The organism is Haloarcula amylolytica (assembly GCF_049705545.1).
GTDB classification, from domain to species: Archaea; Halobacteriota; Halobacteria; order Halobacteriales; family Haloarculaceae; genus Haloarcula; species Haloarcula amylolytica_B.
The window spans coordinates 284076-514761 of sequence record NZ_JBNAMU010000002.1 but is presented as its reverse complement, the minus strand read 5'-3'; the positions used below and the strand labels follow the sequence as shown (position 1 = coordinate 514761).

The 230686-nt window shown below is 61.5% G+C and carries 197 protein-coding genes and 3 pseudogenes (2 of these 200 only partly in view); 101 read left to right on the top strand and 99 right to left on the bottom strand.

Translation table 11 applies throughout. The annotated features are described in order from the left end of the window. From ACOZ4H_RS18975 to ACOZ4H_RS18960, 4 genes are all read right to left on the bottom strand, one after another. Nucleotides 1-459, bottom strand: the 5' portion of a protein-coding gene (locus ACOZ4H_RS18975; protein WP_424330828.1) for a hypothetical protein. 357 nt of this gene lie to the left of the window's left edge; 459 of the gene's 816 nt are visible here — the first part of the coding sequence; it begins with the start codon at nucleotides 457-459; the stop codon falls past the left edge of the window. A 667-nt stretch (nucleotides 460-1126) separates the two neighbouring features. Beyond that, nucleotides 1127-2422 (bottom strand): glycosyl hydrolase family 28-related protein, encoded by a 1296-nt coding sequence (locus tag ACOZ4H_RS18970; protein ID WP_424330827.1) that lies wholly within the window; start codon nucleotides 2420-2422, stop codon nucleotides 1127-1129. Between the two features lie 119 nt (nucleotides 2423-2541). Further along, nucleotides 2542-3732 carry a carbohydrate-binding protein gene (locus ACOZ4H_RS18965; protein WP_424330826.1) on the bottom strand — a complete coding sequence of 397 codons (1191 nt, stop codon included), beginning with the start codon at nucleotides 3730-3732 and terminating at the stop codon, nucleotides 2542-2544. Nucleotides 3733-3964: 232 nt separating this feature from the next. Further along, nucleotides 3965-4876 (bottom strand): hypothetical protein, encoded by a 912-nt coding sequence (locus tag ACOZ4H_RS18960; RefSeq protein WP_424330825.1) that lies wholly within the window; start codon nucleotides 4874-4876, stop codon nucleotides 3965-3967. Nucleotides 4877-5212: 336 nt separating this feature from the next. On the opposite strand from ACOZ4H_RS18960, the gene ACOZ4H_RS18955 reads away from it, so the two are divergent. Together ACOZ4H_RS18955 and ACOZ4H_RS18950 are read left to right on the top strand one after the other, a co-directional pair. Beyond that, a complete protein-coding gene (locus ACOZ4H_RS18955) occupies nucleotides 5213-6388 on the top strand; it encodes a glycosyltransferase family 4 protein (RefSeq protein WP_424330824.1) in 1176 nt (391 codons plus the stop codon). A gap of 289 nt (nucleotides 6389-6677) precedes the next feature. Beyond that, nucleotides 6678-8486: a hypothetical protein gene (locus ACOZ4H_RS18950; RefSeq protein ID WP_424330823.1), complete on the top strand. Its 1809-nt coding sequence runs from the start codon at nucleotides 6678-6680 to the stop codon at nucleotides 8484-8486. Nucleotides 8487-8669: 183 nt separating this feature from the next. On the opposite strand, the gene ACOZ4H_RS18945 is transcribed toward ACOZ4H_RS18950, so the two are convergent. Then, nucleotides 8670-10091 (bottom strand): sulfatase, encoded by a 1422-nt coding sequence (locus ACOZ4H_RS18945; RefSeq protein WP_424330822.1) that lies wholly within the window; start codon nucleotides 10089-10091, stop codon nucleotides 8670-8672. Nucleotides 10092-10405: 314 nt separating this feature from the next. Here ACOZ4H_RS18945 and ACOZ4H_RS18940 point away from each other — a divergent pair, with 314 nt between their 5' ends. After that, nucleotides 10406-11890 (top strand): sulfatase family protein, encoded by a 1485-nt coding sequence (locus ACOZ4H_RS18940; protein ID WP_424330821.1) that lies wholly within the window; start codon nucleotides 10406-10408, stop codon nucleotides 11888-11890. Nucleotides 11891-12014: 124 nt separating this feature from the next. Further along, nucleotides 12015-12965: a glycosyltransferase family 2 protein gene (locus tag ACOZ4H_RS18935; protein WP_424330820.1), complete on the top strand. Its 951-nt coding sequence runs from the start codon at nucleotides 12015-12017 to the stop codon at nucleotides 12963-12965. A 22-nt stretch (nucleotides 12966-12987) separates the two neighbouring features. Here ACOZ4H_RS18935 and ACOZ4H_RS18930 read toward each other — a convergent pair whose 3' ends face one another. Together ACOZ4H_RS18930 and ACOZ4H_RS18925 are read right to left on the bottom strand one after the other, a co-directional pair. Next, nucleotides 12988-13554, bottom strand: coding sequence for a hypothetical protein (locus tag ACOZ4H_RS18930; RefSeq protein ID WP_424330819.1), 567 nt, complete (start codon nucleotides 13552-13554; stop codon nucleotides 12988-12990). Beyond that, on the bottom strand, nucleotides 13554-15059 hold the full coding sequence (locus ACOZ4H_RS18925; RefSeq protein ID WP_424330818.1) for a lipopolysaccharide biosynthesis protein: 1506 nt from the start codon (nucleotides 15057-15059) through the stop codon (nucleotides 13554-13556). Before ACOZ4H_RS18925 ends, ACOZ4H_RS18930 begins: the two co-directional genes overlap by 1 nt. Before the next feature lie 796 nt (nucleotides 15060-15855). Between ACOZ4H_RS18925 and ACOZ4H_RS18920 the strand changes: the two genes are divergently transcribed. Both ACOZ4H_RS18920 and ACOZ4H_RS18915 read left to right on the top strand, forming a co-directional pair. Beyond that, nucleotides 15856-17178 carry a glycosyltransferase family 2 protein gene (locus ACOZ4H_RS18920; RefSeq protein ID WP_424330817.1) on the top strand — a complete coding sequence of 441 codons (1323 nt, stop codon included), beginning with the start codon at nucleotides 15856-15858 and terminating at the stop codon, nucleotides 17176-17178. Nucleotides 17179-17373: 195 nt separating this feature from the next. Beyond that, a complete protein-coding gene (locus ACOZ4H_RS18915) occupies nucleotides 17374-18288 on the top strand; it encodes an NAD-dependent epimerase/dehydratase family protein (protein WP_424330816.1) in 915 nt (304 codons plus the stop codon). 75 nt (nucleotides 18289-18363) lie between these two features. On the opposite strand, the gene ACOZ4H_RS18910 is transcribed toward ACOZ4H_RS18915, so the two are convergent. Beyond that, the gene (locus ACOZ4H_RS18910) at nucleotides 18364-19503 is read right to left on the bottom strand and encodes a Gfo/Idh/MocA family protein (RefSeq protein ID WP_424330815.1); all 1140 of its coding nucleotides are present in this window, start codon (nucleotides 19501-19503) and stop codon (nucleotides 18364-18366) included. A 469-nt stretch (nucleotides 19504-19972) separates the two neighbouring features. Here ACOZ4H_RS18910 and ACOZ4H_RS18905 point away from each other — a divergent pair, with 469 nt between their 5' ends. Further along, the gene (locus ACOZ4H_RS18905; protein WP_424330814.1) at nucleotides 19973-20146 is read left to right on the top strand and encodes a hypothetical protein; all 174 of its coding nucleotides are present in this window, start codon (nucleotides 19973-19975) and stop codon (nucleotides 20144-20146) included. Nucleotides 20147-20388: 242 nt separating this feature from the next. Here ACOZ4H_RS18905 and ACOZ4H_RS18900 read toward each other — a convergent pair whose 3' ends face one another. The 6 genes and pseudogenes from ACOZ4H_RS18900 to ACOZ4H_RS18875 form a co-directional block, all read right to left on the bottom strand. Then, nucleotides 20389-21147 carry a glycosyltransferase family 2 protein gene (locus ACOZ4H_RS18900; protein WP_424330813.1) on the bottom strand — a complete coding sequence of 253 codons (759 nt, stop codon included), beginning with the start codon at nucleotides 21145-21147 and terminating at the stop codon, nucleotides 20389-20391. Nucleotides 21148-21663: 516 nt separating this feature from the next. Then, nucleotides 21664-22390 (bottom strand): annotated as a pseudogene (locus ACOZ4H_RS18895) (sugar phosphate nucleotidyltransferase). A gap of 101 nt (nucleotides 22391-22491) precedes the next feature. Further along, entirely contained in the window at nucleotides 22492-22689 is a 198-nt protein-coding gene (locus tag ACOZ4H_RS18890; protein WP_424330812.1) for a hypothetical protein, read from the bottom strand. A gap of 1419 nt (nucleotides 22690-24108) precedes the next feature. Beyond that, nucleotides 24109-24651: a DUF7344 domain-containing protein gene (locus ACOZ4H_RS18885; RefSeq protein WP_424330811.1), complete on the bottom strand. Its 543-nt coding sequence runs from the start codon at nucleotides 24649-24651 to the stop codon at nucleotides 24109-24111. Between the two features lie 876 nt (nucleotides 24652-25527). Then, entirely contained in the window at nucleotides 25528-25791 is a 264-nt protein-coding gene (locus ACOZ4H_RS18880) for a HalOD1 output domain-containing protein (RefSeq protein WP_424330810.1), read from the bottom strand. A gap of 70 nt (nucleotides 25792-25861) precedes the next feature. Then, a complete protein-coding gene (locus ACOZ4H_RS18875) occupies nucleotides 25862-29026 on the bottom strand; it encodes a GAF domain-containing protein (RefSeq protein ID WP_424330809.1) in 3165 nt (1054 codons plus the stop codon). A 562-nt stretch (nucleotides 29027-29588) separates the two neighbouring features. Here ACOZ4H_RS18875 and rdfA (ACOZ4H_RS18870) point away from each other — a divergent pair. The 6 genes from rdfA (ACOZ4H_RS18870) (at nucleotide 29589) to ACOZ4H_RS18845 (ending at nucleotide 35979) form a co-directional block, all read left to right on the top strand. Beyond that, on the top strand, nucleotides 29589-30236 hold the full coding sequence (gene rdfA, locus ACOZ4H_RS18870) for a rod-determining factor RdfA (RefSeq protein WP_424330808.1): 648 nt from the start codon (nucleotides 29589-29591) through the stop codon (nucleotides 30234-30236). After that, complete coding sequence (locus ACOZ4H_RS18865; RefSeq protein WP_424330807.1) at nucleotides 30233-32023, top strand: archaea-specific SMC-related protein; 1791 nt, start codon at nucleotides 30233-30235, stop codon at nucleotides 32021-32023. Before rdfA (ACOZ4H_RS18870) ends, ACOZ4H_RS18865 begins: the two co-directional genes overlap by 4 nt. A 155-nt stretch (nucleotides 32024-32178) precedes the next feature. Continuing rightward, nucleotides 32179-33003, top strand: coding sequence for a hypothetical protein (locus ACOZ4H_RS18860; protein WP_424330806.1), 825 nt, complete (start codon nucleotides 32179-32181; stop codon nucleotides 33001-33003). A gap of 411 nt (nucleotides 33004-33414) precedes the next feature. After that, a complete protein-coding gene (nadE, locus tag ACOZ4H_RS18855; RefSeq protein WP_424330805.1) occupies nucleotides 33415-34263 on the top strand; it encodes an NAD(+) synthase in 849 nt (282 codons plus the stop codon). A 64-nt stretch (nucleotides 34264-34327) separates the two neighbouring features. Then, nucleotides 34328-34525: a 30S ribosomal protein S17 gene (locus tag ACOZ4H_RS18850; RefSeq protein ID WP_424330804.1), complete on the top strand. Its 198-nt coding sequence runs from the start codon at nucleotides 34328-34330 to the stop codon at nucleotides 34523-34525. A gap of 119 nt (nucleotides 34526-34644) precedes the next feature. Then, nucleotides 34645-35979 (top strand): 5'-deoxyadenosine deaminase, encoded by a 1335-nt coding sequence (locus ACOZ4H_RS18845; RefSeq protein ID WP_424330803.1) that lies wholly within the window; start codon nucleotides 34645-34647, stop codon nucleotides 35977-35979. 20 nt (nucleotides 35980-35999) lie between these two features. On the opposite strand, the gene ACOZ4H_RS18840 is transcribed toward ACOZ4H_RS18845, so the two are convergent. From ACOZ4H_RS18840 to yqeC, 3 genes are read right to left on the bottom strand one after another with little or no spacing between them, the layout of a single operon-like run. Then, nucleotides 36000-36380 carry a Rid family detoxifying hydrolase gene (locus tag ACOZ4H_RS18840; protein WP_424330802.1) on the bottom strand — a complete coding sequence of 127 codons (381 nt, stop codon included), beginning with the start codon at nucleotides 36378-36380 and terminating at the stop codon, nucleotides 36000-36002. Between the two features lie 32 nt (nucleotides 36381-36412). Beyond that, entirely contained in the window at nucleotides 36413-37030 is a 618-nt protein-coding gene (locus ACOZ4H_RS18835; RefSeq protein WP_424330801.1) for a nucleotidyltransferase family protein, read from the bottom strand. 46 nt (nucleotides 37031-37076) lie between these two features. Then, nucleotides 37077-37856, bottom strand: a complete 780-nt coding sequence (gene yqeC / locus ACOZ4H_RS18830) for a selenium cofactor biosynthesis protein YqeC (protein WP_424330800.1) — start codon at nucleotides 37854-37856, stop codon at nucleotides 37077-37079. A gap of 94 nt (nucleotides 37857-37950) precedes the next feature. Between yqeC and ACOZ4H_RS18825 the strand changes: the two genes are divergently transcribed. After that, nucleotides 37951-38199 (top strand): sulfurtransferase TusA family protein, encoded by a 249-nt coding sequence (locus ACOZ4H_RS18825; RefSeq protein WP_424330799.1) that lies wholly within the window; start codon nucleotides 37951-37953, stop codon nucleotides 38197-38199. A 2-nt stretch (nucleotides 38200-38201) separates the two neighbouring features. Beyond that, a complete protein-coding gene (gene selD / locus ACOZ4H_RS18820; protein WP_424330798.1) occupies nucleotides 38202-39242 on the top strand; it encodes a selenide, water dikinase SelD in 1041 nt (346 codons plus the stop codon). Between the two features lie 17 nt (nucleotides 39243-39259). Here the strand turns inward: selD and yqeB are convergent, their stop codons facing one another. From yqeB to ACOZ4H_RS18775, 9 genes are all read right to left on the bottom strand, one after another. Further along, complete coding sequence (yqeB, locus tag ACOZ4H_RS18815; protein WP_424330797.1) at nucleotides 39260-40840, bottom strand: selenium-dependent molybdenum cofactor biosynthesis protein YqeB; 1581 nt, start codon at nucleotides 40838-40840, stop codon at nucleotides 39260-39262. Beyond that, complete coding sequence (locus ACOZ4H_RS18810; protein WP_424330796.1) at nucleotides 40837-41082, bottom strand: hypothetical protein; 246 nt, start codon at nucleotides 41080-41082, stop codon at nucleotides 40837-40839. The genes yqeB and ACOZ4H_RS18810 overlap by 4 nt, the downstream gene beginning before the upstream one ends. Before the next feature lie 2 nt (nucleotides 41083-41084). Further along, nucleotides 41085-41438 carry a DsrE family protein gene (locus tag ACOZ4H_RS18805; protein WP_424330795.1) on the bottom strand — a complete coding sequence of 118 codons (354 nt, stop codon included), beginning with the start codon at nucleotides 41436-41438 and terminating at the stop codon, nucleotides 41085-41087. Beyond that, the gene (locus tag ACOZ4H_RS18800; protein ID WP_424330794.1) at nucleotides 41435-41806 is read right to left on the bottom strand and encodes a DsrE/DsrF/TusD sulfur relay family protein; all 372 of its coding nucleotides are present in this window, start codon (nucleotides 41804-41806) and stop codon (nucleotides 41435-41437) included. The genes ACOZ4H_RS18805 and ACOZ4H_RS18800 overlap by 4 nt, the downstream gene beginning before the upstream one ends. A gap of 99 nt (nucleotides 41807-41905) precedes the next feature. Further along, on the bottom strand, nucleotides 41906-44386 hold the full coding sequence (locus ACOZ4H_RS18795) for a xanthine dehydrogenase family protein molybdopterin-binding subunit (protein ID WP_424330793.1): 2481 nt from the start codon (nucleotides 44384-44386) through the stop codon (nucleotides 41906-41908). Beyond that, nucleotides 44383-44952, bottom strand: coding sequence for a (2Fe-2S)-binding protein (locus ACOZ4H_RS18790; RefSeq protein ID WP_424330792.1), 570 nt, complete (start codon nucleotides 44950-44952; stop codon nucleotides 44383-44385). Before ACOZ4H_RS18790 ends, ACOZ4H_RS18795 begins: the two co-directional genes overlap by 4 nt. Before the next feature lie 126 nt (nucleotides 44953-45078). Continuing rightward, on the bottom strand, nucleotides 45079-47529 hold the full coding sequence (locus ACOZ4H_RS18785) for a xanthine dehydrogenase family protein molybdopterin-binding subunit (RefSeq protein ID WP_424330791.1): 2451 nt from the start codon (nucleotides 47527-47529) through the stop codon (nucleotides 45079-45081). After that, on the bottom strand, nucleotides 47522-48100 hold the full coding sequence (locus ACOZ4H_RS18780) for a (2Fe-2S)-binding protein (RefSeq protein WP_424330790.1): 579 nt from the start codon (nucleotides 48098-48100) through the stop codon (nucleotides 47522-47524). The genes ACOZ4H_RS18785 and ACOZ4H_RS18780 overlap by 8 nt, the downstream gene beginning before the upstream one ends. A 210-nt stretch (nucleotides 48101-48310) precedes the next feature. Further along, nucleotides 48311-49543, bottom strand: coding sequence for a Zn-dependent hydrolase (locus ACOZ4H_RS18775; protein ID WP_424330789.1), 1233 nt, complete (start codon nucleotides 49541-49543; stop codon nucleotides 48311-48313). A gap of 147 nt (nucleotides 49544-49690) precedes the next feature. On the opposite strand from ACOZ4H_RS18775, the gene ACOZ4H_RS18770 reads away from it, so the two are divergent. Then, nucleotides 49691-51406 carry an N-acyl-D-amino-acid deacylase family protein gene (locus ACOZ4H_RS18770; RefSeq protein ID WP_424330788.1) on the top strand — a complete coding sequence of 572 codons (1716 nt, stop codon included), beginning with the start codon at nucleotides 49691-49693 and terminating at the stop codon, nucleotides 51404-51406. Between the two features lie 106 nt (nucleotides 51407-51512). Here ACOZ4H_RS18770 and ACOZ4H_RS18765 read toward each other — a convergent pair whose 3' ends face one another. Further along, nucleotides 51513-52640, bottom strand: a complete 1128-nt coding sequence (locus tag ACOZ4H_RS18765) for a BMP family ABC transporter substrate-binding protein (protein WP_424330787.1) — start codon at nucleotides 52638-52640, stop codon at nucleotides 51513-51515. Nucleotides 52641-52834: 194 nt separating this feature from the next. Next, nucleotides 52835-53992: a BMP family ABC transporter substrate-binding protein gene (locus ACOZ4H_RS18760; RefSeq protein ID WP_424330786.1), complete on the bottom strand. Its 1158-nt coding sequence runs from the start codon at nucleotides 53990-53992 to the stop codon at nucleotides 52835-52837. A gap of 307 nt (nucleotides 53993-54299) precedes the next feature. Here ACOZ4H_RS18760 and ACOZ4H_RS18755 point away from each other — a divergent pair, with 307 nt between their 5' ends. From ACOZ4H_RS18755 to ACOZ4H_RS18740, 4 genes are all read left to right on the top strand, one after another. After that, complete coding sequence (locus ACOZ4H_RS18755; protein WP_424330785.1) at nucleotides 54300-55961, top strand: ABC transporter ATP-binding protein; 1662 nt, start codon at nucleotides 54300-54302, stop codon at nucleotides 55959-55961. Further along, complete coding sequence (locus ACOZ4H_RS18750; RefSeq protein WP_424330784.1) at nucleotides 55961-57061, top strand: ABC transporter permease; 1101 nt, start codon at nucleotides 55961-55963, stop codon at nucleotides 57059-57061. The genes ACOZ4H_RS18755 and ACOZ4H_RS18750 overlap by 1 nt, the downstream gene beginning before the upstream one ends. After that, nucleotides 57061-58053 carry an ABC transporter permease gene (locus ACOZ4H_RS18745; RefSeq protein WP_424330783.1) on the top strand — a complete coding sequence of 331 codons (993 nt, stop codon included), beginning with the start codon at nucleotides 57061-57063 and terminating at the stop codon, nucleotides 58051-58053. The genes ACOZ4H_RS18750 and ACOZ4H_RS18745 overlap by 1 nt, the downstream gene beginning before the upstream one ends. Before the next feature lie 100 nt (nucleotides 58054-58153). Next, nucleotides 58154-59188 carry an LLM class flavin-dependent oxidoreductase gene (locus ACOZ4H_RS18740; RefSeq protein WP_424330782.1) on the top strand — a complete coding sequence of 345 codons (1035 nt, stop codon included), beginning with the start codon at nucleotides 58154-58156 and terminating at the stop codon, nucleotides 59186-59188. 38 nt (nucleotides 59189-59226) lie between these two features. Here ACOZ4H_RS18740 and ACOZ4H_RS18735 read toward each other — a convergent pair whose 3' ends face one another. The 3 genes from ACOZ4H_RS18735 to ACOZ4H_RS18725 form a co-directional block, all read right to left on the bottom strand. After that, on the bottom strand, nucleotides 59227-60633 hold the full coding sequence (locus tag ACOZ4H_RS18735) for a uracil-xanthine permease family protein (protein ID WP_424330781.1): 1407 nt from the start codon (nucleotides 60631-60633) through the stop codon (nucleotides 59227-59229). Between the two features lie 223 nt (nucleotides 60634-60856). Further along, nucleotides 60857-62116 carry a threonine synthase gene (gene thrC, locus ACOZ4H_RS18730; RefSeq protein WP_424330780.1) on the bottom strand — a complete coding sequence of 420 codons (1260 nt, stop codon included), beginning with the start codon at nucleotides 62114-62116 and terminating at the stop codon, nucleotides 60857-60859. Nucleotides 62117-62271: 155 nt separating this feature from the next. Next, nucleotides 62272-63615 (bottom strand): dihydroorotase, encoded by a 1344-nt coding sequence (locus ACOZ4H_RS18725; RefSeq protein ID WP_424330779.1) that lies wholly within the window; start codon nucleotides 63613-63615, stop codon nucleotides 62272-62274. 143 nt (nucleotides 63616-63758) lie between these two features. On the opposite strand from ACOZ4H_RS18725, the gene ACOZ4H_RS18720 reads away from it, so the two are divergent. The 3 genes from ACOZ4H_RS18720 to ACOZ4H_RS18710 all read left to right on the top strand — a co-directional run bounded on the left by ACOZ4H_RS18720 (nucleotide 63759) and on the right by ACOZ4H_RS18710 (nucleotide 67219). Next, on the top strand, nucleotides 63759-65057 hold the full coding sequence (locus ACOZ4H_RS18720; protein WP_424330778.1) for an amidohydrolase family protein: 1299 nt from the start codon (nucleotides 63759-63761) through the stop codon (nucleotides 65055-65057). Nucleotides 65058-65359: 302 nt separating this feature from the next. Further along, nucleotides 65360-66280, top strand: a complete 921-nt coding sequence (locus tag ACOZ4H_RS18715) for a hypothetical protein (RefSeq protein ID WP_424330777.1) — start codon at nucleotides 65360-65362, stop codon at nucleotides 66278-66280. A 90-nt stretch (nucleotides 66281-66370) separates the two neighbouring features. Next, entirely contained in the window at nucleotides 66371-67219 is an 849-nt protein-coding gene (locus ACOZ4H_RS18710) for a hypothetical protein (protein ID WP_424330776.1), read from the top strand. A gap of 201 nt (nucleotides 67220-67420) precedes the next feature. Here ACOZ4H_RS18710 and ACOZ4H_RS18705 read toward each other — a convergent pair whose 3' ends face one another. After that, a complete protein-coding gene (locus tag ACOZ4H_RS18705; protein ID WP_424330775.1) occupies nucleotides 67421-68191 on the bottom strand; it encodes a hypothetical protein in 771 nt (256 codons plus the stop codon). Between the two features lie 106 nt (nucleotides 68192-68297). On the opposite strand from ACOZ4H_RS18705, the gene ACOZ4H_RS18700 reads away from it, so the two are divergent. Next, on the top strand, nucleotides 68298-68771 hold the full coding sequence (locus ACOZ4H_RS18700) for a hypothetical protein (protein WP_424330774.1): 474 nt from the start codon (nucleotides 68298-68300) through the stop codon (nucleotides 68769-68771). Nucleotides 68772-68842: 71 nt separating this feature from the next. On the opposite strand, the gene ACOZ4H_RS18695 is transcribed toward ACOZ4H_RS18700, so the two are convergent. Then, nucleotides 68843-70678: a bacteriohemerythrin gene (locus ACOZ4H_RS18695; protein WP_424330773.1), complete on the bottom strand. Its 1836-nt coding sequence runs from the start codon at nucleotides 70676-70678 to the stop codon at nucleotides 68843-68845. Nucleotides 70679-70780: 102 nt separating this feature from the next. Between ACOZ4H_RS18695 and ACOZ4H_RS18690 the strand changes: the two genes are divergently transcribed. The 13 genes from ACOZ4H_RS18690 (at nucleotide 70781) to ACOZ4H_RS18630 (ending at nucleotide 82543) form a co-directional block, all read left to right on the top strand. Then, nucleotides 70781-71215: a pyridoxamine 5'-phosphate oxidase family protein gene (locus ACOZ4H_RS18690; protein ID WP_424330772.1), complete on the top strand. Its 435-nt coding sequence runs from the start codon at nucleotides 70781-70783 to the stop codon at nucleotides 71213-71215. A gap of 154 nt (nucleotides 71216-71369) precedes the next feature. After that, nucleotides 71370-71648, top strand: coding sequence for an SHOCT domain-containing protein (locus ACOZ4H_RS18685; protein WP_424330771.1), 279 nt, complete (start codon nucleotides 71370-71372; stop codon nucleotides 71646-71648). Between the two features lie 145 nt (nucleotides 71649-71793). After that, complete coding sequence (locus ACOZ4H_RS18680; RefSeq protein ID WP_424330770.1) at nucleotides 71794-72411, top strand: class I SAM-dependent methyltransferase; 618 nt, start codon at nucleotides 71794-71796, stop codon at nucleotides 72409-72411. A 125-nt stretch (nucleotides 72412-72536) separates the two neighbouring features. After that, entirely contained in the window at nucleotides 72537-72806 is a 270-nt protein-coding gene (locus ACOZ4H_RS18675; RefSeq protein ID WP_005532887.1) for a DUF7571 family protein, read from the top strand. A gap of 279 nt (nucleotides 72807-73085) precedes the next feature. Next, nucleotides 73086-74075: a DMT family transporter gene (locus ACOZ4H_RS18670; protein WP_424330769.1), complete on the top strand. Its 990-nt coding sequence runs from the start codon at nucleotides 73086-73088 to the stop codon at nucleotides 74073-74075. Between the two features lie 133 nt (nucleotides 74076-74208). Beyond that, nucleotides 74209-75669: a carotenoid oxygenase family protein gene (locus tag ACOZ4H_RS18665; RefSeq protein ID WP_424330768.1), complete on the top strand. Its 1461-nt coding sequence runs from the start codon at nucleotides 74209-74211 to the stop codon at nucleotides 75667-75669. 411 nt (nucleotides 75670-76080) lie between these two features. Then, nucleotides 76081-76275, top strand: coding sequence for a DUF7557 family protein (locus ACOZ4H_RS18660; RefSeq protein ID WP_424330767.1), 195 nt, complete (start codon nucleotides 76081-76083; stop codon nucleotides 76273-76275). Beyond that, entirely contained in the window at nucleotides 76275-76661 is a 387-nt protein-coding gene (locus ACOZ4H_RS18655; protein ID WP_424330766.1) for a PIN domain-containing protein, read from the top strand. The genes ACOZ4H_RS18660 and ACOZ4H_RS18655 overlap by 1 nt, the downstream gene beginning before the upstream one ends. A gap of 278 nt (nucleotides 76662-76939) precedes the next feature. Further along, nucleotides 76940-77920, top strand: a complete 981-nt coding sequence (locus ACOZ4H_RS18650; protein ID WP_424330765.1) for an NAD(P)/FAD-dependent oxidoreductase — start codon at nucleotides 76940-76942, stop codon at nucleotides 77918-77920. After that, nucleotides 77920-79035, top strand: a complete 1116-nt coding sequence (locus tag ACOZ4H_RS18645) for a FecCD family ABC transporter permease (protein WP_424330764.1) — start codon at nucleotides 77920-77922, stop codon at nucleotides 79033-79035. Before ACOZ4H_RS18650 ends, ACOZ4H_RS18645 begins: the two co-directional genes overlap by 1 nt. Beyond that, the gene (locus ACOZ4H_RS18640; RefSeq protein WP_424330763.1) at nucleotides 79035-79967 is read left to right on the top strand and encodes an ABC transporter ATP-binding protein; all 933 of its coding nucleotides are present in this window, start codon (nucleotides 79035-79037) and stop codon (nucleotides 79965-79967) included. The genes ACOZ4H_RS18645 and ACOZ4H_RS18640 overlap by 1 nt, the downstream gene beginning before the upstream one ends. Before the next feature lie 138 nt (nucleotides 79968-80105). Next, the gene (locus tag ACOZ4H_RS18635) at nucleotides 80106-81317 is read left to right on the top strand and encodes an ABC transporter substrate-binding protein (RefSeq protein WP_424330762.1); all 1212 of its coding nucleotides are present in this window, start codon (nucleotides 80106-80108) and stop codon (nucleotides 81315-81317) included. Beyond that, a complete protein-coding gene (locus tag ACOZ4H_RS18630; RefSeq protein WP_424330761.1) occupies nucleotides 81314-82543 on the top strand; it encodes an ABC transporter substrate-binding protein in 1230 nt (409 codons plus the stop codon). Before ACOZ4H_RS18635 ends, ACOZ4H_RS18630 begins: the two co-directional genes overlap by 4 nt. 514 nt (nucleotides 82544-83057) lie before the next feature. On the opposite strand, the gene ACOZ4H_RS18625 is transcribed toward ACOZ4H_RS18630, so the two are convergent. Continuing rightward, nucleotides 83058-84098 carry a zinc-dependent alcohol dehydrogenase family protein gene (locus ACOZ4H_RS18625; RefSeq protein WP_424330760.1) on the bottom strand — a complete coding sequence of 347 codons (1041 nt, stop codon included), beginning with the start codon at nucleotides 84096-84098 and terminating at the stop codon, nucleotides 83058-83060. A gap of 113 nt (nucleotides 84099-84211) precedes the next feature. Between ACOZ4H_RS18625 and ACOZ4H_RS18620 the strand changes: the two genes are divergently transcribed. Further along, a complete protein-coding gene (locus ACOZ4H_RS18620) occupies nucleotides 84212-84790 on the top strand; it encodes an FAD-dependent oxidoreductase (RefSeq protein ID WP_424330759.1) in 579 nt (192 codons plus the stop codon). 219 nt (nucleotides 84791-85009) lie between these two features. Next, nucleotides 85010-85579: a hypothetical protein gene (locus ACOZ4H_RS18615; RefSeq protein ID WP_424330758.1), complete on the top strand. Its 570-nt coding sequence runs from the start codon at nucleotides 85010-85012 to the stop codon at nucleotides 85577-85579. A 148-nt stretch (nucleotides 85580-85727) separates the two neighbouring features. On the opposite strand, the gene ACOZ4H_RS18610 is transcribed toward ACOZ4H_RS18615, so the two are convergent. Together ACOZ4H_RS18610 and ACOZ4H_RS18605 are read right to left on the bottom strand one after the other, a co-directional pair. Next, nucleotides 85728-86537, bottom strand: coding sequence for an aldo/keto reductase (locus ACOZ4H_RS18610; RefSeq protein ID WP_424330757.1), 810 nt, complete (start codon nucleotides 86535-86537; stop codon nucleotides 85728-85730). A gap of 70 nt (nucleotides 86538-86607) precedes the next feature. Then, nucleotides 86608-87348: a ThuA domain-containing protein gene (locus ACOZ4H_RS18605; protein ID WP_424330756.1), complete on the bottom strand. Its 741-nt coding sequence runs from the start codon at nucleotides 87346-87348 to the stop codon at nucleotides 86608-86610. 662 nt (nucleotides 87349-88010) lie between these two features. Between ACOZ4H_RS18605 and ACOZ4H_RS18600 the strand changes: the two genes are divergently transcribed. Then, a complete protein-coding gene (locus ACOZ4H_RS18600) occupies nucleotides 88011-89789 on the top strand; it encodes an L-lactate permease (protein ID WP_424330755.1) in 1779 nt (592 codons plus the stop codon). A gap of 27 nt (nucleotides 89790-89816) precedes the next feature. Then, nucleotides 89817-92861 carry an FAD-binding and (Fe-S)-binding domain-containing protein gene (locus ACOZ4H_RS18595; protein ID WP_424330754.1) on the top strand — a complete coding sequence of 1015 codons (3045 nt, stop codon included), beginning with the start codon at nucleotides 89817-89819 and terminating at the stop codon, nucleotides 92859-92861. A gap of 27 nt (nucleotides 92862-92888) precedes the next feature. Here the strand turns inward: ACOZ4H_RS18595 and ACOZ4H_RS18590 are convergent, their stop codons facing one another. From ACOZ4H_RS18590 to ACOZ4H_RS18555, 8 genes are all read right to left on the bottom strand, one after another. Further along, nucleotides 92889-93335, bottom strand: a complete 447-nt coding sequence (locus ACOZ4H_RS18590) for a hypothetical protein (RefSeq protein ID WP_424330753.1) — start codon at nucleotides 93333-93335, stop codon at nucleotides 92889-92891. Continuing rightward, complete coding sequence (locus tag ACOZ4H_RS18585) at nucleotides 93323-95083, bottom strand: Nramp family divalent metal transporter (protein WP_424330752.1); 1761 nt, start codon at nucleotides 95081-95083, stop codon at nucleotides 93323-93325. The genes ACOZ4H_RS18590 and ACOZ4H_RS18585 overlap by 13 nt, the downstream gene beginning before the upstream one ends. A gap of 8 nt (nucleotides 95084-95091) precedes the next feature. After that, a complete protein-coding gene (locus tag ACOZ4H_RS18580; RefSeq protein ID WP_424330751.1) occupies nucleotides 95092-95661 on the bottom strand; it encodes an ArsR family transcriptional regulator in 570 nt (189 codons plus the stop codon). A 210-nt stretch (nucleotides 95662-95871) separates the two neighbouring features. Beyond that, complete coding sequence (locus ACOZ4H_RS18575; RefSeq protein WP_424330750.1) at nucleotides 95872-97206, bottom strand: metallophosphoesterase; 1335 nt, start codon at nucleotides 97204-97206, stop codon at nucleotides 95872-95874. A 126-nt stretch (nucleotides 97207-97332) separates the two neighbouring features. Beyond that, entirely contained in the window at nucleotides 97333-98337 is a 1005-nt protein-coding gene (locus tag ACOZ4H_RS18570; RefSeq protein WP_424330878.1) for an alcohol dehydrogenase, read from the bottom strand. Nucleotides 98338-98454: 117 nt separating this feature from the next. Next, nucleotides 98455-99318 (bottom strand): SMP-30/gluconolactonase/LRE family protein, encoded by an 864-nt coding sequence (locus tag ACOZ4H_RS18565; protein WP_424330749.1) that lies wholly within the window; start codon nucleotides 99316-99318, stop codon nucleotides 98455-98457. 75 nt (nucleotides 99319-99393) lie between these two features. Then, nucleotides 99394-100218 (bottom strand): M48 family metallopeptidase, encoded by an 825-nt coding sequence (locus tag ACOZ4H_RS18560; RefSeq protein WP_424330748.1) that lies wholly within the window; start codon nucleotides 100216-100218, stop codon nucleotides 99394-99396. A 129-nt stretch (nucleotides 100219-100347) separates the two neighbouring features. Beyond that, nucleotides 100348-101022 (bottom strand): class I SAM-dependent methyltransferase, encoded by a 675-nt coding sequence (locus ACOZ4H_RS18555; RefSeq protein ID WP_424330747.1) that lies wholly within the window; start codon nucleotides 101020-101022, stop codon nucleotides 100348-100350. 100 nt (nucleotides 101023-101122) lie between these two features. Here ACOZ4H_RS18555 and ACOZ4H_RS18550 point away from each other — a divergent pair, with 100 nt between their 5' ends. From ACOZ4H_RS18550 to ACOZ4H_RS18515, 8 genes are all read left to right on the top strand, one after another. Then, the gene (locus ACOZ4H_RS18550) at nucleotides 101123-101743 is read left to right on the top strand and encodes a hypothetical protein (protein ID WP_424330746.1); all 621 of its coding nucleotides are present in this window, start codon (nucleotides 101123-101125) and stop codon (nucleotides 101741-101743) included. Nucleotides 101744-101899: 156 nt separating this feature from the next. Then, on the top strand, nucleotides 101900-102691 hold the full coding sequence (locus tag ACOZ4H_RS18545) for an aldo/keto reductase (protein ID WP_424330877.1): 792 nt from the start codon (nucleotides 101900-101902) through the stop codon (nucleotides 102689-102691). A 145-nt stretch (nucleotides 102692-102836) separates the two neighbouring features. Beyond that, on the top strand, nucleotides 102837-103835 hold the full coding sequence (locus ACOZ4H_RS18540; protein ID WP_424330745.1) for a DMT family transporter: 999 nt from the start codon (nucleotides 102837-102839) through the stop codon (nucleotides 103833-103835). Between the two features lie 85 nt (nucleotides 103836-103920). Next, the gene (locus ACOZ4H_RS18535; RefSeq protein ID WP_424330744.1) at nucleotides 103921-104667 is read left to right on the top strand and encodes an NAD(P)-binding oxidoreductase; all 747 of its coding nucleotides are present in this window, start codon (nucleotides 103921-103923) and stop codon (nucleotides 104665-104667) included. Nucleotides 104668-104716: 49 nt separating this feature from the next. Further along, nucleotides 104717-105640: an LLM class oxidoreductase gene (locus ACOZ4H_RS18530; RefSeq protein ID WP_424330743.1), complete on the top strand. Its 924-nt coding sequence runs from the start codon at nucleotides 104717-104719 to the stop codon at nucleotides 105638-105640. 60 nt (nucleotides 105641-105700) lie between these two features. After that, nucleotides 105701-106006 (top strand): hypothetical protein, encoded by a 306-nt coding sequence (locus ACOZ4H_RS18525; RefSeq protein WP_424330742.1) that lies wholly within the window; start codon nucleotides 105701-105703, stop codon nucleotides 106004-106006. 341 nt (nucleotides 106007-106347) lie between these two features. Further along, nucleotides 106348-107583, top strand: coding sequence for an MFS transporter (locus ACOZ4H_RS18520; RefSeq protein ID WP_424330741.1), 1236 nt, complete (start codon nucleotides 106348-106350; stop codon nucleotides 107581-107583). A gap of 80 nt (nucleotides 107584-107663) precedes the next feature. Next, nucleotides 107664-108062 carry a VOC family protein gene (locus ACOZ4H_RS18515; protein ID WP_424330740.1) on the top strand — a complete coding sequence of 133 codons (399 nt, stop codon included), beginning with the start codon at nucleotides 107664-107666 and terminating at the stop codon, nucleotides 108060-108062. 95 nt (nucleotides 108063-108157) lie between these two features. Here ACOZ4H_RS18515 and ACOZ4H_RS18510 read toward each other — a convergent pair whose 3' ends face one another. Beyond that, on the bottom strand, nucleotides 108158-108529 hold the full coding sequence (locus ACOZ4H_RS18510; protein ID WP_424330739.1) for a cupin domain-containing protein: 372 nt from the start codon (nucleotides 108527-108529) through the stop codon (nucleotides 108158-108160). A 308-nt stretch (nucleotides 108530-108837) separates the two neighbouring features. On the opposite strand from ACOZ4H_RS18510, the gene ACOZ4H_RS18505 reads away from it, so the two are divergent. Then, on the top strand, nucleotides 108838-110544 hold the full coding sequence (locus tag ACOZ4H_RS18505) for a cbb3-type cytochrome c oxidase subunit I (RefSeq protein ID WP_424330738.1): 1707 nt from the start codon (nucleotides 108838-108840) through the stop codon (nucleotides 110542-110544). A gap of 70 nt (nucleotides 110545-110614) precedes the next feature. On the opposite strand, the gene ACOZ4H_RS18500 is transcribed toward ACOZ4H_RS18505, so the two are convergent. Beyond that, the gene (locus tag ACOZ4H_RS18500; protein WP_424330737.1) at nucleotides 110615-111217 is read right to left on the bottom strand and encodes a class I SAM-dependent methyltransferase; all 603 of its coding nucleotides are present in this window, start codon (nucleotides 111215-111217) and stop codon (nucleotides 110615-110617) included. 134 nt (nucleotides 111218-111351) lie between these two features. Between ACOZ4H_RS18500 and ACOZ4H_RS18495 the strand changes: the two genes are divergently transcribed. The 3 genes from ACOZ4H_RS18495 (at nucleotide 111352) to ACOZ4H_RS18485 (ending at nucleotide 114860) form a co-directional block, all read left to right on the top strand. Next, nucleotides 111352-112197 carry a DUF726 domain-containing protein gene (locus tag ACOZ4H_RS18495; protein ID WP_424330736.1) on the top strand — a complete coding sequence of 282 codons (846 nt, stop codon included), beginning with the start codon at nucleotides 111352-111354 and terminating at the stop codon, nucleotides 112195-112197. Nucleotides 112198-112330: 133 nt separating this feature from the next. After that, nucleotides 112331-113464, top strand: a complete 1134-nt coding sequence (locus ACOZ4H_RS18490) for a hypothetical protein (protein WP_424330735.1) — start codon at nucleotides 112331-112333, stop codon at nucleotides 113462-113464. A 724-nt stretch (nucleotides 113465-114188) separates the two neighbouring features. Then, nucleotides 114189-114860, top strand: a complete 672-nt coding sequence (locus ACOZ4H_RS18485; protein ID WP_424330734.1) for an AIM24 family protein — start codon at nucleotides 114189-114191, stop codon at nucleotides 114858-114860. An 11-nt stretch (nucleotides 114861-114871) separates the two neighbouring features. Here the strand turns inward: ACOZ4H_RS18485 and ACOZ4H_RS18480 are convergent, their stop codons facing one another. Further along, complete coding sequence (locus ACOZ4H_RS18480; protein ID WP_424330733.1) at nucleotides 114872-115537, bottom strand: class I SAM-dependent methyltransferase; 666 nt, start codon at nucleotides 115535-115537, stop codon at nucleotides 114872-114874. A 435-nt stretch (nucleotides 115538-115972) separates the two neighbouring features. On the opposite strand from ACOZ4H_RS18480, the gene ACOZ4H_RS18475 reads away from it, so the two are divergent. From ACOZ4H_RS18475 to ACOZ4H_RS18460, 4 genes and pseudogenes are all read left to right on the top strand, one after another. Further along, entirely contained in the window at nucleotides 115973-116206 is a 234-nt protein-coding gene (locus ACOZ4H_RS18475) for a DUF2249 domain-containing protein (RefSeq protein WP_424330732.1), read from the top strand. A 198-nt stretch (nucleotides 116207-116404) separates the two neighbouring features. Further along, nucleotides 116405-117229: a hypothetical protein gene (locus tag ACOZ4H_RS18470; RefSeq protein WP_424330731.1), complete on the top strand. Its 825-nt coding sequence runs from the start codon at nucleotides 116405-116407 to the stop codon at nucleotides 117227-117229. A 73-nt stretch (nucleotides 117230-117302) separates the two neighbouring features. Further along, nucleotides 117303-118028, top strand: a pseudogene (locus tag ACOZ4H_RS18465) (ABC transporter permease); the annotation flags it as partial. Nucleotides 118029-118162: 134 nt separating this feature from the next. Then, nucleotides 118163-118714 (top strand): hypothetical protein, encoded by a 552-nt coding sequence (locus ACOZ4H_RS18460; RefSeq protein ID WP_424330730.1) that lies wholly within the window; start codon nucleotides 118163-118165, stop codon nucleotides 118712-118714. An 8-nt stretch (nucleotides 118715-118722) separates the two neighbouring features. Here ACOZ4H_RS18460 and ACOZ4H_RS18455 read toward each other — a convergent pair whose 3' ends face one another. Further along, nucleotides 118723-119226, bottom strand: a complete 504-nt coding sequence (locus ACOZ4H_RS18455) for a GbsR/MarR family transcriptional regulator (protein ID WP_424330729.1) — start codon at nucleotides 119224-119226, stop codon at nucleotides 118723-118725. 137 nt (nucleotides 119227-119363) lie between these two features. Here ACOZ4H_RS18455 and ACOZ4H_RS18450 point away from each other — a divergent pair, with 137 nt between their 5' ends. Further along, nucleotides 119364-119717, top strand: coding sequence for an ArsR/SmtB family transcription factor (locus ACOZ4H_RS18450; RefSeq protein ID WP_424330728.1), 354 nt, complete (start codon nucleotides 119364-119366; stop codon nucleotides 119715-119717). A 143-nt stretch (nucleotides 119718-119860) separates the two neighbouring features. Here the strand turns inward: ACOZ4H_RS18450 and ACOZ4H_RS18445 are convergent, their stop codons facing one another. From ACOZ4H_RS18445 to ACOZ4H_RS18430, 4 genes are all read right to left on the bottom strand, one after another. Further along, nucleotides 119861-121240, bottom strand: a complete 1380-nt coding sequence (locus ACOZ4H_RS18445; RefSeq protein ID WP_424330727.1) for a sugar porter family MFS transporter — start codon at nucleotides 121238-121240, stop codon at nucleotides 119861-119863. Nucleotides 121241-121409: 169 nt separating this feature from the next. Continuing rightward, complete coding sequence (locus ACOZ4H_RS18440; RefSeq protein ID WP_424330726.1) at nucleotides 121410-122615, bottom strand: ABC transporter substrate-binding protein; 1206 nt, start codon at nucleotides 122613-122615, stop codon at nucleotides 121410-121412. Continuing rightward, nucleotides 122612-123793 carry an ABC transporter substrate-binding protein gene (locus ACOZ4H_RS18435; protein WP_424330725.1) on the bottom strand — a complete coding sequence of 394 codons (1182 nt, stop codon included), beginning with the start codon at nucleotides 123791-123793 and terminating at the stop codon, nucleotides 122612-122614. The genes ACOZ4H_RS18440 and ACOZ4H_RS18435 overlap by 4 nt, the downstream gene beginning before the upstream one ends. Then, entirely contained in the window at nucleotides 123790-125040 is a 1251-nt protein-coding gene (locus tag ACOZ4H_RS18430) for an ABC transporter substrate-binding protein (protein WP_424330724.1), read from the bottom strand. The genes ACOZ4H_RS18435 and ACOZ4H_RS18430 overlap by 4 nt, the downstream gene beginning before the upstream one ends. A 295-nt stretch (nucleotides 125041-125335) precedes the next feature. Here ACOZ4H_RS18430 and ACOZ4H_RS18425 point away from each other — a divergent pair, with 295 nt between their 5' ends. From ACOZ4H_RS18425 to ACOZ4H_RS18415, 3 genes are all read left to right on the top strand, one after another. Next, nucleotides 125336-125809, top strand: coding sequence for an Lrp/AsnC family transcriptional regulator (locus ACOZ4H_RS18425; protein WP_424330723.1), 474 nt, complete (start codon nucleotides 125336-125338; stop codon nucleotides 125807-125809). 425 nt (nucleotides 125810-126234) lie between these two features. Further along, on the top strand, nucleotides 126235-127722 hold the full coding sequence (locus ACOZ4H_RS18420; RefSeq protein ID WP_424330722.1) for a proton-conducting transporter membrane subunit: 1488 nt from the start codon (nucleotides 126235-126237) through the stop codon (nucleotides 127720-127722). Beyond that, nucleotides 127712-130117 carry a DUF2309 domain-containing protein gene (locus ACOZ4H_RS18415; RefSeq protein WP_424330721.1) on the top strand — a complete coding sequence of 802 codons (2406 nt, stop codon included), beginning with the start codon at nucleotides 127712-127714 and terminating at the stop codon, nucleotides 130115-130117. The genes ACOZ4H_RS18420 and ACOZ4H_RS18415 overlap by 11 nt, the downstream gene beginning before the upstream one ends. 282 nt (nucleotides 130118-130399) lie before the next feature. Here ACOZ4H_RS18415 and ACOZ4H_RS18410 read toward each other — a convergent pair whose 3' ends face one another. The 3 genes from ACOZ4H_RS18410 to dgoD all read right to left on the bottom strand — a co-directional run bounded on the left by ACOZ4H_RS18410 (nucleotide 130400) and on the right by dgoD (nucleotide 134098). After that, on the bottom strand, nucleotides 130400-131428 hold the full coding sequence (locus ACOZ4H_RS18410) for an LLM class flavin-dependent oxidoreductase (RefSeq protein WP_424330720.1): 1029 nt from the start codon (nucleotides 131426-131428) through the stop codon (nucleotides 130400-130402). Nucleotides 131429-131845: 417 nt separating this feature from the next. Beyond that, nucleotides 131846-132877 (bottom strand): NAD(P)-dependent alcohol dehydrogenase, encoded by a 1032-nt coding sequence (locus tag ACOZ4H_RS18405; RefSeq protein ID WP_424330719.1) that lies wholly within the window; start codon nucleotides 132875-132877, stop codon nucleotides 131846-131848. Nucleotides 132878-132946: 69 nt separating this feature from the next. Then, nucleotides 132947-134098 carry a galactonate dehydratase gene (gene dgoD, locus ACOZ4H_RS18400; RefSeq protein WP_424330718.1) on the bottom strand — a complete coding sequence of 384 codons (1152 nt, stop codon included), beginning with the start codon at nucleotides 134096-134098 and terminating at the stop codon, nucleotides 132947-132949. Nucleotides 134099-134213: 115 nt separating this feature from the next. Here dgoD and ACOZ4H_RS18395 point away from each other — a divergent pair, with 115 nt between their 5' ends. Beyond that, nucleotides 134214-134987: an SDR family NAD(P)-dependent oxidoreductase gene (locus ACOZ4H_RS18395; RefSeq protein ID WP_424330717.1), complete on the top strand. Its 774-nt coding sequence runs from the start codon at nucleotides 134214-134216 to the stop codon at nucleotides 134985-134987. A gap of 5 nt (nucleotides 134988-134992) precedes the next feature. On the opposite strand, the gene ACOZ4H_RS18390 is transcribed toward ACOZ4H_RS18395, so the two are convergent. From ACOZ4H_RS18390 to ACOZ4H_RS18365, 6 genes are all read right to left on the bottom strand, one after another. Beyond that, nucleotides 134993-136468, bottom strand: a complete 1476-nt coding sequence (locus ACOZ4H_RS18390) for a rhamnulokinase (RefSeq protein WP_424330716.1) — start codon at nucleotides 136466-136468, stop codon at nucleotides 134993-134995. 32 nt (nucleotides 136469-136500) lie between these two features. Continuing rightward, nucleotides 136501-137154: a class II aldolase/adducin family protein gene (locus tag ACOZ4H_RS18385; RefSeq protein WP_129756242.1), complete on the bottom strand. Its 654-nt coding sequence runs from the start codon at nucleotides 137152-137154 to the stop codon at nucleotides 136501-136503. 57 nt (nucleotides 137155-137211) lie between these two features. Next, nucleotides 137212-138372, bottom strand: a complete 1161-nt coding sequence (locus ACOZ4H_RS18380; RefSeq protein ID WP_424330715.1) for an ABC transporter ATP-binding protein — start codon at nucleotides 138370-138372, stop codon at nucleotides 137212-137214. 91 nt (nucleotides 138373-138463) lie between these two features. After that, on the bottom strand, nucleotides 138464-139342 hold the full coding sequence (locus tag ACOZ4H_RS18375; protein WP_424330714.1) for a carbohydrate ABC transporter permease: 879 nt from the start codon (nucleotides 139340-139342) through the stop codon (nucleotides 138464-138466). Beyond that, a complete protein-coding gene (locus ACOZ4H_RS18370; protein WP_424330713.1) occupies nucleotides 139342-140274 on the bottom strand; it encodes a carbohydrate ABC transporter permease in 933 nt (310 codons plus the stop codon). Before ACOZ4H_RS18370 ends, ACOZ4H_RS18375 begins: the two co-directional genes overlap by 1 nt. Before the next feature lie 36 nt (nucleotides 140275-140310). Next, a complete protein-coding gene (locus ACOZ4H_RS18365; protein WP_424330712.1) occupies nucleotides 140311-141753 on the bottom strand; it encodes an ABC transporter substrate-binding protein in 1443 nt (480 codons plus the stop codon). Nucleotides 141754-142096: 343 nt separating this feature from the next. Between ACOZ4H_RS18365 and ACOZ4H_RS18360 the strand changes: the two genes are divergently transcribed. The 3 genes from ACOZ4H_RS18360 to ACOZ4H_RS18350 all read left to right on the top strand — a co-directional run bounded on the left by ACOZ4H_RS18360 (nucleotide 142097) and on the right by ACOZ4H_RS18350 (nucleotide 144433). Next, nucleotides 142097-143131 carry a galactitol-1-phosphate 5-dehydrogenase gene (locus ACOZ4H_RS18360; RefSeq protein WP_424330711.1) on the top strand — a complete coding sequence of 345 codons (1035 nt, stop codon included), beginning with the start codon at nucleotides 142097-142099 and terminating at the stop codon, nucleotides 143129-143131. A gap of 115 nt (nucleotides 143132-143246) precedes the next feature. After that, nucleotides 143247-143453, top strand: a complete 207-nt coding sequence (locus ACOZ4H_RS18355; RefSeq protein ID WP_424330710.1) for a hypothetical protein — start codon at nucleotides 143247-143249, stop codon at nucleotides 143451-143453. Between the two features lie 212 nt (nucleotides 143454-143665). After that, on the top strand, nucleotides 143666-144433 hold the full coding sequence (locus ACOZ4H_RS18350) for an IclR family transcriptional regulator (RefSeq protein ID WP_424330709.1): 768 nt from the start codon (nucleotides 143666-143668) through the stop codon (nucleotides 144431-144433). 692 nt (nucleotides 144434-145125) lie between these two features. On the opposite strand, the gene ACOZ4H_RS18345 is transcribed toward ACOZ4H_RS18350, so the two are convergent. The 10 genes from ACOZ4H_RS18345 to ACOZ4H_RS18300 form a co-directional block, all read right to left on the bottom strand. After that, on the bottom strand, nucleotides 145126-146130 hold the full coding sequence (locus ACOZ4H_RS18345; RefSeq protein ID WP_424330708.1) for a HEAT repeat domain-containing protein: 1005 nt from the start codon (nucleotides 146128-146130) through the stop codon (nucleotides 145126-145128). 216 nt (nucleotides 146131-146346) lie between these two features. Further along, a complete protein-coding gene (gene rhcF / locus ACOZ4H_RS18340) occupies nucleotides 146347-147189 on the bottom strand; it encodes a 2,4-diketo-3-deoxy-L-rhamnonate hydrolase (RefSeq protein ID WP_424330707.1) in 843 nt (280 codons plus the stop codon). Nucleotides 147190-147235: 46 nt separating this feature from the next. Then, the gene (locus ACOZ4H_RS18335; RefSeq protein WP_424330706.1) at nucleotides 147236-147994 is read right to left on the bottom strand and encodes an IclR family transcriptional regulator; all 759 of its coding nucleotides are present in this window, start codon (nucleotides 147992-147994) and stop codon (nucleotides 147236-147238) included. A 145-nt stretch (nucleotides 147995-148139) separates the two neighbouring features. Beyond that, the gene (locus ACOZ4H_RS18330) at nucleotides 148140-149171 is read right to left on the bottom strand and encodes an LLM class flavin-dependent oxidoreductase (RefSeq protein WP_424330705.1); all 1032 of its coding nucleotides are present in this window, start codon (nucleotides 149169-149171) and stop codon (nucleotides 148140-148142) included. Between the two features lie 2 nt (nucleotides 149172-149173). Further along, complete coding sequence (gene rhcD, locus ACOZ4H_RS18325; RefSeq protein ID WP_424330704.1) at nucleotides 149174-150379, bottom strand: L-rhamnonate dehydratase; 1206 nt, start codon at nucleotides 150377-150379, stop codon at nucleotides 149174-149176. Nucleotides 150380-150505: 126 nt separating this feature from the next. Then, nucleotides 150506-151537, bottom strand: a complete 1032-nt coding sequence (rhcE, locus tag ACOZ4H_RS18320) for a 2-keto-3-deoxy-L-rhamnonate dehydrogenase (protein WP_424330703.1) — start codon at nucleotides 151535-151537, stop codon at nucleotides 150506-150508. A gap of 33 nt (nucleotides 151538-151570) precedes the next feature. Beyond that, nucleotides 151571-152737, bottom strand: coding sequence for an ABC transporter ATP-binding protein (locus ACOZ4H_RS18315; RefSeq protein ID WP_424330702.1), 1167 nt, complete (start codon nucleotides 152735-152737; stop codon nucleotides 151571-151573). 60 nt (nucleotides 152738-152797) lie between these two features. After that, nucleotides 152798-153763 (bottom strand): carbohydrate ABC transporter permease, encoded by a 966-nt coding sequence (locus tag ACOZ4H_RS18310; protein ID WP_424330701.1) that lies wholly within the window; start codon nucleotides 153761-153763, stop codon nucleotides 152798-152800. Further along, a complete protein-coding gene (locus tag ACOZ4H_RS18305; RefSeq protein WP_424330700.1) occupies nucleotides 153763-154689 on the bottom strand; it encodes a carbohydrate ABC transporter permease in 927 nt (308 codons plus the stop codon). The genes ACOZ4H_RS18310 and ACOZ4H_RS18305 overlap by 1 nt, the downstream gene beginning before the upstream one ends. A 47-nt stretch (nucleotides 154690-154736) precedes the next feature. Beyond that, the gene (locus ACOZ4H_RS18300) at nucleotides 154737-156188 is read right to left on the bottom strand and encodes an ABC transporter substrate-binding protein (RefSeq protein ID WP_424330699.1); all 1452 of its coding nucleotides are present in this window, start codon (nucleotides 156186-156188) and stop codon (nucleotides 154737-154739) included. A 178-nt stretch (nucleotides 156189-156366) separates the two neighbouring features. On the opposite strand from ACOZ4H_RS18300, the gene ACOZ4H_RS18295 reads away from it, so the two are divergent. Further along, the gene (locus ACOZ4H_RS18295; protein ID WP_424330698.1) at nucleotides 156367-156888 is read left to right on the top strand and encodes an LUD domain-containing protein; all 522 of its coding nucleotides are present in this window, start codon (nucleotides 156367-156369) and stop codon (nucleotides 156886-156888) included. Nucleotides 156889-156890: 2 nt separating this feature from the next. Beyond that, on the top strand, nucleotides 156891-159071 hold the full coding sequence (locus tag ACOZ4H_RS18290) for an LUD domain-containing protein (RefSeq protein WP_424330697.1): 2181 nt from the start codon (nucleotides 156891-156893) through the stop codon (nucleotides 159069-159071). A 10-nt stretch (nucleotides 159072-159081) separates the two neighbouring features. Here ACOZ4H_RS18290 and rhcC read toward each other — a convergent pair whose 3' ends face one another. Continuing rightward, nucleotides 159082-159951: an L-rhamnono-1,4-lactonase gene (rhcC, locus tag ACOZ4H_RS18285; protein ID WP_424330696.1), complete on the bottom strand. Its 870-nt coding sequence runs from the start codon at nucleotides 159949-159951 to the stop codon at nucleotides 159082-159084. Nucleotides 159952-160028: 77 nt separating this feature from the next. On the opposite strand from rhcC, the gene ACOZ4H_RS18280 reads away from it, so the two are divergent. Next, entirely contained in the window at nucleotides 160029-160331 is a 303-nt protein-coding gene (locus tag ACOZ4H_RS18280; protein ID WP_424330695.1) for an L-rhamnose mutarotase, read from the top strand. Between the two features lie 967 nt (nucleotides 160332-161298). Here ACOZ4H_RS18280 and ACOZ4H_RS18275 read toward each other — a convergent pair. Both ACOZ4H_RS18275 and ACOZ4H_RS18270 read right to left on the bottom strand, forming a co-directional pair. Next, nucleotides 161299-162066, bottom strand: a complete 768-nt coding sequence (locus ACOZ4H_RS18275) for an IclR family transcriptional regulator (RefSeq protein ID WP_424330694.1) — start codon at nucleotides 162064-162066, stop codon at nucleotides 161299-161301. Nucleotides 162067-162187: 121 nt separating this feature from the next. Further along, nucleotides 162188-164239: a hypothetical protein gene (locus tag ACOZ4H_RS18270; protein WP_424330693.1), complete on the bottom strand. Its 2052-nt coding sequence runs from the start codon at nucleotides 164237-164239 to the stop codon at nucleotides 162188-162190. A gap of 179 nt (nucleotides 164240-164418) precedes the next feature. Here ACOZ4H_RS18270 and ACOZ4H_RS18265 point away from each other — a divergent pair, with 179 nt between their 5' ends. From ACOZ4H_RS18265 to ACOZ4H_RS18240, 6 genes are all read left to right on the top strand, one after another. After that, nucleotides 164419-165942, top strand: coding sequence for a substrate-binding domain-containing protein (locus tag ACOZ4H_RS18265; protein ID WP_424330692.1), 1524 nt, complete (start codon nucleotides 164419-164421; stop codon nucleotides 165940-165942). Nucleotides 165943-166017: 75 nt separating this feature from the next. Continuing rightward, a complete protein-coding gene (locus tag ACOZ4H_RS18260; RefSeq protein WP_424330691.1) occupies nucleotides 166018-166971 on the top strand; it encodes a carbohydrate ABC transporter permease in 954 nt (317 codons plus the stop codon). Then, on the top strand, nucleotides 166964-167875 hold the full coding sequence (locus ACOZ4H_RS18255; protein ID WP_424330690.1) for a carbohydrate ABC transporter permease: 912 nt from the start codon (nucleotides 166964-166966) through the stop codon (nucleotides 167873-167875). The genes ACOZ4H_RS18260 and ACOZ4H_RS18255 overlap by 8 nt, the downstream gene beginning before the upstream one ends. A gap of 4 nt (nucleotides 167876-167879) precedes the next feature. Continuing rightward, nucleotides 167880-169031, top strand: a complete 1152-nt coding sequence (locus ACOZ4H_RS18250; protein WP_424330689.1) for an ABC transporter ATP-binding protein — start codon at nucleotides 167880-167882, stop codon at nucleotides 169029-169031. A gap of 1 nt (nucleotide 169032) precedes the next feature. Next, nucleotides 169033-169197 (top strand): hypothetical protein, encoded by a 165-nt coding sequence (locus ACOZ4H_RS18245; RefSeq protein ID WP_424330688.1) that lies wholly within the window; start codon nucleotides 169033-169035, stop codon nucleotides 169195-169197. A 149-nt stretch (nucleotides 169198-169346) separates the two neighbouring features. Next, on the top strand, nucleotides 169347-170156 hold the full coding sequence (locus ACOZ4H_RS18240) for an aldo/keto reductase (protein WP_424330687.1): 810 nt from the start codon (nucleotides 169347-169349) through the stop codon (nucleotides 170154-170156). A 165-nt stretch (nucleotides 170157-170321) separates the two neighbouring features. Here the strand turns inward: ACOZ4H_RS18240 and ACOZ4H_RS18235 are convergent, their stop codons facing one another. The 5 genes and pseudogenes from ACOZ4H_RS18235 to ACOZ4H_RS18215 form a co-directional block, all read right to left on the bottom strand. Continuing rightward, nucleotides 170322-171419, bottom strand: coding sequence for a Gfo/Idh/MocA family protein (locus ACOZ4H_RS18235; RefSeq protein ID WP_424330686.1), 1098 nt, complete (start codon nucleotides 171417-171419; stop codon nucleotides 170322-170324). A 190-nt stretch (nucleotides 171420-171609) separates the two neighbouring features. After that, nucleotides 171610-172959 (bottom strand): DUF362 domain-containing protein, encoded by a 1350-nt coding sequence (locus tag ACOZ4H_RS18230; protein WP_424330685.1) that lies wholly within the window; start codon nucleotides 172957-172959, stop codon nucleotides 171610-171612. Nucleotides 172960-173089: 130 nt separating this feature from the next. Then, the gene (locus ACOZ4H_RS18225) at nucleotides 173090-174424 is read right to left on the bottom strand and encodes a glycerate kinase type-2 family protein (RefSeq protein ID WP_424330684.1); all 1335 of its coding nucleotides are present in this window, start codon (nucleotides 174422-174424) and stop codon (nucleotides 173090-173092) included. 49 nt (nucleotides 174425-174473) lie between these two features. Beyond that, entirely contained in the window at nucleotides 174474-175544 is a 1071-nt protein-coding gene (locus ACOZ4H_RS18220) for a glycoside hydrolase family 88 protein (RefSeq protein WP_424330683.1), read from the bottom strand. A 419-nt stretch (nucleotides 175545-175963) separates the two neighbouring features. Continuing rightward, nucleotides 175964-176214, bottom strand: a pseudogene (locus ACOZ4H_RS18215) (IS4 family transposase); the annotation flags it as partial. Between the two features lie 195 nt (nucleotides 176215-176409). Here ACOZ4H_RS18215 and wecB point away from each other — a divergent pair. Next, nucleotides 176410-177558: a non-hydrolyzing UDP-N-acetylglucosamine 2-epimerase gene (wecB, locus tag ACOZ4H_RS18210; RefSeq protein ID WP_424330682.1), complete on the top strand. Its 1149-nt coding sequence runs from the start codon at nucleotides 176410-176412 to the stop codon at nucleotides 177556-177558. Nucleotides 177559-177985: 427 nt separating this feature from the next. Beyond that, the gene (locus ACOZ4H_RS18205; protein ID WP_424330681.1) at nucleotides 177986-178468 is read left to right on the top strand and encodes a glycosyltransferase family 2 protein; all 483 of its coding nucleotides are present in this window, start codon (nucleotides 177986-177988) and stop codon (nucleotides 178466-178468) included. A gap of 73 nt (nucleotides 178469-178541) precedes the next feature. On the opposite strand, the gene ACOZ4H_RS18200 is transcribed toward ACOZ4H_RS18205, so the two are convergent. The 5 genes from ACOZ4H_RS18200 to ACOZ4H_RS18180 are packed head-to-tail and all read right to left on the bottom strand — an operon-like array spanning nucleotide 178542 to nucleotide 182565. Beyond that, the gene (locus tag ACOZ4H_RS18200; protein WP_424330680.1) at nucleotides 178542-178976 is read right to left on the bottom strand and encodes a PTS fructose transporter subunit IIB; all 435 of its coding nucleotides are present in this window, start codon (nucleotides 178974-178976) and stop codon (nucleotides 178542-178544) included. After that, nucleotides 178973-180658: a phosphoenolpyruvate--protein phosphotransferase gene (ptsP, locus tag ACOZ4H_RS18195; protein WP_424330679.1), complete on the bottom strand. Its 1686-nt coding sequence runs from the start codon at nucleotides 180656-180658 to the stop codon at nucleotides 178973-178975. Before ptsP ends, ACOZ4H_RS18200 begins: the two co-directional genes overlap by 4 nt. After that, nucleotides 180651-180938 (bottom strand): HPr family phosphocarrier protein, encoded by a 288-nt coding sequence (locus ACOZ4H_RS18190; RefSeq protein ID WP_424330678.1) that lies wholly within the window; start codon nucleotides 180936-180938, stop codon nucleotides 180651-180653. Before ACOZ4H_RS18190 ends, ptsP begins: the two co-directional genes overlap by 8 nt. After that, the gene (locus tag ACOZ4H_RS18185; RefSeq protein WP_424330677.1) at nucleotides 180935-181411 is read right to left on the bottom strand and encodes a PTS sugar transporter subunit IIA; all 477 of its coding nucleotides are present in this window, start codon (nucleotides 181409-181411) and stop codon (nucleotides 180935-180937) included. The genes ACOZ4H_RS18190 and ACOZ4H_RS18185 overlap by 4 nt, the downstream gene beginning before the upstream one ends. Nucleotides 181412-181425: 14 nt before the next feature. Beyond that, entirely contained in the window at nucleotides 181426-182565 is a 1140-nt protein-coding gene (locus ACOZ4H_RS18180) for a PTS fructose transporter subunit IIC (protein ID WP_424330676.1), read from the bottom strand. A 244-nt stretch (nucleotides 182566-182809) separates the two neighbouring features. On the opposite strand from ACOZ4H_RS18180, the gene ACOZ4H_RS18175 reads away from it, so the two are divergent. Beyond that, on the top strand, nucleotides 182810-184768 hold the full coding sequence (locus tag ACOZ4H_RS18175) for an archaea-specific SMC-related protein (RefSeq protein WP_424330675.1): 1959 nt from the start codon (nucleotides 182810-182812) through the stop codon (nucleotides 184766-184768). A 49-nt stretch (nucleotides 184769-184817) separates the two neighbouring features. Here the strand turns inward: ACOZ4H_RS18175 and rdfA (ACOZ4H_RS18170) are convergent, their stop codons facing one another. After that, nucleotides 184818-185414: a rod-determining factor RdfA gene (gene rdfA / locus ACOZ4H_RS18170; RefSeq protein ID WP_424330674.1), complete on the bottom strand. Its 597-nt coding sequence runs from the start codon at nucleotides 185412-185414 to the stop codon at nucleotides 184818-184820. Between the two features lie 302 nt (nucleotides 185415-185716). On the opposite strand from rdfA (ACOZ4H_RS18170), the gene ACOZ4H_RS18165 reads away from it, so the two are divergent. From ACOZ4H_RS18165 to ACOZ4H_RS18130, 8 genes are all read left to right on the top strand, one after another. After that, nucleotides 185717-186409 carry a hypothetical protein gene (locus ACOZ4H_RS18165; RefSeq protein WP_424330673.1) on the top strand — a complete coding sequence of 231 codons (693 nt, stop codon included), beginning with the start codon at nucleotides 185717-185719 and terminating at the stop codon, nucleotides 186407-186409. Beyond that, nucleotides 186406-187716, top strand: coding sequence for a hypothetical protein (locus ACOZ4H_RS18160; protein ID WP_424330672.1), 1311 nt, complete (start codon nucleotides 186406-186408; stop codon nucleotides 187714-187716). The genes ACOZ4H_RS18165 and ACOZ4H_RS18160 overlap by 4 nt, the downstream gene beginning before the upstream one ends. Nucleotides 187717-187837: 121 nt before the next feature. Beyond that, complete coding sequence (locus tag ACOZ4H_RS18155) at nucleotides 187838-188470, top strand: hypothetical protein (protein WP_424330671.1); 633 nt, start codon at nucleotides 187838-187840, stop codon at nucleotides 188468-188470. Next, entirely contained in the window at nucleotides 188467-189732 is a 1266-nt protein-coding gene (locus ACOZ4H_RS18150) for a hypothetical protein (RefSeq protein ID WP_424330670.1), read from the top strand. The genes ACOZ4H_RS18155 and ACOZ4H_RS18150 overlap by 4 nt, the downstream gene beginning before the upstream one ends. A 444-nt stretch (nucleotides 189733-190176) precedes the next feature. After that, nucleotides 190177-190809: a GTP cyclohydrolase I gene (folE, locus tag ACOZ4H_RS18145; RefSeq protein ID WP_424330669.1), complete on the top strand. Its 633-nt coding sequence runs from the start codon at nucleotides 190177-190179 to the stop codon at nucleotides 190807-190809. Nucleotides 190810-191196: 387 nt separating this feature from the next. Next, nucleotides 191197-193731: a GcvT family protein gene (locus ACOZ4H_RS18140; protein ID WP_424330668.1), complete on the top strand. Its 2535-nt coding sequence runs from the start codon at nucleotides 191197-191199 to the stop codon at nucleotides 193729-193731. A gap of 43 nt (nucleotides 193732-193774) precedes the next feature. Continuing rightward, complete coding sequence (locus ACOZ4H_RS18135) at nucleotides 193775-194548, top strand: electron transfer flavoprotein subunit beta/FixA family protein (protein WP_424330667.1); 774 nt, start codon at nucleotides 193775-193777, stop codon at nucleotides 194546-194548. Nucleotides 194549-194550: 2 nt separating this feature from the next. Further along, nucleotides 194551-195519, top strand: a complete 969-nt coding sequence (locus tag ACOZ4H_RS18130; RefSeq protein WP_424330666.1) for an electron transfer flavoprotein subunit alpha/FixB family protein — start codon at nucleotides 194551-194553, stop codon at nucleotides 195517-195519. A gap of 52 nt (nucleotides 195520-195571) precedes the next feature. Here the strand turns inward: ACOZ4H_RS18130 and ACOZ4H_RS18125 are convergent, their stop codons facing one another. Next, entirely contained in the window at nucleotides 195572-195952 is a 381-nt protein-coding gene (locus ACOZ4H_RS18125; protein WP_424330665.1) for a hypothetical protein, read from the bottom strand. A 152-nt stretch (nucleotides 195953-196104) separates the two neighbouring features. Between ACOZ4H_RS18125 and ACOZ4H_RS18120 the strand changes: the two genes are divergently transcribed. Next, nucleotides 196105-196689, top strand: a complete 585-nt coding sequence (locus ACOZ4H_RS18120; RefSeq protein WP_424330664.1) for a cyclodeaminase/cyclohydrolase family protein — start codon at nucleotides 196105-196107, stop codon at nucleotides 196687-196689. Between the two features lie 85 nt (nucleotides 196690-196774). Here ACOZ4H_RS18120 and ACOZ4H_RS18115 read toward each other — a convergent pair whose 3' ends face one another. Beyond that, nucleotides 196775-198520, bottom strand: a complete 1746-nt coding sequence (locus ACOZ4H_RS18115) for a formate--tetrahydrofolate ligase (RefSeq protein WP_424330663.1) — start codon at nucleotides 198518-198520, stop codon at nucleotides 196775-196777. Between the two features lie 325 nt (nucleotides 198521-198845). Between ACOZ4H_RS18115 and folP the strand changes: the two genes are divergently transcribed. Together folP and ACOZ4H_RS18105 are read left to right on the top strand one after the other, a co-directional pair. Continuing rightward, nucleotides 198846-201245, top strand: coding sequence for a dihydropteroate synthase (gene folP / locus ACOZ4H_RS18110; protein ID WP_424330662.1), 2400 nt, complete (start codon nucleotides 198846-198848; stop codon nucleotides 201243-201245). A 25-nt stretch (nucleotides 201246-201270) separates the two neighbouring features. After that, nucleotides 201271-201504: a hypothetical protein gene (locus tag ACOZ4H_RS18105; RefSeq protein WP_424330661.1), complete on the top strand. Its 234-nt coding sequence runs from the start codon at nucleotides 201271-201273 to the stop codon at nucleotides 201502-201504. Between the two features lie 122 nt (nucleotides 201505-201626). On the opposite strand, the gene ACOZ4H_RS18100 is transcribed toward ACOZ4H_RS18105, so the two are convergent. Further along, nucleotides 201627-201950 carry a hypothetical protein gene (locus ACOZ4H_RS18100; RefSeq protein WP_424330660.1) on the bottom strand — a complete coding sequence of 108 codons (324 nt, stop codon included), beginning with the start codon at nucleotides 201948-201950 and terminating at the stop codon, nucleotides 201627-201629. 213 nt (nucleotides 201951-202163) lie between these two features. Here ACOZ4H_RS18100 and ACOZ4H_RS18095 point away from each other — a divergent pair, with 213 nt between their 5' ends. Further along, entirely contained in the window at nucleotides 202164-202772 is a 609-nt protein-coding gene (locus tag ACOZ4H_RS18095; RefSeq protein WP_424330659.1) for a hypothetical protein, read from the top strand. 77 nt (nucleotides 202773-202849) lie between these two features. Here the strand turns inward: ACOZ4H_RS18095 and ACOZ4H_RS18090 are convergent, their stop codons facing one another. Then, entirely contained in the window at nucleotides 202850-204610 is a 1761-nt protein-coding gene (locus ACOZ4H_RS18090) for a BCCT family transporter (RefSeq protein WP_424330658.1), read from the bottom strand. A 407-nt stretch (nucleotides 204611-205017) separates the two neighbouring features. On the opposite strand from ACOZ4H_RS18090, the gene ACOZ4H_RS18085 reads away from it, so the two are divergent. Next, the gene (locus ACOZ4H_RS18085; protein ID WP_424330657.1) at nucleotides 205018-205179 is read left to right on the top strand and encodes a hypothetical protein; all 162 of its coding nucleotides are present in this window, start codon (nucleotides 205018-205020) and stop codon (nucleotides 205177-205179) included. A 6-nt stretch (nucleotides 205180-205185) separates the two neighbouring features. Here the strand turns inward: ACOZ4H_RS18085 and ACOZ4H_RS18080 are convergent, their stop codons facing one another. The 4 genes from ACOZ4H_RS18080 to ACOZ4H_RS18065 form a co-directional block, all read right to left on the bottom strand. Beyond that, nucleotides 205186-205629 carry a universal stress protein gene (locus ACOZ4H_RS18080; protein WP_424330656.1) on the bottom strand — a complete coding sequence of 148 codons (444 nt, stop codon included), beginning with the start codon at nucleotides 205627-205629 and terminating at the stop codon, nucleotides 205186-205188. Between the two features lie 106 nt (nucleotides 205630-205735). Further along, nucleotides 205736-206983: a threonine ammonia-lyase gene (gene ilvA / locus ACOZ4H_RS18075; protein WP_424330655.1), complete on the bottom strand. Its 1248-nt coding sequence runs from the start codon at nucleotides 206981-206983 to the stop codon at nucleotides 205736-205738. 53 nt (nucleotides 206984-207036) lie between these two features. Further along, complete coding sequence (locus ACOZ4H_RS18070; RefSeq protein ID WP_424330654.1) at nucleotides 207037-209589, bottom strand: GcvT family protein; 2553 nt, start codon at nucleotides 209587-209589, stop codon at nucleotides 207037-207039. 216 nt (nucleotides 209590-209805) lie between these two features. Beyond that, nucleotides 209806-212376, bottom strand: coding sequence for a GcvT family protein (locus ACOZ4H_RS18065; RefSeq protein WP_424330653.1), 2571 nt, complete (start codon nucleotides 212374-212376; stop codon nucleotides 209806-209808). A gap of 485 nt (nucleotides 212377-212861) precedes the next feature. Here ACOZ4H_RS18065 and ACOZ4H_RS18060 point away from each other — a divergent pair, with 485 nt between their 5' ends. From ACOZ4H_RS18060 to ACOZ4H_RS18030, 7 genes are all read left to right on the top strand, one after another. Next, nucleotides 212862-213818, top strand: coding sequence for a succinylglutamate desuccinylase/aspartoacylase family protein (locus ACOZ4H_RS18060; protein WP_424330652.1), 957 nt, complete (start codon nucleotides 212862-212864; stop codon nucleotides 213816-213818). A gap of 137 nt (nucleotides 213819-213955) precedes the next feature. After that, a complete protein-coding gene (locus ACOZ4H_RS18055) occupies nucleotides 213956-215140 on the top strand; it encodes a hypothetical protein (protein WP_424330651.1) in 1185 nt (394 codons plus the stop codon). Nucleotides 215141-215218: 78 nt separating this feature from the next. Then, entirely contained in the window at nucleotides 215219-216079 is an 861-nt protein-coding gene (locus tag ACOZ4H_RS18050) for a methylenetetrahydrofolate reductase (RefSeq protein ID WP_424330650.1), read from the top strand. Between the two features lie 112 nt (nucleotides 216080-216191). Then, a complete protein-coding gene (locus ACOZ4H_RS18045; RefSeq protein ID WP_424330649.1) occupies nucleotides 216192-217610 on the top strand; it encodes a branched-chain amino acid ABC transporter permease in 1419 nt (472 codons plus the stop codon). A gap of 3 nt (nucleotides 217611-217613) precedes the next feature. Continuing rightward, on the top strand, nucleotides 217614-219395 hold the full coding sequence (locus tag ACOZ4H_RS18040; protein ID WP_424330648.1) for an ABC transporter permease subunit: 1782 nt from the start codon (nucleotides 217614-217616) through the stop codon (nucleotides 219393-219395). After that, a complete protein-coding gene (locus tag ACOZ4H_RS18035; protein WP_424330647.1) occupies nucleotides 219392-220360 on the top strand; it encodes an ABC transporter ATP-binding protein in 969 nt (322 codons plus the stop codon). Before ACOZ4H_RS18040 ends, ACOZ4H_RS18035 begins: the two co-directional genes overlap by 4 nt. Nucleotide 220361: 1 nt before the next feature. Further along, on the top strand, nucleotides 220362-221069 hold the full coding sequence (locus ACOZ4H_RS18030; protein ID WP_424330646.1) for an ABC transporter ATP-binding protein: 708 nt from the start codon (nucleotides 220362-220364) through the stop codon (nucleotides 221067-221069). Here the strand turns inward: ACOZ4H_RS18030 and ACOZ4H_RS18025 are convergent. Both ACOZ4H_RS18025 and ACOZ4H_RS18020 read right to left on the bottom strand, forming a co-directional pair. Then, complete coding sequence (locus ACOZ4H_RS18025; protein WP_424330645.1) at nucleotides 221066-222268, bottom strand: hypothetical protein; 1203 nt, start codon at nucleotides 222266-222268, stop codon at nucleotides 221066-221068. The genes ACOZ4H_RS18030 and ACOZ4H_RS18025 overlap by 4 nt on opposite strands. A 108-nt stretch (nucleotides 222269-222376) precedes the next feature. Continuing rightward, nucleotides 222377-223714: an ABC transporter substrate-binding protein gene (locus tag ACOZ4H_RS18020; RefSeq protein ID WP_424330644.1), complete on the bottom strand. Its 1338-nt coding sequence runs from the start codon at nucleotides 223712-223714 to the stop codon at nucleotides 222377-222379. Nucleotides 223715-223923: 209 nt separating this feature from the next. Between ACOZ4H_RS18020 and glyA the strand changes: the two genes are divergently transcribed. Then, nucleotides 223924-225171 carry a serine hydroxymethyltransferase gene (gene glyA, locus ACOZ4H_RS18015; RefSeq protein ID WP_424330643.1) on the top strand — a complete coding sequence of 416 codons (1248 nt, stop codon included), beginning with the start codon at nucleotides 223924-223926 and terminating at the stop codon, nucleotides 225169-225171. 66 nt (nucleotides 225172-225237) lie between these two features. Then, on the top strand, nucleotides 225238-225708 hold the full coding sequence (locus ACOZ4H_RS18010; RefSeq protein WP_424330642.1) for a hypothetical protein: 471 nt from the start codon (nucleotides 225238-225240) through the stop codon (nucleotides 225706-225708). Nucleotides 225709-225791: 83 nt separating this feature from the next. Here the strand turns inward: ACOZ4H_RS18010 and ACOZ4H_RS18005 are convergent, their stop codons facing one another. Both ACOZ4H_RS18005 and ACOZ4H_RS18000 read right to left on the bottom strand, forming a co-directional pair. Continuing rightward, complete coding sequence (locus ACOZ4H_RS18005; protein WP_424330641.1) at nucleotides 225792-227168, bottom strand: aminomethyl transferase family protein; 1377 nt, start codon at nucleotides 227166-227168, stop codon at nucleotides 225792-225794. A 236-nt stretch (nucleotides 227169-227404) separates the two neighbouring features. Then, nucleotides 227405-227902 (bottom strand): dihydrofolate reductase, encoded by a 498-nt coding sequence (locus tag ACOZ4H_RS18000; RefSeq protein WP_424330640.1) that lies wholly within the window; start codon nucleotides 227900-227902, stop codon nucleotides 227405-227407. Nucleotides 227903-228155: 253 nt separating this feature from the next. Here ACOZ4H_RS18000 and ACOZ4H_RS17995 point away from each other — a divergent pair, with 253 nt between their 5' ends. Beyond that, on the top strand, nucleotides 228156-228431 hold the full coding sequence (locus tag ACOZ4H_RS17995) for a hypothetical protein (protein ID WP_424330639.1): 276 nt from the start codon (nucleotides 228156-228158) through the stop codon (nucleotides 228429-228431). Nucleotides 228432-228604: 173 nt separating this feature from the next. Here ACOZ4H_RS17995 and ACOZ4H_RS17990 read toward each other — a convergent pair whose 3' ends face one another. After that, nucleotides 228605-229258 (bottom strand): helix-turn-helix domain-containing protein, encoded by a 654-nt coding sequence (locus tag ACOZ4H_RS17990; protein ID WP_424330638.1) that lies wholly within the window; start codon nucleotides 229256-229258, stop codon nucleotides 228605-228607. A gap of 409 nt (nucleotides 229259-229667) precedes the next feature. Here ACOZ4H_RS17990 and ACOZ4H_RS17985 point away from each other — a divergent pair, with 409 nt between their 5' ends. Next, nucleotides 229668-229835: a hypothetical protein gene (locus tag ACOZ4H_RS17985; protein ID WP_424330637.1), complete on the top strand. Its 168-nt coding sequence runs from the start codon at nucleotides 229668-229670 to the stop codon at nucleotides 229833-229835. A gap of 53 nt (nucleotides 229836-229888) precedes the next feature. On the opposite strand, the gene ACOZ4H_RS17980 is transcribed toward ACOZ4H_RS17985, so the two are convergent. Then, nucleotides 229889-230686, bottom strand: partial view of a carbon-nitrogen hydrolase family protein gene (locus tag ACOZ4H_RS17980; protein ID WP_424330636.1) — the 3' portion only. 303 nt of this gene lie beyond the right edge of the window; the window shows 798 of its 1101 coding nt (coding positions 304-1101); the start codon falls outside the window, past its right edge — the gene reads right to left on this strand; the stop codon is at nucleotides 229889-229891.

The following is a 230686-nucleotide window of genomic DNA, read 5'->3' as shown; positions in this document are numbered from 1 at the left end:
GATGAGCGCGTTACAGGGTTGCAGTCCGCCGATGCGCATTCCATACTGTTTCTTCGTGGTGTCAATGTCGTTGTGCGCGATGACGACCCTTGTCGTCCCCGAGTTGTGTTCCGTTCCGGCGAATATCCCCTCCTCGTCGGTGTTCTTCGTCCTGTTGCCGATGATACGGATGCTGTCAGTCTGGTCGTCATCGAAGGCGTAGACGCTGATCCCCTTACCACCGGAATCAACGATACTGTTGTAGAGGATGTCGACGTCGTCGGACCCTCGTGTCGCGACTGTGTGTGGTTCGTCGGTGTAACCGTCGGAGTTCCCCCACGAGTAGAACTGACAGTTCCGGACCGAAATGTCCGAACAGCCGACGAATCGGACGGCCCCGTAATCGTTAGTGTTCTTCTCGTTCCCGTCGAAGGAAATCCCGTCTATCTCGATGCCGGACGACTTCTCGAACTCGAACATGTACTCCGACCCATCCTGAGGGTATCGGAGCGTTCCGGATCCGAAGATCCGCCTGTCAGAGAGCGAACTGAATTTGAGCGGCTTCGCCAACTTGTAAGACCCCTGTGGGATGTACACATTCCGGACGGACTCGAGTGCGGTTTTGAGTGCCGCAGAGGCGTCATCCCCGTCGTTTCCCACGTCAAAATCAGTGATACTCGCCCAGTCTACCAAGACACCCGGGGGATCCTGTCGGGTCCACTCTGATCCGGTGCCACGATACAGATTTCCCGTATCTGTGGCCCGGAACAGTGCCCCCTGCTTAGGTTCATAGGAGTCTCGGTTTGCCGCCGAGTCCCGAATTTCTACGTCCCGGTCCAACTGCTCGAAGTTTCCGTTGATGGGGACGTGCCAGTTGTTTACCCCCCGCTGTGGAATTGTAAGTTCGTGATTCATGAGTATTAATTGGTACTGAACAGAACCGTGGAACCACCCCGTTCCACGGCGGTTGGTCCTGAGTGTTTGGGGACTAGCTATGCGTATACATAATTAGTTCGCTTGTACTAGTTGGAGTATTGACAGTAGTGAACGCATATCGGACGGCGACGCGGTCTGTTGATCACCCTTTTAACAGCACAGAACTCGACAGCGGCGAACCGTCTGCCGGGGCAAACAAATCGAGACGGCCCTAGATGTTGAGCCCGGTCTTGACACCACTGGCACCGCTGGTGTCGATACCCTTTCCGTAGGTGTAGTTGCCGAAGACCGAGAAGTTATTCCCAGAGTTAATACGGATGAAATTCACGTAGTTCCCGGAAACGATGACGTCCTCACAGCCACTGAGAAGCTTGATCCCCTGCCATCCGGAGCAGTTGACCAGCGTGTTGTTGGAGATGACTCCGCTGAGCGGTTCGTCGATAGAGCGCATGTTGATCCCGTTATCGCCGTAGAGTACGTTGTTCGAGATGTTGTAGACACACGGAGCCTGCGTCTTGACTTCGATCCCGGCGTTGACGGTATTCCGAATCGTGTTGTTCGCGATGAGCGCGTGACAGCGCTGTTTACCGCCCATTCGGATACCGTACTGGGCCCGCGTCGTGTCGATATCGTTGTTCGCCAGGATGATGCCGGCGGTCCCCTCGTCGTTCGTTGTTCCGGCGAACAGCCCCTCTTCTCCGGTATTGTAGGTCCGATTCCCGATAAGGCGAGTGCTCACGCTGGGCTTGGTCGTCGACTTCGCCCAAACGTTCACGCCTTTGCCACCGCTGTTGCGGATGTTGTTGAACAGCACATCCGTCCCCTGGCAGCCGCGTGCAGTGATCGTGTGTGGCTGGTCCGTCACCGATGAGGATCCTGTGGATGCCTGGGCGTTCCCCCAATCGTAGAGGTCACACTTGTCGATGCGGGTGTCGGTACACTCGTCGAAGAACAGGGCCCCGTAGTCTGCGGTATTGTCGTAGTTCCCGTCGAGCGTGAGGTTCTCCACCGTAACGTCGTGCGAATTGTTGAATCGCAACAGGTACTTGTAGTCCTCGTTAAGATCGCCGTACTTCAGCGTCCCCGGGCCGAAGAGGTGGAGCGTATCCACATCGGAGAACGTGAGCGGCCGCTGGATCTTGAACGTCCGGTCGGGAACGTACACGTTCGTCGCGCTGTGGATAGCCTTTTCGAGCGCGTCGGAGTCGTCGGTCGACCCGTCGCCGACAGCACCGAACTCCGTTATCGATGTCCAGATACCACCGCCAGACGACGAGCCATCACTGCTACTCGGGGGGTTGTGGAGATTCCAGTCCGTGCCGTTGGCCAGATAGAGATTTCCGGAGTCCGTGGCCCGGAATAGTCGGCCGGACGTGGGGGTATAGTTGTCAATATTGTTCTCCAGGTCCCGGATCTCCACGTCGGTTTCCAGTCGGCTGAAATTTTCGTTGAGCGGTACGTGCCAGTCGAGTGTGCCCTGCTCGGGCGTGGTGTAACGTTCTGCCATTGTTCTGTAAGTCGTGTTTGGTATCTATTGCTGTTGCATCAGGGACACGCACTGGTGTCGCCTGGAGCCGTTCCCGTCAGTCGTCGGTCCTAAGTCGCTGTGTGCCATAGTGGACGGAGTCATTGGCTATCTCCGCCGTAACCGCCCATGCCGAAGCCCAGCTCTCCGTAATCGTCCTCGGTATCGGTGGTGGTCGCCGTTTCAGTGGGCGTCGCCGTTTCAGTGGGCGTCGCCGTTTCGACCGACGCGAACTCGACCCAGTTGAGGACGAACCCGTTGTTGATCGCTTCCAACCGGAGGACGTGTTCGCCATCGGCATCGATAGAGACATCCGAAAGCGTCGCGGTCTGGTATGTGTACCAGTCACCAGTGGTCGGGACGTCGAGCGTCCCGAGAGACGTGCCGTCCAGCGTGACGTCTATCTGCCTGCCGGACTTTTCCGTCGCGACCCGGAACGTGATGTCGTACGTGCCCGGTGTGACATCGACAGTGTACTCCAGCCACTCGCCGTCCTTGAAGTAGCCGACGCTGTACCCGTCGTCGCCGTCCTGAGACGGTTCGACGTCGACGGAGGTGTCGCGATACGTCCCGCCTCTGTTCTTCTCATCCGTATCGTGGTACGAAACTTCCTCACCGCCGACGTCGAAGTCCTCCGCCTGGATCCGTCCGGGTATCGGTGCTGGTCCGTCTCCGTACGGGGTCTGTGTCGGGCCACTCGATGGTTCGCTCCCCGTCGTGGCCAGGAGCGTGTAGTCACCCGCGGCGTCTTTGATGTCGACAATCTGGACGTAGTGGGACCCGTCTGTACTGGTCGTCACGGGAAGCACGACTGCAGTGTCCGAGCTCACGTACATCTGGTTCAGCAACTGTCCGGTGGGCCCGAACAGCGCCATCACGCTGACGCCCGCGTCGGAGTTCCGATCGTACTGGACGTACAGATCCTTCCCGCTCGCGACGTCGAAGGAGTACCAGTCGACCTCCGCAGTCGAGAGAGTTCCGCTCACCGTCGTTTCGAGCGTAACGGCAGTGGCATTGTCTCGGTGGTCATTTGGCTCTGATTCGGAGACCGACGAGACGCTCTCGACCGAATCGAACTCCGTGACCAGCGGCGCGCCACCGTAGCCATAGCCTGTCGCCGAAGCCTCTCCAGTTAATGACTCACTACCGCTAACTAAACCAACAGATGCAGCGACTGCTCCGAAGGCTTTGAGCCAGGACCGCCGACTCACCCGAGTCGGTGGGAGTGCATCGTCTTCGTCCGCCGATACAAGTTCGGGATCGTTCGATCGATTCGCTTCTGTGTCTTTCACAACGTGGTAATTCCTTATTACTCTTTTAATCTATGTTGCAGAGTGGGTCTGCTTCGGTACAAAGAATAGTTCAGTTGCTATTTGTTGCATACCATTAAATAGATAATATCTTAAAATAATAGTAGAAATGAATAGACAATCCCGGATTTAGGATGTTCTTACCGGCCCAGATGACCACCTTCACCGTCTCAAGACTCGACGACACCTAGCGGGTCTGTCTTCCGAGCGAGGGCTACAGATATCCCAAGTCTCGGAGCCGTTCCTGTGCGAGGTCCTGGCCCACGTCGGTCTCACCGGGGTCCGTCGGGTCCTCGGCGGATATTTCTGGACGCGTCTCCTGATCGTAGACCAGCCACGGGACCTCTACGAGTTCCGGGGTGTAGATCCCGGGCGGATGGCCGTATTCTCTCAGCGGAATCGGAAATGCGCTCGTGCCGAACATCTGGCCGTGGTCGGACGTAACGACGATGCGGCCGGGCAGGTCAGAGAACAACTGTTCGATGTGTGGCAGGACCTCGTCCAGATTCTCGGCGTAAGCCTGCCGCACCACGTCTTCCGGAATATCGATCTCTCCACGGCGTAACTTGTCCCACTCGAAGTTCAGTCGGTCGAGATCGAAGTGCTCTCGACCGATCGGACCGATGAACGGGTAGTGTGGCTGCAGGAAGTGGACGAAAAGTCGCTTGTTGGGATACTCCGCCCTGGCTTTCCGGGTCGCGTCGGCCATCGTCTCAGGCATGACGGTTCGACACGTCTCGTCCCACCCCTCTTCCTGCCAGACGTTGATCACGTCGTGGAACTGGGTGTCGATCCTGTCACGGAGGCGGTGAAGCATCGGACTCCCGGTGACGTAGACGGTGTCGAGGAACTCCCTGCCGTGGAAGTTCGCTCTGAGGAACTCTTTAGTGGAGGAGCTCCGTGAAACGACTTTCTCGAGGTTACCGGGGAGCGTGTTCCGCTCCTCGAACAGGTCGTATTTGCAGGCGTCAAGGATACACAGCGTGTCCCAGTCTCGCTCGAAGACGTCGAGCCCCTCCTCGTTGTACGGGCGGGTCTTCAGCCGCCGGTAGTAGAGCCGATTGAATTCTTGCAGGATACGTCGGGGATCGTCGATCCCCTGTTTCAACGAACTGACGGAGTACATTTTGACCTACTATAGCAACGTACGTAGCATTGTTATAATCCGCAAAACTCCGTCAGGTACGATCGGTGAACCGAGAGGCCGAGCGATCTCCAACCGGCAAAGCGTCACTGGCACTCTACCTCTGACAGATAGAAGACCTTCGGAGCCCGTCCACCGCCCCAATCTCGCGGTCTCCGGCAGGTTACGAGCACGGCACTCCTCTCGACCGCTCTATGTGTGTTGTGGACTCCAACGAAATACTGTGTACACCGCTTGTGCCGCGAATGTATGCACTTGCTACTTAATTAAGCCGATAGTTAACAAAGAGTCTCGGTCGGATACTCATACCGGAAACGAATGCGCATTCTCCGCGTCGCACAGGATATTTTCCCTGATATGATCGGTGGAGCACCGTATCACATACACGCACTGAGTCGCGACCAGGCCGAACGCGGCCACGACATCACTGTGTTGACGATTTCGAAGGACGACTCGAAGCCTGCCAGAGAGGAGCGAGCGGGGTACGAAATCGTCCGTCAGTCCCCGAAACTGGACGTGTTTGGGAACGAACTGTTCTCCGGGACGCTGCGCTACCTCCGGAACAACGACCAGTACGACGTCGTCCACGCTCACTCGCACCTTTTCTATTCGAGCAACGTGGCCGCCGCGTTCGCCAGAATCAGCGACATCCCCTTCGCCGTCACCTGCCATGGGCTCATCTCCCAGCGTGCCCCAGAACTGATCTCCCGGTTCCATCTCGGCACAGCAGGCCGGTTCACGTACAACTCCGCCGACGTCACGTTCTGTTACACGGACGTCGAACGCGAGAAACTGCGTGACCTGGGAGTCGATTCGGACATCGAAGTCATCCACAACGGGATCGACTCCAAGCGGTTCTCGCCGACAGGCGACACCCACTCGCGAATCGCCGAGGCGGCGGGACCGACGGTCATCTTCGTCGGTCGGCTCGTCGAGGGGAAACGACCGCAAGACGTCCTCTCCGCCTTCGAGTCGGTTCACGACGAGCATCCCTCGGCACGGCTATTTTTCTGTGGTAGCGGCCCTATGCGCGAGGAACTCGAACAGGAGACCGAACGGGCGGGAATTGCGAACGCGGTCGAGTTCCTCGGACGCGTCCCGTACGAGGAGATGCCGTCCGTGTTCCGGGCGGCCGACGTCTTCACTATCGCGAGTCGAACTGAGGGGTTCCCGCGGACGGTGATGGAGTCGCTCGCGTGTGAGACCCCAGTCGTCAGCACACGTCTGGAACAGACCGCGCCGGTCGTCAAGAACGCAGGCGAGATAGTGCCTGTAGGCGATACCGCCGCACTGGCCGACGCGCTCAGTGGCCTCCTCACCGATCCGGAGTGCCTCAACCGACTGGGGCGGAACGGCCGCGAGATCGTCACTTCGAACTACGACTGGGCTGAGACGGTTGAGTACACCACACAGGCGCTGGAGCGTTTGGACCAGTCCACAATTAGGAACGGCCGGGACAAGCGAACGGCCGAGGAAGCCCCGCAGATCCAGTGACTGTAATAGCGACGCGCCACCGGACCTGTACTTTCTGGGACGCCGGGTGACCGGACGCGCAGCAGAAACTCACGGACGCAAACGATGGCTGATCACGCGCCGATCCCGCGTTCTCCCTTACGTCGTGTGTAGGACGTAATCGCCCGTTTCGACCACCGATTGGTGAGTCCCATTCGGGCTCGCTGCTAGCCGGGCCGTAATAGGTTCTTACTTAATATACCTGAGTTACACAACAGACTGTGAAGCGGGTCGTGACTTCAATCGAAGAACCTGGGGGTCGACATAGTTGATGAGTTTCGTGACAGGAACAGACGAACGGCTCGACAACCTCTTTCGAGTCGTCGATCACAACGCGCAGGGATACATGGTGGGTGCACTGTCGGTGCTGCTACTGACCGAGTGTGTCCTGTTTCTCACGATCGAGCCCGCGACGGGGTACGAGACGTCCATCGTTACGGCACTCCCGCTTGCATACTGGGTGTTCTTCTACACAGTTCTCTGTGGTGGGATCCTACTGATGCTAGTCGCTGCGGCGACAAACACGACGTACTGGAAACACGGCCTGTCGCTGGTGATCGCGAACTACCTCCTCTATATCTTCCTGCCCGTCGCCCGTGGCTACAGACTTTACGGGCGCGGTGAGGCAGACAAGTTGCGCCACCTAGGACGCGTAAAGGGCCTGGTGAACACCGGCTCACTGCCCGGTATCTGGTACCCCGGGGAGCACGTTCTGATGGCGGAGCTGAACATGCTCGGGATGCCACTTGAGAGCACCTCCTACCTTCTGGCGTTCCTCTTTACCACCGTCCAAATCATCGGAATCGGCGTCCTTCTCCGGCACTTTACCGGCCAACCAGGGAGTATGGCCATCGGCCTCGCCGCCGGGACGCCTCTCCTCTACACGACGTTCCACCTCTCGATTCACCCGGCTATCCTGTCCTTCATGCTGTTCCCGGTGATTATCCTGCTGCTGGAACGGTACCGCCGGACGAATGCGAGCGAGTATCTATTCCTGTTGATCCTTTTTGGCTTCCTCATGATCTATATGCACCCGATGACCACCCTGTTCATGATAGGGTTGATACTGGTCTCGGCGGTGATCACGCGACTGTACAACGCATACACGGGGGAATCTATCCCCACGCTCAGTCTCCGGTTGGCGGCAGCATTCCTCCCGATACAGTTCGCGTGGATTACCGGCTTCCAGCAGACACGATTCGCTGTCGTCAATATGTTTGGGCCAGACAAAGGGCCATCACCAGCAGCGAGAGAGATGATGTCCGCTGCTGCAGTGTCGTTCACGCCGACGCAGTTGTTCTGGAAGTTCATGAGCCTGTACGGCACCGTTTTCCTATACTTTGCACTGGCTGGACTGTTCTTGCTGGTCATTGCCGCCGCCTACTGGCGCGGCGACAGACGGTATCACTGGGGATTCGCGGGCACGCACTACATAGCCGGTATCGCGCTAGCGATGCTGTTCCTCCTCAGAGATATGATCGTTCACGGAAACATCCGCCTCTCGAGGTATGCTATCCTGTTTGCGACAATCATGGTCGGCATGAAAATGCTTTACCTCTTCGAACGTCGGAATTCTTGGGTGACGCCGGTCGTCGCAGCGGTCATTCTACTGGCCGCTGGACTTGGTGCGAACGCCGCCTACGAGCCGAACCGACACCTCACACACACCGAAGCCGACGGAACTGAGTATCTCGCCTCCAACCACGACCTCGGAGAACCGATCCACTCGATGGTCATGTCGCACAAGGCGAAAGACTACGCGCTCGGCTCTGACAGTCCCCGGCTTTATCCACCAGGGTTCGAATCTGAGAACGACATCCCGCCTGGCCTTGGATACGACGATCCAGACGCCACAGCTGCAGGAACCTTTGGAGACAGCTACGTCGTCACGAAGACGTTCGACAGGAAACGCAACACCGCCGAGTATCTCACCGATGACCAACAGGAGTTCCTCTTCCGGTACGGCGACAAGCATATGGCCCAGCTTGGGCGGGACCCGACGGCGAACAGAATATACGCAAACGGCGGGTTCACCGGTTGGGCTGTCGCCCCGCCAGCGGACGAGGATCCCAACCAGTAACTCCGCCATATCGCTTGAGGGTATCGCCTAAAACACTCACGACGGTTCCTCTGTTCACTGTAACTCGTCTCCCCTGATTCTGCTTGCTACGGAATCAACGTGACACCGCCAGCTACTCGACGGGTCCAGACGGAGTGACGATACCGGCCCAACGGGCTTGACGAACGGGCGACAAGAATATTATCAGTCGACGACGTAGCCGAGATCGGCGAGCTGGTCTTTTACGTCGTCGCTGAAGTCGGCCGCTGCGGCCGTGTCGATACTCGGGCTATCGATTTCCGACAGCCGCCGGTCCAGTTCAGCGCTGAGTTCGGCACGCTTGGAGGGGTAATCCTCCGATACATCGGTCTGTTCGTCGGGCAGCGCGAACAGCTCGGCGCTGTCGTTGCTACGCTGGAACCTGAACGTGTCGGTCCGGATCGCACTCAGCCCCTCTTCGTGGAGGTCACTGGCGTCGAAGTCGGGGTTCGTCTCCCATATTTTCTTCAGGGCGCTCTCGATTCCGGGTCCGCGCTGACTCAGCGCGTGCGAACGCTGCTCCGTCTGCAGATCGATCCCGTGGAGCCCGTCGGTGTCTCCACCCGCGCGTTCGACGAGAGTTCTGATGATGTCGAGGTGCTGGATGAGTTCGTCGCTCTGGTCAACCAGTGCGTCGAGTCCGTGGACGACCGCCGGAACCCGCGTCAGTCCGTCGTGGAGGACGAACTTGTGCCCGAGGAGCCCCTGCTCGCCGAGCAGGTCACCGTGGTCGGCGGTGACGACGAAGACTGTGTCGTCAAGCGGGAGCGCTTCGAGATGATCGAACAGGTCTCCGACGAGTGCGTCGCTGTACGCGACCAGCGTGTCGTACATGACCGACAGCGCGTTCCAGTCCTCCTCGGTGAAGGCTTCGGTCTTGCCGATAGCTGTGTGGAGGTCCGCCGTATGCCGAAACGCGCGTTCACTCGCTGCCCGTGGTGACTCGATCAAGTCGCTTTCGAAGGTGTCCTGCCACGTCGGCGGCGGGTAGTACGGAACGTGCGCACCGTGATAGTGAGCGGAGACGAAGAACGGGTCGTCGGACTCGGCACAGGCCGACAGCTGGTTTTTGACGATCTCGTTGACCAAGTAGTCCGGTCTGTGTTTGGTCTTTTCTCTGGTGAAGCCGCCGGAGTGCGTTCGGATTTTGAGAAAGAATTCGAGCAGTGTCCGGGCCGGGACTTCGCTTACGAACTCCGAGGGCATGATCTCCTTGAACTCCTCGAACCCCCTGTCGAGGCCAGTCGCCTCGCTGAAGTAGTGGTTCGCCGAGACGCCGACGGTGTGATAGCCGACGTCACGAAATCGCTCGGCGACAGTGTCAACGTTCTCTGAGAGTACGTCGGTGTCGTACCCGGTCCGATGATACTCCGGGTAGGTTCCGGTGGCGATAGAAGCTGCAGAAGGGAGCGACCAGTTGGCCGCCGCGATACAGGTATCGAACGCGACGCCGCTCGGCCGGTTCGCGATCGACTGGAGGTTCGGTGTTGTCTCTCTGTCGTATCCGTCAATCGATGTGTGGTCCTGACGAACACTGTCTAGCGTGATCCAGACGACATTGGGTCGTTGGGTAGGAGACCAACTCATTGGGAGAAAAGACCATTTCACGAGGCTTTGTTAGTAACAAACTATGTCCGTCGACCCACGCCACCATTCAACCCTGTCAGCCCCAGCACCCCTTCTGATGCTGTGCCGGTGTCGCCCGACCCGGCAGGGTTTCATCCGGCCCCGGTATCGACGACTCTACCGTGGGTCTCTCCACGGTTGGGCGCTGACGTTTTCGAACGGCGTCCCGGGTGTGGATAGTATTACCTCTCTTATTCCCGACTGATACGGGCGCGAGGCCAGCGTGTGGTGTTTTGAGTTGCATAACTATTACTCTCGGTTCAGAACAAACGACAATGGCAGCGAAATCTCGGCCGAACGTATTGTTCGTCGTGCTCGATACCGCCCGGGCACAGACAGTACTTCGGGGGCTCGATACGGGGTTGGCACCGACGATGTCACGTATCGCTGCGGAGGGAACCACGTTCACCGACGCGACGACGACAGCACCGTGGACTCTCCCATCACACGCCGCCATGTTTACGGGCGAGTATACGTCTAATCATGGCGTAAACGCCGGAAATATTTCATTCGCCCCCGACACGTCCCCGCTCGCGATGCAACTCACCGAGGACGGCTACCGGACTGCCGGTATCTCGGGCAATGTCTGGATCAGCCCTGAGTTCGGCTTCGACGCCGGCTTCGAGCGGTTCTCGATGTCGTGGGACCTCTTCTGGGACGCGCCAGATCTCTCCAGCGTGATCAGCGACCGGAACACGACCGCCGACGGGCAGTCACTGCTCGAGATCTTCCGCGGCCAGTCGGCAAGGGGGCTCGTGAAGGGAGCGGCGACCGCTGGGTTCGCGAAGTTCCTTGCTGCCCGGAAAGACGACGGTGCGAAACACGCGACATCCCGGACCATCAAGTGGCTCGACAGACACGGCACGGACGACCAGCCGTTCTTCTACTTCCTGAACTACATCGAGCCACACCTCCCCTACGAGCCACCTGGCGAGTACATCGAGGAGTACCTCCCAGACGGCGTCTCCCGCGAGTCTCTCGACGATCTGAATCAGGATCCCTGGGAGTACATCGCAGGAGACGAATCGATGTCCGATCGAGATTTCGAGACGCTCAACGGGCTCTACAGGGCCGAAATTGCGTATCTCGACTCGCAACTCGAGCGACTGTACGAGTCGCTGGCTGATCTGGGGATTCTTGACGAGACTGCCGTCGTGCTGGTCGGTGACCACGGGGAAAACATCGGCGAACACGGGCTGATGGACCACCAGTACTGTCTCTACGAGACGCTGACCCACGTCCCGCTACTAATCCGGTATCCCGAGGAGTTCGCGGCTGGCGAAACCGTCTCCGGTCCTGTCGAGATCCGCGACCTGTATCCGACAGTCCGCGAACTGGCCGGCCTCCCGACGACTGACGGTGAAAGCGTGTCCACGAACAGTTTGCTCCCGGACGACGGGGCGCCTTCGACGCGCGAACACGCCATCTCCGAGTACCTGGTACCCCAGCCGGCCCTAGACACGCTCCGCGAATCCGTCAGTTCGTTCGATCCGTCTGCGGAGCGCTTCGACCGGGCGCTCCGTGCGATCAAGACCGACCGGTGGAAACTGATCGAATCGCCGAACCACGTCGAACTCTATGACCTGCAGGCGGACCCCGACGAGCGACGCGACCTCTCCGGCGACCGACAAGCGGTCAGTGACCGACTCCAGCGAACGCTCCGAGACGAGGTCGGCGAGCTGTCTCGGGGGAGCGCAGACGACGAGAAGATCAGCGAGCAGAACAGAGAGCGCCTGGAAAATCTCGGGTATCTCCAGTAGCCATGTCGGACACGCAAGCCAGGACTGCCCCCACTCTTGTCAACCCAACACACACTACCGGAAAGTCGCTCCGACACCGCCGCCCGGCGGCCGGTGCGACGAACGCCGGTCGAGACAGGCACCGATGAAGGGACCACTCGTCAGCGTCGTCCTGCCGACGTACAAGCGACCGGGGAAACTTCGGGACGCCGTCGACAGCATCCTTGGGCAGACCTACGACCCGGTCGAACTGGTTGTCGTAGACGACCACTCGCCAACACCCGCCTCGGAGACGCTCTCGGACACGGCGTTCGGCGATACCCGGGGACGGATCATTCGACACGAGGAGAACAGGGGCGCGAACGAGGCCAGGAACACCGGTATCGAAGCCTCGAACGGCGAGTACGTCGCGTTCTTGGACGACGATGATACGTGGCGACCGAAGAAGCTGGCGAAACAGGTATCGACGTTCCGCGAGAGCGGCTCCGCGGTTGGCGTCGTCTACACGGGGACGGAGTACGTGTACGACGACTACTCACGGTCGTACGTCTACACCCTCTCGGGCGACGTCACGACGGATCTCCTCCAGGGGGGCAAGCTCGGAGAGTTTACGACGCTCATGGTTCAGCGTGACGTGATAGCGAAAGCCGGCTTACCCGACACCCGGTTTCCGAGCTGGCAGGACAGAGACTGGATGATCCGCCTGTCTCGTCACTGCGAGTTCGGCGTGGTCACCGAACCGCTCACCGTCCGCAACCTCCAGATGGACAACGAGAGTATCAGCGACAATTTTGAGGCAAAGCGAGACGTGTCGTATCCGCTGTTGCTTGAAAAACACCGCGAGACCGCGGGCGAGTACGGACTTGAGGACGAATTCGTGGCTGCCACGAGCGAAGCGCTCGGACGCACCGCTCTCAAGTACGGCTACTACGACGACGCCCGGAAGTACCTTCTCAAAGCGCTGTACTGCGACCCAACGAAGCAGTCCCGATGGGCCTATTCGCTCGCCTCGCTCGGTGGCGTGTTCACCTACCGGCCCGCGAAGGAACTCGTCCGCATCTTTCACGAGGTCCGCGACCGACCGACGGTCCGATAGCGTCGCACGCGAGACGGCGACCTCAAATCTCGTCGGTCGGATCGTCGATGTCGACCCGGCAGCGCGGTCGTAGTGACTTCTCGCTGTCGCTGAGACAAGACAGTGAGATGATCGTATTCGGGTTCAGGAGTGACGTCTGGAACGACACGTGGTCGCCGACGTCCATCCCGTTGTACAGCGCCCGCGATGTCTCGTACTCGACCGGCGTGTCGTCATCCGGGGCGCTCGCACTGTCCGCGTGGTGTCGCAGCCCCACGAAGAACCGCAGTTCGTCGTACCGCGAGCGGAGTTGCTGTGCAGTCGCATCATCTACAACGCCGGGTGCCCCCTCGAACAGTCCGTCGTGCCGCGACGCGATTTCGGTACCGTCGGCGCCTGTCCGGGCTATCTCGATGACGTCACTCCCTTCGACCCCGACGAATCGCTTCTCGACGACCGCCGCCTGATTACCGCGAAACAGCCGTTCGATCAGCGATCTGACGCCCGTCAGCGGCCCGAGCGCGGCCATACCGAGGACTGTGCGTCGGTTCACTGAGCTGTGCTCCCGCGTCTGGAGACTGTCCGTGTCCGTCGTCGTGTCTCGGGTCATCACGCAATCGCCTCCACCATCGACTCGAGGTTCTGTTTCACTTTCCAGTCGAAGCTGAACATCAGGACCGTCGCGAACGCGGCGTAGGCGACCGCTCCGACGACTACCAGGAGTAGGAACTCCGCGACCGGTGCCCCGAGGTCGAGGTTCCAGTCGACGTACATCACGACTGCGCCCATCCCGACGCTCGCGAGCAGCGGGTAAGACACTTCACGGAGGATCCGAAGCGGGGACGTCTGCACCGAGCGTGCGATGAGGTAGATGTCGATCGGCATCATCGGGAAGATGTACACCCCCAGAATGAGTCCGGCGGTGCCTTCGATCCCATACCGCATCGTAGCGGGATAGATCAGTATCGCGAGCAGGACGACCCGCAAGGCGGACAGTTTCGTGATGTAGTCCGGCCGGCCGATGGCCTTCCAGACCGGCCCCATCGTGGCTCCCATCGATCGCATGAGTCCGTACAGTGCCAGGAGTTGCATCACCTGGACCATCGGCTGCCAGGCCGGTGTAAAGAACGCCCGGATGAACGCGGGAGCGACTGCCACGATACCGATGGCGGCCGGGAACGACAACAGGGTCGTCATCCGGAGCGTCTGCAAGTACCCGGCACGGAGTTTCTCGACGTTGCTCTGGACCTTCGAGTACGCGGAGAACGTGACACTCGAGATCGTGTGCGTTATCTCGGTCGCCGGCGCGTTCGACAGGCGGTACGCGAGCTGGTAGAACCCGAGCGCACTCGCCATGAGCGCCCAGCCGACGAACGCGTCATCGCCCTTGCTGTAGAGGAAGTACAGTATCGAATTGGCGGTGATCCACTTCCCGAAGCCGAGCCGCTGTTTGGCCAGGTTGAGGTCGAACTCCGGCCACGGGCGGAAGTCGTGTGCCAGGTAGGAGACCACGAAGCGGGTGAGGTCACCGGCCAGATAGCCGAAAATAAGCGCGTACACGCTCGGATCGAACAGCGCCCATCCGACTGTGACCAGAAAGTAGGCGCTCGCACCGCTGACCCGGTAGACGAACTCCTTGTGGAAATCCAGGCTTTTGTGGAAGTAGACGACTGCGGGGTTCCGGAGGCCAACGATGACCGGGGAGAACGCGATCACCCTGACCACGTTCTCTGCCGCCGGTTCGGTAAACAGCGAGGCAATGAACGGCGCACCTAGGAACAACACCGACCCGATGACTATCCCGCGAGCCGTCTCCATCGTCCACGCGGTGTTGAGTTCGTGGTCGACGTCGTCTTCCTCGGCCTGGATCAGGGCCGCTTGGATCCCTAGCTCCGAGAAGTTTTTCAGCGACGCGAGAGTGAGCAGTGCGATCCCCATAATACCGAACGCCCGTGGGGAGAGCAGCGATGCGACGATGACGAGCAATGAAAGTTCCAGTCCACGCTCGGTGACATTCATAACACCGACCCAGACGCCGCTCTTGACCGTCTGCTCCATCAAGTCCTCACCGTATGGCAGTAGTCGCTTTAGGACTGTTTTCAGTCGCTCTTTCATATCATCAGTTCCTCTGTCGAGTCTCTATTCGAGTATCGAGTCTTGTCACTAGTTACCCGTATGCTAGATCCGCCCCTGAGATATCGACCGTCGGCGCGGACCCGGTCAGGTAGGATAGTGGTCATACATAGAGATAGTTGCAATATCGATTTCACGTTGGTATAATGTTCGGACATCGTGGGATTGTTATATTCAGTGTAACGTGTCAATCCGTCTTCCCTTGAGCGGAACTGGGGAATTTAGGCTACAAATGGGGTTGTGATCTCGGCTCGGCGACCAGTCTCGGTGAGGGTACACGTACCCAAGCGCTAACCGTCCATCAATCTCGGCCGGATAAACTGTTGTCTCACTGAGGTCTCGTCCACGATCACTCCGGCGGGAGAGGAGAGAAATGTAGTGTATTCTTTCCCTAAATGATGGTGCGACCAGGGGCCTGGCCGACTATTCCGTGCATTCACTCTATATACCTGGGCGATATGTTGAATATTTTTCACTGTTCCGAACCGAAGTGGAATATACACAGTGTAACTGAGGAAAGCGTGGAATAACAATGTGAGTTGTCTGCCAATATAAAGGCGAGTTCGGGGAACGGTTCCACGCGTCCCCCGACGAAGGTAAGTATGATTCACGCACAATTTGTTGGCCGGTGGGCAGGAGTAGACAGTTCCGTCGGGCCGGTGTCGACATCCTCCGTACGACACAAAACCGCGTCCGAGGGGGCGGTGACTTCGGAGTGTCCGCCTCGAGAACTCACTGCGAAGGTATCGTCGGTGCGGGTACGGGGGGAAACGTAGCAATGGACCGCAGGGGTGCGCAGCAGAACGTCCCACTCGACACGGTAGAAGAGACGACCCAACGCCTTCCGGCGGTAGGCCTGGTAGCCACACCTGAGAACGGCGACTGGATCGCCAGCGAGATAATTCGCATCAAGGAGAACGGCTACCGCGCCATCGTAACGGCGAGACGAGACGAGGACTACGAAGCGCTGCGATACGCCCGGATGCTCGGCGCGAAAGTCCTCAGTCCGCCGTCAGACTGGACGACCGCCCCTGATGCACAGGAGCGCCTGACGGCTGCCGCACGGGCGAACGGCTACCCAGGACTCCTATATCATACTGACACTTCACAGCGGATCGACTTCGAAGCGAGCTACGAAGCGTTGCGATCCTCTGAACGGTTTGTCATCGAGGCAGCGGTCGAACCCGTCGTGGAGTCCGCGACACGGATCCTCGTCGGGATACCAGCGTACAACGAGGCGTCATCGATAGCGTCCGTGGTTGAGGTCGTCGATACTTACGCCGACGAGGTTCTCGTCGTCGACGACGGCAGCGACGACGACACCGCAGCCGAGGCCAAAAAGGCAGGCGCGACGGTCGTTGAACACGAGACAAACGGTGGCTACGGGGCGGCGCTGAAGACGATATTCACGCAGGCTAACCGCTGTGACGCCGACCACCTCGTCATCCTCGATGCCGACGGTCAACACGACGCCAGCGACATCTCGAACCTTGTCCGCAAGCAACGCGAAACCGACGCGCACATCGTGATCGGCTGCCGGTTCGGCCAAGAGGCGGAAACAGAGATGCCGCTGTACCGGCGGTTCGGACTCAGTGTCATAAATCTGCTCACGAACCTCAGTCTCGGTATCTTCAGCGCCGAATCGCGAGTCCGGGACTCCCAGAGCGGGTTCCGTGCCTACAACCGGGAGGCTATCGCGTCGCTCGCCGCCGATGACTCGATAGGTGACAACATGGACTGTAGCCTCGACATCCTCTATCACGCCCACTCGAACGGCTACCAGATCGAAGAGGTCCCGACGACCATCGACTACGATGTCGAGAGCGGGAGTAGCCACAGTCCGATAAACCACGGCATAACGCTCGTGATGAACATCGTTCGAACAATCGAGCGAGAACGACCGATCACGATGCTCGGCGTGCCCGGCGTCGTCTCGATCCTAATGGGCTTCGCCTTCGCCTACTGGTCGTTCTTCAACTACCTTCAGTCAGGTGAGTTCCCGATTGGCCTCGCCCTGTTCGCGTCATGTCTCGCTATCGTGGGTATCCTGGCCGCCTTCACCGGAATCATTCTCCACTCCCTCGAAGTATATCGGCAGTGATCTAGTTTTTCGTGCGGCGTGATCACGTGGTGGTCATCCACCTCCCGAACGCCGTACACTACTGTTATCCGTGGTAATCGAGGGGTCCCACCGGCCGCGTCGTGATGGGTCGACCTCGAGTAGAAGCCGGGGTTGTTCGGACATTTATTGGGGTATTACTAAACCACAGTGCCACCGTGGAATATACGAAAACCGATGGACCTTACAGAGTTCGCCGGTACGTCTGTGCTCGTCACCGGTGGCGCGGGATTTATCGGGAGTCACATCGCCGACATGGTCGTCGATCACGCTGACGTACGAATACTCGACGACCTTTCGAGTGGCTCCCGTGACCATGTTCCGGATCAGGCGACGCTGATCGAAGGCGACATCCGTGACGAGGACACCGTCGAGCGGGCCATGGATGGCATCGACTTCCTCTTCCACGAGGCTGGACTGGTGAGCGTCCCCGAATCACTCGAGCGCCCGATGGATTGTCACGAAATTAACGGGACGGCGACGGTCCGCCTGCTCGAGGCGGGGCGGCGGAACGATAGTCGGGTCGTCATTGCATCCAGTGCAGCGATATACGGCCACCCCGGGCACGTCCCGGTGCCGGAGGACGCCTCGAAGGACCCGCAGTCGCCCTACGGTATCGAGAAACTCAGCGCCGACCACTACGTACAGACGTACGCGGCGCAGTACGATCTGGATGCCGTCGCACTGCGGTATTTCAACGTCTACGGGCCGCGACAGAGCGGCGGCCAGTACAGCGGTGTGATCAGCGCGTTCGTCGACCAAGCGCGCAGCGGCGGTCCGATCACTGTCGAGGGCGACGGCGAACAGACGAGAGACTTCATCCACGTCGACGACGTCGTAGACGCGAACCTGCGAGCGGCGACCATCGACTCGGCCGAGACGGCCTTCAACGTCGGAACGGGCACCAGCGTCACAATAAACGAACTCGCAGAAACGGTCCGCGACATCGTCGATGCAGACGTCCCGATAACGCACGTGGACCCGCGTCCGGGCGATATCCGGCATAGCAAAGCCGACATCAGCCGTGCCCGCCGGGAACTCGATTTTGACCCGACAATCCAGCTCGCCGACGGCCTCCCCACCGCCCTGTAACGCTTTCGCCAGGGCTGGAGAGTTCTCATTTCGAATTCGATGGCAATTCCCCCGTCGAACGATGGAACCTGCTTCTCAGTTCGACGACGCCGGCAGCAGGTCGCCGTTCTCGACCATCGCTTCCAGTGGGTTGTCGGCAATCTCCAGCGGGAAGTCGATCCGGCCGCGCTGGCGGGCAGACTCCCAGCACCCGAAGATCAGCTCGGTCGCCTGAAGCGCGTTGTCCGCGCCGAGTTCTGGCTGCCGACCACTGTCGAGCGCGTCGACACTGTCCGCGATTGCGCGGTCGACGAATGTCTCGGGGCGGGTCTTCTCGACGGATACGCCCGGCAATCGGGTGCTCAGCTTCTGCTTGGCGGCGTCGATGATCGTGTTTCGCGGGCCGTGGATCCCTTCGCCACCCGTATCGACAGTCCGCCAGGACCCTCTCGACCGAACGCGGAGCGGGGCCTGATCACCGCCGATCTCGATAACACCATCTTTCCCAAGGAGCCGCATTTGACAGTCGATGATACCGCCGTCACCCGTGGACGCGAGCCCGTTGACCCCGTTCGTGTACTTCCACTGGGCGATGGCCTGGTTCTCGTTGTGGGCGCCGAACTGGACGTTCTCCTCGCTGTATTCGATCCCCGCCATGACCCACTTCGCCATCGCTTGGTCGGTAAAGAAGCCACAGAGGTCGAATAGGTGAGACCCATAGTCAAAGAGGTTCTTCCCGCCCAGTTCGATCCGTTCGAGAGATCCGACTTCGCCGCTCTCGAGAACGGTCTTCGCTTTTCGGAACGGCTTCCCGAACCGCCTCTGGTGATTGAACGTTAGCTGGATCCCGGCACGCTTGCACGCGGAGGCCATCTCCCGACAGTCTTCCCACCGTGTTGCCATCGGCTTCTCGCAGTGAATCGCGTCCATCACCCCGTTCTCTGCGCAGTCTAAGACGATGGGCGCGTGGACGTGCGGCGGAACACAGACGCTGACGATGTCGGGCTCGATGGCGTCCAGCATCTTCTGGCTGTCCGTGTAGACGTTGTCCTCGGGGATGCCCCATCGCTGTGCGAACTGCTTCGCGTTCTCCGGGATGATGTCTGCACAGGCTGTTAGTTCACACGAGTCCAGCCTGCTGTATGCGCCCGCGTGTCTGTACGCCATCGCAAAGCCGTCAGTGTCCGGGTCGTCGGGATCTTCCCCTGTCCCGATGACTGCGACAGTGTAGGTCATCGATTGAAAATGGAGTAGTAGACTCAATAGTAGTAACCCCGTACTCCGTCGTCCCTCAGCACGGTCCCGCGACCGCGCTGCCTGCGCCGCAGAGGCAGGGACAACCGCAGTTCGTCGGCCGTTCGTGACGACTACACAGGCGTCTCCGCCCTCACCGGGACAATTAAAAAAGTACCAACGAATCCGAACTGACCCGAGATGGGTTGTCGACGATCATGTCGGTCCCGGCCAGGAGGGGCGAACTGGTCTGGGCGACGACGCTCGTCACCGGGGGAGGATACCTTGAGGGCGGGTATCGATCGCTTCCCGAACCCTGCCTCGTACTCGCCGTGCGGGTTCTTCCCACAGTATGAGCTGACTACTAAAACCTCTCTCGTGTTGAGTAGGGATCGAGAATGAGGGACCTTCGGCGACGCGGACGTATTACTGAAACGACTAACAGCCCTCCGGTGGATACGTGCCGATATCGATGACATCTGACGAGGAACTGGAGACTGCGGAGATGGACCGTGCGACGCGTCGGACTGTCCTCGCGGTCGTCGCTTCAGTAGTTTCCTTCGTCGTCGCGGTCGCGCTCGAGCGTGAGGTCTTCTACCGTGGATACGGCACGGGTAACTACGGTTCCGACGACTACGGTGGGTGAACCATGAAATTACAGACCGATCTGTCAGACACGAACATGTCGACACTGAGCCACCATCGGTCCATTCTCTGATTCTTTGAGACGACGGACCCGACCAGCAGCGGTCGTCCTGTCATCGTGTGGCGTCGCACGCGCTTGACAGTAACGTCGACATCTGGTGAAACGATGCCTGAGGAGGCCTACTTCGCTACAATGGTTGCAAACTCGGCTCTCGGTATGAAAGAGACAGTACCCTCGGGTCGTTAGTGACTCCCCTCCAATCTCCCACTGTCGCTGAGCAGTCCGTTGATCCGACCGGCAGCTTTCGCGAGGTTGCTCCCGGTCTGTGTGACTGTTGCCATCGGCGTCCGCCGGACGTACTTTTCCGGGTCGAAAATGTCACACACGATCTTCGCCACTTGGTCATGGCGGGGAACGCCCACTTTCGACCAGTAATACGGGCTCTTGCGCTCGAGCTTGTACTGTTTCTTCCAGTAGTCCGTAACCGACGACGCGTACTGGTGTTCGACGACGAGATTGGGGTGGTATCGGATGTCAAACTCGCTCAACACGCGACTCGCGAGCTCCTTCTCCTCATGTCCCCAGCCCATCTGTTCGTCCCACCCGCCGACGGCCTCAAACACGTATCGGTTCACACCCATGTTACATCCCCAGAAGGCATCGACGTAGTGAGCTTCGTCTCCCCAGTCGTAGTGGTTGGTGAAGTGTCGTGCGAAGATGTCGTCGAACGGGTGGACAGTCCGTCCGGCGTAGGCCGCCTCGGTTTCCAGCACCGACTTCGCGGTCTCCAAGTAACCGGGTTGAGGCCTGGAATCGTCGTCCAGAAACACGAGTTTTTCGGCGTTCGCCTGCTTGACACCTTCGTTCCGCGCCTTCGTGACTGGACTGTCGTCACAGACGATCACCTCGTAGTCGTCGAATTCATGCGTATCGAGAATCTGTATTGCTTCGATTTCATCGCGTGGCTTCAACGTCGCGATGATGACGCTGACTGAAACCATGATATGGTTACTGACAGATCGGAGAGGCTATAACGTTATTAGTATAACCTCCCTGGGGCGAGTAGGTGCCGTATTCCCCGGGAAGCGCTATCCAGTCATCGTGGTAAGCACGGACTGGCCCCACGAGAAACTGATGTACACGAACGCGACGAACCCGCCCATGGATATCCAGCGTAATCGTCTGTGATTCGTCGGCCGCGGTCCCTGAGGATTGCTGTACTCAACTGCTAGGAGAAATCCAGTGTATCCGAATAGGAACATCATTAGCGGATTCCAGCGGTCAGTGAACAGCATCCCGGCAACCGTCAGGGAGAGCCACGTAACGAAGAACGCGCCGAATTTTCTAGCCCATGCAGAACTCATATATTACCAAGTCTCTTGCGTCCCGTTTTGTTATGCTATTGCTAGCGACAGCGCACGCCCCTCGAACCGAGCAGAGATCTCGCTCACTTTTACGCTCACTGAAACGGGGTCACACTAATAGAACTCCCTGTCCGATCTCGCCTCAGAGTCCGTTCAACGCCGAATTGGTAGCCGTGACAGCGACATCGTCGTCGGTAGCGAAGATGGATCCTCACCCGAAAGTTGTCGCTCTGCGCCCGCTTTGTCTTCCGGGTAGCCCGCGTCGATCCGCCAACCGTCGAGGAGAACTGCGTCGACCGTCTGGTCGTCAGCCATCAAGCAGGTCGATGGCGTCGCTCAGCTCGCACTCGCCGTGGTCAGAGGATTGAACGGGGTCACACGCCTCGAAGATCGCGGGCGACAGCGTGTAGAAACCGGTCATGACGAGGTTGGACGGGCGGGTCGTCAGGCTTCTCCACGACGGGACGATTTCGCGGTACTTGTCTGTCACGCAGACGCCGTAGCGCGGCGACTCCGACTCGGGGGTCTCCTCGACGAGGAACGCGCAATCAACTCCTTTCCTGCTGCCGTTGCACGACGGTGTCGTGATTACCACGGAACACGTTATCCTTGAGCATCAGCATGAAGTCGTCGCGATCTCCGGTTCGGCCTGTAACAGCGCGTTGGCCTGTCCGTCGGGTTCGGCCTGGTGGACGTAGGTTATGGGAACTCTGTCGAAGCTATCACCGTAATTAACGAATTTCTCGCATCGAGAGAGACGTGCTCTTCGAGACAGTGCATCAGGAGCGGATGCCGGTTGATCTCGACGAGTGCTCTCGGAATCCCACTGTCAGCGGACGGAGGCGTGTTCCTTCCCGGCCGCGAGAACTACTGCTTTCATCACTCACACGCATTCCCAGATGGCACATTGTAATATTACTACTAATCGGAACTGTCTCGAATGGCTCAAGACACTTCGTTTCCGCTAGTAACGTTGCTCGGCTATCGACGTAAATCCCGAAGTGAATCCGAGTGAATCACAATAAACTCTTCTTCACCCAGTTGCGACTCATGCTCGGGCAAAAATATCAACTGTGAATCAGTTGATGACTTGACAACGGTCAGTTCTTCCATCTCGTAGCCGAGGTCTGATTCCCAATCGGGGTCTGTCGGTACGTCTTCCCACTCCTCTGAGGTCATCATTCGGCCGCCACTCCACTCAAACATCTTGGTCCTGACAAACTCAATCGGCCCTGTGTAAACCGTGTGCTCTGGCTCCAATCTTCTAGCTCTAATCTTAGATTAAGGGCATCATTAACCCTCTTCTCTACTGCGCTAATATCAGACATGTCTCGGAAAGGTGTAATTACTATATTAAACATTGCGCCATCATACCCATATTTTACGAACTATTTAATATCCACTTACTTACCAAACAATTCTACCAGGCCCCCTCCAACGACATCGTGAAAACGAGGGATACCTTGTCGGTAGGATCAAATTACCCCCGAAATTCTGTGGAATTGCACTGAGAAACAACTCTGATCTGTGAAATTATATATGAGTCAGAGAACCATTGGACACAGCCACAGAATCCGCTATCACATCAGTGAAACACGGAGTTCCACGAGTGTGCGAGCAACAATGTTCTCCTGCATGCGGGGATCATATTATTTAGCTCACTGTGGGGTGCTCTACTAGCTGAGACTGTTATCGGTGTCACAAACCGCCGATATCCGTTCAAATGCGGCCATAACGTATCTCGGGGCGGACTCAATAATAGAGTGACAGAGTCGGATATGCTGTGCCAGACAACGCTATGGGAGGGTAAGCACTGCAATGTTGGAATAACACGACTATAACAATACACCCTTGCGTATAAGATATCTATGGAGAGGGCAGTTACCCGACACCCACAACACCGGCCCAATCCTTACCACCCCCCCCTCAGGGACGCTCGTGCCCTGTACAGTCGCTGTCGACTCGGATCGCTCTCTCCACTTTAATCGTGAGCCGGAACGGCTTCGGTCACACCGTTTTTCCGGCTCACTCCGGCCTCAACTTCTTAGCTACAGCGGGTAGATCTTAACCTCCTGCAAAGGCTAGGTTAACTCTCCTGACTATTATAGATCCGCTATCAGATACTGGTCAGTACAGGGCTAGAATCCCGGAAAGCCACTGATTTACAGCGGATGCAGCCGCAACTACCATCCGTATTGCTGCTTGAACGACGGACGTTCTGATCGCGCTCAGAGTGCACAAGGGACACTTCCAGTTGTCCATCTCTGGTCGAATACCTATCGTAGTCGAAAAATAAAGGGGGAGCTACCCACTGAACTTCGCGAATCGGATACCGATATCCGTCGGGGTATAAACGATTGGCAATCGCCTAGAAGAATCCGACTACCTCATATATGAACTCAATTACTAAAGTATAACAGTTACACGTAGCGGTGTATGCCGGAACATCTCTCCGACAGCGAAATGGAACGGATTTCGGAATTCGCGAGCACTCCGATGTACAAGCGGTCGCCAGACCAGTTGTTGCCGGACGGTGCGACCGACGACGAAGAATAATACATCCCTTGGGGGGTATTTTCGCTCAGCACATTCTTCAGCTCAAGGCTCACCGATATCGAAGGACTTGTCCCTTTTACCCCGCCGTCTGGAGACTGCGTGTGCAATAGAAAGCGCGAGGAATGAACTAATGACAACTAATCCGATAATTAACGGACTGATGGCACTGAGCGGTGGAACGCCGACAATTGCTCCCAGGAGTAACAGTGCGTTCAGCAGGGCCACGGTCGCATAATACTGGTACCATTTGGACTCATCATCGCCATTGCTGATGAACGGCTCGACTTCCGGTGCGTCCTCTCGAAGAGCTATCTCACCTGTATCAGCGTCGTATGTTATTAGCCCCGCCTCTTGGAGCTTCGGAGCATGGGTCTGATACAATGAGACGTACACTCGCTTTCGGGCCTGCGAGGAGAGCTCTTCGACGGTTGTGTCGTTCTCCCACGCAGCCAACTCCTCAGCTAGATCAGTTAGTTGGACTGGTTCTTTTTGTTGGCGTAGATAATAAAGGGTATACCGACGCCTAGAACTGCTGAGGATATCGAACATTTGGTCGCGTGAGAGCTCTGGTTCTTCCTCTACCATCGGTTCGCTCATGACCTCGATTGCTGCGTTGGTTTGTGTTCAGGCCGCGAGAGCGACATATATACACGAACCCCGGGGTAACGTTTTGTTACACCCCCGTTACCCTCTGATTCTCGAGTAAGAAATAGCTACTTGTAGGGCATACCAGACACTCGTTCTCCGCTGGCTGGCCACAGTCAGTTTATAATCATTGAATCTGCCAGATTCGGAAATGTTTGTCGTATCATATAACTCGATCTCAACGAACTGGAATAAATAAAAACAAATCTGTATATGAAACCGCATTACAGTGCGTGATCGTTATGGTCGGTACGAATTTAATTCCTAGTGATACTAAACTCCAACTCTTCTTGTATTAGCACCATAATATATAGTAGTACAACTCTATCGATCTCCGAGTAGGATAGACGAGAACTACATAGTATCTTATTAATAATATACTGTGGTCTTGGCAGTACTGACTCTGCTATTCCGACCACCAGGTCAGTGACAGGAGGTACAAAGTGAGTGATCCGAAAACACATCGGCAGTGTAATGCTGACAGGTGAATATCCGAACTAATCTGTGCTGGGCCGAAAGCGGTTATTAAAACAGTCCGTACTGATGGCCTATGACCTTACTCTACCGTACCTATGGCAGATAGACAGGAGATCCTCTGTAGTTTTTATCCGTGTTGAGACATTTGTTGTTCTCAATCTATAGCAGGAAAAAACCTGATCGGGTTTTGAGTTTGACCGCTCGACGACTGCTCCGAAATTTTGGCAGTCTGTCTCCGCAGTTTCTTAATCGCTATCACGCACCACCTCTACCAGAGGTTCATTGCAGGGGCGTCTCGTTATCCGATCACTCAAGGACCAGTAGGAGGTTACTAGCCGATTACGTCGGCGTAATTTCGATAGTTTCGCTGTCTCGAATCCGAACAGTGTACCCGCTGTATGTGAAACTAATCTGGATACTATCGTTGGACTGCCCTGCGACGAGTGTGTCGAGGGCATCCGGGTCGATCTGGTTGTACAACGGCGGGAGTTTTGTTTCCGTTACGCGTTCTTTGGCTGCGATGGCGGTCACAATCGCTTCGCTTGGTGATTCGTACTGGTCTGCCCAGAAGACAGTTTCTGTCTCGTTCCACTCCAGACTCATTGTTACCTGAAAGAACGTACTCCCGTATCAGCATATACCCTATCAGACTAGCAAACTCGGACACTGGATGCTATCTATCTAGATGCTGTGTCGTCCCGCCTTCGCTAAACAACTGCTCGAGTAGCTTCCGGACCGCTACCCGAAGGTGGTGGCTGAACGTCGGCTGTGAAATATCGAGTGTATCGGCGATTTCCTGGCCGGTTTTGTCCCGGGGTGATTGATAGAATCCGCTATAGAAGGCTGCGAGCAACACCTCAAACTGGCGGGGGGTCAGTTGTGCTGTCAATTCTGAGTGGAACGACTCTCGGGTCTGGACACCACGCTCTCGCTTGTGACGGCTCACAAGTTCGATGTCCGGACATGAACGCCGTAATTCCACTATGAGTTGGCGAATATCGACAGTCTGTGGGACCTCGAGCTGGATTTCCAGCGTCTCTCCGTCGGACTGGATTAGCTGTGGTGCCCCCCCCTGTTCGGCGACAGTCAGTGCGAGCTGTGTGCCCGATACCGTCGCCTCGAACAGACTCGTGTCCTCAGTGTCGGTTAAACACTCTAATCGCTGAATCCGGGGAAGGACGTCCGGACATGTTTCCAGGTCTTCGGGGGGAGCGTCAGTGCTGAAAAACACGATACAGCTGCTATCTCCCTGTGGTACGATACCTTCGAATGTGATTTCTGCATCGACAACACCCGCGATTCGATGGAGGATATCGTCGGATTCAGTTGCTTCCAGTCGGATCTCGACGGCGCGGTCCGCGACGAGCCCTTGCTTCGTCTCGATGCTGTTGATGGCGTATCCGACTGTTTCACTCACTTCTTCGAGGACTGACTGTGTTGGCAGGTCGAAAACGTCCGGCGTTTTTGCATACACGGTCAAGATCCCGTAGGAGAGTTGTTGGTAGCTGAGCGGAATGCTGACGACTGACTGGAAGCCCCGTTCCAGCAGCCGCCGCTGCCACCCTTTCCCCCTGAGCCCGTCTGCGATGTTGTTGTTCAGCGTCTGCTCGTTCGTTCGGGCCGTCTGGACTGCTGGCGGTGGCGGTGTCTCGTTCGTAGGCGTGCGGGATTCTTCTAGGAAGCCGCGGTCGGTCCCTGCCCACGTTCGTGGCGTGACTCGGTCGGTATCGGATTCGTACTCGCCGATCCAGGCGAACGAACAGATGTCGGACGCGACCAACTGGTCACACACCGCCTGCTCTATTTCCGACCGACTGTCTGCCCGGAGCACCCGCTCGTGGATTTTCTGACTCAGTTCCGTCAATCGATTCATCTGTTCGAGCTGAATCGTCTGTTGTTCCAGGTCTCGCTGTCTGTCTTCGAGCTCCGTCTCGTAGGTCAGCCTATCGAACGCAGTCCGAATCGTTGCTCCGAGGAGTTCGGTAATCCGACGAGTCTGGGTATCGAACACGCCGCCGATTGTGTCGCCCGCCCGGAGAACGCCGTGGTCTCCCAGCGGGACAAACACGGCTTTGCCGTCAGTCAGCGTGTCCCCGCCCGCCTTCGAAGTCGAGTTCTCGTCACTAACGATGGTTTCCTCGGTGAAAAAGGCCGAACTCACGGGGCTATCGCCGTCTGCTGGGATGGCTTCGTGCTCTTCAGTCTCTGTAGCCGCAAGGGGCCGAAAGGCGTTCGTATCGCTGTCGAACGCGTACAGCACAACTTCAGGGAGGCCGATGATATCACGCGTCCGCGAAACGACAATCTGGGCGGCTTCCTCCTCTGAAGTCACGCCTAGGAGATCTGTTGCCGCTTCGTACAACTGTGTAAAGCCCATTTCCGCTCGCTGTGTCTGGAGTTCGTTTCCGATCCACTTGCTCAGCAGGTCCACAAGCGTCATGTCCCAGTCCGAGAATCCAGTATCGCCCGTCCCGGACCCGTAGAAACAGAGCGTCCCGTAGGTACTCCCTCCGACAGTGAGTGGCGTTCCGAGGTATCGATTGATTTCGTCATCCCAAATGAGGTCTCTGTCATTGTCGCCGCAATCGGCGTCAACGTCTGTCATCACGACCGTTTCCTCGTTCGCAACGGCTTTTGCACAAGGGGTATCCGACAATGGAATGGTTCCCCCCGAAAAAATCGTTTCATCAGGTGTCTGGAGCACTTCGAAATCGTACTCCATACCGTTGACACGCGAGAGCGTCGCATACTCGGTTCCCAGTACGCTACGGCCGACCTGCATGAGGTCCGCTATCTGTTCCTGTAGTGACCCTTCCCGCGTCGTGAACACCTCGGTAATCGTTCGCAGGACTTCTTCCCGCATTTCAAGTTCCGCACGCGTCGCGGTCGAATGGAGGCCGTCGGCGACGATTTCCGCGAGTTCTGTCAGCACGGCCTGCTCCGCCTCGTCGAACGCGAAGGGCGTGTCCGCGTATATCGAAATCACACTCTGTACTGAGCCCGTGTACTGAATGGGGAGAACGATCATCGATCGGAACCCGTACTCCGATACGAGTTCGTACCATGGCTGAACCGACGATTCAGTACGGATGTCGGACGCCACTTGCCGTTCGCCGGTTTCGATTGCACGGCCGAACGGCCCCTCATCGAAAGCTGAGCGGCCATAACGCGAGAGCATCGCTTCGACGTATTCGAGTGCGCCACCACCGCCTGCCGCGGGAACAATGTCGCCCGCCTCGTTTTTTTCCCCAATCCAGGCGAACTGGTAGGCATCCGAACTGGCCAGGATCTCACAGACGGCCTCTTTGATCTCCTCGGCTGTTGATGCCCTCAGGACTTGGCGATTGATCTCTCGGAACAGTGAATTGATTCGGGACAGTCGCGCCGTTTCCCGACGGAATCGGTGTGATTCGACTGCGTTCTCGATTCTGTTTGTGAGCACTGCGTACTGTTCCGGTCCGCCACCTTTTACGAAGTAATCGGTGACACCGGCCGAAACCGCTTCGCTGGCGAGTTTTTCGCTCCCCTGGCCGGTCAACAGGATGAACGGGAGGTCACCGTTAGATTGACGCACCGTTTCAACGAACTCAATCCCGTCAGCTTCGGGCATCTCGTAGTCACTGACGATACAGTCGATAGATTCGGAATCGAAGTAACTGAGGGCGTCATCGACGCTTGCGGCCTCAATGACCTCGATACGGTCGTTTTCGTGTTCCAGCAGTTCTGCCGTCGTCCGCCGGAACTCTCCGTAGTCATCGACTAACAGTACCTTGATTTTCGAGGCTGCCGTTTCACTATCCGTTGGTGCCGGTCCAGTCTCACCGGCCAACTTCCGCATACTACACCACTTACGCAACAGTCCGTATAAACGTTTGACTTGACTCGTATCGCTGCCGCGGCTCTACGTTTGTTAATACTCAACGCATCTGACGATGAACTCGTCTGCATATCCGGCTATTAGGCCAGTGTACAACTTTTACAACGTATGCAGCCACTACAAATTCCGAAATAATGACCCTTCTCGAAATATTGTATCGATAAAGTATATATATACTATTGCATTGGATATTTCAGAACACATTTCATTGTAAATACTGATCTGTAGTGGTAGCTTTGGTATAGAAGCGCTACAGAAACCGAAATCGGATCGACTACAACTATATTCCAACAAAACTCAATTTCAAAAATATAGCTACAGTATCAAATAGAAATAACAGCTCCATAATTTTCAAAGTTTTGATAATAAAGCTAATTTACAAATTGAACCCGTTTGGTTCCGACTTAGTTATCCCACTGAGTACACACTAAGGGTGTAAATCTTCGCCGAACTCGTTAATACGTAGGCTGTATGTATACTGTCCGTCAAAAACTATTACTGAGCAGGCCGAAACAATCTGACAATGGCTGCTGACCCCGGCTGTAAAGTAGACGCGGTTATCGACAAGTATGGGTTGGCGTCGACAGACCCAGTCTACGATTCCCTCGACGAGGGCCTGCTAGCACGCTGGACAGGTGCGGACGACCGAACTGAAATGGGATACCGGTCATTGACGGCGTGGTTCAACAAACGGCTCCTCAAACGAGTTTACACCGAACACGGTCGTGAATCCCTCGATACCCGTATAGACAGTGATTACGACACATTGCGGGGGGATGACGCCCTACACCGGGACGAACTCATCGAGCGACTGCAAGCTGCGGGTATTCCCGGTGAAACGCTCCACGATGATATGGTGTCGTGGGGAACGATGCGAACCCATCTTAATGACTGTTTGGACGGTCGAAAGGAGCCTCGGGAGGCGACAACTAACTGGGAACGTGAGAGCGTCGAAACGGCAAAAGCAGTCGTCGAACGGAAGGCCGAGACGGCACTGTCCTCGCTCTCGAAGAAAGGCGACATCGACGGGGGTGACGCCGCGGAGATAGAGACCCAGATTCAACTCGGATGCCCTGACTGTCCGACTCGTGTTCCGTTCGATGTCGCACTTGAGCGTGGGTACGTCTGCAAGCAACACCGGGGGCCGCATCTATCATCACACAATTCATGACCTGGACCATTGAAATCGAACGGATCGCGGGTATTCTGGACGGGTCGGCGACGGTAGAGCCGGGATTGAACGTCGTCCGCGGCTCGAACTGGCAAGGGAAGTCGAGTTTCATTGAATCAATCAAAACGGCCCTTGGTACCTCCACCGAACTGACTGAAGGGGCAGATAGCGGAGCGGTACATCTCGAAACGCCGACCGGTGTCTACGACGTGACGCTCACCCGCGAGAACGGCGCCGTGGCTCGACAGGGGCAGCCGTATCTCACCGACGAGTACGACGTTATCCGCGCTGAGCTGTTCGCGTGCTTGGACGAGCGGAATGCGGTCCGGCAGGCCGTCCGGGCAGGGGACAACCTCGAGGACGTGCTGTTGCGTCCGCTTGACTTCCAGAACATCGATACGCAGATCGAGACGTTACAGCGGGAGCGCGAACAGATCGAAACAGAACTCTCGCAGGCGCGTGAGGCGAAAAAGCGACTCCCGAGCGTTCAGGAGAAAGTGACACGTCTGGAAAACGAGATCGAGGATCTCCAGGCCAAACGTGAGACAATCGACGGTGAGGCAGGAAGCGACGACAGTTCGGAGTCGGTCCGCCGTCAACTCAGCCAAGCCCGGACCGAACAGAACCAGGCCAGAAACCGCATCGAACGACTCGAACAGAGCATCGGGCGGACCGAACAGCGACTCTCGGAGCGAGAGGATGATCTCGACGCCCTCGAAATCCCGGAGTACAATGACGTTGAGGACAAACTCGCGGAGGCACGGGAGAGCCTCTCGCAAGTAGAGCGAGACGCCGAGGTGCTCCAGTCTGTCTACTCGGCAACTGAGATGGTCCTCAGCGAGAACCGGTTAGACCTGCTTACCGACGTGGAGCGCGATATCGACGGTGACACCGTCACCTGCTGGACGTGTGGGAGTGAGACGACACGAGCAGACCTGGCGGACCAACTGGACGCGCTCGGAAGCGAACTCACGACACTCCGCGCACAAAAAGAAACCTACCGCGATACCGTCGAGGAACTGGAAACACAGCGCGAGGAAATCAGCCAGGCTCGCCGTCGCAAAGCGGACCTAGAGGAGGAGATTGCTGACTTGGAGGCGACGCTGGCCGATCGGAAACAGAGCCTCGAAGCAGCCAGAAACAGACTCGAAGGGGCCCAAGCAGACGTGGAGCGGCTTTCCGACCGCGTCGATGAGACCGTGGCGGAGCTTTCGGATGTCGAAAGCGAAATCAAGTACCGCGAGGCTGAACTCGAAGACACTGCCGACGAACTGGCGCAACTCGAAACGAGAGCGGCCCGCGTCGACGCGCTCGAAGCCGACCTCGAATCGGTGCGCGACGATCTTGCGGAACTTCGAAGCCGGAAAGACCGGATCAAGCGCGAGGCACGAGAAGCGTTCGACACGGCGATGCAGGACATCCTCTCCCGATTCGGGACGGGATTCGAAACGGCCCGACTCACCGCGGACTTCGACATTGTAGTCGCTCGGGACGGTCAGGAAGCGAGTTTAAACGCCCTCAGCGAAGGGGAACTCGAACTAATCGGTTTCGTGGCAGCGCTGGCCGGTCGCCAGTCGTTCGACGTCGGCGACGCTGTGCCGCTCCTGCTTGTCGACGGCTTGGGCGGCCTTGACGACGACAACCTCCACACCCTCATCGAGTATCTGCAGCAGGGGACCGAGTACCTGGTGTTCACTGCGTACCCGGAGTACACAGCCTTCGATGGACGTGAGATCGACCCGACCCAGTGGACCGTTGCGAACGAGAAACAAGCCTCGGCCGACTGACAGCCTGTCCGAACCCGAGCCTCTCCCACTGACGCGTATTCTGGTTTGACTCCACTATCTCTCTGTCTGAGAAGGGACACATCCCATAGGTATATTTTCACTTCTAGGGGACTTATACAAAAATACTATTAGTACCTACCTCATTTCCCACTCAGATGGCGACCATACGGGTGAAAGATTGGACGAAAACGGAATTAGAAGAGATACGGAACGCGGAGTCACATTCATCGTACGATTCGGTCATCAAATCGCTGCTGAAAGACCGCAAACTCGCGAAGTTGGCGGACGACGCTTCTGGGACCGTGACGGGCAACTCCGTCCAGTCACAGGACTCCGCCGTCGACAAAGCGTTCGACGATCTGACTGTTCTGGGGGAACTGACTGCTGATCACGACGACGTGTTGTTCCTGTGGTGCCCGAACTGTGGGAACGAACTCGTCCACCTTACGGTCGAGCGACCGCTTGGCCTCTCCGTGTTTGAGATGGAGTGCCAGCGATGTCTCACCCATCTTGACAGTCACGCTATCGTCGCTATTGAACTGCGGTATCCCATCGAACAGAAGATGATCGAGGGACAGCTCCGGACGGACCTCAAATCCTGCGTGATCGACTACTGGGACCGGACGCTGGAGGCGGCCGCCAACGACACTCTCGAAACAGAAACCCCCGTCGACCGTCTCGTGTGGCAGTTCGATCAGTACCACAAACAGTTCACCTGGGACTGGCCGACGGATGTCCCGACTGTCAGCTTTGTCCCCGGCGTCACGTATCACAACACTACCACTGACGAGCGAATCGAAGCCGTCGAAGCTGTCACCGAGAACCGGAACGCGATGGATTCGTACAAGATCAGACGCTGCACCGCGGACAGCGATGATATCCCGGATCAGCTAGACAGCAGTACGATTGTCGACTGGATTGCCAACCGGGAACTGGTCGTCACAGAGCAGTCCGTGGGAACGACCAAACCGGCGACGTAACGAATCTCGACGCCCCGGTTTTGGCTTATCGCCGACGTACGAGGTGTGTCTTCCAGAACATGGTTTGCCGGGAGCCGAACTGATTGGAAGGGTACATTTCTCCACTCTCAGCGGCCCCATTTTCTCAGCCTTTGTTCTTATGAGTGTGCAACATTCTCAGCAGTCTACTATATTTGGCCAATTCTTATGGATAAATTCCTGTGGGTTCGGTAAGGAAGCCGACTATAAATTTATATAACTTTGGGTAATATATAAGGTGTATCGAGGCTACCAAAGACACTCATGAAGTTTGTCGACAACAATTATACGACACCAGCAGCCTACTTTCTACCATGATTAGGCTGGTTGGATGCACGCGTTTCGCTAGTCGCATCTCCGAGCGCGTCCCGGGTGACGAGGGAGGGGGAGCCTGTGAGTAAAGCGACGCACCCTCACACGCTCAAACTCCCTCGTGAGGAACACGGATTGGCCACGTCGAAGGCAGCGACCAGACGGATACAGGGAATTCTTCCAGCGTTCCTGGAGAAGAAGATCATCGAAGCGGAGGCCAACGGGCTGGTCGTTCCACTCGACGGCAGCGTCGAATCGACGGTTGCGGCTGCGCTGGCCGTCGACGGGATCGGGGCTGACTACGTGACTGGACTGGTAATGCCGGTACAGCTAAGCGACGAAGGGCCTGCCCGGACGGCTGAAACCGTCGCGTCGCTGTTGGACATCGACTGCCACCGACTCCACCTGCAGCCAGTGCTGACGGCGTTCCAGCGGGTCGTCGGCGAGACCGGTGAACCGACCGACGACATCGTGGCGATGCGAAACGCCAGCGAACGCTTCCGGATGGCGTGTAAATACTACGTCGCAAACACGAGGAACGAACTCGTCGTGGGAACTGTCCCCCGGACTGATCGGCTGTTGGGCTCCGTTGCGAAATACGGCGAGAACGGCGTTGACCTGTCGCTGTTCGGTGACCTTTACAGAACCGAAATCGAGGCCCTGGCTGATGCACTCGCCGTTCCGTCGGAGATACTCGAACAGACACCTCATCCCATGGAGCACACCGGTGCAACTGATGCGACGGAACTGGGTATCGATCAGCGAGAACTCGACAGTATTCTCCACTTCGCGATTGATAGAGGCTGTTCCGCACCGGAGGTGGCTGACAGAGTCGGCGTCGACGAGCCCGCCGTTGAGCGAACGATTCAGTGGTGTGCCAGCACGCGCCACAAGCGACACACGCCACCGAAACCCTCGATGGATAACTGACACCGCCGGGAACCGTTTCTGTGAGCAAAGCAGTTAACAGCCTCACTCCGCGAGTCTCACACCCATGCAGGCCGACCCCCAGGATATCATCGACACCGGCGACAGGCTGTTGTCGGAGTATCCCGAACTGTTTACTGAGCAGTACGAGACGAACACTCGCCTCGTTCAGCGACTCGCCAGTGTGGACTCGTTTCGCATCCGAACCCGGCTCACCGGATACATCACACGAAAAAAACGGACACGGGACGGCTCGCAAAGATGACGCCACCGCATAGCACACGCGCCACACACAGTGCCACACGTGTGTGGCCGGATTTCATGCCCTCAGCGGCCGTCCCGGTATGTGGACCTTCTTTATGCTGAGACCGTTTTGCAGGACGTATGTTACTCACTGGGACTGTCGTTGCGGACTCTGAGACCGTCCTGCAAGACGGGGCGGTCGTCGTCTCCGGGGACCGGATTGCGGCTGTAGGTTCCCGCGCTGACCTCGAAGCGCAGTACGCCGACCACGAACACCAGTCCTACGACGTGCTGTTGCCGGGACTCGTCGGTGGCCACATCCACTCGGTGCAGAGTCTCGGGCGCGGCATCGCCGACGACACGGAACTGCTCGACTGGCTGTTCGACTACATCCTGCCGATGGAAGCCTCCCTGACCGCCGAGGAGATGGAGGTCGCGGCGAAACTGGGCTACCTGGAGATGATCGAAAGCGGGACCACGACCTGTATCGACCACCTCTCGGTCGCCCACGCGGACCGTGCCTTCGAAGCGGCGGGCGAAATCGGCATCCGCGGCGTGCTCGGCAAAGTACTGATGGACCAGCGATCCCCGGACGGCCTCCTAGAGGACACGCAGGCCGCACTGGATGAATCCGAGCGTCTGATCAAGGAGTACCACGGTGCCTACAACGACCGGATTCGGTACGCTGTCACCCCCCGCTTTGCCGTCTCCTGTAGCGAGGCCTGCCTACGCGGCGCGCGAGAACTCGCGGACAAATACGACGGCGTCCGCATCCACACCCACGCCAGTGAGAACCAAAGCGAAATAGAGACGGTCAAAGCTGACACCGGCATGCGCAATATCCACTGGCTCGACGAAGTGGGCCTCACCGGCGAGGACGTCGTCCTGGCTCACTGTGTCTGGACTGACGAAAGCGAGCGCGAAGTCCTCGCGGAGACGGGGACCCACGTCACGCACTGCCCGTCCTCGAATATGAAACTCGCCAGCGGCATCGCGCCGGTCTGGGACTACCGCGACCGCGGCATCAACGTCGCAATCGGTAACGACGGGCCGCCCTGTAACAACACGCTCGACGCGTTCACCGAGATGCGACAGGCGAGTCTCCTCCAGAAGGTCGATCAGTTAGACCCGACGGTGACGCCGGCAGCCGAAATCTTCGAAATGGCGACGCGCAACGGCGCGAAAGCCGCCGGTTTCGACAAGCTCGGGGCGATTCGGGAAGGGTGGCGTGCTGACATCGTCGGCCTGAATACGGACCTCACGCGGGCGACGCCGCTGCACGACGTGCTCTCGCATCTGGTGTTTGCGGCCCATGGCGACGACGTTCGATTCACGATGGTCGACGGGAACGTCCTCATGGAACAGGGTGAAGTAACCACTATCGACGCCGACGCCGTCCGCTCTCGGGCATCGACGATGGGACTGGAGATGGACCTCGAAGACGAACGCAAGTCCGCACAGGAACAGAAGCCCTGAGTGTCTCTCAGCGGGTGGCCTCACTCGCTCGTCGCGATTGCTTCGATTTCGACTCCCACGCCCTTCGGCAGATTTGCGACCTCGACCGCACTGCGGGCCGGCGGCTCCTGGTCGAAGAAACCGGCGTACGTGTCGTTCATCGCCTCGAAGTCCTCGATGTCGTCGAGATAGACGGTCATCTTCAACACGTCGCTCATCTCCAGTCCCTCCGAAGCCAGTACCGCTTCGATGTTCGACAGCGCCTGTTCTGCCTGCGTCGCTATCGGTTCGTCGTCGAGCAGGTCGCCGTCGGGTGTCATCGGGATTTGACCCGCGGTGAACACGAGCGATCCGTCTGTCGTTGCCTGGCTGTACGCGCCGACCGCTTCGGGGGCGTCGGCCGTGCTGATAATCCGTTTCATCGGTCAGGTGTTCCGCCATCAGCGTCTTAAATTCACAGGCCGTGGCGGCGGTCCGCGTACTCAGCGAGATCAGCATCGGTATCGATATCCCAGTGAATTCCGGGGTCGTCTACCTCGATGAACGCTGTCCGCTCGTTGGTCTCGATGATATCTCGGCCCCCACGGTCGCCGGAGACGGAGGCGAGCCCATCGAAGTGGTGGCTGTCGAAAAGCACGGGGTTGCCCCGCGCCCCTTCGTGTTCGGGGACAACGATGGTCGCCGTTCCGGAATGGTACGCATCGATAAGCTTCTCGACAGTTCCGGTCCGGACGAACGGCATATCACCCAACAGGAACAGCGCGGCGTCCCAGCCGGCCGCACGGGCGAATTCGACGCCGTGTCGAACTGAGGCACTCTGGCCCGTCGCGTAATCGCTGTTGTGGCGGACCGAGAGTGCCAGGCCATCTAGCGCCTCAGCGACAGTCTCGCTCTCGTATCCGAGGACGGCGACAACGTCAGATAGCGGCGATTTAACGGCGGTTTCGGCTACCTGTCCAACGACTGTCTTTCCGCCGATGGTCGCCAGGAGTTTGTTACCCGGCTCGTACCGTGAGCTCTTCCCAGCGGCGAGGATGACGCCGCCGACTTCGGTCCGCTGCTGCCCGCTCATCGTGACCCCCGTTTCACTACGATACTGAGTATCTCACCGACGTTCATCATCGCTGGACCTCCTGCACATCCGTCGCAGAGACGACCTCACAGACATCCGACGCGAACGACGTAATGACCCCCCGAGAACACCGCTCTGTCTGCGACAGTGCGTGGATGAGCACGTCTCTGGCGGTACGCCGCTGTGTTTCGGTATCCGCTTTGTTGACTAGCGGTATCACAGACGCTTCGGCCGGCGCGTTTCGGCGGCCACCGTCAGGATGCGTGAGCACTGTCCCGACAGCTTCCCGCGTAATCGTGTCGCCCACATGGAGGCCGGTGATGTCCGCCACCCGCTCCGGTCGGTGGACCACGTCTGTCGTCAGCGCTTCACCGACGGCGGCGACCGAGGCGACCGGGACGACGTGGCTCGCCGTGCTCGGGACGACCGGCTCCCTCTCGCTAGGGGCTTTGAACTCCCGCTTGCGTGCGCCGTCAGCTTTGACGAGGAGCCAATCGAACAGCCCGGCCTCGGATAGCTGTTCCACCACACTCGCCTCGAACCCGCGAACCTTCCGGTCGACTCGCGCCGGATCGGCGACGCTCTCACGCGCGATAGCAACCGGTGGGTCGTGTGCTTCGAGGTCGGTGTGCCCCTCGTCTGGGCCGGTGAGCGCCAGCGGCAGGTCGGGCGGCGGCGGCATCGCCGTCGTTGTAGTGTACCCAACAGCGCACCCATCGTTGGTGCCCTCGACCGCCAACTGTCCCATCGCGGTTTTCTTCCCACCGGCCCCGACAAAGGCGACAGCAGCGCTGGAGCCCAGGCCCAGCGCAGCAGCCAGATGCATACAGTCGCTCCGCGGGACACACAAAAATAGCTTGCCGGGGCAACGAGGTGTGGCGCCGATAGCGTTTTTGTGTCCCACTGACACACATTGCAGTATGCCTCGCGTAGACGTTCGTGGTGAAATCTGTCCCCGGCCGGCGCTCATCGTCCGCCAGGCGCTTTCGGATCTCGACGCTGGCGAGACGCTCGTCGTTCGAGGTGACTACCCACCGGCCGAGGAGAATCTCAGGCGGATGTGTACGACCCACGGGATCGATGTGATGACTGCGGAAACCGCTGTCGAGACCGACGAGTTCGAACTCGAACTCAAGGTGACCGAGATGGCGTCGCTATCGGAGGCCTGAGTGTGGGACGCGACGCGGCGACTGTCGGTGACGACGAGACAGTTCGCCTGACGGAGTACACCGAACTCCACGGGTGTTCCTGCAAGGTCGGGCAAAGTGACCTCGATTCGCTGCTCGCCGACGCCGGCCTCACGGGTGACAGCGACGCGTTGCTGTTCGGCGTCGGTGAGGACGCCGCCGCCCGGAAACTCACCGACGAGCTTGCGCTGGTCTCGACGGTGGACTTCTTTACGCCTATCGTCGACGATCCGTACGACTTCGGCCGTGTCGCGGCCTGTAACGCCGCCAGCGACGCGTTCGCCACGGGGGCCGTCGAGAACGTCGACTGCCTGGTCGTCCTCGGGCTCCCACGAGAACTAACCGACAGCGCGGCGGCGATCCTCGCCGGCATGGCCGACGCACTGGACGCGATGGACGGCGTCATCGCCGGCGGCCACACAATCATGAGCCCGTGGCCCTTCGCCGGCGGCGCCATCTCGGCGACAGCACGGCCCGACGCCCTGCTCACCTCGCAGGGAGCCAGCCCGGACGACCGGCTCTACCTGACCAAACCGCTCGGGACACAGCCGGCTATGGGGGCGACCCGCGTGACCGACGAGCAGTTCGTCGAGACGGTCACCGACGCTACTGACCGCCCGCTCGACCGGATTGCTTCCGAGGCCGTCGCGTGGATGACGACGCCGAACCGCGACGCGGCACTCGCGTGCCGCGAATACGCGACAGCCGCGACCGACATCACTGGCTTCGGCCTCGCCGGCCAGAGCCGCGTGGTGGCCGACCGCTCGAAGGTCGGTATCGAACTGACGCATCTCCCAGTCATCGCGGGAACGCCCGCCCTCTCGACGCTCTTCGGATACGGGCTAACCGATGGAGAGAGCGCGGAGACCAGCGGTGGGCTGTTCGTCTCCGTCCCGCCGACTGCGACCGGTCCCGTCGAATCGGCGTTGGACGACGCCGGCGTGTTCTATCGGGCTGTCGGACGTGTTACGGACGAAAACGGCGTCACGCTTGACGACCCGACCATCGAAGAAGTACGTCGCTAACGACGATTAGGGTTGTTTTACCGCAACCGAAGCGCCGCCTCCAGCACGCCACCGCCGAGACTCAGCGCCTTGTCGGAGATTTTCGCCGGGTCGACAGCCTCACCGCGGGGGTCGACATCGCCGAGTTTGGTGCCCTCGCTGACGCGAAGGCCACCGTGGACCAGACCGCGAACCAGCCCGTCTATCTCAGTTTCGACCGGCCGGTCGCCAACGGTGCCGACCACGTCGCCGGCTGTGACACTGTCGCCGATGGCGACCGTCGGAGTCCAGTTACCGTCGGCCGGGGAACGAAGCACCCGCTCGTGAGTGTAGCCGAGCCGTTCGCCGGGTTCGCCGTCGTATTCGCTCGCAGTCCCCTCGTAGAACACACGGCCGAGTTCGTGCCCGCGGTCCGTCTCGACGACCGCGTCCACGTCTTCGCCGGCCTCGAACCCCGGCCCCATCCCGACCACGACGTCGGCATCAGACCTTCGTGTGCCGGTGTCGAACTTCCCTTTTGCCATGATGGCATCGACGAGGACTGCGGGGTCAAGTTCGTTGGTGACGGTTGCCTCTGGGTCGACGAGTACCGGGATGACATCGCCGGCGAGCAGTTCGAGCGCCTCGTCGACATCAGAAGCTGCCTGGCCGGTGACCCCCTCAACAGTCACCTCGTCCTCGTACAGCGCCGCACCGAAGGCGACCGCCCGCCGGACGACTGTCGGCTGTTCGACTTCGGTGACGATGACCGGGAAGCCGGCCTGCTGGAGCCGGTAGACCACGCCGCTCCCGAGGTCGCCACCGCCGCGGACAACGACGAGGTCGTCGAGGTTCAGGCGCGTCGCCCGCTCACCGGCGGCGTCGTGGCGGTCCATGGTGACCTCGGCGAGAATCGAGAGCGCGACGGCGGCCGGCCCGCTCCCGCCGAGGTCGAGCCCCACCGGCGTTCGGACCCGGCTGAGGTCCCGTCGGGCGTACCCCGACTCGGCGAGCGAGTTGAGGACGTGGTTGGCCTTCGTCTCGCTGGCGACGAGGCCGACGTAGCCAGCTTCGCCGTCCAGCGCCGCAGCGACGGCGTCCTGGTCGAACGTCCCGCTCCGCGTCGCAACGGCCACGGCTGTCTCGGTCCCCATCGGCAGGTCGCCGAGCGCCTCGCCGTAGTCGCCGTGAATCACGTCGGTAGCGTCGGGAAACTGCCCCGGGTCGGCGTAGGCCTCGCGGTCGTCGACCACGGTGACGGCGTAGCCAAGTCGCTCCGCCAGCGGAGCCAGCTCCATGCTGATGTGGCCCCCGCCGGCGATGTAGAGCCGTGCCTGCCCGCGAACGCGGTCGATGAACACCTCCATCTCGCCGCCACAGACCATTCCCGTGTTGCCGCCGCGTTCGAGTTCGTACGTCCGGACGCCGGGACCGTCGGCTCCCGAAAGCACTGACCGGGCGTCCTGTACGGCGAGGTGCTCGACTGTCCCGCCGCCGATGGTCCCGTACTCCTCATCGTCGGTGACGACCATCTTGTCCCCCACGTCCCGCGGTGCACTGCCGTCCTTGCGGACGATGGTCAGGAGCGCCGCCGGCTCTCCCTGCGTGGCCAGTTCGTCGAGCTGTCCGAACAGGCTCATACGAAGCTCTTTACCTCCTGTTCGACGAGGTTTTGGACCACGTCATCGTAGGATATCCGGTCGATGTCCGGCGGTAGCGAAACGCCACGCACGTCGACGTCCCTCCCGACCGCCGCGACGGGTGCGTCGACATCTGGTGAGAGGTAGACGCCGTCCTGAATCAGGACGACATGCGCCTCAGGGTCCCCAGCGACGGTTCGCAGTGCAATCTCGGCCATCGGTTTGTCGATGAGATACAACATTGTCAGAAGTCCAGCGTCTGATCGGCGTCCCGGATGCGGGCGGTGACGCGGTCGTCCGACCAGACCGCCACGTCGTCGGCGATTTCGCCCTCGCCGACGCCGCGCTCGCCCATCGCCGCGCGGTCCGCGATCATCTGTCCGTCCTGTTCCGCTAAGTCGGCGACGTGCCCGCTCATGTTGAGCGCGTCGCGGTCGACAGCGTCCCGAGCGCCGTAGACGCCATCCTGGGTGAATATCACGGTCACGTCGTGCATGTCGAAGCCGGCCGCGACGCCGCGGGCCGCGCGCAGTCCCTCCGGGATGTGGACTCGGCCGCAGGGCGCACGGGTGAGCAGCACGACGACATCCCGCTTCATAGCGAAACCACCCGGTCGGCCTCGCCGATGATGTCCGCCAGGTCAGGGAGCAGCCCAACTTCGACACCCTCGGGGTAGTCGGCAGGCGCGTCGATTCCCCGTGCGTCGACACAGAGCCCGCAGCAGATGACTTCCGCGCCGTCCGCGATAAGCTCCTGAAACTTCTCTGTCGGCATCTCGTCGTACAGCCCGCTGTCCGAACAGCCGGGAAGGGCCTGGTCCGCGACGGGGACGAGCGCGCCGTCGAGGTAGTGGAAGTACCTCACCTCGTGGCCCTGATCCAGCGCCGCCCGCCCCAGCTCGTAGGCGGTGCGCCACCGCTCGCTGTCGAAGGGCCCCCCTGTCAGCAGAAAACCAATGGACGCCATACTGCCGAGGTTTTCCCGACCAGCTCTTAATAGTTTGCTCGACACACCGAAAAACACTCTGTGTGTGATATTCCGTGGCGGAAAACTGCCCGAAACAAACTATCTACCGTCGGCAGACTGGTCGTCGAGTGCCGTCTTCAGGTCGTCTGCTGTGAACGGTAGCTCGGTCAGCCGAACGCCGACGGCGTCGCGGATCGCGTTCGAAAGCGCTGGCGGGACCCCGTTTGTCGGGAGTTCCGCGATAGACTTCGCGCCGAACGGACCTGTGGGTTCGTGTGTTTCCACGAGAATTGTCTCCATTTCTGGGTGGTCCGTCGTCCGCGGCATTCCGTACTGGCGAAAGCCGAGCACGTCCGGGTTCCCGTCCTCGTCGAAGGTGAGGTCGCCGCTCGTGGCGTATTCGAGGCTCATGTGCTCGCCGCCCTCTATCTGGCCTTCGACCAGCGCGGGATTGATCGCGACGCCGCAGTCGGCCGCGAACACCATCTTGTTGAGTTCGTACTCGCCGGTCTCCGTATCGACCGTCACGTCGACGAACTGCGCACCGTAGGGCGGTGGGCTCTCGTCGGTCGAATGATTCCCGTCGCCGAGGATGTGTTCGCGCTCGTCGTCGCCGTAGGTCGCTTCGTAGCCGATTTCCTCTAGCGAGACGCGGTTTCCAGTCCGCTCGCTGTACACGCCGCCGTCGCCGGTGTCGAGCACGTCCGGCGGCTCGTCGAGCAGTTTCGACCCCCAGTCCAGCAGCCGCTCTTTGGCGTCCTCGGCGGCGTTCTTGACCGCGCGGCCGCTGATGTACGTCGTCGAGGAGGCGTACGCGCCGTAGTCGAACGGCGTCAGGTCGGTGTCGGCGGCGATGACGACGACGTCCTCGGGGGTGCAGCCCAGCACCTCGGCGGCGATCTGGGAGAACATCGTGTCCGCGCCCGTGCCGGTGTCGACGCCGCCGACCTGCAGGTGGAAGCTCCCGTCCTCGTTCATTTGCACCTGTGCCGCGCCGAGTTCCTTGCCCGCGACGCCGCTGCCCTGGGCGATGAGTGCCATTCCGACCCCGCGTTTGAGGTGGTCTTCTTCGGGCTGTTCGAGCTCGTCGTAGCCGATAGCCGCCTTTCCACGGTCGACGCATTCGCGGACGCCACACGACCGAATCCGTCGAGTGAACCGGTCACCGTCCTTCAGGATTGCGACGCTCCGGTCGAGGTCGCCCTCCCGGACCGCGTTCCGCAGGCGGAACTCGATGGGGTCGAAACCGAGCCGGCGGGCCACCTCGTCCATGTGCGCTTCGACGGCGAAATGCCCCTGTGGCGCGCCGTAGCCCCGCATCGCCGCACCCATCGGAAGGTTCGTGTGGACTACATCCCCTGCAAAGCGGACGTTCTGGACCCGGGGATAGAGGGGAAGCGGCTTCGTCCCGACGTTGTTCGCGACAGTCATGCCGTGGGTGCCGTAGGCCCCCGAGTTCGACAGCGTGTAGAGGTCCATCGCCTCGATGTCGCCGTCGTCGGTGACTGCAGTCCGCATCTGCATCTGCATCGGGTGTCGAAAGCGGAGCGCGGTGAACTCCTCCTGACGACTCATCTCCAGTTTGACCGGTCGGCCCGCCGCCAGGTGGAGCGCGAAGGCGATGGGCTCTATCGCCATCTCCTGTTTCGACCCGAACCCCGCGCCGATGCGCGGCTTCTTCACCCGTACGTCACGGATGGGCACGTCGAACAGGTGCGCTATCTGGCGGCGGGTGTGAAAGGGGACCTGCGTTGCCGTGATGAACACGTGCCGGTCGTCCTCGTCCGTGTAGGCGATGGTCGTATGCGGTTCGGGGACGCAGTGGGACTGGTACGGTGTCTCCCACTCCGTCTGGATGACGTGTTGGTCCGCCGCAGCCTCGGCCGCTTCGCACGCCGCATCCACGTCACCGAGTTCTCCCTCGAAACCCGATTCGAGGTTCCGACTGTAGTCCGCGCCCGACTGCTTGTTCTCCACTTCGTCGGCCTCGAACAGTTGCGGGGCGTCCTCGTCGAAGGCTTCCTCGGGGTCGAAGACGGCGTCCAGTTCCCGGTACTCGATCTCGATTTTTCGTGCGGCGCGGTCGGCCGCTTCCGGGTCGTCGGCCGCCACGGCCGCGACCGGGTCGCCGACGAAGCGGACGTGCTCGCGTAACACTTTCAGATCCCACGGGCTCGGCTCGGGATAGGACTGGCCCGAACTGGAGTACAGTTTGTCCGGGACCACGTCGTCGAACGGCGTGATGACGGCGTCGACGCCATCCATCGCCTCGGCGGCGCTCGTGTCGACCGATTCGACGTAGCCGTGGGCGATGTCGCTGCGAACCACTTTCCCGTGGGCGAGGTCCGGGAACCGGTCACGGTAATCCGCCGTGTAACGGGCCTCCCCGGTCACGATTTTCCGCGCGTCGTCTTTCTCCTCGTCCGCCGTGATGGCGTCGCGTTCGGATTTGGGCTTCCGGTCGGGTTCCCGTGCCGCGTCTGTCTCCGACTCGGTATCAGTCTCGGTGGGATCCGTTCTCTCCACTCCTGTCCTGTCGGGCTGCTCGCTCAACTCCTGTGCCCGGTCGGAATCGCTCACTGATCGCCCTCCACGCAGTCACATCCGTTTCCGTTGACCGAACACTCGGTCACAGTGGCGGCCCTGCTGTCGCCTGCCTTCCCACCGTCGGTGGCGACGGCTGTCCCGCCGTCCATCCGCTCGGCGGCGTCCAGCACCGCTTCGACGATTTTCTTGTAGCCGGTGCATCGACAGAGATTGTCCGACAGCGCTTCCCGGACCTCCTGTTCGGTCGGGCTCGGGTTCTCCTTCAGCAGCGCTGTCGAGCGCATGATCATCCCCGGGATGCAGAAGCCACACTGCAGCGCGGTGTTATCGACGAAGGCCTGCTGGATCGGATGCAGGTCGTCCTGATCGCCCAGGCCCTCGATTGTCTCGATGGATGCGTCCCGTACTTTCGTCACCGGCTCGACGCAGGATTTCACTGGCGCACCGTCGACGTGCACGGTACAGAAGCCACACGCGCCGGTGTCACACCCCCGTTTCGCCCCGGTGTACCCGTTCCGTCGGAGGACATCGAGAAGCGAATCGGACTTCGACGCTTCGACCGTCCGTTCCACATCGTTAATCTCCAGTTCGATTTCCATATGGCTCATCAGCTCGCTGGCTATGTCAGGTACGTGACGAACAGAACGGTAAATAGCTATCGCGGATTTGTGATATGGCACGCCGACACACCGGCATTGTAGCCGTGACTGTCTCCGCGCTCCGAGTCAGCCTTCGCGCTCGTCAAGCTTTGTCTTGATTTTTTCGGCGGTAATCGGCATCTCCCGGATACGGACGCCGATGGCGTCTCTGACGGCGTTGGACAGCGCCGGTGGGACCGTGTTGGTCGGGACTTCGGCGACCGACTTCGCGCCGAAGGGACCGGTCGGCTCGTGGGTCTCGACCAGAATCGACTCGATAGGCGGCGTCTCGGTCGCCGACGGTAGTCCGTACTCGTCGAAGTCAGCTACCTCCGCCCGTCCCTCGTCGTCGAGGGTGATCCCCTCGCTGACGGCCATCTCGTAGCTCATGTGGTTTGCGCCTTCGATCTGGCCCTCGGCCATGCCGGGGTTGATGGCGACGCCGCAGTCGACCGCGACGACCAGTTCGTGCACCTCGAACTCGCCGGTGGTCTCATCGACCGTCACGTCGGCGAACTGGGCGGCGAAGGGCGGGGGACTCTCTTCGGTACAGTGCGTCCCCTTCCCCAGGATGTGTTCGCGCTCGTCGTCGCCGTACGCGGCCTCGTAGCCGATATCTTCGAGCGTGACGGAATCGCCGCTAGTCTCGCTGTACACCGTCCCGTCGCCAGTTTCCAGATTCTCGGCTGGCTCGTCGAGCAGTTTCGATCCCCAGTCAAGAATCCGCTCTTTCGCGTCCTCTGCGGCCTTCTTCACGGCCATACCGCTGATGTAGGTCGTCGAGGAGGCGTACGCGCCGTAGTCGAAGGGCGTCACGTCAGTATCGGCGGACTTGACGACTATGTCGGCCTCATCACAGCCCAGCACTTCGGCGGCGATCTGGAGGAACGCCGTGTCAGCGCCGGTCCCGATATCGACGCCGCCGACCTGCAGGTGGAAGCTCCCGTCCTCGTTCATCATTATCTGGGCGGCCCCGAGTTCGTCGCCGGCGACACCGGTTCCCTGGGCAGACAGCGCCATCCCGATGCCGCGGTGCAGATGGTCTGCCGCGGGCTGTTCGAGGTCGTCGTAGCCGATAGCTTCCTTCCCGCGTTCGATACACTCGTCGAGGCCACACGACCGGATACGGCGCTCCGCGCCTTCGCCGCCCATCATCCCCGCGATCTCGTCGAGGTCACCGACTTCCATGTGGTGTCGCCGTCGGAACTCGACGGGGTCGAGACCGAGGTCGCGGGCCACCTCGTCGAGATGGCCTTCAAGCGCGAGCGTGCCCTGTGGCGCGCCGTAGCCCCGCATCGCGCCGGTCTGGGGCGTGTTCGTGTGGACGATATCGGCCTCGAAGCGGGCGTTGGGGACCTTCGAGTACAGCGGCATCGGCTTGCTCCCGACGTTGCCGGCGACGGTCATGCCGTGGCTGCCGTACGCGCCGGTGTTCGACAGCGCGTAGATGTCGATGGCTTCGATATCACCGTCGTCGGTCACGGCCGTCTTTGCCCGGACTTTCATCGGATGGCGCGAGCGCATCGCGTAGAACTCCTCCTCGCGGCTGGCTTCGTACAGGACCGGGCGGTCGGTGGCAAGCGACAGCGCGAGCGGAATCGGCTCGACGACCATCGCCTGCTTGCCGCCGAAACCGCCACCGACCCGCGGCTTCGTCACGCGGATATCACGGATCGGGATGTCGAACAGGTGGGCGAGCTGTCTGCGGGTGTGGTTCGGCACCTGCGTGCTGGTGATGAGGACGTGGCGGTCGTCCTCGTTCGTGTAGGCCAAGGAGGTGTGTTTCTCGACGTTCGCGTGAGACTGGCGGATCGTCTCCCATTCGGTCTCGTGGACGTGGGTCTCGCCGTCGAGCGCCGCGTCCACGTCTCCGAGTTCGCCCTCGATGTGGGCCATCCGGTTGCGGTCGTAGTTGTGGCCGACGATCTCGTTTTCGACCTCGCCGTCCTCGAACAACTGCGGCGCGTCAGCGTCGAAGGCTTCCTCGGGATCGGTGACGTAGTCGTCCTCCTCGTAGGATACCTCGATAGCCTCGACGGCGGTGGTCGCGGTCGCCCGGTCTTCGGCTGCGACAGCGGCAATCGGGTCGCCGATGTAGCGGACGTGCTCGTTCAGAACGTGCATGTCCCACGGGCTCGGTTCGGGATAGGACTGCCCGGCGCTGGTGTATTTCGCGTCCGGCACCGCGTCGGATTCCGGTGTCAGGACCGCTTCGACGCCGTCCATCGCCTCGGCCGCACTCGTGTCGATATCAGTCACGCGGCCGTGCGGAATTTCGCTTCGGACGACTGCTGCGTACGCGAGATCCGGATATCGCTCCTCGTAGTCGGCGGTGTACTTCGCCTGTCCGGTGACGAGCTTGCGGTCGTCGTACTTCTCGGCCCGGTGGGAGACGCTGTCGCGCTCGTCGGGGGCCTTGTCGTTGTTCTCGGGTTCGTCCCACTCCAGCGGGTGCTCTTCGGACCGCTCGTCTTCGACGGTCTCTGACTGCGAGGCCGTGCCGCCGTCTGGTCTGGCTGTCTCGTCGTCGTCACTCATCGCATCCACCTCCACAGCAGCCGGCTGCGTCGCCTTCCTCGCGCGGCGTACCGACAGGCTGGCCGCCGTCCGCGGCGACCGACTGCTCCCCCTGCATCCTGCCCGCCGCGTCCAGGACGGCTTCGACCGGCTTCTGATAGCCGGTGCAGCGACAGACGTTATCGTCCAGCGCTTCCCGGACTTCTCGCTCGGTCGGGTCGGGGTTCGAATCCAGCAGCGCCACCGCCTGCATGACCATTCCCGGGATACAGAACCCGCACTGGACGGCGAAGTTGTCGACGAACGCCTGCTGAACCGGATGCAGGTCGTCCTGTGTTCCGAGCGCCGCGACGGTCAGTATCTCACTCCCGTTGGCGTCTGCTGGGGCCATCCCGCAGGCCATGCGCACCTCGCCGTCGACGAACACCTTCGACGCGCCACAGGTCCCGCCGTCGCAACCGCACTTCACACCGATATACCCGTGCTGTCTCAATACCGTCGCCAGGTCGTCCCCCGACCCGGCTTCGACTATCGTCCGTTCGCCGTTGATTGTGAGTTCGATGTCCACAGAGTACCCTCCAGTTTTCGGCATGCACTACGGACACACGCCTGTTAGTGAACAACTGTGGAACACCGTCTCATATATGTATGGTTCACAGGTGTCTGACGCCGCTATTGCCAGACGAAGTTACGGGCACATACCACCGTGAGACAACAGACGGCCCAAAATGCGACAGATGGCACGGTCGCTGTGTGGCGTGTGCCACATCTGTGGCACTCCTCTATCTGCGAACCCGACTGCTCACTCGGCGGCCTTCGCCTGGACCGCGTTCAGCAGTACCTCAGTTCCAGTGACGATATCCTCCCACTCGGTGAACTCGCTCTCGCGGTGACTGATCCCGTCGACGCTCGGGACGAAAATCATGCTCGTGGGGGTTATCTTGTTGAGGTAGTTCGCGTCGTGGCCCGCGCCGCTAACCAGTCGCGTGTACTCACAGCCGACCGTTTCGGCGGCCTCGACGACCGTGTCGATGCAGTCCTGGTCGAACGGGTCCGCGTCGACTCGCATTATCTCCTCGATCTCGTACGCAAGCCCTTCGCACTCGGCCGCGTGGGCGATTTCCCGCTCGACCTGCTTGATGGCCGCGTCGACGACCGCGTCGTCGTACGAGCGGAAATCGAGCGTGAACTCCACCGTCTCGGGGATGACGTTGATGGCGTTCGGCCACACGTCGACGCTGCCGACCGTGCCGACGAGGTCCGTCCCCTCAGTTGCCGTGATTCGCCGGACTGCGCGGGTCACGTCCGCCGTGGCGACGAAGGCGTCGTGGCGCATGTCCATCGGCGTCGGCCCGGCGTGGTTGGCCTGGCCTTCGAAGGTGACGTTCAGCCAGGCGAAGCCGAACACGCCTTCGACGGCGGCGACGGGAACGCCCTGCTGTTCGAGGAACGGCCCCTGCTCGACGTGCATCTCGAAGTAGCAGTGGATATCGTCGGCCTCGCAAGGAACGTCGCCCTTGTAGCCGATGCGTTCGAGTTCGTCGCCGAACCGCTTGCCGTCCTTGTCCTCGCGCTCGTACGCATAGTCGAGGTCGAAAACGTCACAGTAGACGCCGCTGCCGAGCATGTCCGGCTGGAAGCGGACGCCCTCCTCGTTGCTCCAGGCGACGACCTCCAGCGGGCGCTCGGTCGTCACGCCGGCGTCGTTGAACGCCTCGATGACTTCGAGCGCGCCGAGGACGCCCACGACGCCGTCGTAGCGCCCGCCGTTGTACTGGCTGTCGATGTGCGAGCCGAACAGGACCGGCGCGGCGTCACTGTCAGTTCCCGCCCGCCGGCCGAAGATGTTGCCCATCGTGTCGATACGGACTTCCAGCCCGGCCTCGCGGAACCACTCGACGAGCGTATCGCGGGCCGCCTTGTTCTCGTCGGAAAGGCTCGGTCTGTTCACGCCGCCCCGTTCTGTCGCGCCGATCTCGTTAAACGTATCAAAACGCCGTCTGAACCGTTCGCTGTCGAGACTGACGGATGGCATTGGGTAGCTGTTCCGGGGCGTCGTCTTGAAGGTTGTGTCGGGGTGCCGTCACACAGCTGCCAGACCGCTGTGGCACGCGCTCGCCCGCTGTCACACACGGCTGCGACCACCGAAAAAGCCAAACGACCGTTCCGCGAGTCGGCAGACATGACCGAGCCGAGTGCCGCGTCTATCGCGTTCCGAGACGCGCGGGTGTTGGACGGGAGCGGCCGCCCTCCGTTCACTGCGAGCGTGCGTGTCGCCGACGGTCGAATCGATGCCATCAGCGACGCCCCGCTTGACGCCGACTGCGTTGTCGACCTCGACGGGTCGTATCTCGCGCCGGGGTTCATCGACATGCATGCGCATTCGGAACTCCGACTGTTCGAGCACCCCGGGGCCGAGGAAAAACTGACGCAGGGAATCACGACGGAGGTGCTCGGACAGGACGGAGTCAGCGTCGCCCCGGTGCCGATGTCCCTCACGGACGAGTGGGAGGAGCGGGTCAAATCACTTGACGGTTCGCTCGATGAAACCTGGCCGTGGCACACCGTTGACGGCTATCTCGCGGCGCTCGAATCCGCCGACCCGGCCGTCAACTGCGCGTACTACGCTCCCCATGGCAACATCAGGTCGATGCTGGCCGGGTTCGAGGATCGTCCGCTCAGTGAGGAACACGTCGTCGCCGCCGGGCCAGTCACCAGTCAACGGTTGGGCAGGCCAACGGCTGACCGTGACACCGCTCCCGGGGAACTCGACGCGATCCGACTGGAGCTCGAAGTGGCCCTGGAAGAGGGCGCGTTCGGCATGTCCAAGGGCATGATATATCCGCCGAGCTCGTACGCTCGCGACGACGAGCTAGTGGCGCTCGCGGACACGCTCGCCAAGCGCGACTCGTTCATGATCTCCCACGTCTGGAACGAGACGGATCGCGTGGTCGAATCTATCGACCGGTATCTCGACATCTGTTGGCGCGGCGGCTGTCACGCCCACGTCTCGCATCTCAAGGTCGGCGGCCAGCAGAACTGGGGGGATTCCGAAGGCGTGCTCGAACTGTTCGACGACGCCGTCGACCGGGGCCAACGGGTCACCTTCGACCAGTACCCCTACACGGCCGGATCGACGATGCTCACCGCACTGTTGCCGCCGTGGGCACGGCAAGGTGAGTCAGCAGATATCCGTCACCGTCTCAACTCCGTGGCAGTTCGGGACCGCATCGCCGCCGACATCTCCCAACCGGGCGACTGGGAGAACCTCGCGTACGCTGCCGGGTCGTGGGACAACATCCTCGTGACGCGGACGGGAAGCGGTCGCCACCAGGGTGACACCATCGAGGATATCGCTACTGAGATGGGCCGCGAGCCAGTCGACGCGATGTGTGAGCTCCTCGTTTCGGAGGAACTGGACGTGACGATGGCCGACTTCGTGATGGCCGAGGAAGATATCGAGCGGTTCCTCGCGGACGACCGCGGCACGTTCTGTACGGACGGTATCTTCGGCGGGAAGCCCCATCCCCGGGCCATCGGGGCGTTCAGTCGCATCCTCGAACGGTACGTCCGGGAGCGGGACGTGCTCTCGCCGGAACTGATGGCATACAAGGCCGCAGGACATCCGGCCGATATCCTGGGCCTCAGGGACCGCGGGTACGTCCGCGAGGGGTACGTCGCGGACCTCGTGGCCTTCGACCTCGACTCGGTGTCGGCGAACGCGACCTACGAGGACCCGTTTCAGTTCTCCGACGGGATGGAGTACGTCCTCGTCGGCGGCGAAGTCGCTGTCCTGGACGGCGAACTGACCGGCGCTCGGAACGGCGCAGTGCTTCGCTCCTACGAGGAGTGGGGCGGTGCGACCCGTCCCGAACTCGACCGCACTGGCGACGACTAACCGGCTGGTCTGACCGTTGGCTCGTCGACTAACCGGTGACTGACCGGCTCGACTGCTCGCTATCGGTGCGGCGGTGTCGAGCTGAAAAACGCCGAACCGGGCTTCTTTACTCCGGCACTTCGGCGTCGACGGCGTCGACGAAACTGTTCATCTCCTGGAACAGGAACTCGTCGCTCTCGCCCTCGAACTCGGAGCCGGCCCAGACGTCGAGTTCGCCGTTGACGATCTCTTCTTCCGTTTCCGCGACGGTGTCTTTGACTTCCTGTGGAACCTCCGGCCCCCACTCGTCGAGTGCGGGGAGGTTCGTCTCCATGCCGCCCCAGAAGGCGTCGGATTCCCAGGTCCCGTCCCGGACCGCGGAGATAGTCGGGTCGTAGACCTCTTCCCAGTTCCACACCGGGGAGATGAGGTAGTTGTCGCCGCCGAACTCGCCCATCGGCGCGTTGTAGCCGGAGGCCCACACGCCCGCCTCGTTGGCGGCTCTGACCGGTGCTGGGGAGTCCTGCTCCTGCGAGATGACGTCACAGCCCTCGTCGATGAGCGAGTTGGCCGCCTGCTTGGAGGTCTGTGGGTCGAACCAGGCGTTGACCCACCGGATTTTGAACGTCGCGTCCGGGTTCACCGACCGCGCGCCGAGCGCCATCGCGTTGATCGAGCGGATGACTTCGGGAATCGGGAAGGCGGCGACGTACCCGATGGTGTTGTTCTCGGTCACCATTCCGGCCGCCTGCCCGGCCAGATACCGGGGCTGATAGATCCGGCCCATGTACCGCCCCATGTTCTCCCGGGTGCGATAGCCGGTCGCGTGCTCGAAGTACGTGTCGGGGTACTGCTCCGCGACGGTGTACATCGGGTCCTGGTAACCGAACGTCGTCCCGAAGACGATGTCGGCGTCGCCCTGTGCGTACTGCTCGAAGACGCGCTCGGAGTCTTCGGGGGCGACGGCTTCGGTGTACTCCGTCTCCAGCCAATCGTACTTCTCGTCGACCGTCTTTCGCCCCTCGTCGTGAGCCCAGGACCACCCGAGGTCGCCCACCTCCGAGATGTACACCCAGGCAGCAGTGACCGAGTCCGTCCCGGAGCTCCCATCGCCGCTGGTCGCGGTCCCGTCGGCTGTGTCGGTGTCGCCACTTCCACCGTCGCCGCCACTACAGCCGGCTAACGCGGTTGCCCCTGAGGCCCCGAGGGCAGCCAGCATCTCCCGTCGCGATATCGTTCGGTTCGTATCCACCATTACTGAACTGCTTGGATGTAACGGAAACTGCTACTTAAACGATATCATCTCGAACCTTGCAGCGAACAAATATATTCGACTAAAGCTGACTGAACGTCATTGTTATCGTTTAATAATGCCACGAACATTTTACAGAAGTGCTCAGGAAACAGTATTCTGCAGGCAACTACTGCAGTTGGTTGCCGTCGATGGGATCAGTTCGGGACCTCCCCCTCGACGGCGTCGACGTAGCTACTCATCTCCTGGAAGAGGAACTCGTCGCTCTCGCCTTCGAACGCCGAGTCGGCCCAGACGTCTAGCTCTCCGTCGAGCATCGCCGACCGCGACTCCGAGACGGTGTCCTTCGCTTCCTGGGGCACTTCCGGCCCCCAGTCGTCCAGACTGCAGATGCCTGAGTCGATCCCCTCCCAGTACGCGTCGGACTCCCAGGTACCGTCCCTGACAGACTCGATAGTCGGACCGTAGAACTCCTCCCAGTGCCAGATCGGGGATGTGAGGTAGTTTTCGCCGGCGATGTCGCCCATGGGTGCGTCGTAGCCGGTCGCCCAGATACCCGCATCGGAGGCCGCACGGAGTGCAGCGGGGGAGTCCTGGTGCTGGGCCATCACGTCGACGTCCTCGTCCAGCAGGGCGTTCGCCGCCTCGCTCTCGGTCGGCGGGTCGAACCAGGAGTTCGTCCATCTGACCTTCACCGTCGCGTTATCCTTGACAGACGCGGCCCCGAGCGCGTAGGCGTTGATGCCACGGATGACCTCCGGAATCGGGAACGCCGCCACGTATCCCAGTGTGTCCGTCTCCGTCACGGTACCGGCGGCCTGCCCGGCGAGGTACCGGGGCTGGTAGATTCGGCCCATGTACCGCCCCATGTTCTCCCTCGTCAGGTAGCCGGTGTTGTGTTCGAAGTACGTGTCGGGGTACTGCTCCGCCACGGACGCCATCGGGTCCTGGTACTCGAACGTACAGCCGAAGATGATGTCGGCGTCACCCTGTGCGTACTGTTCGAACACTCGTTCGGAATCAGACGGAGCAACAGCCTCGGTGTACTCCGTTTCCAGCCAGTCGTACTCCGATGCGACCGCCTCCCGGCCCTCGTTGTGTGCCCAGGACCAGCCGAGGTCGCCGACTTCAGAGTTGTACACCCAGGCGGCGGTGACCGAATCCGTTCCGGACCCGCTGTCACTGCCGGTCGTGGTGCCGTCAGCAGCCCCGCCATCGGCGGTGTCGGTGGCTGCTTCGCCATCGCCCCCGTCACCACCACCGCCACCGCTACAGCCGGCTAATCCCGTAATTCCCGCCGCCCCAAGCGCTGTCAGTAGCTGCCGTCTCGACGTACCGTGATTCTTGTCAACCATTAACTAACCGAGTAGCCATTGCGGAAACATTCACTTAAATCGTTCCGTTCACGCAGCTTTCTCTACGCTATTATCCAAATATATGCCACAAAAACAGCTTTATCGTATGCTATCTGGCGACTATCTGCTGCATATGTTCACACTACTGGCAGCCACGACAGACTGAGAGACCGTCCACAACGAACACTAACACACAACAACTGACATTTGCCAAATGTCCGGTATATCCCTTCTGGACGGCGAATATCACTGCCTTTGGAAACAATTATGCCACTACATTGTTGATACCCGGCTAAGATCAGACAGCATGTCCGAACACACCACGCTCAGGATGGAGGGGATACGCAAAGAGTTCCCCGGGGTCGTCGCCAACGACCACGTCGATCTCTCCGTCCAGCGCGGGGAAATCCACGGTCTCCTGGGCGAAAACGGCGCGGGAAAGAGTACGCTGATGAAGATTCTCTACGGGCTCTACTCGCAGGACGACGGTGATATCTACCTTGACGGCGAGCGACTCGATCTAGGGTCGCCACAGGACGCCATCGATGCCGGTATCGGGATGGTCCACCAGCATTTCATGCTGATACCACGCCTCACGGTCGCCGAGAACGTCGTGCTCGGCGAGCGTGAACCGGCCACGGCGTTCCGCAGCGATGCGGAGGACAGTTGGCTCCCGGCGGCGGTCCGGAACAACAGCCTCGTCCAGTCGCTCGCCGGACAGTTCTCGCTAGGCCTCGATGTCCCTGAGCAGCGGATTCAGGACCTGGCGGACCAGTACGGGTTCGACATCGACGTGAGCGCGAAGATCTGGGAGCTCGACGTCGGCCAGCAACAGCGCGTCGAGATACTCAAGGCGCTGTACCGGGATGTCGACCTTCTGATTCTCGACGAGCCGACGGCGGTCCTCACGCCGACCGAGGCCGAGCGGCTCTTCGAGTCGCTCGAACGGCTGACCGACGAGGGGCTCTCGATAATCTTCATCACCCACAAGCTCACTGAGGTCGACGCCATCGTCGACCGCGTAACGGTTCTCCGGGAAGGGCAAAACGTGGGCACTGCCGAGGTGTCGTCAGTCTCCCGGGCGGACCTCGCGGAGATGATGGTCGGTCGCGAAGTGCTGTTCGAAATCGACAGGGAAGCGGTCGACCTCGGCGACCCGGTCCTGCGCGCACGCGGGGTCGAGGCCGACGACGACCGTGGCATCGAGGCTCTCTCCGGCGTCGACCTGACGGTTCGGCAGGGCGAAATCGTCGGTATCGCGGGCGTGAGCGGCAACGGCCAGAAGGAACTGGCCGAGGTCATTGCCGGCATCCGTGACATGACGGCTGGCGAGCTAGTGGTCAACGGCGAGGACATCACCGGCGCTAAACCGAAGACGTTCGTCGACAGCGGCGTCTCGTTCGTCCCCGAGGACCGACTCCAGTACGGCTGTGCCGAGGACCTCTCGGTGATGCACAACGCCACGATGAAGGACTTCAGGAACGACCGGTTCGGCGATCGGCCGTTTCTGGACTACGGGGAACTCCAATCCTACGCCGAAACGCTGGTCGAGGAGTTCGACGTCCGCGGTGTCAGCGACGTGACCGAGACCGAAGCCGGCGACCTCTCCGGGGGGAACCTCCAGAAACTCATTCTGGCACGGGAAATCTACCGCGACCCGGATCTGCTCATCGCGAACCAACCGACCCGTGGCGTCGACGTCGGGGCCATCGAGTTCATCAGGGAGACACTGCTCGAACAGCGCAAGGCGGGCACCGGTATTATTCTGCTCTCGGAGGACTTAGACGAGATTTTCGATCTGAGCGACAGAATTCTCGTCGCGTACGAGGGCGAGTTCGTCTACGAAACGACACCGGCAGAGGCCGACCGGGAACGGATCGGCCTGGAGATGACTGGCGGTGGCGACGGCGAAGACGAAACGGTTGTGTCGCCGCCCCAGTCCGGGGTCACACAGGGGAGTGAGAGCTGATGAACGTCGCAGTAAACGTCGACGCACGCGAGGACATTCCCGTCTGGCTGGCCTACGGGACGCCCGTGTTCACTGTGCTGGCCGCGCTGGCGGTGAGCGCCGTCGCGCTGGTCGTTCTCGATGTAAATCCCGTCGCGGCGTACGCGACGATGTTCGTCGACACGCTCTTTACCGAGTTCGGCCTCACCGAGACGCTGACGAAGGCGGTACCGCTGATTCTCACAGGGTTGGCGGTGTACCTCCCGTTGAAAGCGGGGCTGTTCAACATCGGTGCCGAGGGACAGCTCGTCGCCGGTGCACTCGCCGGGACCTGGATCGGGCTGAACGTCTCGCTTCCGGGGCTCGCACTGGTCCCACTGATGTTCGTCGCCGCAGCCGTGGCCGGCGGTATCTGGGCGGGCATCCCGGCGTACCTGCGGGCGAGGTGGGACGTCAACGAGATCATCACCTCGCTACTGCTGACGTTCGTCGCCCTCGAAATCCAGAGCTACCTGCTCCGCGGGCCGATGCAGGGCGGGACCGGGAACTTCCCGCAGTCCGAGCGGTTCTCCGAGGCCGCGACGATTCCGGAACTGTTCGGCGGCGTCCACGCCGGCTTACTGGTCGCCATCTGTATGGTCGTGGTGACCTACGTCCTGATGACGCGAACGCGACTCGGGTTCGAAATCACGTTCGTCGGCTCGAACGACGCGGCCGCACAGCAGGCGGGGATGAGCAAGTTCTACGTCTACCTCCTGGTGTTCGTCGTTGGCGGTGCGTTCGCGGCCATGGGCGGCATCAGCGAAATCGCCGGCGCACAGGGGCGATACCGCGCCGGGTTCGAACCCGGATACGGCTTCACCGCCATTCCGATCGCGTTGCTCGGTCGCAACAGCGCCATCAAGGTGATGCTCGCGGGGCTGTTCTTCGCCGTGCTGTTCGTCGGCGGGTCGAGCATGGAAGTGGCGTTCGGCGTGCCCGCGGCCCTGGTCGAGATCATCCAGGCGCTTGTCATCCTCTTCCTGATCACCGCGGAGTTCTTCAAGAGCTACCGGGTCGGTATCGACGTAAGACGCGGGCCAACGGAAACGCCAGCCCGGCCACAGCGGGGTGACGACTGATGGTGAGCTTCATCGCCGGGCTGCTTGATGCCACCGTTCAGGCGGCGACGGTGCTCCTCCTCGCCGGGATGGGGGAACTCCTCAGCGAGCGGGCGGGCGTCCTCAACCTCGGCGTCGAGGGCATGATGCTCGTCGGCGCGCTCGGCGGGTTCATCACTACCGTCGTGACGGGGAGCCACTGGCTCGGATTCGGCGTCGGCATCCTCCTCGGGATGGTGCTGGCGCTGGTCCACGCGTTCCTCTGTATCACGCTGAAGTCGAACCAGGTCATCAGCGGCGTCATGCTGACGCTGCTGGGGGCCGGTCTGACGACGTTCTTCGGCTCTGGCTGGGTCGAAGAGTCCATTGACGGCTTCCCGCAGATGACGCTCCCGCTCGTCGGACAGTACCTCGTCGATATCCCGGTCATCGGTGAGGCCTTCTTCCGGAGCACGGCGACGGACTACCTCGCACTCGGCCTGCTGGTCGTGGTCTGGTACTTCCTGCACCATTCGAATCTCGGGCTGGAGATGATAGCTGTCGGTGAGGACCCAGAGATGGCGGACACGATGGGTGTATCCGTGTTCAGACTGCGGTACCTCGCGGTGCTCATCGGCGGCGGGTTCGCCGGCGCGGCCGGGGCGCACCTCTCGCTTGCGTTCTCCCAGCTCTGGGTCCCCGGCATGACCGCGGGCCGGGGCTGGATTGCTGTCGCGCTGGTCATCTTCGCGCAGTGGCGCCCCCGCCGAATGCTATTGGGGGCATACCTGTTCGGGCTGCTCGATGCCCTCCGCATCCGCTCCCAGTCCATCTCGCTGACCGTGGGTCCTGACACACCGCTCGCTGGCGTGATCAACCCCGTCGTCGAGTTCCTCATGACGCCACAGATTATGGGCACCTATCCGTATCTGGCGACGATCATCGTGCTGGCCTACGCCGTCATCCGGACCAAGAGCGACCAGCTCGCGGTCCCCTCGGCGCTGTTGCAGTCCTACAGCCGCGAGACGGACTAACGGGTAGTCGAGTGCGGTCCGATACGAGCGGCCACACCTCCCACAGACCGTGTGTGCGGCCAAATCTATTTATCCATATTCGCTGAATCCCGCATGTCTCATGAGCGCCAATCAGGTCTTCGAGAGAGGTGACCGTGTCGGTATCTACTTGCAGGACAAACACTCGCTAGAAGAGAACGTGGAACTCGTGCAGTACGCGGAGGAGCAGGGGATCGACGAGATCTGGCAGGCCGAATCGCGGCTCGCACGCGACGCCGTCTCCCCGCTCGGCGCGTACGCCGCGGTCACCGACGACATCAAACTCGGGACCGGGGTGATCAACAACTGGACGCGCAACGCGGCGCTGATCGCGCAGTCGATGAGCACGCTTGAAGAACTCGCCGGTCCGGACCGCATCATGTGTGGTATCGGGGCCTGGTGGGATCCGCTGGCCGAGAAAGTCGGCATCGACCGCAGCGGCGCACTGCGGGCGATGCGGGAGTGCGTCGAGGTGACACAGGACCTGCTGGACATGGAGAACGTTACCTACGACGGAGAGTTCGTCCAGATGCGGGACGTGGAACTGGACGTGGTCCACGGCGACGACGGGCCGCGGACCGTCCCGGTCTACGTCGGCGGAACCGGGTTCAAAATGCTGGAACTCACCGGCCACTTCGCCGACGGCGCGCTACTGAACTACCTCGTCAGCCCGGAGTACAACGAGAAGGCCCTCGACGCACTGAAGACCGGGGCGGAGCGCGGTGACCGCTCGCTCGAGGACATCGACCGGCCCCAGTTGGTCGTCTGTTCGATGGACCACGACGAAGAGAAGGCCCTGGACAACGCCCGCGAACTCATCACCCAGTACCTCGGCCAGCAACCGCACATCATGAAGGCCAGCGGCGTCAGCCAGGACCTCATCGACGAGGTGGGCGAGACCATCGGCGGGTGGCCGGCCGACAAGGACGACATCGAGGAGGGGATGCACCTCATTCCGGACGACGTGGTTCACAAACTCACAGCCAGCGGAACGCCCGAACAGTGCCGAGAGAAGGTCCGCGAGTACGCCGAGACCGGCTGTCAGTGTCCGATTCTCTATCCGCTTGGCGAGGACCGGCGGTTGATGATCGACGAGTTCGCGGACGGCTACCTGTAGCCGAAGCGACGTGCAGTCACGCGGTGGGGAACCGCTTTTCAGTCGTCGTCGACCGGCGGCGCGCCTGCGCCTGTCTCAACTAGGTCGGGTTCCAGTCCTGCGGTGTACTCAGTTGGTCCGGTCCCGACGCTTCCACCGGGGAACACGATATTGAGAACGAGGGCGGCCATCCCCCCGGTGACGAGCGCGGACCCGAACAGCGTCTGCACCTCGGACGGGAAGTTCTGGAGAATTTCGGGGCGGAACGCGACGCCGAGGCCGAGCGCCATCGACATCGCCAGGATGGTCGAGTTGCGGTGGTCTAGCTCGACGTTTTGCGTTATGAGGCGCGCTCCGGACGAAAAGATCATCGCGAACAGGATGAGCGCGCCGCCGCCCAGCACGGCGTCGGGCATCGCCGAGACGACTGCGCCGACCTTCGGGATGAACCCGAGTGCAAGCAGGACAACGCCCCCGATACCAGCCACGTACCGGCTAGCGACGCCGGTGAAGTTCACGAGACCGACGTTCTGCGAGAACGACGTGTTCGGGAGCGCGTTGAACACCGCGCCGAAGACGCTCATCACGCCGTCGGCTACGAGGCCGCCGCGGATTTCCTCGCGGGTGGCGTCCCGGCCGGTTGCGGACACTGTCCCAGAGATATCCCCGATAGTCTCCATACCAGTGATGATATAGAGGAAGGCCACGGTGACGATGGCGCTCGGCTCGAACGCGAGGCCGTATTTGAGCGGGACGGGGACCGTCACCCATCCGGCAGCAGCGACAGCCGAGAGGTCAACCACGCCCAGCGCGAGCGCAACAGCGTACCCAACGATGATGCCCACGAACACGCTGATGACGCGAAGGAACCCCTCGAAGAACTGGTTCAACCCGACCGTGACAATCAGAACGAGCCCCGCGAGTCCGAGGTTCACGAAGGAACCGTATCCCTCAGCTGACGGGCCGGCCGACGCGCCCGCGGCGTAGTTCATCACCGTGGGGATGAGCGTCAGCCCGATGAGCATTACGACGATGCCGGTGACCAGCGGCGGGAAGTACTGGCGGAACCGGTCGAACGAGATGCCCATGACGACCTCGACCGGCGCAGCAAGCAGTGACGCGCCGAAAACGGCCGCGATACCGAACTGGTTGCCGATTCCGATAAGCGGGCCGAGAAACGCGAAACTGGTGCCCATCACGACGGGAAGGAGCGCGCCGACGGGGCCGACCGGGTACGCCTGGACGATGGTCGCGACGCCGGCCACGATGAGTGCCATCTGGACGAGAAACGTCGTCTCCCCTGTAACAGAGCCGACGGCCCCCGCGAGGATGAGCGGGGGTGCGACGTTGCCCAGGAACATCGCGAGCACGTGCTGGATGCCGAGTGGGATCGCCTTCCCCAACGGCGGCTTGTCTTCGATGTCGTACAGTACGACGGACTGTTTCTTCGCCTCAGGACCGCTCATATGACACCATCTAACGGCCTGTCTTTTCAATCCACCTACTAGAATCCTAATACCAACATATGTGTTTAATTTTGTCGAGGATACGCAATCGTCTGTCTCAGTAATTTTGGAATGTTGTGGCAAAACCGATCCAGAACTGTTTCGAAATCTGAGTTTCCGACTCGGCAGTGTCTCGAAACCGGATCAAAAAATCGGCACCAGATGGGGCAGTCGTTCGAAGTCGTCAGTCGTCGGCCGCGGCCTCCTCGGCCGTGCCGTACAGGCCTTCGACCTCCGAGATTTCGGGGTCGATCCGGTCGACCCCGCCAGTCGCCTTCTCGGCGCTTTTCGTGTCTTTCAGCCCGAAGCCGGTGGACACTACGACGACGGTTTCGTCCTGTTCGATGATCCCACGGTCGAGCGCCGTCTGGACGCCGGCGACGGGTGTCGCACCCGCCGGCTCGGAATAGATTCCCTCGGTGCTGCCAAGCAGTTTCTCGGCCGCCAGAATCTCGTCGTCGGAGACCAGCAGCGCGGTTCCGCCGCTCTGTTCCAGCGCGCGGCAGGCCTTGATCGTGTTCCGCGGTCGACCGACCGCGATGGAGTCGGCCAACGTTTCGGCGATGTCGTCGATATCCTCGTGGTCGTGGAAGGCGTCGTGGATGGCCGACGCTCCCTCGGCCTGGACGCCCAGCATCTTTGGGTGGTCGTCGACGTACCCGAGGTCGTAGAACTCCTTGAACCCCTTCCAGGCCCCGGCTATCGTACAGCCGTCGCCCATCGAGAACACGACCCAGTCCGGGACGTGTCCGCGAGCGATAGACTGGTCGGCGAGTTCGTGGCCGACCGTCCGCTTGCCCTCGACCTGGAACGGATTGATTGCCGCGTTGCGGTTGTACCAGCCGTACTTCTCGGTCACGTCGACGCTGAGGTCGTAGGCTTCGTCGTAGCTCCCGTTGACGGCCAGTACGTCCGCGCCGTAGACGAGCGGCTGTGCGAGCTTGCCCGTGGGGGCGTCCCCGGGGACGAAGATGCGACAGTCCATCCCGCCGCGGGCGGCATACCCCGACAGCGACGCGGCGGCGTTCCCGGTCGAAGCGCAGGTGATGATGTCGCGGCCGGCGTGTCGGGCCTTCGTGACAGCGATAGCGCTGGCGCGGTCCTTGAAACACCCCGTCGGGTTCCGCCCGTCGTCTTTGACGAGCGTCTCGACGCCCAGCGCGTCGGTAAGGTTCGGTGCGTCGAAGAGGTCCGTCCCGCCTTCGTTGAGCGTCACGACCTCGGCGTCCGCTGCGACCGGCAGGAACGCCTCGTACTTCCACTGGCTCGCAATCGGCCCGCCGAGGTCGCCGTCGAACGCGTCGTCGATAGCGCCGTAGTCGTACGTTACTTCGAGAATCCCCTTCACGCCCTCGTGTTCGGGACAGGTGTAGATGACCTGGTTCGGGTCGTACTCCGCCCCACAGAGTGTACACTCGAGGGTCGTGACTTGCGTCATGCCCATACTTCTTCCTGAGCACAACTGGATATAAAACCGTACTGTGACTCCAGGTCGATTGTGAGGGGAACCGCCTCTGTCGCAGCCGCCACACGCCACACACGGGCCGCACACGACACACATCTATTTGCGTGTGCTCCGGTCAGCAGACAGCAAAACCGCTACAGCGGGCGGTCCAAAAACTGTCCGCGGCCCGCCGTTGACCGGACCGCGTGGTCTTCCGCGACGACCTCACCGCCGGCGATGACTGTGTCCACGCGCGCGTTCCAGTGCTGCCCCTCGTACGGCGTCCAGCCACCGACGAACGTGTGGTCTTCGGCGGTGACCTCGTACTCCTCGGTGCGGACGAGAATCACGTCCGCGTCTGTTCCGACCCGTAGCGACCCTTTTTTCGGATAGATACCGGCCTTTCTGGCGGGGGCCGCACACACGAGTTCGCGGAGCCGCGGCCACGAAATCCGGTCCTGGTGGACGCCCTCGCTGACGAGGAACTCGACCATCGTCTCGACGCCCGGGAGACCGGCGTAGGGCTCCCAGATATCCTCCCAGCCGGCTTCCCGGGTCTCGCGGTAGGTCGGGAAGTGGTCTGTGCCGACGAGGTCAATCGTCCCGTCTCGAACTGCATCCCAGAGCCGCTCCCGTTCGGCGTCGGATTTGAGGCTGGGATTGACCTTCAGGAAGGGCCCTTTCTCCGCGACATCGGCCTTCGAGAAGGCCAGATACTGCGGACAGGTCTCCAGTGTGACCGGGATTTTCGCTCGGGATTTGAAGCGGTCGGCCTCGCGTGCGCCGCTCCCGCTTGAGATGTGGACGACGTGCAGTGGACAATCGGCGTACTCTGCGAAGTAGCCCGCCCGGGAAATCGCGTCCAGCTCGGCTTCGAGCGGTCGTGAGTCCATGTACACCTCGGGCTCGTCGCCGTCGATAGCCGACCGCGCGTCGTCGAGCAGTCCCTGCGTCTCACAGTGGACGCGAACTGTTCCCCCGGCATCGCCGACGCGCCGCATGAGCCGGGCGATGGACGCGTCACTCGCCAGGTACGGGTCGGCGGTGAACGTCTTGAAATCCGCCGTCCCGGCGCTCATGATGTCAGCCACGTTGATGTCTGGCTCCTGAACGTTCCCCGCGACGAGGCCGAAATCGACATGTGCGAGCGCCGAGCACGCCGCTGCTTTCTCCTGCAGTGCTTCGGCAGTTGTGACGGGTGTCTGCGTCGGTAGCTCGATGACTGTCGTCACCCCACCGGCGACCGCGCTTGCGGTCTGGGACGCGAAGTCGATTCCGTCCGGAAACAGCTCGTCGTCGTGCATGTGGGTGTGCACGTCGATAGCGCCCGGGAGCGCGAACATGCCGTCCGCGTCGATGACGGTATCCGGGTCACTGGGAGTCGGGACCGACGACGCCGGACCAGCGGCGTCTATTGTCCCGTCAGACATCGCGATTTCACCGTGCTGGACGCCCGTCATCGTCACCACCTGTGCGTCTTTGATGTGAATACCTGTCATGCCAGTACGGCCAGGGCGAACGACGAAAACAGTTGGTGTGTGTGAGACGCCACATCCGGCCCACACACGGCTTGGGAGAGAATGGCCGCTAAGCCCGTTCTGGGGCGGATAGCTTTTAGTCGGCTGCCGGTATCCCCCCATCTGTGATACTGAACGCAGGGATGCTCATCACGATGGACGATGAGCGTACGGTCCGGTCGGAGGCACACGTCGTTGTCGAGGACGGTGAAATCGCCGCTATCGAGGACGGCTATGCATCCGGTGCTGACGTGATCGATGCCACTGGCGAGGTCGTCATCCCGGGACTGGTGAACTGCCACACCCACATGTACGCGCTCCCGATTCGCGGCGCGCCGCTCGCTGCGTCACCTGAGAGCTTCTACGAGGCGCTCGTGGATATCTGGTGGAACGTCGACGAAGCGTTCACTGAGCGTGACGCTCGCCTGTCCGCACTGGGCTCCTGTGCCGAGATACTTCAGAGCGGCGTCACCACCTTCTGTGACAACTACTCCGGACCGAACACGCTGCCGGGCGGTCTCGACGCCGTCGCCGAAGGCGTCGCCCAGACGCCGATCCGCGGGATGATTACTTTCGAGACGACAGCCAGAAACTCAGAGGCCCAGGCTAGAGACGGTATCGCAGAGAATCAGCGATTCATCGACGAAGCGGAAGACCAGTACGACACCGTGTCCGGCCACTACTGCCTCCACACGCTGTTTACCAACACCGCGGACATTGTCGGGGAGTGTGTCGACCGGGCTACCGACCACGACCGCCCGATCCAGATACACCTCGAAGAGGGACTGGTCGACGTTCACGAATCCATCGCCGAATACGGGAAACGACCGGTGCCAGCGCTCGAGGATATGGGCTTTTTCGACGCCGAGGTCATCGCCGCCCACTGCGTTCACTCCACCGACTCCGAAATCGAAATCCTCGCAGAAAACGACGTCAACGTCGCTCACAACCCCTATTCCAACATCAACAACGCCGTCGGTATCGCCGACGTCGAAACGATGCAAGCCCACGAGATGACAATCGGACTCGGTGACGACGGGTGGGACCCGGATATGTTCGAGACCATGCGTTCGGCCGTCGGTATCCATAAACTCAAGCAACGCAACCCGAGCGGCTTCGACATGGCCACCGCCCTCGAATGGGCGACAATCGGCAGTGCGGCGGTGCTGGGGATGGACGACGCTGTCGGCAGTATCGAGGTCGGCAAGCGCGGTGATTTCGTCACGCTGGATCTGGGACCGAATCCGGTGTTGGACGGGAGTGCGCCCTACTACGTCGTCAGTGCCGGAAGCAGTGCAGATGTCACCCGGACGATTATCGACGGGGAGCCTGTGTACGACCAGAAATACGGCGTCACAGGAGTTGACGATTCGGATATGGCTGCCGTCGGCGATGCGAGTGCCGAACTCTGGGACCGTTTGTAGGGCAGATGCTGGGAGATTTGGTCCCACTGCGCTGGCAAAGAGGGTGCTCAAAATACACACCCTAAGAATGTAAATTACTTCCCCGATCCAATTTTGAGGCTCCTGTTTGACTGATCTCCGGTTAACACTCTAAGGGTGTAAAAATATATTGTGGATTTGATTTCATCGTCAGTGTGTACATTCTGTACACACAGTATTTCGACCGTAGCGTAGCTGAAAGCCCGTATTTGTCTACAACGTGTGATATCGCAAATATTTCCTATTCCAGTATGTAATAGTGGTACTGTGTGCGTGGGTGACATATGGTAGTTAGTGACGCCTTTGAGACGTTCACGCAGGTGCTCGAATGCGTAGAATCGTCTGAAACCGAGGTCAAAGCGGTCTCAGTCCGGGGCCAGACGACTGCCGATAACGACGAAATAAGTGCTGACCTGACGCTCGCAACGCCGATCTTCGGTGGGGTATCGCTACACGATGACGTGTCTGTCGACGCTGAGGAGTTCGATCTGACCGACAAACGGATTGAAATTGACGTGACGGTTACTGTGCCCGTCGGGACTGACATACCGGTTCCGTCGGAAAACCGGGGAGATGCATCCGACGAACTGGCAGAAACCCTCTCGCAGTCGGACTCCGTCCCGGCATACAAGGACCCGGAGGCACTCCAGGCCGCCTACGACGCGTGTGATACGTTCCCGGAAATGACCGAAGCGCTGGATGCTGACGTGACCTCCGAAACTGTGCGCCGGTATATGGTGGAGTATGATATCCACGACCCGACCGACACGACGCCACAGGCGGGCGGTCTCAGCCTTTCAGACGTGCAGGCAGATTCCGGGACCGACACAACTCCTTCGGCTGACTCGGACTCTCCCGACGACCAGACGGACGACGACGGACAGCCGGAAGAACCGGATGGACTGGGGGCCAGATCTGTCGCTGATCTGCTCGCCGAAGCGGACTCCCAAGACAGCGACGACAATCTTGTCGCGGACGGGCTCGGTATCTCGCAGGACCTGACTGTGGCCGAACTCGCACGGACCGTTACACAGTCTACTTCTCTGCACGAGGTGACCCAGCGTCTCGATTTGAGCCAGACGCACGCCCGGCGACTACTGTCGGAACTGGATCTCCTTGATCTCGTCACCCACCGATTGGCCGCCAACCAGATACGCGTCTCGAATGACGAAATCAAGCGTCGTATCACCGCCGCCAGTCATTGATCTACTTCCCCGGGGTGTAGCGTGGGCGGATAGACGAACGTTCATGAAATGAGGGAAACATTTTTGCCGCCCGGTTCGTACGTGTGACAAATGGCAACGATCCGCGTGCGTGATTGGACGAAAGAACAGATAGAGAAGATACGTGACGCGGAGTCTCACTCCTCGCACGATTCCGTCATCAAGTCGCTGCTGAAAGACCGAAAGCTGGCCAAATACGCGGACGATGCCGCCGAGGCTGTTCCGGACTCGACAACCGAGTCCCAGATGGACGGTCCCGACACAGCGTTCGATGATCTGACCGTTCTCGGCGAATTGTCCGATGCTGACAACGGGGTGTTATTTCTCTGGTGTCCCAGCTGTGGGAACGAACTGGCCCACATGACTGCCGACAACCCACTCGGCCTGTCTGTATTCGAGATCGAATGCCAGCGGTGTCTCACCCATCTCGACCGGCATGCCATCGTTGCCATCGAAATCGGCTATCCAATCGAACAGAAACTGGTCGATGACCGTCTTCAGGACGACCTCAAGGAATGCGTCGTCGACTACTGGGACCGGACACTCGACTCGGCTGCCGTGGGAGCGCCTGACGACGATCTGGAGCCCGAGTATCTGGTCTGGCAGTTCGACCAGTACCTTCGGCAGTTCTCGTGGGAGTGGCCCGCTGACGTACCCGTCGTCGGCTTTGCGACGGGGGAAACCTACCGCAACACTGCCACTGACGAGTACCTCGAAGTTATCGAACCAGTCTCGGAGAACCGAAACGCGATGGATTCGTTCAAGATACGGCGGTACCCCGCCGACCCAGAAACTGCCGACGGTGAGACGGAGATTCTCGACAGCACCACCGTCGTCGATCACATTGTTAATCGGCGACTTCTAATCGAAGCACGCACTGATTCGACTTCGCAGCCTGAGTCGACCGAACCGACAGCGTGACCAGCCCAGCTCTCTACTGCTCCTCATTTTTCATGCATACTACTCGAGATAGATGCACATACCGTCGAGACACATCACTCTGATCCGATTTAGATGGGGACAACCCAAAAGAGGGCTAAACATTCGCTATTTAATTCGCGATCTTGTAATACACGGCCATAGAACGACTATACCATTTAGTACGGTGGCAGACAGCGTATATTAGCTTGTCTCTACTGTCGGACGGGAACACCGCAGGCACAACACGCTCTCTGCGACCCAGTTCACGTCCGTCGACTCACAATGTCGGCAGCGGTGGTGATCAGTGTCGTACTCTGTCGTCCCACGAGGGGCAGCAAGGAACTCGTCTTTGATTGCTTGCTGGACAAGGCTGGGAAACCGTTGGCGTTTGACGACGGCCCGCTGTGCGAGGAACCTACCGGGATCGTCCGGGTCCGTTCCATGGAGGTCCTCCCAGGGCAGAGCGATTTCACCGTTGGCGGGGCCACGGGCCACCTGCTGGAGGAGCGTCGCAGCGGCCTCGAATAGCGGCGTCGTCCCCCACGCCTGCGGGTTGTCGACAGCACTGCCAGCGTTTTCGTAGGCCGTCTCCGCCTCTCGGTATGCCGCTTCGGCTCCATCGAGTCCTGCGACGGTTCGGAAGTCTCCGACGAACTCCTTGAGACAGGCGTGTTGTACCGGGTGGTCGAGCCCGTTAGTCAAATCCTTGCCCACGGCGACGCCCTCGACGCCGCGGCGGGTGGCTCGTGTATCCTGGCCGGCGACGCGGTAACAGACTGCGCTCGTCGCGAGGTACTGGAGGCCGTCGCCGACCCATCCCTTCTCGTCGGCATCAAAGGGCGTGATGCCCTCTCGCGGGTCTGAAAGGACACGCCATCCGGCCCGCGTGTATTCGTCTCCAGCGCGGCGGTAATCGCGGTCGGCGATAGCGGCGACTGCTGCGGTTCGGTGGCCAGCGTCTTGTGTGCGCATGTAATCACTATGGGTCACGGCATCACGGGCTTTCGCACCCAACAAATCGGTATCACTGTCACCCTGAACCGTCAGACAGAATACACGCCCGTCCTGTCGGTGACACATGGAGTCGGTACCTCTCGTTACGACGCTCACGGTGTCACTCCGGTTTGTTATCGGTGTGGCAGCGGCTGTCGTCGCGACCGTTGCGATGGATCTTGTGATGGCCAGACTGCCGGAAGGCGAAACACCGCCGTTCGTTGCCGCCGGTGTGTTGACCGATAGCGCTCCACAGCACGCTCCGGGTCGGCTCGCGAACGTGGTCCACTACATCGCCGGCTGGCTGACTGGCCCGCTGTTCGTCTGGATGCTTCTCACCAGTGAAGGGCTCGTGGGCGGGCAGTCGATACTCGCGACAGTGCTCGCCGCTGCTGTTCTGTACGCGCTGATGGTCGGTTTCTTCGTCTTCGTCGTCCTCCCGCGGTCCCGCCTGGCGTCGGTCCGGACGGCGGACATCCGACGCGACTGGGCGATATCGGCGGCTGCGTATCTGCTCGTTCTCGTGCCAGTCGTCGCGCTCGGCTCTCGCCTCGTCTGACCCGGCCCGAACTACGGGACCGGTCTGGTAATTGGCAAAGGCGAGGCTGTCCGCCGCTCGCCCGACAGCGCTCACTCGACGAGCGACAGCTTACCGTCCGGCCCCACCTCACCGGTTTCACCGGTATGGTACCAGTCGTCCTGAAGCGTCTGTGCGCCCGTTCGGCTATCGTCGAGGAACCCGCCCAGGACAGTCGGGCCGCGGACCAGTATCTCTCTGTTTTCGGACACAGCGAGTTCAACTCCCGCCATCGGATCGCCGATTGTCCCTTCGACGAAGGAATCCGCGGGGTTCAGTGCACCGACGCCGGCTGTCCCGACAGAGCCGTACAGCTCGCAGATCGGGACGCCTAAGCCTCGGAAGAAGTACAGTAGATGGTCGTCTAGCTGGCCCGTACCGGAGAGGGCGTAGGTGAGGTTCGACAACCCAGTTTCTTGCCGGAGCGGCTTGTACACGAGCCGCTTAGCGGCTCTGTATTTCAGCGGCGTTCCCCGTCCTTCGACGATACCTTGCCCGTATGATGCGACTCGACCGCCGACCTTCCGTTTCATCCAGCCCATGTCGCCGAGACGGTCCTGTATCGTCCCGTAGAGCTGCTGGTACATCTTCGGGACACCGACGAGCACGTCGGGCTCGACGGCCGCGAGTTGGTCGACGAACTCCTCCGCTCCGAGGTAGGCGACGGCGCTTCCGGCCGCCCAGAGGTAGTACGTCGAGACCCGCTGATAGATATGTGCCAGCGGGAGCGAACACGTCCCGGTCGCCCCGGGACCGGTGGGGAGCTCCTCGCGGAGACTCGCTGCAGCCGCCAGAAGGTTTCGGTGGGTCAGCGCACAGCCGGCCTGCTCTGCGGGGGCGGCCACGTCGAACGCGACCGTCGCCACGTCGTCGCCGTCCGTCTGAAGGCCGGGAAGCACTCTCGCTTCCTCGGTCGGCAGGTCTTCGAAATCGAGCACAGTCCCGACAGCCATCGCGAGGTCCTCGGCCACGTCTCCCGCTGCCACGAGCCCCGTTGCACCGGTTCGTTCGATAACCTCGGCTGCCCGGTCGTCGCTCGCAGACGGGTAGAGTGCGACCGGGACCAGTCCGGCGAAGTGACAGGCCAGGTCGAGCACCGACCACTTGTACCGGGACTGCGCTCTGATGGCCAACCGGTCCCCGGGCCGCAGTTCCGTCGAAAGGAGCCCGCCAGCGACTGCCTTCGCCCGCTCGGCCAGCTCCTCGAAACTCCGCTCGACGAACTCGCCGTCATCCCGGACGAGCGCCGCGGTCCGCTCCCCGTGTTCCGAAACGATATCGTCGAACCAGGCCGCTACTGACCCCTCCGGAACCGCGAGCGAGCCGCCGTCGTAGACGTCGCTGTCGAGGCGTACGCTGTCGTCTTCGCTTCGGCGGTCAACTGGGACGGGGTCCTCGGATGCCGTTCGGTCCTGATACAGTTGCCCGGGTTCGTACTCGTAGTCGTCGCTGACTTCGGTCTGGAAGTAGTCGGCGTAGTTCTGGTCCTCGTCGCCGGCGGCGATGTGCGCATCGAGCCAGTCCCGGGCGACTGTCAGGACTTCCATCGTGACGTACTCCCCGTTCTCGTGTTTCTCGCGGAGTTCCCGCACTTTCCCGGCGAACTCCTCGTGCATCTCACGGTGGTTGTAGAAACAGTCACTGCAGTCCATAGCGTAGCCACAGTTCTGCATGAACTCCTCTTCGTCACCGAAGTGATACTCCGTGTAGTGTTCGAGTTCACGGAGAATATCACCGACCTCCTCCTCGGAATGGCCCTCGTTCATCGCCGTGTGGAGGTCGTTCAGCAGCCCGAACAGGCGCTTGTGCTGTTCATCGAACCGCTCGATATTGGTGCTGTACCGTTCCTCGTCCCACTCGGCAAATTCCCCCGTCGAGTCCGTGCCCATATCTGGTCTGTTCACCCTTATTTGAAAAGCGACTCTCACGTTCTCATCGAGTGAAAATGCGGACTGCTTCCCAAGTGGTTGCCAGTAATCACTGCATTCGGGATGCGAGAATTAAGTGACGAAGCGGTCGTCGAGGTCCTTACCGACAACGGCATCGGCGTGCTGGCACTGTCCAGTCCGTCAGGGGGACACCCGTATCCGGTCCCGGTCGCGTTCGGGTACGACCCGGCGACGGACAGCCTGGCGTTTCACCTGTCAGAGAGCGATGATAGCCAAAAACACCGCTGTCTGACGGCTGACGCCAACGTCGGGTTCTCCGTGTACGAGGAGACCGAACCCCAATCCGTGTGGCGAAGCGTCATGGTTACTGGCGAGTTGGTTGAGGCGACCTACAGCGACGTGGAGCCGGCCCTCGCCTCGCTGGCCAGCAACACGCAGTTCGCTCCCAACCCAGTCAGTTGGGACGATACATCGACGACGACACCGTACGAACTCCGAATCGATGACTGGAGCGGACGGGAATTCCGAGTCGGGTGAGGGCCGTGGAGAGATTCAGAAAAAATACCAGTCACAGAACTCCCCTCTCAGCGCAGTATCAGCCGTCGCTCGGCAGCCGTGTGTTCTCACTCTCTGAGAACCAGCGACCGTAGTTATGGCTTGAGACTCATAGCTACAAGTAGAGGTGTACCAGATGCTACCGCCAACAACTGCGCTACTCCAGCACGGACCGATGGGGCCCCACGGAGGGGCAACGGGCATGGGCATGATCCCGGGCGGCTGGTGGCTGCTGTTCGCAGCGGTCATCATCGCTGTTGTGGCGATAGGGGTCCTGCTGTACGTGCAGCTACAGCACGAGGCGACCGCCGAGCCGGATTCACTGGAGACCCTCAAACAGCAGTACGCATCGGGCGAGATCGACGAGACGGAGCTCGAAACGCGGGCTGACCGCTTGCTCCAACACGAGTCGTAGGTCGGACTGGAATCTTCACCAACCACGGATGTAGCGGGAGAGAGCGACCTTGTGGAGCCGCTGAGTGGCGACTCCGAAATCGCGCCAACCGACTGTCTGGCACGCATTTCGTGGTACATTTATTCCGCAACGGCGTACGGTGGGTATGGACCCGGACGACGTTCGCGACGATTGGGCCTCCCGCTCCGGGAAGTTCTCGCCGGCATACTACGCCGAACTCGGGCCGAACGAGGTGAGTGAGACGCTGGTCAACGTGCTCGACCACTACGTTCACGACGACGCCCGAATCCTCGAACTGGGATGTGGCTCGGGCCGCCATCTGGCACACTTACAGACCAACGGCTACGGGAACCTCAATGGTATCGACATCAACGACGAATCCTTCGACGTGATGGCCGAACACTACCCCCGACTCGCGGATTCGGGGACGTTCCACACTGGTGCGCTGGAGGATATCATCACCGGGTTCGAGGACGACGCCTTCGATGTCGTCTACTCGGTTGAGACGCTCCAGCACATTCACCCCGACGACGCGTGGGTATTCGAGGAGATTGCTCGCATCGCAGGGGACCTCCTCGTGATCGCTGAAAACGAAGGCAACAGTCCCGAACGCGGACGCGAAGACACTGCGGTGAGTTACGTCGACGACGACTTCCCACTGTATCACCGCAACTGGAAGCAAGTATTCTCAGAACTCGGGTTCGCGCAGCTCATCCGCGAACCCACGTCCCGGGACACCATTCGCGTGTTCCGTGCGCCGTAGCCCACGCCGGAGCCTGTCACTTCTAGCCGGCTCTGTCAGCGGATAGCCACCCGTCGGTAACTTCACGTTCGATAACCAGGCAGCAACTATTTGTGTCATGATATCATGGGTCAAGTTGGATCGACATGCAACTGTGCCAAAACTGTCAGGCGGCTATCGACGAGTACCTCTTGGACAAACAACTCGAACCCCTGCGAGACCTCACAGTCGACGACTTCAATCTCTGCGCCGACTGCGTGACCGTCGTTGCGGACGCCTGTGTGGAGTGTGACGGCGCGGTGTACGTTCCGCGGTCCGAAACTGCTGTCCCTGACTGCTGTCCGGCGTGCCGGTCCGAGCACATCGACGAAACCGGGACCGACCCGGGATGGCATTTCGACACGATGTCGACCTGACCCGGGCATTCGCTCGGGTGTGCCGACGTGGGCATCATCCTCGTTTTGACACTACTGACAGCGAACTGAGGGGAAGTCTGCCGGCCGAATACGAACTCTGTGTTACGTACCCAAGTAGAACAGTACGTCTCGGTACAAGTGGCTTCGATAGCACTGCGGACACACACTGTTTGTCCCAATTACTGAACAGCGGATTCGGGGATAGAGCCCGTGTGTGTGCGTCACAGTGGCGATAGAAGCTTCATACTCCTCCAGCACATACAGTTGTTCTCTACTGGAATGACACGCTCGACACGACATATTGGCTTGCTGTTTACTGCGCTCGCACTCATCTGGGGACTCTCCTTTGTGGCGATCAAGACTGGTCTCGAAAGCGTTCCGCCGGTTTTACTGGCAGCTGTCCGACACGACATCGCTGCAGTCGTCCTGCTGGGCTATGCCCTCTGGCGGGGCCGGGCACTGCGCCCACGAACACGCGATGACTGGTCGCTGATTCTCATCGGCGGCAGTGTCCTCATCGGCGCACACTTCGCGCTGCTGTTTCTCGGACAGCAGTACGTCCCGAGTTCATTCGGCGCAATCCTGCTCAGTCTCACGCCGGTTGTGACGCCGGCGTTCGCATCGACGCTGATACCGAGCTACAGGGCCCGTCCCCACGAACTCATCGGCACCGTCTGTGGGTTCATCGGCGTGGTTATCATCGCGAACCCCACACCGGGAGCGGTCGGCGGCCGACTGCTCGGCGTTGCCCTGCTCATCAGTTCGGCTGTGGCCTTCGCCGTCGGCGCGGTCCTGACCGAGCGATACAGTAGTTCGCTCCCGCTCGTGAGTCTCCAGACCTGGATGACGCTGCTCGGTGCGGGCATCCTGCACGCCGTCAGCGCAGGGCTGCCCTCGGAGCAACTCGGAACTGTCACAGTTGGTCTCGAACAGATCGCGGCCATTGCGTACCTCGGCATCGTCGCCAGCGCGATCGGGTTCCTCCTCTACTTCCGACTGATCAGCACGGTCGGGGCCGCTGAAACCAGCCTGGTCTCCTACGTGGTTCCGGCAGTGACGGCCATCAGCGGCTGGCTCCTGCTCGGTGAGACACTCAGTCCGGTGACTGTCGCCGGCTTCGCCGTCATCGTGGTCGGCTTCGCGTGGGTGAAAGCCGACGTGCTTCGGTCGCTACGGCGTCGGCAAACCGGTTCGCCGTCGCACCGGTCACAGACTCCACGGGACGACTGTATTGTCGTCAGCGGGAACGCGTACTCGACACAGGACTGATACGGATTGTTGGAGTGATGTACCGGTATGCACCGACCCCGGGGTCAGAGCTATCCGGACATAATCTACAACAATCCGTATGTACCCCAGTCAGGGGCATCAGGACTTAGCCGCTGCCACCCGTTGCAACGGTATGGCTTCCCATCCCGGGTTCCACTCGCTACACGACGAAACAACGGCATCGATCCCCGTGACCGGTGGCCTCCCGGACTGGCTCCGTGGCAGTCTCATCCGAAACGGCCCCGGCGCGTTTTCCTTCCCAAATGGAAGCAGTGTCGACCACTGGTTCGACGGGTTCGCGATGCTGTACCGGTTCACCTTCGACCCGGCCGGTGACGCCGTTCACTATCGGAACCGCTTCCTCCGAACGGACGCGTACGAGGCAGCGAGGAGTGGCGAGTTCGAGGGCGGCTTCGCGACCGGCGAGACGACGCTTCGCTCGCGGCTGGCGACGTTTCTGACAGACCCCTACGACAACACGAACATCATCGCTGAGCGGTTCGGCCGCGAGTACGTCGCACTGACTGAATCGCCCCGGAAGGTGCGTTTCGACCCGAACACACTCGAAACGGCGGGTCACGTCGAACACGACGACGGCGTCCCGACTGGCCAGCTCTCCTGTGCCCACGTCAAACGTGACCCGACGAGCGGCGTCCTTGTCAACGTCGATACGGCGTTCGGACGGACCAGCCAGTACCACGTCACTGCCATGTCGCCCGACGGGACCCGGCGACACGTCGGGAGCGTCGAGACCGACCAGCCGGCGTATATGCACAGCTTCGCGCTCACGCCCCGGTACGTCGTATTGACGGAATTTCCGCTCCGACTCGACCCGCGACGGTTCCTCAAGCCCGGCCGGCAGGCGCCCTTCATCGAGCAGTTCGAGTGGGACCCCGACCGCGGGACCCGAATCATCGTCATGGACCGGACTACCGGGACGGTCGTGGCCGAGCCGGTTACCGACGCCGTGTTCGGCTTTCACCACGTCAACGCGTTCGAGCGTGCCGGCGGCAGGGAACTCGTGTTCGACCTCGAAACAGTACCCGACGCGACGACTATCGACTCGCTGTATCTGGAAAACCTCCGTGCGGGCGAGATGGGCGCTATCGTCGGCCGCATCGAGCGGTTCACTGTGGACCTCGGTACCGGAAGCGACGTGACCCGATACGGCGACGCCGACGCGATGGTGTCGCGCGAGATGTTGTACCCCGACGGCAGCGCACTGCCGACCGTCTCACCGTCCCGGTGGTGTCGCCCACACCGTTACGTGTACGCGATGGGGATGGATACCCCCGTCACCGAGTGGGCCCGTCGCGTGCTGAAGTTCGACACGGACACGGGTGCCGTTGAGACGTTCGACGATGGCGGGGACTACTTCGGTGAGCCGGTGTTCGTCCCTGCGCCGGACGGCGACACCGAGGATGACGGCGTGGTGTTAGTCGTTGCGCTAGACGCGGATACCGACCGGTCCCGGCTACTCGTCCTCGACGGTCAGACGTTCGAGAAGCGCGCCAGAGCATCGCTCCCTCACGCGGCCCCGTTTGATTTCCACGGTCGATACTTCCCCGAACTCAGGGTGGCGGCCGACGAGTGAGTCCGTGAGCGTTTCGTCCTGACACCGCTGTCGGATCGCCGTTCGAGAAGCAGTCCTATCCGAGCGACCGAACCGGATAGCTTCTCCTCTGAGCTCTCCCCGTACGGGCGGTTCGATGATTCATGTTCCCAGACAGGGGTGCAACAGACAGGACGGAACTGTGTCCGGCAACGTACTTGGCTGTTGCAACATCCTAGCCATACAAGCGATATGGGCTATCTGAGACGTCTGCGACGGGCTGTGTTCCTGTGAGCGGGGTCTACTTTGCAGGCCGGGTAGTACGTGAGGCTGCAAACGAACTGTGACTGATTCGTCGGCAGCGCTTACAGTCGGTGTGAAAAGGGCTACCCTACTCGTGGGCAGAACGGGCAGTGCAAACACTGATATCCGAGAAATTCATTAGAAATTCATATGAGTCGAACGTCTATTCCCATCGACACCGATACGAAAGACAGACTCGACGAGGCGAAACGGGAAGACGAAACGTGGGACGAGTTCTTGCTCCGAATCGTTGCATCGACTGGTGACGGGATGTCTCCGGGGACGCTGTCCGACGAAGAGGCCGAAGAAGCAATGGAGATCGTACGGGAAGGCCGCGAGCGGTAATGTTTCTCGACACCTCAGCAATTATCGCCTATCAGCAAGGAGACGAGCACGTCGTCGAATATCTCGATGCTGGGCGGCCATGGTACACGTCGACAATCTGTGCTTTCGAATATATTAACGGCCGCCTCGGGAGTGGTGAGACCGACGTACTAGCCGTCAGACAGGAGTTCTCGGACGTCCAGACGCTCGACCTGAACGAACCAATCGCAGTCGAGGCCGCCCGTCTCCAAGATGAACTTCTGGCCAGTGGCGAGCGGCTGACAACCGCCGATATGCTCATTGCGGCCACGGCTCGCTCAACGGGTGACGAACTTGTCGTTGCGGATAGCGACTTCGAGACTGATATTCTTCAGACTGTGATGGAAGTCACGAACCTCCGTAACTGAATTGTCGGCAGACTTCCCGAGCCGGCGTTGCAGCCAGCACCATGGCTAAAGAAACCAATTTCTCATTGTCCGGGCAGATTGTGACTTATCCACGTCCTTCTCCGGTGTCGTTCTGACAGACACAACGCCCAACTTACATGATGTTCGGACTGCCTAAAATCCGAAAACGCTTTACCCATTTAGGCTGGCCTAAACAGTATGTTGAATGAATCGATCGACACCTCCGAACCGTCACACCGGTTGTCGGTGTCACGGACACTGGACGGAGCGTCGTGAATATGGTGGCAGTGGGGAACCGGACGGGGACGACGTTCGACCACGATGTCATCATCGTCGGGGGCGGTCCAGCCGGCTGTTCGGCGGGCGTGTTCACGGCCAGAGCGGACCTCGATACGGCCATCTACGACCGCGGCCGCTCGTCGCTCAAGCGCTGTGCCTACCTCGAAAACTACCTCGGTTTCCCGGCCGGTATCGGCGTAGAGACGCTGTACGACCGATTTCAGCACCACGCTGAAACCGCCGGTTGTACCGTCGTCTCCCAGCTAGTCGAATCGCTCGACAGAACTGATGACGGGGAGGGCTTCGTCGTTGAGACCCAAGACGGGGAAACGGCCACGACTCGCCGCGTCATCGCGGCGACTCGCTACGACGGCGAGTATATGCGCGGTCTGGACGACGACGCGGCGATGTTCGAGACGTACGAACACGACGGCGAGGAACACGAAGCCTTCGACAACACGTACGCCGACTCCGACGGCACGACACCGATCCCGGGTCTCTACGTTGCGTCACCGTCCGAGGCGGCGGATATGCAGGCGATCATTGCGGCCGGCCGGGGCGCACGGGTCGCACGTCGGGTGATTGCGGATGCAAGAATCGACGACGGCTGGTGGGAGTCTGTCGCTGATGGGGTGGACTGGGTCCGACGGAGGGCTGAACTCGACGACGAATGGACCGAACGAGCGACTTGGGTCGAACACTTCGACGACCGGTACGCCGAGGACGCCCCCGTCAAACCGGAGTCGGACCGCTTCCAGCGGGTTCGCGAGGCGGTCATCGAACACCGGCGGTCGTCGTATATCACGTCCGACGAGGTAGCTGACCGGGCCGAAACAGGTCAGGAAGTACTGGCGGGCTACTTGAGCCCCGAAGCGGTCGTTTCGGGGCTTGACCAGACCGCTGTTCTCGATGCGATAGATGACGAAACGATCCGCGACTACGTCGGTGCGACCGACGGACTCGCGGAGGTGGGCGAGTAATGGCGAACGAGACACGGGGGGCCACCGACGTGTTGTCACGGGCCAGGACTTGGCTGGGAACCTTCGACGGGTCCCTGATCGGACTGTGTGTCGCGAGCGTAGCCGTCGCCTTTGTGGCCGGACTCTTGCAGGTGAGCTTCGGGGCGTACTCGATGACCATCCTCGAGGCGTGGCAGGCCGTATTCGACCCGAAGGTACTGTTCAGTGTCCGGGCATGGCAGTCGTTTTTCTTCGGGACTGAACTCCCCGAACTGCCGAAGCGGACGCTCATCGTATGGAACATCCGGATGCCGCGGGTAATCGTCGCTGTGCTTGCGGGGATGTGTCTCGCCGTCTCCGGGGCGATATTCCAGGCCGTCACGAGAAACGAACTGGCGAGCCCGTTCGTGCTGGGCGTGAGTTCCGGGGCGGGGCTCACCGTACTGCTGACCCTCGTTCTGTTCAGTAGTCTCGCTCCGTTCCTCCCGCTGTTTGCCGCGGTCGGTGGCTCCATCGCGTTCCTGCTCGTGTACATGATCGCGTGGAAGGGCGGAACGAGCCCGGTCAGACTGGTCCTGGCCGGTGTTATCGTCAACATGGTGTTTACTTCTCTCCAGCGGGGGCTGTTCTTTTTCGCCGACGACCTGGGCGTTGTCCAGTCGGCGCTGGCCTGGATTACGGGGTCGCTAACGGGCGTCGGCTGGGAGGAGTTCCGCATCGCTGTCATCCCGACGCTGGTCGCGACGCTCCTCGCGCTGGCGGGTGCACGACAGCTGAACCTCCTCCTGCTCGGGGAAGAAACCGCGAGTTCGCTCGGGATGAGTGTCGAGCGGGTCCGGTTCATGCTGTCCGCGGTCGCCATTCTGGCGGCCAGTACGGCTATCTCTGTCGCGGGCATCATCGGCTTCTTCGGGCTCGTGGTTCCCCACATCGTCAGACTCATCGTCGGGAGCGACTACCGCCGGCTCCTCATCGGCTGCGTGTTCGTCGGTCCGGCACTGATGGTCGTCGCGGACGTCGGTGCACGGCTGGCTCTGAGCCCCGCACAGGTTCCGGTCGGCGTCGTCACTGGCGTCGTCGGCGGGCCGTACTTCCTCTACCTGATGCGGCGACAGGAACAGATGGGTGAGATCTAATGTCACAAGACAACTCAAACACGGACGGTATCGCTACGGCCAACGACACCGCTGCTGGGTCCCAGTCCAGTCGCCGGGACCGGCCGCTGGTCGGCGACGATGTGGTGCTTTCGTACTCTGGGACGGATGAACCGGTCATCGACGGTGAATCGATCACCGCCGAACCGGGTGCGGTGACCGCCCTCGTCGGCCCGAACGGCTCGGGCAAGAGCACGCTGCTGAAAGGCCTCGCCAACCAGCTCACGCCGGAAGCGGGGTCCGTGCTACTGGACGGGCAAGACATCCAGACGCTCGATACCAAAGCGATAGCCCGGAAGCTCGGCCTGCTCTCCCAGGAGAGCACGTCGCCGAACAGCATCACGGTCGAGGATCTGGTGTATCACGGTCGCTACCCACACCGCGGGTTCTTCGACAGCGTCACCGAGGAAGACGAGGCCGCCGTCGAGCGGGCGATTGATCTGGCCGGCTGCGGACACCTCCGTGATCGCGAAGTCGGCAGTCTCAGCGGCGGCCAGAAACAACTCGCCTGGATCGCGATGGTCCTGGCACAGGACACCGACGTGCTGTTACTGGACGAACCGACGACGTTCCTCGACCTGCACCACCAGCTTGAGGTGATGGAGATAATCGAGACGCTCCGCGATGAGAGCGATATCACCATCGTGGTCGTCCTCCACGACATCGAGCAGGCCGCGCGCCTCGCCGACCGGATGGTCGCACTCAAAGACGGCGAGATACAGGCCCGGGGACAACCTGAAGATGTCGTGACGGAGCGACTACTCGCAGACGTTTTCGAGATCGAGGCGGAGGTCTCGGTCACCCCGCATGGGCCGCGAATAAACCCGATCCGCGCCCGCCACGACGGCGACGAACATGCGGTCGATGACGACAGTACCGGGGCGGAGCGTGCCGAGGAGGTTGTGGCCGAGTAGTAGCTGCATACGACGGCGATGAATAGGCCCTCTGCCCACCGAGCTCTTCCCACGGACATCCGATTCAGCGTCTGAAACCTGACTTCCCACAGTCGTGGAACCGGAACATCTATATAATTTTTAGGCTAGCCTAAAAACATGGCTGACGACGCCACTGAAACCCAGACACCGACGCGAAGAGAGTACGTCAAATACGGCGGTACAGTTCTCAGTGCCGGACTGTTGGCTGGCTGTGCGAGTGATTCGGAACGAGGGGCCGGCTCCACGCCGACGGAGACCGCGACGGCGGCGGACACTGCCACTGCGGATGAGTCGTACTCCGTGTCGATGTCGCCAATGGGGGAGGTTACGTTTGAATCGCCGCCTCAGACCGTCTTCACGCGGCTCACGCACCACGCCGACATGGCGTTCGCCCTGGGCCGCGGGGACACCGTCACGGCAATGCACGCCCCGGACTACTACAGCGGGCTGTGGAACCAATTCGTCGAACGACTGCCGGGCGTGTCGCTGGACTGGACCGGGCTGTACTCCTCGTGGGAACCGAGCAAGGAGAAACTGTACGAACTGGACAGCGATATCCACCTGGCAGACCCGGCCTGGATCGCCAAACAGGACAACTGGGACCGTGAGGACTTCGAGGAAATCGCTACCAACGTCTCGCCGTGGTTCGGCAACTCGCTGAGTGACCGACACGCCGAACCACCGTCCGGATGGGGGGACTACGAGTACTACACTCTCTGGGAGCAGTTCGAACTCGTGGCCGAGGCGTTCCAGGAGCAGGCCCGGTACGAGGCGCTCGCGGCGATCCACGACGAGCTGCGCTCGACCATCGACGCGAACGTGCCGCCCGAGTCGGAGCGCCCGTCGGCGGTAATGCTCGCCGCGGCTGACATCGAAGAAATCTACGCGTACACGCTGGACAACCCCGGATTTCTGACCGCACACACCCGTCCGTTCGGTGCTCGCGATGCCTTCGAGGGCGCGGTTGAGACGAACTCCGTGGTCGATTTCGAGACGCTGCTTGAGGCCGATCCCGACGTAATCCTGCATCTGGGCGGGTTCGAGCCGAACACGAGCCTCCCGAAGCGACGGGAGGCGTTCAGATCCGACCCAGTCGGTTCGGAGATCACGGCCGTACAGAACGACCGCATCTACCCACAGGGGGCGCGGTATCAGGGGCCGATACTGCATCTCTTCCAGCTTGAGATGACCGCAAAGCAACTGTACCCCGAGCAGTTCGGCGAGTGGCCGACCTACACCGAGGGCCCATACCCCGACATTCCAGCCGATGAACAGCTGTTCGACCGCCAGCGGGTCGCTGACATCATCAACGGGGAGTTCGAAGCATGAGCGACAACGACACGACAGCCGACGCACGGACGCGCAGAGCGTATCTGAAATACAGTGGCGCAGTCATTGGGGGCGGGTTGCTTGCCGGCTGTACCGGCGACGCCGACTCACAATCGACACCGGCAGCGACGGACAGTGACACGTCGACAGCCACCGACACACCCGGCGCGACGCCGACACCGGCCACATCTGAACCCTACACTGTCTCTATGGAGCCGATGGGCGAGGTGACTTTCGAGTCGGTCCCGGAGCGGTGGATGGCCTACTTCAGCACCTACGGCGACATGGCTATCGCGCTGGGGCAACTCGACGGCCTAGCGGGGCTGATATTCACCGAGAACTGGCCGATGGCGTTCTTCGATGCCATCCCGGACATGGACGTGACTTTCGACGATATCCCACAGCTGATGGGCGAAGGTGGCATCGACAAGGAAGCGTTCTACGAGATGGGCTCTGACGTCCACCTGTTCGACCCGAACTTCGTTCAGGTGCTCGACGACACTTGGACCGACGAGGACTTCGCCGAGATTACCGACAACGTCGGCCCGATACTCGGGAACAGCATCCGGCGTCGGACCGACGACTGGCACGACTACCGGTACTACTCGCTGTACGAGGCCTTCGAACTGATCGCCGACGTGTTTCAGGAGCGCGAGCGCTACGAGGCCGTTGCCGACCTCCACAACTCGCTGCTGTCGGAAATCGATGCAGGGCTCCCGCCCGAAGACGAACGGCCGACGGTCGGCCTCCTCTCGATCAATTCCGACTTCGAGGGTGGGGCGTTCTACGCCTATCCCGTCCACGACGGGAACGGGCACAAGCAGTACCGTGACCTTGGGATGCGCGGCGCGTTCGACGACGTCATCGACGGGAGCTACGCCGAGTGGGATTACGAGCAACTCCTTGATGTCGACCCCGACATCCTGCTGTTCCAGTACGGCTTCTCGCACGTCTCGACCGGGGAGTTTGAGGACCGGATGGCCACGATGCACGAGGACCCCATCGGCCAGCAGCTCTCGGCGGTCCGGAACGACCGACTCTACCGCGGCGGGACCTCCTACCAGGGGCCGATAATCAACCTCTTCCAGACGGAAATCGCCGCCAAGCAGTTCTACCCGGAGGTCTTCGGCGAGTGGCGCGGCCTCGGTGACATCCCGACCGAGGAACGGCTGTTCGACCGACAGCGACTGGCGGACATCATCAACGGGGAGTTCGACCCCGCGTAGCCCTCGGCGGGCCAGCGGACTGTGGTCCTTCGACCGCTCCGTCACCGACACCGCGAACGGCGGTACCTGACCAATGCCCGTCCCGAAGAGACCTCTTCTGAAGTTTGGTTAGTTCACTCCGAACCCAAATATTTGGATGATTGGCCTACCAACTCGCACATCATTGGTGGTGTATGTGGAATATAAGGGTATACTGAGCTGTTTGTCCAGAAGAATTTTATAGTATCGTGGCATCCGTTCGCATATGTTAGTACACGAAGGAAACGCGCACTCGTACGCCGCCGGTTCCGACCGCTACTGCCGCCATTGCAACGACGTCGCCCTGGCTTACGACCCGACTGCAGAACGGCCGCGGTGTCGTTCCTGTGGCAAGCTAGGGTAACCGGGACAGCCGCCGACGCCACGGGGGGACGCTACCGGCCGGTGTGAGGCCCGGTCCGTGGGCATTAATTCGGGAATCGGAGAACGACCGGCGAGGCACGCCGTGGCCGCTGGGACTGGTCACCGGCGGCGACTACAGTTTGACGAGGACTTTGATTGCTTCCCGTTCGTCCATCGCTCGATACCCGTCGGGCACGCCGCCGAGGTCGACGGTCTTCGTGAATATCGGTGACGGGTCGAGCGTGCCCTGCAGCACGTCGGCTAGCAGTTCGTCGGCGTAGGCACGAACCGGTGCCACGCCGCCGTTGAGCGCGATGTTATCGCCGAACAGCGAGAACACGTCCAATCCGGAGTCGTCGACGCCATGCGGGACACCGACGTAGCCGACGGTCCCGCCCGGCCGACAGACGTCGATGGCGGTTTCCATTGCCGAGGCCGCACCGACACATTCTAGGACGTGGTTTGCACCGCCGTTGGTCAGATCCTCTGCCGCGTCTACGGCGTCCTGACCACGGGCGGCGATGGTTTCGGTCGCACCGAACGACTCTGCGAGTTCGAGACGGTCCTCGTGGTGGCCCATCGCGATAATGCGTTCCGCCCCGAGGCGGCGAGCCGCGAGCACGCCACACAGTCCGACGGCTCCGTCGCCGACGACAATACAGGTGTCTCCTTCGCTGACGCCAGCACTCACCGCCGCGTGATGACCCGTTCCCATCACGTCCGTCAGCGGGAGAATCGCTTCCAGCGTGTCCTCGTCGTCGGCGTGGCGGTCGGGAACCCGAACGAGCGTCCCGTCGGCTTCCGTCGCCCGGACGTACTCGCCCTGGCCGCCGCCGTTGTCGCCGCCCCAGGAATCGCCGTTGACACAGGACGTATGCAGTCCTTTCCGGCAGAACTCACACCGGCCACAGCTGATAACGAACGGGGCAAACACCCGGTCGCCGGGCTCGACTGAGCGCACGTCGTCGCCGACTTCCTCGACGATCCCCATCGGCTCGTGGCCGACACGGGACCCTTCCTCCCGGTCGCTCTGGCCGCGATAGAACCACAGATCGGAGCCACAGACGGCGGTGTGGGTCACGCGAACGATCGCGTCGGTTGGCGACTCGATCTCCGGACGGGGAACCTCTTCGACGGTGATTTCACCGGGGCCACGGTAGATGGCTGCGCGCATGCGCTTGCTTTGGGGCGGCTGTGGAAAACCGTTCTCATGCCATCCGTCACATCCGCTTGCCCGGTCTTATTAGATGAAAACAATTACCAGTGACGGGACACAATCGCAGGGATATGACGGACGTTCTCGTCGTTGGCGGTGGCCCCGCCGGCCTGAGTGCCGCATTGTTCACACAGAAAAACGGCCTGGAAACGTCAGTCTTCGACACTGACGGGACCTGGATGCACAAAGCGCACCTGTTCAATTATCTCGGGGTAGGCTCCCAAGACGGGTCTGCCTTCATGGAGACGGCCCGGACACAAGTCGACAGTTTCGGCGTCGACCGAAAGCAGGACACAGAGGTGACCGACGTGCAGCAAACTGATGCCGGATTCGAGGTCGCAACCGAGGATGACACCTATGAAGCACCCTACCTCGTCCTCGCGACAGGGGCTAACCGCGACCTCGCTGAGTCACTGGGCTGTGACATGACTGATGAGGAAGTCGTCGACGTGGACGTAACGATGGAAACGAGCGTCGCCGACGCCTACGCGACGGGGGGCATGGTCAGAGCCGAGGAGTGGCAGGCCGTCATCTCCGCTGGCGATGGCGCGGCCGCGGGTCTGAACATTCTCACGAAGGAGAAAGGGGAGCACTTCCACGACTTCGATACGCCCGCTGACGCGGATGCGCTGTTCGGTCCCGAAGAGTAAGTCCCGAACCGACTCTGGAAGCGCCTATTCCATTGCTAACCACCGAACACGGTTTTATGGGCCATTGAATGGCGAGTACAGGCAGTGTTCGACGCTGGGCTAGGTCAGGCCGACTGTCGGTAAGCAGGTGCGTAATTCGCGGCGTCGGTGCCATTCTCGCGTCACTGTGACCGTTTCGGCGTTCTAAATCCGGCAGACTGTATTATCGACTGATTCACTATGGCATCACAGCCTAAACTGTTCTCTGTGAAGGAGTTCGAGTTCAGTATCAGGTTCACTGCGGGCGCTGACCCGGTAATGGACCTGTTTCAGGAGTATCCCACGCTACGACTCCGAAACGCGACGTGTACCGTCACTGGAAACTCCATGTGGCGCGTTGACCACGTGGACGGACCTGCTGACGCCATCTCGGCGTTCGACGACGTGTTTCTCGACGATGGACGCTGTAACGAGTGTCTCAACGAACACTGCTGTTCTGGGACGCGGGAGTACCAGGTCCTTGACCGGCGACCGACAGCGAGAACTGTGTACACCTATCACACGGAAATCGACCAGTGTGATTCAGTTGCCGCTATTGTCACCGACCATATTGCCGATGGGGTCGTCTTCGAGTCAGCGCGCACCGGTGGCTCGTATCGTTGGCGCGTTTTATCTCCGGCCGACATCTCGCTGGACAGTGTGTTCGGTCGACTCGAATCGTCACTTCGAGACGGTCTATCGCTTGCTGTCGACCGCCTTGGAGTATCCGAACCGTGGGACACGAAGCCACGTCCGGCGTTCTCCCAGTAACGCATCCGGTGGTCTATTACGGCTGTATGCGCTGTAATACATCGACATACGCTGGATCTGGAATGGCCTAAGCCTGGCGTAGCGTCACACGTAATTGGTGAAGACCACGGCTCTCCCTGTCAAACAGATCCGGATGGCTGGTATGCCCTCAGCCCTCTTGCCACGGCGCACCGTCGCGCTCGACAAACCGCTCGGTCCGCTCGATACCCTGGATTCGGTCTATATCTGCCGCATCGAGGTCCACATCGAGTGCCCCGAGGTTGTCCCTGATGTGGGCCTCGCTCGTGGCCTTCGGGACGACGCTCACGCGGTCCCGCGAGAGTAACCAGGCGAGACTGACCTGTGCCGGGCTGACGTCATGTTTCGTCGCAATCGCCTCGATTTCGGGGATATCGAACACGCGTCCGCGAGCCAGTGGGGAGTATGCCACGTGATAGTACTCGTGTGCCTGTGCGTGGGCGACGAGTTCGTCCTGTTGTAACAGTGGGTGCGTCTCTGCCTGGTGGGCGAACAACGGCGCATCAAGCGTGTCGATGGCCTCGCCCAGCAGATCGATACTGAAATTTGAGACGCCGATGTGCCGTATCTGTCCTCGATCGAACAGTTCGTCGAACGCTGCCAGCGTTTCCTCGGCCTCGTAGTTATCCACTGGCCAGTGGACATAGAGGAGATCTAGCGTTTTGAGCCCGAGTCGGTCCAGCGTCGCATTGAGGCCCTCGATGACCTCGTCGTATCCCAGTCCGAACCGCTTTGGATGTACCTTTGAGGCGACAAACACCTCTTCCCGGGGCACATCGGCCGCGGCGATGCCGTCTCCGACGGCCTGCTCGTTCTCGTAATGTTGTGCGGTATCAATGTGCCGATACCCGGCTTCAAGCGCAGTTTGAACGCTGTTGGCACAGGTGTCCGGGTCCGTGTTCTCCCAGGTTCCGAGTCCTATCGCTGGCAGGGCAGCCATAGGCAACAGCAACAGAGAGGACCTGATATTTCTTGGGTTCGATGCAGCCTACACACTGTCCGCTCCGAAATCAGTGGACTGACCGGTCGTCACTTTCGTCAATGGCTTCAATCGGATCGGCGTTGCCAAACGACGGCTCCGGACCGTTCCCGGCCGCAGCCCACTCGCAGGCATTGGCAAGGACCTGCTGGATCGCCTCGTTGTGGTAAATCGGATAGGTCTCGTGGCCCGGCCGGAAATAGAAGATTCGGCCCGCCCCGCGGCGGTAGCAACACCCTGACCGGAACACCTCTCCGCCCTCAAACCAGGAGTTGAACACGAGCGTGTCCGGCGCGGGAATGTCGAAGCGTTCCCCGTACATCTCGGTCTCTGGGAGCTCGATGTACTCCTCGACGCCGTCGGCGATGGGATGGCCCGGCTCGACGACCCACAACCGCTCGGTTTCGGCGGCTTCGCGCCACTTCAGACTGCAGGTCGTCCCCATCAGTTCGCGGAAAATCTTCGAGTAGTGGCCCGAATGGAGGACGATGAGCCCCATACCCTCGAGGACCCGCTCCTTCACTCGGGAAACCACCTCGTCGTCGACTTGGTCGTGCGCTGCGTGCCCCCACCAGGTCAGGACGTCCGTTTCTGCCAGTACGTCCTCGGTGAGCCCGTGCTCGGGCTCCTGGAGCGTCGCGGTTTCCGTGTCGAACCCGCGCTCCGCCAGTGCCGAGGCGATAGCGCCGTGAATCCCGTCGGGGTACAGGTCCGCGACAGCTTCGTGTTCCTGCTCGTGGACGTTCTCGTTCCAGACCGTGACGCGTGTCATACTCGTGGTTTCCACCTCCGCCGTAACGGCGTTCGCCAAGCGGCAATCCGTACGGCCGTTCGCATTTTGCACCGGGGCACGCTTGTCGGCAAATCCACCTGACGCTTCCATCTCCCTCGGGTACCTCGCTACCCGATTCAGTGTCGAGTGTTCGGTTCGTGTTCCACCGCGCGCCAGCGGCATCGGAGCGATGTCCTGACAGCCGCCACTCTGAACGCCGAACCGACCCGCTTTCGAGCCGTGTCCACAGGACTGTGAACAGCGCCCTGAGACAGGTGAATACAGTCGACTGTATGTACTTCACGCGGGAGTACAGTCGACTGAAATCACGCCGTAAAGCATCGCTATACCGAATACACACGAGTGTAACTCATTCTGCCCGTTCATACAGAATAAACCATGATTTTCGTGTCTTCAGTGCTTCTCGCCCCCGTTCCGGCGTTATTCTGGGTAGATGATAATGTAAACAGTAGATAGGTATAAATACTCCCTGCCAGACGACGTGACTGATGCACCCTATCAGAAACCGCTGTATCGGAAGGTTTCGAGCGATAGAGCCGCGTACCGAGGTGGTTCCGACATGAGAGCGCGATACCGTCTCCCGGGGCATACTGACAGTGCCGGCACGTGTCCGGACGAACGGAAGCCGGGGGTGAAAACCCATGTCTGAGCACACGCTGGTGCTCCTGGCACTGCTGCCGCTGGCGACGATTGCGGTGCTGATGGTCGGGCTGTACCAGCCTGCGACACGGACGATGCCCATCGCGTGGGCGGTGGCGGCTATCGCTGCCTTCGTCGGCTGGCAGATGTCCCCCCGACTGATCGCCGCCGCGTCGATACGCGGTGCGCTGACAGCGACCAGAATCCTGGTCATCGTCTTCGGGGCCATACTCCTGCTGTATACGCTGAAACAGTCCGGCGCGTTCGAGGTCATCAACGCGGGGTTCTCCTCGATCAGCGACGACCGGCGCGTGCAGGTCATCCTGCTCGTCTTCCTCATGGGATCGTTCATCGAGGGCGCAGCTGGCTTCGGGACGCCCGCGGCCATCGTCGGCCCGCTGCTGGTCGGCCTTGGCTTCCCGCCGCTGGCCGCGGTGGTCGTTGCGCTTACGGGGAACATCCTCGCAATCACGTTCGGTGCGGTCGGGACGCCCCTGATTATCGGATTGCGTGACGTGGTCTTCGCGGAGGGAACGGGCGCCTCACAGCAGGTGCTTCAGCAGGGCGGCTTCGAAAGTGTCGGTGCGTACGTCGCCCAGATCGGTGTGTGGGCGGCGCTCATCCACGCTATCGTCGGTATCGCTATCCCGTTCATCGGTGTGGCGATGATGACCCGTTTCTTCGGTGAGGAGCGCTCGATCAAGCCGGCACTCGAAGTCCTGCCGCTGTGCCTCTTCGCGTGGGCTTCGTTCGCTGTCCCCTACGTCGCGACCGCGTACTTCCTCGGGCCGACGTTCCCGGGACTGCTCGGTGCAATGGTTGGGCTGCTCGTGGTCACGACCACGTTGCGGGCCGGCTACTTCCTCCCCGATGAGGAATGGGACTTCGGCCCGCAGGCCCAGTGGCCGGACCACTGGATTGGCAGCATCGAGCCCGGCGAGGGTGTCGGCACCACGACCGGGGAGAGCCGAGAGGGAACTGTCGCGGCCGACGGCGGCACGGCGACGTTTGAAGAATCCCATTCGCAGGATATGTCGCTGGGTATGGCCTGGCTGCCGTACCTCCTCGTCGCCGCGTTGCTCGTCGTGACTCGCGTCGTCAGTCCGATTCAGGAGTTCCTAGCGACCAACGGCGTTCTCATGTGGAACAACATCCTCGGCACGCCGTTCTCGGAAGGCGTCGAGTTGCTCTACCTTCCCGGGAGTCTCTTCGTCCTTGTCGCTGTAATCACGTATGCGCTCCACGGGATGGACACTGACGGTATCAAAGCCTCGTGGAGTGAGGCGCTTCGAAACATTGCGCCAGCCGTCGTCGCGCTGTGGTTCGCGGTCGCCACAGTCATGATCATGCAGCGGACCGGCAGCGCCGTCGTGCTGGAGGCCGCGCCGATCAACTCCGGAATGCTCGGCCTGCTGTCGGAAATCACGGCGAACGGGACCGGCCAGATGTTCCCGTTCTTCTCGGGCTTCATCGGCGCGTTCGGTGCGTTCATCGCCGGTTCGAACACGGTCAGCGACATTCTGTTCGGACTGTTCCAGTTCCAGGCCGCACAGCAGATCGGTGCGCCGACCCAGATCGTGGTCGCCGCACAGGCGGTCGGCGGCGCAATCGGCAACCTCATCGCAATCCACAACGTCGTCGCCGCCCTAACGGTGGTCGGTCTCATCGGTGAGGAGGGACGCGTCATCCGTCTCGAACTGATACCGGTGCTGTACTACGGTGTGTTCACGGGCATATTGACGCTCATCCTGGCATACGTCGTGGCACCGGGCGCGTTCTAACTCGCCTCACTCTCTCACTTCCTACTCATGGCATACGACTCCCGACCCCCCGAGAAGCGTGACCCGGCGACAGACCCGAGTGCGAACTACGATTACCAGGGCGAAAGCGCCCATCGACCGGACCTCGTGGCGGCCCTGGAGCGCCGCGTGGACGGCGACGTACGCTTCGACACATACACCCGTGAGCTGTTCGCGACCGACGCGAGTGCCTACGAACAGCTCCCCATCGGCGTCGTCTCGCCGGTCTCGACCGGCGACGTGGTCGCGGTGATGGAGTACTGCGACAAGCAGGATATTCCGGTGCTCCCACGGGGCGGCGGGACCAGTCTCGCCGGACAGGCCGTCAACGAGGCGGTCGTCCTCGATTTCAAGCGGCACATGGACGAGACGCTGTCGGTCGATCCCGAGGCCAAGCAGGCCCGCGCACAGGCGGGCATCACCATCGCCCGTCTCAACGACCGGCTCGAACCCCACGGCCTGAAGTTCGCGCCGGACCCCGCCTGGGGCGACAAGAGCGTCCTCGGCGGTGCAATCGGGAACAACACGACCGGTGCACACTCGCTGAAATACGGCAAGACAGACGCCTACATCGAGGAGTGCGAGGTCGTTCTCGCTGACGGCACTCAGACAACGTTTGGATGGGTCGATGTCGACGACCTCGAATCGCGAGCGGCCGAGGCCGGCCCGAACGCCGACCTCGAAACCCGGATCTACGCCGAAGTCGCCAAGATACTTGCAGAAGACGCGGCGGAAATTGATGATAAATATCCGGACCTCAAGCGCAACGTCTCCGGGTACAACCTGGACGAACTGGTCGACAGCGCCAGGGAGCGCGGCGAAGTCAACCTCGCCCGACTGCTCGCCGGGAGCGAGGGGACGCTCGCCGTCGTGACCGAAGCGACGGTTTCGCTGGAGCCCGTCCCCCAGGCAACGGCCGTCGCCATGCTGACCTACGACGATATCATCTCGGCGATGCGGGACGTGGCCCCGATTCTGGACCACGACCCCTCTGCCGTCGAGGTGATGGACGACGTGCTCCTCGACCTCGCCGCGGAGACCCCAGAGTTCGCTGATGTCGTCGGCATGCTCCCCGAGGAGACTGACTCGACGCTGCTCGTCGAGTTCTACGCCGACTCCGCGGATGCCGGCGCGCAGAAAGTCGCCGACCTGCTCGCCGACCGGCTTCCGGACTACGAGGCCAGAGAGTCGCCGAGTGACGGGGCGGGTTCGGTCACCGACGCCCCCGTCAACGCCGTCGACGCGCTGGAGGCCTACGACGCGGACCGGCAGGCGAAGTTCTGGAAGATGCGCAAGGCCGGGCTGCCGATCCTCCTGTCGCGGACGGGCGACGACAAGCACTGGCCGTTCGTCGAGGACACGGCGGTCCCGGCCGAGAACCTCCCGGAGTACGTCGCCGACATCCGGGAGCTGTTCGACGAACACGACACGTTCGCCTCCTACTACGCCCACGCCGGCCCCGGGGTCCTGCACATCAGGCCGTTGTTGAACCTGAAATCGGGGGATGGTATCGAGACGATGGAAGCTATCTCCGACGCCATCACGGACCTCGTCGTCCAGTACGACGGGTCCGTGTCGGGTGAACACGGCGACGGTCGCGCCCGCACCCAGTGGAACCGCAAACTGTACGGCGACGACCTCTGGGAGACGTTCCGGGATCTCAAAGCGGCGTTCGACCCGGACTGGCGGCTGAATCCGGGCAACATCTGCGGCGACCACGACCCGGCCGAGAACCTCCGGTACGACCCGAATTACGAGTTCGACGCAGGCTTCGAACCCACGCTCGACTGGGACAACGAGAACGGGTTTCAGGGGATGGTCGAACTCTGTCACGGCTGTGCGGGCTGTACCGGTCACCAGGAAACCACCGGCGGCGTCATGTGTCCGACCTACCGCGCCGCCGAGGAGGAGATCACCAGCACGCGCGGCCGGGCCAACATGCTCCGGTCGGCGATGGACGGTGACCTCCCGGATGACCTCTTCGAGGAGGAGTTCGTCACCGAAGTGCTGGACCTCTGTATCGGCTGTAAGGGCTGCAAGAAGGACTGCCCGAGCGGCGTCGACATGGCGAAGCTCAAAGCCGAGGTGGTCCACGAACACCACCAGCGTGAAGGTATCTCGCTGCGGGACAAACTGTTCGCCAACGTCGAGACGGTGCTCTCGCTCGGGAGCGCGTTCGCCCCGGTGTCGAACTGGCTGATGGACCTACCGGGCTCGGGCCGTCTCATGGAGGCGACGGTCGGTATCACGCAGGAGCGCACGTTGCCCGCCTTCCACCGGACCACGTTCCGGGACTGGTGGGCCGACCGCGGCGGGGCACAGGTCCCGGCGGCAGAGGCCGACCGACAGGCGCTCGTGATCGCAGATCCGTACACGAACTACAGCCACCCCGATGTCGGGAAAGCGGCCGTGCGTGTGCTCGAAGCGGCGGGCGTCCACGTGGCAGTGCCCGGCGACGTGACCGATAGCGGTCGTCCGGCGTATTCCAAGAGCATGCTGGACCACGCCCGTGAGACGGCACAGGCGAACGTGGATGCGCTCGCACCGCGAGTCCGCGACGGCTGGGACGTGGTCACCATCGAACCGTCCGACGCTGTGATGTACCAAGTCGACTACCGGGACCTGCTGTCGGGTGACGACGTCGACACCGTCGCGGAAAACACGTACGGCGTCTGTGAGTATCTCGACACGTACCGGCTGGGGGAGGGTATCTCCTTCGACAAGTCGGGCGACTCGCTGGCGTACCACGGCCACTGCCACCAGAAGGCGACGAAGAAAGACCACCACGCCGTCGGCGTCCTCCGCCGTGCGGGCTACGCTGTCGACCCGCTCGATTCGGGCTGTTGCGGCATGGCCGGGAGTTTCGGCTACGAGGCCGAGCACTACTCGATGAGCGAGGGCATCGCGGATCTGCTCCTGGGACAGATCGACGACTCGCCCGCCGAGCAGGTTGTCGCACCCGGCGCGTCCTGCCGGTCACAGCTCGACGACTTCGGTGACGGCGACACAGAGCCGCCACATCCCATCGAGATGATCGCGGCGGCGCTCGATTAGGCTGGCGTGGCGGGTAACGGGCTGTGGTCAGAACCCGATGCCGTCCCGCTGTCGGACTGTCACGTCGTGCCCGTCCACCGTCGACTGAAGCGCCTGCGTGAAGGGCTCAGCGTCGAACTGACCGTGGACTCTGACCGTCGTCGTGGAGCCTGTCCGGGGCCGCGCTGTGATTTTCGGCCGACCGACCCGCCCCCCCGAGTGGATATCGACGCTGTCGAGCGCGTCGTACGGCTGTCTCTCGACCGCTTCGGCGGTTTCGAGGGCCGCGGGGACGCCCTCCTCGACCACTTGTGACGCGAACGCGGCCGCCCGCTGGTCCGGCGACCCGAACAGCAGATCGACGGGCGTCAGGTAGTCGTACTCGACGAAGTAGGCCTGCTCCGTACAGAACAACACGTCGACCAGCCGAAGCGGGTACGACCCCCGCATCGTGTAATGCAGGTGGACGCGGAGTTCGTCGGTCACGAGAACCACCCCTGAGCGGTGGCGGCGTCGTCGACCGTGCCGCTGGCCGCGACTTTCGCACGTCCCACCCGATACATCGTATACGCCTGGACGAGCAGGTAGACCGCCCAGAGCGCGTATCCTCCCGGTGCGCTCCCGAGTACGGTCATTTGGACCGAAAACGTCCCCAGCCCCACCTGTGTCGCCAGCCCTGTCCCAATCAGGAGGACGCTGAAGTAGCCGAAAAACGCCGCTGCGGCCCACATCGCGGCGACGCGGCCCCAGCCCGGCATCGTGTGCTCCGGCAGCCGGACCGTGTTGACGAGCTGGACGATGACGATGTACGGCCACATCAACAGTCCGGACATCGCCGCCCCGACGACCAGGAGCCCGAAGGGGTCGGCTATCGATATCGGGAGAGTGAGGATGAGCACGCCCCAGCCACAGAAGACGGTCAGCAGTCCCCAGAACAGCCGCGGCAGACTCCAGCCCGCGTCCCGACCGTACAGCTCGTAGATGATGTCGGAGCTGTTCCGGACGAACGACTCGATGATCGCGTATTCGGTCGTGAACAGGGCGAGAAACAGCGTGACGTAGATGACGCTCGTCGCGAACCCGCCGACCGACGGCGCGATCTCGATGAGCCACATGTCGACCGCGTCACTTGTCGCTCCCGGTGCCTGTGACACCGCGATGACCACCAGCATCGTCGTGACGAGGACGAGGCCGAAAAAGAACGTGAACAGGTGTTCGAGCTGTGTCACGCGCCACCAGCCACGCCACCGTTTGAGGTTTTGCGTGTCCGGGGTGAACGTGAACCCGTCCTCGTGGACCGTTTCGGGGTCGTCGCCGGCGAAGGGGTTCTTGATTCGGCCCTGATATCGTCCCATCCCGTAGCCTTTCTCGCGTATCCAGAGGCTCTGTGAGAGGTTGAGGTAGCCGCCCGCACCGGCGTAGGCCAGCGCCCCGACCAGCACAGCGATGGTCCCGACCGGTGAGTAGTCGCCAACCGCTACCGCTGTCAGACTCCCTGGAACGCCGAACAGCACGTCGACTGACCCGATAAGGACGAACAGCAGCAGCGTGAACGCGATAGACATCGCCACCAGGACGAGCTGGAGGCTCTCGACGACGTTGTACATCAGCGGTGTCACCTGGTAGGTCACCCAGATGAACACCATGAGCGCGATGCCGAACAGTCGCCAGCCGACGACCTCGACGCCGGCGAGGTCGTACGTGCCGAGCGCTAGCCCCTGGGCACCGATCTGCGCGGCGCTTGCGGCCCACCCTGGCCAGCCGAGACTGACGAACCCGCCGAATAGCATGGCGAGCGGGAGGACCGGGTGGACCCGTTCGAACGCTCGAAACACGCTCTCTCCGGTCGCGAGCGACCACCGCTGTATCTCCGTGTTGACGACGAAGTGGAGGCAGACGGCCACGAGGAACAGCCAGTACAGGCCCCACCCGTAGCTGGTGACCAGATGCGGCCAGAACAGCGTCTCACCGCTCCCGAGCGACGCCCCCAGCATGATCGCGCTGGGGCCGACAACGTGACGCAGCTTTGGCACTTTCGGCAGCGTGAGCTCTCTAAACCGCCCACCCGTGCCTGTATCCGGATGGTCCTCACTCTCCGGCGCCGCCTCGAGGTTCTCGTACGCGACCGGAGTGTACGAGGAAATCGGATAGCGTTGCTCTGCGAGGGAGGCATACACTTCCGACGTCTCCGACTCCGCGTCTTCCGCTACGTCCGACTGGTCCGTCGGCTTTTCCTCTGGCATCGGTGAACTCACCCACCGACGTAGTGCCAGACGTGTTCGTGGTCCTCGGCCAGGTCGACCTGCGGCAGGTCTTCGAGCGCCGGCCCGATGGCGTCCCACCACTCGTCGGCGGTCTTGTAGCCCGCCGGGTGCTCCTGAAACACTTCGGTGATGAGTTTCCCGGCATCGGTGTCGGGGTTTTCACGGAGGTAATCGTACGCAGCTCTCAGCGCTGCACGCCGGTCGTCGAGTACTTCCCCCGTCCCCGGCAGGTCCGCATCGGCGATACTGTGCTCGACAGGGGGTTCTCGTTGCTGTTGTTGCGTGCCCGTGCCGACGAGCTGGGAGAAGGGGATCCACCAGACCCGACTCCGTGCGCCGACCTTCCGCGTTTCGAGGTCCCCTCGCTCCACGAGTACGTCGAGCTTGTTGTGTGCCGTTTTCCGGGAACAGCCGAGTGCGTCCATCACATCGGTTGCTGTCAACGGCTTCGCCTGGTCCGATCGGTCTTGAAACACCGAGAGCACTCGCTCCGGTGTGAACTCTGCCGTGGACGGTGGCGAACCGTCGGCCCTACCATCGTCCGCGGTATTGCTCATACGTAGCCATTACAGTCGTATGTAATAGACTTTTCTGCAGCGTCCTCCGTTTCGGGAGCAAACGATCTGTCTCCCTCTGACGCGCGATAGGTCTCAATCACACACGAAGGCAGGTTCGCGACTGCCCAATGGACACATCGCTACGGATGCTGCAAATCTCTCTGGTCCGGTTCACCCCGGAGAGCGGCCACGCTCCCGTTACCAGCCCCCTCACTCGGCCGGTTCCGGTGTGGGCACCGACTGCTCGGCTTCCACGACCGCACGGTCGGGGAGTTCGGGGTTGGGTGTCCGACCGACCGTTAACAGGCGCTCAGTGAGTGTCAACTCCTCCGGACTTGGGCTCGGTTTCTGGACTTCCTCGTAGTCGACGACCACCTGTCCGTCTTCGGCCGTGATACGGACCGCACAGAGCTGGTACGAGGGGTAAAACACCGGGGGGAGGAGCCCGATGATGCCGTCCCGACGGTGGAGGCGCTTGAGCCAGGTCCCGCTGTTGACGACCAGCCCGCCGTCGACCGACTGCACGCTCGGCCGGTGCGTGTGACCGTAGCAGAAGACAACTACGTCTTCGTTTTCTTCGAATACTTCCTGGGCGGATTCCTTGTACGGCGTCTGGGTATCGACCGTGAGATCGGTCTCGAAGACCCCGAACCGGTTGATCGTCTTCTTGATGTCCCGCCGCAGGAGGTACAACGGTACACCCACGAGCAACAGGAGCCCGGCCAGCGATGCGTTCACGACAAGCAACACCCAGATGGCGGTGCCGACCGTGCCGAACTGACCCAGAAACGACGTCGTCGTTTCGACCGGCGCGGACCAGACACCGAGTATGTTCAGCGCCGCCAGAATCGCCAGGATGGCGCTAATGTTAAACAGCAACAGGAACGGGACCAGCGCGTACCGCAGCAGCGGGTTCATCTCCCGGTAGAAATACTTCGAGAGCATCCACACCGGAACCCGCTCCGTCGGCGTGACGGCCTGGACGTCCTTGAGCCAGTTGTACCGACCCCGGTCCGAGAGCTGGCCGGCCCGACTCGTCACCAGCGTGTTGTAGTAGTAGCCAAGCGGCGTCACGTTGGTGTCGCCCCAGTCCTCGATGCGGTTGTTGGGGTCCTGCTGATTGCCGTGTTCGAGGTGGATGGCCTGGTCCCCGACCGGACGGGTGATCGACTTCGATTGGACGAGCGTGACGTTGTACGCCGCGAACCGCTCCACGTACTCGTCGTAGGCTGCGAGCTCGTGGTCGTGGTTGCCCGGGATCAGGGTGATCTGGATGTTTTCGCCGGTCTTTCGCAACTGATCGAACAGCGACGGATAGGTCTCCTCGAGGACGTCGAACTTCTCCAGTCCCGACATGCCGGTAAACTCCCACAGCCCGAACGCGTCGCCGTTAATGAGTAGCTCGACGTCCTCGTCGGTGGTCTCTAATCGCGACAGAAAATCGAGCAGTTCGTCGAGAAATTCCACGTCCTCAAGCTGCTCGTCGCCGCCGATGTGGAGGTCGCTGATGACGTAGTAGACGCGCTCGTCGGCGGTGCCGTCCATTGAATACGGGTTCTTGACCCACAGACAAAGGCGTTGCTTTCCAGGAACTCACGGCAGTAAATCGCTGCGTCGGTTGGGAGTCCCGCGGACAGAGGGCTGTTCTAGCCGGTATCTCGACCTGTCAGCCTACAGCTCCAGTACGGCCCGGAACCGCGCTTCGTTGTCGATCATCCGCCCGTAGGCCGTTTCGACCTCCTCGAGCGGGTAGGTCTCTATTTCCGGCGCGATATCACGGAGCGAACTGAACTCCAGCGTGTCCTGGGAGTCGCGTGCGTGGCCGGAGGCCCAGCCTTCGACCCCACCACGGGTCTGGACGAGCTGCATGGCGCTGACTTCCACTGGCTCGCCGGGGACGCCGACGACCACGACGGAGCCGTCGACACCGATTCCGCTGACGATGGAACTGATGGCGTCACTCGACGGTGCTGTCGCCAGCACCACGTCGGCCCCACCGAGTTCCTGCAGCCGCTGGCCGGCATCCACATCCGCCGCGTTGATGAAGTGGTCGGCTCCCAGCTCTTTCGCCAGCGACTCTTTCTCCGGCGTTCGGGAAATGGCGGCCGTCTCGAAGCCGGCCGCGTGAGCGTACTGGATGCCGAGGTGACCGAGTCCGCCGACGCCCTGCACGGCGACGAGGTCCCCGACGTTCGCATCGCTGTTCCGGAGCGCGTTGAACGTCGTCACGCCCGCACAGAGCAGCGGTGCCGCGGCCGCCGCGTCAAGCGACTCCGGAATCCTTGCCAGCGCTTCCGACGGCGCGGTCATGTACTCCGCGTACCCGCCGTCGTAGCTCAGTCCGGTGACTTCGCCGTTCTCACACTGCAGGAAGTTCCCCTGCCGACACTGGTCACACGTCGAACAGTGGCCGCCGTGCCAGCCGACGCCGACCCTGTCGCCCACATCCCAGGCGTCGACAGCGTCGCCGACGGCATCAACGCGGCCCGCCACCTCGTGGCCGGGAATCCGCGGATATGAGATGTCCGGGTTGGTCCCCTCTTTCGTGAACACGTCGCTGTGACAGATACCGCAGGCGTCGACCGAGACCCGTACCTCGCCGGGGTCCGGTTCGGGCACGTCTCGTTCGACGACCTCGAAGTCTGCCCCTGGCTCAGGCACGACCGCCGCTTGCATTGTGTCTGACATAGCGACGCTTTCGGCTCGACGCGGATAAGCGGCCAGTTAGCAGATATCTGTACGGGCGGCGTTGGCTTCTTGACGGAGCCGATACGCCCCTCGATTGGTTGTCAATCACGCAATATCCGACCGGAATTCCGGGACCCCGCCGACGCCAACGTCGGGAATACGGAAGAGCGCGCCGGCCCCGTCGCCCTCCGTCGCTCTGTCGCCGTCGGTGAGCGCTGTCGTCAGATACAGGTCGGTGTACTCCGGGCCACCGAAGGTGACGGACGAGACTTTGCGTGCCGGGAGGTCGAATTCGGTCACAGCCTCTCCGGCGGGACAGTACCGCACGACCTTCCCGCCGTTCCAGCGGGCCGACCAGATATGGTCGTCCTCGTCGACAGTCATCCCGTCGGGGATACCATCCTCGCCAGAGATATCGATGAACGTGCGTTTGTTCGAGAGAGCACCGGTCGCCCGGTCGTAGTCGAACGCGTATATCCGATGGGCTTCGGACTCCGTGAAGTAGAACGTTCCTAGACCGCTCGAAAAGCCCATGCCGTTCGGGATATCGACGTCCTCGACGACGAGCGAGGCGGAGCCGTCGGTGTCGAGCCTGTACAGGTCTCCGAGGTGGTCCTCGCCAGGCATAGTCCCACAGAACACCCGCCCCTTCGGGTCCGCGATGACGTCATTGAACCGTGTTTCGGCGTCGATTTCGGTGACGAGGCGCGTCTCATTCTCTCCGGGCACGAGTCGTTCGACCCGCCGCCGGGTAAACAGGAGGAGTGCCCCGTCAGACTCGATGGTGTACCCGCCGATGGGAGCACCGTCTGTCTCGTAGGCGACCGCGTACTCGTCGGTCGCGGGGTCGTACTGAAACAGCCGGCCGGCAGGGATGTCTACCCAGTAGAGGCGCTCTTCGTCGGGATGCCACAGCGGTCCTTCGCCCGTGTGAGCGCGTGTGTCGGCGACGCGTTCCGTGTGAGCCATGGGCAGTGTTCTCCGCTCAGTCCCTTGAGCGTTATTGCTGTCTGCCCACCAACCTGACCGGCCCGATGCCGGTGTTCAGGACCGGAGCCGCTGGATGCGTTTCTCCGTCGGGGGGTGGGTCGAGAACAGCTTCTCGAACAGCCCCTTGTCCGCGTTGAAAATACAGAGGGCGTTCATGCTGTCCTCGACCTTCGATTCACGCCCCTCGGCCCCGCGAGAGATTTTTTCGAGCGCGCGGGCCAGCGGTTCCCCCGTCCCGATCGCACGCCGAGCGTCCGCATCCGCGACGTACTCCCGATACCGTGAGATAGCCAGCACGAACACCATGACCAGCGCGTTGGCCAGCGAGGAGGCGACCATCGCCATGATCCAGGAGCCCATGTTTCGCTCGCCGCCGAACAGCACCGCGAAGTAGGCGACGTAGCCGACGAGCATCCCGATGGACTGGCCGACGACCATCGTGATGACGTCCCGGTTCTTGATGTGAGCCAGTTCGTGCGCGATGACGCCCTCCAGTTCGTCGTCGTCGAGCAGTTGCATCAGTTCGCTCGACACGACGACGACACCCGCACCTTTGCGGCCGACCGCGAAGGCGTTGGGAACGCCCATATCCATCACCATCAGCCGCGGTTCTTCGAGACCCATATCTCTGCAGAGCCGCCGGACCATCTGATGGACGTAGCCGAACCGCTGGTCGTCCGGCATATCCTCCGCGCCACGGAGTGCCAGCCACTTCCCGAGTTTGTACTGGATGGCCGGAACGACGAGGATTCCGACGAGAAGCACCGGGACGAGCGGCAGGCCTAGCAGTACCGACAGTGCCGTTCCGGCGAAAACGTAGAACGCGAACAGGATCGCACCGACGACAAGCATCCGCACCTGTAATCCGAAGTCTGTCATACAGGGTCAAATCCGTCCGGCCGTATAAACCGTCTGGCCGACGATTCCGCTCGTGTCACTGGGTTTAGCCGCAGGTGTGGTGACCACTCCGAGGAAATTCGCCGAGTTAGTCGGGACAGCGGACGGTCCTTACTCCTTGCAGAGTGCGTAACTCCGACGGCCATGCGTTTCGAGCGTGAGATACGCTAGCCGCCAGTCGGTCTCCGCACAGAACTGGTGGACCGCGGGGATGACGCCGTTCACGATCTTGTAGTCGTCGCCCGCGATGTAGCCGTCCGCCGCCACGGCCCGCTGGCTCTCTCTGAGCTCGGCCAGCGTCGCCTCGTACTCGTGGGAACTGTTGATGTACACCCAGTCGAGCGAGTCAGTCTCGGCATCACGGAGCACTGAGATCGGCTCAGCGCCCCGGAAGTGGATGGTACCCTGGTGCTCGCTGAAGCGCCGCTCGACAGCCTGGCGCTCCTCGTCGCTTTCCCACTGATCGACCAAATAAAGCGTCTCCGACTGCGTGATCCGGACAATTGATTCGGCGAAAGCACCGTTTCCGCTACCGAACTCGGCGGCGGTCCCGCTGGTCGGCATATGTTCCAGGAGATCCGTCCGGTGGGGGAGGAGTTGTACGTTTTCAAGTTCTGCCGCCGGGAGTGACTCCGGGACGGCCTCCTCTCGGTTTAGAACGGTCGCCGCGGCGGTTCCTTCGGACGTGTCGGGTGGGAACGCGGTCCGGTAGAGTCCAGCGACCAGCGGGGAGAGGCGGTCCGGACAGGACTCAGTGATAGCGCGTTTCGCCCACAACAGTGACATTCTGATGTCACGATACCGCAACGGAGAGCAAAAGCATGCCGACTCCGAGTCTCACTGGAGAGCCGAAAACCTATGCGCTTGGGTTCGAAACGACCCTGGCATGTCTCTCTCCCGTTTTGTCGGGTGGTTCCGGCCTTACTCCGTCCCGATCTGTCTGTTTGCCGTGGTGGCGGCTGCTGTGTTGCTCGTGCCTCCCCTGGTTCTCGGGGACGCGACCGGACGCACATACGCCCTGACCATGGCGGTTCTCATCGTCGCGATCTCGTCGGTCCTTCCGTATGCCGTCGCCGTCGGTGTTCTAACCGTCCCGTTCCTCTACACCGGAATCGGTAGTTACGCGGCTCCGGAGGTGTTGCCGACCGATGCAGAGCCGTTCGCGCTGACTGCAGCACTCCGACACGTCACCGCCGGCATCTCGTATGTCGTCGCGGCCACCGCCGTCGGCGCTGTCGGCATCGGTCTCGATTTCGCAGCCTCCAGTGGTTCGGACCCGTTTCCGGCGGTCGGTTTCCCACCGTTTCCGGCACTCGGGTTTCCGCCGTTTTTGATGCTCGGCGGGGTGGTCATCGCCGGTGTCTACGTTGCGCTCCAACTGTGGCGGTACGAGAGGTCGGTGCGGGGGCTGGGGTGGGATACGGTTCTCGGAACGGTCGTCCTTGGCGCGTTCCTCGCCGCATCGCCCATCGTCGCGCTCTGGATTTTCGGGTCCTATGGCTTCTGACAGTCTCTCCGCGACCTGTAACAGCCGGATTATATGCAGATAGTCCGATAGTCGGCGCTACCCGCCGGCTTCCAAACGGCTTAAAGTCACAAGCACTGGTGGTTCGATATGACTCAGCAACAGTCCTCGACAGACGGCGGTCCACGAGCAAGCGGCATGCCGATGCTCGGTCTCGGAACGTGGCAGAACGACGACGCGGAACAGTGCGCCGAGAGCGTCCGGACGGCCCTGGAGGCCGGCTACCGACATATCGACACCGCACAGGCCTACGACAACGAAAGCGCCGTCGGTGACGGTATCGCTGCGGCTGACGTGGACCGCGACGACATCTTCCTGGCGACGAAGGTCTGGATCTCGAACCTCTCGCACGACGACGTGATCGAGACGACCGAGGAGAGCCTCGACAAACTCGGCGTCGATTCGGTCGACCTGCTGTACGTCCACTGGGCGGCGGGCGAGTACGAACCCGAGGAGACGCTCCCGGCGTTCGACGAACTCGTCGACCGCGGCCTGATCGACAACGTCGGCGTCTCGAACTTCGAACCGCACCACGTCGAAACGGCGATGGACGTGCTCGATGCACCGGTGTTCGCGAACCAGGTCGAGACCCATCCGTTCCTCCAGCAGTCGGAACTGCGCGAGCACGCGGCGGAACAGGACTACGAACTGGTCGCGTACTCCCCGCTGGCACGCGGTGAAGTGTTCGGTCACGATGTTATCGAATCCATCGCTGACGACCACGGCGCGAGCGAGGCGCAGGTCAGCCTCGCATGGCTCCGTGAAAAGGGCGTGACGGCCATTCCGAAGGCCACGAGCGAAGCTCACATCACGGACAACCTGGCGAGCCTCGACCTGTCGCTGACGGACGCCGAAATCGACCGTATCGACAGCATTGACACGGTCGACCGACGCGTTGATCCGGACTGGTCGCCGGCCGCCTGGGACTGAGCCGCTTCGGGCTTTCCCAGTCGTTTTTGCCGATACGACTGTCGGTCCGTGACACCACGTCTCCCACAGCCCTCTTCACATTTCGAGCCGTTGAACAGGTAATGAGATATTTTCGCTCTGACGGGTGGTCCAACTGACCTGGCCGATGCTGCGGTCCACGTTTACTGATCGTCCCTCAATCCCGGCCCGCTACCGCGACACTGCGCTGTTCGTCCTGCTTGCCGTATTGTTCGGTGGCTCGTTCGTCGCGATCAAAACCGGGCTTCGAGAGCTTCCGCCGGTGCTGTTTGCCGGCCTCCGGTTCGACCTGGCAGCGGTGACGCTGCTTGGCTACATCGCTCTCACCCGGCCCCGGTCGACGTGGCTGCCGCGGACTCGCGGGGACTTCGTGGGCATCGGGATGGCGGCGCTGTTCCTGATCGCACTCAACAACGGGCTGTTGTTCCTCGGGCAGGGCGCGACGACGCCCGCAGCGGCGTCCGTGATGTACGGCCTGAACCCGATACTCGCCCCAGTGTTCGCCTGGTGGCTGCTGGGCGACCGGCTCTCCTGGCTCGGTGCGCTCGGCATCGGTATCGCGCTGAGCGGCGTGGTCCTCATCGTGCAGCCGTCGCCATCGACGTTCACCGATGCGAGCGCTGTCGGGCAGCTTCTGGTCCTCGGCGCGGCAGCGGCCGTTGCACTCGGCAGCGTGCTCCTCCAGCGTGTCGGCCCGCAGATGGACAGTACCCCCCTGACTGCGTGGGCGATGGCCGTCGGCGCGGTGTTGCTCCACCTTGCGAGCCTGCTGGTCGGGGAGCCACCGACAGCCGTGATCGGCATCGGCCCAGAAACGATTGCGAGCATCCTGGCTGTGGGCATCCCGTCGACAGCGGTCGCGTACGCCATCTACTTCGGCCTCATCAAGCGTATCGGCCCGGTCCGTGCAAACTTAGTCGCGTACGTCGTTCCGATTTTCGCGGCACTCATGGGCTGGATACTGCTCGGTTCGTCGGTGTCACTGTGGACGTTCGTCGGCTTCCTGGTCGTCGTTGCGGGTTTCGCTCTCATCGAGCGTGCGACCATCCGCATGGAACTGCGACGTCTCTACCGTCGCTTTGACAAAACAGTGTCGCCGTCGCAGACGCCGCCGTGTGACGACTGACGTAGCGGCTACAGCAGAGCGCTTGCGATCTGGATTTGACGAAACAGGCCCAGCCAATCATGTACCGGCAGCCCCAAGCTACCATATGAACTCTTCTGACGTGGAGACGGTGTTCGTCGCCGGAGCCAGCGGCGGGACCGGGCGGGCGGCCCTCAGGTTACTCAGTTCCCGCGTGCCGACGGTCCGAGCACTGACCAGCACACCGTCGAAGACAGACGACCTGCAGGCGGCTGGCGCTGACGAGGTTGTCGTCGACGACTTGCTGAACCCGACTGCGCTGACCGATGCGCTCTCTGACGTTGATGTCGTCCTGAGCGCGGTCGGCTCGAACATCACGGACGTCTGGTCTCGGGACGAGTACGTCGACGGCGCGGGGACGATCAATCTGCTCGATGCGGCTGTCGACGCCGGCGTCGAGGCGTTCGTTATGGAATCCGCTATCGGCGTCGGTGACGAGCCGGCCAGTCCGCTCGCGGCGGCCTTTGACGTCGTCATCCAACCGATACAACGCGCCAAAGCAGAAGCCGAGGCCGCGATCCGTGAGGCCCCGGTTCGGCACACGGTCCTCCGACCAGGCGTCCTCACGAACGGGCCGCGAACTGACACCGTCTCCGTCGCTGAGCCCGGAGCGAAGCTCTGGGGCAGCGTTTCGCGGGCCGACGTGGCCCGACTGATGATTGCTGCGCCCGTTACGCCGGCGGCCGCCGACCGCACGCTGGAAGTCGTTGCGAAGCCGTCGTTCCCGAAGCGCTCGGAAAATATCGATTGGCAACTCCCCGGGAGTGGGGCGTCGGAGACCATCACAGTCGAAACCCCGGACGACGGCGCGTAGTGGGCAACCCATCCGTGTGCAAATACGCCTCCAGCGAGAAGGGTGGTTGATGACTGCTGTGGACCACGCGAACGCCGGCTATCGGCGGCTGTTCGAGCAGGATGACCTCTCGTTCGGTCTCGGATTTCCGCTCACGGGAGAAAAAGAGTCGACGCCGGATATCGACCCGGAACTCCGGCTTGCAAGCCACGCCGAAGCAGTCGGCTTCGACGGGCTCTGGGCGCGAGACGTGCCGACGTACTGGCCGCGGTTCGGGGACGCCGGCGGGGCCTTCGATCCGTGGTCGCTGCTGTCCCACGTCGCCGCCCACACCGAGTCGGTGGCGCTCGGCACCGCGAGCATCGTTCTCCCGTTGCGCCATCCCATCCACGTGGCGAAGTCGGCCGCGACTGTCGACCGGCTCTCCGACGGACGCCTCGTTCTGGGCGTCGCGTCGGGCGACCGCGACCCGGAGTATCCGGCGTTCGGCGTCGACCCAGAGAACCGTGGCCAACTCGTCCGCGAAAGCGTCGACGCGCTCCGTGCGCTCTGGCGCGAGGAATATCCGGCTCTCGACGGCTCCTGGGGTCACCTCGACGGGGAGCTCGATGTCCTCCCGAAACCGACGACGGACACGCTCCCGCTGTTTCCGACCGGGAACGCCAGACAGTCGACAGAGTGGATCGCGGAGAACGGCGACGGATGGATATTCTACCACCTCCCCGAGTCGACGCTGGAGTCGTACCTCGACACGTGGCGGAGCCACGCGTCAGAGAAGCCGTTCACGATTGCCGTTCAGGTCGAGTTCGCTGCTGATCCGACGGCAGAGCCCGAACCGCTCCACCTGGGCTATCGGGCCGGTGTCGAGTGGTTCCGAGAGTACTTCCGACGACTCGACGATGACGGCCTTGACCACGTTATCGTCGGGCTTCGAGCGGCAGAGCCAGAAGCGGCGATGACGACCTTCGCTAACGAAATCATCGACGAGCTGTGACGGTCGGTGGGAAGATGTTCGCAGACACGGCTTTCGGCGAGACTGCCGTAGCCGGTACCAATGACCGACCGGCAGGCGGAACTCCGCACGTTGGCTGCGGAGCTCACGGACTATGCGGCGATTACCGACGCGTTTCTGGCCAAGAGCTTCACGGACCAGTTGCTTATCATCGATGTTCGCGACGGCGAACCGCTTCCTACCGATGTCGTCGACCAGCTAGCTGACCGCGAACTGCTCCCGGTTGACAGCGTGTACGGCGAAGACGACGCGAACCAGTCCGCTATCGGCGACGTGGGCAACGCGACGCGCCATCATTTCGTCGACGTGGAAACCCGCGGGTCACATCGCTCCTACGTCGTCGAGTGACTTCGCTTGCGGCCGAGGTGGATGCCGAGGCCGAGCATCACACCGATTGGCGTGAGTAACAGAAGCACCGACATCTTTCAGTCCCGGACACCTGGGACCGGAGCCGCTTCCCGATTGCGACGCTGGCGAACGCTGGGACAGCGGCTGCGGAGACGGCTACGATGAGGAGGAGCGCGACGGATACCCCCGGCGAGAATGCGAATGCCAGATAGCTTCGTCTCAGGAAACATGATGAAACCATCACGCAGGAGTCGCCTTGCGGCCGTTTCGAACCGCCAGTTGTGGCAGGGCAGTCGGGTACCGGTGGCGTTATCAGAGCTGGTAGAATATCCACCCACCCAGTGACTGAGACCCCGGTCTGGCGTCGTGAGTCGACGGCGTACCTGTTCGGCGCGTGGCTGTTGACAGCGGCCGTCCACGTCTATGTCATCGTCCCGGCGAGCGTCCTGCCGACGGTCGCCGATGGGCTCGGGGTCCCACAGACCACGGCTGTCTGGCTCGTCAGCGCCGTCTTCGTCTCGTGGGCGCTCACGAACGTCGGTGTCGGCGTCGTCATCGACAGCATCGGAGACGTCCGCGTCGTCGCCGCCGGCGGCGCGGTGGCGGTCGGGATAGCCCTGGCCGGGTGGCTGGCCGCCGCTGACGGCCTGTTCTGGCTGCTCATCGGGACGCGGGTCGTCGCTGGCGTCGCCATCGGCGCGATATGGATCGCTGGCACGACGCTCGTGGGCCGGCTGTACACTGTCGAACACCGGGCGACGGCACTGGGTGTGTTCACCACGAGCCCCCCGGCCGGCTTCGCCGCCGGCCAGGTCCTCGGCCCGCGCGTCACCGCCACAGCGGGGTGGCCCGCCATCTTCGCCGCTGGCGGTCTCCTCAGCGCCGCTGGACTCGCCACCTTCGGGGCTGCTCACCTCAGTATCGGCGGCACGACGGGAAGCCGGGACGACGGTGACGAGCCCGACACGGACGACGTGACCACGGACCAGACGACACAGCAACGCTTCGCCACCGTCCTCCGGAACCGAACGGTCCTGTTGGGCGCTGTCGTCGCCTTCGCGGCGTATTCGCTCTACCTGTTTCTCAACAGTTGGCTCCCGTCGTACCTGACGTCGGCGTTTGCGCTCTCGGCTGACGCAAGCGGGCTACTGGCAGCGGTGTTCCCCGCAATGGGTGTCATCTCTCGGGCCGGCGGCGGCGTCATCTCGGACCGCCTATTCGGTCACCGCCGGCTCCCCGTCCTCAGGTGGTCCTTCGTCGTCGCGACGCCGGTGATGGTCCTCCTCGCAGTGAGTACGTCTATCCCGGCGCTGGTCGGCCTGCTGGTCGTCGGTGGACTGGTCATACAGCTCACGTTCGGCGTCGTCTACAGCTACGTACAGGAAGCGGTTGCGCCGGGGAACCAGGGGACCGCGCTCTCGATTCTCGGCAGTGCCGGCATCTCTGGCGCGTTCAGCGCCCCGGTCATTGCGGGCCTCCTCATCGACCTGACTGGGGCCTACAGCGCGGCGTTTGCCTACGCCATCGCGATGGCTGTGCTCGGTGCTGGACTCGTCTTCCTCGTCGCCGAGCAGTAAGAGCGCCGACTAGTGCGGCGATTCGTCCCGCCGCTACACAGCCGGTACACGTTTTTGTATGCCCGGGGCGACCGTCCGATATGCATCCGGAGTCGTTTTTCCACGTCGCGATTAAGACCGACGACCTCGACGCCAGCGAGTCGTTCTACCGCACACACTTCGATGCCGCGGTCGTCGAACGCGGAAGCGCTGCCGACGGCGAGGGTGCGACCGCTGTGAACCACGTCACGCTGGACGTCGCCGACAAACTGGTGTATCTGTTCGACCGGGCTCCGTACGAAGCCGCCGGACAGGTCGAATCGGTCCCGACCGGCTTCCTGCACTACGGTTTCGTCGTGCCGGACGTCGATGCTGCCCACGAGGAACTCACAGGCGACAGTGTCGAGTTCGTCATGGCCCCGACGACCTTTGGTGACCTTCGGATCGCGTTCCTCACTGACCCCGACGGCGTCCGTGTCGAACTCATCGAACACCTGTAGTCGTCGCCTCGCGCGAAACAGTGCGAAGCCGACCGACGACTCCGATGCTGGGCCACGGTCGTCGGGACGGCTGATTCCATAGCTCCGGTCGATGACTACGGGTCGAACTCGTTCTGCTTGAGCCCTTTCCGGACCGGGTCGTGTTCAGCGTCGGTGGGCGGCGGCGCCGTCACCAGTAACGCCTCCAGCCGACCATCCTCGTCCGCTTTGACACCGCGGTCGGCGTGGGCCTCGACGACCACCACGTCGCCCGGTTCGACAGCCCGCTCCGTGTCCCCGTCACGGACGACGCCGGTCCCGGACTGGACGTGTATCGCTACGTCGCTCGCGGGCGCATGTACCGGAATAAACTGTCCGGGTTCGAAGTAGCCACAGACGACTTTCATCCGGTCGCTGCGGAACACTTCGACAGCCGAGAACTGGTCGTCGTCGTATTCTCGGACAGCGTCGAAATCAGTCGCTGTCATCGTGCGTCCTCCCCGTCACTGCACTCTCGAAGAACCGCCGGGCGGAAGTCGCGTCGCATCGAGAAATTCTGAGCCGGCTGCTGGCGATTAAGTACACTCGCTCGCTGTCGGTTTCGTGGGTTCATCGCAAGGAGTTCCGACCGCACCACGGAAAGTCTCGGTCCCGAACCGCTTCGACCGCAGTCGCTACCGTCCGCACCCGGGATGTGTATAACCGTCTCCGAACATCTTCCCGATAAGAACCACGGGTAGTGCCTATAAAGACCCTCCAAATGGTGTCTGTAGGCGCATTGGCGACGACAGTACTGATGGCGGTACTGCTCGTCGGTATCGCGGGGATACTCGCACGGATCGAAGACTGGCGATCGTACACGATTGCGATAGGTGGCGGCCACGGGACTCACGAACCCACTCACGCGGAGAAACCGAGCGGGGTTCTCCGGTGGCTGACGACGGTCGACCACAAGGACATCGGGATTCTCTACGGCGTGTTCGCCGTCGTCGCGTTCGCGTGGGGCGGTATCGCCGTGGTTCTGATGCGGTTCGAACTGATGTACCCCGCTGAGGACTTCCTCAGCGCCAGTGCCTACAACGGGCTCCTGACGACCCACGGCATCACGATGCTGTTCCTCTTTGGCACGCCCATCCTGGCGGCGTTCTCGAACTACCTGATTCCGCTGCTCATCGGGGCCGACGACATGGCGTTCCCGCGAATCAACGCCATCGCGTTCTGGCTGCTGCCGCCGGCCGCCCTGCTCATCTGGGGCGGCGTCCTCGGCGGGCCGTTCCTCGAAAACATCGAACCGGCACAGACCGCCTGGACGATGTACACGCCGCTGTCGATCGAACAGCAGAACCCCGGCGTGGACCTGATGCTGCTCGGCCTCCACCTCTCGGGCGTCGCGGCGACGATGGGGGCGATCAACTTCATCGCGACTATCTTCACCGAGCGGAGCGAGGACGTGACCTGGGCAACCCTCGATATCTTCTCCTGGACTGTCCTGGTGCAGTCCGCACAGATCCTGTTCGCCTTCCCCCTGCTGGGCAGTGCGCTTGTCATGCTCCTGCTCGACCGGAACCTCGGGACGACGTTCTTCACGATCGACGGCGGCGGCCCGCTGCTGTGGCAGCACCTGTTCTGGTTCTTCGGCCACCCCGAGGTGTACATCCTCGTCCTGCCGCCGATGGGACTCGTGAGCTACATCCTGCCCAAGTTCTGTGGGCGGAAGCTGTTCGGCTTCAAGTTCGTCGTCTACTCGACGCTGGCGCTCGGAGTCCTCTCCTTTGGCGTCTGGGCGCATCACATGTTCGCGACCGGGATGGACCCCCGACTGCGGGCCTCGTTCATGGCGGTCTCTATCGCTATCGCCATCCCGAGCGCAGTGAAGACGTTCAACTGGATGGCGACGATGTGGAACGGCGCGTTGCGGACGACCGCGCCGTTCCTCTTTTGTGTCGGGTTCGTCGGGAACTTCATCATCGGCGGCGTCACCGGCGTGTTCGAGGCCGCCATCCCCGTCGACCTCATCTTACACGACACATACCACGTCGTCGCTCACTTCCACTACGTCATCATGGGCGGGATCGCCTTCGCTGTCTTTGCGGGCATCTACTACTGGTTCCCGCTCTACACAGGTCGGTGGTACCAGCGCTCGCTGGCGAAGTGGCACTTCTGGCTGACGCTTATCGGGACCAATGTCACCTTCTTCCCGATGGTCCTGCTCGGCTACGCCGGAATGCCCCGCCGGTACGCCACGTACGCTCTGACCGCTGGCCCGGTGGACCTGTTTACGCTCCTGCACCAACTGGCGACGCTGGGCGTCGTCCTGCTGGTCATCGGCCAGCTCATCTTCGTCTGGAACCTCGTGACCTCGTGGTTGGAGGGACCACTGGTCACGGACGGCGACCCCTGGAACCTGGCGGCAACGGACCAGTTCCCGCGGGAGTTCGCGTGGTTCGAGCGCGAGCGGCTCCCGGTACTCGCCGACGGCGGCGACGAACCGACTGGGGACTGATACCCGATTCAGTCCGGCCTCCAGTCCGCGGTCGCCTTCCTTTGTGGTTCTACAGGCTCTGACTGCTCTCCTACTCCGAGATATCTGGATACGACTGTCGGCCGCCATGTGACTTCCTGGCGACCAGTTGGGCGGTGGCGGCGGTCGTCCCGTCCGTCGTCGTGGTGCGCTCGTCGTAGTGTAACACGGTCAGCCCGAGCCCGGCCCTGAGCAGTTCGTTCGAAGCGAACCGATACCGGTCCCCGGAGGGGCCGCTGTCTACGTTGTCGGTTGTCCGGAGATGGTGCTGGACGAACAGACAGCCGCCGTCGGCCAGCGCCTCGATGATGTCGGGGAGGCGGTCGACAGGGCGATAGAAGCTAATCGTAATGACGTCGTACGTCGACGCCGGGTATCCGAACGAGTCGAGGTCCGCCTGTATCCACTCGATGTCGTCGTCGACGCCATCCGCGCGTGCGTTCTCGCGGGCAATGTGAAGCCCCGCCCGCGATTGGTCGACCGCGTCGACGCGGTACCCGGCCGCTGCGACCGGGAGCGCGTTCCGTCCCGTCCCGGTTGCGATGTCAAGCGCCCGACCTTGTGGGAAAGTCGGCAGGTATCGCTCCAACACCGGATGTGGGTCCGGGCGCTGTGGGTACGTACCCGTTCGGTATCGCTCGTCCCAGGTCGTCATGGCTCCGATAACCGCCCGCCGGGACATGAAGCCTGCGGGCAGTAACACAGCTTTTGCGTTGTACTCTGTTTCCGGACGCGCCGATCTCAACTGATTTACCGGTGTACTTGCGAACTACCCACAAGCTACCAGCTATGGATAGCCGAAACGGTGTGACCAGACGGCGGCTGCTCATCGGTCTCGGAAGCGGCCTCGGTCTGCTCGGCGGTGGTGGTGCCTACGTATACTGGTCGCTGCAGGGCGATTCCGGCGGGTACACTGCCCCGGAGTCACACCCCGTCGTGACCACGCGGGGGCTCCTCGACACAGCGGAGGGCCCGGCCTTCGAGACCGAAGGCACGTGGTCGTTCGACGACGCGCCAGCAGTGTTCCTGTTCGTCCACGGATTCAGTACCGACGCCGAGACGGCGCGTGACAACGCCTATACGGCTCAGGTAGCGCTCGACGGGACATGGTCCGCACCGGTTATCGCGTACAGTTGGGATTCTGACGTCGAGTGGGAGCAGGCGAAGGACAACGCTGAAGCGAACAGTACCCACCTCGCAAAGTGGCTGGTCGAGTGGGCCGAAACTGACGGCCGGCCGGTCCATTTGCTCGCTCATTCGCTGGGCGCGCGGGTGACCGGCGAAACACTTCGGGTGCTCGCCGAGCGAGGGGCGACAGACGCGCTCGCCTCGGTGTCACTGCTCGGCGGTGCCATCCCCTACGATAGCGTGGTGCAAGGTGGCCGATACGGCGACGCTATCGGGACTGTTGACGCTCCGGTGTCGAATTTCCACAGCCACAACGACAAGGTCCTCTCGTGGGTTTACCGCGCGGCGGACCGGACCCACGCCGTGGGCCACGCTGGAACCCGTGACGCGGGGCCGCTTCCCGACGGCTACCGGGACGTGAATGTCACTGATCTCGTTGCCGATCACTACTCGTATTTCGAACCAGAGGAGGGCTGTCTGCCGCGGGTCGTTGCCGAACTCTGGTAGGCTGTCGAGGGGGCTCTCAGCGATCAGATTTGTATTGTTTCCCCTGCCTGCCTTAGTCACACAGCGAACGAGTCGCTAAATATCCAGTTTGACCGTCCCGGAGACACTTACCCGTCCACCAAGAGAGAAAGGTATGGACCGACGACAGTATCTCGCTACCGCTGTGGGGCTCGGAGCCGGCAGTCTCGCCGGGTGTAACAGCTACTTCGCGGACGAAACCGACACCGCTGGGACCGAGGATCGCTCTCCAGCCGAATCGTTGACAGGCGGTTCCTCCGGGACACGGTCGCCCGCACCCCCAAACACGCTGTCGGCTGGCTCGTATACAGTCACGCTGTCCAATCCACGGGTCCGTGCATCGATACGTGACGCTGGGGTCCATGTGGATGTCCGTGCTGAGCATGGGAGCCAGTTTCTCCTGCTGGATGCCGAGACAGGTGATGCCAGAGTCGAAGAGATCCCAGTGAGGGTTGTCTCGGACGGGGAGCCGATAACTGACCGGCTGTCACTCGTCGGCCGCCCCGACAGGAAAACTGCGGGTGTCATCGGGTTCCCCCTTCCAGTGTCGGACTACGGAACCGTTGCGGTGGTGCTTGAATCAGCGGAGGAACCCGCCCGCTGGCGGGTCCCGGATGCCACCGTCGAGATGCTTTCCAGAACTCCAGAGTTTACCGTAGACGGTATCGAGGTCCCCGACAGCGTGCAGGTCGGCGAGTCCTTCGACGCCTCGTTCACCGTCGCCAACGACGGCGACCGCGACGCCCGCTTTCTCGCGGAGTTCGGGCATACGCTTCTCTCCGACACTGGGGAAGTAGAAGTCGCCGTGCCGGTCGGCGAGCGTCGTACACACACCAGCACTATCGACCCGTTCTACGACGAGAGCCCCGCCGAAATCCCCGTGATACTCGATTGGGGCCTCCAGGCTCGCCATGCGACTGTCGCCGTGCAGCGAGAGACGGCAACGACCGACCTCCCACCTCTTTCAGACGCGCTCAGCATCGAATCGAGCTATCCAATTGACGGCACGATGGTCAACGTCGGTGTCGGTGGGACGGCTCGCAATACCAGCACGTCGGCGCTCATGAACTGCGTCATCGTTGCCTCGGGTGATGTCGGTGAGCAGCGTTTCAGCGCGACCACACGCCGTGACAGACTCGAACCGGACCAGCCCTGGGACTGGGAGGTCGCGTTCGGTGACGAGGCCGACGCACAGCGCGAACCCGTCAGAAATATTACTATCGAGACCCCGGCAGAACCGCCCGGCTGACAACGATTGGTACGGTGTCTCCGTGTCGATACTGCGTTCGGTAATTGTCGTTATCCGCCGGAAGGAGGATTGAGCTATGCCTTTGCGTGACGCCACCAGCATAGCGACCACAAATGTCTGGTAAACACGACCTGGGCATCGTCGGTGGTGGTATCAGCGGGGGTCGCTTCTGGACATAACTGCGAAGCACCGAACACTACCGCGGCGACCGGCATCAGTACCATCACGAAACCGAGTAACACCACTGGCGAGTATCGAAACGGCTGGGGTGGCTGATAGCCCACCGGCGTTGCCGGACGCAACGTATCGGCTGGGTAATGACCATTCGTTGGCATATCGCTGCTTGAGATGCATCACACAAAAAGTAGGAGCCCCCCTCAACCATCCCCCTGCTCGTGGGAGCTGACGAGCGACCGGCTGCCACCGGTGGATTCGATAGTCGGTGGCGTGCATACGTTCGGTCGCATACTGCTATATAAAACCCTTATAAACGCCTATACCGGATTCGCCGACGTGTCAGTAACGGCTCCCCATAGATGGTCTCACCACCGACGTTTCATCAAATGTATAGCTATTTAAAATAGCTATTCGGCTATACCAGTTTTCGGCTTCTTCTTTGTCCGGTAGCTGCGTGGCCCATCAATATGTGAACGATTCACACAAAATGCGTTTTAATCCTCCCCAGAAGCCTATGAGCATGCCTATCGAATGCCTCGATGTAGCTATGGATGTACAGGAATTTGTCCGCTCCAACGCCCCCGAAGACGGCGGTGATGGGTTCCAGAAAGAGAACAACAGGCTTCTCGACATCCCGCTTGACGGCACAGTGATGGTCAAAGCCGGGTCGATGGTCGCGTACACCGGCGAGGTCACGTTCACAGGCAAGTCCTCCGCGGAAGGCGGCATCACGGGCTTTGTCAAGGAGGCCGTAAGCGGCGAAGGGACGCCGGTCATGGAGGCCGAAGGAAGCGGCCACCTCTATGTGGCCGAGAACGGCAAGAAAGTGCAAGTGCTGGCCCTCGATGACGGGGAGTCGATATCGGTCAACGGCACCGACGTGCTCGCGTTCGAATCGACAATCGACTACGAGATCAACACCGTCGGCAGTCTCTCCGGGGTGGCCGCCGGCGGCCTGACGAACGTCTACCTCACTGGTCCCGGCGAAGTCGCGCTGACAACGCACGGCGACCCGCTGGTGATCACGCCGCCGGTCTTCACCGATCCGGACGCCACCGTTGCGTGGAGTTCGAACCTCTCGCCGTCTATCGAGATGAACAAGACGTTCGAAATCGGCCAGACCTCCGGGGAATCGATACAGATGGAGTTCACCGGCGACGACGGGTTCGTCGTCATCCAACCGAACGAGGAGGGGTCCGTCACCCAGAGCCAGAGCTAGTCACCGCCGAGTTATCGCGTTGCCGACGCGGCTCGCTTGCGGAGCCTTCCCCGGACGAACGGACGGATCGGCGTCACGCCCAGATTGAGCCGCTCGATTTCGACGACGTCGAACGACCGATCAGCGACGAGCTGTGACCCTGTCTGTCGCGTGAGGTGGCAACCGCCGGCGAGACGCTTCCAGAGCGGTTCGAGGGCCGACTGTACTCGTGCGCGCCACCTGTCGTCGACGACGTGCTCGAAGAAACGCAGTTCACCGCCGGGCTTGAGTACCCGGGCGATTTCACTCATCGCGGACTCGATATCCGGAATCGTACAGAACACCATCGAGGCGATGACGACGTCGAACGTGGCGTCTTCGTACGGCAGGGCTTCCGCTGGTGACGACTCGATGCGAATCGGCGTGGCCAGAGTTTTGGCTTTCTCTGCTGCCTGTCGCCGCATGTGTGGGTCTGGCTCGGTAGCGTGAAACTCCGTCGCGGCCGCAACGCCATCGAAATACAGAAACATTGCGCCGGTACCAGCGCCGAGGTCCAAGACTGTTCCATCAAGATCCGCCACCAGGAACTCACGATGTGGTCGTAAGAACGTGCGTTCGAAGAACACCGTCGCTGGATCGTAGATAGCCGCAAAGAGCGGCGACGATGACTCCTGACTCCGGTTCGGTTCCGAGGACATAGCAATTGTAACCATTGCTCCCCCGAAAGCATTAGTTCACCCGAAGGATGTCACACTCTCCCCAGTTCGAAGCCGGGCACGCGTTCTTGACTTCGATCTTTGGAGAACTCGCCACGCACATCGTTCGTCGACTCCTGGGTAGCGCTAAAGGTGTCGCTACGCACCGCTGTTAATCTCATCCCTCTGATATTTCGATGCCAGCCTCGTCAATGTCGACTTTGATTTCGGTGAGGTCGCCGTCGCGCCATGTCTCGACCAGCCCAGGACGCTCGCCACGGTGAGTGCGTCGAAGAGTACCGTCGCCACCAGGCCGGCCGCTTCCAAGGCCAACGTTCAGCCGTCTTGTCTCCGCGACACAGGTGTTTCGGGTTTGCACCCGTTCTGAATATATTCGCACAAACTCTCTCCACGTCAGCCATCGATTGTGAGACTAGAATGGCAGCACAACAACTCGATCTCCGAGAGATCCCACCGCCGAAGCGACATCCGAAGATCTTCGACGCGTTCGAAGAACTGGACAGCGGAGAGGCACTGACGATAGTCAACGACCACGAGCCGACGCCGCTCTATCACCAGATGGCTGCGGAGCGACAATCGTTCGATGCCGAGAGCTATACCGTCGACCGCATCGGTCCGAACGAGTTCGTCGCGACCCTCCCGAAAAAGTAGCCTCCGACTGAAGTAGACGAAAAAGTCGGCTACGCCGATTGAGTTCTTCCTCTTTGACCCCGGCATTGATTTCACCATCCCTTGGAGAGGTCGTCGTCGCCTGGCTGCTTTACATCCGGCTGCGACAGTCTGCTCGAACACTGTCGATTGTATCGTGGTTTCCGAATAGCTTTTCGTGATCAGTATTGGTACTGGGATATGGACCGTCGTACTGTGAGGCTACTGAACGGCGTGCTAGCGCTGTGCTGTCTCGCGCTCGTCTTCGCTGCTGTGTATCCATTCAGCACTGCGAGCCCTCACGGGGAAAATCCGGTCGACAGTCAATTCGCAGTGCCAGAGGCCGACGAATACCGGGCGACGGGAGCGATTGTCGTTGAGGGGAAGACAGCGCTCGAATTCGAGGGTGCTGTGACCGCTGACGGCCGGCGCTACCAGTCCGTGGACGAAGGTGCTGTTCGAACCGAACAGTACCAGGCGGCGCCGGATGGCCCGGTCTACGAGCGGATTATCGTCGACGGTCGGAATAGTATCGACCAACGTCGAGCCCAGATCCGGAGCGATACCGACCGTGAACTCCTCCGAGAAAATCGGACTGAAGGGGCCGTTACGTTCATCATCAAGGGAGAATCCGGAGATATTGCGGACGATATCGACGGCACGGCGTCGGTGGTCGTCAGAAGCCTGGCTGCCATTGGGTACGAACGCAAAGCGGACGAACAACCGGGACCGTCGGTCTACGAACCGAAAAACGGGTGGTACGAGGGGATCGAAACATATCATGTGACTGCGGCTACGGGCGAAGTGCGGACAGCTCCCGACACGACCGCTGTTCGCTCGGCGACAGTCACCTGGGAACAGACGGTTCCTGCGAGGACGTACGCGGAGTCCGCCCTGGTCAGACTGACGAGCGACGCGCCGCGAACGTACGACCTCTCCTTCGAGTTCGAGTCGGGCCAGGCGACGGTGAATCGGCCGGCGTGGGTCAATGCGGTCCGGAACCGAAGCGTAGCCGGACATTCATAGTTCCCGCTGGAACGGAAGGGCTGGTTGCCACAGCCGTGGTGAAACCGACCCCCTGTGATTCGTTCCGTCCCGCGCCGTCGCACTCAGTGTCGCGTACACGGCTCTGTTCGCCGTCCTGCTCATCCGGTACAAAGCCAATCAGATCGTCGCTGGGCTGGCCGTGTGGTTCATCGGACTGGGCTTTGGCCCGTTCACCGCCGTGCTCGTCTGGGGGAACCGCAACAGCCCTGGTCTCGTGAGTATGGCTGACGTGACCGTGCCGGGCCTCGCCGAGTTGCCGGTCGTCGGTCCGGTCCTGTTCGATACGTCGCCGCTTGTACTGCTGACAATCTTCGTTGCGATTGGTGCCTGGGTGTTCCTGTATCGGACCCGCTGCGGCTACTGGCTGCAGGCCGCCGGCGAGAACCCCGAGGCGCTGGACACTGCCGGCGTCAGTGTCAACCGCGTCCGGTACGCGGCAGTGATTTTCTCGGGTGCGATGGCCGGCCTCGCCGGTGCCGTGTTGCTCGCTCACTCGGGGTCGTTCACCGGAACGGGCCAGACGATGGTCAACGGCCGCGGCTGGATCGGTATCGTTGCCTACCTGTTTGGCAACTACAACCCACTTGGAGCGGCCGCCGCCGCGCTGCTCTTCGGCGGTCTCGACATGCTCCAGATTCAGTTCCAGACCGTCGGTATCCAGGTCCCGAACCGGCTCGTCAATCTGTTCCCGTACGCCGCCGTCGTCGTCGTACTCACGGTCTGGAGTTCAACGCGGATGCCGTCGGCACTCGGCGAACCATACGAGAGTGAAGATTAGGCAGTACAGAGACCGAGCGTTGCAGAAGTAGAGCCGAATCTGAGGTTCGGGCACTCCCTCGATGGGCCGAAAGTGTGCCGTGTGTCGTGTGTATGGCCGGTTTTTATTTCCTTCCCCGCGAAGGTTCGGACAGAATGGCATCCTACGACGCGTTTGACCGGGACGTCGAAATCAACGGTCAAACGGTCCTCACGATTGTCGAGGAGGCGATGGGGAAGTTCTCAGACGAGTACCGGGAACGGGCGCTAACGGCGCTCGCTGCGGAGGGAATCACCGAGCCAGCGGCCGACGAGTGGTACCCGCAACAGGCCTGGCTAAACGCGTTCGAAACGATTGCTGAGGATCTGCAACCGCACGTCCTCGACCGGCTCGGCGAACAGATCCCGCGTGTCGCTGACTGGCCGAACGATTTCGATACTGTTCCGGAGGGGCTCCAGTCCATCGACGCGGCCTACCAGCGAAACCACCGTGGCGGGGCAATCGGAAGCTACCGCTTCGAATCCGTTGGCGAGCGGACCGGCGAGGTGGCGTGTGAGAACCCGTATCCGTGCCCGTTCGACCGTGGCCTCATCCGGGGCGTCGCCCAGCAGTACGCACCGGTCGACGCGTTCGTCTTTATCGAGGAAACGGGCGAGGCGTGTCGTCGGAACGGAGATGATACGTGTACGTACACCGTCTACTGGTAACCCGGTGACTACCGCTCGTTAGTCTCAAGCGCCTCTCGGAGTTCCGTAGCGGAATACTCCGACGCGAGTTGCACGATTTCTTCTAAATCTTCGTACGTCTCGCGGAGGTTCTGGATGTGCTCTTGCTCGTGAGCATCTGCTGGCACCTGCTCTTCCGCTCGGCGGATGGTCCTGAGCGTCGTCTGGACTTCCCGCTGGATGTATTGCTGGAACACGTCCTGCAAAATGAACCAGATCTCCCGTTCGGCTTCGAACCGGACTCGCCTGCCGCCCCCTGCAGACGACTTTCGGTGGACGAGCCCGATACGCGATAGCGTCCGTGTGACGTTACTGACCGTCGATTTCGCGTAGCCTGTTTCATCGACCAGTTCCGGGATGGAGAGCGGGTCCGCGGCGAAGTACAGCACGCCGTAGATACGCCCGGCACTTCGGCTGAGGCCGTACACTTCGGCCGATTGCTCCATCGACTCGATCACTCGTTCGCGTGCGACCGCGCTGTCGTCATCACTCATATATCCGAACTGACTGCCCTGTTTGCCGCGTACCCTGCTGCATCATATTCGTGTCTATAGATTCCGTAAGTATTAAATTGTTTGATTGGTTTGTTCGGATTGAGCCGAACAAACGAAAACATCCCTCCACATAACCCATGGCAAGCGTCTTCCCCCATCACCCGCCGGTTGACTATGTACCCCGAGAGCAGACGAACGTCGTAGTCAACGGTACCGAACCGACCGACGTCCTCCAGATTCTCTCGTCCGAGGCCGCCCAGGAGATACTGGGAGCGCTCAGAGACGAACCGAGGACCGCATCGGATATCGCCGACGCCGTCGACCGCTCGCTCCAGAGCGTCTCCTATCACCTCAACCGTCTCTGTACGGCTGACCTCATCGAACCCGTTGAGACGTGGTACTCGGAGAAGGGGACGGAAATGACGGTGTACGCTCTCGCCACGGAGCGGCTCGTCGTGCAGTTCAGTGACACCGCTGACCGCTCCGTGTAGGTGACCGAGTGCCCGTCGAGCGGCCAGAGTTGATCGATACCCCTCTTGTGCGAAGATGGACCGACAGCTCGACGGTGCAGTAGACACTCTATAGGTGTGAAAAGCCGAAGGCGGTGGGTTCGTCCGTCGTTCCGATGGCTGGATCAGTCAGCCAACGAGATGTTCTGCCGGAGATCGTCTTCAATTGCCTCCAGCGTCCGCCCCTTGGTCTCGGGGACGAAGCGGTAGACGAACAACAGTCCGACGAGACTGCAGAGACCGAACAGCCAGAACGTCGCGGACGTCCCGACTCCGTCGGTCAGCACAGGGAACGTCAGCGACACGAGGAGATTCGCTCCCCAGTTGGCAACGGTGACGACGCCCATGGCCGACCCGCGAACGGAAAGCGGGTATATTTCTGAGATCAGCAGCCAGAAGACCGGACCGAGACCGATTGCGAAGAACGATACGAACAGCATCAGACTGATCGTGGCGATGATGCCGAGGCCCCCGCCGAGACCGGGAAGGTAGAACACGGTACCGAGTACGGCGAGCGTCGCAACCATCCCACCGACACCGACAAGAAGCAGTCGGCGCCGGCCGACACGGTCGACGAGCATGATCGCCACGACGGTCATCACCACGTTGATAGTCCCGATACCGACTGTCGCAAGGATCGAAGCCACATTTCCTAGGCCGGTGGATTCGAGAATGGTTGGGGCGTAGTAAATGACCGCGTTGATGCCTGTAATCTGCTGGAAGACGGCGAGTCCGAGCCCGACGACGAGCGCTGGACGGAGCCACGGAGCTAGCAGGTCCCGAACGCCGGTTTCGGACTGTGTCTCGACGGTCTCCTCGATCTCGCCGAGTTCCTCCTCGACGCCTCCGGAACGGGTCCGCTTGAGGACCGCTCTGGCCTCGTCTTTCCGCCCGTGTTCGAAGAGCCAGCGCGGGCTTTCGGGCATTTTCAGGATGCCGATGGCGAGCACGACGGCCGGGACCATCCCGGCACCGAGCATCCAGCGCCACGCGCCCGCGTCGGCGAACGCGTAGTTGACGAAATACGAGAGCAGGATTCCGGTGGTCACCATGAGCTGATTGAGCGAGGTGAGCCCGCCACGAATCGCGGGCGGGGCGATTTCGGAGATGTACAGCGGGCCAACGATCGACGCGAAGCCGATAGCGACGCCGTCGATAAGCCGACCGGCGACGAGGACGGGGACGTTCGGCGCGACGGCCATCGTGAACGACCCGACAAAGAACACGATGGCCGCGATGAGGATGAGGCGACGGCGACCGAGGCGGTCGGCCAACTGGCCGCCGACGGCCGCACCGGCCGCGGCCCCGGCCATCGCGCCGCTGACGATGATCCCCTCGACCAGCGGCGACATGACGAACGAGTCCTGGATGAACAGGAACGCGCCCGAGATGATCCCGGTGTCGAACCCGAACAACAGCCCGTTCAGTGCGGCCAACGCGGAGACGACGTAGACGAACCGGTCGCCGTCACCGCGGAGGACGTTTCGTATGGTAGCTGTGGACATCTGAATAAATGTGAACTCGAATCTGTGTAAAAGTCTTTCCAAGTCTATTCGCATCACTGCGAAGCCGCTGGGAAATACCTGTGGCGGGCAGGGCGACCTGTTTTCATCACGGTACTCCTCTTCGGCTATGTCCGACAGATCAAAGCTCCGCGATGAACGGAACTCCCTATCACTCGACTATTCCTTCTGTGATAATCGTCGCGAGGTGATCCCGGTTGAACAGGTGCGTCTCAGTGAACTCCTCGGGGAAGTAGCGCTTCGCGTACCGTTCGATCATGAAGAGATTGTGCAGCGGTCCGGCGTAGATCGGGCCGCCGCGGAACACCCTGTCATTCTGGACGGCCGTCAACTGGCTGCCCACTTCGTGGTCTTTCATGTACGCGAGCACGGAACTTTCGAACTCCTCACGGGTCTTCCCCTCGCGATGGTATCGCAGAAGGAGTGAGTCCGGATCTATCTCCAGCAACGTCTCGTAATCGAGCGATTCCGACCCGGAATACCCCTCGATTCCGGTGTCCGAGAACGCGTCGGAAATTCCGAGCGTGTGGAAGTGCTCCTTGTTGGCCCCGTTCCCGCTGATCCGATACGGCGTGAACTCTTCCGGTTCCGCACCAGCGAACACCAGAGCGGCGTCCGGTCGCTTCTCCGTTGCCGGCAGTCGAGCCTGAACCGTTTCGACCAGGTCGTCGTGGATCGAGCGGATCGCCTCGAAGCGCGCCCGTTCCTGAACCATTTCAGCCACTTTCTCGAACGCTTCGTACAGGGTGTAGTACCGGTAGTCGTGCCAGTCGTCAGTCTGCCGGAAGATGAGGTTCCCGAGAAACGGTGCGACGTTCTCCCGAATCTCTGTGAGGTCAGACTGATCCCACGCCCCGAGCCAGTCGATAAGCGCGTTGGGATCGATGAGGTGCAGGTCTGCGTCCATCTCGTAGAACGGCTCCTTCGAGACGCCGTCGTTCCAGAGCTGTGTGAGCCCGTCAAGGTCGATAGACACTCCATCGAGTTCCTCGTAGTGCAGCGTCTTGTACCGTCCACGGTACCAGATCGATTGCGCCGCGTCGCCGTGACCAAGCGCGACCAGCATATCGATGTAGTCCGCGGTGAACGGGGCAATCGTCTCGGGCACAGTTTCGAATTCGACGGTACCGACTGGCTCCATCGTCACTGAATACGACCCGTCGGAAGTCGCTGTCCCGGCGTCAGTACCGCTTGTTTCGGTATCCGTACTACTGTCTCTGGTTTCGGCCACCAAAGATTTCTGGCTGCTGTCGCCTGAGCATCCGGCGAGCACTCCTCCGATGGCGAGTGCCCCGCCGCCTTTCACGACTTCTCTCCGTGTCGGTCGTTCGAACGTCGCTTTGTCCGGGTCGGTCATTCGAAATCACCAGTGACGATATCGGCGAGTTGCTGTCGGTCGAAGAGTTCGGTGTCAGAGGTTACATCGCCGAATGTATCGGGGTAGAGCTGTTTTGCCGCCCGTTCGGTCAAAAAGAGATTGTGAATCGGACCCTGCCGGAGGTAGCCACCGCGATACACGCGTCCGTTCTGTACTGCGGTCAGTTGGCTCCCGACGCTATGCTCCCGCATGAACTGTAGAACGGTCTCCCGGAACTCGGTTGCCGATTTTCGCTCGTGGCCGCGGACGAGGATAACGTCTGGATCGACCTCTAGAAGGGTTTCGTAATCGTACTCGCCCCGGTTGGTCGTACTGAGGTTTTCGATGTCGGTTCCAGCAAGCGCGTCGGTAACCCCGAGATCACGCCACTGCTTCTTGCTCGTGCCGTTGTCGTTCAGTCGATAGGGGGAGAACGATTCCGGTTCGTCGGTCCCCTCGAACGTGAGTAGGACGTTGGGCCGTTCCTCAGCCGGCGGGAGCTGACTCTGCAGGTCCGCGATGTAGTCGTCGTGTAGCTGTCTGAACGCCTCATACCGAGCCTGTTCTTGGAAGACCTCGGCGACCTTTTCGAAGGCCTGATACAAGGTGTAATACCGGTAGTCGTGCCACTCATCGGAGCGGCGGAAGATCAGATTCCCGAGGAACGGAGCGACGTTCTCAGCGATTTCATCGACATCCGACTGCGACCAGTCGAACCAGTTGACGAGCATCTGTGGGTCATAGAGGTGCACATCGCTGTCGAGTTCGTAAAACTCCTCTTTCGTTCGGACCTCTGGATTCGCGTCAATCGTTTCCTGATCGATGGACACACCGGGAAGCTCGTCGTAGACGTACGTGTAGTAGCGGTCAGCTCCGCCGATACCTGTGATGCCATCGGCCTGCCCGAGAGCCACGCCCATATCGGCGTAAGTGCCACCGTAGGGGAGCCACCGCTCGGGAACCGTCTGGAACGTAACGTCGCCCACCGGCTCCATGGTGACGGTATACGACTCCGTCTCGGTCGCCGTGGGTGTCTCTCTATTCTCTGTTGGGGTGGATTCTGAGACAGCATCGCCGGCACACCCGGCGAGCAAACTGCTGCCCGCAATCAGCCCGGCTCCCTTGATATAATCTCTGCGTGTCGGCTGTTCAAGCGCCGGTCTACCGGGGTCAGTCACTGTCCCTCACCCGTGATTATGTCAGCGACACGCTGGCGGTCAAACAGCTGTTCCTCAGCGGGGATTTTGGGATATGGCTCGCCGTCAGCATATCCCGGCCACTCGCCGAACTGGTCGGGATACAACTGCTTCGCGGTCATTTCAGTCTGGAACAGGTTCAGGATCGGACCCTGCCGACGAGCACCTTGAGCATATATCCGCCCCTCTTGGACAGCAGTGATTTCTCTCGTCACCTCGTTGTTCTCCAATTGTGACCGAATGTCGTCGAGGGTATGTGATTTCTCCATCGGACCGAGGACGAGCAACACGTCCGGATCGGCTTCGAGAAGCAATTCCGAGTCGAGCGTGATGTTTCGCCCGTCGTCGCCGTACCTGTCACCGACAGCGTCGGCTAACGCATCGGTAGCACCCAGCGGGCGGGTGTGTGCAGCGTAATAGCCCGGATGATTCATTTTGTATCCCCAGATTCTCTCATCCGATGTCGAAAATATGACCAATGCCGCGCTCGGCCGCTCAGTTTCCGGCGGGAGGCCCGCTCTGATAGTCTGCATCACCGATTCGCGGACGGATGTGAGTGCCTCGTACCGGTCAATCTCGCGAAACACCTGCGCGAGCTTTCCGAAGATCTCCCAGAGCGTATAGTATTCGTACACATCGGCCCAGCCTGATGGCGGTTCCTGATGGGTGCCGCTGAGCGTGTTCCCGAACCACGGGCCAACGTTCGAGCCGATCTCCCGGAGGCTACTGTCATCCCATCCCTCGGCTGTGGCCACCTTCGCCGGGTCCGCAATATGGACATCACTATCGAGTTCGTATAGTTTCTCTTTTGTCGGTGGCCACGAGGAGTACAGACCGTCCCAGTCGACCGAGACGCCGTCCAGACGATGGAGGAACTTCTGATACAACGACTGGTGGTATTCGGGCGCGTGCATCGCGTTGATCGCGTCCCCTCGCCCGAGTGCGACCAGCATGTCCACGTGGTGGCCCAGAATCGTGAACACGTCCTGGGGAATCGCTTCGAACTCGACGGTACCCATCGGCGACATCGTAACCGAATGTCTCCCGTCTTCTGGCGTTTGTCCCTCCGTCGAGGAAGGCTCGTCTCCTTTGCTCGTCTCGGCCGGAGTTGACTCGGAGCCGGGCTGACTTGCACAGCCTGCCAGCAAGCCGCCGCCCACCAACGCGCCACCGTACTTCACGTAGTCGCGTCGTGTTGGGTTCTCGTGGTTCATGTCATCTCTCGACATAATAGTTAGGCCCGCCTAAAAATACATAACTGCTTCGGAATTTAGGCGCGCCTGAAAACGAAACCCTATGACAGACCTAACCCAGTCACTTCATTTGATGGTCGCTAGACGAATTTTCGCTCCACACCTGTTCATGCAAAGTGCGATTTCAGTGCTGTCCTATCAAAATCAGACCTGAACATCTAGTGACAAGTGGAACAGGTGAGGTCGAAACCTCTCTGCTGCTGATGCCAGCCACAACAGCGGTTCAAGATAACGTACAACAGTAAAGTGTCCTTACTGTGGACACACTAGTATGGCTGATGAGGAAATCGATGACGTAGACAGGGCAATTCTGTACGCATTACAGGAGGATGCTCGAAACATGTCGTCCGGAGACATCGCGGAGCGAACCAGTACGTCGGACAGCACCGTCCGCAAGCGTATCAACCATCTCGAGTCCAGCGAGGTCATCAAAGGCTACAGCGCTGATGTCGACTATCAGCAGGCGGGCTATCCGCTCCGGATGTTGCTCTACTGCACTGCGTCGATTCCCGAACGAGGTGACTTAATCCCCGAAATCCTGGAGATAGACGGTGTCGTCTCGGTGCAGGAACTGGTCACTGGCGAGGAGAACCTCCTCGTGACGGCTGTCGGTGAGTCCGACAGCGATATCACGCCTGTCGCGCAGGCACTTCTCGACATGGGCCTGACGGTGGCCGACGAAGTACTCGTCCGAAGTCACGAGACGACGCCCTTCGGCAAGTTCGATTCCGAGAACGGTACCTAGCCTAGGACGGTGGTACTGTTGCGGAGTTGTGGGCTGGACGCTTGCGTGTACTGTGGCCCCGATTCAGGAAATTAGTAGAGTAAACGGCTCTAATCAGACACCGAACTGGGTTTCTAATCTAGTGTATCGAACGGTCTGGTATTATCTGGTTCTTATACCGCCCGATCAGCCCCGATAATCTGAGTCAGGTACGTGTGAGCAGGTGGGTCGTTTTTCGGGTATAGGTTCTGAGGTACTTGTCTAGTCCTCTGTCAGTGGTTTCGCCCGACTCCAATCTCAAAAACATAATGTTCTATAATCCACTTCTTTAGGAACAAATTGGTAGTATAGAAGGATTTAATAACCAGTCCGTTCGCACTATGGGTGAAGACAACCAGAATCGGTCGACCACGTTCTGTGGTTGCCGTGCTGGGTCACGAACAACGATGTCAGGACGCAACTCAACGACGACGGTTGGATCACTCCCGGACACGACGGTGGAATCGCCGCTCGTGCCCGTCGCACTCACATGGCTCGTGTGGACGATGTTGGCCGCGAGCATCGCTGTGCTTGCCGTCCGGATCCGAACCGGGTTCGCATGGGAGATACCCGGCGTTGTTGCCGTCGACGGGCTGACGATTCTGATGTGGGTGGTCGTCACCTTCTTTAGCGGTATCGTTCACAGCTACTCGCGCCGCTACATGGCGGGTAGTCAGCTCAAAACGTCCTTTTTCGCCACCGTGTTCGGCTTCACAGCGGTTGTGATGGGTCTTGTCGCGGCCGATCACCTCGCCCTGTTCGGGGCGCTGTGGCTCGCGATGGGGCTGCTAATGGCGAAGCTCATCGGTATCGTCAGCGGTTGGGACCAGGCGCAGGCTGCTGCCACGGTCGCCCGCAAGTACTTCATCGCCAGCAGCGCGCTTCTCGGCGTCGCGCTGACGGCACTGTGGTGGGCGACCGGTGCGACCACAGTCTCCGGGATTACGGCGGCTGCCGACTCACTTGGTGGCCCGGTGTGGCTGGTCGCGGCTGGCGCGATCGTGCTCGCAGCGATGATTCAGTCCGCCCTGCTTCCGTTCCACGGCTGGCTCCTTTCCTCGATGACTGCTCCGACCCCCGCGTCGGCGCTGATGCACGCCGGGTTCGTCAACGCCGGCGGCATTCTGCTGACTCGCTTCGCGCCGGTCATCACCGTCGACGCCACGCTCATGCTCGCAATCGTCGGCGTCGGTGGAGCCAGCGCCATCGGGGGGAAACTCCTGAAGTCGGTCCAGACGGATATCAAGGGCAAACTCGGCTGTTCGACGGTCGGCCAGATGGGATTCATGATCATGCAGGCCGGCCTCGGCTTCTTCGGGGCTGCTATCACCCACCTCATCCTGCACGGCTTCTACAAGGCCTACCAGTTCCTCAGTGCCGGCGGACAGGTCGAACACACTAGCCCGAGCGAGGGGACGCCACACACGATAGGAACGACGACGAGCATCGTCGGCGCAGTCGTCACACTGCTGACCGGCATCGCCGGCGGCGCGGTGTTCGCGGTGCTGACAGGGAAAGGGACGAAGGTCGACAGCGGCCTCCTGCTGACCTTCTTTGTGGTGTTCACGACGCTCCACGCGGCCCGCAGCGCCGTGCAGCACGCCTCGCTTCCGACGACAGCCCGCTACGGGGCCGTTCCACTGGTCTTCTTCCCGGCCATCGTCATCTACGCTGCGGTCTACACAGGCGTCTCGGGACTCATGCCTGTCAGCCCGGAAACGACCGAACTGACCCTGCTCCACGGCATCATCGCCGTCGTCTTCGTCGGCATCTACACCGGCATCGAGACCGGGATCCATGAGCGCAGCCAGCGCCTCTACGTGGCGCTGTTGAACGCCGGCCAACCGGCAGCCGACACTTTGTTGACCGCGACGGAGGACTACAATGAGTACTGAACCCACCATCCACGACAGTATCGACACCGCTGCGACCACCGTCGGCTCCCTCTGGCCGATCCACTCGTTCGTGACGGCAAACCCCCTCACGGGATTCGAGGACCAGCCGTTCAGTGAGGCGGTCACGCAGGCAGCCGACCTGTTGGGTGGCCGTGGCTACCCCAGCGCCGAGACGTTCCGTGCGGCGCTACAACGCGGCCAGATAGACCCGGAGACTCTCGACGCCGAGCTCTCCGAACTCGGCTATGAGGATGAGCCCGAGATACTGCTCGATCACATGGCTAACGCGGCCGACGCGACGGACAGTGATTCCGACACCGCCACGGACCGCGTCGACCAGGTGCTGACGAAATGGCTGTCGGCGTTCCTCGATGAGGGGAGCGCCCACTGGTCGATGCCGAACCGCGAAGCGGGGTTCTACACCGCCTTCCGCGGAGTGGCCGAGCACGACGGCGAAATCCCCGACGAGGGGATCGTTGCCGATCTGCCTGAAACGCCGACTGAGACCATCGAGACCGTGCTTGCGCCGTACCCGGAGAGCCAGTGGGTGTCCATTTTCGAGGAGCAATTGGCCGCCCTTCCGGGCTGGACGGGCCTCATCAAGCAGCGTGCCGACGACGAGGGGGCGTGGCAGTCAGCGTACCCGATTTCGCTAGCTGGGTACCTCGCGGCGCGTCTGGCCCTGCTAGATGCCGTCGGTGCTGATATCGCCCCCTCGAACGACAGCATCGATCCGGACCCGACCGCCGAACTCGCCGGGGCGTTCCTGCGCGCCTGGGAGGCGACATACCGCGGTGACCTCGTCGAGACCGTCGCCGCGGAGAGCCAGTCAATCGCCGACAGCGACACGTCGGGCCGTCCGGACGCGCAGTTGGTCTTCTGTATCGACACCCGCTCGGAAATCGTCCGCCGCCACATCGAGGCCGCGGGCGACTACGAGACCCATGGGTACGCCGGATTCTTCGGCATTCCGATGGAATACCGGGGCTATGACGACGACGTGTCGGTCGATGCTTGCCCGCCGATCCTCGACCCGCAGCACCACGTCACCGACGTGCCGACCGACGACGACACTCAGGCGAGCCACGACCGCTTGTCGGGCATCCGCGAGACCGCCGACGAAATCATCGAAACGGTAGAGGCCAACGCCGCCACAGCTTACGGCTACGTCGAGACTGCCGGGAGCGGGTACGGCCTCGCGCTCGCAGCCCGCACGCTCGTCCCCGGGCGCGTGCATGACCTTGTCGACGCGGTCGACGACTCGGTACCCGATGAACACGAGTTCTGTGACCCGCTCGTCCACCACCAGCACAGCTACGCCGGTGATCTGCCGGTGGGACTGACCACCGAGGAGAAAGTCGAGTACGCCGCCACCGCGTTCGATCTGATGGGCTGGGAGACGTTCAGCCGCCTCGTCGTCTTCACCGGCCACGCCAGTGAGACGGCCAACAACCCCTACGATTCGAGTCTGGACTGTGGTGCCTGTGCCGGCAACCCCGGCGGCCCGAACGCCCGCGTGCTGGCGAAAATCTGCAACGACGACGAGGTCAGGGCCGCGCTCCGCGACCGCGGTTTCGAAATCCCCGAAGACACCGTTTTTCTCGCCGGCGAACACAACACGACGACCGACGAAGTGGAACTGTACGACAGCGACGTTCCGGAAACCCACGCTACCGACCTCGACCAGTTACGCGCCGACCTCGCCACCGCCCGCGAGAACGCGGCCGCCGAGCGCGCCGAGTCGATGGGTGCCGACGGCTCCTCGGGCGTCAGCGAGACGGAACGCCGCGCCGCCGACTGGGCCGAGACCCGCCCCGAATGGGGGCTGGCCGGCAACGCCGGGTTCGTCGTCGGCCCGCGCGAACTGACGAGTGATGTCGACCTCGACGGCCGCGCATTCCTCCACTCGTACGACTGGTCGACCGACCCTGATGGTGAAGCCCTGGAAGCGATACTCACCGGACCAATGGTCGTCACGCAGTGGATCAACACCCAGTACTACTTCTCGACGGTCGACAACGCCGTCTACGGGAGCGGCTCGAAGGTGACCCACAACCCCGTCGGCAACGTCGGCGTCTACCAGGGCAACGGCGGCGACCTGATGACCGGCCTGCCGCTCCAGTCGCTGATGGCGGCCGACGACGACCCGTACCATCAGCCGCTCCGCCTCTCGACGGTCATCCACGCGCCGGTCGACCGCGTCAACGGCGTCCTCGCTGACCACGCGGAACTGGCAGAGCTACTCGACAACAACTGGCTCTCTCTGACAGTCGTCGATCCCACGCAGGACCACCGTGCCTTCGAGTACGAGCATGACTTGGAGTGGTCGGCCGTGTCTGAGCTATCCGAAGCCGACCCGGCGGAAACGACCGCTCCTGCGGCCGCCGACGACTAAGCTGGTCCGCACAGGCGGTATCTGAAACCGCTGTAGATCAGCGATTTTCGGGATGCCGCTATCACTCTGTACAGTTAGATACTGGGATACACAGCAGAGAGCGGCCCATCTAGAACCCATATACCGAGTAGAAATACAAAAACAGAAATATATGCCCATATGTGGCAGATAAAAGACTAAATAGCCATAAATGGATGTGTTGAGTACACGTTTGCTGTCACAAACCCCTTCTTTGAGACTGCATCAAGGCGCTTCGTTTACATTTCACTCCGATAGAAGGGATTAGCGCGGTGCGAGACCGACACCGTCTGCGAGCAACTCGTGTGATCGGAGCGCGTCAGCGTGGTCGCCGACGACGTGCTGGATCATCACCTCATCGACTCCGACACGATCAGACAGTTGTTCGAGAAGGTCATTGAGCGTGTCCGGACTGCCGGAAATCGCCCGCGGCCACGCACCGGCGTCCAGCGTGGCAGGCGTCGGTTCGGGCACGGTCCCGAGTTCGTCGATCGCTTCTTCGACAGATGGAGTCGTGCCAACGACCCCTCGCTCCATCCGCTTGAACGACGCTTCGGCCACGGCACGGAACCGCGCCGCTTCCTCGTCGGTCTCGCCACAGACTGCGTTCACCGCGACCATTCCCTGTGGCTCGTCGACGCCGCCGGCCAACTGTGAGGACTCGAAGTGGCTCCGGTACTCCTCGAACGAACGGGCGGCCAACTCCGGTCGAATGAACGCGGCGAAACAGTAGCGCAGGCCGAGTTCGCCGGCCAGCGCCGCGCTCGACGGACTTGATCCGAGCACCCACGGAACAGGTGTGTCCGCATCTGAACGAGGAATTTCCAGATCACTGTACGCGTGTCCGTCCGGGTAGCTGTCGTAGAGGTGCGAAACGACGGCTTCGATTTTTTCGGCGTGGTCTTCGTCGGGGTTCCGGACACGCCGGTCCGTCCCAAGCGCCCGGTCGACGGCCGGAGAGCCGTTAGCCCGTCCAAGCCCCGCGTCGATACGCCCCGGAGCGAGCGCGTCGAGAGCGCCGAACAGTTCCGCGACTTTGAACGGGCTGTAGTGGTTGAGGAGGACTGCCCCTGACCCGAGCCGGATCGAGTCGGTTTCGGCGGCGAGGTTGCCGAGCAGTACCTCGGGTGTTGTCCCTGCAAGCGTTTCCCCCATCCCGTGATGTTCCGCCACCCAAAAACGGGAATAGCCGAGGCGTTCGGCCTGCTGGGCGGCGTCGATGGTGTTCGCATACGCAGCAGTCGCAGTTCCGTTATCCGGGACCGGAGAGAGATCGACGATAGAGAGATCCATACCCGGTCACAACGGTTGCGGGGTATAACCGTTCGGCTACTAACAGTGCGTGAGTCTCTCAACCGGGCACCCCACTCCGATGAGCTGTCTCACCAAGGCATAGCTAGAATATAAGAAAGTCAATAGGAATATGTAAATATTTACAAAATATAATATATGACTTCGCTATACTGCTATATTTGGGTACTGTGTAGTTCGATGAGTTATCTCAGGTACGAAACCACAGAAACCCGACGAACCGGGGTTAAAGGCCTTTAATGGCTGCTCTCATATGGTAAGCCAACTCAGAAATTACTTCAGAGTTGCATCGGGAGTCGGGCATACATTCGGTCTGCTGAAATTACTACCAAAAACCAACAATATTCATTTAGATATCATATTACGCTTTTCGGGATAATCTTCCCAATGCAGTGCCGGTTACGAATCAAGTGATATCATGCCCTTGACGACAGTCGGCTCCATCGCCCGGCGGAACGCGTCGTCGATGTCTTCGAGTTCGGATTCGAAGTCGATTATGCCCTCGACGTCGACTTCGCCGTCGGCCAACAGGTCGACAGCCGCGTCGTAGGTGTTCTTGTACCGGAACGAGCCGTGGACATCAACTTCGTTGTCGATGAGTTCCAGCACGTCGATTGGGACCTCCGCTTCGCTGGCCAGGCCAACCAAGACGACAGTGCCGCCCCGACGGACCACGTCAATCGTCGACTTGATCGACGGCTCCGCGCCGGAGGCTTCGACGACCACATCAGCACCGACGCCGTCCGTGTACTCGGCGACCGCCGCATCGAGATCCGTTTCGGCAACATTGACTGCCAGGTCCGCGCCACGTTTTTCGGCGAACGCCAGCTTTTCGTCGACGACATCGGTTAGTATTACGTCCGTCGCGCCCGCGGCGCGCGCGGCCTCCAGCACCATCAGCCCGATAGGACCGGCTCCGGTTATCAGCACCGTATCGCCGGTTCCGACGCTGCCGCGGCGGCAGGCGTGAATCCCGACCGAAAGCGGCTCGCACAGCGCCCCTTCGGCGGTGGAGACGGACTCCGGGAGCGTGTAGGCGAAGTCGGCCGGCCACGAGACGTACTCCGTGAACGCGCCGTCGTGTGGCGGCGTCGCCATGAATGTCACTTCCTCACAGAGGTGATAGTCGCCGCGCTTGCAGTGGGCACAGCGCCGGCATGGAACGCCGGGTTCGAGCGCGACGCGGTCGCCCGGTTCGTGGTCGGTTACGTTCTCGCCGACCTCGACGACTTCACCGGCACTCTCGTGTCCGAGGACGAGCGGGTCCTCGACGACGTAGTCGCCGATACGACCGTGTTCGTAGTAGTGGACGTCGGAGCCACAGATACCCACGTCGCGCACGGCAACGAGTACGTCATCCGGTCCGGGCGACGGTCTGGGACGGTCCTCCAGCTCGAACTCAGTCGGTTCTACCAGTACAGCAGTTCGCATACCTGTTGGCACGGAACAGAGCCATAAAAATACACAGGGTGGGCCGCCACGTGCGGTTGCCGTGTCCAGCTACCACTCCGCGACGCTCCCGTCCTCATGGTGCCAGACCGGGTTGTACCAGTTGACCTCTGTCTGTGCCAGCTCGCGGATGTAGGCCTCGTCGATGTCGATACCGAGTCCGGGGCCGGTCGGTCGTTTGACGTACCCATCTTCGAACTGGAACGTCTCCGGGTCCTCCAGAACCTTGAGTCGCTGGCTCGACGTCGGGTCGTGCAAGTCGAGGTCTTGTTCGTGCAACACGACGTTCTGGGCGCAAAACCCGACCTGCAGGCTCGCCGCGAACGCGATGGGGCCGAGCGGGCAGTGTGGAACGACGGACACGTCGAACGCTTCCGCCATCGACGCGACCTTGCGCATTTCGCTGATACCACCGACATGGGTCACGTCGGGCTGGAGTATCGACACCGCGTCATCGACGAGGAGGCGCTTGAAATCGTAGCGCGAATAGAACCGTTCGCCAGTCGCTATCGGGACAGTCGTCCGCTCGGCGATACTGGCAAACGAGTCGTCGTGTTCGGGGAGCAGCGGCTGGTCGATAAACATCAGATCGAACTGTTCGAGTCGCTCGACGAGATCCGCAGCCATCGGTTTCGAGACGCGGCCGTGGAAGTCGACGCCGACGAGGGCATCGTCACCGACGGCGTCACGGATGGCGGCCACGCGCTCGACCGCATGATCGACGGCATTCGGCGTCTCAATCGGCCGAAACTCGCGGGCGAAATTGAACTTGAAAGCCCTATAGCCGCGTTCCCTGTCCTCTCGTGCGGCGACAGCCACGTCTTCGGGGTCGTCGCCACCGAGCCACTGGTAGACGAGTAGCTTATCGCGGACGTGCCCGCCGAGTAGTTCGTGCACCGGTGCGCCGTAGTGCCGCCCCTTGATGTCCCAGAGCGCGTGGTCGATGCCCGCGAGCGCGCTCATGAGTATCGGCCCGCCGCGGAAGTACCCGCTTTGATAGAGCTTCCGCCAGTGGTACTCGGTTCGAAGTGGGTCGGCCCCAAGGAGATACGCCTCGATAAGCTCGGTAACAGCGGCACGGACTGTCTCCAACCGGCCCTGAACGATGGGCTCGCCCCAGCCGACGATCCCCTCGTCAGTCTCCAGTTTAAGAAGCAACCACCGCGGCGGCACGGCGAACAGTTCGAAGTCGGTGATTTGCATAGCTATGTTATCTGCGAGGGAGTACTTGTAATGACTGGCTGCCGAGATCAGCAGGGCGTATGACAGAGATAGGCGTACATTTATGCTGGAGGCTACCGGAGCACCAAGCGTACGCATGAGTGTACTCGACAGTTTCTCCCTCGACGGAGAGACGGCTATCGTCACCGGTGCGGCGCAGGGCCTCGGGAAACAGATGGCGACCGGTCTCACCGAGATGGGGGCCGACGTGGCTATCGCGGACGTGAACATCGAGAAAGCGGAACGGACGGCCTCAGAACTCGACGGTCAAACGGACGTCGTCGCGACGGAGGTCGACGTGACGGACGAAGCCTCGGTCGAGGCGATGGTCGAAGACGTGACCGACCGCCTCGGACCGATTGACGTACTGGTCAACAACGCCGGGATCGTCGAGAACTCCCCTGCGGAGGAGACGAGCATCGAGTCATGGCGGCGGGTCGTGTCGGTCAACCTCGACGGCGTCTTCCTCTGTGCCAAACACGTCGGCCAGCAGATGCTCGAGCGGGGCAAGGGGCGCATCGTCAACGTCTCCTCGATGTCAGGCTTCGACGTGAACGTCCCGCAGAAACAGGCCAGCTACAACACGACGAAAGCCGGCGTCAGGATGCTGACCCAGTCACTGGCGGTCGAGTGGGGCGAGCAGGGCGTCCGCGTCAACGCTATTGCGCCCGGCTACATGCGGACCGAACTCGTCGACGAAGTGCTCGAAGAGAGTCCCGAGATGGAAGAAACGTGGCTCGAGAACACGCCGATGGGCCGACTCGGCCGGCCTGAGGAACTGAAAGAACTCGTCGTCTACCTCGCGTCGGATGCGTCGTCGTACATGACAGGGTCGACCGTCGTGATGGACGGCGGCTACACCTCGCGGTGAAAGCGTCAGACTTCGGACAGCGAGTCGTCGGTCAGTGCAGCCAACCGATCTTTTGCGTCGGCCCACTCGCCAGCGGTACCCGGTTCGTATGTCGTCGTCTCGAACGCCGATTCGACCAACTGCCGCCCGGTTTCGATGTCAGAAACCGTTCCGGCTGCGACGGCCTGTGTGAGGACGTTTCCGACAGCCGTCGCCTCGACTGGCCCAGTCGACACCGGGCGGTCAGTGGCGTCGGCCAGTAACTGACAGAACAGTTCGTTTCGGACGCCGCCGCCACCGAGAACAATGCGCGATGGTGGATCATCGATGACTGCCGCGAGCGCGTCGAGTTCCAGGGCCGTTTTCGCCGCCAGGCTGTCGAGGAGACAGCGGACGATACCGCCCTGCCCTGTCGGAACCGGCTGGTCCGTTCGGCGACAGTAGGCCCGAATCTGGCCGGGCATCGGCTCGTCGATGCCGAACGCGTCGGCGTCCGTGTCGACGAGTGCGGTCCGTGGTGGGGCCTTCTCGGCGGCCGACAGCAGGTCGCCGTAGTCGACCGACTTCCCGGCCTCGCGCCACGCTTCGCGGCACTCTTCGAGCATAAAGAAGCCGTTGATGTTCTTCAGGAGCCGGACGGACCCGTCGACGCCGAGTTCGTTCGAGACGGCCTGTTCGAAGGCAGCGTCCGTCCGCACCGGGGCGTCGCGCTCGACGCCGAGGACGAACCACGACCCGGTGTTGAGGAACGCGGCGTCCTCGACGAGCGGGAGGCCGGCGACGGCCGCCGCCGTGTCGTGGCTCGCCGGGGTCACGATCTCCGGCGGGGAAGACAACCCCGAGACGACGTCGTCATCGACCGCCCCGAGACATTGTCCGGGTTCAGACAGCGGCGGGAGCAGGTCAGTCGGCACCGACAGCTCCTTGAGCAGGTCGGTGGCCCACGTTCGTTCCTCGGGATCGACCATCTGCGTGGTCGAGGCAATCGTCACCTCGCCCGCCGGCACCCCTCCAATCCGTGCGGACAGGAGCTGTGGCATCATGAGCAGGCCGTCGGTTTCTTCGAGGCGTTCGGGCTCCCGCTCGGCGATGGTGTGGAGCTGCCACAGTGTGTTCGGCGTGTTCCAGTTCGTGATGCCGGTCGCGTCGAACAGCCGCCGCTTGCCGACGGCCTCGAACACTTGCTCGCGCGTGGCCGTCGACTCGGGGTCGCGGTAGGAGACCGGGTCCCGGAGCAGTTCGCCGTCGGCCAGGAGTCCGAAGTCGAGCCCCCAGGTGTCGATACCGACCGTGTCGAGGCCGTCGGCGCGGTCGTCGGACGCACGGAGCCCGTCGCCGATGTGGTCGACCAGCGCGTCGACGTCCCAGACGTAGCGGCCGTCCCGTTCGACGGGTCGGTTGTCGAACCGGTGGACCTCCTGTACCGCGAACGAGGACTCGGTCACCTCGCCGAGGAACACCGTCCCGCCGCTCGCGCCGATGTCGATTGCGACGTGGTTCATGGGATGCTCTCAGGTGTGGTTCGCACGAGTGGTCACTGTCCGTAGCTGTCGAGCTTATCGGCCAGCCGGTCGATCTCCTCGTCCGGGAGGATCTCCGGCTCGCCGATGGCCCGGGCCTGATGGTGGATGCGGGCGCAGTACTCGACCATCAGCGCGACCGTGTAGGCGTCGTCCAGCGACTCGTCGGCGGTCAGCACGCCGTGGTTGCGCAACAGCGTGGCGTTGAACGACTCGCCCAGCGCGTCGACGGCCGCTTCGCCGAGTTCTTCGGTCGCGTGTGTCCGGTATTCGGCGACGGGGACCTCCGTCCCGGTAAACGAGAGGAGGTAGTGCGAGGCCGGTATCGGCTCGCCCAGCGAGGCGAACGTCGTCGCGTACGGCGAGTGGGTGTGGACGACGCCGCCGACCGCCGGTCGCTCGCGGTAGACGGCCAGATGCATCGGCAGCTCCGTCGACGGGTCGACGTCGCCCTCGACGACAGTGCCGTCCGTGTGTACGATCGGAACGTCTTCCGGTTCGATCTCTCCATAGGGGATTCCCGACGGGCTGATCGCGATGTGGTTCTCGTCGAGCCGGGCGCTGAGGTTCCCGCCAGTCCCGGTTGTCAGGTCGTCGTCGAGCAGGCTCCGGCCGTACTCGCAGATAGCGTTACGCGTCTCGTAGTGTGGAATATCTTGAGCTGTCATGTGTCGTGTATCGATAACTGTCGGTTGCGGCGAGTGAGGCGACGACGGGTATCGCCGTCACTCGGCGGGTTTCATCTGCTCTTCGAGCGCCATCTCCGCGTCGTCACCGAGCTGGCGCTGGTGGATCGTCTCGCCGCTGGCGCGGTCGAACAGGTGCACGTCCCGGTCCGGGATCTCCACGTAGACGTGTTGGCCCTCGCTGATCGGGCGCTGGCCGTCCGTCTCGACGATGAACGTCTGCTCGTGGCTCTGTGACCGGGCCTGGAGATAGACGTAGGAGATGCTCCCCATCGGTTCGACGACGTCGACGACGGCCTCGAACTCGTGGCCCGAGTTCGCCCGGTCGTGAAGCGTCATATCCTCCGGCCGAATACCGAGGACGAGTTCGTTTCGACTCCCAACAGCGGACTGCATCCGCTCGGTCAGGTCGAAGTCGAAGCCGTCCGCGCGGAGGGTTCCGCCCTCGACGGTGCCCTCGAAGAAGTTCATCGACGGTGAGCCGAGGAAGCCGGCCACGAACTGGTTGGCCGGGCGGTAGAAACACTCCAGCGGCGTGCCGACCTGCTGGAGTTCCCCGTAGTTGAGGACGACGAGCCGGTCGCCCATCGTCATCGCCTCCGTCTGGTCGTGGGTGACGTACAGCGTCGTCACGTCGAGGTCGTTCTGGAGTCGGTTGATCTCGGTCCGCATCTCCGCCCGGAGCTTCGCGTCCAAATTCGACAGCGGCTCGTCCATCAGGAAGACGTTCGGATCACGGACGATAGCGCGACCGAGCGCGACACGCTGTTGTTGCCCGCCGGAGAGTTCGCCGGGCTTGTCGTCCAACAGCATGTCGATGTCCATCATCTCGGCGGCGGACGTGACGGCTTCCTCGATCTCGTCGGCGGACATGTCCGTCGACATCTTCAGCCCGAAGGACATGTTCTCCTCGACGGTCATGTTGGGGTACAGCGCGTAGTTCTGGAATACCATCGCAATATCCCGGGCGCGCGGGCCGAGCTGATTGACCAGTTCGTCGCCGATGTGAATGTCGCCTTCCGTTTGCGTTTCCAGCCCCGCGACGATGCGCATGAGTGTCGACTTCCCGCTCCCGGACGGACCGACGAAGACGATGAACTCGCCATCGCGGATGTCCAGCGAGACGTCGTCGACGGCGACGATTGACTCATCTCCTTCACCGAATCGCTTCGTAACGTCGTCGATTGTGATCTTTGCCATTATTTTGCCTCCGATGTGCGGCTAGTTGAAGCTACCGCCGCCGCAGGGGCGTCGTTTGCGAGCGATACCTGTCGTGGTGCGGACAGCGTCGTCATTCTTTGATCACCACACCGAAGCTGAGCCCGGCCGCGAGATACTTGTTGACCGCGATGAGGAAGATGACCACCGGGACGATCATCGCTGTCGAGGCGGCCGCGAGCATGCCCCATTCGATGGAGCGGGAGCCGATGAACGAGTAGACGAACAGCGTCACCGGTACGGCCTCGAAGCTCGTCAGCACGAGCCCGAACAACAACTCGATCCAGGCGAAGATGAAGCTGATGATGGCGACCGAGAAGATGCCGGGCTTGGCCGCCGGGAGGACGACCTTCCTGAAGCCTTGGAACTGGGTCGCGCCATCGACCCGGGCCGCCTCTTCCAGCGTCTCGGGAATGCCGTCGAAGAACGCTTTCATCACCCAGACGACGAGCGAGAGGTTGATGCTGACGTACATCAGCACCATCCCGATTCGCGTGTCGAACAGGTTGAGCTCCCGGAAGATGATGAAGAATGGGAGCACGACGGCGATCGGCGGGAGCATCCGTGAGGAGAGAATCCACACGAGCACGTCCCGCTCCATCGGGATGTCGTACCGCGAGAGCACGTACGCGGCGGGCACGCCGATGAGCAGCACGAGGACGACCGACGCCGACACCATAATCAGGCTGTTGGCGAAGGCCGCGACGAACCCGGAGTCCTGGATCAGTTGGATGTAGTTGTACACCGTCGGCAGGAAGATCCAGTCCGGCGGCAGCGAGTTCGCCGTTCCGGGTGGCTTCAGCGACATCGAAGCGAGCCAGTACAGTGGGAACAGCACGATGAACGACCACGTCAGGAGAATGGTGTGTCGAACCACCGTGATGAGTTTCTCCCGCGTATCCTTGTCGAGTCGCTGTGAGGCGGTCGCGGAGTCGCTATCCGTTGTCGCCATCAGTCCCACACCCCCTCGAAGCCGACCTTCGCAATGATGACGTTACACAGTGCAACGACGAGGACGAGGTAGACGATGGCGATTGCTGCGGCCACGGTGATCTGGTTGTTGATGAACATCTGTTCGTAGATGTTGATGCTCACGAGCTGGGTCGCCGTCCCTGGACCGCCGCCCGTGAGTCCGTACACCACGCCGAACGTCCGGAACAGGTCGATCAACCGGATGAGCGTCGCAACGAACACGACCGGCTTCATATAAGGGATGATGACGTGGACGTAGCGCCGCCACATCGGCGCACCGTCGACGCGCGACGCTTCGATAAGCGTCTTCGGCACCGACGAGAGGCCGGCGTAGAAGATGATGAACATGAACGGCGTCCAGTTCCACGCGTCAAGAAGGATCACCGTCAGCAGCGGGACCTCAGAGAGGAAATTTGGCGCTGCGAACGGCGTTCCGGTGTTTATGACGTACGGAATGATGCCGATTTCGCTGTTCAGCATGATCCGGCCGATGGTCGCGAGCGAGACGGGGGCGACGGCCATCGGAATGATGAACAACACCCGGTAGAACGACTTCGCCCGGTCGGAGCCAACGCCGGCCACGAGCGCGGCCAGGACGAACCCGAGGACAGTTTCGAGGAGCAGTGCGCTGGCGACGACGGTAATCGTGATGACGAACGAGTGGATCGCGCCGCCGCGGGTAAAGGCCGACTCGAAGTTGCGCAGCCCGACGAAGTCGGCTGCGAACACGTCGAGTGTCGGCTCCGCGATCAGGCTGAGATACAGGTCGTAGGCACCGGGGAAGAAGGTGATCATCACCATCACCGCCACCATCGGTGCCATGAACCAGTACGGGAGGTAGTCGTTCCACAGGTCCCGGAGCCTGGCGAAGGTCGATTGGGGTGTCGTTTCCGTTTGCGTTGGTGTACTCATTTGTGGGATTTATTGTGGCGCAGGTGTGGCTCTGACTTAATTGCTGTAGATGTCTTCCGCGATGGACGCCGCCTGAGTCATCGCTTCCTCAGCGGACTTCTGCCCGGCGATTGCGCGCTGCAGTTCCTCGGAGTAGCGCTGGCCCCACTGCGGGTACTTCCGGTCGAAGGGGTCCGGCGCGGCTTCCTGCAGGGATTCGAGCGTGACCTGCGCGAAGTTCTCGCCCACGCGCGAGCGGAACTCGTCGTTCTCCCAGACGGACTGTCGGACGGAGAACGCGGCGTCGCCCTCGACGTGCATCCAGGTGTTGGTCGGCTGTGAGGACGCCCACACCATGAACAGGAACGCCTGCTCGGAGTTCTGTGCGTTCTTGGACGTGGAGATCTGCCAGTTGAACGCGTTGGGCGAGAACTGGCCATCGGCCGGGCTGGGAACCTTCGCGATACCGATGTTGTCGGCGACTGAGGAATCGGGGCCGGTCAGGCCGGGCCAGAACAGGTTCGCGTCGGAGACGATGTGTCCGGCCCGGCCCTCCTGCATCGTTGAGAGCACGTCCGACCAGGTCTGGGTCGACGCGCCCTCGGGACCGTAGTCCTGGAGCAGGCCGACGTACCACTCCGCGGCGTCGATGACGCCGTCGGAATCCAGCCCGGAGTCTGTCGGGAACTCGGTCCAGAGCGAGGAGCCGAACTCGCGAAGGAACGTGTTCAGGATGTAGATGTTCATCCCGTAGCCCTTGTCGCCACGGCCGACGGTGCCGACGACATCTGACTCGTTCTCGTGGATGGTCTTGGCGTTCTGGCGGAATTCTTCGAGCGTCTCCGCGACCTCCAGGTCGTGTTTCTCGTAGAGGTCTTTGCGGTAGAACTGCGCCTGGACTTCGACTGTAATCGGCATCCCGGTCCACGTGTCGCTGTAGCCACCACCGTGGGCCTGCCACCGCGACGCCTCGAAGAGATCGTCGGGCTCGTACCATTCCTCGTCGAAGAGGCTGTCGTCGTCAAAGAACGGGTCGAGCGGCTGGATCCAGCCTTCTTCACGGAACTGGTTGACGACCTGGTCCATGTAGAAGACGTCGAACTGCCCGGCGCCGGTACTGACGTCCGTCTGGCGCTTGGTCCGGAACTGCTGTTCGGGCAGGACGTTCCAGACAACGTCGATTCCGGTCAGTTCCTCGAAGACCGGAACCGCCGGCTTGATGGCTGAAACCCAGGGGTGCTGGACGGCTCCGATGTTGATCGAGGTCCCCTCGAACTGTCGCCAGTCGATATCGGCGTCCTCGTACTCGCTGAGCGGAATCGCGAGTTCACCGTTGTTTCCGTCGGTGCTGGTTCCGCCATCGGTACCACCGCTACCATCACTCGAGCCGTCACTCCCGCTTCCGTCTGAGCCATCGCCGCCTCGTGTACAGCCAGCGAGACCGCCGAGTAGTCCGACACCTGTCGCTTTCAGAAACTTCCGCCTGTTGGAGTTGGTCATGCCAGTTTGCCTCGTCACTATCGAATTACCGATGCATAATAAAGGTAATCATCTGTAAGGTACAATACCCGTCTCATTGCGCGAGTACTGGAAGTATACGGCGCGGAGACGCCTCGAAATATGGATTCACCTGTCTCCGGATTACGGGAGACCGTGGCAAGATTTTAATACGCGGTCCGAAAACTACGATAGTACGGATGAGGCTGAGTCCGCTGTGCGTCCAGCTTAGCTGGACCAGTGACAACGGGCTACGGCCCAGACCACTCATGACCCGATCCACACCAACTCACGACCGAGGTACCGCTGTAGTGACGACCGCGACCCGACCATCGGAGGACGACTGATGCGCGCCAGCACGTTGACCGATGTCGGCGAAATTACTGTGGAAGACCGCGACCGACCGGACCCTGCGGATGACGAGGTTCTCGTTCAGGTAGGTGCCTGTAGCGTCTGCATGACCGACTATCACATGTATCACGGCACCTTCGCCGCCGAAACACCGCTGGTCCTGGGCCACGAAGGTGCCGGGACCGTCGCCGAAGTCGGTGCCGACGTTGATCGCTTTGCGGTCGGAGACCGTGTCGCAATCAACCCCACCGTCCCCTGTAACGCCTGTTCGTACTGCAAGAAGGGGGAGACGCACCTCTGTGAGAACAACACGAGTATCGGCGGTGCCGGTGACACCATCCTTGACGGTGCTTTCGCCGAGTACGTCCGCGTTCCGGCTATCAACGTCGAGGACATCGGCGAGATGTCCTTCGAACGAGCCGCGCTCGCCGAACCGCTCGCCTGCTGTGTCCACGGCGTCGAGCAGGCTGACATCAAACCGGGAGACAGTGTCGGTATTATCGGCGCTGGCCCGATTGGCTTGCTGCTCCTGCAGGCGTTCCGCAACGCGGGCGCTGCCCCAATCGTGGTTTCCGAACTCGATGACGAACGGCGAGAACTGGCTGCCGACCTCGGCGCAGATACCGTCATCGATCCCAACGAGGAAAATCCCGAGGAAGCGATCCCCGAGGCGGCCGGCGGACCGGTCGATGTCGGCGCTGAGGCTATCGGGCTCGTCCCGACAATCAAGCAAGCCAACGCTGTGACCGCACCTGGCGGCTCGACGCTCATCTTCGGCGTTCCCGACCAGGAGGCGACAATGGAAGTCAGCCCGTTCGATGTCTTCTTCGACGAGGTCGACTACCGCGGCTCGTTCTCCCTGACGACCGAGGACTTCGAGCGAGCGATAACACTGCTCAGACACGAACGCATCGACGCCGAGACGCTCATCACTGAACGTATCGGGCTCGACGACCTCCCGACAGCGTTTGAACGGATGGGCAACGCTGAAGGACTGAAGAAAGTAGTCATTCCAGGGAACTCCGAGTGAGCGAGCACGATCTCCTCGATACCCCGTCCGCAAACGCGGTCGTCGTGGCGCTTGACCACGGTATCGGTATGGGAGCGATCGACGGTTCGACGACCCTCAGGCCACGCTTGACGCGGTGCTTGCAGGCGAACCGGATGGCGTGCTCGTCGGGCTGTACTTCGCCGAGCAGTTCGCCGACACGCTCGCCGCTTCGTCGACAGAGGGCCTCGTGACTGCGGATTTCGTGTCCCCCTCGAGTCGGCCCAGCGAGGATATCGGTCGCTGGGTGCTTCGCCGAATCGTCCACGACTCTGACACACCTGAAGTGGCCTGGCCGGCTTGAAGCGGGTGTTTTCTACATCTTGGTGAAGTAGCTGCGATCTGGATATATCCGTTCTGTAGAGAAGAACGCATAAATTTCGGCACTTTGGCATCGTAGCAATCTAATTAGGCCTAATAAATAATGTAGAATCGCCTGCGTTACTAGCTCACATGATTGAAATTGTTCTGCTCTAGTGAACAGGCTTTTCACAGCGTGGGTTGAAATGGTACTCAATGACTGACGAACCACAGTATGCGGTCGAAGCAACCCAGACATCCGTGGCTATCCTCGAAGCGCTTGTCGACGCCACTGGGCCCGTCGGCGTCACAGAGCTTGCCGATACCGTCGGGGTTTCCAAGAGCGTCGCCCACAACCATCTCTCGACGTTGCGTGCGGCCGGATACGTGGTCAAGCGCGCAGAGAAGTATGAGGCGTCGCTCCGCCCGCTGGCTCTCGGTGAGCGAACGCGTGACGGACTCAGTTTCTATCAAGCCGCGAAACAGCAACTGGACAATCTCGCGGCGGCAACAGGGGAAACAACGACGCTGTTCGTCCTCGAAGAAACGGCCGGTGTCCCGGTGTCGATCTCCGAACCCGCGGACGGCTGGTCAGTCCCGTTCCACGCGGGCGAACGGTTGCCACTTCACGTCAACGCCATGGGAAAGGCATTGCTGGCGTCGCTCCCGAGTGATCGCGTCGAATCGATTCTCGATGAAACGGATCTCGTTGCACCGACCGACGCAACCATCGTGGATCCGGACGAACTCACCGAGGAACTGCGCCGAATCCGCGACGACGGTATAGCGTTCTGCAGGGGAGAACAGTATGAAGGGATCATCGGTGTTGCCGCCCCGCTCCCTGATGTCGGTGGCAACCGGATCGCTGCTCTTGGGATCGCTGGCCCTGTTGAACGCCTAAACGGCCGATACCTCAGGGAAGATATCACCGGGCAAGTCCTCAGCACGACGAAATCCATCCAGGTCAACCTCACATCGAACTGAGGACTATCCGGAATAACGGACGTACTACTGTTAGACAATCTGTTCAGCGACGACCGTTCGGCTGGTGCGAGCGGGCACTGGGGCGAATGTACCGTTCAACCCTTCAACTCTGTTCAGGACAATTTGAATATGACGGGAAATTTCCCATCCAATTGTTATGGTACTGATGTGATATCTGTTGATCCTGATTAGTTATTCCACAGTGACTACGAGGATACACACCGACGAGAAAGATGTCCCATGCCTATAGACCTCAGGTTCGTCGATTGTACACCAATAATATCGTCACTTAGCTCTCATGTGTTCACAACAGGAGGTAGCGTTTATTTCGGAAAGTCCCCTCTCAACGTAGTGGCAGGATACTTTGCTCGTCCTTCGCTACCGGGACGTAAAGCACTGTCTGGGCAGTGCTATTGCTGTAAATTTCATTCCGTTCTTCAGAGCAGAACCAGTGGGCCAAACGGGCCAGGTGGTTATCTGGGGACATCAGCGCTGGACTTGATGATTTCTATCTGTATCCAAAACCACCCGCTATTGTTCGAAATGACTGCTTAAACACGAATACCTAACCATATGGGCCGAAGTTAAGTATATATACGCCATATGCAGACATGTCCTACCACCGATGGAGGTATAACAGAGAGTTCCGGTCCATCGTAGAAATAAATGCGCCAGTTCTCGACGCTGCCTGTTCACAGTGGTGTGCCACAGCCCGGGCACAGCGGTGGTCCAGATTTGGGGAGCGAAAGCCCGCAGTGTGGGCACCCGCCATCGTCTTCCGGAGTCCGGATTTCCTCGACAATATCGGTTGTCTGCGTACGGATCGCATCCTTCCCGGCTATACCTGTGGGACCATCATCAGGCTCCGTCCCGTGATACTGGGTCAGCGCGAACTGCGCTCGCTCTGCGACGAACTCGTCGTCTGCAGTGAGTTCTTCGAGCTGGGCTCTCGGGAACGGTTCCCCGGCATCAGCGCCGGCAAGCAGACCCAGTGCTTCGGCCGCCCGACCACGGACGTATCGGTTTTCGTCTTCGAGGCGTGAGACGAGTGCCTCCCTGGCGTCGGTAAGCCGTTCGGGACATGCACAGCCGGTAACCACGATTGCGGTACTCAGATGATAGCGGACCAGTTCGCTATCAGCCTGAAGATGGTCCGCAAGTGAGTCGACCTGGTATCGGAGTCGGGCAGGATCTCCCAGGGCGACGTGGGCCAACGCTTTCGCCAACTTCTCTCTTACTTCGGGTTCATCGAATTCGAGGCCGATACGCAGGTCCGCTACGACCGCCGGTGAGGCGACGGCATCGGGATGGTCGACAGCGACATACCCCAGCGCCTCTGCACACCGGGCGCGAACGTAGTAAAATTCCGATTCATCCGCCAGTCGCTCGGCGAGCGTCGGGACAACCGGAACCACGCTGTCGGGCGCCCCCTCGCTGACCGCGACGAACAATTTTGCCGCTGTGAGCCGTGTCGGCCGCTCGCTGTCCGCAAGAAAACGAGTAATGGGAGACAGTACACCGTCAAACAGCTGCGGTTGGTCGTCGGCCGCCGATTTAAGCGACCGCAAACACGCCTGTTGGTCGGCTGCGTCGGCCGTGGAGAGCTGTTCCAGTGCCGTCAGAGCGTCGTCTTTCCGCCCGTGCTCAAGCAGCGTCACGATATCCGTGTCAGGAGTTGTACCGGTTCGGTCGTCCATCGGTCCGTTGCTGGCGTTTCTCGGAGAATCCACAAAGCCTCTTGCTTCCCGGTTATTGCTCGATTCGAAAGTTATTGCTCGCCGTAGGAGCCGTCAGTTCGTGCTTAGAACGCCTTATAGAGCTAGGTGCATTTCGGCAAGATCTGTCCTTGTCTCGAAGGATTGTAAATGTAAATCCTCTGTTTTTAGAGTTACTGAGCGTAGCTACAGCTCAAATCACTCCTCATCGACTGGGTTGGTGAGGGTTCCGATTCCTTCGATTTCTACGTCGACGGAGTCGCCGGGTTCGAGCAGTTCCGGTGGGTCACGGAAGATACCGACGCCGCCCGGTGTCCCTGTCGAAATGACATCGCCGGGACGAAGTGTAGTGATTCCGCTGATGTACTCGACGACTTCGGGCACGTCGAAGATGAATTCGTCCGTGTTCGAGGACTGCTTGGTCTCGCCGTTCACGCGACAGGCCACGTCCAAACTCGACGGGTCCAGTTCGCTGTCGGGCACTAGCGTCGGCCCCATCGGGGCGAACGTGTCGTAGCTCTTCCCGCGGAAGAACTGCTCGTCCTCGAACTGTGCGTCCCTGCCGCTGACGTCGTTTATCGCGGTGTAGCCCGCGACGTAATCGCGTGCATCCGCCGCTGAGACGTCTTTCGCAGTCCGACCGATGACGACGCCGAGTTCGACCTCGTAGTCGACTTCGTCGATTGTCGCCGGATGGACAATCGGATCGCCAGGGTTCGTGACTGCGGTACCGGCCTTCCCGAACAACAGCGGCCGCTCCGGCACCTCTTCGTTCTGTTCCTCGGCGTGGTCGTGGTAGTTCAGTCCGACACAGACGATCTTCCCGGGCTGGGGAACGGGCGCGAGCAGTTTGGCGTCTTCCACGGGAATCGCTCGGTCCGCAGCCGCGTCGACGGCGTCTTCGACCACCCGAAGGAAGCCGGGATCGGTCAACTGCTGATACGTGACCTCTTCTCTGAGGCCGTTGAGCGGTACGATCTCGTCGTCTTGACGGATTCCCCACTGCGGAGTCCCATCAGTGGTGTAACGGGCGAACTGCATCACCGGACACTGCAGTGGCCGAGTACCTAACTGTTGTGCTTGGCAGTCACGAGTACGTGAGGTTCACCTCGATGACGTTCGCACTGCGGAGGATCTGTTCCGGGATCTCGTCAGAGAACCGGTCCCCCTGCATTCGGCTCTTCGGCCCGGAGACGCTGACCGCGGCGATTGCGCGTTCGTCCTGATCGGTAATCGGCGCTGCAAGACACCGCATCCCCTTGACCCGCTCTTCGTCGTCGTACGCGTAGCCGCGTTCCCGTACCTGGTCGAGCGTCTCGAACAGTTCTTCCCTGTCTGTGATGGTCCGCTCTGTTACCTCCGGCAGGCCGTGTCTGTCGAGATACGACTCGACTTCCGAACGCGGACGGAACGCCATGATTGTCTTCCCGAGTGCGGTCGTCTGCAACGGGACACGCATCCCGGCGTGGGTATCTAGCTGGACGGCATCAGGGCCGCGGGCCTTGTACAGAAACACCCCGAGGCCGTGTTCCTCTATCATCAGGTTCGAGTGTTCGCCGGTCTTTTCCGCCAGCTCGTCGACCTCCGGCCGGGCGATTTCGTACACTTTTTTGCGCGACCGCGCCTGGTTTCCCAACTGGAGGAACCGAGTGCTGACGTGATACTGGGTCCCTTCCTTGACGAGGTACTCCTCTTGTTCGAGGGTCTGAAGGTGGTCGTGGACGGTACTGGTCGGCTTGTCCACTGCCCGGGCGATCTCGGACACGCCAGCGCCGTTTCGCTCCCGCAGTATTTCGACGATTTCGAGGGAAACCTTCGCCGCCTTGACTGGCACTGTGGTGCTCATATGACGTACGATGTGGGTGCGCTGAAATAAGCCTTTCCGGTATTATCGGACAGAGTCCCGGAACAGCCGGAATATAGCTACTGGGCCTCCATGCTGTATAGAATGATTGAACGAAGCTGTGAAAATCTGAAAACCTAGTCCAGTATTACTGGAACTGCGGCATGACCTCGTCGGCGAACAGCTCCATCCCGCTCGTGTCGGGGAAGTCGATGAACCAGCACTGGAACTTGGTGACGCCGGCGTCGATTCGGCGTTCGATGGCCTCGGCACACTCTTCGGGCGTTCCCATAATGAAGTACTCCCGGGCGTCCGCTTCGGTTTCAATCGGTGCCTGATCCTGGTACTCCTCCTCGAACTGAATCGGCGTCATCAGATCGACGAGCCGGTCGAACTTCTCCTCGTCCCGCGTACAGATGACGTGACCGTCCCAGGAGTATTCGATCTCGTCAGGGTCGCGACTGACGGTCTCACAGTGGTCTTCGATGACGCCGGTCTTGTGTTCGAGCGTCTCGACGTCGCCGTTGAACACGTCCGTGTTCCACACGTCGGCGTGTTTGGCGACGAGTTTGAGCGTCACCTGCTCGCCCTGCCCGCCGACGAGAATCTCCGGATGGGGGTCCTGAACGGGAGTGGGCGCACACGGTGCGTCCGTGATCTGGTAGTGGTCGCCGTCGAAGCTCGCCCCGTCGCTGCCGTCGTCCCACATCCGCTTTATCAGGCGGATCGATTCGTCGAGCCGCATCAGCCGCTCGAACCCGTCGCGGTACTCCCAGTCGTAGGCCTCGTACTCCGGTTCGTGCCAGCCGGCCCCGAGACCGAGTTCGAGACGGCCGTCGGAGATGACATCCAGCGTCGCGGCCATCTTGGCGACCAGCGCCGGGTTCCGGTAGTCGTTACACAGCACGAGCGAGCCGATGTTGATGTCGTCCGTGAACCCGGCTATCGCCGACAGCAGCGTCCAGCACTCGTACTCGGCGCGGTCCCTGCCGAGCATCAGGTGGTCGGGTGCCCAGGCGGCGTCGAACCCGAGTTCTTCCGCCGTCTCGATACCGTGGCGAGTCGTCTCCCAGTCCAGCGCCTCGTACTCCGGCGTGTCGCGATGCACGGGCTCGTCGTCACCGGCATCGGGCGCGCCGGCGAACACGGGAACGTTGTATTCGAATTTGATGTCGGTCATTGTTACTCCACGGCGAAATGTTCGAGCGCGTCGTGGTTCAGTTGGGTGCTGATGCCGGGTTCGTCAGGGAGCGGAATCGAGCCGTTCTCCGGCGACGGCGGGTTCTCGAAGATGGCGTCGGCGTAGGTCGACTCCTGCTCTTCCTGCTGTTCCTGGAACCACTCGGGCGTCGGGAAGTACTCCGCCATCGGCATGTTCGTGTGCCCTGCGATGGCGTGCAGCGTGGGGTTCGTTCCGGCGTGTGGGATCACCGGTACGTCGTGGACTTCCGCCATGTCTGCGACCTTCTGTAGTTCCGTGATACCGCCGACGCGGCCCACGTCGGGCTGGAGGATGTCGACGGCGTCGCGTTCGAGCAGGTCCTCGTGGCCCCAGCGCGTGAATTCGTGTTCACCGCCGGAAATCGGCATCGGCGCGGCCTCCCGGACCTCGGCGTAGCCGTCTATGTCGTCGGCGATGACCGGCTCCTCGACCCACGCCATGTCGTATTTCGCCAGGCGCTGGGTCATCTTCTTCGCGTACTTGACTGACCAGCCCATGTACGCGTCGCCCGCGATGTCCATCTCGTGGCCGACGGCGTCCCGGACTGTCTTGACGATTTCCTCGTTTTTTTCCATTCCCGTGCGACCGTCCTCGGGTCCGTGGAGGAAGCGCAGTTTCATCGCGTCGAAGCCCGCCTCGGCGTACTGAAGCGCTTCGCGCTCTAGCTTCTCCATGTCGACTGGGTGGAGGTTCGACGCGTAGGCGGGGATCTCGTCTTTCGTGGGGCCGCCGAGCAGTTCGTAGACGGGCTTCCCGGCCTCCTTGCCAGCGATGTCCCACAGCGCCTGGTCGACGGCGCTGATCGCCATGACGGCGACGCCTTTCCGCCCGAAGGGGAGCGTCGCGCGGTACATCTGCTCCCAGAGGTGTTCGCGTCGAATCGGGTCCTCACCGATGACGATCTTGGAGAGCGTCTCCTCGACGACGGTGGCGATGGCGCCGGTTCCCCAGTTGCCGACGCCGACGCCGGTGATGCCGGCATCCGTCTCTACTTCGACGACTACGTCGCCGACCGGCCCCATCCACTTCCGGCGGGCCTGCGGGTTCTCGCCGTCGACGTTGCGGTACTCGTCGTACTTCGACATGATCGTGACGAGAGGGAACTCGATGAACTCCCCCCACGACTCGTTGCTGACTTTCGTCGCTGAAATGTCTGTGATTTCCATAGGTCAGACGCGTACGTAGACGTGTTTCGGAAGTAGTAAAACCTTTTCTGTCACCGTCTCATGCCGTCTCTGGCGCGTATCTGAGTCTCGCCAGTAGTCGACCGCGGTCGTGCGTCGGCGAAGCGCTCAGTCGGCGAACTGGAAGACCGGTTTGCAAGTTTCGGACGCGAGGAACGCCTCGAATGCCGCCGTCGGGTCGTCCATGTTGTAAGACGTATCCAATATTTCGTCGACGGCGATTTCGCCCCGCTCCATCAGCCGAAGCGCCTGTTCGAAGTTCGTCCATGTCGAGCCATAGGAGGTGTTGACATCGACCTCGCCGCGAACGGTCGACGTGAACGCGACTTCGCTCGTGTCGTTCGGGATACCGACCATGACGACCTGTCCGCCCTTCCGGACGTGGTCGACCGCCGTGCCGATACCGGTGTGGTGTCCGGTCGAGTCGAACACGACATCGAACCCGATCCCGTCCGTGCGAGCTTCGGCCTGGGCTTCGAGATTCTCGGACTGGGCGTTTACTGTTGCGATTCCCAGGTCCTCAACGAGTGGGAGCCGATACACCGCGTCCTGGTCGAGTCCGGAGACGAGGACGTTCGCGCCGAGGGAATCGGCGACAGCGGCGACTAGCACCCCGATTGGGCCGGGGCCTTCGACCAGTACGTTGTCGCCGGGCGTCGTCACCGACTGTTCGAGCACCGCCCGCGTGGCGATACTTATCGGCTCCGTGACGGCTGCCTGCCGTAATGGAACGTCCTCGGGGACCGCGTGGAGGTGTTCCGGCGCGACCGTGACGTACTCCGCGTACGCGCCGTCGCGGTGCATCCCCGTAATGGAGAAGTTCTGGCAGACGTTGGGCTGGCCGTTCTTGCACTGAAAACAGTTGCCACAGTCGTGTATCGGTTCCTCAATGACTTTATCGCCCGCCGTGAACCCCTCGACGCTATCCCCGACTTCGACGACTTCGCCGGAGTACTCGTGGCCCATTATGCGTGGAATCGGGATCCACTCGTACCCGCCGTCGTATTTGTAGGCGTGGGCGTCGCTTCCGCACAGACCCGCCGTGTGGACTTTGACGAGCACTTCGTCGCTTTCTAGTGTCGGTTTCTCTCTGTTTTGTGTCTCGACTTCCCGCGGGCCGGTTTGAACGATTGCTTTCATGATTGGGAGTATTGATATCGCTGGATCCGCTCGTTACGCTTCGACGCTATCGGCCGACGCCTCGCCGTCTGCTCTCTCGGTGACGAGACGCCCTTTCAGCAACGCTTCCGTGGTCGGGTCGAATAGGTAGACGTGTTCCGGTGCGATGGTCAGTTCCATCTGATCTTCCGGTTCGAGGTCGTGGAAGCGGCCGACCTTCGCCGTCACGTCGCCGAGAGCCGACGTGCCGTGGACGATTGCTTCAGTCCCGACCGGTTCGACCACGCGAACCCGGGTGTCGAACTCGGGGCCGTCTGTCGCTCGGGTCCGTGCCTGATAGAGGTCCTGTGGGCGGAAGCCGACGAGGACCTCCTCAGTGTTTATTTCGGTATCGACGAGTCGCTTCGGGATGTCGAAGGACGTGGCGTCCATCTCGATGCGGTACGAGTCGCCCCGTTCACTGAGCGCCCCCTGGAACAGGTTCATGTCCGGGCTCCCGACGAACTGCGCCACGAAGAGGTTCGCGGGCTCGTTGAACACCTGGTCGGGCGTCCCGAGCTGCTGGAGCTCTCCGTCGTTGAGGATCGCGATCTTGTCCGCGATGGTCATCGCCTCCTCCTGGTTGTGCGTGACGTACGCCGACGTGATGCCGACCTCCGACTGGAGTTCGTCGATCTCGGTCCGCATCGTCTTTCGCAGTTTCGCGTCGAGGTTCGCTAGCGGCTCATCGAAGAGGAACAGTCGCGGTTCCCGGATGATTGCCCGTCCGAGTGCGACACGCTGCTTCTGGCCGCCCGAGAGCTGTGCCGGCTTGTTGTTCAGCAGCTCTTCTATTTCGAGCATCTCCGCGACCTCGGTCACGCGGTCGTTTATCTCCGCGTTGGTCATGTCGTTGTTCTCCCGGCGGAGGCCGAACCCGAGGTTCTCTCGAACGGTCATGTGTGGGTACAGCGCGAAGTCCTGGAATACCATCGCTACGTCGCGGTTCCGCGCCTTGACGTCGTTGACTACGGTCCCGTCGAACCGGACTTCGCCTTCTGTCGGGTCTTCCAGCCCGCCGATCATCCGAAGCGTTGTCGTCTTCCCACACCCGCTGGGGCCGAGCAGGACGAGGAAGTCGCCGTCTGGCACGTCGATATCCAGATCGTTGACCGCGACGACCCCGTCTTTCTCCGGATCTCCGAACACCTTTTTGACACTATCAAGTTCGAGGTGTGTCATTGGGAACAGATACCAGCTAACCCATGATAAAGGTAGCGCCCTGGAAAAAGCGAAGGCGGGTTATCCCTTGATTGCGCCGCCGGTGAGCCCCTGCACGAAGTACCGCTGGATGTAGGCAAGGCCGGCCAACACCGGTATCGAGACGATAATCGACGCCGCGGCGACGACGTTCCACTGGGTGTTGAACCCCTGGACGAACGTGAGCAGGCCGGGGGGGACGGTGAACTTCGAGTTGTCAAGCAGCGTGAGCGCGAACACCAGTTCGTTCCACGCCAGCAGGAACGCGAAGATGAACGACGCGATGAGCGAGTTCCGCGCCATCGGGACCAGCACGTACCAGAACGTCTCGAAGGGGGTACACTGGTCGACTTGCGAGGCCTCGATGATCGAGTCCGGGAAGTCGTCGAAAAACCCCTTCATCAGCCAGACGACGAACGGCGCGGTCATCGCGCCGTAGATGAGGATGAGCGCGAGGTGCGTGTTGAACAGGCCGAGCGTCGAGATGAGTTCCCACTCGGGGACCATGATGGCGGTCCCGGGGAACATCAGCGAGGCGAGCAGGAGCGACATCAGCAGGTTCTTGCCCCGGAACTCGCGCCGCGAGAGCACGTACGACGCCCCGGTACCGAGGACGACAGCGATGAGCCCCGCACCGACGGCGACTTTCAGGCTGTTGACGATAAGCCCGAGCAGATTGATGTCGATGGCTGAGGTGACGGTGATCCCGAACAGGTCGTTCACCAGCCCTGCGTAGCCGCCGGCCTGAATCGACGACTCGATAACGAGCCGGAACCCCTCAAGTGACGGGTTCACCGGAAACACTGTCGGCGGGATCTGCTGAATCTCTGACGTCGTCTTGAACGCCGTGACGACCATCCAGTACAGCGGGAACAGGACGAACACGCCGATGACGAGCGTCAGCAGGCCGATGGCAGTCTTCCTGACGTAGCCGCCCGCTTTCGAGTCGTAGAGCCAGGACTGGTTCTTTCGGTACTCCGCCGTCGGATCTGTGTTGTCTGTCGCCATTACATTTCACCTCGGACTTTGTCGTAGAACTTGATGTAGTAGTACGAGAACACAAGCAAGACAACGAACAGCAACACCGACAGGGCTGAGGCGAATCCGACCTCGAAGTCGATGAACGCCGCGCGGTATATCATCACCGGCAACGTGCTGCTCGAGACGCCGGGGCCGCCCTTGGTCATCACCCAGACCATCGAGAAGTTCCTGACGTTGTAGATGAGCATCAGGAGGAAGCCGATGGCGAGGTTGTACTTCATCATCGGGATGGTGATGTATCGGAACTGCTCCCACGGCGTCGCCCCGTCCATGCGTGCGGCCTCGTAGAGGTGTTCGTCGATCCCCTGCAACGAGGTGAGCGTCAGCAGCGCAAACAGCGGTGCGAGCCGCCAGATCATCCCGATTATCGGCGGCCACAGCGAGTACTCGTTTGCCCCGAGCATGACGATGTATTCGTCGATGACTCCCATTTGCACGAGGAGCTCGTTGACGATCCCCTGTGACCCGCCGAACATGAACTGCCAGATGGACGCCCCGACGACCCGCGGGAGCACCCACGGAATCAGAACGATGGCGCTGGCGACGCTGGTGTAGGGGAGCTTCTCGTCGAGGAGCCACCCCATCAGGAACCCGAGGACGATAGCGGCCAGGCTGCCGACGGTCACCCAGACGAACGTGTTCCAGAGCACCTGGTGGATGTCCGGGTCCGTCCAGATTTCGACGTAGTTCGCAAGCCCCACGAACTCGGCTTCGCTGGGCGCGAGGAGACTCTTGGTGAAGAAGCTCGAATAGATGGCCTGTGCGATTGGGTAGAGAATGAACAGTCCCACCAGCGCCATCACGGGCAGGATGGGGAGATACACCCGCAGACTCTCGGGGATGTATCTGGTCGCGCTGCGGTACGACGACTGGGCTTGGTCCACGTAACTCATAGATGCGAGGCGTTTCCTCCGAATGTAGTAGGATCGGGCACTCTCTTTCAGGCGATCTGTTCGTCGACGACTTCCTGCACCTCGGAGTTGGCGTTACTACAGGCTTCCTCGGCGGTCGCGTTCCCGAGGACGACCGGCTGGATGACCTGCGTGTTGATGATGCTCTGGATGGACGCGATGCCGGAGAACGAGGGGAACCGCGAGGTCCGCGTGAACAGGTCGTCGTTCTCGTACAGCGTGACGAGGTCGCCGAACTGGCTCATGAACAGGTCGCTCGGCTCCTCAAAGGCGCTCTTGAGCGTCGGCACACGGCCGCGGATACCCACGTCTGACTCCGCGGTGTACGTCCAGGGAGCCAGTTGCTCGGGCTGGTTCCACCAGCTCGTGTAGTCGAAGGCGGCCTGTCGCTCGGCGTCGCTCTCGGTGCCGTTACCAAGCATGAACCCTTGTGCGTTCTGCAACAGGAGGTCCTGTGGCTGGAAGTCGCCCGACGGGTTCTCCGGGAGCGGGGCGCGGGTGACAGTGTGGCCCTCGCCGTCGAGCCACTCCTGTGGGGCTCCGGTCGTCTGGTACACCGCGTTCGCGTGCGAGTACGTGATGAAGATTCCCGACTCGCCTTCCCGGAGGAGTCGACCGGCGTCGATGTGGTTGTTCTCCGCCATCGAGTCCGGAAACAGGCCGGCCTCGGCGATGTCCTGGTACAGCTTCACCGCGTCAACGAAGCCTGGCTGATCGACCGTCGCCTCCATCGACTCGGGGTCGAAGTAGCGACCGCCGTTCGCGTAGACGAACCCGATGAAGTAGCCCGTCGTCAGCCCGAAATCGGTTCCGGGGGCGGTGATTGCGGCAGAGACATCGTCGATTTCCTGCATCTCCTCGCCGAGCTGTATCAGTTCGGGCCAGTTCCGCGGCGGCCGGTCGAAGCTCGTCTGTTCGAGATAGTCCGTTCGGATATCGATAAACGGCCCGAGGTCGGCGTAGCCGCCGGGAAGCCCCCACTGGCGTTCTCCCTCGGTGTCGCCCAGTCCTTCGTAGACGACCGTATCGATGTTGGCCTGGATGAAGTGGCTGTTTATCTCTTCGAGTTGGTCCTGGAACCCCTCCTGGTCGAGGGGCTGAATCGCCTGTGCGCCGACGTAGTCGGGGATCTGCTGACACTGTCCGGCCATCACGTCCGGTAGATTATTGTTAGCCGCGGCGGAGGCGATGATCTGGTATTTTTGCCCCCACTCCTGGTGCTGGTAGCTCACGTTGTGCTCGCCGTAGTTGTCGTAGTGACCACTGATGTACTCCCGTTCGGCCGGGATACCACCGAACAGCCAGAAGTCGAGGTCCTGTGTACCGGAGCCCCCATCACTACCGGTTCCGCCGTCGCTGCTGCCGTCGCCGTCACCGCCGTCACCACCGCTACACCCTGCAAGCCCTGCGGCCAGTGCGGTTCCGAGGCCGGTCAGATACTGTCGCCTGTCCAGTCCGCTCGCTGAGTTACGGTCAACCATGATCCACTATTATCGAAAGCGCAGTCCTATATGATAAATGTACCGGAATTTTGAACCAGCGGCGAGTCGATGCCCCAGCAACAGTGGATTGTACTCGTACGTCCCGGCGTCGTCGTCGTATCCGACTCCAACACAGACCAAAATTAAATGACGGTGTGGGTTTTCGGTTCGAGTACAGATGGCAAGCAAACGCACGTCGTTCGAAGGCGCTCTCGAGGCGTTAGGTGTGACAGTTTCCAGCACTACCGAGTCTGAACTCGAAGCCGCTGTTACCCAGGCGATTACGGAGCCTGCAGTCGGAACCGCGCTCGGCGAGACGGTCGGGGACGAGGCGTTTTCGCTCACAGAGACGCCGGTGACGGTCGACCCGACACCGGTCGCGCTTCGCGAAGCGACTACCGGCGTAACCGGCGCCGAACTCGGTGTCGGCGACTACGGCTCACTCGTCCTCTCGATGACCGAAGAGGCCAGCGAGCTCGTGAGCCTGTTCGTCGAGCGCCATGTCGCCGTCCTTCACGAAGAAGACATCCAGCCCGATATGGACGCGGCAGTGGCAGAACTGGACGAGCGGTTTAACGAAACTGGAGGGAGTGCGATTATCGCTACAGGACCGAGCGCGACAGCCGATATGGGCGCGCTCGTCAAGGGCGCACACGGACCCAGAGAGGTCCACGTTATCGTCGTCGAGGGGGGAGCGTGACGATGGCGACCGCCGACGAACTCCGCGAGCTGATGCGGACCGAGGGCGCGGCAGTCGCGGAGAACACGCAGGGGTTCAATACGGGGCGCTACGACTCTGTCGCGGATTTAGCGGACTACGAGGATCTCAAGCAAGCGGCCCGCAGTATCAAGGAGGACGCCATCGCGGATCTTCCAGATCTCCTCGACCAACTAACGGACACCGTCGAAGCCAACGGGGGGACCGTGTACATTGCCGACGACGCCGCTGACGCGAACGAATATATCCGTGACGTGGTCGACGAGCGAGCGGCTGACCGGGTCGTCAAGAGCAAGTCGATGACCAGTGAGGAAATCGAGGTCAACGAGGCACTCGAAGCGGACGGCGTGGACGTGGTCGAGACGGACCTGGGCGAGTGGGTGTTGCAGGTCGCCGACGAAGCCCCATCCCACATCGTCGCCCCGGCGATTCACAAGTCCCGCGAAAGCATCGCGGACCTGTTCAACGAACGGTTCGACCCCGACGAGCCGCTGGAGACGGCCGAGGAACTGACCCGCTTCGCCCGCGAGAAACTGGGCGAGCAGATCATCGACGCGGAAGTCGGCATCACCGGTGCGAACTTCGTTACGGCCGATACCGGGACGATGGCGCTGGTCACCAGTGAGGGCAACGCCCGCAAGACGGTGGCAGCGACGGACACGCACGTCGCCGTCGCCGGCGTCGAGAAGGTCATCCCGACGGTCGGGGACCTCCACCCGTTCATCGAACTCATCGGTCGCTCGGGCACCGGCCAGGACATCACGTCGTACGTCTCGCTGCTGACCCCGCCGGTCGACACCCCGGTCGTCGATTTCACTGACGACGAAACGCCGCTGTCTGCGTTCGACGCCGACCGCGATTTCCACCTCGTGTTGATCGACAACGGCCGGCTAGAGATGCGGGACGACGAGCACCTCCGGGAGACGCTGTACTGCATTCGGTGTTCTGCCTGTTCGAACTCCTGTGCGAACTTCCAGAGCGTGGGTGGCCACGCGTTCGGCGGGGAGACGTATTCGGGTGGCATCGCGACCGGATGGGAAGCCGGCATCGAGGGGCTGGACGTGGCCGAGGAGTTCAACGACCTCTGTACCGGGTGTACCCGCTGCGTGAACGCCTGCCCGGTCGGCATCGATATCCCATGGATCAACACCGTCGTCCGGGACCGGATCAACCGCGACAAGGACGCTCCCGGAGAGTGGCTCGTCGACGGACTCACGCCCGACGAAGAGGACGACGGTGCGCCACTGCAAAAGCGCTTCTTCGGCAACTTCGAGACCGTCGCAAAGCTCGGCAGCGCCACCGCACCGGTGTCGAACTGGCTGGCTGAGACGACACTCGCTCGGAGGTCGATGGACCGAATCCTGGGTATCGACCCACGGCGAGACCTTCCGACGTTCGAGCGGGAGACGCTCATCGACTGGGCCGCTGCCCGCGACTCACGGGTGGACGACCCCGAGCGCCGGGCGGTGCTCTATCCGGATCTGTACACGAACCACGTACAGGTCGACCGCGGCAAAGCCGCCGTGAAGGTGCTCGAATCGCTGGGCGTCGACGTGGTGGTCCCACCGGCCCCATCCAGCGGCCGCGCGCCGCTGTCCCAGGGGATGGTCGCGACGGCGACCGACCACGCAGAACGGGTCACAGAGACGCTCAGTCCCCACATCGAAGACGGCCGCGACGTGGTCGTCATCGAACCGAGCGACCACGCGATGTTCACGCGCGAGTACGAGCGCCTTCTTGACGAAGCAGCGTTCACGGACATCGCGGAGAACAGCTACGAAGTGTTCGAATACGTTTTCGGGTTGCTCGACAATGGGGCCTCCGTCGATTCACTGTCGACTGTCGAGGGCGCCGAAATCGCGTACCACAGCCACTGCCAGCAGCGGACGCTCGGGCTCGAAGCCCACACCGTCGCCGTCCTCGAAGACTGTGGCTACGACGTGGTCACGTCCGACGTGGAGTGTTGCGGCATGGCCGGGAGCTTCGGGTACAAATCGGACTACTACGAGCTGAGCATGGACGTCGGCGACCGGCTCCGCACGCAGTTGCAGGACGACGGCGTCCAGGAGCGGCCCGTGGTCGCCAGTGGGACCTCCTGTCTCGAACAGATTGACGCCTTACTGGAACGCCAGCCGCGGCATCCCATCGAGCTGTTGGCAACGTAAGCCGTCGGTTTTACTCGATACCGACGTGCTGCCGGAACGACCGGTCGGTTATCCACTGGCGGTCCTGTTTTGAGATCGAATCGACTTCCCGGAGCCAGTTCCGCGCCTCTGCGTAGCTCGCCACGTCGCTGACGTTCGGATAATCCGAGCCCCAGATGACGCGCTCCCGGCCGAACGTGTCTAGATACCAACGAACGTGATCGTGCATGTCCGCGTAGGGGAACGCCGAGTCTGACATGTGGGGAATCTCGGACACCTTCACCGCGACCGTCTCGTAGTCGGCGAGCTCGGCAAACTGTTCGAACGTTCCGCTGTCCGTCGGTGTCTCCGGATCCGCATGCGAGAAGTGATCGAACAGATACGTCAGTTCAGGATACGCAGCTACCAGTTCGAGCGCCTGATCGAGTTGGCTGTGATCACAGAGTATCTGGACTGTTGCGTCCAGTTCGACGGCTGTTTCCCAAAACTCGGTCTCGCCGATAGCATCGCGAAGCCAGGAGACGCTCGGATCGAACGTCTCCCACATCTGGTCGTACGGGCAGGCGGCACCGAGCCGGAACCCGAGAACGCCGTCGGTCCGCATACACTCACGCAGATGCGTCACCGCGTCGTCGGCGAACGGGTCGAGCATCACGATCCCGTGGAGGCGGTCGTGTTCGGCCGCGACTCGTCGGGTGTACCAGTTGTCCGTCCACTCGCAGATCGGGTACCCGACGACGACGGCGTCGTCGATGCCGTTCCGGTCCATATCTGCCAGGAGCCGGTCGGCCGTGTACACCGTGTGTACGTCGAACGAATCGACGAGGTCCAGTATGGGGCCGTTCACCCACGGATGCTCCTCGCTCGCCGTCCCCCACGCGTGCGTATGGGTATCGAACATACTCGCTCTGTCGTCGGTGACGAACCTAAGTCTTACCCGCGGAAGAATTATCACCCAGGGCTGCCGAACCTGGGTGTATGGAGCGAATAGCGTTTCACCTCCAAATCAAAGAGGGCCAGCGTGAGGCGTACCGTGAGGAACACGAAGACGTGCCAGACGCGCTCGAATCAGCATATCTTGATTCGGGGGCCGGAATTGAGACGTACAGCGTGTTCGAAAAAGGCGGTCACGTGTTCGGATTCATGGAGGTCGAAGAGCCGGAGAAAATCAAGGAGGTTATGGCTAACAGCGAGGCACAGGCAGAGTGGGGGGAGGTGATGGACCCAATTCTCGTCGACTCGGAGGACCAGTGGATGGACGAGGTGTACCGGATGGCATGACTGCAGAGCTGATGGGATAGTTCTCCCACTCGATAACACTGGGCGGCAACGGAATCTCCCAGCTTCGGTCTGTCTAGACCGTGTCTCTGTTGTTGAATCAGGTGTGTTACTTTGGCACGCACATTTCCGGGATTACCGGAATATCAATTGCGAGCAGCCTATCGCTACTGACCTACCGTCCCGATACCACGAATAACAGCAGGTGCGTAGATTATTTCAGCTTACGATTTCTTGATATACAACAAAATTACAATATATCTTTCTCAGTACCACAGATTTCATGTGTTTCTTCCGGTAGTAACGGAAACCACGCTTCACACCGCTACGGTACCGGCAATCGAACCGATGAAAACAACGGCACTTTACGAGCCCAATGCGAAGCGAGACTCCGACGGGTTTCGTGTTCAGAGAACACAGATGGCCTGATAAATCAAACCTATCGCGGACACGACGATGGCACAGTGTGGATTGGTTCCTGTGTGTTGTCTCTGTCGTGTGTTCAAAATAGTCCGGTAATATCGGATAGCGAGTCACAGCGCACGTCATTGATCGCTGAGAATCGCCGGTACTCGGTCAAACTAACACGCGTACGTCCGTGATTTTGGCAGCTGAATTCGTAGGCACTGGTTCGTCATTCCGCTCTCGGCTGGGAACCCAGAGGGTATCGCCAATCTGAATCAGCCGAGTATCGGTTCGGAAGTTCCGCACCCTTTCTAACGCGTGTACAACCGTTATTTCTCTGGCCATCAGTTCGTCACCTTCGTCTCTTCTTCAGCATGTACCGATGGGGTAAGAGCTATTCTGAATATTGTTCCAAATGGAGGCATGTGTGGCATCATATTCAGGATAGTATCGCATAATTAGTGGAAGTTTCCAGATATCGATCAGGTGGCTGGTTCAAACTGTACCGTTGTCAAGCATTTCTGGATTATAATACAGTAATACTAGATACTGCTAAGAGGGCCGCTTACGTGTACGTGATATTCAGTTCAATTACGTTAGCAGCGCTTTTGAGCTTCGCGGGCAGTTCCTCCCGGAACCGTTCGTCCTGGAATCGGCTCGTCGGGCCGGAGACGCTAATTGCCCCCTCAACGGTATTGTTGTTGTTGACGATGGGGACTGCCACACACCGGAGTCCCTCGACACGGGCTTCATCGTCGAAGGCAATACCGGCTTCTCGAACCTGTTCAAGATGAGAGAATAGTTCCTCTCTGTCGGTGATCGTGTTTTCTGTGGTCGCAGGCATCCCGTGAGTGTCCAGAATTTCATTGACACGCTCGCGGGGAAGATGCGCGAGAATGGCGTTTCCGAGTCCCGTGTTGTGGAGATAGACGCGCTGTCCGGTGTAAGAATCCGTCTTGACCGCGTCCGCACCGTGCGTTCGGTAGAGGTACACCCCTTTCCCCTTCTGCTCGACCATTAGGTTCGCCAGTTCACCGGTTTCTTCGGCTAACGCTGCCACTTCGTCTTTCGCGATGTCGTATATCCGTTCATGATGGCGCGCGTGGCCGCCGAGATCAAGCAGTCGGAGGCCGACCTTGTACCGTCCGTCCTCTTTGACGACGTACCCGTCCGCCTCGAGCGTCGTGAGATAGTTGTGGATACTGCTTTTTGACAGGTCGAACGACTGCGTTAATTCCGCTAGCGTCGCCTCGTTACGGTCTTTCAGTTCTTCGAGGATGTCGAACGTCGTCTGTGCAGTCTTGACAGCGTTCGAGTTCTGCTGGTCAACCATAGGTGACAGGAGCACGTCGACGTGCATAAATCTACTCCAGCTTTGCCAAACCCAGATCCAGTAATACTGGACTACGGAAATTCGAGGGCACGACGAAAAATAGCGACGTGCCGATATCTCTTCAGAGGATGCGCACGTTGTCGAGCGCGCCAGTACTCCGGACTCCGATTCCACCGTCTTTGAACGTCTCGTCGCTCGCTGTCACGGACCCCAGCTCGGACCCGTCAGGGCCGCGGAGCGTGACATCAATGGAACCGAGCGACGCCCAGTTAATAACGAAGTCATACAGGACGCCTGTCTCGACCGAGAGGCTTGATTCGGCTAACTGCGTATAGTCCCCGCCCTCGCGCTTGTAGAGTTGAAGTCTGTCGCTGTCCGCCTCCGGATAAACGCGGGCGAAATAGAAGTTCTGCGCGTCTTGTACACCGAACGCGATACCGAAATTGCTGGTCGTTTCGGTCCGCGCGGCCGCGGCTGCGAACGTATCGCCCGCTTGTGGATACCGCGGGAGCCCGCCCGTCGAAGTGATGATGGCAGTGCCGCCGGCCGTATTCTTCAGACTGAGATCGCCGTCGCCCACTGGTGGATCACTGTTCACGACGTATGCGTCGGTCGCACCGTCGTATGCGGAGAGGTCACCGCCCTCGAAACTGTCGACGATACCCGAGCGCCTGTCTCCGCCGCCCTCCACCTGTTCGGTTACGAGCGAGCCGTCGTTATCGACGCGAACGCGATACTCGCTCGATCCGTCCGGCGTCGTGAGGACCGCGCCGTTACCGGCTCCCGGAACCTGCACGTCCGACTCCCCGACCACGAGCGACGGCCCGCCACCGGAACCGGCGTGGAACGCGTGCGATTGTGCGGTCTCGTGTCGCTGGGTTCCGTCGTCGAACCACCGCGTCGACCCGGCGGCGTCGTCACCGACTTCCGGTGCTGGTCGGATGTTCTGCTGGTCGAAGTGGGTGACGTATTCGATGTCGGTCCCGACTTCGGCGTTGTAGCAATCCACGTTCTGGATGTAGACGCCGTCGTGCCTGTCGCCCTCGCCGTCAGTCACGTCCGCGACGGTGACGCCGCTACGATACTCCATCGCGTTGTGGCGCTCCTGGACGTTCGAGACCGACACCTTCCGCGTCGACGTGACCGAGTTCTCCAGTTTGACGATGCTCTCGCTGACGGACTGGAGCGGATGGCCGCCACACTGTATCGAATCGAGGTTGATAGTCGCACCGCCATCGATTCGGATACTGTGCTCGCCGCCGCCGCCGCGCCAGTTGTAGATGTCGAGGTCGAAAGCGGGGCCGTACGGAACGTCGTCGCTCCCGTGTTCAGCGAGGAACCCGTCCCGGCAGCCAGTCACTTCGGTGTCGTGGATCGTCAGTTCGCTGGAGCCGTGGTAGTCGGCCAGTCTGATTCCGGCCGCAACGGTGTTGCGGCCCTCCAGGTTCTGGAGGTACATCCGGGAGATGTGCATGTGCCCGACGCCCTGAATGTCGATGAACGACCGGTCGAGGTTCTCCTTTGCGTAGAACATCCCGCCGTTGAGTGTGATGTTTTCCGTTTTCTCGTCCGGACCAATGACGAAGAAGCTCTCGACGGTATCGGTCGCGTAGATGAGCGTCCAGCCCATGTCGAAAACGAGCTTGCCGGTGTTATCGTCGATGACGATCGGTGACTCAACACGCCACGCGGGTAATCCGTCAGCGGCGGCGGGGTCGTCAGGGTCCGGTGCGGGAACGACGATGCGGTGACCGGGCTGTTGGTTCGGGATGTCATCGCCTCCGGGAAGCGCGTCGAGCACGTTCCCGATCTTCTGATCGAGCGTTTCGCCCGGATATTCCGTTACGATATGGACCGAGCCTGGGACGCCGCCGCTGGCATTGAGTGTCCCGTCGGTGACGGAGAGGTTGTCGCCGGTGAAATCGGAGACGGCGGCGTCGGTACCTGCCATCGAGAGCGAGCCGAGATTCTGCAACGCGTTCTCGTGGGCGTCCACCTCCGATCCCCAGTGGTACCACGGCTGGCTTCCGTTGTCGCCGTTCTGTGTCGCGCTTGCAGACCCCGTACCGAGGCCAACAATGCTGGCCCCGAGCAAGGCGAGTGCGCCTCGCCGCGGGAGCGTATAGTCTGACGTCGATTCGCCGTCGGTTGATGATGTATCGTCGTGACTCATGGTACCTCGTGCTATGTTGCCACAGCGAATCAAGTGTCAAACTAACTTCTCTTATAGTTTTGGATGTACCTCTCAGCGTCTGGCTCCCCGTGGCAGCAGCGGGTGATCTCGTAGCGACTGACGGGGTGGAAATCTACGTTAACAATAATTTTATATAGGGAGAGTATGATATGCGGAGTATGGTACGCACCAGCAGTGAGACCACGAGCAGCCGAAAAGCCGCCAGTGCACTTTCCCGCCGGCAATTTGTCGCTTCGATGGGCGCGACCGGCGTTGCCCTCGGGCTGGCCGGCTGTTCGGGGACCGGAAACGGGAGTGGAGACGGCGGTGACGGTAGCAGCGGGGGAGGGACTCCGACAGCGGATGACATCGAGTACAGCGGCGAGGACGTAACAGTCGAGTACAGTACAGCCCCCCTCTTCGGCAATATCTCGGATCAGCTCCAGCAGGCGGCCTACGACGCGGGACTGCCCGAGAGCATCGACATCAACTTCTCGACGACAGTCTGGGGGGCCGACGACCTGCAAGACCGGTACAACCAGATCCTCTCCGCCGGCCGGTCGACGCCGGACTTCATGCTGACGAATTTCGCGTACACGCCGTTTTTCGCGCCCCGCGAGTGGCTACTCGACCTCTCGCAGGTCCTCGGCGACGAGAAGATGACCGAACTGGAAAACGACTACTCGCAGGTGATGGTCGACTCGATGCGCTGGGATGGCGGCCTGTACGGCGTTCCCCAGTTCATCGATATCCCGACCATCCAGTACCGGAAAGACCTGGTCGAAGCAGCCGGCTACGACCCCGAGGGGGAGAACTGGGCGACTGAGCCGCTCACCTGGGACTACTTCGCGGAAGTCACGAAAGCAGCGAAAGAAGAGGCGGGGACCGACCACGGCTACACGACCGCGATGAACCAGCGAAACATCGGGAGCATCAGCGGCTACGAACACCTCGTCACGAACGGGGGCAACTACTTCGGCGACATGTCGAACCAGAACGGGCCGATCGGCGACCGATCCGTAACTATCGATGAGCAACAGACCATCGACACGCTCCGACAGTTCCGGACGTTCCTCTACGGCAGCGACGACGAGTATGCTGTCGAAGGTCTCGACGGCGGCATCACCCCGTCGGACGCCCTCGGCTGGGACACGTCCCCCTCGATGGAGTCGTTCAGCGCGGGCGAAGCGGTCATGCACCGGAACTGGTCGTTCGCAATCGCCGACTTCGGCAGTGAAGAGAACTTCGGCGAGAACCTCGGCGTCATGCCATATCCCTACGGCGTCTCCGAATCGGAGACAGCATACGAAGGCACCGGCGGAACGAACGCCAAGCTCGGCGGCTGGCACCTCTCGATCAACCCCAATACGGAGAAGTTGGCTGCGACCGTCGAAGTCATCAAGGCGATGACCTCCGACGAGTTCTACCTCAGCATCTTCGAAGCGACCGGGTCGACGCCGCCCAAGCCCGGCCTGTTCACCTCCGACCGGGCACAGGAGGTCGACGTGATGAACCGCTATCTCGACACACTCCAGTTCCAGTCGGAAAACCAGTTCGCCCCGCCGATCAACGCCGTCTGGGACCCGCAGAAGTCGGCTATCGGTCAGGAGTTCCACGCCTGCCTCAATCAGCAGAAATCCCCGGAGGAAGCCGTCGCCGCCGCACAGGAACAGGTCGAACAGATCGAGGAACAGGAGTCGTAAGCGTGCCCCGAGCGTCGATACCTCGCACAGTAATCTACAAGTCCCCGGGTTACGGGCTGTGCTAGTACACACACTATGAAACAGAAAGTCCAGCAGGCGGTGTCACCGATCTTCCTCAGGATCGAGCAGTTGGACGAGGCCAAGTACGGGTTTTTGCTCGTCTCGCCGGTGTTCCTCGTCCTCTCGGTCCTGGCGTTCTATCCGCTGGTCAGGACGTTGTACTTCTCGCTGCAAGACGATGACCTGACCGGAATGCACCCGATCGGTGAGTTCGTCGGTCTCGAAAACTACGTCCAGATACTCAGCGGCGACGCGAACGCGATACTGACCTCGCCGTTCTTTGACCTGCAAGCGCCCTTTTCGAGCGCGCTCATCGTTACACTCCTCATCACGGGCGTGAGCGTTGCCATTGGAACCCTCATGGGGCTCGGCATGGCGATCATCCTCAACAAGGAGTTCAGAGGGCGACGGTACGCACGGACCATCGTCATTCTCCCGTGGTCGATCCCGATCGTCATTCAGGGAATGATGTTCTTCCTGCTGTTCCAGCCGTCGCTGAGCCCGTTCGTCGAGCCGCTGGCGAATCTTGGCGTGTTCAGCGACAACCCGCTGATAAACAGCCAGGACTCGACCATCATCGTCATTCTCATCGACATCTGGCGGAAGATCCCCTTCATCGCGCTCATCATCATGGCTGGGATCGCGAGCATCGACCGCAATCTCTACGACGTTGCCGAGGTCGCGGGCGCGACGAAGTGGCAGCAGTTCCGGCTGATCACGCTGCCACAGATCAAGCCGGTGTTGTTCATCGGCATGATCTTCTACACGATCAGTTCGATGAAGATATACGGCATCGTTGAGGCGTCGGCGGGGTGTAGTACGGTTCCGACGCTGACCTGTCTGGTCGTCCAGACCTTCCGACAGCAGCGCTGGGCAACTGCGTCGGCGATCGCCTTCATCACCGCGCTCGTCATCGCCGTGATAATCATGGTGTACGTCGTCCGATACAGGGAGTCGACAAATGAGTGACCAGGAATACAGCGGCCTGACCGGCCGTATCGTCAAGTACACGATCCACAACTCGGCCGACGTCTATCGGCTGGGCTTCTGGGTCGGGCTCGTATCGTTCATCATGATCACGCTGTTCCCGTTCTACTGGCTGCTGGTCCTGGCGGTGACGCCGGACAATCAGCTCTACCAGATGGGGTTCGTGCCCGAGAACTTCAACATCGGCGTGTTCGCGACTGTTGTACAGGAATACCCGCTGCATCACTACATCTTCAACAGCATCCTCATCGCCACGATCACGGTGATCGTCTGCATCACGTTGGGGAGCCTCGCGGGCTATGCGTTCGGGCGGGTCGATTTCCCGGGGAAGGGACCGCTACTGGTGTTGCTACTTGTCATCTCGTACTTCCCGGGCATCGCTTTCCTGATCCCGCTGTTCGAGCTGCTCACCGGGTCGCTGAGCATCCTCGGAACGCCGACGCCGGACCTCTACAACACGCCGTGGGGGATGGTGTTCCCCTTCACGATGCTCAGCCTACCGATCACGATCTTCATCCTGACGACGTTCTACAGCCAGATTCCCGATGGGCTTGAGGACGCCGCCAGGGTTGAGGGGACGACCCGACTCGGAGCGCTGTTCCGGGTCATCATGCCGCTGTCGGCACCCGGCGTCGTGACCGCCGCGATTATCGTGTTCATCGGCGTCTACCGGGAGTTCTTCTTCTCGTTCATCATGACCGACGGCTCGCCGGAGAACTGGGCGGTTCTGGTGTACGGGATACTGAACTTCCAGCAGCAACACACACAGATGTACAACATGATGGCGGCCGCGAGCCTCATCGGGATCATCCCTATCGCGGTGCTAGTCATCATTGCACAAGAACACATCGTCCGCGGCCTGACCGCGGGCGGACTCAAGGAGTAAACACATGGGAGAAGTCAACCTCACCGACGTTCGCAAAGAGTACGAAGATGTCATCGCTGTCGAAGGCATGAACCTGACCATCGAGGACGGCGAGTTCGTCACGCTGGTCGGGCCATCCGGCTGTGGCAAATCGACCACCCTGGAGACTATCTCCGGCCTGACGACACCGACGAGTGGCACAATCGAAATCGCCGGAAAGGAGGTGACGAACAAGCCACCGAAGGATCGGAACATTGCGATGGTGTTCCAGAACATCGCGCTGTTCCCGCATATGACGGTGTACGAAAACATCAGCTTCGGCCTCCGGCTCCGGGATTTCGACCAGGAAGAGATCGACCGCCGGGTCGAAGACGCCGTCGAGATCGTCCAACTGGAAGGGATGCTCGACCGCAGTCCCGACGAACTCTCCGGCGGCCAGCAACAGCGGGTCGGCATTGCCCGCGCCATCGTCCGACAGCCGGACGTGTTCCTGATGGACGAGCCACTGGCGAACCTCGACGCCAAGCTTCGGGTGGCGATGCGGACGGAGATTCAGCGCCTTCAGAAAGAACTGGGGATCACGTCGGTGTACGTCACCCACGACCAGGAGGAGGCGATGACGATGTCCGACCGCATCGCGATCATCAACGACGGGGAACTCCAGCAGTGTTCGCCGCCGCTCGAGTGTTACAACCGGCCGGTGAACACCTTCGTCGCGCAGTTCATCGGGAGCCCGTCGATGAATCTCTTCAACGGGCAGGTCGCCGGTGACGAAATCGATGTCAGCGATTTCAGCGCCGAGTTCGATACGACTACCACACCGCTCCAGCAGGGCGATCCGGTCACGGTGGGCATCCGGCCGGAAGACATCTACCTCGCGGACGATGCCGACAGCATCGCGCACCCGAGCCGTCCCGTCACGGTGACCGTGGACGTGCTGGAACCGGTCGGCGACCAGACCTACGCCTACCTGCTGTCCGAGACCGACGGCGAAACCACGGAACTGCTGATGAGTGCCGACCCCGACAAAGATATCAACGAAGGCGATTCCATCGAAGTCGTGTTCTCCCGTGACGACGTACACGTGTTCGACGGCAGGACCGGTGACGCGATCACGCACAGTCTCGTCGATGCCGCCGCAGTCGTCGACAAAGCGGCTGTCGAGGGGGAGGCCTGAGATGCCGACGACCGCCGGCATCGCCTACATCGTCGCGATGACGCTCCTGTTCGCACTCTGGATATACGGCGCGGTGTCGCTGTACTTCGATCTCCGGTACCGCTTCCTGCCCAAGCTTCTCAGTTGGCTCCAAGAGCGGCGGTCCGAGCGACGCCAACTGGCGTAGCATCGGCCGGTTGCCCCCTCGTCCCAGTTTTCGCTCCCATTCGTTTCAAAACAGTGTCCGGTTTTCACTGCCCGACGGCAGCAGCCTCTCTCGTCGACGTATCAGGATTAATCACAAGAAATATGTGCGTTGCTGGTGTCCGCTCGTACATGAGCGAATTACCAGCCATTGGTCTCGGGACGTGGCAGAACACCGATCCGGACGTCTGCGCAGAAAGCGTTCGGACAGCCCTGGAGATGGGCTACCAGCACATCGATACGGCACAGTACTACGGCAACGAGGAAGCCGTCGGTGAGGGGATCGCCAGGGCCGACGTCCCGCGGGACGACGTGTTCGTCGCGTCGAAGGTCCACGCGGAGAAGTTCGGGCTGGCCCACGACGAGGTCATCGAGGGACTCGAGGTCACGCTCGACCGGCTGGGTCTCGACTCGCTCGATCTACTGTACGTTCACTGGCCGGTCGGGAACTACGAAGCGTCCGAGACACTCCCGGCGTTCGACGAACTCGTCGACCGCGGGCTCATAGACTACGTCGGCGTCTGTAACTTCAGTACGGAACTGCTCGACGAAGCGATGGACCACCTCGAATCGCCGCTGTTCGCCCACCAGGCGGAAACGCACCCGCTGTTACAGCAGGACGAACTCGTCGCTCACGCCCAGGAGAACGACTACTACCACGTCGCGTACTCGCCGCTGGCCCGCGGGAACGTCTTCGACAGTCCCGAGATCGAGGCCATCGCCGAGAAACACGACGTGAGTGCACCACAGGTCAGCCTCGCGTGGCTACTCACGCGCGAGAAGGTCCGCGCAGTGCCGAAGGCGACGGGTGAGTCCCACATCAGGGACAATCTCGGCGCACTGGAGCTCGAACTCGACGACGAAGACATCGAGCGGATCGAGAACATCGAGCGAACCGAGCGGTACGTCGAACGCGACGGCGCGCCGTGGCTCGACGACTGAGACGGGTTCGAACGCTGGTTTCGTGTAGTCAGCGTACCGGAAACGCGCAGACGGTTTTGTGAGCGCTATTGAGGTATCGAAGACAGAGCTCTATTATCGAACCACTCGGCAGCGATGAGGCAGATCGGATCTAAACGAGCGAGGCGTATTCCGAAAAACAGTCGCTCACCAGGACGTGATGGAGATGTCCCGAAGCGGTTGCGCCAGCGGGATATCCACTGTTGACCCGGTGTAGTGTGAGAGGTAGAACCCGACGATGATTTCGAGGGACCTGACGGCTTCGGTTCCGGGCGAGTAGTTCTCCGATTCGCCGTTCAGCAGGTCCTGAACGTGGGTCGCCGCGTTCGCGAACGAGCGCTGGTAGTCGTCTTCCCACGTCCACGCCCCTTCGATTCCAGGCAGCGACTCCTCGACGTGTTCGCCGTCCTGGAGCGACCAGTACCGCCACTCGCCGTCGTCGTTGTTCATGTACAGTTTCCCCTCGGTCCCGATGAAATTCAGCGTCATCGAGGACATGTCTCGCGGAATCGTACAGTCGACTGTCACGAAGGATTCGTCGTCCATCACCACGTGCCCGCCGCCACCGGCATCGACGACCTCTTGGGCTGCATCCAGCGAATCGACGGCTTCGTTCTCGCCCGTAATGTACCCGCTGACCTCTGAAGCTCTGGTATCGAGGAGGTAGACGAGGGTATCCAGCACGTGCGTGGAGTTTCGCATCAACTCCATCCGGTACTGCGTGCTCACCGACTTGACCTCGCCGAGGAGGTCCCGTTCATTGATGAGGTCGTGGAGTCGCTGGAGTTTGTCCGTGAAGCGAAACGAGTGGTTGACGACGAGTTCGGTGTCCGTCTCCTCGCAAACGTCGATCATCTCTTCGGCGGCGTTGACTTGGGAAGCGATGGGTTTCTCACACCAGATAACCGCCGGATCGGCCGCCGAGTGCGCGACGTCTATCGTGTGTTCGTGGTGGAGAAACGACGGCGTACAGACCGAGACGACGTCGAGGTCTTCGGCTTCGAGCATCGCTTCGTGGCCGACGTACTGGCCGTCCTCCGGGATGTCCCACGCGTCACCGAACGTCGTCAGTTTCTCTTCATCGACGTCTGCGACGGCGACGAGTTCGATCTCCGATGTACTCGCGTACCCGCCGGCGTGGCTCGCTTCGATCTTCTCCGTACCGATCTCGTCCTCGTCGTGCATGCCGAGGATGCCCATTCCCGCGATACCGCCCGTTCCGATTATGCCTGCTCGATATGTCATATGTGGTCGTGCCGTGGCTGGGCACAGACGTGGCTCGCACGCCGTCTGCGGCGCTGACGAGACAGTCCGCTACCAGCGGCTGGCGCTCTCCGTAGTTAGCACATCAATAGCGGACCTTATAAATCTTTGAGTGTACCAGCCGGGTTCGACGGCAGCGGCGAGGCAACGCCGCAGAAATTAAGCGAAACGGCTACTCGCGGAGCGACGGCGCGACGAGTTGGCCGTTGTCGAACTCGATCGGCGACGGCTCTTCGACGACACGAAGGTCGTCACGGTCACGTGCGGCCCTCACCAGCGCCGGCGACGCGTAGAGTCGGTGGAGGTGCATCGTGTCGGCTGCACGGAGCACGCGAACAGTGTCGGTGTCGACGACCCCAATCGTCGACAGCGCGGCGACGATGCCGGCACGGTCGGTTTCGACCACTGGCGGTAACTTCACCCCGCGAATCGTGCTTGCAGTGAGAGCGTTGATGAGCGACGTCTGCGCGTCGAGCTCTGCGACGATGTCCTCGTGGATAACGTCCGCCGAGCCGACGCCCATCGCGTTCCCGTGGGTCTTCTCTGTCAGCCCGCGTGTGAAGATGCGCTTGACGTCCGGCGTCTCGGGAGCCGGCTCGTTTATCGAGAACGGTCGGCGGCCGATGACGTTGGTGTCAAGTCCCTGGCCGCTGATCTCCTTCCCCTGGCGGTCGAACACCACGAGATCAAGTTCCTCGAACGGGAGCTTCGGCATCAGTTCGTAGGCGGTCTCTAACAGTTCCTCCTCGCGGTCGAGGAAGCCACTCGGCGGCACGCCCTCTATCAGCGTCGTCTCGTCGTGTTGGTCCTCGACGATTGCGACACCGCCGACGATGGGCAGCTCCTCGAGCAACTGCCCGGTGATCTCTGGAATCATCCGCCGGAACGACCAGTCGACGGCCCACTTGTGCGCGATCTGTGCGCCGCGTTGCTTGCCCATGCCGATGACGAGCATCTTCGAGAGCCCGCTCTCGACTGGCCCGTCGAAGTCCGTGTGTGGCTTGACGCGGTTGATGGGGATGATAGCATCAGCCGCCACGGCGTTGTCGTCGGCGACGACAGGAACGTCCCGGTCCGGCGTTCGCCCGACTTCGACGACATCCATGGTCGACCGGATTTCACAGCCGATAGCCGACTCGGTCACGCCGAGTTCGTTCAGCATCGTTCGCTGGCCCTCGCCGGTAGCGCCACCGTGGCTTCCCATCGCCGGGAAGACGAACGGCTCGTAGCCGGCATCAGAAACGGCGTCGACGACTCCGGCGACGATAGTGGGCAGGTTCGCGATACCTCGGCTGCCGACTCCGAGCGCGACCTCGCCGTCTTCAGGCACGTCGGCAAAGGACAGGGATTCGACCGCCCGGGCCGCGTGTGTTGCGACGTCGTCCGGCGCTATCGGGTCCGTCTCCCAGACCTGTTCGATGATGCCGAGTTCGGGGAGCGGCGGGTCGCCACAGGCGTCGATAATCGTCTCTTCCGGTACGGAGAGTGCGTCCGCCGCGACCTGTTGATCGCTTGCGTTCATACGCGGCATATGACCCCGTCTGTTTATAAACGTGACCCACGGACAACCCGGGCTGTGCCAGCCGTTCCATCGAGACTCGATAGTCCGGTAGCCCCGCTCGAAAATAGCCACCGCGTACCGGGACCGGCCGTCACTCGTTCCCGTCTCGGACAACGATCACGGCCACGTCGTTGACGTTCGTCCCTGTCGGTCCGGTCTCGACTGTCGCCTCGATCTCCGAGAGGTACGAGCCGGCATCGTTTGCGAGCAGCGCGTCGCGGGCCCGTTCGCGGTCGTCGACGACGGTCCCATCGGCGATTGCACCGGCCACGTCGGAGCTTCCGTCTTCGCCGTCAGTGTCGATGGCCGCGATGACTGCGTCGCCGTCGTGGTCCAGTGCGCCGGAGAGGACGAACTCCTGATTCGGGCCACCCTGTCCTCCATCCCCGGTTACGGTGACGGTCGTCTCGCCACCGGCCAGGAGGACGGCCGGCGGTTTGACCGGTGTTCCCGTCGCTGTAGCCTCTTCGGCGATAGCGACGAGTGATTTCGCCACCTCGCGGGCTTCGCCGCGCAGGCGAGACGTGAGCACGAGCGGTTCGTACCCGGCCTCCTCTGCGACAGCAGCGGCGGCGTCAAGTGCGGTTGCGTTGTCCCCGATGAGGTGGTTCGTGACCCGGTCAAAGGCTGAATCGTCGGGAAACGGCGTCTCCGATATCCGGCCGTCTCGACCGGCTTCGAGGTGTGCTCGAACGGCTGGCGGTGGCGTGAGGTCGTGTCGCTCGAACACGCCAAGGGCGTCCTCGTACGTGGTTTCGTCCGGAGCTGAGGGACCGCTACCGATGGTCGAGAGGTCGTTTCCGACAACGTCGCTGATCAGTAACCCGGCGACAGTGGCGGGAGCCGCGCGCCGTGCTATCTGCCCACCTTTCAGGTCCGAGAGGTGCTTCCGGACCGCGTTGATTTCCTCGATTGGAACGCCACCACTGAGGAGCCTGTCGGTCGTTGTCTGGAGGTCTTTCAGCGTCAGCTCCCCGGCCGGAGCCGACAGAAGCGCACTGGCTCCGCCGGTCAGGACGAACAGAACGAGCGTGTCTTCGTCGGCTTCGTCGACTGTTTCTAGCATATCGGCCGTCGCCTCGACGTTCCGGTCCGACGGTAACGGGTGATCTCCGACGGAACTCCGGACAGTTTCAGTGTCGACAGTCTGCTTGACGACGACGTGACCCCCACTGAGGGCGTCGCCGAGGATGGATTCGAGCGCGCGGGTCACGCCGCCCGTGGCTTTCCCGCCGCCGACGATAACGATATCGCTGTAGTTGTCGAGGTCGTACGCCGTCTCACCGATTGTCAGTGTCTCGCTGCCGCGTTCGATAGCCGATTTTGTGGCGACCGCTGGGGCGGCCGCGTCCACGGCGGCCTCAAGACAGTCGAGTGCCACCTCGTGTGCAGGGCTGTCAGCGAGCGCAGATCGGTTACGAATCATACAACTGCTTCCATCCGGACCAGTAAAAAATCTGCCTCAGTAGCAGGGGTTAGCGAGCACTGGCTGCCGCCATGAGATACCAGCCCTGTCCGTAGGGTGTCACTGTCAGCGGCGCTTCGGGTCCGCCCGGAGGACCGGCGACGCGGCTGACTGCCCCCTCGTCATCGACGACGTGCGTCACCGCCTCGAGCGCGTCGTCTGCCGAATCCCGGTACTGTGCCTCGTCGAGGAGTCCGAGTTCGATACCGCGGTTGAATGCGTAGGCGAACATCAGCGTCCCGGAGGATTCAAGCGGCGTATCCGTGTCGTCGACGAGGTTGTGCCAGAAACCGCTGCCATCCTGCAACGGGAGCAAGCTCTCGCAGTGGCGTTTGAACTGGTCGACCAGTTCGCCGCGCTGGTCGTGGTCGTCCGGCAGCCGGTCGAGGATTTCGACGGCCGCCGCGGCGGCCCAACCGTTCCCGCGCGCCCAGAAGGTCCCTTGCGGGTAGTGGTCCGGCGTCTCGACCCAGATATGTCGAAACAGTCCAGTCCGGGGGTCGCGGAGATGCTCAGCGTGGACCAGATACTGTGTGACGGCTTCATCGTGGGCCCCCGGCTCGTCGGCCGCCTCGGCATATCGGCTGAAAAACGGACACATCATGTACACCGAATCGATCCACAGCGATTTGATCCCGGCGACATCCGGGTCGTGGTGGGGAATTCCTCCGGTGTCCGTCCGGTCGACAGACTGGAGCCATTCGTACTCTCCCTTCGCTGCGTCAAGGTACCGCTCGTCACCGGTCCGCTCGTACAAATCGAGCACACCGTGACCGATAGCGGTCGTGTTGTTGGTGTTCATGCACTTTTTTACCGTGAGATCCCAGCTGGCATCGTACTCCCGACCGTGACTGAACACCTCGATAGGATAGCTCGGGCCATACCCCAACTGTCCGTCGTCGTCCTGCGTCGCGACGGCTCTGTCGACGAGGTCTTTCGCTGTCTCGACGGATTGATCGCTCCCCTCGGCAAGAAGGCCGTTGATGGCGACGCCGGTGATCCACGACTTCCCATCGAGATCGAGTGTTCTTAGATGCGAGGCTGCACGTGTCACTGGCTGTGTGGCGTTGTCTGACGACATCTGATCGCTATATCAGACTGCTAGCCGTACTATTAAAAAACTATGTGTCCGGAGGACGCATTCGGCGGTGAACGGCCACACAGATGGTGTTTCGAATCTCAGAATGTCTACGCGATTAGCATCTCAAATTCTCTGTAAAGGACTTAAAAAGATATATTAAGATATAGAATGGGGAATTATAATATTACTATGGGTTTTATACATTGATATGGCCTGTTTACGAACTCATACTAACTAAAGAACATTTATAAATAGATAACTTATAACCATATTTCGAGTTTCTAGGTGAGGATAGCATAGTATGTACAGATACACGTCATAGCTGTCTCGGTAGACGACCAGATTAAACCATCCCGATAGGGTTAGAATGACAATACCGAGATCACCCACACGCCCCATATGAAATCGTTCGTCTTCAGCTACGACTCACACCTCGGTTGCGTAGCGGTAGCGAGCGTTTCTTGTAGTATCGGCCGTCGTTGGTGGATCTTCTGTGCGCCTTCGATCAGCCGCTCCGACAGCGGCGGTGGCGAGTAGCCGAGATACTCGTCGAGTTTGTGGAGGATGAGCTGGGCGCGTGACCGAAGGTCGCCGCCCAGCGCTCCGGTGGGAACGCAATCTCATCGTCAGCTTGCTCGGTGACCAGATACAACAGACCACGAAGAACAAGCCGTCCTTGTAGCCACGAACCAGTCGTAAACAGCGTGTCCCACGCCGTCCGTTACCTATCACTTATATACCAACTCGTTCAAGCTGTGTTGGTCTGGGAAAAGCACTCCATAACAAAGCCCTCAAAGTCCTGTTTTGGAAACATGACATCCATTGATATATCCCACGGCCGTTATGACAGTGGGGGTGAGAGCTGGTGACGAACGCGACGGCGGCGTTCGTCCTTGGAACCCGGCCGGAAATCATCAAACTCGCACCAGTCATCAAGGCATGTGATCGTCGTGATATATCAACAATTGTTATCCATACCGGTCAACACTACTCAGAGTCCCTGGATACGGTCTTCTTCAGGCAACTCGACCTTGACCCACCTGCGGTTAACCTCGGTGTCGGGTCCGGAAGCCACGGAGAACAAACCGGTGAGATGGTAATCGGTATCGAACAGCACCTGAAAGACGCAGACCCGGATGTGTTGTTCGTACAGGGAGATACGAACTCCACGCTAGCGGGCGCGCTCGCGGGGAGTAAACTCGATATCGAAGTGGCCCACATCGAGGCGGGACTCCGGAGCTACGACCGCGATATGCCGGAGGAGCGAAACCGGATCATCATTGACCACGCGGTGGATCACCTGTATCCGCCGACGGAGGAGGCTGCGAACCTGCTCGAAGACGAAGGGATTTCGGCTAATCGGATTACCGTCACCGGCAACACAATCGTTGATGCTGTCATGGCCTATGACAAGACGGCAGCATCGGTGAGTACGATTCTGACCGATCTCGACATTAGTCCGGGTGAATTCGACCTGCTGACAGCCCATCGCGCCGAGAACGTCGACGATCGAGACCGGTTTGGGAATATTCTCTTCGGAGTTGCGGCAGCCGCGACACGCTGTGAGAACGACGTGATCTATCCCGTCCATCCGCGTGCGAAAGACCGGCTCGCGGAGTTCGATCTCTCAGTTCCAGACTGTATCCGGACGGTTGAACCGCTTGATTTCTTCGATTTCCTGCGATTAGAGAGCACGGCTTCGCTCGTCTTTACTGACTCCGGTGGCGTCCAGGAGGAGACGTGTGTGTTGGGGACTCCCTGTGTCACCCTTCGGAACGGAACCGAACGACCGGAGACGGTGTTTGCCGGTGCGAATTGCATCGTCGGCCACCGGCCAGACGATATTGTCGCCGGGGCTCGACAGATGCGGTCGAAGGCGGGCGAATGGGACCCGCCCTTCGGCGACGGGAACGCATCCGAGTACATCCTCGATGATCTCGGCTTCGATGAATCACGTCGGACGAGCAAACCCAAGGAACGTGCGGCCAGTAACGGTGGAGTAAAGAAGCCATAACTCGGGCTTCTTCTATCGAGTTGTGGATAAATGGGGTCACGAGTTCTGGCTAGTGCTGCTGATCATCCCGACAGCATTAATCCATATATCTGCCTTTTACTCACCGGATTACACCCGTCCCTGCTGGACCTATTGGTCACCGGATTCAGACAAACGGCCTCCCGTGATCAGCGCTGTACCGTTCTCAATGAGGTGGTTACCACTGATGTCGTGTTCGACATTATTCGAAAGAAACGCGGCGTTTTTGTGAACGAGCCGCCGGACCCGCACTGATTGGGTTGGTCCAAGTACGTCCCCGGCCCAGGCGTAGATCTGATCAGATTGTGAATGCGGAGCGAAACGGCCTGAGGCGTCAAGGACGATACGTGAACACTTGTCCGTCCCCTCTCGATTGACCGAATTTGTTAGTCACGCCCTACAGTTCCGGATGACGGTCAACACAGATTTCATCTACTGTCAATCCGACCAGGGCGATAATCGACACGTTACCGACACCGCCGTGGGCTGTAACATGGCGATTCGCAGCGAAGTGCTGGAAGACATCGGTTGGTTTGACGAGCGTCTACCGTACGGTCACGAAGAAGCCGAACTCGCCGACCGCATCCGCGACGCTTATAGCGTGTGGTACTCGCCGGACCTCCTGGTCGAGCATCCGTTCGCCGAATCGATTCCCGATTACTTAGAAAAGCAATACCGGCATGGTAAAGAGTCCATTCCCTACTACAAAACCAGAGGCAAAAATGTCCCGAAGCCGATTGTGAAATTTATGCTGGTCCCGGCCTATTATTCTGAGTCCACCGTATCGCTCTCGGTGATCAGTGTAATCGGACGGATCGTGAGCGACGTCGGAACGCTCCACGGCTACCTGACGTACGAACTGGCAGATTCGGGCCGCCGAATAGACGCCTGACTACAGCGGACACCGATTAGATCCCAGCCCGTGCTACCGAAATCAGCCGCAATAGAGTGACGATGAGAGCGTCTCAACCGAACAGACGCTTCAGTCGAGCAACGAGGCTCTTCGAGCGGTCACCGCCGCGACGGCGTTGCTGGTCGGACCCCGTATCCGTGGAATCGATCCCTTCGGATTCGACTTCGGTGTTCGGGGCGTCTCCGTCGGCAGCCTCGACGGCATCGGCGATCATTCCTTCAGCGTCGTTGACGGCGTCTTTGACGGTGCCTTTGATCAGCGGAATATCGCTGAATCGGTCCTGGCTAACCGATGTATCTGAGGCGATGATGGCGGCGTCGGCGGCTGCGATGTCCGCTTCGGAGAGTTCGTTCTCCGCGCCCATCGCCCCTTGGACTTCCACCTTGATGTCGTGGCCTAGTTCTTCCGCTGTCTGTTCGAGATTTTCGGCTGCCATCTGACTGTGTGCTATTCCAGTGGGGCAGGATGTGACTGCGACGAGTTTCATGTGTCTAGTGTAGTGTGGACTTCGCTGCGGGTTGCGGCGAGTCGGGCGCTGTCCGCGCGCTCGCTCGCGGAACTGTACTCGGTTTCGCTAACGGCCGTCTTGACCTCCGGAATCGTCACGGCGCTCATACTGAGTTCGTCGAGGCCGAGACCGACGAGCAGTTCCGTCAGGTCCGGGTTCCCGGCCATCTCGCCGCACATGCCGACCCAGGCGTCTTCGGCGTGCGCCGCCGTGGCCGTCCGGTGAATTGCACGGAGGACGCCCGGATGCGTGGGGTCGTGCAGGTCGCTGACACGCTCGTTCTCGCGGTCAGCGGCCATGACGTACTGCGTGAGGTCGTTCGTCCCGATAGAGAGGAAATCGACCCGTGCGGCGAGTTCGTCGGCCATGAAGGTAGCACTCGGTGTCTCTATCATAACGCCGACTTCGGGATCAGCAGCCTCGGTTTCACGAGCTTCAAGATCGGCCGCTGCTGCGTCCAGCGCGTCGAGCGCAGCGTCGAGTTCCTCGACTGTGGCGACCAGCGGGAACATGATGGCGAGGTCTCCAGCCCCATCTGCCCCAGCGCGCAGAAGCGCCCGGAGTTGTGTGGCGAACAGGTCCGAATCGGGGGCGAGCGAGCGCCGGATTCCCCGCTCTCCGAGGAATGGGTTTTCTTCTTCCGGGAGGTCGAGATAGGGAATCCGCTTGTCGCCACCGATATCCAGCGTCCGGACGACGACGCGCCCGTCCGGGAACGTGTCAAGCGCCTCGCGGACGGCCTCGTACTGTTCGTTTTCCGACGGCGGCGTCTCCCGGTCGAGAAAGAGAAACTCGGTCCGGTAGAGGCCGACGCCGTCAGCACCCCGCTCCGCCGCGGGTTCCAATTCCGCTGGTCGGCCAACGTTCGCTGCAACTTCGACGTGTCGCCCGTCGGTGGTTTCGACGGATTCGTCCACAATAGCTGCTCCCGAGTCACTTGCTGCGGTCGCTCGCTCGGTGTCGTCAGGACTGACTAACACCTCGCCGCTGTCGCCGTCGATCACGACCTCTGCTCCGCCCTCGACAGATTCGAGAGCGTCGCCGACACCGACGACCGCTGGCAGCGCAAGTGACCGGGCGAAAATCGCCGCGTGGGACGTCCGTCCGCCCGTGACCGTGGCGAACCCGGCGACGCGTTCGGGGTCGAGTTGCGCCGTGTCGCTGGGTGTCAGCCGCTCGGCGAGGACGACGCTTCCCTCAGGTAGGTCACCGAGGTCGACTCGCTCGCCGTCGGTCAGCAGACGGAGGAGTCGGTCGCGCACGTCCCGCAGATCGTCCGCGCGCTCGGCCATTCGGCCGTCCATCCCCTCGAACTGCTCGATGTGTTCGCCGAACGCGGCGTCGACGGCGTTCGGTGCGGGGAGCCCGTCGCCGACCATCGTCTCGACGGCGTCCTCGATAGTCGGGTCTTCGAGAAACTGGATGTGCGCGTCGAACACAGCGGCCTCGTCTTCTCCGACGCGTTCGGCGGTCGCCTCGCGCTCGGACTCCAGTTCGGTGCGGGCAGTGTCGACGGCGTCGGTGAACCGCCCGACCTCAGTCTCGGGATCGAATTCCACGTCGTCTGGATCCGGGAGCGAGATCTCGTGACCGTACCAGACAACTGATCCGACGCCGGAGCGCGGCGTTGCACCGGTTCCCTGGAGCGTGCGTTCAGCCATCGTCAGTGTCCAGTTCCTCCTCTGGCGTCGTCAGTATTCGTTCCAGTTCGTCAAGCACTGCCTCCGCATCCGGGCCGTCGGCGACCAGCTTGATATCATCGCCCTGTCCGACACCGAGGCTGGTGACGGCGATCATACTCGCCGCCTGAACCAAGTCACCGTCCGGCCGACCGGCTGAGACCTCGGCCTCGTGGTCGTTGACGGCCTGGACGAACGCCGACGCCGGCCGTGCGTGCAGGCCGGCTTCCGGAACAATCGTCACAGTGCGTTCGACCGTCATGCGATTGCCTCCCGGAGCGCGTCCTGAACAGTCGCCTCGTCCTCTGCCTCGTGGAGCCGGTCCCGAACGTCGTCGTGCATCAAAGCCCGCGAGAGGGAGCTGAGGATATTGAGATGCTCCTCGCCGCCGGCTTCCGGGACGAGAATCATGAAGATGAGCGTCGCGGGCTCGCCGTCCATCGAGCCGAAGTCAACGCCCTCTTGGGAGCGCACGAACGCGAGCGACGGGCGGCTCACAGCGTCAGTCTTCGCGTGTGGGATACCGATTCCCATCCCGACACCCGTCGTAGTCTCCGATTCACGCTCCAGGAGCGCTTCGAGTGCTCGCTCGCGGTTCTCGACCCTGCCGCCGTCGACTAGTAGGTCGAGCAGGGACTCGATGCACGCTTCCTTCTCGGCGGGCGGTTCGGACAGCGAGATGTGGTCCGCCGGAATCAGCTCTTCGATGTCGTCCGCTGAGATTGCGTCTGTCATTGTAGTCACGGTGGTTAGTCGTCCGTCGGTTGCGCGCTGTTCGTCTCCGCCCCGGCATCAACGCGGTCTTCGAAGTCCGGCTTGATAACCGTCGCGACGACGGCCGTCACGAGCGAGCCAAGCAGGATGCTCCCCAGGAACGCGAGCGGCTGGTTCGACAGCAGGACAACGAAGATGCCACCGTGGGGCGCAGGCATCGTTACGCCAAGGGCCATCGAGGTCGCACCGCCGACGGCGCTGCCGGCCACGATAGCCGGAATGACGCGGAGCGGGTCCGCGGCCGCGTACGGAATCGCGCCCTCTGTGATGAACGACAGGCCGAGCACGATACCGCTTTTCCCGTTCTCGTACATCTCCGCCGCGTACTTGTGCGGGGCGATGAAATTCGAGAGAGCGAGGCCGATCGGCGGAATCATCCCGCCGATCATCACCGCGGCCATCGGCGCGTAGATCTCTTCAGTGATGAGTCCGGTCGCGAACACGTAGGCGACCTTGTTGACCGGACCACCCATGTCGAAGGCCATCATCCCGCCGAGGATGAGCCCGACGACGATAGCCTGGCCGCCCTGCATCGACTGCAGGAAGGCAGTCAGGCCCTCGTTGGCGAGTGCGACGGGGACGCCCAGAACGAACAGCATGATTGGCGTCAGGACGGCCATCGTCGCGACGGGGATGAGCAACACCGGCATCATCGGCTGGATGAACTCGGGGACGTCGAGGTTCTTGAAGAAGCGCGCGACGTACCCGGCCAGTAGGCCAGCGACGATAGCGCCGAGGTAGCCGGCACCGGCCTCACCGCCAGAGATGCCGATTACTGTCGCCGCCTCGGCGACGACGTTCCCTTGCTGGAGGATGTATGCCAACAGGAATCCCGGGGCGAGTCCAGGACGGTCGGCGATGGCGTACGCGATGTACCCGCCGAGGATCGGCACCATGATCGTCAGCCCGGCCACGCCGATCTGAGCGAGGAACCAGCCGGCCGACCCGGTGCTCTCGAACACTGCCTGTGTATCCCCTATCGCGTACGCGACGGCGAGGAAGATACCCCCGATAGTCACGAAGGGGATCATGAACGATACGCCCGTCATCAGGTCCTCCTTGACGGAGGTCACGTGAGAGCGAAGGACGCTCTCGGCCCGGTTTTGATCTGCCATGGTCAACGACGGTGTCAGCTACGCCTATTGGGTAACATAAAGGTACACGTTTGAGTGTGTTATTCACCGATATTGAGCGGGATTTGGATTTGGGCGATTGTTTCTGCATGGAACTAGCACTACCAGCTCGATGGAATAACAGACATATGTTTGTTAGCCGCCGGCAACTATTGGGGTGAAAATTCGAATGGGCGGTGACACGCGCGCCATAGTGCTTATACCCGTCACTCGCCCACACCGAAATATGGGTTCACTCTCGGTAGCCGGGGAGGTGGCCACGTTCACCGTCGAGAAGATCGGGGGGATCGACGAGACGACAGTCGAGGTCCCACCAGGGGTGACAGTGCTTCGAGGCCGGAACGCGACCAATCGGACATCGTTTCTCCAAGCGGTGATGGCCGCCCACGGGAGCGAGTGGGCCAGCGTCAAAGGTGACGCCGACCAGGGGCACGTCGAGCTTTCACTGGGAGGGGAGACGTATACCCGAACGATGACCAGAACCGCCGAAGGAGTTGCTGGGTCGGGCCTCGGCCTTCTTACTGACTCGACAGTTGCGGACCTGTTCGCGTTCCTGCTCGAAGACAACGAGGCCAGGCGAGCCGTCGAGCAGGGTGACGACCTTCGGGAGATCATTATGCGGCCCGTCGACGTGGCGTCGATTCACCGACAGATACGTGCGGCCGAACAGCGCAAGGAAGAGATCGATGCGGAACTCGACCGTATCGCCTCCCTAAAGCGTGATCTCCCCGATCTCGAGCGTCAGCAGGCAGATCTGCGCGACGAGATTACCGAGACCAGAAACGAACTGCAGCGCGTCGAGGAACGGATCGACGAGCGGAACGTAGATTTCCGGACGACCCAGGAAAACAGGGAGGAACTCGAAACCGCTCTCGACGAACTCCAGGCGACTCGGTCCGAACTGAAACGCGTTCGCGATGATATTCAGTCAGAACAGGAGAGTATTGCGGCGTTGCGCGACGAGCGGGGGCGCCTCGCAGTCGAACGGTCCGGCCTCCCCGAATCGCCGGACGAACGACTCGAAGCGCTCGAATCGGACATCGAGCGGCTTCGAGAGCGCAAACGGGAGCACTCAGAGTACACCACGCGACTGCAAAACGTCATCGGGTTCAACGAGGAACTGTTAGCCGGCGAACACCGTGAAATAACCGACGCTATCGATGCAAAGCCCGAGAGCGTGGGAGACATTACGGACCAACTCTATCAGGGGTCCAAGACGACCTGCTGGACCTGTGGCTCGCGAGTGAAACCGGACCGTATCGAGTCGACGCTCCAGAGCATGCGTGACCACCTTCAGGAGACGGTCTCGGAGATCGACGATATCGAAGACGAGCTCGACGAACTGACCGCCCAACGTGATGATATTGCGGAGACACGCACGCGAGCGCAGGAACTCACGGCGACGATTGAGGAGGTCGACGCCGAAATCGAGCGACGGCAGACGACTGTCACCGACCTTCGCGAGCGACGCGACAACCTCTCTGCCCGCGTCGGAGAACTCGAGGAACGGGTCACGTCGCTCCGGACCGAGGAGTTCGACGAAGTGCTCGACCTCCACACGAAAGCGAACGAACTGGAGCTGAAACTGGATCGGCTCGAATCAGAGCGAGACGAGGTAAGCGGAGAAATTGCCGATATCGAGTCGGAAATCCGCCGGAACGACGAACTGGCTGCCCAACGGGAAGACGTGGTTGAGGAACTGATCGACCTCCGGTCTCGTATCGACCGCCTCGAAGCCGAGGCGACCGACCAGTTCAACGAGAAGATGGACGACCTCCTCGATATTCTCGGCTACGGCAACATCGAACGGATCTGGCTCGAACGGACCGACACGCCCGATGACCCGGTCCACGACAGCGACGACAGCGTCACAGGGTCGACATTTACGCTCCACGTCATTAGAAGCACCGAAGGCGGAACTGTCTACGAGGACACGGTCGGCCATCTGAGCGAGAGTGAGCGGGAAGTGACCGGGCTCGTGTTCGCACTCGCCGGCTACCTCGTCCACGACGTGTACGAGGAGGTCCCGTTCATGCTGCTTGACTCACTCGAAGCCATCGACGCGGAGCGCATCGCCTCGCTCGTCGAGTACTTCGCGGAGTACCCCCCCTATCTCGTCGTCGCGTTGCTTCCCGAGGACGCGCAGGCGCTCCCGGATAGCTACAACCGGATTACCGATATCTGACCAGATACGGCCTCCGCGCAAGAACCGGACTTACCAAGTCAATACGGCCTCATTGACAGTTACAGCTGCCCCGGTCGAGAAGGTCGCTGATGCTGTGGCGCGTCCCGCAGTCCTGGCAGCGAATATCGATGCTCACGAACACTCGGTACTCGCCGATAGTGAGTTTGTCAGCGGTTTTCAATCGGTCAACCGTATCTCGAACGATTGTCTCGACGCGACTGCGGAGGCGGTCGATAGTCCCGCGTTCCCGCTCGACCTGCTCGGTCCCGGTTCCGGGGTCGTAGCTCACATCGCGGACGTTCCTCAAATAGTATCGAATCGCCTGATACGTGACGAACTGGTCCTCCAGCTTAGCGACGTCGATGCCGGCCCGTTCGAGTCGGTTCCGCGCTTCGATCCGTTTACCAGCGCTGACGTCGTCAGCCGTCAGGAGTCGATAGAAGTTCTCCGGTTCGCCATCGATAACGTCCATACCCGCGTCGCGGATCGCAGCCATGAGCACGGCTTGATTGAACCGATCAGCGAGGTCACGGAGGCTCTGTCGCTCCTGATTGTCCCCGAGCCAAGCGCGTTCCAGCTCTGCACCCATCGACGCCAGTCCGTAGGTTTCGATCAACTGTGCGACTTTCGACTGCTCTGACCCCATTGTTCCCAGAACGCCGCAGTCTGGCTTATCCGTTGCGTTGTGATATCCGCGGTTCTGTCGTATATTCAGCTGCCAGGCCCATTAAGAAAGTCGATTCCACTATTATAGACGAACTCACTCGTAACATATAGATAAATAATCCCGTTTTTGTATTTATAACCTCGTATTCAGAAACGGATAACCACCGTCTGATATAGACTGCCGCTACTACATCTATTTGTGCGGGCTAACTGGGACGCTCTCGGTACCGCCTATCTACCACGAGAGTTTTATACCTGACAATATAAGCGCGAAATCACACGATGGTCCCCTCCACCCGACGTGCTCTCCTCCACAGCACATGCGGGCTAGCGACGATGCTGGCCGGCTGTAGTGGGATGTTCGAGGGCAGCGACGAATCAACACGCACCGCTTCCGAAAACGATGGCTCTGCCGCTCCAGGAACTGGCTCGGAATCCGACCCGGAGGCGGTTGTCACACGCGTTAACGCCGACCGTCAGCCTGTCTGGCTCGATGATGGAGACAGTCGGCCGACTGAAAGCCGACACACCCGTCGATTGGAATCCAAGATTATCGATACCGCATCCAAAGCGGACCGGCTCGCCGTCGCCGAAGACGTGGACAGTTCGCTGATCGAAATCTTCCTCGACGAGACTGACTTCGAAACAGAAACCGTCTATCTCCAGAATGTGATGATCGAGGAGTGTTTTCGACTAACGCTCTGCCAGATCAGCTGGACAGCGGATAAAATATCGACCGACTACGGTCGGGTGAGCCGCCCCTACGACGAACCCTGCACAGCGGGTAGCAAGGTGTACGCGGTATGGTTCATCAGGATTCCCGATACAATCAACGCCGACGACATCAACAGTTATTCGTCCTCAATCGGAGGCAATAGCTGTGACAGCCAGCGAGTCAGTGCTGAGGGGGAAAGCGGGGGCGGGTCAGCATCAAGTAATGACCGCCGCACCCAGACTGGTGGTGGGCAGGCATGACTGACGAGACGTCCGAGACGGGCGGGGACTACGCTCGGATGACCCGGCGTGGTGTGCTCGCCCTAGCTGGGGCCAGCGCCATCGCCGGCTGTAGCAGTATCGACAGTGTGGGCGGGGGAGGCGAGGCAACCATCGATGCCTACAACCTGCCCGATGTCCAGCGCGATGAAGAGCGAGAAGCCCCAGTCCCCCCGTCGATCCCGGTTGATATCGCAGTGAGCCATTTCGACGCCGCGCGGGAGCGGGTTCGCTCGCTTCTGGCGACGCTTCCCACCCCGCTCGGACCGGAAGAGATCCCGAACGGCCACATCCGCCAACACCTGACTGACGCCGCCAGTGACGCCTCAGACGGCCTCGACGATGCGCGGACGGCCCGAACCGGGTTGATGGCGCTCCGGTCGCTGCGTTCGGCTCGCGAACACGCCCGCTACACCGCTGCGGGGTGGGGGTTTGTCGACCGGGGCCTCACCGCTGCTCCGCTCCGAGACGAACACAGCCGGACTGTGTCTGCGGCCCGTGAAACCCGGCAGGAGCACGACTACGTCGGGACGGACCCGGTCCGCGCGGCAATGGTCCACGCCCGCATCGAGACGGGGCTTGAGCGGGCCAGTGACATGGATGTCGTGCCCAGGGAAGAGTCAGAGTTGCTGTCGGTCGCTGAATGGGGCGAGACGGCCGAGTCGGCCCAGGCGTATCTCAGCGACACTCGCCACGTACAGGCGCAGTTCGCTGCTTCACTCCCAGCCGACGCTGGGACGATCAAGCCGACACTGACTGATGCAGCAGAAGCACTGCTCGCGGATGTCCGCGACCGGCAGGCGGACCTGCCGCCGGAAACGGCCGTCGACGAGCGCTCACCGGGGCAGATGGTTATCGACGAACTCCGCTGGGAAGCCGAGAGCGGAGCCAGCCGCCTCACAGATGCCATCGGGCCCGCGAGTGCCGTCGTCGATGCGAACGGTCGGCTCGCCCGGTTCCGAGCGCTCGAACGCATTCAGACACGTCGGGAGGCGGGTGAACTCGGTCGGCCGACGGACGGGACAGCGGTTCGCGACATCAGGCAGACCGCGTACGATGCACTCACCGCGGCCCTCGAATCGAGTTCGCAGCCGGAGCTGGTCCGGACGATTCTCGTTGACGCCGGCCACAAGGTCATGGCCGCTGACCGTGGGTTAACGCATCATCAGGGAGAGATTGCGGCGTCAACTCTCGATCGGAGCATTGCAGACTACTGGCACGCGACAGCACTCGCCCGTTCAGCGTCGGCAACAACGGAACAGACCGTTTCGGCGCTACAGTCCAACTAAAAGGACCATTGCGGACAACAACGCCGCTGTTGGACCAGCGGTGAAAAAACGCCCTCACTGACGCCTGGGGGTACTTCACCGCTCCACAAGACGTTTGAATGAGGCGTCGCAGCTATCGCGTATGAGTTGGTCCCGCCGAAACGCGCTCTCCGCCCTTGCGACGGGGTTTGCGACCGTGGTCGCCGGCTGTCAGAGCGGTGACGAAGTGGCAGGTCCGCCCGACGAACCGGAGCCCGACGCAGTCGAGCCGACCGAGATCAGACAGGTACAGATCGACGGAGCCGCGGTGCTGTTCACGCACGCCGATACCCTCCCGACCCCCGACGAGACATCAAACAGACATCGACGGGCGAGCGCCTACATCGCGTCCCGAACCGAGTTCGAGGAGTACCGCTGGGGGGAGACACCAGAAGCCGGGCAGTTGCGTGAGTTCGTCGAAACCACCGACTTCGAGGAGCGGTCGGTGTACCTGCTGTCGACAGTGGTCGACGCATGTCACGAGGTCCGACTCGTGTCGATGCGGCGTGATCCTGATGACGATCCCAGCGGTGACTTCTGTCACGCGGTGCGACCGGCCGACGTCGCCTGTGATACTGACGACGAGGACACGGTCGGGTTCGCTGTTCGGCTCCCGTACACTGTGCCCTCATCGACCGGCCACGGAACGGGGATGAGTGGCGACTGTCGCGGCCCCGACCGACCGCCGGCCTTCGAGGCGACGGTCGTGCCACGGAACCGGAGTGATGGCTCGTGAAACGCCGTGCCTTCCTGGCAGCTTGCGGTGCCGGAATCGGCGGCCTTGCCGGCTGTAATCGCCTATCGAGCCCTGGTGCCAACGAGGAGCCGGACGTGGACACGCGGTCGTTAGCGGCAGAGTTCGAACCGGTCGCACCGCCCGAAGCTCCGTTCACCACAGCGGCACTCACAGAGCGGGTCCGAGCACACGAGCAGCGAGCTAGCGAACTTCTCGCGGACGTACCGGCGGACCCGTCGATACCGAACGAGGCCGTCAGCGAGCAGTTCGGCGCAGAGCGGCCCGAGACAACACCGGCGGCAACGCCACCGGCTGACGAGAGTGCGATGCGGTGGCTCGACGAGTGGCGGGGCTACCGGTCCCGCGCCGCGACAGTGTGGGGGATTTACCGGGCGGCAACGGGGACCGACGATAGCTCGCTCGTTGCAGAGCGACGCCACAGCGTGCGCCAGGAGCTCGGTACTGTCCGGGCAGACATATCCTATCTGGGGCCAGACCCGGTTGCGGCGGTCGTCAACCACGCGCCTATCGAGGACTTGCTCCGAGAGAGCCACAGCGCGGTGCAGCCACGCCGGGCGTTCCCAAACGACCCTATCACGGCCCCGGTTCGGGCAGGTGATGTCATCGGCCGTATCGAACGTGCTCGCGGGGCGCTCGCAGATGCGCGAGAACTGGTGCCCGCTGACGGCGAGACCAACTGGGAGACGCTCGCCCGTAGTGCCGGCCGACTCCGTCACTCACTCGCGAGGACGACTGATGGACTGGAGCCGTACGTCCAGCGGCGAACGGATGCCTTCGGCTTCGAACTGACCGGCACCGACCACTGGCTGTTCCGAGAGGGAGTCAACACCCTGGAGCACCAGCGGCGCGACGCACGCGAAGCCCGCGATGATGGGCTGTACGCGACCGCGATCCTCGAAACCGGAGTAGCGCTCGTTTCGGCCGAGTTGCTCTCGGCCGTCGTCACCGGTATCAGTGACGAGCAGTACCCTGATGAGCCGTCGGCGGATGACATCCGAGAAGCCGCAGCCGCAGCCCGGACAGCCCTCACCGACCGCGAAACCACAGCCGATGCCGGACTGGCCGAAGCACTCAGGCGGCCAGCGGTGTTCAGACAGCGCGGCGTCATCGAGGAAATGGCAGACGGATACCGAGACAACGTGAAAGCGTACGCAGGGTTCACACACGCAGCGATGCACGCCCGTGGTGTCCCAGCGGCGACGGAGTACATCTCGACACAGGTACCCAGGGAGAACCGCTGACTCTGGCTGTCCACGCTCTTCTGACTGGCGGCGACGCGCCGTCACTACTGTTATGTAGCTCCTTCCTCACAGTAATTCGCCGGTCCTGACAAGTTCTGCGGAGCTAATGTTGGTACGATTGTTATTCTCGGTACTGCGTGCCGATACCGAGATAGCGAACGGTTCTGTCGCTACCCCTGAGTTCACCGCCTCATCGGTGTCGGGTCCGTAGTACTCCTCGTCCCCGTCATCGTGAGTGATATGCGTACACCGGTGACAGAGCGGCTCCAATACGTTCGGTGGAGGCCACCGACTGCTCCCTGGGTTTTGCTCGGCGGTTGCAGTACACGACATTCACAGTCGGTGATACGTTGTGGTGAGAAATCACAATGTTACCATTGTTATCCGGATAATGAAGCAATGGGGACAGAGGCTTTGTACGTCGAGTCCTGCTGTTTGGCTGTAATGGATTCCCGGGAACAGGAGCCTGCACACCAGCACGATACTGCGACCCAACCGACAGACGGCTTCGACGAAGAGAAGGCGCGGCGTGGCGCTCGCCTCCTGCTTGAAGCCGCTGGCCGTGACCCCGACTCGGCGGGGCTATCGGACACCTGGAGCCGACGTGTCCCAGAAATGTTCGAGACGCTGACGGAAGGCTCTCGGCCCGAGTCCGGACCGGTAATGCGGACTTTTGATGCGGAGACCGACGGTCTCATCGTCAAGACCGGAATTCCGCTCCACAGCATGTGCGAACATCACATGCTCCCCTTCCAGGGCGTTGCCCACGTGGCGTACAGGCCCGGGGAGGAGATGGTGGGGCTGTCAAAGCTCATCCGGTACGTCCGGTGGCAGTCGCGCCAGTTGACGACACAGGAGACGCTCACGCGGGATATCGCAGTCGGTCTGTCCGATGAGCTCGACGCGCACGGAGTCGTCGTTGAGGTGACCGCAACGCATATGTGCGAAGTCATGCGGGGCATCGAGACGGAGACTGAAACGACGACCAGAGAGCACGTCGGAACCATCAGCGAAGCGGACCGCACGCAGTTCAGGGAGTCGATTCGACGACACGCCGCCGGCCCCAATGGCTGCTGAGTGCCAGCGTCCGCATCCCGTGAGACGGAGTTCTGAAGTCAAGTGGTTCAGTCACCACGCGGCTGCTCGTCGGCAGCGTACAGCACAAAACTCATCGTATTAGATTTTTGAAAGTATGAGCGTTCTGCCCGTTCCCTCCGGGACTGGAACGCGAGCGTGGGCCCGTCGACGGGTCTATCGAACGGGAGCAGGGGTTTGCGGCTGCTGACGCCCCAGACAGCGATCCCTCACTGGGGGTCAGCACTCCGGTGACACATAAATCACCGCAGAACTGTGGTCCCTGCTTCTTTCCTGAAAGGGGCCACGCTCAAAACGGACGATGTTGAGCGCTATCACCACGAGAGGCGAGAGTACAGTTCGGTCCGCCAGCATACGGGTGAGACTGCGATGAGTTCGAACTCGTTACCGTCAGAGGCGAAGACAGTAATCATCGGTGGCGGTATTGTCGGGAACAGTCTCGCGTATCACCTCGCCCGGATGGGGCGAGAGGACATCGCGATTCTGGATAAGGGGCCCTTACCCGACCCCGGTGGGTCGACAGGTCACGCGTCGAACTTCCTGATGCCGGTGGAACACTCGAAGGAGATGACCCACCTCACCCGCCGGAGCATCGAGCAGTACAAGGACATGGACACGTTCACCAACAGCGGCGGTATCGAGGTGGCACGCACCGAGGAACGGGTCGAGGAACTGAAACGCCGCCTCCAGTCGGCGAAGGCCTGGGGGGAACCGGCGGAGCTGTTGACCCCCGAGGAAGTCGAAGCGCTCGTGCCGTACGTCAACACTGACCTCGTCAAGGCGGGGTTCTACAGCACCGGGGCGGGCACGTGTGACCCGCTTCGGGCCGGTGAAGTGATGCGAGCGCGGGCGGACGAGTACACTGATGGCGGCCTGCACGTCTCGCCCAACACCGAAGTGCTCGACCTTCACGTCGAAGACGGGTCGATAGCGGCCGTCGAGACCGACCGCGGGACCGTCACGGCCGACGAGGTGGTCATCGCGGCCGGGCTCTGGAGCCCGAAGTTAGCCGAGATGGCCGGCGTCGAGATCCCGCTGACACCGGCGGTTCACCAGATGGTTAGCGTCGGCCCGATTTCCTTCTTCGAGGACTACGAGGGCGAAATATCGTTCCCGGTCGTCCGCGACATGGACACCCAGATGTACGAGCGCCAGCACGGGAACGACCTCGAAGTCGGGTCGTATCAACACCGGCCGATACTCTGGGACGTCGAAGACATACCGTCCATCGACGAAGCGCCGCTGTCCCCGACACAGCCGCCGCTGACCGACGACGCGTTCGAGCAGTCGATGGCCGACGCGCTGGAGATCGTCCCGGAACTCCTCGACGACCCCGAGGCCGGCATCCGTCACGAAATCGACGGTCTGCTCTCGCAGACCCCCGACGGTGCGCCGCTGCTGGGCCCGCTGCAGGACGTCGACGGGCTCTGGTCGTGTGCCGCGATCTGGATCAAGGAGGCCCCGGCCATCGGCGAGGCGGTCGCCCAGTGGATGACGCGTGGCTGGTCGGATATCGACCTCCACGGGGCCGACGTGAACCGCTTTTACGAGTACGGGAACTCCCGCTCGTTCGTCAAAGACCGGGCCAGTGAAGGGTTCCAGAAGATATACGACATCGTCCACCCGGCCGAGCAGTATCAGTCGGCGAGGGAACTCCGGACGAGCCCGTTCTACGAGAAGCAGGCCGACCTCGACGCGGAGTTCTTCGAGGCCGCGGGCTGGGAACGGCCCCAGTGGTACGAGTCGAACAGCGACCTGCTGGACCGGTACGAGGACGAACTCGCCGAGTTCCGACGGCCGAACGAGTGGGACTCGCGGTGGTGGTCGCCAAACATCCTCGCGGAACACCTCCACACCCGCGAGCACGTGTCGATGATCGGTGACATGGGCTTCAGCATCTTCGACTTCCGCGGGTCGGACGTCGTCGACTACCTCGAACGGATGGCGGTGGGCCGCATCGACGTCGACGTCGGCAAGACCGTGTACACGCCGATTCTCGCCGAAAACGGCGGCTTCGTTTCGGACCTGACCATCGCGCGACTCGGCCCCAAGCACTACCGAGTCGTCACCGGCGGCGCGGCGGGCGGGTCCGACCGGGCCTGGTTCGGCGGCCACATCCCGGATGACGCCGACGTGACGATGATCGACCGCTCCGAGTCGCTGTGCACGCTGGGCGTCTGGGGACCGAACGCCCGGGATATGGTGGAGGGCGTCACCGAGGAGGACATGTCCCACGACGCGTTCGAGCCGTACACGGCACAGGAAATCACGGTCGGCGAGGTAGACGCGTGGGCGATGCGGCTCTCCTATATCGGCGAGCAGGGCTGGGAGATCTACGCCCCGATGGGTCAGGGCCGCCGCCTCTGGGACGTGCTCTGGGAGGCCGGCCAGGACCACAATGTCCGGCCGGCCGGCATGGGCGTCTACGGGACGACCGGCCGCCTGGAGAAGGGGTACCGGCTGTTCGGGCACGAACTCGAACTGGAGTACAACCCGGCGGAAGCGGGGCTCACCTTCCACGGGGTCAAGGACGCCGATTTCATCGGGAAGGAAGCCTACGCTGAGGCCATCGATGAGGAGAATACGGCCACGCTATGTACGCTGTCCGTTGACGACCACGCGCCAGAGGGCGGCGAGCGCCGATTCATGCTCGGGAACGAACCGGTCCTCGATGAGAACGGGGACGTTCTGGTCGACGACGAGGGTCGTCGGTCGTACGTCACCAGCGCCGGGACCGGCCCGAGCGTCGGCAAGCACCTACTCATGGCGTACCTCCCGCAGTCCCACGCCGAGGAAGGGCAGAGCCTCCAGGTCGAGTACATGGGCCAGCAGTATCCGGTGACCGTCGAGGTCGTCGGGAGCCGGCCCCTGTTCGACCCGGAGAACGAGCGCATCAGGAGCTAGCACAGCCAGTGAACCGAACGCAATCGAACGAGGGAGACACGACATGGACACCGTAGCTTGCATCAAGCGCGTGCCGGATACCGGCGCGAAACTCACGCTGACCGACGATGAACAGGAGATAGACACGAGCCATCTGGGGTTCACGATATCGCCTCACGAGGAGTGCGCTGTCGAGGAAGCGATCCAGGTGGCCGACGACCACGACGGGACGGCCACCGTGGTGTCGCTCGGACCGGCGGACGCCGAGGAACAGCTCCGGACCGGGCTCGCGATGACGGCCGACGAGGCGACGCTGCTGGAAACTGACGGGGAAGAGTGGCGGCCCCGCGAAACGGCGGCCGCCCTCGCAGACGCCCTGAACGGCGACGCCGGCACCGACCCGGCCTTCGACCTCCTCCTGTTCGGCAACGAGTCGGCCGACGTGGCGAACCACCAGGTCGGGGTTCGCGTCGCCGAGCGGATGGATGTGCCGTTCGTCGCAGGCGTGTCAGACCTGACGATCGAGGACGGGACGGCCGTCGCCGAGCGCGACGTGACCGGCGGGACCGAGGTGTACGAACTCGACCTCCCGGCCGCCGTTGGCGTAAAAGAGGGGCTCAACACGCCCCGCTACGCCTCGATGCGCGCCAAGATGCAGGCGCGCAAGCAGTCTATCGGGCGGCAGAACCCGGTCGCCGGCGAGTTCGACGGGGCTATCGAAAAAGTCCGGTTGGAAGCGCCGGAGAGCACGGAGGGCGCGGCCGAGGTGCTCGGCGAGGGACCGGACGCCGTGCCTGCAGTCCTCGACCTGCTCCGCGACGACCTGGAGGTGATCTGACCGTGATACTGAGCCTCGTCGAACACGCAGGCGGAAGTCCCGAGGAGTCTTCGCTGGAGGCGCTCACGCTGGCCCGTGAACTGGCGACGGCGACCGACGCGGCGCTGGAAGCCGTCGCGTTCGGGACGGAAGCGACGGCGCTCGGGGAGGAACTCGTCGACTACGGCGTCGAGACGGTCCACCGCGTCGCCGACGAGCGACTGGACACGTACGCACCAGTGGCCTGGGCGGAGAGTGTCGCGCAGTTGCTCGACGCCACGGACCCGGAAGCAGTCGTCGCCCCGGGGACCGACCGTGGACAGGAGGTGCTGGCCCACGTCGGTGCCAGGTGCGATCTGCCGATGGCGGCCAACTGTCTCGACGTCGAGGTCGGCGAGGTGTACGAACTATCGCGCCAGCGATGGGGCGGTAGCCTTGTCGAACACGCACGCCTGGACAGTAACCCGAAATTACTGACGGCAGCGGCACACGAGTTTTCGCCGGAGACGGCGATAGCGACCGCTGAGACGACAGTCCAGCCGTTCGAGCCGACGCTCGACGAGAGCGCGTTTCGGGTCAGTGTCGACCGCGTCGAGGAGTCCGACGAGACCGGTGTGTCGCTCGGCGAGGCCCGCGTCGTCGTCGGCGGCGGGCGCGGCGTCGGCGGTCCGGAGGACTACGACAAACTGGAGACGCTGGCCGATAGCCTCGGCGGAACCGTCGGGGCGTCGCGAGCCGCCGTCAACGAGGGCTGGCGACCGCACGACGATCAGATCGGACAGACGGGCACGAAGATCAGCCCGGACCTCTATGTCGCCTGCGGTATCAGCGGTGCGGTGCAGCACATGGTGGGCTGTAAGGGTGCGGACAACGTCCTGGCTATCAACACCGACCCGGAGGCGGCCATCATGCAGAAGGCCGACTACGCCGTCGTCGGCGACCTCCACGAGGTCGTGCCGGAGCTGAACGACGCGCTGGGAGACGGGGGCTGAGACGGTCGGCCGTTCCGTGTGCGGACTTGGTTGACGGGCTGGCCGCCTCGGCTCATTCTTTGACGACGTAGTCCCCGAAGTTGTCGACGGTTCCCACCGGCGGCGCACCGAACGCGAGCCACACGTGTGTCTCGTCCGTGTGGTTACAGAGATTCCGGACCGTGTCCGGGTGGACGCGGACGATCCCGCCCTCCAGGACATCGTGGACGTCACCCTCAATGGCTATCTGGCCGCCGGTCGTCGCGACGAACACCTCCTCCTGGCCGTCGTGTGTATGCGGTGTCGTCACGGAGTGTGGTTCGAGGATGACCTGATTCACCCGCATCTCCGTAGAGCCCAGCGGGTCCGTGAGTTTCCGGACCTCCGTATCGCAGGTATTGAACTGTGCCGTCGGTACCGTCGCTGGCTGGACGATTTCGTACGAGGACGCCATAATCCGTCTTGACACAGTCCGGACATAGCTTTTGTGTCAGGATGGCCCACGCGGAAGCCGAATACCTCCAGGGAAATCATTAGGCGAGTGGACCGAGAGTGCCGTGGTATGGACAGTCGATCAGCAGAGACGGCCGGCGTTGAACCCGACAGATGACGTTCGCGGACCAGCCTATCGGCGAGTTCCTCGACGGTGTCGCGTCGGGCCAGGTGACTCCGAGCGGCGGTGCGGTCGCGGCCGTCGGCGGCGCGATGGGCGCGGCGCTCTGTGAGATGGTCTGTATCCACACCGCCGGCACAGAGGAAGCGGCTACTGAGCTGAGCGGGGTCGGTGACACGCTGGCCGACCGCCGTGAGCGGCTGCTTGCCCTCGCCGACGAGGACGCGGCAGCGGTCGACGCGGTCGGGGCCGCGTTCGAGTCCGGGGACGACGACCGGATTCAGGCGGCCGCGAAACGCTCGACGAAGGTGCCACTGGAGACGGCCGAGGTCTGTCTCGACGTCGTTGAGCACGCCCGCACGGTGACTGCGAAGGGGACGCCGGTCGCTGTCCCGGACGCGGCTGTCGGGGCGCTGCTCGCGGCGGCGGCGCTACAGGCGTCCGTCGCGACTGTCCGGGCAAATCTCGACATGATAGACGACGAATCATTCGTGGCAGCGATGAAACAGCGGGCAGACGAGGCAGAAGCGGCCGGCGAAGCGGCGCTTGACGAAGCGGTCGCAAACGCGGAGAACTGAGCGTCGTCACCTCGTCGAACGCCGAGCGGCATCCGTTAAAAATCGAGCGGACGAGCCACAGGAGCTGGGACGCGAGGCCGGTTCGTCAGAACAGCCCCGAAATGTTACCGTCTTCGTCGATGTCCATGTCGGCGGCAGCCGGTCGGGCCGGCAGGCCGGGCATCGTGAGCGCGTCGGCTGTGAGAGCGACCAGGAAGCCAGCTCCGGCAGACGGGTACACTTCGCTGATTTCGAGTTCCCAGCCCTCCGGCGCGCCCTTCTTGCTGGCGTCGTCGCTCAGCGAGTGGAACGTCTTGGACATGACGACCGGGTAGTCGTCGAAATCGAGCTCGTTCATCTGCTCGATGTCGTCGAGCGCGCCGCCGGTGTATTTCACGTCGTCAGCGCCGTATATCTCGGTCGCGACGGTGTGGATCTTCTCCTTGATGCTGTCGTCGTCGTCGTACAGCATCCGGAAGTCCTCCTCGTTGCTCTCCTCGGTCGCCTCGATGACGTTCTCCGCGAGGTCGACGCCGCCCTCGCTGCCGTCGGAGAACACGTTCGACTCCGCGGCACGGACGCCGAGGTCCTCACGGCAGTGGTCCAGCACGGCCTGAATCTCCTCGTCGGTGTCGTCCGGGAAGCGGTTGACGGAGACGACGACCGGGACGCCGAACTTCTGGAGGTTCGTCGCGTGCTTGTCGAGGTTCGAGAAGCCCGCTTCGACGGCTTCGACGCCGGCCTCGTCGATCTCGTCGTAGTCGACCGGCCACTGGTCCAGTCCGTGGTATTTGAGCGCGCGGACCGACGCCACCAGCACGACGGCGTTCGGCGTCATATCGCCCTTGCGACAGACCACGTCCATGAACTTCTCGGCCCCGAGGTCGGAGCCGAAGCCGGCCTCGGTGACGAGGTAGTCGCCCATGCCGAAGGCAGTCTTGTCGGCGACGAGCGAGTTCGTCCCGTGGGCGATGTTCGCGAACGGCCCGCCGTGGACCAGCGCCGGCGTCCCCTCGATGGTCTGGACGACGTTCGGTTTGATCGCGTCCCGGAGTAGCATGGTTGATGGGCCGGTCGCCTCGATATCTTCGACCGTGACCGGGTCGCCGTCCTCGTCGTAGGCGACGATGATGCGACTGACTCGCTCTTTGAGGTCGCCCAGGTCACTCGCCAGGCACAGCACAGCCATCAGTTCTGAGGCGGCGGTAAGGAGGAAGCTGTCCTCCCGTGGCGTCCCACCGGTTTTCCCGCCGAGGCCGACGACGGTCTCCCGGAGCGCGCGGTCGTTCATGTCGATAGCGCGTGGCCAGGAGACGTTGTTGATGTCGATGTCCAGGTCGTCGCCCTGCGAGATCTTCGCGTCGAGCATCGCGGCGATGAGGTTGTGCGCGGAGGTGAGCGCGTGGAGGTCGCCGGTGAAGTGGAGGTTGATGTCCTCCATCGGAAGGACCTGCGACCGGCCGCCGCCTGCTGCGCCGCCTTTGACGCCGAACACCGGGCCAAGCGACGGTTCACGGATGGCGATCATCGCTTCCTCGCCGACGTGGTTGAGCGTCTGCCCGAGGCCGACAGTCGTTACCGTCTTCCCCTCGCCTTTCGGGGTCGGCGTCATCCCGGTTACCAGGACGAGGTTCTGCTCCTTGTCTTCGGCCTGTTCACGGAGGCGCTCGATGGCGTGTTGTTTGACTTTCGCGGTGTATTCGCCGAAGTACTGGAGGTCGTCGAGGCCGAGTCCCCACGGCTCTACCAGTTCCCAGATCGGTTCCATCTCGGTCGACTGGGCGATATCGTAGTCCGTAGGAATCGGCTCCTGTGTCTCTTCGGTCGCGGATTGCTCATCCTGTGAAGACATCTCGACTAGCCCTTCCCTACACCGTCGTAATAATGTTAGTGAACCTGATACTATCGGGATAGGATGTGTTCGAGACGTCGTTGCGGACCGCGTAAGCCACATCATGTATCTCGGCTTACGAGATTGGTTCCGTGGCCCGTCATCGGGTCGGACGGCAGCGGCAGCGACGTCGGGATCTACGAGATGACTCGATCACTGTCTCCGGGCCGCCATTGAGGATTTTCTCGTGGGTTTCGGCCTGAAGAGGCTGCTCGACCTCGTTACGTGCTATCGACGCAGAACTCGGGGCGATAAATTAATCAGGCCGCCGGCGACCAATTATGGTATGGAGTACCACGAGTCGGCGGACTACCTGCAGTCGCTACAGCGTCGTCGGCCCAAGTTGGGGACCGATACGACGGCGCGAATGCTCTCACATCTCGGTGACCCGGACGACAGTTTCGACAGCGTGCAGATCGCCGGGTCGAACGGGAAGGGAAGCACCGCCCGCATGACCGAGAGCGTGCTCAGAGCCGCCGGGCTGGACGTCGGCCTGTTCACTTCGCCGGGGTTGAACGGCTTCCGCGAGCAAATCACGGTCAACGGCGGCCGGATACCCAAAGAGCGGGTGACGGAGTTCGTCGAGCAGATCAAGCCCTGTATCGAACGCCTGGCCGCCGAGGACGACAAGCCGACGCATTTCGAGGTACTCACCGCGCTTGCGCTCTATCATTTCGATGTCGAAGACGTCGATGTGGCAGTCCTAGAAGTCGGTATCGGCGGCCGGTACGACGCCACAAGCGCGGTCGATCCCGTCGCAAGCGCCGTCACCAGCATCAGTTTAGAACACACCGACCTGCTCGGCGACACAGTCGAGGAGATCGCCCGCGACAAAGCGCAGGTCACGCCGCGGGACGCCCCGCTCGTGACGGGAACGACCGGCGCTGCCCTCGATGCGATCCAGGGGATTACCGACACCATCACTGTCGGTGGTGAGGGGGCTGACGTCACCGCCGTCGAAAACGGCATGCGCTCGGCTGTCGAGAACCGGATCGCACTTACCGGGCCGGACTGGGCCCTCGAATCGAACCTCAAACTGCTCGGACAGCATCAGGCGGAGAACGCCGGCGTCGCAGCGACGCTGGCCCGACAACTCATCGACGTGGACACGGAAACCGTATCCGAGGGGCTGCGGGCCGCGACGCTGCCGGGGCGGTTCGAGATCCGGTCGACCGACCCGATGGTGGTTCTCGATGGCTCACACAATCCCGGCGCGATGGAGACGCTGACAACACTCATAGAGCGGTACGAGTACGACGACCTCCACGTGGTCTTCGCCGCGATGCAGGACAAGGAGTACGAACAGATGATTGCGACGCTTCCGGCCGTCGAGACGGCCTTCGCCGCGCGACCGGAGGTCGACCGAGCCGCGAGCACTGGATCGCTCGCTGCCGCGTTCGAGGGTCAGGCTGCCGAGGTACAGCAGGTCGAGTCCGTTCCGGAAGCCACCGAACGAGCGGTAGCCACGGCCGGCGCGGACGACTTCGTACTCGTGGCCGGGTCGCTCTACGCAGTTGCCGAGGCTCGGGACCGCTGGAGTCGGCTGGTCGTTCCCAGGGAGACCCTCCAGCAGCCGTCGGCGGGCGGGACCGCTGGATCAGGAAGTGAACCAGAAATCCACCAGCAGATGCTTTCGGTCACGTTGCGGCGCGACCAGGCGCGAGTCGTAAAACAGGAGCTCGAGGACTGCGGCGGCACCTGTACCTGTTCGACTGTCGGGATGCCGGAGAAACTCGTCGACACGACGCTGTCGGGAACGCCGCGACAGTTTCAACGGCTCATTGGCCGACTGGCTTCGGCAGGGCTGGGGCTCGGTCGGCTCGCCACGCAACTCGACGGTGCGCTGTCTGACAGATCGTTCCCGCCGCCGTTCGACAGGAAAGAGGCGGCCGTGATGGGTATTCTCAACGTCACGCCGGACAGTTTCTACGACGGCGGTGAGTACAACCGTCGCGATCTCGCGGTTAGTCACGCGGAACAGATGATCGAGTCCGGGGCGGATATCGTCGACATCGGCGGCGAGAGTACGCGTCCCGGGGCAGACCCGGTGGCCGTCGAAACGGAGATCGACCGCGTCGTGCCCGTTATTGAGGCTGTTTCCTCGCTCGACACGACTGTCTCCGTAGATACCCGAAAAGCCGCCGTCGCTGACGCGGCGCTGGACGCCGGTGCCGACATCGTCAACGACGTGTCGGGACTGTCGGACCCCGAGATGCGGTTCGTGGTTGCCGACCACGACGCGTCCGTCATCCTGATGCACAGCCTGTCCGCTCCGGTGGACCCAGGTCGAACTGTGACCTACGACGATGTCGTCGATGACGTGCTTCGAGACCTCACAGAACAGATCCTGCTCGCCGAGCAAGCCGGCATCGACCGCGAGCAGATTATCGTCGACCCCGGCTGTGGTTTCGGAAAGAACGCCGCCGAATCGTTCGAACTCGTCGACCGACTCCACGAGTTCCACGCGCTCGGCTGTCCGGTGCTGGTCGGGCATTCTCGGAAGTCGATGTTTGCCGATATGAGCGACGCAGGTGCGGACAGGCTGCCGCCGACCCTGGCCACGACAGCGCTGGCCGCTGAACGTGGGGCTGACGCAGTCAGGGTCCACGACGTCTCCGAGAACAACGCCGTGCTCAAGACGGTCTCAGCGACGGCATCGAGACCGTCTCAGCTTCGGCAACAATGATACCTGTGCAGCCCGAACAGTATGTATGCTACAGTTCCTAGCGCAGCTCGGTTCGGGCCTGCTTGAATCCGTTGGGCAGGTGGCAGCAGTCGCTGGAACCGTCGTCCTTCTGCTGATACTCGTCGCTCTGGGTGCCTTCGCGTACAAGAGCCTCACCGGAGACGGTATCCGCTGGCCCGATGAGCGAGAAGAAGCGGACAGTGACGATGACGACAGCGTCGTGCAGGGAAGCCGTGAGGACGACTGGAAATACTACTGAAGGCGCGACCTCGCCTTACTCGCGTACTCCGACGGACCAGCGCTCGCGCTTGGTGTCCTCACCTTTTCGAAGCGATGCACAGCAGGTCGCACGGCAGGAGCGTGGCTGGTTTATCTACCATTTCAATCGGTGCCATGGTCGTAGGAGTGTTCGAACTCCCAGTGGTACCGACAGTCCGTACAGGTCGCCCACTCGGGGATGTCGAACCGCTCGGGGTGTCGCTGGCCGTGTTCCATCCGGCTTCGACAGACCGGACACGTGAGATACAGGAGTTTCAGGTCAGCGAACTCGTCGTGGCTATACTCGCCGACACACCGCGGACAGTCGATGCTGTCACGCGCGTTGTGCTGGAAGATTTCCGACTCGCATCGCGGACATTCCACCGTCGCTGGCGGCCGTCTCGCCCACCCGATGTCACCGTCGTACGTCGTCGTTGCTGTGTCCATGCTCGACAGTCTAAATTTGTTCGGCCCATCGCTCCGCTGGAGTGGCGCGGCGATCCGCTTGCCAACCCAGAGAAGCTTCGAGAGCAGAACTGCGAGCCATCCAGACACTATCACGATGTAATGGTTCTGTGGGCTTAAAATTCCGGGCAAATCCGGCTTTGACCGGTGCTATGTCGCCGGTAGGTTTTCACGGCGACCGATAGTATGGGTCGTATGGGTTTTGATGCAGTTGTCAGTGCCATGCCGACCGTGGCCGGACTGATGACGAACGTCGGGCCGCCAGTTGTGGGACAACTGGACTCAGGCGTTGCAACCGAGCTATCCGGGCCGCTCCGCGGGCTCGTCTCGTTCGTTCTCGTGCTCGTGGCCGGCGCATTGGTACTCCGGATGCGGCGGAACTACGTCAACGAATCGATTGACGCGATCTCGGACAGCCCGGCGATGGCCGTTTTCTACGGCATCGCTGGGTACGTGATCGTCGGTATCGTCGGCCTCTACGGGGCAACAACGCTGGCCCGCCTCAGCGTCGCTGGCGGGGTATTCGTCCGTGTCGCGATTCTCATCAGTAGTGCGTTCGTCTTGGTACTCACAAGCTTCGGCTTTCTCGTGGTCGGCACACTCCTCACTGATATCTTTGGCAGCCGCCGACCAACATACGGGCTCCTCATCGGAGCGTTTCTCAGCGCTGTCTCGTGGATTCTGCTTTCACCCGCCGGCAGTATCGTGTCCAGCCTCGCCATCGCCGCGTTCGGAATCGGCGGCTCTGCCCGGATTTGGATACACTCTGAACGGACGGTCGAAACAGAACTGGATGGCCGGTAGCGTGAACGGTTTCGACCGCTGTTGGTGATAGCGTCCTGATACTACCGGTCGCGTCGGAAAACGCAAAACGAGAGGCTTCAGTCGGTACCCGTCGCCGTGTCGTCACCTGGGTCGGAGATATCTGTCACCATCTCGTCGCCAGCGGTCACGACATCCACGTCTTCCCGTTCAGAGAGGTCCTGGATGGTCTCTGCGAACTCCTCGGACTCGAGTATCTGGTACTCGTTGTCGAGCCCCAGATACACTGTATAGCACATCAGACACAGGATGAACGCGAACGGGAGTCCTGTGGTGATTGCGGCCGTCTGGAGCGCCGTCAGCCCGCCACCGATGAGCAGTATGGACGCGACGAGGCCCTCGGTAAGGGCCCAGAAGATCCGCTGCGTCCGCGGAACGTCGTGCTTACCGCCCGAGGTCAGGTGGTCGATGACCAGTGACCCCGAGTCCGACGACGTGACGAAGAACGTGATGACCAGCAGCGTCGCGATTAGTCCACTGACCACGCCCAGCGGGAACTGTTCCAGCAGGGCGAACATCGCGACGGTCTGGCCGACTTCGTTGTAGGTCGCTAGCGCCTGTCCGTTCCCCATCAGTGAGTTGAACATCGCGCTGCCACCGAATACCGAGAGCCAGAGCGTTGAGAACATCGATGGAAGGAACAGCACGCCCAGTACAAACTCCCGGACGGACCGGCCCTTCGAAATGCGCGCGATGAACATCCCGACGAACGGCGACCACGCGATCCACCAGCCCCAGTAGAACACTGTCCATGCGGTGGGGGTCCCGTTCGCCGCTTCGTTGAGCGTCCCGGTAAAGAACCCGAGCGCGAGAATGTTTCCGAAGTACGCGCCGAGCCCCTCGGTCCACGTCCCGAAGATGTACACCGTCGGACCCACGATAACGAGGAACCCGAGCAGTGCGAACATCAGGTAGAGGTTGAGCGTACTCAGCCGCTTGACACCGCCGTCGAGCCCCGCCGCGACCGAGAGGGTCGCGATGAGCGTGATCCCGGCGATGAGCGCCACTTGCGGCCAGGTCCCTGTCGGGATGCTCACCGCACCGAGCATGTCGCCGCCCACGTAGGAGAGCCCCGTGTTGACCTGTGCAACACCGAGTCCCAGTGAGGTTGACAGCCCGAACAGCGTCGCGAACACCGTCACGAGGTCGATGATGTGGCCCGGCCAGCCGTAAATCCGCTCGCCCAGCAGGGGCCAGAATATCGACCGGAAGGTGAGTGGGAGTCCCCGGTTAAACGAGAAGAACGCGAGGCCGAGTCCCACTAGGCCGTACACCGCCCACGGGTGAAAGCCCCAGTGGAAGAACGTCTGCGCCATCGCGGCGGACGCCGCTGCGCCGGTCCCCGCTTCGGCCCCGAAGAAGCTCGGGGGGTTCTGGAAGTAGTACAGCGGTTCCGAGACGCTGAAGAACATGAGGCCGATACCCATGCCGGCGCTGAACAGCATCGCCATCCAGGAGAAGTCGCTGAACTCCTTTTCCGCCTCGACGCCGCCGATTCTGATATTGCCGTACTTGCTGAACGCGAAGTACAGCAGTGTGATGATGAACACGTTCACCGCCAGCAGGTAGAACCAGCCGAAGGTGTCCCCGATGGTGTTGAATAGCCACGTGTACGCCGAGGCTGCGGTGTCACCCAGCAGTATCGTCACTGCGATGAACAGCGCAATTATCACCAGCGCCACCGGGAAGACCACTGGATGGATGTCGAAGCCGGCCGCCTGGATGTTCGTATCACCCGGCTCGCGGTCGGACTCCGGGTGGAACAACTCGACCTGAAGCCCGTCCGACATTTCGCCGGTCGGATCGTCACTGTCTGCCATACGTTACCCCTCTCGAACGCGGTACTGGTCTGTGGTGTCTCATTGTCGTGGTCGCAGTCTTGCTCTGTCGTGGTCCGCCGCCACCGTCATGCCAGCGACATCCCGGCGGAGCGCGTCTGCAGCGTTCGCATCCTGTTTGTCTCACTGTACTCGCTCGGGCGGGCACGGCGTGCCCACAGTCGACGTGGTTTATGTGCTACCCAGGCTCATACTTATGCAGTAATGCAACTCTAATAAAACTTCACCTTAGACCCCAATATATGACCGAATGAAGCGTTGTACTGTTGTGACACGTCAAACATTTCTGAAATGTAATATATTGTGGTTTACCGGTTGCCGTTTACCTGTTCGGTGTCCGCCCGACGTGGGACGTGCGCATTTATTTCGGATTCCCACATACGGCCCGTATGGCACGACTACTGGCGACAGGGGCAGCCGCAGTGGCGGCACTGCTGATGGGCGTCGGTCTCGTCGGGATGACGGTCGGCGACTTCCGGCTCGCAGGATTCAGTTTCCTCAGCGCGAGTCTGGTGATCTATCTCCGCGAGACACGACTGATAGACGCGTGAGAGCGGTCAGATGTCGTTGACGCTCATCCGCTGACTGATAACCGGAACGCTCGACGTCCGGACCACTTTGTCGGTCGTCCCACCGAGCAGGTTCCCGAGCTTGCCCCGGAACGCCGAACCGAGGACGATCGCGTCCATGCCTTCGCTTTCGGCGAACTCGACGATCTCCTCGCTGGGCGCGCCGGTTCTGAAATGCGTCTCGTAGCCGACGCCGTGCTCTTCGGCGACATTCCCGAGATTCGCCAGAACCTCCTCCCCGTAGTCCCGATACTCCTCGCGCATCTCCTCCTCGTCGTCTCTGAGCGCGAGTGCGCGCGGCGTGCCCGGCAGGTCGATTACGTACAATGCATGGACTGTCGCGTCGAGTGCAGCGGCGAGTTCGATGCCGTGTTCTGCCCCTCTCCGGGCCTCGTCGCTGCCGTCATACGGGACGAGTATATTGTCGTACATGCTACCTGACTCACTTGCACTTCCACCACAATCCTGTTATAGGTTTCCCCGCCTAGGATGGTCAGCGCATCGGTCTGAACGCTGACTGCGGCCAATGTAGTAGCGTTCAGGCCTTCCGTGCGACGTTGTCGACGGGGTAGCCCGCGTCGCGTATCGCCGTGATGATCGTCTGTGCGTGCTCAGCGCCACTCGTCTCGACGTTGAACACGAGGTACGCCTCCCCGATTTCGAGATTCTCGACGGACCGTTCGTGGCGAACGTCGTGGATGTTGGCTCCCTGCTTGGCAATGACACCGGATATTTCTTCCATCACACCCGGCTGGTCGTCGATGCGAACCCGGAGCTGGAGGAGCTGCTGGCGCTCCGTCAGCGCGTGGATGAGAACCTCACGCATCTGTGTCATGTCGAGGTTGCCGCCACAGAGCAGCGGCATCACCGTTTCACCCGACACGTCGAGGCCGTCGCTCAGCACGGCGGCCACGGAGGCGGCCCCCGCCCCTTCGACGACCTGTTTGGCTCGCTCCATCAACAGGAGAATCGCCTGTGCGATGTCGGTGTCTGAAACCGTTACGACCTCGTCGACGTTCGCCTCGATGATGTCGAGTGTCGTCTCCGAGATACCGCCAGTGGCGATGCCGTCGGCGATGGTGTCGACTTCGTCGAGCACGACCGGAATCCCCTTGTCGAGGCTTTCGTGGACCGTCTCCGCGCCGGTCGCCTGGACACCGACGACGCGCGTCTCGGGCGAGAGGTGTTTGATCGCCGTCGAGACGCCGCTGATGAGCCCCCCGCCCCCGATAGGGACGACGACTGTGTCGACATCGGGGCAGTCGTGGTACATCTCCGTGCCGAGGGTCCCCTGTCCGGCGATTATGTCCAGGTCGTCGTAAGCGTGCACGAACTCGGCGTCGGTCTCTTCGACGACGGCCTTGGCGTGGGACATCGTCTCCTGGAAGTCACTACCGACCAACTCGACGCTCCCGCCGTAGCCTCTGGTGGCGTCGATCTTGGCCTGTGGCGCGTTCTCCGGCATGAAAATCGTCGACTCTGCCCCGCATTTCGTCGCGGCGAGGGCGACACCCTGCGCGTGGTTCCCGGCGCTAGCAGCGACGAACGAATCCACGCCATCAGCGACGTCCTGCGAGATTTTGTTGTACGCGCCTCTGGTTTTGAACGACCCTGTCCACTGGAGATGTTCCATCTTCAGGTACACCTCGGCGTCGACGAACCCGCCGAGGGACGTGCTCCGTTCGACCGGCGTCTTCTTGACGACTGTCTCGTCGTCAAGGCGTTCGCGCGCTCGTTCGATATCTGCGTACGTGACGGGCAGCGTGTCCGATTCAGTTTGTGTCATGGGTTCGTGTCGTGTCGGGTCTTATCCCGAAGTCGTCGGGTCATCGCTCTGTCTCATTTGGTGATGCGCTCCCGGGCCGGGTCGAACAGCGGCTCGTCCTGCACTGTCGCCTCGTAGGTTTCCCCCTCACACTGTATCTGGACCGACGTGCCGGCTTCGGCGTATTCGGTCGGGACGTACGTGTACGCGATGGACTCGTCGATACTGTAGCCGTAGTTCCCGGCCTGCACGTAGCCGATTGCCTCGCCGTCTTTCGTCACCGGCCGGCCGCTCAGCATGATGTCCGTCGAGTCCTCAAGCGTGAGCGGCGTGATTTTGTTGTCGATACCCTCGCTCCGTGCGGCCTCCAGGGCTTCCTTGCCGATGAACTCGGTGTCCATGTCGACGGCGAAGGGCAGCCCGGCCTCGAAGGGGTTCGAGTCCGTGTCGATGTCCGTCCCCCAGAGCCGGTAGCCTTTCTCCAGTCGCATGGAACTGAGCGCGCCGCCGCCCATCGGTCGGACGCCCAGGTCGTCTCCGGCCTCCGCCAGCGTCTCCCAGAGCCGCTGGCCGTACTCCGTCGGCGTCCACAGCTCCCAGCCGAGTTCGCCCACGTACGAGACACGGAGCGCGATGACCGGCACGTCGCCGACGTACATCTGCTTGGCCCGGAAGTACGGGAATCCCTCGTTAGTCACGTCTGCATCGGTACACCGCTGGAGGAGGAGCCGCGAATTCGGCCCCCAGAGGCCGATTGTGGATTTCGCGCCTTCCTCGACGTGGACCGACACTGTCTCGGGGGCCTCGTCTTCCAGGTGACCGCCGTGGATGCCGGGGGAGTTCCCGCCGCCGGTCGTTACCATGAACTCCTCGTCGTCGAGTTTGACGACCGTGATGTCCGCGAGAATGCCACCGCCCTCGTTCAACAGCAGCGAGTAGCGGACCTGCCCGACGTCGAGATCCATGTCGTTGCTACAGACCCGCTGGAGGAACGCCTGGCTCCCCTCGCCTTCGACCATTATCGAACTGAACGTCGTCATGTCGAACATCGACACCTTGTCGCGGGTGTGGAGATGCTCGGCGGCCTCGATTTTCGAACGGTTGATGCCCTGCCAGCCGTCCTGGTCGGGAATCCGGTCGTCGTACTTCTCGACCAAGTCGGCGTTCGACTCGTACCACTGTGGCGTCTCCCAGCCGCCGCTCTGATAGAACTCCGCGCCGAGTTCCTTCTGCTGGTGGTAGAACGGACTCGTCCGAAGTCCCCGGTGGTCGTCGGGCTGCCACCGCGGCTCGACGATGCTGTACACCTGCTCGTAGCGCTTGGCCCCGCGGTCGACGAAGTAGTCTTTCTCGCCGGCGTGGGGTTCGAACCGTCTAACGTGGATACCGCCGGTGTCGACCGGGCCGGACGGCAGCCGCGGAACGCCGTTTTCCATCCACTCGGCGAGGATGCGGCCGTAGCCGCCGGAGTGGGTCCACCAGATAGCCAGTCCGGTCCAGAGGCCGTCGACCTGCGCCGTCTCGCCGACGGCCGGCATCCCGTCGGGCGTGAAGACGAAGATACCGTTCTCGGTGGCCTCGTATTCCACGTCCTGTGTCGCCGGCAGCAGTTCGTCGAAGGCCTGCTTGGCGGATTTGTCCCGACCGCGGTGGGTCGGCGTCTCCCAGTGCTCCTTCGTGAACCCTCTAACTGACGCTTGGTGCTCCTCGGTGTTCTTTCCCATCGCCTCGGGGTCGACCGAAAGCGTCTCGTGGTTGTACGACCCCATCCCGAGCGCGTCGCCGTGGGTCCGGAAGTACAGCGAGTGGTCCTGGTCGCGGCCGACCGGCTGGTGTGGCCCCTCGCTCATGTACTCCGCGATGGAGCGGTCGCCCGGCACGTCCAGCCCGGTCGTGTTGTCGCCGACCGAGGATTCGGCGTCGGCGAGTTCGTCCATCGGTTCGGTGACGACGTACTGGTGTTCGACCGGCGCGATTGGCAGGTCCAGCCCGGCCAGTTGGCCGGTCTGGTAGCCCCAGTTGTTCGTCGCGATGACCGCTCGCTCGCAGTCGATTCGTCCCTGATCGGTCTCGACAGCGTTGATTTCACCCCCCGAAACATCCAGATCCGTGACCTCCGTGTTCCCGTAGAACGACGCCGAAGAGTTCTCCATATACCACTGGAGCGCGCTGATGCCGTCGACGCGTCCATCAGTCGGCGAGTAGTAGCCACCGAGGATTTCGTCCTCATCGACCATCGGAAGGTGCTCGGTGACTTCCTCGGGCGAGAGCAACTGCGGTTCCGGCAGCCCATAGGAAGTCGCCCACTCGACGCGCCGACGGAGGAAGTCCATGCGCTCCTCGCTCCGGGCCACTTCGATGCCACCGACCTCGTCGTAGACGCCGGCATCAGAAAGGAGCCGACTGGTGTAGTAGGCTGTCTTCGTCTGTATCTTCGACGGCGACGTCTGGAACATAATCCCAGGGGCGTGTACCGATGAGCCGCCAGTGACCGGGAGCGGTCCCTGGTCGATGACGACAACGTCCTCTGCGCCGAGTTCCGTCAGGTGATACGCGACGCTACACCCAACGGCCCCGGCACCGATAACGACTGTATCCGCCCGAGACGGGGGAGTCTCTGTGCTCATGTATCTCGTTTGGGACTGTTTCTGTCACAATCTTAAATACACCGGTGGCCGGAACCCACGCAAAAAGAGAACGTCGGGTAGAGAAGTCACAGAGAGGTATTTCGGCCGCTGTCGAGCTGTCGGGTATCAGTGGATAGCGAGAAGAAACCGCAGTGCGGGACTGAACCACAGCGTGTTACAATTGCGATAGAACCAGCGGCTGGTCACAGACCGCTCTCAGACGAGCGGTTCCTCGCGGACGGTTGCGTCGTACCGCTCGCCCTCGTAGAGGATTTCGACGCTAGTTCCGGGTTCGGCGTACTCGGGCGGCAGGTACGTGTAGGCGACGCAAGCGCCTTCGGTGTAGCCGTACTCGGCGCTGTGTAGGTAGCCGATAGTCTCGTCGCCGTCGAGGACTGGCTTGTTGTCCAGCACGACGGCATCCTCGTCGTCGAGCGTCAGGCACGCGACCTTGTGGTCGATGTTGTCGCCGTCGGCGGCCGCGGCGACGGCCTCCTTGCCGATGAAGTCGGTTTCGAGGTCGACGGCCCACCCGAGGCCGGCCTCGTACGGGTTGTGCTCCGTGTGGAGGTCCTTCCCCCAGAGGCGGAAGCCTTTCTCGATTCGCAGCGAATTCAGCGCGCCGTTGCCGTACGGTCGGATGCCGTACTCCTCGCCGGCCTCCATGATGTGCTCCCAGAGGCGTTCGCCGTACTCCGAGGGCGTGTAGAACTCCCAGCCGAGCTCGCCCGCGTACGAGACGCGGAGCGCAGTCACGGGAATGTTCTTGACGAAGAACTGCTGGCTCGTGAAGAACGGGAAGGCGTCGTCGGAGAGGTCGACGTCGGTGACCTTCGACAGGACCTTCCGGGCGTTCGGGCCGGTACAGACCATCGCCGCCAGGCTCGACGTGACATCGTTGACGACCACGTCCTCAGGGGACTGCTCGCGCACCCACGCCACGTGGTTGTTCCCGACTTCGCGACCCGTCGTCAGGAGGAGGTAGCGGTCCTCGTCGGTTCGCGTGACCGTGATGTCCGCCCGGACGCCGCCGCCCTCGTTACACATCAGCGTGTACTTCACGTCGCCCACGTCGATGTCCATGTCGTTCGTACAGAGGTACTGGACGAACTCGCCGGCGTCGCTCCCGATGACCTCCATCTTGTTGAACGATGTCATGTCGTGGAGCCCGACGTTCTCCCGGACGTTCAGCGCCTCGGCGCCTTCGATGGGTGACCAGTACTTCGCTTCCCAGCCCTCGCGGTCGGGGATCTGGTCACCGTACTCCGCCAGCAGGTCGGCATTTGAGTCGAACCAGTGGGGTTCCTCCCAGCCGGCCTCGGCCCACAGTTCGGCGTCGTACTTCTTGTGGGTGTGGTACATCGGGGTCCGACGGATGTCCCGCTGTTTGTCGGTCCAGACCCACTTGGGGTGCATGATGTTGTAGACGATGCGGTACTCCTCGCCGCCGATGTCCCGGGCGAAGTCCCAACTGCCCTCGTGCTCGTCGAAGCGGTTCACGTCGCAGTGGGCGAGGTCAATCGGGCCGTCAGGGAGGCGCGGGACGCCGTGTTCCATCCACTCGGCGAGCGCTTTGCCGGCACCGCCGGCGTGGGTGACCCAGATGGCCGCCGCCGTCCAGAGGCCGTCGTACTCCTGGACGGGCCCCATCACGGGGAGGCCGTTGGGCGACTCCGCGAACATGCCGTTGTACTTGTGTTCGAGTTCCTTCCCGGCCGTGGCGGGCAACAGTTCGTCACTGGCCTGACGCGGGGCCTTGTCCGGCCGGTCCGGATGTGTCGCGTTGTCCATGTGGTAGTCTGTGAACTCGTGGACAGACCCCTGTTCGCCGTCGGGGTCGTTGCCGCCGAGGTCCTGTGGATCGGGCACGATTGGCTCGTGGTTGTACGAGCCGATGCCGTAGGAATCCCCGTGGTTCCGGTAGTACATCGCGTTGTCCTGGTCGCGGAGAATCGGCCGGTCCGGACCCACGAGGAGCCGTTTTGCCTTCTCCCCGGAGACGTTCTCGTAGTTCTCGAACAGCGGGTGGTCCGTGATGTCTACCGCGCTGTCGGCCAATTCGTCGAGGGACTCCGTCATCGTGTACTGGTGCTCGACCGGCGTCACGGGCAGGTGAACGTCGAGCTTCTCGCCGAGTTGGCGGGCCCAGATGTTCGTCGCGACGACGACCTCGTTGCACTCGATAGTACCGTTCTCCGTGACGACAGCCTCTACCGAGCCGTTCTCGGTCTCGACGTCCTCTGTGCGCGTGTGTGGGACGAACTTCGCGCCCCGGTCCATCGCTTCACGGGCCAGCGCGTCACACGCGACGACGCCCGAGACCTGCCCGTCCGTCGGGGAGTAGTAGCCGCCCTTGATCTGGTCGGCGTCGACCAGTGGGAGGTGCTCGGTGACTTCTTCGGGCGAGAGCAACTGCGGGTCCTCGATGCCCCAGGCCTTTGCATATTCGACGCGGCGCTGGAGGAAGTCCATGCGCTCCTCGCTGCGCGCGACTTCGATGCCGCCTGTTTCGTTGTAGGCCTGCTGCCCATCCGCGCCCTCGAGGTCCGAGTACAGCCGCCGGCTGTAGTCCGCAAACTGGCTGAGGACTTTCGGCTCCGCGGTCTGGAACATGATTCCGGGGGCGTGCGTCGATGACCCACCCGTGGTAGGCATCGGTCCCTGGTCGACCACGACCACGTCCTCGCGGCCGAGCTCTGTCAGCTGGTAGGCGATGTTGCAACCGACGATTCCAGCACCGACGATGACGGTGTCGGCCTGGGTCGGCAGGCTATCGGTAGGCTCCATAACTCTGGGTAAACCGTACGACGGCGTGGCAATATAGTTACCGCCTGGCCTGGTTCCTTTTCAAAGTGACGTTTACATATCATTTAGTGTTTCAGAATAACAGGAGTACCACTGTTAATAGATTTGGGTCCCCTACGGCGGTTGTTGCTTCCCAGCGCGGCGGAGTCGCCGCTCACACTCCGATATCTGTCGTGTCAAGTTATATGTTATCACTTCACTAGAGTACGGCTCGTATCGCCTCAGCATCCGGTCGAACAGTTCCCGATTATCACACAGTGACTAGGCTAGCACCGGCTCAAGTGACGGGTCGTCGGATTCGGAACTGAGCCTGCCCCTCCCGGTCCGCTGAGTGCTGCTAAGTACGGTAGAGAGTCGCATCGACGACTCTGGCAGTTTGTCTCGCCTCCCAAGAAGCCCTCGTCACCGCGGATCAAGTAGCGCGCATACGCCCGGTGTTTTTTATTTGCTCGCCGCCGGACTTCGGTATGGCCTACACGTCCGTCACGCACACGACGACTGATCGACGGCTCGGACGGTTGCCGTCGGGGCGAGACGTGTCCGTGACTGTCCACCGATACGTCGGCGGCCCCGGACCGACAGTATACATCCAGGCGGCACAGCACGGCATCGAACTCAACGGCCCGGCCGCGTTACGGCGACTCCACGACCACCTCGCCGACGCAGCCATCGCCGGGACAGTTATCGTCGTTCCGGTAGTGAACCAGCTCGCGTTCGACCACCGGTCGTACATGACCCCCGGTGAGTACGACGTGATGAACCCGAACCTGAACCGTGTGTGGCCGGGCGATTCGTCCGGAAGCCTACAGGAACAGTTTGCCGCTCGGCTGTGGGAGCTCGTGAAAGACGCCGACGCGGCGGTTGACCTCCACACCGGCACGGCAGATATGCTGGAACACGTGCGGTGTCGTGCAGGTGACTCGGCCGCCGAACGCCTCGCCGAAGCGTTCGGCACTTCCTACAGGCTTACCGACGGTCACGGGGACACTGACGACAACGGGTCCGGCGGGACGTTCCGCGCTGCGGCTTCGGCAGCCGGGATTCCGGTTATCACTGCGGAGCTATCGAACAGTCGGCGGGTCGCACAGGACGCAGTTGCGGCGGGTGTCGACGGGATACTGAATCTCTTGCGCGAGCGGGCTGTCCTCCCGACAGAGCCGGAGCCACAGGCTGCGCAGACGGTGCTCCGAAACGACGCGGAGGCGGTCACCGCGTCGGGATCGGGGCTTTTCGAAAGCCGGCCGGATATCGCCGTCGGCGACACCGTCGACGCCGAGGAGCGACTTGGAACCATCTACGAACCTTCCTCGTTCGAACAACAACAGGTCGTTTCAGCGACAGAACGGGGAGTGCTATTCTCGCTTGCCAGGGAGTCCGTCGTCGTGAAAGGAGAGCGCCTCGCAGGTATCGCGATACCGCGATAACCGGCGCGTGTCCGATGACTCGTCCGCGAGCACTGTTTCAACGTCGAGGTGGGGCCGCAGTTTTGGGGTAGTTTATAAATGGGTTGGGTATTCCGCACCTATCTCTACACCATAACGTGTCATAGTCACTCAATAACATGGGACTCCACACCGCCTTCACGGCGCTCGCCGAGGTCATCGACGCGTACGAATCGCGTGGCCGGTCCATCCAGACCGTCGAAGCATCGCCGGCCGACACCGGTGGTGCAGTCCTCGACGCGACGGTGACGATGCCGGTCTCGCTACGTTCTGGCGGCGGTGACGAGGGCCTCACGCCGAAAACGGCGAGGCTAACCGACGGCGGCGACCTCGAAGTAACCTTCTCGCCGTCGGCCACTGAACTCCCGTCGACTGCCGGTGCCTCACTATCGGTGAGCGACGCCTCAGCTACCGTCACCGACGACGGCTTGGTCCTGACGGTACAGTTGACAATCGATGCCACAGCGGCACCGGATGAGTCGACACGCATCGACTGCGGACCGGGGGCTGGCACCGACGAATCAGCGACAGTCAGTGAAGTGACTTCGGCCGATACCGGCGGGGGAGGGGCACTCAATATTTCGGGTGTCTCGGATTCGGAGGCTCCGCCTGCTGGAGGCGACGATTCGCAAGCCCCCTCGCAGTCGGACGGCACGGCTACGGAAGAAACCCAGTCTGACTGCGAGTCCGACCCGGAATCGGACCCGTACGCCGCCGTCCGCGACGATTCCGTGCCACCGTACGAAGACACCGACTATCTGCAAGCACTGTACGACGGGTGCGACAACTTCAGAGAGATCGCCGAGCAGATACAGATGGACGTCTCCTCTGAGACTGTCCGCCGGTACATGATAGAAGCGGATATCCACGTCCCGAACACGTACAATACGTCCAGTGACGATGAAGAAGAAGCGGCCAAATCAGGGCAGTCTGACAGCGCCGCGAGCCAGGGTAAAGTTGACGACGAGGGCGGACAGGTCAGTGTGGTCGAACCCGTCTCAGCCGAGTCAGCTGGTGCCGAAGGTTCGGTCAAGGAACTCCCCGACGAGCAACTGGTCACTGACGGGATCGGACTCCCGGCTGATGTCCAACTGCGCGACGTTGCGGACGCGGTCGTCGATTCTGACACGGTGTACGAGGTCCAGCGACGCCTGAGTCTCGACCGGGGCCAGACCCGGGACCTGCTGGCGGAACTCAATCTGTTAGACCTCGTTCTGTGCCGGATCGCGGATGAACCGGACCATGCTGTCTCCTATGGGACTGTAGCTAGTCGAATCCGGCAGTGCACGCCTCATAGCGCGTGATGGACAGCATTGCTTATAAAAGGGTTCGATGCCCAACCCATAGAGAAAAGTACGGTAACGCCGTATTTATCGCAACTCATGGCCCTCGGAACACGCGCTGTCTCAGATAGTCAGGGTGTCCGGACGCTGCTGACGAGCGCCCGGTTCGAACTGATGCCGTTCGAGAGCTTCGACGAGGAGATCACCCATCTCCCCGACGACGCGACTATCGCAATCACGACCTCGCCACAACTCGGCATCGAGAAGACCGTTGAAAAGACGGAGGAAGCCGCCGAAATGGGGTTCGATGTCGTGCCGCACATTGCGGCCCGGTATGTGGAAGACCGGGAGCAACTCGAAGCGATTGCAGAGCGACTTGAGCAGGCAGGCATCACGGACATCTTCGTCCCAGGAGGTGACCGCGAGGAACCGGCCGGTGAGTACGAGTCGGCGCACGACCTGCTCGAAGCGCTCGCAGAGACCGAGTACTCCTTCGAGGAAATCGGAATCACAGGCTACCCCGAGGGCCACGACTTCATCGATGACGAGACGCTAGCGGAGTCGATGGCACAGAAAGCGCCGCACGCGACGTACATCGTCACCCAACTCTGTTACGATCCAGATACAGTGCTAGAGTGGGTCGAGGGCATCCGAGCTCGCGGTATCGAACTCCCAGTCGAAGTCGGTATCCCGGGCGTGATGAACTACCAGCGTCTGATGCAGATCTCTCAAAAGGTCGGCGTCGGTGATTCGATTAAATTCCTCAGGAAAACGACGGGCATTCTCGGGTTCGTCAAGCAACTGGTCGGCTCCCGCGGGACGTACGAACCCGACGAACTCATCGACGGCCTCGCGCCCTACGTCGGGGACGACGAGTACAATATCCGGGGCGTCCACATCTACACATTCAATCAGACGCCCGACACGGAGAAGTGGCGGCACAAGCGTCTCGAGAGCTAGTCGGCGGCGAGTCAGCGACGCTCGCTAGCGTTGGACTGGTACCGGTCACCGATCAGTGGTACAATTACCTGATGGAAAAACAATATTTATTTGGCAGATACACGTCCTGCGTATGGCCCCGTCTGCCGGACTGTTGAACGCAATTCTGACTGGGTTGGTCACGGGTAGTATTATCGCGCTGGGTGCGATCGGTCTGTCGCTGGTCTACGACATCGCCGAGGTCCCGAACTTCGCACACGGAGACCTGTTGACACTGGGCGCTTACGCCGCGCTGCTGGTGAACAAGCCACAGTCCGTCCCGCTGTTCGATCTGTTCGCCACGGGCCCGCGTGCGGTCGGTCCCACGGGCGCCGGACTGCTGTTCGCCGCCTCGGCCGCGGGAGTCCTCGGCTCGGTGTACCATCTCGGCGGCGTCAACGCGATACGCGGGGGCTGGTGGGCAGTTGACGTGTCACCGACAGTGGGGACCGCAACGCACGTCGGACTCGCAGTGTTCGTCGGCGCGCTCATCGTCGCCGGCCTCCCGTCCTATCCCGCCGCGCTCCTGTTCGCCGTCGTCGTTCTCGGCGCCGTGGTACCGCTGACTGAATCAGTCGTGTTCCGCAAGTTCCGGGAGAAGGACGTCGAACTGGCGATGATGCTCATCGTCTCCCTCGCGATGGCGTTTATTATCCGGTTCAGTATCCAGACCGTCTTCGGGGGCGACATCCGGTTCTACGAGGTCGACACGTCGATTCAGGCGGCCGGGTCAAGCGTCAACTTCACGTTCGCGAAGTTGATCGACCTCCTGGTGTCGAGCAACGGAGTGGTAGTCAACGTCCTCGACACCCGCGGCACAGAGAATCTCCAGCTGTTCACCCTGGGCTACGGGTGGCTGGAGGTGGTCGGCATCCTGGCCGTGGCGGCCCTCGTCGCAGGTGTGGGATACCGACGCCGGCGTGACACCGCGGGCGTTGTCGGCCCGCGCCTGGCCGCCGGACTCGGCGGCGTAACCGTCCTGCTGGTCGGTGGCGCACTGTTCGCCAGTGGCGGGACAGTCCCGTCGGAGACACTGTACGAGACGCGCCTGCGAACGTCGCCGCTCAGGCTCGGTATCATCCTCATCGCACTTGGCCTCATGGGATTCCTCCACTACCTGTTACAGGCGACAACACTCGGGAAGGCGATGCGGGCGACCAGCGACAACCGGGAGCTGGCGATGATTCGCGGTATCAACACGCGCCGTGTGATGATGGTCGTCTGGATACTCGCGGGGATGTTCGCCGCGGTCGCCGGCGTGTTGCTCGGCTTCCTGTTCAGCAACATCACCATCAATCTCGGGTTCTTCCTGTTGCTCCCGATGTTCGCTGGCGTCATCCTCGGTGGCATCTCGGTGTACGGGGCTATCCTCGGGAGTTACGTCGTCGGCCTTGCGATGGAAGTCGGCATCTTCGCCATCCCGGGTCTGAGCGCCACATACCGGGTGCCCGTCGCGTTCGTCGTGTTACTGCTCGTCTTGCTCATCAAGCCGGAAGGAATAGTGGGGGACTAACAGATGGCAGTATCAGACGTCGTCATCTCGTTTATCGTGCTGGTCGCCATCTACGGCATCCTCTCGTACGGGCTGACCCTGAAGTACGGCCACACCGGGCTGTTGGACTTCGGCCACGTGGGGTTCTTCCTCGTCGGCGCGTACACGTCGGTCCTGTTCGTCCTCCCGCCGGACGACCCCGGGGACTTCACGGCCTACGTCTTCGGGCTCGGCGACGTCCCAGTCGTCGGAACCTGGGTCGTCGGCATCGCGGTCGCGACCGTGCTGTCGGGTATAATCGGTGGGCTAGTCGCGCTGCCGACCATCCGCCTGCGGGAGGACTACCTAGCGATCACGGTGTTGGGCGTGTCGGTCATCTTCCAGCGGTTCATCCAGGCCGAGTCGTGGTTCGCGAACGGCCCCGACGCGCTGCGCGGCTACAGCCCGCCGTTAAAAAGCAGCTTCCCCCTCTTGTTGGAGGGGCAGGTCAGCGTGCCGTTTCTCGGCATGTCACTCCCGGCCACACCGGTGCTGTTCGGCGTCATCACAGCTGTCGTCTGGGGCGTCGCCCTCGCAGTGCTCGCCGGAGAGCGCGACCGCGGCTCCCCGCTGCCGGTGTCGACGCTGTACCTCGCGGGCTCGTTCGGGCTCTCGACGCTGGGTCGTCCCGACGGCCCGCTCGCGAACAAGGTCCAGATCGCCGCCGCCGGGGGCATCGTCGCTGCCGTGCTCATGGCGGTGTTGCTGGCCGTCGCGGACCGCATCTTGCTGGTCGGCGTGCTGGTCTCCGCGTTCACCTGGCTCGTACTGATTGCGGTCCTGGCTCGACAGTTCGGACGACTCTCCCGTCGTGAGTGGCTGAGCGGTATCGCCCTCGGTACGGGGTTCCTCGTCGCCTTGCTACCGATTCCCTTCGCCGATGCCGTCGCAGTCAAGATCGCCGGCAGTCTGCTCCTGCTCGGAGCCGTCGTCGGCGGATTCTACCGTGCCGTTCAGTCGCTGGACTGGTTCGCCGAGGCGAAAGTACAGATTGTCGGCGCAGCGGCGCTGTGGTTCGTCGCTATCTGGTACTTCGTCATTCCGATAGTCGGGCCCCTCGGTAGCGGGCAACTCGGGCCGGCGCTCAAAGCGTTGCTGCAGAACCTCGTGTGGATACTGGCCTTCGGCGGGGATGTCGGCGTGGACTACATCGCGGCTGTCGTCGGGAATCTGACTGTGCAGGTTGACTATCAGCGCTTCCTGCTGGCCGGTTTTGTCCTGTTTATGATCGGAGCCTACTACTTACTGGAACTGACCGCCCGGTCGCCGTTCGGCCGCGTGCTTCGCGCGGTCCGGAACGACGAAGACGTGGTGCGCTCACTGGGTAAGGACCCCTTCGTGTACAAGATTCAGAGCATGGTCATCGGCTCGGCGCTGGCCGGCTTTGCGGGCGCGCTCTGGGCCGTGTACACCCAGGGTCTCACGTTCGTCACGTTCGCGCCGCGGGTGACGTTCATCGCCCTGCTCATCGTCTTCATCGGCGGGCCCAACAACAACAAAGGGACAATCCTCGGTGCCGCCGTCTTCTGGGCCTTCCAGCAGGCGACGACCCAGATAGCCTCGTTTTTCCCGCCAGCACTGCGCGTCAACGTGGTCGCGTTCCGTCTCGTCGTCATGGGGATTCTGTTCCTCATCGTCCTGTATTACCTGCCGGACGGATTGCTGGGGAAAGCGAACTACAGCACGCCCAGAGAGGGCGACAAAACCCACACCCCACAGCGAGAGGGCGGCGTGGCCGCCCGTGCCGACGGGGGTGACGACGAATGAGCGCGATTCTCGAAGTAGAGGACCTCCGAAAGACCTTCGGCGGCATCGTCGCCGTTGACGGCGCTACCTTCGACATCGAAGAGGGGTCGATAACGGGACTCATCGGGCCGAACGGCGCCGGCAAGACCACGACGTTCAACCTCATCAGCGGGTTCTACAAGCCCGACAGCGGGACCGTCCGCTACGACGGACAGCCGTTACAGGACCTGATGACGGCAAGCAGCGACGAGCGGCTCATCTGGGGGAGTGCATCCGGACTCACCTTCGGGAGTATCGGTGCCGTCGCGGCCGTCGGGGCCGCCGGTCTCGGCACCGCGACCAGTCTGGGCGTTGGCGCGCTGGGCGCGGGACTCGGGGCCGGTGTGTACCTCGGGCAGGAGCGACTCAAGACCGCGTCTGACGGCCACAAGTTCAGTCGGCCGTTCATGCTGGCTCGGGAAGGGCTGGCCCGGACGTTCCAGATTACGCGGGAGCTGAGCGATATGACCGCCCGTGAGAACCTGATGCTCGCCCCCCAGCAACAGACCGGCGAGAAGCTTGTCAACGCGTGGTTCCGCCGTGACGCCGTCGCCGAGGAAGAGAATGCACTGTACGAGCGGGCGACGGAGATGCTGGAACTGCTCGAAATCGACCACGTCGCTGAAGAACTGGCTGGCAACCTCTCGGGCGGCCAGCGGAAACTGTTGGAACTGGGGCGGGTGCTGATGCTGGACCCGAAGCTCGTCCTCCTCGACGAGCCGGTCGCGGGCGTCAATCCGGCGCTGACCGAGAAGCTGACCGACCGTATCAGGGCCCTGCGGGACGAGGGCTACACCTTCTGTATCGTCGAACACGACATGGAAGTCATCATGGACCTCTGTGATACAATCATCGTCATGAACGAGGGCAAGAAACTGGTCGAGGGTGAACCGGCCACGATTAGGGACGACCAGCGTGTCATCGACGCCTACCTGGGGGTGGACTGAGATGGCACTGCTCGAAGCACGGGGCGTTGTCTCCGGGTACGGTGACGCCGAGATTCTCCACGGCGTCGACATAGACGTCGGTGAGGAGGAGATCGTCACTATCATCGGTCCGAACGGGGCCGGGAAGTCGACGCTGATGAAGGCTATCTACGGCCTCATCGACTGCTGGGCGGGGCGAGTCACGTTCGACGGGACCGACATCACCGACCTCCGGGCCGACGAGGTGACCGAACAGGGGCTGTGCTACGTTCCCCAGCGGGAGAACGTCTTCCCGAACCTCACCGTCCGGGAGAACCTCGAAATGGGGGCCTATATCGACGCTGACGTGAGCGAGGCGGACTTCCAGGCGGCCTTCGACCGGTTCCCGGTGCTCGGTGAGCGACAGAACCAGAAGGCCGGGACCATGTCTGGCGGGCAACAGCAGATGCTCGCGCTGTCATCGGCGCTGATGCTCGACCCGGAACTCATCCTCGTCGACGAGCCTTCGGCAGGCCTGGCTCCGGACCTCGTGGACGACATGTTCGACCGCCTCGTCCGAATCCGCGACGAGACCGACACGGCGATTCTCATGGTCGAACAGAACGCCCGGCAGGCGCTGTCAGTCTCGGACAGAGGTTACGTACTGGACATGGGGGAAAACGAGTTCGCGGGAAGCGGGCAGGATCTGCTCGACAGCGACGAGGTCGGTGAGCTGTATCTCGGCGGCTAGGTGCTCGTTCTGAGCACCGCGTCCGGAATCAGTTCCCGACGGTCGGGCGGGTCATCGGGCAGCGCTTTTGCTTCGAAGGTCCCGTTACCGCGCGCCCACAGCAGTCTCGTCGTCTCGCTTCGCTCCCGATACGCAGCCACCGTCACCGGCGAGACACGACCCACGTTCAGCGTCCGCTCGTCTAGCGGGATCCGTTCGATAGCGGCTAGCGGTTCGTCGTTGGGTTCCGCCTCGAAAACCGGGAACAGGTGTGCCCCGGCGCCGGCGGGTTCGGTCCCGATGGCGAGCGCTGTCGCGCCCACGGAGCGGAGCCGCGAGACCAGGTCCGGGAGCGAACGCTCGACGCCCGCTAGTGCCGCCCCGAGACGCTCAGTTCCGTCCGCTATCGCAACCGACGCGTCGCCTGTCTCAGCGTACACGACGAGGTGGGAGTCCGCGTGGATGGGGTCCGACTCCTCGCTGACGGTGAAATCGTAGGTTCGGTCGTCCACTCGCAGCGCCGTGGCGTCCCCGACCACGCCTGGTTCCGCGCCGCCCGCCGGCACCCCGACGACCACACGCAGTTCGGCGTCCCAGTCAGGATAGACGGTATCGACTGCCACGTAGTCGGCATCCCGCTCAGTCCGATAGGCCTCGATGAACGCTTCCAGCGGGACCGCCGAGACGGACTCGTCCAGCAGTCGGGCCAGGCAGTCACTGAACGTCTCATCGGGCCGCCGGTGTCGCTGGAGCCGCGCGGCCACCGGTGTATCGACCCAGAGCATTGCGGGGTCGTCGTACACGTCATCCGGGTACGGCGGTGGCCCGGTTCGCTTGACTGTCGCCTCGGCTCGCTCGATCTTTGACTCGGCTCGGTCGTAATACTCCGTCACGATGGTCCGCGACAGTGGATCGCCCTCAGTCGCCCGTCCGATGGCCCAGATGTACAGTCCGATAGCTTCGTACGAGAGCGGTTCGGTGCCGTCGTGAGCGAGGGTCCGGAGCACCCACGTCTGGGCCTCCCGCTGCGAGAGGGTCGTCTCGGCGACGATTTCGTCCACGTAGTCGCCGTAGAGTTCGCGGACCGTGTAGCAGATTTCCTCGATCTGGTCGCGGGTAACCCCCTCTGGGAGCGGATCCAGCGCCGTGAAATCTAGCGCGCCGCCGATGACGTTCAGCTTCGTCGCCGGCTGCCACTCCGGCTCGATATCGACGCTCATACCTGTAGTATACCTGTCGGCGAAATAAAGCCACACACCATATGCGTCAGTGGCGTCGAGCGGACATCCATGGCGTTCGACGGGACCGACTCGTAAGACTGATGCCCGCTACATTTTGCCCTCGAAGTAGCTCAGGGGGACTTCCTGGATGACCTCGGCCTCGCCGTCGGTCACTTCGAGGATACGGTAGGGGACGACCGGCTCGAGGTTTTCGTTGAGGTCGACCGAGCCGGAGGCCCCGTCGTAGTTCACACTCTCACCGTTTGCGAGCGCCTCCTTACCGGCCTGGAACTCCCCGACACCGACTGTTGTCCCCTCGCCTCGGGAGACGCTACGGATATTTTCCGCGATACCCGTCCCGCTGGCTTCCCCGGCCTGCTGTATCGCCAACGCCTCCAGGTAAGTCGCGTCGTAGGCGTGGGGCGCGAACTGCGTAACCGCGCTCTCACCGCCCATGTTGCTGATGAACGTCTCGCTGTTGGCGGTCTGTGGGGACGTGATCAACATGCCCTCGACAATGTCAGAGAGGTCCGACAGGAGCTGGGGTGCGAGGATAGCCTCGGCGGCGACCCACTGTCCGCCGTAACCGCCCTGGTTCCACTGGTTCAGTATCGTCCGACCGTTCCCCGGATACATCACCGCCCCCACTGCGTCTGGGTCGTCTTCAAATACTGAGTCCAGCGTCGACGTGTAGTCGTTCGTCTGTTGGGAGTAGCCGACCATGCTCAGCGTCTCACCCTCGAAGTTCTCGCTGGCCTGCTCGGCGAGCCCCTGACCATAGGGGTTGTCGACGTAGAGGAACGATGCCGTCTCGGCCTCGATGCGCTGGTTCAGTATCCGACCCATGACGAGCGCTTGCTGGACGTCGTTGGGTGCGGTCCGACCGTAGTATTTCACGTCGTTGTCCTCGTTGACGCCCGCGGTCGCGAGTGCTGGAGACGTGTTTCCGTTGCTCACTTCCATCACCCGGTTGTCCCGAGCGACCGGCGCGAGTGTGGTCCCGATACCACTTGAGTACGGGCCCACGAGTCCGACGATGCCTTCTTCGTTTATCATCGTCCGGAACTTCTGGGCCGCCCGAGAGGGGTTCCCCTCCGTGTCGCGGTTGATCGTTTCGATCTCACGGTCCAGTGGCCCACCTGCCTCGTTGATCTCTTCGGCCGCGAGGTTAGCGGCCTTCTGATGGCCGCCGCCGTATGCGCTGTTGGTGCCCGTGACCGGGAACAGCGTCCCGATTGTAATCGATTCACCGCCACCGCTTTCACCATCGCCGCTTTCCGTGCTCGTCGACTCGTCACCGGCTCCCGTGGCCGCCGTCTCTCCGCCACTGTCGCCGTCACCGCCGCCGTCGTCTGACTGTTGAGCGCATCCAGCCAGCGACACGACACCGGCTGTGCTTCCGACCCCGAGTCGTTTCAGAAGGTCACGTCTTGTCTGTTCAGACATGTACATTGGTATGTATGAACAAATCACTTATGAATCTGTGTTGAGATGCAATATTGTCCGCTCGACGGAGCCAGGCGTACTGTACGCCAGCCTCAACCGCCGTCGGGACAGCGTGCGTCGCGGCGACGGCCGCCCCGCACAACCAACCATCGGTCTGTCAGGTTGCGTCGGGACGCAGATTATTACGTCACCAGCCCCTCGAGTGGCGTATGACGTACGATACTGTTCGCGAAGCGGATCCAGCGGTAGCTGACGCGCTCGATGGCGAGCGCCAGCGGCAGAACGATACGCTGGCGATGATCGCCAGCGAGAACCACGTCAGCGAGGCTGTGATGGAGGCACAGAGCTCCGAGCTGACGAACAACTACGCGGAAGGGTATCCCGGCGAGCGCTACTACGGCGGCTGTACCTACGCCGACGAGGTCGAGCAACTGGCGATTGACCGCGCGAAGGACCTGTGGGGCGCGGACCACGTCAACGTCCAGCCGCATTCGGGCTCGCAGGCCAACATGGGCGTGTATCTCGCCGCACTCGAACCCGGTGACAAAATCCTCTCGCTGGACCTGACTCACGGCGGCCACCTCTCGCACGGCCACCCGGCGAACTTCGCCGGCCAGGTGTACGATGTCGAACAGTACAAGGTCGATACGGAGACCGGTTACATCGACTACGAGGGGCTCCGTGAGACAGCCGAATCCTTCGACCCGGACATCATCGTCTCGGGATACTCGGCGTATCCAAGGGAAGTCGATTTCGAACGGATTCAGGAAGCCGCCGACGCGGTCGACGCCTACCACCTCGCGGACATCGCCCACATCACGGGGCTGGTGGCGGCGGGTGTTCACGAGTCTCCCGTTGGCGTCGCCGACTTCGTCACTGGCTCGACACACAAGACCATCCGCGCCGGCCGCGGCGGCATCATCATGTGCGGCGAGGAACACGCCGACGACATCGATTCTGCCGTCTTCCCCGGCTCCCAGGGCGGCCCAGCGATGCACTGTATCGCCGGCAAGGCTGTCGGCTTCGGCGAAGCGCTGTCACCGGAGTTTGAGCAGTACGCCCAGCAGACCGTCGACAACGCCGTCGCTCTCGGCGAGCAATTACGGGAGCATGGCCTCTCGCTGGTCTCCGGCGGGACGGACAACCATCTGGTGCTTATCGACCTCCGGCCGTCCCACCCGGATACGACCGGGAAGGAGGTCGAGGAAGCGCTGGAAGAGGCCGGCATCGTCCTCAATGCCAACACCGTCCCCGGCGAGACTCGCTCGGCGTTCAACCCCTCGGGTATCCGTGCGGGGACGCCGGCCCTGACGACGCGCGGGTTCGGCGAAGACGCCTGCCGTGAGGTCGCGGACCTCATCTGTGAGGTCGTCGACGCCCCCCACGACGACGCCGTGATTGCGAGGGTGAGCGACCGCGTGGACGAACTGACCGACGAGTACACGCTGTACGAATAGAGCGGGGCGGGCTATGGGCGCTGGATCGGTAGAAGCGTTTTGTGTCACGGCCGTCCATCCCGGGGTATGGAGGCCTGCAACCTGACGCTTCGCGGCCCAGAGGCCGACGCGTTCGCGGACTCGTTTCTGGAAACCAAGGCGATGGAAGCCAAGCGTTCGCTCAACAAGCGTGGTGTCCGCAACCTCCATCGATACGCGGGTCCCGGGTTCACGCAGATCGCCTACGAACGCGGGTCCACCTACGATGATTCATGGCTCATGGTTTCCGTGCTCGTCGAAACAGTTGACGACCGGACGCGAACCGTCGTGGTCTTCGTCGGCGGTGGCGGCGAGGGGCCGTTCAAGATGGAGGAGATAACCGTCCGGAGGTTACAACAGGGCGAGGAGGCGGTCGGACAGGCGGGTCGGTTCGCGACCGTCCTCAGCGATATCGAACAGGTGTGTGCGGAGCTAGAAGTGACCGTGGAAACGGCGTGGGAAACGGAGACCGAGGACAGCATCTCGGCGAAGCTCAAGCGAGAAATATTCGACTCTTGATCGCTAGGTTTCACGAAAACGGGCGTCGCGATATCCCCACGTCGCAGGGCTACGAATCGAAAGTGGGACAGACTGAGTGGGGATTAGTCGTCGCTTTCGGCCTCTTTCCGCGCGTTGAGCTTCGCCTGCTCTCGGGCGCTCGGATTGACGGACTCCTTGAACGGCACTTTCGCAGCGGTGGCAAACACCGGCTCACCGGGCTCGTCGGCGTACTCGTCGGGGAGATGGACCTGGAACTCCAGATCAAGTTCCTCGTCGTAGATCTCGTCGTTGAGCGGCGTGTCGGTAACTTCCTGAATCTTCTCGGCCGGGACGAATCCCATCCCGATGTTGGTTTCGAGATCCGGGTTCCACCACGGCGAGGTGAGGTAGCCACACTCTTCACCCGTGTCCGGGTCGGAGATGAGCCAGAAGTCGGGGGCGTAGTCACGGATCGGCTCGCCGGCGATCTTCAGGCCGATGAGCTTGTGCTCGAACGGGTAGTTGCCGTTCTCGATCTGTTCTTTCTGTTCTTCGAGAACCTCTTTGCCGATGTAGTCGGCCTCCTTGTCGTCCGGGACGTGATAGCCCAGGTTGACCTGGAACGGGGAGGTCTCGTGGTCGAGGTCCTGGCCCCAGGACATGATACCGGCCGCAATCCGGCGGTGGTGTCCCGGTGCGATCTGGCGGCCGTCATGGTCCTTGACGGACTCCATGACGGGGTCCCACACCTTCTCGGCGTCCTCGTGAGCGTTTCGGACGTAAATCTCGAACCCTTTCTCGCCGGAGAAGCCGGTCTGGCTGATGAGCACGTCGGCACCGTTGATTTCGGCGTCCATCAAGCCGTAGTACGGGACGTCTTTGACCTTGTCGCCAACGACGTCAACCATCACGTCGAGCGCCCTCGGGCCCTGGATCTGCATCGGGGCCACGTCGATTTCGTCGATCTCGACATCGAATTCGTTGTCGACGTTGACGCCCTGCAGCCACTGCATCAGCGTCGAGTCCGAGATGGAGAACCAGAACTCGTCTTCTTCGGGGCGAAGGAGGACGGGGTCGTTGAGGACGCCGCCGTCCTCGTTACAGAGGATGACGTACTTCCCGTCCATGGCGTCCATGCCCGTCACGTCGCGGGTGACGACGTAGTTCGTCAGCGCCTCGGCGTCTGGCCCTTTGACACGAATCTGGCGCTCGACGGCGACGTCCCAGAGGGTGACGGTGTTGGTCAGTGCGTCGTACTCCTTCATCACGCCGCCGTCCTCGGGCTCGATGAGGCCGCGCGGGTGATAGAGACGGTTGTAGACGGTCGCTCGCCAGGCACCCTCCTCGTTGAAGGATTTGTGGAAGAACGGGGACTTTCGAACGCGCGTCGACACCAACATCTCGATGTTGGGGTCACCAGTCTGGCGGAGGTTACGGGGTACTGTCCGGTCTGACTGGTCGACACTGGGATGGTTAGGATGTTCCTCGTTACCGGTCATGCCTATGAAAGAAGATGAGAAATACTAATAAAAGATATTGTTACTTGCTTCTGGGGTTTATATACGGGTGTGGGTCTGTGTGGTCAGCGCGAATTTCGAAACTGTAGCCTAACGACCCCTGTGCATGAATATTCCACCAGAATATTGGTACTACTCTATCGACACTGGCAGCCGTATCCACAGAACAGACCGCAGGGAACACGACGAAGTCACAGCTGTGACTGCTTGCTGATAGGTCATGCCGTCCCACCACCGGTACGAGTGTATTTGACGATCTCGAAGTCGCTGTGTGCCGTTCTCTCAGTCTCGGTCCAGCAGGACCAGTCGACGGTCGGGAAGACAGTGTCGCCGTCGAAAGCCGCAGTTAGTTCGGTCAGGAGCAGTTCGTCGGCCCGCGGCAGAAACTGTTCGTACACGGTGGCGCCACCGATAATGTATGTCGTCGATGCCCCACTGTCGTTTGCTTCGGCTAACGCCGCCTTCGTCGAGGTAACGGCCGTAACAGTGTCAGGAAGCTGTTGCGGTGTCGAGGTCAAAACGATGTTCAGGCGCTCCGGAAGTGGGCCGCCGAGATCACGCCGGATGCTCTCGAAGGTCCGCCGTCCGATAACTACTGGATGGCCGATAGTCGTCTGTTTGAAATGTGTTAGATCCTCGGGATACTGCCACGGCACGTCGCCGTCAACACCGATCACTCCGTTTGCCGCGACGGCGGCGATCAGCGAGAGCTTCATACACACTCCTTTGTCGGGCTGCTAATAATAAATCCGTCCCAGCCCATGAACGAGGCCGCCGCTCGAAACGACGTATCAATCCCGTTGGCCGAGTCGGGGGGACACGGTTGCAAGGGGCACAAGGTCGCTCTCGGGTGCTGTAATCCCGCCATTTGTGACCAAACCAGTGAGACGGGGCCACACCAATGCTAACCAGGAACGCGATAGCACGTCTCGCGCGCGACTTATGGGGTTCAGCCATATTAACTGTCGTATGGACACGATTCACCTGTCGCCCGGTCCCGCCGCTGCTCAGGCGTTTCGCCTGGGCATTGTCGCGAGTGCGGTCGGTGGACTCGGTGGAATTGCGACGTTATACTGGCTAGGCGTCTTGACACCGCTGTTTGCTGGATACGTACTTATCCTCCTGTTTCCCGTGTATCTGGTCTTCGCCGCGACAGCGTTGAGCGTCTGGCTGGGATACAATAAAGACGCGACGTCATTGCGTCCGGTCTACCGCAAAAAGGATTCGAGCGGGCGGTTTGAGTAGCCGATTACGGTTGAGTGTAGGTCATATAGGATCGCTACAGATACTTTTGGAGGATTTGTGCGCATATTAGAGAACTCACTCCCAAAGATAGCATACTCCCACAAAGGTAGGTCTGAAAGCGGATGTATCGAATGGGAGGCCTCTGAGTGCTCTCCGGTGTCGAATCTGCGAAATCACTCCTCTCTGTCAATTATTGTCGCCGCAATGAGGTTCCGCATCCCACGTCGGAGTCGGCCGCTCATCGCTGTCGAGGACAGTCCGATTTCTTCGGCGACTTCGTTCAAGGAGATGTCCCTGGGTTCTCCGAAATAGCCGTTTTCGTACGCGGTTATCAGCGCGGTCCGCTGTTCATCGGTCAACCCGTATGATGACTCACCGCCGGTGTCCGTGTTTCCGTATATTTCGATGATATCGAGCGAGATATCGTTCTCGCTGGCATACTCCCAGATCGTGTTGAGCGCCTCACGGTCGGGGAGCAGGAGTCGGACGAGCCACCCGTTGCCCTTCGTCTCTGTATGGACGAGAAACCCGTTGACATCGGTAACGACAGAGCTGATCAGTTTGGTCTCGGGAGTGTGCTCGATGTAGTATATGCCAGTCTGTTCGGTCCAGTCGACAAGTTCGTAGCTTTGGACCGTCGGGTCGGTATCGAGCATCTCTTCGAGTCGCTCTCTGTCGTGATACTCGACGAGAAACGGGAACACAGTCGACCCCGGATCGGTGTTCCCCTGCGTGATGACACGGATTGTTATGTCTTCGAGGTTCTGTAAGGTTGGAACCAGAGCGAGGCGTTCGTGTTCGATATGTATCTTAGTCGTTATTGACATTTTGTGGTACAGAGGCCGCTATCGAAGCGTCAAAGACGAATACCAGTTCGACAACTGAGCGCCATGATATGTGAACTGCTGTATATACGCGGGGTAACCACGTGAATGTTTACATGCACAGGTGCACACACGAGGGCAAAAATAAAAAACTGACTGCCGTCCCAAATAGCCCCTATTGCTACAGGGAGACTATATTTTCACCAATGAGAACAGTTCTACGGATACAGTCAAAGCGCCCAAGAAACGGGAAACAACTCAGAAAGAGTGTGTCATCTATGTATCCAATCCGGCGAGTAGAACACGTATCTATCGGAATCTGTATTAACAATCATTTATAATTGTCCGTAATAAACACCCGTAATTATCCCCCAATGAGCTTAGAAGGCTATACCCAGTATACTATATTGATATGAGTAAAACACAAAACCACTCCACCGAGGACAACAAGTTCGCAAACGACGATTTCTATCTGCCGGCAGTCGCGCTGCCACCGAACTTCGGTCGCATCGAGGCGGCTGTTTCCGACCTCTTCGACTTCCACGGTGTCGTGCTGATTCCGGACAGCTACAACAAGTAATTCAGCCGCGCGGCGTTGTATAGTTACTTTGAAATCTATCTAACCATTCGCGGTTAGTCTGTTAGTTTGTCGGCGACCGCTTCGACAGCCTCGACGGGAACGTCATGTTCGTCGGCCACCTCTTGTGCATGTGCTGCCGAGAGTGAACCGTTTGCAGCGACTGTCTCCTCACTGTGTTCTCGAGGCTGTGACGGCGCCAACGTCGCGTCGCTGATGGACAGGTTCACTGCGTCCCAGCGGGTGTAGTGACCCATCGCATCGAAGTACGCCTTTGTCGCCCGGCGTTCGTCGTCCCGGAACTCGGCGGTCAGGAGCCCCTCCTCACCGACCAGCGGACCGGCTTTGACGATCCCCGCCGGGTTGATGAGCATACTTCCGCCCGCGGCGACGTTGAACCCGAGTTCGTCCTCCGAGAAGCCGTCTGGAACAGCGTCGCTCATGTACGCTGAGCACGCAGCGACGAACGACTGGGTTTCGAAGGCGTACTCCCGCATGGCGGGATAGATATCACAGGTATCCACGGCTTCGCTTGACTCGGCTCGGGTCTTGTCCCCCGGATGACCGTGCTGTTCCCAGAAGCCGGGCCAGACGGCGGCGTGTATCTCCTCGCCCATTGCGGTCAGCGCCGCTTTCGAGAGCGTCATGTGGTTCTCGTAGCAGATGAGACCGCCGAGCCGACCGACATCCGTCTCGTACGTGGCCAGGCTCGACGGGTCACCCCGACCCCAGATGGCCCGCTCCTCGTGGGTCGGCATCAGCTTCCGGTGGCGCCCCATCAGTTCCCCGGTACTGTCGAAGTAAAACAACGAATTGTAGAGCGTCTCGCTCCCCTGACGATCACTGATTTCGTT

What these genes read in the sequence shown, in the direction of transcription:
- ACOZ4H_RS18315 (WP_424330702.1), bottom strand. Translation starts at nt 152,737, where the DNA reads ATGACACACCTCGAACTTGATAGTGTCAAAAAGGTGTTCGGAGATCCG.
- ACOZ4H_RS18055 (WP_424330651.1), top strand. Translation starts at nt 213,956, where the DNA reads ATGGGACTCCACACCGCCTTCACGGCGCTCGCCGAGGTCATCGACGCG.
- ACOZ4H_RS18205 (WP_424330681.1), top strand. Translation starts at nt 177,986, where the DNA reads ATGACGGTCAACACAGATTTCATCTACTGTCAATCCGACCAGGGCGAT.
- ACOZ4H_RS18800 (WP_424330794.1), bottom strand. Translation starts at nt 41,806, where the DNA reads ATGGCGTCCATTGGTTTTCTGCTGACAGGGGGGCCCTTCGACAGCGAG.
- ACOZ4H_RS18025 (WP_424330645.1), bottom strand. Translation starts at nt 222,268, where the DNA reads ATGAGCGTCGATATCGAGCCGGAGTGGCAGCCGGCGACGAAGCTGAAC.
- ACOZ4H_RS18510 (WP_424330739.1), bottom strand. Translation starts at nt 108,529, where the DNA reads ATGACAGCGACTGATTTCGACGCTGTCCGAGAATACGACGACGACCAG.
- ACOZ4H_RS18535 (WP_424330744.1), top strand. Translation starts at nt 103,921, where the DNA reads ATGAACTCTTCTGACGTGGAGACGGTGTTCGTCGCCGGAGCCAGCGGC.
- ACOZ4H_RS18070 (WP_424330654.1), bottom strand. Translation starts at nt 209,589, where the DNA reads ATGAGCACAGAGACTCCCCCGTCTCGGGCGGATACAGTCGTTATCGGT.
- ACOZ4H_RS18275 (WP_424330694.1), bottom strand. Translation starts at nt 162,066, where the DNA reads ATGGTTGACCAGCAGAACTCGAACGCTGTCAAGACTGCACAGACGACG.
- ACOZ4H_RS18090 (WP_424330658.1), bottom strand. Translation starts at nt 204,610, where the DNA reads ATGGCAGACAGTGACGATCCGACCGGCGAAATGTCGGACGGGCTTCAG.
- ACOZ4H_RS18160 (WP_424330672.1), top strand. Translation starts at nt 186,406, where the DNA reads ATGACTGACGAGACGTCCGAGACGGGCGGGGACTACGCTCGGATGACC.
- ACOZ4H_RS18080 (WP_424330656.1), bottom strand. Translation starts at nt 205,629, where the DNA reads ATGTACGACAATATACTCGTCCCGTATGACGGCAGCGACGAGGCCCGG.
- ACOZ4H_RS18805 (WP_424330795.1), bottom strand. Translation starts at nt 41,438, where the DNA reads ATGAAGCGGGATGTCGTCGTGCTGCTCACCCGTGCGCCCTGCGGCCGA.
- ACOZ4H_RS18625 (WP_424330760.1), bottom strand. Translation starts at nt 84,098, where the DNA reads ATGCGCGCAGCCATCTACCGTGGCCCCGGTGAAATCACCGTCGAAGAG.
- ACOZ4H_RS18065 (WP_424330653.1), bottom strand. Translation starts at nt 212,376, where the DNA reads ATGGAGCCTACCGATAGCCTGCCGACCCAGGCCGACACCGTCATCGTC.
- ACOZ4H_RS18875 (WP_424330809.1), bottom strand. Translation starts at nt 29,026, where the DNA reads ATGCGGAAGTTGGCCGGTGAGACTGGACCGGCACCAACGGATAGTGAA.
- ACOZ4H_RS18190 (WP_424330678.1), bottom strand. Translation starts at nt 180,938, where the DNA reads ATGACGGTCGAACGCACTGTGACGATTGTTCCGGAAGCCGGCCTGCAC.
- ACOZ4H_RS18255 (WP_424330690.1), top strand. Translation starts at nt 166,964, where the DNA reads ATGAGTGACCAGGAATACAGCGGCCTGACCGGCCGTATCGTCAAGTAC.
- ACOZ4H_RS18135 (WP_424330667.1), top strand. Translation starts at nt 193,775, where the DNA reads ATGGACACCGTAGCTTGCATCAAGCGCGTGCCGGATACCGGCGCGAAA.
- ACOZ4H_RS18650 (WP_424330765.1), top strand. Translation starts at nt 76,940, where the DNA reads ATGGTGGCAGTGGGGAACCGGACGGGGACGACGTTCGACCACGATGTC.
- ACOZ4H_RS18345 (WP_424330708.1), bottom strand. Translation starts at nt 146,130, where the DNA reads ATGGACGACCGAACCGGTACAACTCCTGACACGGATATCGTGACGCTG.
- ACOZ4H_RS18545 (WP_424330877.1), top strand. Translation starts at nt 101,900, where the DNA reads ATGCCGATGCTCGGTCTCGGAACGTGGCAGAACGACGACGCGGAACAG.
- ACOZ4H_RS18970 (WP_424330827.1), bottom strand. Translation starts at nt 2,422, where the DNA reads ATGGCAGAACGTTACACCACGCCCGAGCAGGGCACACTCGACTGGCAC.
- ACOZ4H_RS18375 (WP_424330714.1), bottom strand. Translation starts at nt 139,342, where the DNA reads ATGGCGACAACGGATAGCGACTCCGCGACCGCCTCACAGCGACTCGAC.
- ACOZ4H_RS18505 (WP_424330738.1), top strand. Translation starts at nt 108,838, where the DNA reads ATGGCGGTACTGCTCGTCGGTATCGCGGGGATACTCGCACGGATCGAA.
- rhcC (WP_424330696.1), bottom strand. Translation starts at nt 159,951, where the DNA reads ATGTTCGATACCCATACGCACGCGTGGGGGACGGCGAGCGAGGAGCAT.
- ACOZ4H_RS18000 (WP_424330640.1), bottom strand. Translation starts at nt 227,902, where the DNA reads ATGAAGCTCTCGCTGATCGCCGCCGTCGCGGCAAACGGAGTGATCGGT.
- ACOZ4H_RS18950 (WP_424330823.1), top strand. Translation starts at nt 6,678, where the DNA reads ATGAGTTTCGTGACAGGAACAGACGAACGGCTCGACAACCTCTTTCGA.
- ACOZ4H_RS18615 (WP_424330758.1), top strand. Translation starts at nt 85,010, where the DNA reads ATGGCATCACAGCCTAAACTGTTCTCTGTGAAGGAGTTCGAGTTCAGT.
- ACOZ4H_RS18295 (WP_424330698.1), top strand. Translation starts at nt 156,367, where the DNA reads ATGGCAAGCAAACGCACGTCGTTCGAAGGCGCTCTCGAGGCGTTAGGT.
- ACOZ4H_RS18680 (WP_424330770.1), top strand. Translation starts at nt 71,794, where the DNA reads ATGGACCCGGACGACGTTCGCGACGATTGGGCCTCCCGCTCCGGGAAG.
- ACOZ4H_RS18120 (WP_424330664.1), top strand. Translation starts at nt 196,105, where the DNA reads ATGACGTTCGCGGACCAGCCTATCGGCGAGTTCCTCGACGGTGTCGCG.
- ACOZ4H_RS18445 (WP_424330727.1), bottom strand. Translation starts at nt 121,240, where the DNA reads ATGTCCACAGCTACCATACGAAACGTCCTCCGCGGTGACGGCGACCGG.
- ACOZ4H_RS18645 (WP_424330764.1), top strand. Translation starts at nt 77,920, where the DNA reads ATGGCGAACGAGACACGGGGGGCCACCGACGTGTTGTCACGGGCCAGG.
- ACOZ4H_RS18790 (WP_424330792.1), bottom strand. Translation starts at nt 44,952, where the DNA reads ATGGAAATCGAACTGGAGATTAACGATGTGGAACGGACGGTCGAAGCG.
- ACOZ4H_RS18835 (WP_424330801.1), bottom strand. Translation starts at nt 37,030, where the DNA reads ATGAGCGGGCAGCAGCGGACCGAAGTCGGCGGCGTCATCCTCGCCGCT.
- ACOZ4H_RS18565 (WP_424330749.1), bottom strand. Translation starts at nt 99,318, where the DNA reads ATGGCTCACACGGAACGCGTCGCCGACACACGCGCTCACACGGGCGAA.
- ACOZ4H_RS18185 (WP_424330677.1), bottom strand. Translation starts at nt 181,411, where the DNA reads ATGACAGACGCAATCTCAGCGGACGACATCGAAGAGCTGATTCCGGCG.
- ACOZ4H_RS18685 (WP_424330771.1), top strand. Translation starts at nt 71,370, where the DNA reads ATGCTACCGCCAACAACTGCGCTACTCCAGCACGGACCGATGGGGCCC.
- ACOZ4H_RS18960 (WP_424330825.1), bottom strand. Translation starts at nt 4,876, where the DNA reads ATGTACTCCGTCAGTTCGTTGAAACAGGGGATCGACGATCCCCGACGT.
- ACOZ4H_RS18380 (WP_424330715.1), bottom strand. Translation starts at nt 138,372, where the DNA reads ATGGCAAAGATCACAATCGACGACGTTACGAAGCGATTCGGTGAAGGA.
- ACOZ4H_RS18100 (WP_424330660.1), bottom strand. Translation starts at nt 201,950, where the DNA reads ATGGACACAGCAACGACGACGTACGACGGTGACATCGGGTGGGCGAGA.
- ACOZ4H_RS18095 (WP_424330659.1), top strand. Translation starts at nt 202,164, where the DNA reads ATGGGTTTTGATGCAGTTGTCAGTGCCATGCCGACCGTGGCCGGACTG.
- ACOZ4H_RS18260 (WP_424330691.1), top strand. Translation starts at nt 166,018, where the DNA reads ATGAAACAGAAAGTCCAGCAGGCGGTGTCACCGATCTTCCTCAGGATC.
- ACOZ4H_RS18235 (WP_424330686.1), bottom strand. Translation starts at nt 171,419, where the DNA reads ATGACATATCGAGCAGGCATAATCGGAACGGGCGGTATCGCGGGAATG.
- thrC (WP_424330780.1), bottom strand. Translation starts at nt 62,116, where the DNA reads ATGGGCATGACGCAAGTCACGACCCTCGAGTGTACACTCTGTGGGGCG.
- ACOZ4H_RS18500 (WP_424330737.1), bottom strand. Translation starts at nt 111,217, where the DNA reads ATGACGACCTGGGACGAGCGATACCGAACGGGTACGTACCCACAGCGC.
- ACOZ4H_RS18540 (WP_424330745.1), top strand. Translation starts at nt 102,837, where the DNA reads ATGCTGCGGTCCACGTTTACTGATCGTCCCTCAATCCCGGCCCGCTAC.
- dgoD (WP_424330718.1), bottom strand. Translation starts at nt 134,098, where the DNA reads ATGCAAATCACCGACTTCGAACTGTTCGCCGTGCCGCCGCGGTGGTTG.
- ACOZ4H_RS18050 (WP_424330650.1), top strand. Translation starts at nt 215,219, where the DNA reads ATGGCCCTCGGAACACGCGCTGTCTCAGATAGTCAGGGTGTCCGGACG.
- ACOZ4H_RS18865 (WP_424330807.1), top strand. Translation starts at nt 30,233, where the DNA reads ATGACCTGGACCATTGAAATCGAACGGATCGCGGGTATTCTGGACGGG.
- ptsP (WP_424330679.1), bottom strand. Translation starts at nt 180,658, where the DNA reads ATGGCTGAACGCACGCTCCAGGGAACCGGTGCAACGCCGCGCTCCGGC.
- ACOZ4H_RS18555 (WP_424330747.1), bottom strand. Translation starts at nt 101,022, where the DNA reads ATGTCACTGTTGTGGGCGAAACGCGCTATCACTGAGTCCTGTCCGGAC.
- ACOZ4H_RS18660 (WP_424330767.1), top strand. Translation starts at nt 76,081, where the DNA reads ATGAGTCGAACGTCTATTCCCATCGACACCGATACGAAAGACAGACTC.
- ACOZ4H_RS18085 (WP_424330657.1), top strand. Translation starts at nt 205,018, where the DNA reads ATGGCACGACTACTGGCGACAGGGGCAGCCGCAGTGGCGGCACTGCTG.
- ACOZ4H_RS18710 (WP_424330776.1), top strand. Translation starts at nt 66,371, where the DNA reads ATGGCAACGATCCGCGTGCGTGATTGGACGAAAGAACAGATAGAGAAG.
- ACOZ4H_RS18270 (WP_424330693.1), bottom strand. Translation starts at nt 164,239, where the DNA reads ATGAGTCACGACGATACATCATCAACCGACGGCGAATCGACGTCAGAC.
- ACOZ4H_RS18925 (WP_424330818.1), bottom strand. Translation starts at nt 15,059, where the DNA reads ATGAAAGAGCGACTGAAAACAGTCCTAAAGCGACTACTGCCATACGGT.
- ACOZ4H_RS18035 (WP_424330647.1), top strand. Translation starts at nt 219,392, where the DNA reads ATGAGCGCGATTCTCGAAGTAGAGGACCTCCGAAAGACCTTCGGCGGC.
- ACOZ4H_RS18020 (WP_424330644.1), bottom strand. Translation starts at nt 223,714, where the DNA reads ATGTCTGAACAGACAAGACGTGACCTTCTGAAACGACTCGGGGTCGGA.
- ACOZ4H_RS18300 (WP_424330699.1), bottom strand. Translation starts at nt 156,188, where the DNA reads ATGGTTGACCGTAACTCAGCGAGCGGACTGGACAGGCGACAGTATCTG.
- ACOZ4H_RS18230 (WP_424330685.1), bottom strand. Translation starts at nt 172,959, where the DNA reads ATGAACGCAAGCGATCAACAGGTCGCGGCGGACGCACTCTCCGTACCG.
- ACOZ4H_RS18475 (WP_424330732.1), top strand. Translation starts at nt 115,973, where the DNA reads ATGGCAGCACAACAACTCGATCTCCGAGAGATCCCACCGCCGAAGCGA.
- ACOZ4H_RS18240 (WP_424330687.1), top strand. Translation starts at nt 169,347, where the DNA reads ATGAGCGAATTACCAGCCATTGGTCTCGGGACGTGGCAGAACACCGAT.
- ACOZ4H_RS18810 (WP_424330796.1), bottom strand. Translation starts at nt 41,082, where the DNA reads ATGTTGTATCTCATCGACAAACCGATGGCCGAGATTGCACTGCGAACC.
- ACOZ4H_RS18290 (WP_424330697.1), top strand. Translation starts at nt 156,891, where the DNA reads ATGGCGACCGCCGACGAACTCCGCGAGCTGATGCGGACCGAGGGCGCG.
- ACOZ4H_RS18525 (WP_424330742.1), top strand. Translation starts at nt 105,701, where the DNA reads ATGACCGACCGGCAGGCGGAACTCCGCACGTTGGCTGCGGAGCTCACG.
- ACOZ4H_RS18125 (WP_424330665.1), bottom strand. Translation starts at nt 195,952, where the DNA reads ATGGCGTCCTCGTACGAAATCGTCCAGCCAGCGACGGTACCGACGGCA.
- ACOZ4H_RS18840 (WP_424330802.1), bottom strand. Translation starts at nt 36,380, where the DNA reads ATGAAACGGATTATCAGCACGGCCGACGCCCCCGAAGCGGTCGGCGCG.
- ACOZ4H_RS18885 (WP_424330811.1), bottom strand. Translation starts at nt 24,651, where the DNA reads ATGGTAGAGGAAGAACCAGAGCTCTCACGCGACCAAATGTTCGATATC.
- ACOZ4H_RS18850 (WP_424330804.1), top strand. Translation starts at nt 34,328, where the DNA reads ATGCAGGCCGACCCCCAGGATATCATCGACACCGGCGACAGGCTGTTG.
- ACOZ4H_RS18550 (WP_424330746.1), top strand. Translation starts at nt 101,123, where the DNA reads ATGTCTCTCTCCCGTTTTGTCGGGTGGTTCCGGCCTTACTCCGTCCCG.
- ACOZ4H_RS18455 (WP_424330729.1), bottom strand. Translation starts at nt 119,226, where the DNA reads ATGAGTGATGACGACAGCGCGGTCGCACGCGAACGAGTGATCGAGTCG.
- ACOZ4H_RS18415 (WP_424330721.1), top strand. Translation starts at nt 127,712, where the DNA reads ATGAGTACTGAACCCACCATCCACGACAGTATCGACACCGCTGCGACC.
- ACOZ4H_RS18220 (WP_424330683.1), bottom strand. Translation starts at nt 175,544, where the DNA reads ATGTCGTCAGACAACGCCACACAGCCAGTGACACGTGCAGCCTCGCAT.
- ACOZ4H_RS18265 (WP_424330692.1), top strand. Translation starts at nt 164,419, where the DNA reads ATGGTACGCACCAGCAGTGAGACCACGAGCAGCCGAAAAGCCGCCAGT.
- ACOZ4H_RS18655 (WP_424330766.1), top strand. Translation starts at nt 76,275, where the DNA reads ATGTTTCTCGACACCTCAGCAATTATCGCCTATCAGCAAGGAGACGAG.
- ACOZ4H_RS18005 (WP_424330641.1), bottom strand. Translation starts at nt 227,168, where the DNA reads ATGACCGGTAACGAGGAACATCCTAACCATCCCAGTGTCGACCAGTCA.
- ACOZ4H_RS18845 (WP_424330803.1), top strand. Translation starts at nt 34,645, where the DNA reads ATGTTACTCACTGGGACTGTCGTTGCGGACTCTGAGACCGTCCTGCAA.
- ACOZ4H_RS18640 (WP_424330763.1), top strand. Translation starts at nt 79,035, where the DNA reads ATGTCACAAGACAACTCAAACACGGACGGTATCGCTACGGCCAACGAC.
- ACOZ4H_RS18665 (WP_424330768.1), top strand. Translation starts at nt 74,209, where the DNA reads ATGGCTTCCCATCCCGGGTTCCACTCGCTACACGACGAAACAACGGCA.
- ACOZ4H_RS18425 (WP_424330723.1), top strand. Translation starts at nt 125,336, where the DNA reads ATGGCTGATGAGGAAATCGATGACGTAGACAGGGCAATTCTGTACGCA.
- ACOZ4H_RS18385 (WP_129756242.1), bottom strand. Translation starts at nt 137,154, where the DNA reads ATGACAGCTCAAGATATTCCACACTACGAGACGCGTAACGCTATCTGC.
- ACOZ4H_RS18945 (WP_424330822.1), bottom strand. Translation starts at nt 10,091, where the DNA reads ATGAGTTGGTCTCCTACCCAACGACCCAATGTCGTCTGGATCACGCTA.
- ACOZ4H_RS18250 (WP_424330689.1), top strand. Translation starts at nt 167,880, where the DNA reads ATGGGAGAAGTCAACCTCACCGACGTTCGCAAAGAGTACGAAGATGTC.
- ACOZ4H_RS18310 (WP_424330701.1), bottom strand. Translation starts at nt 153,763, where the DNA reads ATGGCGACAGACAACACAGATCCGACGGCGGAGTACCGAAAGAACCAG.
- ACOZ4H_RS18940 (WP_424330821.1), top strand. Translation starts at nt 10,406, where the DNA reads ATGGCAGCGAAATCTCGGCCGAACGTATTGTTCGTCGTGCTCGATACC.
- ACOZ4H_RS18715 (WP_424330777.1), top strand. Translation starts at nt 65,360, where the DNA reads ATGGTAGTTAGTGACGCCTTTGAGACGTTCACGCAGGTGCTCGAATGC.
- ACOZ4H_RS18200 (WP_424330680.1), bottom strand. Translation starts at nt 178,976, where the DNA reads ATGAAACTCGTCGCAGTCACATCCTGCCCCACTGGAATAGCACACAGT.
- ACOZ4H_RS18740 (WP_424330782.1), top strand. Translation starts at nt 58,154, where the DNA reads ATGAGCGCCAATCAGGTCTTCGAGAGAGGTGACCGTGTCGGTATCTAC.
- ACOZ4H_RS18040 (WP_424330648.1), top strand. Translation starts at nt 217,614, where the DNA reads ATGGCAGTATCAGACGTCGTCATCTCGTTTATCGTGCTGGTCGCCATC.
- ACOZ4H_RS18860 (WP_424330806.1), top strand. Translation starts at nt 32,179, where the DNA reads ATGGCGACCATACGGGTGAAAGATTGGACGAAAACGGAATTAGAAGAG.
- ACOZ4H_RS18575 (WP_424330750.1), bottom strand. Translation starts at nt 97,206, where the DNA reads ATGGACGGCACCGCCGACGAGCGCGTCTACTACGTCATCAGCGACCTC.
- ACOZ4H_RS18485 (WP_424330734.1), top strand. Translation starts at nt 114,189, where the DNA reads ATGGATGTACAGGAATTTGTCCGCTCCAACGCCCCCGAAGACGGCGGT.
- ACOZ4H_RS18405 (WP_424330719.1), bottom strand. Translation starts at nt 132,877, where the DNA reads ATGCGAACTGCTGTACTGGTAGAACCGACTGAGTTCGAGCTGGAGGAC.
- ACOZ4H_RS18775 (WP_424330789.1), bottom strand. Translation starts at nt 49,543, where the DNA reads ATGCCATCCGTCAGTCTCGACAGCGAACGGTTCAGACGGCGTTTTGAT.
- ACOZ4H_RS18515 (WP_424330740.1), top strand. Translation starts at nt 107,664, where the DNA reads ATGCATCCGGAGTCGTTTTTCCACGTCGCGATTAAGACCGACGACCTC.
- ACOZ4H_RS18955 (WP_424330824.1), top strand. Translation starts at nt 5,213, where the DNA reads ATGCGCATTCTCCGCGTCGCACAGGATATTTTCCCTGATATGATCGGT.
- ACOZ4H_RS18705 (WP_424330775.1), bottom strand. Translation starts at nt 68,191, where the DNA reads ATGCGCACACAAGACGCTGGCCACCGAACCGCAGCAGTCGCCGCTATC.
- ACOZ4H_RS18900 (WP_424330813.1), bottom strand. Translation starts at nt 21,147, where the DNA reads ATGGTTTCAGTCAGCGTCATCATCGCGACGTTGAAGCCACGCGATGAA.
- ACOZ4H_RS17990 (WP_424330638.1), bottom strand. Translation starts at nt 229,258, where the DNA reads ATGTCAATAACGACTAAGATACATATCGAACACGAACGCCTCGCTCTG.
- ACOZ4H_RS18605 (WP_424330756.1), bottom strand. Translation starts at nt 87,348, where the DNA reads ATGACACGCGTCACGGTCTGGAACGAGAACGTCCACGAGCAGGAACAC.
- rhcF (WP_424330707.1), bottom strand. Translation starts at nt 147,189, where the DNA reads ATGCAGTTCGCCCGTTACACCACTGATGGGACTCCGCAGTGGGGAATC.
- ACOZ4H_RS18600 (WP_424330755.1), top strand. Translation starts at nt 88,011, where the DNA reads ATGTCTGAGCACACGCTGGTGCTCCTGGCACTGCTGCCGCTGGCGACG.
- ACOZ4H_RS18690 (WP_424330772.1), top strand. Translation starts at nt 70,781, where the DNA reads ATGCGAGAATTAAGTGACGAAGCGGTCGTCGAGGTCCTTACCGACAAC.
- ACOZ4H_RS18915 (WP_424330816.1), top strand. Translation starts at nt 17,374, where the DNA reads ATGGACCTTACAGAGTTCGCCGGTACGTCTGTGCTCGTCACCGGTGGC.
- ACOZ4H_RS18370 (WP_424330713.1), bottom strand. Translation starts at nt 140,274, where the DNA reads ATGAGTACACCAACGCAAACGGAAACGACACCCCAATCGACCTTCGCC.
- ACOZ4H_RS18115 (WP_424330663.1), bottom strand. Translation starts at nt 198,520, where the DNA reads ATGTCTTCACAGGATGAGCAATCCGCGACCGAAGAGACACAGGAGCCG.
- ACOZ4H_RS18060 (WP_424330652.1), top strand. Translation starts at nt 212,862, where the DNA reads ATGGCCTACACGTCCGTCACGCACACGACGACTGATCGACGGCTCGGA.
- ACOZ4H_RS18280 (WP_424330695.1), top strand. Translation starts at nt 160,029, where the DNA reads ATGGAGCGAATAGCGTTTCACCTCCAAATCAAAGAGGGCCAGCGTGAG.
- ACOZ4H_RS18700 (WP_424330774.1), top strand. Translation starts at nt 68,298, where the DNA reads ATGGAGTCGGTACCTCTCGTTACGACGCTCACGGTGTCACTCCGGTTT.
- ACOZ4H_RS18930 (WP_424330819.1), bottom strand. Translation starts at nt 13,554, where the DNA reads ATGACCCGAGACACGACGACGGACACGGACAGTCTCCAGACGCGGGAG.
- ACOZ4H_RS18780 (WP_424330790.1), bottom strand. Translation starts at nt 48,100, where the DNA reads ATGCCGAAAACTGGAGGGTACTCTGTGGACATCGAACTCACAATCAAC.
- ACOZ4H_RS18920 (WP_424330817.1), top strand. Translation starts at nt 15,856, where the DNA reads ATGGACCGCAGGGGTGCGCAGCAGAACGTCCCACTCGACACGGTAGAA.
- ACOZ4H_RS18155 (WP_424330671.1), top strand. Translation starts at nt 187,838, where the DNA reads ATGAGTTGGTCCCGCCGAAACGCGCTCTCCGCCCTTGCGACGGGGTTT.
- ACOZ4H_RS18695 (WP_424330773.1), bottom strand. Translation starts at nt 70,678, where the DNA reads ATGGGCACGGACTCGACGGGGGAATTTGCCGAGTGGGACGAGGAACGG.
- ACOZ4H_RS18745 (WP_424330783.1), top strand. Translation starts at nt 57,061, where the DNA reads ATGGTGAGCTTCATCGCCGGGCTGCTTGATGCCACCGTTCAGGCGGCG.
- ACOZ4H_RS18620 (WP_424330759.1), top strand. Translation starts at nt 84,212, where the DNA reads ATGACGGACGTTCTCGTCGTTGGCGGTGGCCCCGCCGGCCTGAGTGCC.
- ACOZ4H_RS18450 (WP_424330728.1), top strand. Translation starts at nt 119,364, where the DNA reads ATGGCAAGCGTCTTCCCCCATCACCCGCCGGTTGACTATGTACCCCGA.
- ACOZ4H_RS18880 (WP_424330810.1), bottom strand. Translation starts at nt 25,791, where the DNA reads ATGAGTCTGGAGTGGAACGAGACAGAAACTGTCTTCTGGGCAGACCAG.
- ilvA (WP_424330655.1), bottom strand. Translation starts at nt 206,983, where the DNA reads ATGACACAAACTGAATCGGACACGCTGCCCGTCACGTACGCAGATATC.
- ACOZ4H_RS18330 (WP_424330705.1), bottom strand. Translation starts at nt 149,171, where the DNA reads ATGACCGACATCAAATTCGAATACAACGTTCCCGTGTTCGCCGGCGCG.
- ACOZ4H_RS18495 (WP_424330736.1), top strand. Translation starts at nt 111,352, where the DNA reads ATGGATAGCCGAAACGGTGTGACCAGACGGCGGCTGCTCATCGGTCTC.
- ACOZ4H_RS18635 (WP_424330762.1), top strand. Translation starts at nt 80,106, where the DNA reads ATGGCTGACGACGCCACTGAAACCCAGACACCGACGCGAAGAGAGTAC.
- ACOZ4H_RS18935 (WP_424330820.1), top strand. Translation starts at nt 12,015, where the DNA reads ATGAAGGGACCACTCGTCAGCGTCGTCCTGCCGACGTACAAGCGACCG.
- yqeB (WP_424330797.1), bottom strand. Translation starts at nt 40,840, where the DNA reads ATGAGCCTGTTCGGACAGCTCGACGAACTGGCCACGCAGGGAGAGCCG.
- ACOZ4H_RS18365 (WP_424330712.1), bottom strand. Translation starts at nt 141,753, where the DNA reads ATGACCAACTCCAACAGGCGGAAGTTTCTGAAAGCGACAGGTGTCGGA.
- ACOZ4H_RS18395 (WP_424330717.1), top strand. Translation starts at nt 134,214, where the DNA reads ATGAGTGTACTCGACAGTTTCTCCCTCGACGGAGAGACGGCTATCGTC.
- rdfA (WP_424330674.1), bottom strand. Translation starts at nt 185,414, where the DNA reads ATGGGGTCAGAGCAGTCGAAAGTCGCACAGTTGATCGAAACCTACGGA.
- ACOZ4H_RS18725 (WP_424330779.1), bottom strand. Translation starts at nt 63,615, where the DNA reads ATGACAGGTATTCACATCAAAGACGCACAGGTGGTGACGATGACGGGC.
- ACOZ4H_RS18675 (WP_005532887.1), top strand. Translation starts at nt 72,537, where the DNA reads ATGCAACTGTGCCAAAACTGTCAGGCGGCTATCGACGAGTACCTCTTG.
- ACOZ4H_RS18470 (WP_424330731.1), top strand. Translation starts at nt 116,405, where the DNA reads ATGGACCGTCGTACTGTGAGGCTACTGAACGGCGTGCTAGCGCTGTGC.
- ACOZ4H_RS18390 (WP_424330716.1), bottom strand. Translation starts at nt 136,468, where the DNA reads ATGAACCACGTCGCAATCGACATCGGCGCGAGCGGCGGGACGGTGTTC.
- ACOZ4H_RS18350 (WP_424330709.1), top strand. Translation starts at nt 143,666, where the DNA reads ATGACTGACGAACCACAGTATGCGGTCGAAGCAACCCAGACATCCGTG.
- rhcE (WP_424330703.1), bottom strand. Translation starts at nt 151,537, where the DNA reads ATGAAAGCAATCGTTCAAACCGGCCCGCGGGAAGTCGAGACACAAAAC.
- ACOZ4H_RS18770 (WP_424330788.1), top strand. Translation starts at nt 49,691, where the DNA reads ATGACCGAGCCGAGTGCCGCGTCTATCGCGTTCCGAGACGCGCGGGTG.
- ACOZ4H_RS17995 (WP_424330639.1), top strand. Translation starts at nt 228,156, where the DNA reads ATGGACACGATTCACCTGTCGCCCGGTCCCGCCGCTGCTCAGGCGTTT.
- ACOZ4H_RS18785 (WP_424330791.1), bottom strand. Translation starts at nt 47,529, where the DNA reads ATGAGTGACGACGACGAGACAGCCAGACCAGACGGCGGCACGGCCTCG.
- ACOZ4H_RS18140 (WP_424330668.1), top strand. Translation starts at nt 191,197, where the DNA reads ATGAGTTCGAACTCGTTACCGTCAGAGGCGAAGACAGTAATCATCGGT.
- ACOZ4H_RS18890 (WP_424330812.1), bottom strand. Translation starts at nt 22,689, where the DNA reads ATGACCTCAGAGGAGTGGGAAGACGTACCGACAGACCCCGATTGGGAA.
- ACOZ4H_RS18670 (WP_424330769.1), top strand. Translation starts at nt 73,086, where the DNA reads ATGACACGCTCGACACGACATATTGGCTTGCTGTTTACTGCGCTCGCA.
- ACOZ4H_RS18905 (WP_424330814.1), top strand. Translation starts at nt 19,973, where the DNA reads ATGACATCTGACGAGGAACTGGAGACTGCGGAGATGGACCGTGCGACG.
- ACOZ4H_RS18570 (WP_424330878.1), bottom strand. Translation starts at nt 98,337, where the DNA reads ATGCAAGCGGCGGTCGTGCCTGAGCCAGGGGCAGACTTCGAGGTCGTC.
- ACOZ4H_RS18430 (WP_424330724.1), bottom strand. Translation starts at nt 125,040, where the DNA reads ATGTCGAGAGATGACATGAACCACGAGAACCCAACACGACGCGACTAC.
- ACOZ4H_RS18460 (WP_424330730.1), top strand. Translation starts at nt 118,163, where the DNA reads ATGGCATCCTACGACGCGTTTGACCGGGACGTCGAAATCAACGGTCAA.
- ACOZ4H_RS18755 (WP_424330785.1), top strand. Translation starts at nt 54,300, where the DNA reads ATGTCCGAACACACCACGCTCAGGATGGAGGGGATACGCAAAGAGTTC.
- yqeC (WP_424330800.1), bottom strand. Translation starts at nt 37,856, where the DNA reads ATGCATCTGGCTGCTGCGCTGGGCCTGGGCTCCAGCGCTGCTGTCGCC.
- ACOZ4H_RS17985 (WP_424330637.1), top strand. Translation starts at nt 229,668, where the DNA reads ATGAGTAAAACACAAAACCACTCCACCGAGGACAACAAGTTCGCAAAC.
- ACOZ4H_RS18030 (WP_424330646.1), top strand. Translation starts at nt 220,362, where the DNA reads ATGGCACTGCTCGAAGCACGGGGCGTTGTCTCCGGGTACGGTGACGCC.
- ACOZ4H_RS18180 (WP_424330676.1), bottom strand. Translation starts at nt 182,565, where the DNA reads ATGGCAGATCAAAACCGGGCCGAGAGCGTCCTTCGCTCTCACGTGACC.
- ACOZ4H_RS18825 (WP_424330799.1), top strand. Translation starts at nt 37,951, where the DNA reads ATGCCTCGCGTAGACGTTCGTGGTGAAATCTGTCCCCGGCCGGCGCTC.
- rhcD (WP_424330704.1), bottom strand. Translation starts at nt 150,379, where the DNA reads ATGGAAATCACAGACATTTCAGCGACGAAAGTCAGCAACGAGTCGTGG.
- ACOZ4H_RS18750 (WP_424330784.1), top strand. Translation starts at nt 55,961, where the DNA reads ATGAACGTCGCAGTAAACGTCGACGCACGCGAGGACATTCCCGTCTGG.
- folE (WP_424330669.1), top strand. Translation starts at nt 190,177, where the DNA reads ATGGATTCCCGGGAACAGGAGCCTGCACACCAGCACGATACTGCGACC.
- ACOZ4H_RS18530 (WP_424330743.1), top strand. Translation starts at nt 104,717, where the DNA reads ATGACTGCTGTGGACCACGCGAACGCCGGCTATCGGCGGCTGTTCGAG.
- ACOZ4H_RS18735 (WP_424330781.1), bottom strand. Translation starts at nt 60,633, where the DNA reads ATGAGCGGTCCTGAGGCGAAGAAACAGTCCGTCGTACTGTACGACATC.
- ACOZ4H_RS18360 (WP_424330711.1), top strand. Translation starts at nt 142,097, where the DNA reads ATGCGCGCCAGCACGTTGACCGATGTCGGCGAAATTACTGTGGAAGAC.
- ACOZ4H_RS18165 (WP_424330673.1), top strand. Translation starts at nt 185,717, where the DNA reads ATGGTCCCCTCCACCCGACGTGCTCTCCTCCACAGCACATGCGGGCTA.
- ACOZ4H_RS18560 (WP_424330748.1), bottom strand. Translation starts at nt 100,218, where the DNA reads ATGACAGACTTCGGATTACAGGTGCGGATGCTTGTCGTCGGTGCGATC.
- ACOZ4H_RS18045 (WP_424330649.1), top strand. Translation starts at nt 216,192, where the DNA reads ATGGCCCCGTCTGCCGGACTGTTGAACGCAATTCTGACTGGGTTGGTC.
- ACOZ4H_RS18585 (WP_424330752.1), bottom strand. Translation starts at nt 95,083, where the DNA reads ATGCCAGAGGAAAAGCCGACGGACCAGTCGGACGTAGCGGAAGACGCG.
- ACOZ4H_RS18765 (WP_424330787.1), bottom strand. Translation starts at nt 52,640, where the DNA reads ATGGTGGATACGAACCGAACGATATCGCGACGGGAGATGCTGGCTGCC.
- ACOZ4H_RS18335 (WP_424330706.1), bottom strand. Translation starts at nt 147,994, where the DNA reads ATGAGCACCACAGTGCCAGTCAAGGCGGCGAAGGTTTCCCTCGAAATC.
- ACOZ4H_RS18580 (WP_424330751.1), bottom strand. Translation starts at nt 95,661, where the DNA reads ATGAGCAATACCGCGGACGATGGTAGGGCCGACGGTTCGCCACCGTCC.
- ACOZ4H_RS18420 (WP_424330722.1), top strand. Translation starts at nt 126,235, where the DNA reads ATGTCAGGACGCAACTCAACGACGACGGTTGGATCACTCCCGGACACG.
- folP (WP_424330662.1), top strand. Translation starts at nt 198,846, where the DNA reads ATGGAGTACCACGAGTCGGCGGACTACCTGCAGTCGCTACAGCGTCGT.
- ACOZ4H_RS18610 (WP_424330757.1), bottom strand. Translation starts at nt 86,537, where the DNA reads ATGGCTGCCCTGCCAGCGATAGGACTCGGAACCTGGGAGAACACGGAC.
- ACOZ4H_RS18480 (WP_424330733.1), bottom strand. Translation starts at nt 115,537, where the DNA reads ATGTCCTCGGAACCGAACCGGAGTCAGGAGTCATCGTCGCCGCTCTTT.
- ACOZ4H_RS18225 (WP_424330684.1), bottom strand. Translation starts at nt 174,424, where the DNA reads ATGATTCGTAACCGATCTGCGCTCGCTGACAGCCCTGCACACGAGGTG.
- ACOZ4H_RS18910 (WP_424330815.1), bottom strand. Translation starts at nt 19,503, where the DNA reads ATGACCTACACTGTCGCAGTCATCGGGACAGGGGAAGATCCCGACGAC.
- ACOZ4H_RS18630 (WP_424330761.1), top strand. Translation starts at nt 81,314, where the DNA reads ATGAGCGACAACGACACGACAGCCGACGCACGGACGCGCAGAGCGTAT.
- ACOZ4H_RS18490 (WP_424330735.1), top strand. Translation starts at nt 112,331, where the DNA reads ATGGACCGACGACAGTATCTCGCTACCGCTGTGGGGCTCGGAGCCGGC.
- glyA (WP_424330643.1), top strand. Translation starts at nt 223,924, where the DNA reads ATGACGTACGATACTGTTCGCGAAGCGGATCCAGCGGTAGCTGACGCG.
- ACOZ4H_RS18305 (WP_424330700.1), bottom strand. Translation starts at nt 154,689, where the DNA reads ATGAGTTACGTGGACCAAGCCCAGTCGTCGTACCGCAGCGCGACCAGA.
- ACOZ4H_RS18175 (WP_424330675.1), top strand. Translation starts at nt 182,810, where the DNA reads ATGGGTTCACTCTCGGTAGCCGGGGAGGTGGCCACGTTCACCGTCGAG.
- ACOZ4H_RS18010 (WP_424330642.1), top strand. Translation starts at nt 225,238, where the DNA reads ATGGAGGCCTGCAACCTGACGCTTCGCGGCCCAGAGGCCGACGCGTTC.
- ACOZ4H_RS18595 (WP_424330754.1), top strand. Translation starts at nt 89,817, where the DNA reads ATGGCATACGACTCCCGACCCCCCGAGAAGCGTGACCCGGCGACAGAC.
- ACOZ4H_RS18410 (WP_424330720.1), bottom strand. Translation starts at nt 131,428, where the DNA reads ATGGATCTCTCTATCGTCGATCTCTCTCCGGTCCCGGATAACGGAACT.
- ACOZ4H_RS18245 (WP_424330688.1), top strand. Translation starts at nt 169,033, where the DNA reads ATGCCGACGACCGCCGGCATCGCCTACATCGTCGCGATGACGCTCCTG.
- ACOZ4H_RS18105 (WP_424330661.1), top strand. Translation starts at nt 201,271, where the DNA reads ATGCTACAGTTCCTAGCGCAGCTCGGTTCGGGCCTGCTTGAATCCGTT.
- ACOZ4H_RS18440 (WP_424330726.1), bottom strand. Translation starts at nt 122,615, where the DNA reads ATGACCGACCCGGACAAAGCGACGTTCGAACGACCGACACGGAGAGAA.
- rdfA (WP_424330808.1), top strand. Translation starts at nt 29,589, where the DNA reads ATGGCTGCTGACCCCGGCTGTAAAGTAGACGCGGTTATCGACAAGTAT.
- ACOZ4H_RS18760 (WP_424330786.1), bottom strand. Translation starts at nt 53,992, where the DNA reads ATGGTTGACAAGAATCACGGTACGTCGAGACGGCAGCTACTGACAGCG.